Source organism: Pseudomonas sp. NPDC096925 (assembly GCF_044762545.1).
In the GTDB taxonomy this organism is placed as follows: domain Bacteria; phylum Pseudomonadota; class Gammaproteobacteria; order Pseudomonadales; family Pseudomonadaceae; genus Aquipseudomonas.
In genome coordinates, this window is record NZ_JBIWEM010000003.1 from 1 (window position 1) to 230,686 (window position 230,686).

Annotated in this window: 188 protein-coding genes and 5 pseudogenes (1 of these 193 cut by a window edge); 91 read left to right on the forward strand and 102 right to left on the reverse strand. The window is 59.7% G+C overall.

The window, feature by feature from the left end:
• The first annotated feature begins 291 nt into the window (after nucleotides 1-291).
• The gene (locus tag ACIQYU_RS10585) at nucleotides 292-792 is read left to right on the forward strand and encodes a methylated-DNA--[protein]-cysteine S-methyltransferase (RefSeq protein ID WP_025339247.1); all 501 of its coding nucleotides are present in this window, start codon (nucleotides 292-294) and stop codon (nucleotides 790-792) included.
• Nucleotides 793-796: 4 nt separating this feature from the next.
• Here the strand turns inward: ACIQYU_RS10585 and ACIQYU_RS10590 are convergent, their stop codons facing one another.
• The 3 genes from ACIQYU_RS10590 to ACIQYU_RS10600 all read right to left on the reverse strand — a co-directional run bounded on the left by ACIQYU_RS10590 (nucleotide 797) and on the right by ACIQYU_RS10600 (nucleotide 2,368).
• On the reverse strand, nucleotides 797-1,036 hold the full coding sequence (locus ACIQYU_RS10590) for a hypothetical protein (protein WP_063914779.1): 240 nt from the start codon (nucleotides 1,034-1,036) through the stop codon (nucleotides 797-799).
• Complete coding sequence (locus ACIQYU_RS10595; protein WP_207837296.1) at nucleotides 1,033-1,776, reverse strand: carbon-nitrogen hydrolase family protein; 744 nt, start codon at nucleotides 1,774-1,776, stop codon at nucleotides 1,033-1,035. Before ACIQYU_RS10595 ends, ACIQYU_RS10590 begins: the two co-directional genes overlap by 4 nt.
• 76 nt (nucleotides 1,777-1,852) lie before the next feature.
• On the reverse strand, nucleotides 1,853-2,368 hold the full coding sequence (locus tag ACIQYU_RS10600) for a DUF3016 domain-containing protein (protein WP_207837298.1): 516 nt from the start codon (nucleotides 2,366-2,368) through the stop codon (nucleotides 1,853-1,855).
• 75 nt (nucleotides 2,369-2,443) lie between these two features.
• Between ACIQYU_RS10600 and ACIQYU_RS10605 the strand changes: the two genes are divergently transcribed.
• Nucleotides 2,444-3,169 (forward strand): metallophosphoesterase, encoded by a 726-nt coding sequence (locus tag ACIQYU_RS10605; protein WP_343586462.1) that lies wholly within the window; start codon nucleotides 2,444-2,446, stop codon nucleotides 3,167-3,169.
• On the opposite strand, the gene ACIQYU_RS10610 is transcribed toward ACIQYU_RS10605, so the two are convergent.
• Together ACIQYU_RS10610 and ACIQYU_RS10615 are read right to left on the reverse strand one after the other, a co-directional pair.
• The gene (locus ACIQYU_RS10610; RefSeq protein WP_207837300.1) at nucleotides 3,117-3,731 is read right to left on the reverse strand and encodes a LysE family translocator; all 615 of its coding nucleotides are present in this window, start codon (nucleotides 3,729-3,731) and stop codon (nucleotides 3,117-3,119) included. The two genes, ACIQYU_RS10605 and ACIQYU_RS10610, sit on opposite strands and share 53 nt — an antisense overlap.
• Nucleotides 3,732-3,916: 185 nt before the next feature.
• Entirely contained in the window at nucleotides 3,917-4,735 is an 819-nt protein-coding gene (locus tag ACIQYU_RS10615) for an AraC family transcriptional regulator (protein WP_343586456.1), read from the reverse strand.
• Between the two features lie 131 nt (nucleotides 4,736-4,866).
• Between ACIQYU_RS10615 and ACIQYU_RS10620 the strand changes: the two genes are divergently transcribed.
• Nucleotides 4,867-5,493: a LysE family translocator gene (locus tag ACIQYU_RS10620; RefSeq protein ID WP_207837305.1), complete on the forward strand. Its 627-nt coding sequence runs from the start codon at nucleotides 4,867-4,869 to the stop codon at nucleotides 5,491-5,493.
• Here ACIQYU_RS10620 and ACIQYU_RS10625 read toward each other — a convergent pair.
• The 15 genes from ACIQYU_RS10625 to ACIQYU_RS10695 all read right to left on the reverse strand — a co-directional run bounded on the left by ACIQYU_RS10625 (nucleotide 5,490) and on the right by ACIQYU_RS10695 (nucleotide 21,154).
• Complete coding sequence (locus ACIQYU_RS10625; RefSeq protein WP_016715601.1) at nucleotides 5,490-5,765, reverse strand: peptidylprolyl isomerase; 276 nt, start codon at nucleotides 5,763-5,765, stop codon at nucleotides 5,490-5,492. The two genes, ACIQYU_RS10620 and ACIQYU_RS10625, sit on opposite strands and share 4 nt — an antisense overlap.
• A 202-nt stretch (nucleotides 5,766-5,967) precedes the next feature.
• Nucleotides 5,968-7,923 (reverse strand): acetoacetate--CoA ligase, encoded by a 1,956-nt coding sequence (locus tag ACIQYU_RS10630; protein ID WP_402799554.1) that lies wholly within the window; start codon nucleotides 7,921-7,923, stop codon nucleotides 5,968-5,970.
• Between the two features lie 148 nt (nucleotides 7,924-8,071).
• Entirely contained in the window at nucleotides 8,072-8,551 is a 480-nt protein-coding gene (eco, locus tag ACIQYU_RS10635) for a serine protease inhibitor ecotin (RefSeq protein ID WP_207837310.1), read from the reverse strand.
• 55 nt (nucleotides 8,552-8,606) lie between these two features.
• A complete protein-coding gene (hbdH, locus tag ACIQYU_RS10640; RefSeq protein ID WP_207837313.1) occupies nucleotides 8,607-9,377 on the reverse strand; it encodes a 3-hydroxybutyrate dehydrogenase in 771 nt (256 codons plus the stop codon).
• A 10-nt stretch (nucleotides 9,378-9,387) separates the two neighbouring features.
• On the reverse strand, nucleotides 9,388-10,779 hold the full coding sequence (locus ACIQYU_RS10645) for a GntP family permease (protein WP_063914769.1): 1,392 nt from the start codon (nucleotides 10,777-10,779) through the stop codon (nucleotides 9,388-9,390).
• A gap of 268 nt (nucleotides 10,780-11,047) precedes the next feature.
• A complete protein-coding gene (locus tag ACIQYU_RS10650; RefSeq protein WP_402799560.1) occupies nucleotides 11,048-12,430 on the reverse strand; it encodes a sigma-54 interaction domain-containing protein in 1,383 nt (460 codons plus the stop codon).
• A 140-nt stretch (nucleotides 12,431-12,570) separates the two neighbouring features.
• On the reverse strand, nucleotides 12,571-13,587 hold the full coding sequence (locus ACIQYU_RS10655; protein ID WP_207837318.1) for an ABC transporter permease: 1,017 nt from the start codon (nucleotides 13,585-13,587) through the stop codon (nucleotides 12,571-12,573).
• Nucleotides 13,587-14,645, reverse strand: a complete 1,059-nt coding sequence (locus ACIQYU_RS10660) for a microcin C ABC transporter permease YejB (protein ID WP_207837321.1) — start codon at nucleotides 14,643-14,645, stop codon at nucleotides 13,587-13,589. Before ACIQYU_RS10660 ends, ACIQYU_RS10655 begins: the two co-directional genes overlap by 1 nt.
• Nucleotides 14,642-16,585, reverse strand: a complete 1,944-nt coding sequence (locus ACIQYU_RS10665; protein WP_233688312.1) for an extracellular solute-binding protein — start codon at nucleotides 16,583-16,585, stop codon at nucleotides 14,642-14,644. The genes ACIQYU_RS10660 and ACIQYU_RS10665 overlap by 4 nt, the downstream gene beginning before the upstream one ends.
• Before the next feature lie 13 nt (nucleotides 16,586-16,598).
• Nucleotides 16,599-16,880, reverse strand: coding sequence for a peptidylprolyl isomerase (locus ACIQYU_RS10670; protein ID WP_233688311.1), 282 nt, complete (start codon nucleotides 16,878-16,880; stop codon nucleotides 16,599-16,601).
• 79 nt (nucleotides 16,881-16,959) lie between these two features.
• Nucleotides 16,960-18,015, reverse strand: a complete 1,056-nt coding sequence (locus tag ACIQYU_RS10675; protein ID WP_233688310.1) for a 3-deoxy-7-phosphoheptulonate synthase — start codon at nucleotides 18,013-18,015, stop codon at nucleotides 16,960-16,962.
• Between the two features lie 555 nt (nucleotides 18,016-18,570).
• Complete coding sequence (locus ACIQYU_RS10680) at nucleotides 18,571-19,122, reverse strand: YbhB/YbcL family Raf kinase inhibitor-like protein (RefSeq protein WP_063914763.1); 552 nt, start codon at nucleotides 19,120-19,122, stop codon at nucleotides 18,571-18,573.
• 48 nt (nucleotides 19,123-19,170) lie between these two features.
• Nucleotides 19,171-19,479, reverse strand: a complete 309-nt coding sequence (locus ACIQYU_RS10685) for a hypothetical protein (RefSeq protein ID WP_207837331.1) — start codon at nucleotides 19,477-19,479, stop codon at nucleotides 19,171-19,173.
• Between the two features lie 126 nt (nucleotides 19,480-19,605).
• Entirely contained in the window at nucleotides 19,606-20,571 is a 966-nt protein-coding gene (locus tag ACIQYU_RS10690; RefSeq protein ID WP_402799565.1) for an endonuclease, read from the reverse strand.
• Between the two features lie 115 nt (nucleotides 20,572-20,686).
• Complete coding sequence (locus ACIQYU_RS10695; RefSeq protein ID WP_233694820.1) at nucleotides 20,687-21,154, reverse strand: Lrp/AsnC family transcriptional regulator; 468 nt, start codon at nucleotides 21,152-21,154, stop codon at nucleotides 20,687-20,689.
• Nucleotides 21,155-21,319: 165 nt separating this feature from the next.
• Here ACIQYU_RS10695 and ACIQYU_RS10700 point away from each other — a divergent pair, with 165 nt between their 5' ends.
• The 3 genes from ACIQYU_RS10700 to ACIQYU_RS10710 all read left to right on the forward strand — a co-directional run bounded on the left by ACIQYU_RS10700 (nucleotide 21,320) and on the right by ACIQYU_RS10710 (nucleotide 25,105).
• Nucleotides 21,320-22,570 (forward strand): Zn-dependent hydrolase, encoded by a 1,251-nt coding sequence (locus ACIQYU_RS10700; RefSeq protein ID WP_402799568.1) that lies wholly within the window; start codon nucleotides 21,320-21,322, stop codon nucleotides 22,568-22,570.
• A gap of 79 nt (nucleotides 22,571-22,649) precedes the next feature.
• Nucleotides 22,650-23,861, forward strand: a complete 1,212-nt coding sequence (locus tag ACIQYU_RS10705) for a diaminopropionate ammonia-lyase (protein ID WP_241106761.1) — start codon at nucleotides 22,650-22,652, stop codon at nucleotides 23,859-23,861.
• Between the two features lie 77 nt (nucleotides 23,862-23,938).
• On the forward strand, nucleotides 23,939-25,105 hold the full coding sequence (locus ACIQYU_RS10710) for a M20 aminoacylase family protein (protein ID WP_402799572.1): 1,167 nt from the start codon (nucleotides 23,939-23,941) through the stop codon (nucleotides 25,103-25,105).
• A gap of 260 nt (nucleotides 25,106-25,365) precedes the next feature.
• On the opposite strand, the gene ACIQYU_RS10715 is transcribed toward ACIQYU_RS10710, so the two are convergent.
• Both ACIQYU_RS10715 and ACIQYU_RS10720 read right to left on the reverse strand, forming a co-directional pair.
• Nucleotides 25,366-26,550 (reverse strand): MFS transporter, encoded by a 1,185-nt coding sequence (locus ACIQYU_RS10715; protein WP_402799575.1) that lies wholly within the window; start codon nucleotides 26,548-26,550, stop codon nucleotides 25,366-25,368.
• 257 nt (nucleotides 26,551-26,807) lie between these two features.
• The gene (locus tag ACIQYU_RS10720; RefSeq protein WP_207837349.1) at nucleotides 26,808-27,689 is read right to left on the reverse strand and encodes a LysR family transcriptional regulator; all 882 of its coding nucleotides are present in this window, start codon (nucleotides 27,687-27,689) and stop codon (nucleotides 26,808-26,810) included.
• Between the two features lie 170 nt (nucleotides 27,690-27,859).
• Between ACIQYU_RS10720 and ACIQYU_RS10725 the strand changes: the two genes are divergently transcribed.
• Together ACIQYU_RS10725 and ACIQYU_RS10730 are read left to right on the forward strand one after the other, a co-directional pair.
• Complete coding sequence (locus tag ACIQYU_RS10725; RefSeq protein ID WP_340573755.1) at nucleotides 27,860-29,503, forward strand: acetolactate synthase large subunit; 1,644 nt, start codon at nucleotides 27,860-27,862, stop codon at nucleotides 29,501-29,503.
• Nucleotides 29,504-29,638: 135 nt separating this feature from the next.
• Nucleotides 29,639-30,265 (forward strand): dTMP kinase, encoded by a 627-nt coding sequence (locus ACIQYU_RS10730; protein WP_402799579.1) that lies wholly within the window; start codon nucleotides 29,639-29,641, stop codon nucleotides 30,263-30,265.
• 34 nt (nucleotides 30,266-30,299) lie between these two features.
• Here ACIQYU_RS10730 and ACIQYU_RS10735 read toward each other — a convergent pair whose 3' ends face one another.
• Both ACIQYU_RS10735 and ACIQYU_RS10740 read right to left on the reverse strand, forming a co-directional pair.
• The gene (locus ACIQYU_RS10735; protein WP_402799581.1) at nucleotides 30,300-30,722 is read right to left on the reverse strand and encodes a hypothetical protein; all 423 of its coding nucleotides are present in this window, start codon (nucleotides 30,720-30,722) and stop codon (nucleotides 30,300-30,302) included.
• 146 nt (nucleotides 30,723-30,868) lie between these two features.
• A complete protein-coding gene (locus ACIQYU_RS10740) occupies nucleotides 30,869-32,110 on the reverse strand; it encodes a DUF4010 domain-containing protein (protein ID WP_207832113.1) in 1,242 nt (413 codons plus the stop codon).
• Nucleotides 32,111-32,538: 428 nt separating this feature from the next.
• On the opposite strand from ACIQYU_RS10740, the gene ACIQYU_RS10745 reads away from it, so the two are divergent.
• The 3 genes and pseudogenes from ACIQYU_RS10745 (at nucleotide 32,539) to ACIQYU_RS10755 (ending at nucleotide 34,683) form a co-directional block, all read left to right on the forward strand.
• Nucleotides 32,539-33,465, forward strand: coding sequence for a universal stress protein (locus ACIQYU_RS10745; protein ID WP_402799584.1), 927 nt, complete (start codon nucleotides 32,539-32,541; stop codon nucleotides 33,463-33,465).
• Between the two features lie 4 nt (nucleotides 33,466-33,469).
• Nucleotides 33,470-33,598: pseudogene (locus ACIQYU_RS10750) on the forward strand (phosphoribosyltransferase); the annotation flags it as partial.
• Between the two features lie 353 nt (nucleotides 33,599-33,951).
• On the forward strand, nucleotides 33,952-34,683 hold the full coding sequence (locus tag ACIQYU_RS10755) for a helix-turn-helix domain-containing protein (RefSeq protein WP_207832109.1): 732 nt from the start codon (nucleotides 33,952-33,954) through the stop codon (nucleotides 34,681-34,683).
• Between the two features lie 151 nt (nucleotides 34,684-34,834).
• Here the strand turns inward: ACIQYU_RS10755 and ACIQYU_RS10760 are convergent, their stop codons facing one another.
• Nucleotides 34,835-35,260, reverse strand: a complete 426-nt coding sequence (locus tag ACIQYU_RS10760) for a potassium channel family protein (RefSeq protein ID WP_207832107.1) — start codon at nucleotides 35,258-35,260, stop codon at nucleotides 34,835-34,837.
• A gap of 28 nt (nucleotides 35,261-35,288) precedes the next feature.
• The gene (ftsH, locus tag ACIQYU_RS10765) at nucleotides 35,289-37,130 is read right to left on the reverse strand and encodes an ATP-dependent zinc metalloprotease FtsH (RefSeq protein ID WP_207832105.1); all 1,842 of its coding nucleotides are present in this window, start codon (nucleotides 37,128-37,130) and stop codon (nucleotides 35,289-35,291) included.
• A gap of 248 nt (nucleotides 37,131-37,378) precedes the next feature.
• Between ftsH and ACIQYU_RS10770 the strand changes: the two genes are divergently transcribed.
• From ACIQYU_RS10770 to ACIQYU_RS10800, 7 genes are all read left to right on the forward strand, one after another.
• The gene (locus tag ACIQYU_RS10770; RefSeq protein ID WP_402799587.1) at nucleotides 37,379-37,633 is read left to right on the forward strand and encodes a hypothetical protein; all 255 of its coding nucleotides are present in this window, start codon (nucleotides 37,379-37,381) and stop codon (nucleotides 37,631-37,633) included.
• A gap of 5 nt (nucleotides 37,634-37,638) precedes the next feature.
• Complete coding sequence (locus tag ACIQYU_RS10775) at nucleotides 37,639-39,921, forward strand: heavy metal translocating P-type ATPase (RefSeq protein ID WP_207832100.1); 2,283 nt, start codon at nucleotides 37,639-37,641, stop codon at nucleotides 39,919-39,921.
• Nucleotides 39,922-40,031: 110 nt separating this feature from the next.
• The gene (groL, locus tag ACIQYU_RS10780) at nucleotides 40,032-41,651 is read left to right on the forward strand and encodes a chaperonin GroEL (protein ID WP_402799590.1); all 1,620 of its coding nucleotides are present in this window, start codon (nucleotides 40,032-40,034) and stop codon (nucleotides 41,649-41,651) included.
• A gap of 28 nt (nucleotides 41,652-41,679) precedes the next feature.
• Complete coding sequence (locus ACIQYU_RS10785) at nucleotides 41,680-42,570, forward strand: universal stress protein (RefSeq protein WP_207832098.1); 891 nt, start codon at nucleotides 41,680-41,682, stop codon at nucleotides 42,568-42,570.
• Nucleotides 42,571-42,718: 148 nt separating this feature from the next.
• On the forward strand, nucleotides 42,719-43,156 hold the full coding sequence (locus tag ACIQYU_RS10790) for a YeeE/YedE family protein (protein ID WP_207832096.1): 438 nt from the start codon (nucleotides 42,719-42,721) through the stop codon (nucleotides 43,154-43,156).
• Nucleotide 43,157: 1 nt separating this feature from the next.
• Nucleotides 43,158-43,577 (forward strand): DUF6691 family protein, encoded by a 420-nt coding sequence (locus ACIQYU_RS10795; RefSeq protein ID WP_207832094.1) that lies wholly within the window; start codon nucleotides 43,158-43,160, stop codon nucleotides 43,575-43,577.
• 90 nt (nucleotides 43,578-43,667) lie between these two features.
• On the forward strand, nucleotides 43,668-44,168 hold the full coding sequence (locus tag ACIQYU_RS10800) for a peroxiredoxin (protein WP_207832092.1): 501 nt from the start codon (nucleotides 43,668-43,670) through the stop codon (nucleotides 44,166-44,168).
• Between the two features lie 167 nt (nucleotides 44,169-44,335).
• On the opposite strand, the gene ACIQYU_RS10805 is transcribed toward ACIQYU_RS10800, so the two are convergent.
• Complete coding sequence (locus ACIQYU_RS10805; protein WP_207832090.1) at nucleotides 44,336-45,166, reverse strand: oxidoreductase; 831 nt, start codon at nucleotides 45,164-45,166, stop codon at nucleotides 44,336-44,338.
• Between the two features lie 127 nt (nucleotides 45,167-45,293).
• Between ACIQYU_RS10805 and ACIQYU_RS10810 the strand changes: the two genes are divergently transcribed.
• Nucleotides 45,294-46,184, forward strand: coding sequence for a LysR family transcriptional regulator (locus tag ACIQYU_RS10810; RefSeq protein ID WP_207832087.1), 891 nt, complete (start codon nucleotides 45,294-45,296; stop codon nucleotides 46,182-46,184).
• 39 nt (nucleotides 46,185-46,223) lie between these two features.
• Here ACIQYU_RS10810 and ACIQYU_RS10815 read toward each other — a convergent pair whose 3' ends face one another.
• Nucleotides 46,224-46,664: an Lrp/AsnC family transcriptional regulator gene (locus tag ACIQYU_RS10815; protein ID WP_207832085.1), complete on the reverse strand. Its 441-nt coding sequence runs from the start codon at nucleotides 46,662-46,664 to the stop codon at nucleotides 46,224-46,226.
• A gap of 143 nt (nucleotides 46,665-46,807) precedes the next feature.
• Between ACIQYU_RS10815 and ACIQYU_RS10820 the strand changes: the two genes are divergently transcribed.
• A complete protein-coding gene (locus ACIQYU_RS10820; protein WP_207832083.1) occupies nucleotides 46,808-49,876 on the forward strand; it encodes an aminotransferase class III-fold pyridoxal phosphate-dependent enzyme in 3,069 nt (1,022 codons plus the stop codon).
• A gap of 46 nt (nucleotides 49,877-49,922) precedes the next feature.
• Here the strand turns inward: ACIQYU_RS10820 and ACIQYU_RS10825 are convergent.
• Nucleotides 49,923-50,012: pseudogene (locus ACIQYU_RS10825) on the reverse strand (protease); the annotation flags it as partial.
• Between the two features lie 207 nt (nucleotides 50,013-50,219).
• Between ACIQYU_RS10825 and ACIQYU_RS10830 the strand changes: the two are divergent.
• On the forward strand, nucleotides 50,220-50,516 hold the full coding sequence (locus ACIQYU_RS10830; protein WP_112251630.1) for a DUF6555 family protein: 297 nt from the start codon (nucleotides 50,220-50,222) through the stop codon (nucleotides 50,514-50,516).
• A gap of 234 nt (nucleotides 50,517-50,750) precedes the next feature.
• Here ACIQYU_RS10830 and ACIQYU_RS10835 read toward each other — a convergent pair whose 3' ends face one another.
• Nucleotides 50,751-51,548 carry an SDR family oxidoreductase gene (locus ACIQYU_RS10835; protein ID WP_207832079.1) on the reverse strand — a complete coding sequence of 266 codons (798 nt, stop codon included), beginning with the start codon at nucleotides 51,546-51,548 and terminating at the stop codon, nucleotides 50,751-50,753.
• A 108-nt stretch (nucleotides 51,549-51,656) separates the two neighbouring features.
• On the opposite strand from ACIQYU_RS10835, the gene ACIQYU_RS10840 reads away from it, so the two are divergent.
• Nucleotides 51,657-52,610 carry a GlxA family transcriptional regulator gene (locus tag ACIQYU_RS10840; RefSeq protein ID WP_241106765.1) on the forward strand — a complete coding sequence of 318 codons (954 nt, stop codon included), beginning with the start codon at nucleotides 51,657-51,659 and terminating at the stop codon, nucleotides 52,608-52,610.
• Between the two features lie 49 nt (nucleotides 52,611-52,659).
• Here the strand turns inward: ACIQYU_RS10840 and ACIQYU_RS10845 are convergent, their stop codons facing one another.
• From ACIQYU_RS10845 to ACIQYU_RS10855, 3 genes are all read right to left on the reverse strand, one after another.
• Nucleotides 52,660-54,264, reverse strand: coding sequence for a hypothetical protein (locus ACIQYU_RS10845; RefSeq protein WP_402799601.1), 1,605 nt, complete (start codon nucleotides 54,262-54,264; stop codon nucleotides 52,660-52,662).
• Between the two features lie 70 nt (nucleotides 54,265-54,334).
• The gene (locus ACIQYU_RS10850; RefSeq protein WP_207832073.1) at nucleotides 54,335-56,071 is read right to left on the reverse strand and encodes a hypothetical protein; all 1,737 of its coding nucleotides are present in this window, start codon (nucleotides 56,069-56,071) and stop codon (nucleotides 54,335-54,337) included.
• Nucleotides 56,068-57,894: a tyrosinase family protein gene (locus ACIQYU_RS10855; protein WP_402799606.1), complete on the reverse strand. Its 1,827-nt coding sequence runs from the start codon at nucleotides 57,892-57,894 to the stop codon at nucleotides 56,068-56,070. The genes ACIQYU_RS10850 and ACIQYU_RS10855 overlap by 4 nt, the downstream gene beginning before the upstream one ends.
• A gap of 159 nt (nucleotides 57,895-58,053) precedes the next feature.
• On the opposite strand from ACIQYU_RS10855, the gene ACIQYU_RS10860 reads away from it, so the two are divergent.
• Entirely contained in the window at nucleotides 58,054-58,533 is a 480-nt protein-coding gene (locus tag ACIQYU_RS10860) for an Lrp/AsnC family transcriptional regulator (RefSeq protein WP_207832066.1), read from the forward strand.
• Nucleotides 58,534-58,770: 237 nt separating this feature from the next.
• Here ACIQYU_RS10860 and ACIQYU_RS10865 read toward each other — a convergent pair whose 3' ends face one another.
• The 14 genes from ACIQYU_RS10865 to ACIQYU_RS10930 all read right to left on the reverse strand — a co-directional run bounded on the left by ACIQYU_RS10865 (nucleotide 58,771) and on the right by ACIQYU_RS10930 (nucleotide 80,115).
• The gene (locus tag ACIQYU_RS10865) at nucleotides 58,771-60,603 is read right to left on the reverse strand and encodes a hypothetical protein (protein WP_402799609.1); all 1,833 of its coding nucleotides are present in this window, start codon (nucleotides 60,601-60,603) and stop codon (nucleotides 58,771-58,773) included.
• 5 nt (nucleotides 60,604-60,608) lie between these two features.
• Nucleotides 60,609-64,319 (reverse strand): hypothetical protein, encoded by a 3,711-nt coding sequence (locus tag ACIQYU_RS10870; RefSeq protein ID WP_402799612.1) that lies wholly within the window; start codon nucleotides 64,317-64,319, stop codon nucleotides 60,609-60,611.
• Nucleotides 64,316-65,173: a hypothetical protein gene (locus ACIQYU_RS10875; protein ID WP_241106770.1), complete on the reverse strand. Its 858-nt coding sequence runs from the start codon at nucleotides 65,171-65,173 to the stop codon at nucleotides 64,316-64,318. The genes ACIQYU_RS10870 and ACIQYU_RS10875 overlap by 4 nt, the downstream gene beginning before the upstream one ends.
• Nucleotides 65,170-66,675 (reverse strand): hypothetical protein, encoded by a 1,506-nt coding sequence (locus tag ACIQYU_RS10880; RefSeq protein ID WP_233694524.1) that lies wholly within the window; start codon nucleotides 66,673-66,675, stop codon nucleotides 65,170-65,172. Before ACIQYU_RS10880 ends, ACIQYU_RS10875 begins: the two co-directional genes overlap by 4 nt.
• Complete coding sequence (locus ACIQYU_RS10885) at nucleotides 66,672-71,210, reverse strand: DUF6603 domain-containing protein (protein ID WP_402799617.1); 4,539 nt, start codon at nucleotides 71,208-71,210, stop codon at nucleotides 66,672-66,674. The genes ACIQYU_RS10880 and ACIQYU_RS10885 overlap by 4 nt, the downstream gene beginning before the upstream one ends.
• Before the next feature lie 32 nt (nucleotides 71,211-71,242).
• Nucleotides 71,243-73,399: a ComEC/Rec2 family competence protein gene (locus ACIQYU_RS10890; protein ID WP_402799620.1), complete on the reverse strand. Its 2,157-nt coding sequence runs from the start codon at nucleotides 73,397-73,399 to the stop codon at nucleotides 71,243-71,245.
• 3 nt (nucleotides 73,400-73,402) lie between these two features.
• Nucleotides 73,403-73,666 (reverse strand): acyl carrier protein, encoded by a 264-nt coding sequence (locus tag ACIQYU_RS10895; protein WP_172827549.1) that lies wholly within the window; start codon nucleotides 73,664-73,666, stop codon nucleotides 73,403-73,405.
• 14 nt (nucleotides 73,667-73,680) lie between these two features.
• Nucleotides 73,681-74,421, reverse strand: a complete 741-nt coding sequence (locus ACIQYU_RS10900; RefSeq protein ID WP_063914709.1) for an SDR family NAD(P)-dependent oxidoreductase — start codon at nucleotides 74,419-74,421, stop codon at nucleotides 73,681-73,683.
• Nucleotides 74,418-75,710, reverse strand: a complete 1,293-nt coding sequence (locus tag ACIQYU_RS10905; protein WP_402799623.1) for a beta-ketoacyl-[acyl-carrier-protein] synthase family protein — start codon at nucleotides 75,708-75,710, stop codon at nucleotides 74,418-74,420. Before ACIQYU_RS10905 ends, ACIQYU_RS10900 begins: the two co-directional genes overlap by 4 nt.
• Nucleotides 75,703-76,227, reverse strand: a complete 525-nt coding sequence (locus ACIQYU_RS10910) for a 3-hydroxyacyl-ACP dehydratase FabZ family protein (RefSeq protein WP_207832050.1) — start codon at nucleotides 76,225-76,227, stop codon at nucleotides 75,703-75,705. Before ACIQYU_RS10910 ends, ACIQYU_RS10905 begins: the two co-directional genes overlap by 8 nt.
• 1 nt (nucleotide 76,228) lies before the next feature.
• On the reverse strand, nucleotides 76,229-76,846 hold the full coding sequence (locus tag ACIQYU_RS10915) for a hypothetical protein (RefSeq protein WP_402799626.1): 618 nt from the start codon (nucleotides 76,844-76,846) through the stop codon (nucleotides 76,229-76,231).
• A 13-nt stretch (nucleotides 76,847-76,859) separates the two neighbouring features.
• A complete protein-coding gene (locus tag ACIQYU_RS10920) occupies nucleotides 76,860-77,234 on the reverse strand; it encodes a hypothetical protein (RefSeq protein ID WP_207832046.1) in 375 nt (124 codons plus the stop codon).
• Nucleotides 77,235-77,270: 36 nt separating this feature from the next.
• Complete coding sequence (locus tag ACIQYU_RS10925) at nucleotides 77,271-78,929, reverse strand: M64 family metallopeptidase (RefSeq protein ID WP_402799630.1); 1,659 nt, start codon at nucleotides 78,927-78,929, stop codon at nucleotides 77,271-77,273.
• 199 nt (nucleotides 78,930-79,128) lie between these two features.
• Nucleotides 79,129-80,115 carry an AraC family transcriptional regulator gene (locus ACIQYU_RS10930; protein WP_233687832.1) on the reverse strand — a complete coding sequence of 329 codons (987 nt, stop codon included), beginning with the start codon at nucleotides 80,113-80,115 and terminating at the stop codon, nucleotides 79,129-79,131.
• Between the two features lie 221 nt (nucleotides 80,116-80,336).
• Here ACIQYU_RS10930 and ACIQYU_RS10935 point away from each other — a divergent pair, with 221 nt between their 5' ends.
• Together ACIQYU_RS10935 and ACIQYU_RS10940 are read left to right on the forward strand one after the other, a co-directional pair.
• A complete protein-coding gene (locus ACIQYU_RS10935; protein WP_233694528.1) occupies nucleotides 80,337-81,365 on the forward strand; it encodes an alpha/beta hydrolase in 1,029 nt (342 codons plus the stop codon).
• A gap of 70 nt (nucleotides 81,366-81,435) precedes the next feature.
• Nucleotides 81,436-82,614 carry an MFS transporter gene (locus ACIQYU_RS10940; RefSeq protein ID WP_402799634.1) on the forward strand — a complete coding sequence of 393 codons (1,179 nt, stop codon included), beginning with the start codon at nucleotides 81,436-81,438 and terminating at the stop codon, nucleotides 82,612-82,614.
• Nucleotides 82,615-82,630: 16 nt separating this feature from the next.
• On the opposite strand, the gene ACIQYU_RS10945 is transcribed toward ACIQYU_RS10940, so the two are convergent.
• Nucleotides 82,631-83,035: a helix-turn-helix domain-containing protein gene (locus ACIQYU_RS10945; protein WP_233687830.1), complete on the reverse strand. Its 405-nt coding sequence runs from the start codon at nucleotides 83,033-83,035 to the stop codon at nucleotides 82,631-82,633.
• 175 nt (nucleotides 83,036-83,210) lie between these two features.
• A complete protein-coding gene (locus ACIQYU_RS10950; RefSeq protein ID WP_063914701.1) occupies nucleotides 83,211-83,897 on the reverse strand; it encodes a hydrolase in 687 nt (228 codons plus the stop codon).
• Between the two features lie 263 nt (nucleotides 83,898-84,160).
• Here ACIQYU_RS10950 and ACIQYU_RS10955 point away from each other — a divergent pair, with 263 nt between their 5' ends.
• Nucleotides 84,161-84,622, forward strand: a complete 462-nt coding sequence (locus ACIQYU_RS10955) for a RidA family protein (protein WP_284384146.1) — start codon at nucleotides 84,161-84,163, stop codon at nucleotides 84,620-84,622.
• A 20-nt stretch (nucleotides 84,623-84,642) separates the two neighbouring features.
• Here ACIQYU_RS10955 and ACIQYU_RS10960 read toward each other — a convergent pair whose 3' ends face one another.
• Entirely contained in the window at nucleotides 84,643-85,620 is a 978-nt protein-coding gene (locus tag ACIQYU_RS10960) for a LysR family transcriptional regulator (protein WP_402799640.1), read from the reverse strand.
• 165 nt (nucleotides 85,621-85,785) lie between these two features.
• Between ACIQYU_RS10960 and ACIQYU_RS10965 the strand changes: the two genes are divergently transcribed.
• Together ACIQYU_RS10965 and ACIQYU_RS10970 are read left to right on the forward strand one after the other, a co-directional pair.
• On the forward strand, nucleotides 85,786-86,208 hold the full coding sequence (locus ACIQYU_RS10965; protein ID WP_402799643.1) for a hypothetical protein: 423 nt from the start codon (nucleotides 85,786-85,788) through the stop codon (nucleotides 86,206-86,208).
• Between the two features lie 393 nt (nucleotides 86,209-86,601).
• Nucleotides 86,602-86,871 carry a DUF3077 domain-containing protein gene (locus ACIQYU_RS10970; protein WP_402799646.1) on the forward strand — a complete coding sequence of 90 codons (270 nt, stop codon included), beginning with the start codon at nucleotides 86,602-86,604 and terminating at the stop codon, nucleotides 86,869-86,871.
• Between the two features lie 66 nt (nucleotides 86,872-86,937).
• On the opposite strand, the gene ACIQYU_RS10975 is transcribed toward ACIQYU_RS10970, so the two are convergent.
• Nucleotides 86,938-87,630, reverse strand: a complete 693-nt coding sequence (locus ACIQYU_RS10975) for a formyl transferase (RefSeq protein WP_402799649.1) — start codon at nucleotides 87,628-87,630, stop codon at nucleotides 86,938-86,940.
• A gap of 441 nt (nucleotides 87,631-88,071) precedes the next feature.
• Between ACIQYU_RS10975 and arfB the strand changes: the two genes are divergently transcribed.
• Nucleotides 88,072-88,485 carry an alternative ribosome rescue aminoacyl-tRNA hydrolase ArfB gene (gene arfB, locus ACIQYU_RS10980; RefSeq protein WP_063914882.1) on the forward strand — a complete coding sequence of 138 codons (414 nt, stop codon included), beginning with the start codon at nucleotides 88,072-88,074 and terminating at the stop codon, nucleotides 88,483-88,485.
• A gap of 17 nt (nucleotides 88,486-88,502) precedes the next feature.
• On the opposite strand, the gene ACIQYU_RS10985 is transcribed toward arfB, so the two are convergent.
• The 3 genes from ACIQYU_RS10985 to ACIQYU_RS10995 form a co-directional block, all read right to left on the reverse strand.
• Complete coding sequence (locus ACIQYU_RS10985; RefSeq protein ID WP_402799651.1) at nucleotides 88,503-89,768, reverse strand: MFS transporter; 1,266 nt, start codon at nucleotides 89,766-89,768, stop codon at nucleotides 88,503-88,505.
• Between the two features lie 33 nt (nucleotides 89,769-89,801).
• Complete coding sequence (locus ACIQYU_RS10990) at nucleotides 89,802-90,872, reverse strand: sugar phosphate isomerase/epimerase (protein ID WP_233687826.1); 1,071 nt, start codon at nucleotides 90,870-90,872, stop codon at nucleotides 89,802-89,804.
• Between the two features lie 112 nt (nucleotides 90,873-90,984).
• Nucleotides 90,985-92,490, reverse strand: coding sequence for a PLP-dependent aminotransferase family protein (locus ACIQYU_RS10995; RefSeq protein ID WP_233694533.1), 1,506 nt, complete (start codon nucleotides 92,488-92,490; stop codon nucleotides 90,985-90,987).
• Between the two features lie 208 nt (nucleotides 92,491-92,698).
• On the opposite strand from ACIQYU_RS10995, the gene ACIQYU_RS11000 reads away from it, so the two are divergent.
• Both ACIQYU_RS11000 and ACIQYU_RS11005 read left to right on the forward strand, forming a co-directional pair.
• Nucleotides 92,699-93,028 (forward strand): hypothetical protein, encoded by a 330-nt coding sequence (locus ACIQYU_RS11000; protein ID WP_233687824.1) that lies wholly within the window; start codon nucleotides 92,699-92,701, stop codon nucleotides 93,026-93,028.
• A 296-nt stretch (nucleotides 93,029-93,324) separates the two neighbouring features.
• Nucleotides 93,325-93,702, forward strand: coding sequence for a VOC family protein (locus tag ACIQYU_RS11005; protein WP_207832021.1), 378 nt, complete (start codon nucleotides 93,325-93,327; stop codon nucleotides 93,700-93,702).
• A 157-nt stretch (nucleotides 93,703-93,859) separates the two neighbouring features.
• On the opposite strand, the pseudogene ACIQYU_RS11010 reads toward ACIQYU_RS11005, so the two are convergent.
• From ACIQYU_RS11010 to ACIQYU_RS11020, 3 genes and pseudogenes are all read right to left on the reverse strand, one after another.
• Nucleotides 93,860-94,306: pseudogene (locus ACIQYU_RS11010) on the reverse strand (IS5 family transposase); the annotation flags it as partial.
• A 644-nt stretch (nucleotides 94,307-94,950) separates the two neighbouring features.
• Entirely contained in the window at nucleotides 94,951-96,201 is a 1,251-nt protein-coding gene (locus tag ACIQYU_RS11015) for an MFS transporter (protein ID WP_402800366.1), read from the reverse strand.
• A 612-nt stretch (nucleotides 96,202-96,813) separates the two neighbouring features.
• On the reverse strand, nucleotides 96,814-97,650 hold the full coding sequence (locus tag ACIQYU_RS11020; RefSeq protein ID WP_015270297.1) for an IclR family transcriptional regulator: 837 nt from the start codon (nucleotides 97,648-97,650) through the stop codon (nucleotides 96,814-96,816).
• An 82-nt stretch (nucleotides 97,651-97,732) separates the two neighbouring features.
• On the opposite strand from ACIQYU_RS11020, the gene ACIQYU_RS11025 reads away from it, so the two are divergent.
• The 7 genes from ACIQYU_RS11025 (at nucleotide 97,733) to ACIQYU_RS11055 (ending at nucleotide 106,943) form a co-directional block, all read left to right on the forward strand.
• A complete protein-coding gene (locus ACIQYU_RS11025) occupies nucleotides 97,733-98,539 on the forward strand; it encodes an enoyl-CoA hydratase/isomerase family protein (RefSeq protein WP_191472739.1) in 807 nt (268 codons plus the stop codon).
• A 3-nt stretch (nucleotides 98,540-98,542) separates the two neighbouring features.
• Nucleotides 98,543-100,624 (forward strand): acetate--CoA ligase family protein, encoded by a 2,082-nt coding sequence (locus ACIQYU_RS11030; RefSeq protein ID WP_402799661.1) that lies wholly within the window; start codon nucleotides 98,543-98,545, stop codon nucleotides 100,622-100,624.
• 217 nt (nucleotides 100,625-100,841) lie between these two features.
• Nucleotides 100,842-101,669: an ABC transporter ATP-binding protein gene (locus ACIQYU_RS11035; protein ID WP_191472735.1), complete on the forward strand. Its 828-nt coding sequence runs from the start codon at nucleotides 100,842-100,844 to the stop codon at nucleotides 101,667-101,669.
• Between the two features lie 26 nt (nucleotides 101,670-101,695).
• Nucleotides 101,696-102,463 (forward strand): ABC transporter permease, encoded by a 768-nt coding sequence (locus tag ACIQYU_RS11040; protein WP_003258714.1) that lies wholly within the window; start codon nucleotides 101,696-101,698, stop codon nucleotides 102,461-102,463.
• 36 nt (nucleotides 102,464-102,499) lie between these two features.
• A complete protein-coding gene (locus ACIQYU_RS11045) occupies nucleotides 102,500-103,498 on the forward strand; it encodes an ABC transporter substrate-binding protein (protein ID WP_085720135.1) in 999 nt (332 codons plus the stop codon).
• Nucleotides 103,499-103,581: 83 nt separating this feature from the next.
• Nucleotides 103,582-104,832 carry an OprD family porin gene (locus tag ACIQYU_RS11050; RefSeq protein WP_402799665.1) on the forward strand — a complete coding sequence of 417 codons (1,251 nt, stop codon included), beginning with the start codon at nucleotides 103,582-103,584 and terminating at the stop codon, nucleotides 104,830-104,832.
• 26 nt (nucleotides 104,833-104,858) lie between these two features.
• Complete coding sequence (locus tag ACIQYU_RS11055; RefSeq protein ID WP_367244517.1) at nucleotides 104,859-106,943, forward strand: 3-hydroxyacyl-CoA dehydrogenase NAD-binding domain-containing protein; 2,085 nt, start codon at nucleotides 104,859-104,861, stop codon at nucleotides 106,941-106,943.
• Between the two features lie 10 nt (nucleotides 106,944-106,953).
• Here the strand turns inward: ACIQYU_RS11055 and ACIQYU_RS11060 are convergent, their stop codons facing one another.
• A complete protein-coding gene (locus tag ACIQYU_RS11060; RefSeq protein ID WP_367244516.1) occupies nucleotides 106,954-108,063 on the reverse strand; it encodes an AbrB family transcriptional regulator in 1,110 nt (369 codons plus the stop codon).
• A gap of 100 nt (nucleotides 108,064-108,163) precedes the next feature.
• Here ACIQYU_RS11060 and ACIQYU_RS11065 point away from each other — a divergent pair, with 100 nt between their 5' ends.
• Together ACIQYU_RS11065 and pcaF are read left to right on the forward strand one after the other, a co-directional pair.
• Nucleotides 108,164-109,066: a LysR family transcriptional regulator gene (locus ACIQYU_RS11065; RefSeq protein ID WP_280044455.1), complete on the forward strand. Its 903-nt coding sequence runs from the start codon at nucleotides 108,164-108,166 to the stop codon at nucleotides 109,064-109,066.
• Nucleotides 109,067-109,169: 103 nt separating this feature from the next.
• On the forward strand, nucleotides 109,170-110,387 hold the full coding sequence (gene pcaF, locus ACIQYU_RS11070; RefSeq protein WP_280044456.1) for a 3-oxoadipyl-CoA thiolase: 1,218 nt from the start codon (nucleotides 109,170-109,172) through the stop codon (nucleotides 110,385-110,387).
• A 73-nt stretch (nucleotides 110,388-110,460) separates the two neighbouring features.
• On the opposite strand, the gene ACIQYU_RS11075 is transcribed toward pcaF, so the two are convergent.
• Entirely contained in the window at nucleotides 110,461-111,387 is a 927-nt protein-coding gene (locus ACIQYU_RS11075) for a LysR substrate-binding domain-containing protein (protein WP_085720144.1), read from the reverse strand.
• 152 nt (nucleotides 111,388-111,539) lie between these two features.
• On the opposite strand from ACIQYU_RS11075, the gene ACIQYU_RS11080 reads away from it, so the two are divergent.
• Nucleotides 111,540-112,463: a carbon-nitrogen hydrolase family protein gene (locus tag ACIQYU_RS11080; protein WP_280044457.1), complete on the forward strand. Its 924-nt coding sequence runs from the start codon at nucleotides 111,540-111,542 to the stop codon at nucleotides 112,461-112,463.
• 141 nt (nucleotides 112,464-112,604) lie between these two features.
• Here the strand turns inward: ACIQYU_RS11080 and ACIQYU_RS11085 are convergent, their stop codons facing one another.
• Genes ACIQYU_RS11085 through ACIQYU_RS11115 form a run of 7 tightly spaced genes read right to left on the reverse strand, consistent with a single transcriptional unit; the run spans nucleotide 112,605 to nucleotide 119,063 of the window.
• Nucleotides 112,605-113,498 (reverse strand): alpha/beta fold hydrolase, encoded by an 894-nt coding sequence (locus tag ACIQYU_RS11085; protein WP_085588716.1) that lies wholly within the window; start codon nucleotides 113,496-113,498, stop codon nucleotides 112,605-112,607.
• Nucleotides 113,495-114,307 carry a substrate-binding domain-containing protein gene (locus tag ACIQYU_RS11090; RefSeq protein WP_085588718.1) on the reverse strand — a complete coding sequence of 271 codons (813 nt, stop codon included), beginning with the start codon at nucleotides 114,305-114,307 and terminating at the stop codon, nucleotides 113,495-113,497. The genes ACIQYU_RS11085 and ACIQYU_RS11090 overlap by 4 nt, the downstream gene beginning before the upstream one ends.
• A 25-nt stretch (nucleotides 114,308-114,332) precedes the next feature.
• Nucleotides 114,333-115,268 (reverse strand): SMP-30/gluconolactonase/LRE family protein, encoded by a 936-nt coding sequence (locus tag ACIQYU_RS11095; RefSeq protein ID WP_280044458.1) that lies wholly within the window; start codon nucleotides 115,266-115,268, stop codon nucleotides 114,333-114,335.
• Between the two features lie 36 nt (nucleotides 115,269-115,304).
• A complete protein-coding gene (locus tag ACIQYU_RS11100; RefSeq protein WP_280044459.1) occupies nucleotides 115,305-116,249 on the reverse strand; it encodes an amidohydrolase in 945 nt (314 codons plus the stop codon).
• Nucleotides 116,250-116,309: 60 nt separating this feature from the next.
• Nucleotides 116,310-117,128 (reverse strand): SDR family NAD(P)-dependent oxidoreductase, encoded by an 819-nt coding sequence (locus ACIQYU_RS11105; protein WP_003258699.1) that lies wholly within the window; start codon nucleotides 117,126-117,128, stop codon nucleotides 116,310-116,312.
• Between the two features lie 10 nt (nucleotides 117,129-117,138).
• Nucleotides 117,139-117,699: a carboxymuconolactone decarboxylase family protein gene (locus tag ACIQYU_RS11110; protein ID WP_015270313.1), complete on the reverse strand. Its 561-nt coding sequence runs from the start codon at nucleotides 117,697-117,699 to the stop codon at nucleotides 117,139-117,141.
• A gap of 11 nt (nucleotides 117,700-117,710) precedes the next feature.
• A complete protein-coding gene (locus ACIQYU_RS11115) occupies nucleotides 117,711-119,063 on the reverse strand; it encodes a C4-dicarboxylate transporter DctA (RefSeq protein WP_015270314.1) in 1,353 nt (450 codons plus the stop codon).
• A 112-nt stretch (nucleotides 119,064-119,175) separates the two neighbouring features.
• Here ACIQYU_RS11115 and ACIQYU_RS11120 point away from each other — a divergent pair, with 112 nt between their 5' ends.
• The 3 genes from ACIQYU_RS11120 (at nucleotide 119,176) to leuD (ending at nucleotide 122,031) form a co-directional block, all read left to right on the forward strand.
• Nucleotides 119,176-120,156, forward strand: coding sequence for a LysR family transcriptional regulator (locus ACIQYU_RS11120; RefSeq protein WP_224765921.1), 981 nt, complete (start codon nucleotides 119,176-119,178; stop codon nucleotides 120,154-120,156).
• Nucleotides 120,157-120,368: 212 nt separating this feature from the next.
• Nucleotides 120,369-121,250 (forward strand): alpha/beta fold hydrolase, encoded by an 882-nt coding sequence (locus ACIQYU_RS11125; RefSeq protein WP_015270316.1) that lies wholly within the window; start codon nucleotides 120,369-120,371, stop codon nucleotides 121,248-121,250.
• Nucleotides 121,251-121,440: 190 nt separating this feature from the next.
• Complete coding sequence (leuD, locus tag ACIQYU_RS11130; protein WP_280044461.1) at nucleotides 121,441-122,031, forward strand: 3-isopropylmalate dehydratase small subunit; 591 nt, start codon at nucleotides 121,441-121,443, stop codon at nucleotides 122,029-122,031.
• A 145-nt stretch (nucleotides 122,032-122,176) separates the two neighbouring features.
• Here the strand turns inward: leuD and ACIQYU_RS11135 are convergent, their stop codons facing one another.
• The 5 genes from ACIQYU_RS11135 to ACIQYU_RS11155 all read right to left on the reverse strand — a co-directional run bounded on the left by ACIQYU_RS11135 (nucleotide 122,177) and on the right by ACIQYU_RS11155 (nucleotide 136,484).
• Nucleotides 122,177-122,644 (reverse strand): hypothetical protein, encoded by a 468-nt coding sequence (locus ACIQYU_RS11135; RefSeq protein ID WP_235208041.1) that lies wholly within the window; start codon nucleotides 122,642-122,644, stop codon nucleotides 122,177-122,179.
• 691 nt (nucleotides 122,645-123,335) lie between these two features.
• The gene (locus ACIQYU_RS11140; RefSeq protein WP_402799679.1) at nucleotides 123,336-123,911 is read right to left on the reverse strand and encodes a L,D-transpeptidase; all 576 of its coding nucleotides are present in this window, start codon (nucleotides 123,909-123,911) and stop codon (nucleotides 123,336-123,338) included.
• 200 nt (nucleotides 123,912-124,111) lie between these two features.
• Nucleotides 124,112-124,726 carry a M35 family metallo-endopeptidase gene (locus ACIQYU_RS11145; protein ID WP_402799681.1) on the reverse strand — a complete coding sequence of 205 codons (615 nt, stop codon included), beginning with the start codon at nucleotides 124,724-124,726 and terminating at the stop codon, nucleotides 124,112-124,114.
• A 41-nt stretch (nucleotides 124,727-124,767) separates the two neighbouring features.
• A complete protein-coding gene (locus ACIQYU_RS11150) occupies nucleotides 124,768-129,462 on the reverse strand; it encodes a hypothetical protein (protein ID WP_402799683.1) in 4,695 nt (1,564 codons plus the stop codon).
• 122 nt (nucleotides 129,463-129,584) lie between these two features.
• Entirely contained in the window at nucleotides 129,585-136,484 is a 6,900-nt protein-coding gene (locus ACIQYU_RS11155) for a hypothetical protein (protein ID WP_402799685.1), read from the reverse strand.
• 204 nt (nucleotides 136,485-136,688) lie between these two features.
• Between ACIQYU_RS11155 and ACIQYU_RS11160 the strand changes: the two genes are divergently transcribed.
• Nucleotides 136,689-137,360, forward strand: coding sequence for a hypothetical protein (locus tag ACIQYU_RS11160; RefSeq protein ID WP_402799687.1), 672 nt, complete (start codon nucleotides 136,689-136,691; stop codon nucleotides 137,358-137,360).
• A gap of 809 nt (nucleotides 137,361-138,169) precedes the next feature.
• Complete coding sequence (locus ACIQYU_RS11165) at nucleotides 138,170-139,579, forward strand: hypothetical protein (RefSeq protein ID WP_402799689.1); 1,410 nt, start codon at nucleotides 138,170-138,172, stop codon at nucleotides 139,577-139,579.
• Nucleotides 139,580-139,590: 11 nt separating this feature from the next.
• Here ACIQYU_RS11165 and ACIQYU_RS11170 read toward each other — a convergent pair whose 3' ends face one another.
• Together ACIQYU_RS11170 and ACIQYU_RS11175 are read right to left on the reverse strand one after the other, a co-directional pair.
• Nucleotides 139,591-139,872, reverse strand: a complete 282-nt coding sequence (locus ACIQYU_RS11170) for a HigA family addiction module antitoxin (RefSeq protein WP_346652892.1) — start codon at nucleotides 139,870-139,872, stop codon at nucleotides 139,591-139,593.
• Between the two features lie 76 nt (nucleotides 139,873-139,948).
• Nucleotides 139,949-140,428, reverse strand: a complete 480-nt coding sequence (locus ACIQYU_RS11175) for a hypothetical protein (RefSeq protein WP_402799691.1) — start codon at nucleotides 140,426-140,428, stop codon at nucleotides 139,949-139,951.
• Between the two features lie 79 nt (nucleotides 140,429-140,507).
• On the opposite strand from ACIQYU_RS11175, the gene drt3a reads away from it, so the two are divergent.
• Complete coding sequence (gene drt3a, locus ACIQYU_RS11180) at nucleotides 140,508-141,776, forward strand: antiviral reverse transcriptase Drt3a (RefSeq protein ID WP_402799694.1); 1,269 nt, start codon at nucleotides 140,508-140,510, stop codon at nucleotides 141,774-141,776.
• Nucleotides 141,769-143,730, forward strand: coding sequence for an antiviral reverse transcriptase Drt3b (gene drt3b, locus ACIQYU_RS11185; protein ID WP_402799697.1), 1,962 nt, complete (start codon nucleotides 141,769-141,771; stop codon nucleotides 143,728-143,730). Before drt3a ends, drt3b begins: the two co-directional genes overlap by 8 nt.
• A 246-nt stretch (nucleotides 143,731-143,976) precedes the next feature.
• Here the strand turns inward: drt3b and ACIQYU_RS11190 are convergent, their stop codons facing one another.
• From ACIQYU_RS11190 to ACIQYU_RS11205, 4 genes are all read right to left on the reverse strand, one after another.
• Complete coding sequence (locus ACIQYU_RS11190) at nucleotides 143,977-144,381, reverse strand: hypothetical protein (RefSeq protein WP_402799700.1); 405 nt, start codon at nucleotides 144,379-144,381, stop codon at nucleotides 143,977-143,979.
• 8 nt (nucleotides 144,382-144,389) lie between these two features.
• Nucleotides 144,390-146,216: a hypothetical protein gene (locus tag ACIQYU_RS11195; RefSeq protein WP_402799704.1), complete on the reverse strand. Its 1,827-nt coding sequence runs from the start codon at nucleotides 146,214-146,216 to the stop codon at nucleotides 144,390-144,392.
• Between the two features lie 274 nt (nucleotides 146,217-146,490).
• Nucleotides 146,491-148,011 carry a tyrosine-type recombinase/integrase gene (locus tag ACIQYU_RS11200; protein ID WP_402799707.1) on the reverse strand — a complete coding sequence of 507 codons (1,521 nt, stop codon included), beginning with the start codon at nucleotides 148,009-148,011 and terminating at the stop codon, nucleotides 146,491-146,493.
• Nucleotides 148,012-148,022: 11 nt separating this feature from the next.
• The gene (locus ACIQYU_RS11205; protein ID WP_402799710.1) at nucleotides 148,023-149,276 is read right to left on the reverse strand and encodes a tyrosine-type recombinase/integrase; all 1,254 of its coding nucleotides are present in this window, start codon (nucleotides 149,274-149,276) and stop codon (nucleotides 148,023-148,025) included.
• Nucleotides 149,277-149,939: 663 nt separating this feature from the next.
• Between ACIQYU_RS11205 and ACIQYU_RS11210 the strand changes: the two genes are divergently transcribed.
• The 6 genes from ACIQYU_RS11210 (at nucleotide 149,940) to ACIQYU_RS11235 (ending at nucleotide 157,646) form a co-directional block, all read left to right on the forward strand.
• Nucleotides 149,940-150,923: a hypothetical protein gene (locus tag ACIQYU_RS11210; protein WP_402799712.1), complete on the forward strand. Its 984-nt coding sequence runs from the start codon at nucleotides 149,940-149,942 to the stop codon at nucleotides 150,921-150,923.
• A 1,264-nt stretch (nucleotides 150,924-152,187) separates the two neighbouring features.
• Nucleotides 152,188-154,047, forward strand: coding sequence for a Mu transposase C-terminal domain-containing protein (locus ACIQYU_RS11215; RefSeq protein WP_402799714.1), 1,860 nt, complete (start codon nucleotides 152,188-152,190; stop codon nucleotides 154,045-154,047).
• Between the two features lie 180 nt (nucleotides 154,048-154,227).
• Nucleotides 154,228-155,127 (forward strand): TniB family NTP-binding protein, encoded by a 900-nt coding sequence (locus ACIQYU_RS11220; RefSeq protein WP_402799716.1) that lies wholly within the window; start codon nucleotides 154,228-154,230, stop codon nucleotides 155,125-155,127.
• A 7-nt stretch (nucleotides 155,128-155,134) separates the two neighbouring features.
• Nucleotides 155,135-155,989 carry a hypothetical protein gene (locus ACIQYU_RS11225; RefSeq protein ID WP_402799719.1) on the forward strand — a complete coding sequence of 285 codons (855 nt, stop codon included), beginning with the start codon at nucleotides 155,135-155,137 and terminating at the stop codon, nucleotides 155,987-155,989.
• Nucleotides 155,990-156,100: 111 nt separating this feature from the next.
• Nucleotides 156,101-157,129, forward strand: a complete 1,029-nt coding sequence (locus ACIQYU_RS11230; protein WP_402799721.1) for a hypothetical protein — start codon at nucleotides 156,101-156,103, stop codon at nucleotides 157,127-157,129.
• A complete protein-coding gene (locus ACIQYU_RS11235) occupies nucleotides 157,119-157,646 on the forward strand; it encodes a hypothetical protein (protein ID WP_402799723.1) in 528 nt (175 codons plus the stop codon). Before ACIQYU_RS11230 ends, ACIQYU_RS11235 begins: the two co-directional genes overlap by 11 nt.
• Before the next feature lie 1,186 nt (nucleotides 157,647-158,832).
• Here the strand turns inward: ACIQYU_RS11235 and ACIQYU_RS11240 are convergent.
• Nucleotides 158,833-158,967 carry a hypothetical protein gene (locus ACIQYU_RS11240; protein ID WP_023663209.1) on the reverse strand — a complete coding sequence of 45 codons (135 nt, stop codon included), beginning with the start codon at nucleotides 158,965-158,967 and terminating at the stop codon, nucleotides 158,833-158,835.
• A gap of 209 nt (nucleotides 158,968-159,176) precedes the next feature.
• Entirely contained in the window at nucleotides 159,177-159,629 is a 453-nt protein-coding gene (locus ACIQYU_RS11245; RefSeq protein WP_402799728.1) for a helix-turn-helix domain-containing protein, read from the reverse strand.
• 793 nt (nucleotides 159,630-160,422) lie between these two features.
• On the opposite strand from ACIQYU_RS11245, the gene ACIQYU_RS11250 reads away from it, so the two are divergent.
• The 4 genes from ACIQYU_RS11250 to ACIQYU_RS11265 all read left to right on the forward strand — a co-directional run bounded on the left by ACIQYU_RS11250 (nucleotide 160,423) and on the right by ACIQYU_RS11265 (nucleotide 162,990).
• Nucleotides 160,423-160,821: a DUF6957 family protein gene (locus ACIQYU_RS11250; RefSeq protein ID WP_402799731.1), complete on the forward strand. Its 399-nt coding sequence runs from the start codon at nucleotides 160,423-160,425 to the stop codon at nucleotides 160,819-160,821.
• Between the two features lie 111 nt (nucleotides 160,822-160,932).
• The gene (locus ACIQYU_RS11255) at nucleotides 160,933-161,034 is read left to right on the forward strand and encodes a hypothetical protein (protein ID WP_402799733.1); all 102 of its coding nucleotides are present in this window, start codon (nucleotides 160,933-160,935) and stop codon (nucleotides 161,032-161,034) included.
• A 219-nt stretch (nucleotides 161,035-161,253) separates the two neighbouring features.
• The gene (locus ACIQYU_RS11260; protein ID WP_402799736.1) at nucleotides 161,254-161,967 is read left to right on the forward strand and encodes a hypothetical protein; all 714 of its coding nucleotides are present in this window, start codon (nucleotides 161,254-161,256) and stop codon (nucleotides 161,965-161,967) included.
• 294 nt (nucleotides 161,968-162,261) lie between these two features.
• A complete protein-coding gene (locus ACIQYU_RS11265; protein ID WP_402799739.1) occupies nucleotides 162,262-162,990 on the forward strand; it encodes a metallophosphoesterase family protein in 729 nt (242 codons plus the stop codon).
• A 31-nt stretch (nucleotides 162,991-163,021) separates the two neighbouring features.
• On the opposite strand, the gene ACIQYU_RS11270 is transcribed toward ACIQYU_RS11265, so the two are convergent.
• The gene (locus ACIQYU_RS11270; protein WP_402799742.1) at nucleotides 163,022-163,498 is read right to left on the reverse strand and encodes a helix-turn-helix domain-containing protein; all 477 of its coding nucleotides are present in this window, start codon (nucleotides 163,496-163,498) and stop codon (nucleotides 163,022-163,024) included.
• Nucleotides 163,499-163,729: 231 nt separating this feature from the next.
• On the opposite strand from ACIQYU_RS11270, the gene ACIQYU_RS11275 reads away from it, so the two are divergent.
• Nucleotides 163,730-164,218: a hypothetical protein gene (locus ACIQYU_RS11275; RefSeq protein ID WP_402799744.1), complete on the forward strand. Its 489-nt coding sequence runs from the start codon at nucleotides 163,730-163,732 to the stop codon at nucleotides 164,216-164,218.
• 64 nt (nucleotides 164,219-164,282) lie between these two features.
• Here ACIQYU_RS11275 and ACIQYU_RS11280 read toward each other — a convergent pair whose 3' ends face one another.
• The gene (locus ACIQYU_RS11280; protein WP_402799747.1) at nucleotides 164,283-164,852 is read right to left on the reverse strand and encodes a hypothetical protein; all 570 of its coding nucleotides are present in this window, start codon (nucleotides 164,850-164,852) and stop codon (nucleotides 164,283-164,285) included.
• A gap of 489 nt (nucleotides 164,853-165,341) precedes the next feature.
• Nucleotides 165,342-165,791: a hypothetical protein gene (locus ACIQYU_RS11285; RefSeq protein WP_402799749.1), complete on the reverse strand. Its 450-nt coding sequence runs from the start codon at nucleotides 165,789-165,791 to the stop codon at nucleotides 165,342-165,344.
• 478 nt (nucleotides 165,792-166,269) lie between these two features.
• On the opposite strand from ACIQYU_RS11285, the gene ACIQYU_RS11290 reads away from it, so the two are divergent.
• Nucleotides 166,270-166,641 (forward strand): LysR substrate-binding domain-containing protein, encoded by a 372-nt coding sequence (locus ACIQYU_RS11290; RefSeq protein WP_402800369.1) that lies wholly within the window; start codon nucleotides 166,270-166,272, stop codon nucleotides 166,639-166,641.
• A 1,890-nt stretch (nucleotides 166,642-168,531) separates the two neighbouring features.
• Here ACIQYU_RS11290 and prpR read toward each other — a convergent pair.
• Nucleotides 168,532-170,490 (reverse strand): propionate catabolism operon regulatory protein PrpR, encoded by a 1,959-nt coding sequence (gene prpR / locus ACIQYU_RS11295; RefSeq protein ID WP_402799751.1) that lies wholly within the window; start codon nucleotides 170,488-170,490, stop codon nucleotides 168,532-168,534.
• Between the two features lie 202 nt (nucleotides 170,491-170,692).
• Here prpR and ACIQYU_RS11300 point away from each other — a divergent pair, with 202 nt between their 5' ends.
• The 7 genes from ACIQYU_RS11300 (at nucleotide 170,693) to ACIQYU_RS11330 (ending at nucleotide 177,862) form a co-directional block, all read left to right on the forward strand.
• Nucleotides 170,693-171,751 (forward strand): phosphotransferase family protein, encoded by a 1,059-nt coding sequence (locus ACIQYU_RS11300; RefSeq protein ID WP_402799754.1) that lies wholly within the window; start codon nucleotides 170,693-170,695, stop codon nucleotides 171,749-171,751.
• Nucleotides 171,748-172,104 carry a DUF6285 domain-containing protein gene (locus tag ACIQYU_RS11305; protein WP_402799756.1) on the forward strand — a complete coding sequence of 119 codons (357 nt, stop codon included), beginning with the start codon at nucleotides 171,748-171,750 and terminating at the stop codon, nucleotides 172,102-172,104. Before ACIQYU_RS11300 ends, ACIQYU_RS11305 begins: the two co-directional genes overlap by 4 nt.
• Nucleotides 172,105-172,150: 46 nt before the next feature.
• Nucleotides 172,151-173,323: an acyl-CoA dehydrogenase family protein gene (locus ACIQYU_RS11310; RefSeq protein WP_402799758.1), complete on the forward strand. Its 1,173-nt coding sequence runs from the start codon at nucleotides 172,151-172,153 to the stop codon at nucleotides 173,321-173,323.
• On the forward strand, nucleotides 173,323-174,090 hold the full coding sequence (locus ACIQYU_RS11315; protein ID WP_402799761.1) for an SDR family NAD(P)-dependent oxidoreductase: 768 nt from the start codon (nucleotides 173,323-173,325) through the stop codon (nucleotides 174,088-174,090). The genes ACIQYU_RS11310 and ACIQYU_RS11315 overlap by 1 nt, the downstream gene beginning before the upstream one ends.
• Nucleotides 174,091-174,174: 84 nt before the next feature.
• Nucleotides 174,175-175,827 carry a long-chain-fatty-acid--CoA ligase gene (locus tag ACIQYU_RS11320; protein WP_402799764.1) on the forward strand — a complete coding sequence of 551 codons (1,653 nt, stop codon included), beginning with the start codon at nucleotides 174,175-174,177 and terminating at the stop codon, nucleotides 175,825-175,827.
• A gap of 56 nt (nucleotides 175,828-175,883) precedes the next feature.
• Nucleotides 175,884-176,207, forward strand: coding sequence for a DUF485 domain-containing protein (locus ACIQYU_RS11325; RefSeq protein WP_085588637.1), 324 nt, complete (start codon nucleotides 175,884-175,886; stop codon nucleotides 176,205-176,207).
• A complete protein-coding gene (locus ACIQYU_RS11330; protein WP_402799767.1) occupies nucleotides 176,204-177,862 on the forward strand; it encodes a cation acetate symporter in 1,659 nt (552 codons plus the stop codon). The genes ACIQYU_RS11325 and ACIQYU_RS11330 overlap by 4 nt, the downstream gene beginning before the upstream one ends.
• 277 nt (nucleotides 177,863-178,139) lie before the next feature.
• Here the strand turns inward: ACIQYU_RS11330 and ACIQYU_RS11335 are convergent, their stop codons facing one another.
• The 7 genes from ACIQYU_RS11335 to ACIQYU_RS11365 all read right to left on the reverse strand — a co-directional run bounded on the left by ACIQYU_RS11335 (nucleotide 178,140) and on the right by ACIQYU_RS11365 (nucleotide 186,913).
• Nucleotides 178,140-179,393 carry a diaminobutyrate--2-oxoglutarate transaminase gene (locus ACIQYU_RS11335; protein WP_402799770.1) on the reverse strand — a complete coding sequence of 418 codons (1,254 nt, stop codon included), beginning with the start codon at nucleotides 179,391-179,393 and terminating at the stop codon, nucleotides 178,140-178,142.
• A 46-nt stretch (nucleotides 179,394-179,439) separates the two neighbouring features.
• Complete coding sequence (locus tag ACIQYU_RS11340) at nucleotides 179,440-180,864, reverse strand: gamma-aminobutyraldehyde dehydrogenase (protein ID WP_402799772.1); 1,425 nt, start codon at nucleotides 180,862-180,864, stop codon at nucleotides 179,440-179,442.
• A gap of 79 nt (nucleotides 180,865-180,943) precedes the next feature.
• Nucleotides 180,944-182,275, reverse strand: a complete 1,332-nt coding sequence (locus tag ACIQYU_RS11345; RefSeq protein ID WP_402800371.1) for an APC family permease — start codon at nucleotides 182,273-182,275, stop codon at nucleotides 180,944-180,946.
• A gap of 12 nt (nucleotides 182,276-182,287) precedes the next feature.
• Nucleotides 182,288-183,445, reverse strand: coding sequence for an iron-containing alcohol dehydrogenase (locus ACIQYU_RS11350; RefSeq protein ID WP_402799775.1), 1,158 nt, complete (start codon nucleotides 183,443-183,445; stop codon nucleotides 182,288-182,290).
• Between the two features lie 218 nt (nucleotides 183,446-183,663).
• Nucleotides 183,664-184,539 (reverse strand): alpha/beta hydrolase, encoded by an 876-nt coding sequence (locus tag ACIQYU_RS11355; RefSeq protein ID WP_402799778.1) that lies wholly within the window; start codon nucleotides 184,537-184,539, stop codon nucleotides 183,664-183,666.
• Nucleotides 184,536-186,062 carry a flavin-containing monooxygenase gene (locus ACIQYU_RS11360; RefSeq protein ID WP_402799781.1) on the reverse strand — a complete coding sequence of 509 codons (1,527 nt, stop codon included), beginning with the start codon at nucleotides 186,060-186,062 and terminating at the stop codon, nucleotides 184,536-184,538. The genes ACIQYU_RS11355 and ACIQYU_RS11360 overlap by 4 nt, the downstream gene beginning before the upstream one ends.
• A 269-nt stretch (nucleotides 186,063-186,331) precedes the next feature.
• Complete coding sequence (locus ACIQYU_RS11365) at nucleotides 186,332-186,913, reverse strand: TetR/AcrR family transcriptional regulator (protein WP_085588654.1); 582 nt, start codon at nucleotides 186,911-186,913, stop codon at nucleotides 186,332-186,334.
• A 313-nt stretch (nucleotides 186,914-187,226) separates the two neighbouring features.
• Between ACIQYU_RS11365 and ACIQYU_RS11370 the strand changes: the two genes are divergently transcribed.
• The 8 genes from ACIQYU_RS11370 to ACIQYU_RS11405 all read left to right on the forward strand — a co-directional run bounded on the left by ACIQYU_RS11370 (nucleotide 187,227) and on the right by ACIQYU_RS11405 (nucleotide 198,565).
• Entirely contained in the window at nucleotides 187,227-188,114 is an 888-nt protein-coding gene (locus tag ACIQYU_RS11370) for a phytanoyl-CoA dioxygenase family protein (RefSeq protein ID WP_402799786.1), read from the forward strand.
• A 64-nt stretch (nucleotides 188,115-188,178) separates the two neighbouring features.
• Nucleotides 188,179-189,546, forward strand: coding sequence for an NAD(P)/FAD-dependent oxidoreductase (locus ACIQYU_RS11375; RefSeq protein WP_402799789.1), 1,368 nt, complete (start codon nucleotides 188,179-188,181; stop codon nucleotides 189,544-189,546).
• A 51-nt stretch (nucleotides 189,547-189,597) separates the two neighbouring features.
• A complete protein-coding gene (locus tag ACIQYU_RS11380; RefSeq protein WP_402799792.1) occupies nucleotides 189,598-190,275 on the forward strand; it encodes a hypothetical protein in 678 nt (225 codons plus the stop codon).
• Nucleotides 190,276-190,743: 468 nt separating this feature from the next.
• Complete coding sequence (locus tag ACIQYU_RS11385; protein ID WP_402799795.1) at nucleotides 190,744-192,165, forward strand: DUF1329 domain-containing protein; 1,422 nt, start codon at nucleotides 190,744-190,746, stop codon at nucleotides 192,163-192,165.
• A 26-nt stretch (nucleotides 192,166-192,191) separates the two neighbouring features.
• Nucleotides 192,192-193,838, forward strand: a complete 1,647-nt coding sequence (locus tag ACIQYU_RS11390) for a DUF1302 domain-containing protein (RefSeq protein ID WP_402799797.1) — start codon at nucleotides 192,192-192,194, stop codon at nucleotides 193,836-193,838.
• A gap of 8 nt (nucleotides 193,839-193,846) precedes the next feature.
• Entirely contained in the window at nucleotides 193,847-196,261 is a 2,415-nt protein-coding gene (locus tag ACIQYU_RS11395) for an RND family transporter (protein ID WP_402799800.1), read from the forward strand.
• 9 nt (nucleotides 196,262-196,270) lie between these two features.
• Nucleotides 196,271-197,233 (forward strand): WD40/YVTN/BNR-like repeat-containing protein, encoded by a 963-nt coding sequence (locus tag ACIQYU_RS11400; RefSeq protein WP_402799803.1) that lies wholly within the window; start codon nucleotides 196,271-196,273, stop codon nucleotides 197,231-197,233.
• A gap of 117 nt (nucleotides 197,234-197,350) precedes the next feature.
• Nucleotides 197,351-198,565, forward strand: a complete 1,215-nt coding sequence (locus ACIQYU_RS11405; RefSeq protein WP_402799806.1) for a PucR family transcriptional regulator — start codon at nucleotides 197,351-197,353, stop codon at nucleotides 198,563-198,565.
• A gap of 530 nt (nucleotides 198,566-199,095) precedes the next feature.
• On the opposite strand, the gene ACIQYU_RS11410 is transcribed toward ACIQYU_RS11405, so the two are convergent.
• The gene (locus ACIQYU_RS11410; protein WP_402799809.1) at nucleotides 199,096-199,338 is read right to left on the reverse strand and encodes a DUF2158 domain-containing protein; all 243 of its coding nucleotides are present in this window, start codon (nucleotides 199,336-199,338) and stop codon (nucleotides 199,096-199,098) included.
• A 219-nt stretch (nucleotides 199,339-199,557) separates the two neighbouring features.
• Here ACIQYU_RS11410 and ACIQYU_RS11415 point away from each other — a divergent pair, with 219 nt between their 5' ends.
• From ACIQYU_RS11415 to ACIQYU_RS11425, 3 genes are read left to right on the forward strand one after another with little or no spacing between them, the layout of a single operon-like run.
• Entirely contained in the window at nucleotides 199,558-200,700 is a 1,143-nt protein-coding gene (locus ACIQYU_RS11415; RefSeq protein ID WP_402799811.1) for a MexC family multidrug efflux RND transporter periplasmic adaptor subunit, read from the forward strand.
• Nucleotides 200,701-200,715: 15 nt separating this feature from the next.
• Nucleotides 200,716-203,844, forward strand: coding sequence for a multidrug efflux RND transporter permease subunit (locus ACIQYU_RS11420; protein ID WP_402799814.1), 3,129 nt, complete (start codon nucleotides 200,716-200,718; stop codon nucleotides 203,842-203,844).
• Nucleotides 203,844-205,247, forward strand: coding sequence for an efflux transporter outer membrane subunit (locus tag ACIQYU_RS11425; RefSeq protein ID WP_402799817.1), 1,404 nt, complete (start codon nucleotides 203,844-203,846; stop codon nucleotides 205,245-205,247). The genes ACIQYU_RS11420 and ACIQYU_RS11425 overlap by 1 nt, the downstream gene beginning before the upstream one ends.
• 81 nt (nucleotides 205,248-205,328) lie before the next feature.
• On the opposite strand, the gene ACIQYU_RS11430 is transcribed toward ACIQYU_RS11425, so the two are convergent.
• A complete protein-coding gene (locus tag ACIQYU_RS11430; RefSeq protein WP_085588681.1) occupies nucleotides 205,329-205,889 on the reverse strand; it encodes a TetR/AcrR family transcriptional regulator in 561 nt (186 codons plus the stop codon).
• A gap of 843 nt (nucleotides 205,890-206,732) precedes the next feature.
• On the opposite strand from ACIQYU_RS11430, the gene ACIQYU_RS11435 reads away from it, so the two are divergent.
• Complete coding sequence (locus ACIQYU_RS11435; protein ID WP_402799821.1) at nucleotides 206,733-207,353, forward strand: tyrosine-type recombinase/integrase; 621 nt, start codon at nucleotides 206,733-206,735, stop codon at nucleotides 207,351-207,353.
• Between the two features lie 215 nt (nucleotides 207,354-207,568).
• On the opposite strand, the gene ACIQYU_RS11440 is transcribed toward ACIQYU_RS11435, so the two are convergent.
• The 3 genes from ACIQYU_RS11440 to ACIQYU_RS11450 form a co-directional block, all read right to left on the reverse strand.
• Entirely contained in the window at nucleotides 207,569-208,492 is a 924-nt protein-coding gene (locus ACIQYU_RS11440) for an MBL fold metallo-hydrolase (protein ID WP_402799824.1), read from the reverse strand.
• Nucleotides 208,493-208,591: 99 nt separating this feature from the next.
• Nucleotides 208,592-209,794, reverse strand: a complete 1,203-nt coding sequence (locus ACIQYU_RS11445; RefSeq protein ID WP_402799826.1) for an NAD(P)/FAD-dependent oxidoreductase — start codon at nucleotides 209,792-209,794, stop codon at nucleotides 208,592-208,594.
• Between the two features lie 285 nt (nucleotides 209,795-210,079).
• Nucleotides 210,080-210,469: a response regulator transcription factor gene (locus tag ACIQYU_RS11450; protein WP_402799829.1), complete on the reverse strand. Its 390-nt coding sequence runs from the start codon at nucleotides 210,467-210,469 to the stop codon at nucleotides 210,080-210,082.
• Between the two features lie 327 nt (nucleotides 210,470-210,796).
• Here ACIQYU_RS11450 and ACIQYU_RS11455 point away from each other — a divergent pair.
• A pseudogene (locus ACIQYU_RS11455) lies at nucleotides 210,797-211,733 on the forward strand (LysR family transcriptional regulator).
• Between the two features lie 7 nt (nucleotides 211,734-211,740).
• Here ACIQYU_RS11455 and ACIQYU_RS11460 read toward each other — a convergent pair.
• The gene (locus tag ACIQYU_RS11460) at nucleotides 211,741-212,754 is read right to left on the reverse strand and encodes a GlxA family transcriptional regulator (protein WP_196187875.1); all 1,014 of its coding nucleotides are present in this window, start codon (nucleotides 212,752-212,754) and stop codon (nucleotides 211,741-211,743) included.
• A 272-nt stretch (nucleotides 212,755-213,026) separates the two neighbouring features.
• On the opposite strand from ACIQYU_RS11460, the gene ACIQYU_RS11465 reads away from it, so the two are divergent.
• The 4 genes from ACIQYU_RS11465 to ACIQYU_RS11480 all read left to right on the forward strand — a co-directional run bounded on the left by ACIQYU_RS11465 (nucleotide 213,027) and on the right by ACIQYU_RS11480 (nucleotide 220,505).
• On the forward strand, nucleotides 213,027-213,689 hold the full coding sequence (locus tag ACIQYU_RS11465; protein ID WP_402799834.1) for a response regulator transcription factor: 663 nt from the start codon (nucleotides 213,027-213,029) through the stop codon (nucleotides 213,687-213,689).
• Nucleotides 213,690-213,768: 79 nt separating this feature from the next.
• Nucleotides 213,769-219,264 (forward strand): AAA family ATPase, encoded by a 5,496-nt coding sequence (locus ACIQYU_RS11470; protein ID WP_402799836.1) that lies wholly within the window; start codon nucleotides 213,769-213,771, stop codon nucleotides 219,262-219,264.
• A gap of 69 nt (nucleotides 219,265-219,333) precedes the next feature.
• Nucleotides 219,334-219,756 carry a MerR family transcriptional regulator gene (locus tag ACIQYU_RS11475; protein WP_402799839.1) on the forward strand — a complete coding sequence of 141 codons (423 nt, stop codon included), beginning with the start codon at nucleotides 219,334-219,336 and terminating at the stop codon, nucleotides 219,754-219,756.
• Nucleotides 219,756-220,505: an SDR family NAD(P)-dependent oxidoreductase gene (locus ACIQYU_RS11480; RefSeq protein WP_402799842.1), complete on the forward strand. Its 750-nt coding sequence runs from the start codon at nucleotides 219,756-219,758 to the stop codon at nucleotides 220,503-220,505. The genes ACIQYU_RS11475 and ACIQYU_RS11480 overlap by 1 nt, the downstream gene beginning before the upstream one ends.
• A 51-nt stretch (nucleotides 220,506-220,556) precedes the next feature.
• Here the strand turns inward: ACIQYU_RS11480 and ACIQYU_RS11485 are convergent, their stop codons facing one another.
• Nucleotides 220,557-221,534, reverse strand: a complete 978-nt coding sequence (locus tag ACIQYU_RS11485) for an alpha/beta fold hydrolase (protein WP_402799844.1) — start codon at nucleotides 221,532-221,534, stop codon at nucleotides 220,557-220,559.
• Between the two features lie 565 nt (nucleotides 221,535-222,099).
• Entirely contained in the window at nucleotides 222,100-222,285 is a 186-nt protein-coding gene (locus ACIQYU_RS11490) for a hypothetical protein (protein ID WP_402799847.1), read from the reverse strand.
• Between the two features lie 44 nt (nucleotides 222,286-222,329).
• Here ACIQYU_RS11490 and ACIQYU_RS11495 point away from each other — a divergent pair.
• Nucleotides 222,330-222,587 (forward strand): annotated as a pseudogene (locus ACIQYU_RS11495) (DUF4113 domain-containing protein); the annotation flags it as partial.
• A gap of 59 nt (nucleotides 222,588-222,646) precedes the next feature.
• Here the strand turns inward: ACIQYU_RS11495 and ACIQYU_RS11500 are convergent.
• Nucleotides 222,647-223,393 carry a DUF2971 domain-containing protein gene (locus ACIQYU_RS11500; RefSeq protein WP_402799850.1) on the reverse strand — a complete coding sequence of 249 codons (747 nt, stop codon included), beginning with the start codon at nucleotides 223,391-223,393 and terminating at the stop codon, nucleotides 222,647-222,649.
• Nucleotides 223,394-224,059: 666 nt separating this feature from the next.
• Between ACIQYU_RS11500 and ACIQYU_RS11505 the strand changes: the two genes are divergently transcribed.
• The gene (locus ACIQYU_RS11505; RefSeq protein ID WP_402799853.1) at nucleotides 224,060-224,269 is read left to right on the forward strand and encodes a hypothetical protein; all 210 of its coding nucleotides are present in this window, start codon (nucleotides 224,060-224,062) and stop codon (nucleotides 224,267-224,269) included.
• 7 nt (nucleotides 224,270-224,276) lie between these two features.
• Here ACIQYU_RS11505 and ACIQYU_RS11510 read toward each other — a convergent pair whose 3' ends face one another.
• Both ACIQYU_RS11510 and ACIQYU_RS11515 read right to left on the reverse strand, forming a co-directional pair.
• Nucleotides 224,277-224,804, reverse strand: a complete 528-nt coding sequence (locus ACIQYU_RS11510; protein WP_402799856.1) for an SH3 domain-containing protein — start codon at nucleotides 224,802-224,804, stop codon at nucleotides 224,277-224,279.
• A gap of 157 nt (nucleotides 224,805-224,961) precedes the next feature.
• Nucleotides 224,962-225,198 carry a hypothetical protein gene (locus ACIQYU_RS11515; RefSeq protein ID WP_402799859.1) on the reverse strand — a complete coding sequence of 79 codons (237 nt, stop codon included), beginning with the start codon at nucleotides 225,196-225,198 and terminating at the stop codon, nucleotides 224,962-224,964.
• 350 nt (nucleotides 225,199-225,548) lie between these two features.
• Here ACIQYU_RS11515 and ACIQYU_RS11520 point away from each other — a divergent pair, with 350 nt between their 5' ends.
• From ACIQYU_RS11520 to ACIQYU_RS11530, 3 genes are all read left to right on the forward strand, one after another.
• Nucleotides 225,549-225,866 (forward strand): hypothetical protein, encoded by a 318-nt coding sequence (locus ACIQYU_RS11520; RefSeq protein ID WP_402799862.1) that lies wholly within the window; start codon nucleotides 225,549-225,551, stop codon nucleotides 225,864-225,866.
• A gap of 32 nt (nucleotides 225,867-225,898) precedes the next feature.
• Nucleotides 225,899-227,077 (forward strand): hypothetical protein, encoded by a 1,179-nt coding sequence (locus ACIQYU_RS11525; RefSeq protein ID WP_402799865.1) that lies wholly within the window; start codon nucleotides 225,899-225,901, stop codon nucleotides 227,075-227,077.
• Between the two features lie 74 nt (nucleotides 227,078-227,151).
• The gene (locus ACIQYU_RS11530) at nucleotides 227,152-227,520 is read left to right on the forward strand and encodes a histone-like nucleoid-structuring protein, MvaT/MvaU family (protein ID WP_402799868.1); all 369 of its coding nucleotides are present in this window, start codon (nucleotides 227,152-227,154) and stop codon (nucleotides 227,518-227,520) included.
• A 74-nt stretch (nucleotides 227,521-227,594) separates the two neighbouring features.
• Here the strand turns inward: ACIQYU_RS11530 and ACIQYU_RS11535 are convergent, their stop codons facing one another.
• Nucleotides 227,595-229,364, reverse strand: coding sequence for an ATP-dependent nuclease (locus ACIQYU_RS11535; RefSeq protein ID WP_402799871.1), 1,770 nt, complete (start codon nucleotides 229,362-229,364; stop codon nucleotides 227,595-227,597).
• Between the two features lie 753 nt (nucleotides 229,365-230,117).
• Here ACIQYU_RS11535 and ACIQYU_RS11540 point away from each other — a divergent pair.
• On the forward strand, nucleotides 230,118-230,495 hold the full coding sequence (locus ACIQYU_RS11540; RefSeq protein WP_402799874.1) for a hypothetical protein: 378 nt from the start codon (nucleotides 230,118-230,120) through the stop codon (nucleotides 230,493-230,495).
• 35 nt (nucleotides 230,496-230,530) lie between these two features.
• On the forward strand, nucleotides 230,531-230,686 hold the beginning of the coding sequence (locus ACIQYU_RS11545; RefSeq protein WP_402799877.1) for a hypothetical protein. Its footprint extends 204 nt past the window's final position; only the first 156 of its 360 coding nucleotides appear in the window; its start codon is at nucleotides 230,531-230,533; its stop codon lies off the right edge, out of view.

The following is a 230,686-nucleotide window of genomic DNA, read 5'->3' on the forward strand; positions in this document are numbered from 1 at the left end:
CTGGATGGCGGAAAGCTTGAACTGTCTGGTGTGCTTGCTCATGTGAAACGCCCCTGAGGTTGGATTTTTGTCCAACATCAGGGGCGCAGTTCAGGTACAACACACTCCTTCAGCTGGTGGGGGCCCTGTGGGAGCGGGCATGCCCGCGAAGCAGGCGACGCAGTGGATGGCACCGGCTACGCCGGTGTTCGCGGGCGCGCCCGCTCCCACATTGCTTGAGCAAGAAAGCGGATGCAGGCGGGGCTGTGGATGCGTACAGTAGGTTGATCGCAACCTGGCAGGAGCCCGCTTATGTCCAGCGCATTCACCTTCATGCAGTCGCCCGTCGGCACCTTGACCCTGGTAGCACGTGGCGAGTGCCTGGCAGCCGTACTCTGGGAGGAGGAGCGGGAAAACCGTGTGCGCCTTGGCGCCCTGCACCGTGACGACCAATGCCCGGTACTGCTGGAAACCGCCCGCCAGCTCGGCGAGTACTTTGCCGGCAAACGTCAGCGTTTCGAACTGGCGCTGGATTTTGCCGGCACCGAATTTCAGCGCCAGGTGTGGGCCGCGCTGCTGGCGATACCGTTCGGAGAGACCCGCAGCTACAGCGACATCGCCCGGCAGATCGGCAACCCCAGCGCGGTGCGTGCAGTCGGCGCCGCCAATGGTCGCAACCCGATCTCTATCATCGCCCCGTGCCATCGGGTAATCGGTGCTTCGGGCAGCCTCACCGGCTTTGCCGGCGGCCTGGCCGCCAAGCAGTACCTGCTGGCGCTGGAGGGCCGGCAAAGCCTGGCGCTGGACCTGTAAGGTGTCAGAACCAGCTGGCGACCAGGCAGGCCAGCACGGCCAGCGCCGTGCCGGCCATCAGGGTGTACTGCCGATGGGCACGGCGTGCATGGGGCTTGACGGCGCGCAGGTACTCGCCGGGTGTCGGCGCATCGGGGCGGTGACGCAAACCCTCGGCCACATCGGCTAGTTGCCCCTGGATGAGCAAACCAGTCAGGTAGTAAGTACAGGCATAGCTCAGCAACGCCAGAAACAGGTAGATCATGCCGGGTGCGGGTCCAGGGGGACCGCCATGGCACTGGCGTTGGCGGTGTCCAGTACGATCAGCCCTTCGCTGTGATCGTCCAGGCTGGCCAGCAAGCGCCCCTGGCTGTCCCACGCCGCCGAGCCACCGGCGCCGATGAAGGTGTCGGCCGGCCCCACGCAGTTGGCCAGCAACACCGGCATGCCCAGCTCGCGAGCCACCTCTGGATAGTGCAGGTAACCCTCGCGGATGCCCTTGGCAGTTTTCGCCACGCTGACCAGGTACAGGTCGGCGCCGTGTGCCCGCGCGGCGGCCGCATGCGCCATGAACATCGATTCGTAGCAGATAGCAGGCGCTACCCGATGCGCGCCCACCTGCAGCAGCAAGGCTTGATCGCCAGGGGTGAACCAGGGCAGTTCATCATCATGCAGGCGCCGCTTGGCATAGGCCTGGCGCGGTGCCCCGGGGCTGAGGATTGGCATGCCGATGCGGATGCCGTCGGGTGCCGGTAGTGGCAGGCCCACGGCGACGGTGATACCCAGCCGGTCGCAGGCTGCCTGCAGCGGGTCCAGCCGTGCCGAGCTGACGGGCAGGGCGGCCTGGCGTGCGAGGCTTGGCTCATAGCCGGTCAGCGACAGTTCGGGGAACACCACCAGTTCGGCGCCAAGGGCCGCAGCCTGCTCGACGCAGGCCAGGTGGCGTTCGAGGTTGGCTTGCACATCGCCCTTGAGCGAGGCCAGTTGCACGGCGCACAACTTCATGAAAAAACCTTCCCTGGTACAGGTTGAAGGGCTGAGCATACTACCGGCACCGAGGCCTGTTCCAGTGAAGGGTTTTTCAGGATGCCGGGTGGAGGGCGAAGCGCTGGCGGAACCAGTCGTTGAGCATGGCCTTCTCGGCATACAGGCGGTCGCTGCTGCTGGCGACCCGGCCCGGGCGGCTGAGGTACATCTTGTCGCTGACCCGCTCCTGCGCCTGCTGGTCGGGTTTGCCCGGTTGGCTGAGGGTGTAGCTGAGGTCGATGGTTGGCCAGGTGATTTCGCGCATGAAGCGTACATCGTAGGCCTGGCTGTGCCAGGGCTCGAAGCGCCCGGCCAGGTCGATGTCGCGGATGTCGATGACCAGTTGCTGGCCGGGTTGCAGGTAGCGTTGGCCAAGCTTCTGCAGGTACTGGGTCAGGGTGTTCATCACATAGGCGTCGGCGCCACGCTCGTACCCGTGGCTGTCGAGGCTGGCATCGCGGAATTTTTCCGGGTGGTCGAAACGCACCTCGACCTGCGCGGCCGGAGCACCTTGTGCCATGCTGTCCAGTGACAGCGCCATGAGCACGGCACACACGAGGGCGGTACGCATGATGCACCTCCGGAGTGGGTTGGCTGTGCCTCCATTTTACCCCTGGCATGGCGGCACCAGCAGAGGAAGATTGTAATGGAACGGTTTCGGCGTCTGATGGCCAACCTGCGGGGACGTGACCTGGCGGTGGGCGATATCCATGGTCACTTCCAGCGCCTGCAGCAATGCCTGGATGCGGTGGGGTTCGATCCGGCCGTGGACCGCCTGTTCAGCGTGGGTGACCTGGTCGACCGTGGCCCGGAAAGCGAAGCGGCGCTGGAATGGCTGGCGCAGCCCTGGTTCCATGCCGTGCAAGGTAATCATGAGGCCCTGGCAATTACCCGCGTACGCGGCGGGCGGCTCGATCTGGACATGTATCGCGCCGCCGGGGGGAGCTGGTTTCTTGACCTTCCACGGAGCGAGCAGTTGCGTTTCGTGGAGCGCTTCGAGAAGCTGCCGATTGCGATAGAGGTTGAAAGTGCGGCGGGTCTGGTAGGCCTGCTGCATGCCGACAGCCCGTATTCCGATTGGGCAGTATTAAGGACCTGGCTGGAACTGGATGACGACCCTGAAGTAAGGGAAGTGTGCCAATGGTCGCGGCGGCGGCTGAAGGTAGGCGATACCCAGCCCGTACAGGGCCTGCGTGCCTTGTTGGTGGGGCACACGCCAGTGCTGGAGGCCAAACTGCTGGGCAACGTCTGGCACCTGGATACCGGGGGCTGGGCCAGTGGCCATTTCACCTTGATGGACATGCGGACCCTGCAACTGCTCAGCCCCAGGCCAGGTGAAACAGCAATGCCGCAGCCAATAGCACCAACATGACCCCGGAGGCCCGTTCCAGCCACGGCAGGCTGCGGGCGAAGCGCCGCAGCACCAGCGGGTTGCCGATGGCCACGGCAACCAACAGGTCCCAGAGCAGCACGATGCTGAACATCCACATGGCGTAGGTTGCTTTCCAGGCAATGCTGGCGTTGGCGACCATGCTGACCAGGCTGGCATAGAACAGCGCATTCTTGGGGTTGAGGATGCCGGACAGGAACCCCATGCCCAATCCCCGCCACCACCCCTGGACTGTTTGCTTGCCGGTGACTGAGCCCAGGCTGGTGTGCCCGGCGTGGCGCAGGAACAGGGTGCCGATGTACAGCAGGTAGCCGGCACCGGCCAGTTGCAGGATGGTGAACAGCAGGCTGCCTTCCTGCAACGCTGACAGACCGGTGAAAGCCATGACGATGAACACGCCATTGGCCAGGGCGATACCCAGGCAGGCGCCGCTGGCAACCCGCCAGCCACTGCTGACCGAGGTACGTGCGACCAGGAAGAAGTCCGGGCCGGGAGAGAGCAGGGCGAGGAAGTGGGCGAGGGCGATGATCAGGAATTGTTCCATTGGGGTGGGCGGCTCTGGCGGAAAAGCCGAACTCTGCCCTTCGGCGCACAAGCCGTATTGAACAATATTGCAGGCTCATTGCCGGGGCTGCTGCGCAGCCCTTTCGCGACACAAGGCCGCTCCCACATTGAACGGCGTACGCAGCACCTGTGGTCGCGAAAGGGGCGCCAAGCGCCCCCATGGTCTCAGAGTCCGTGCAAATCCCGATACTGCCCCGGCGTCACCCCCACATGGGCCTTGAACACCCGCTGGAAATGACTCTGGTCGGCAAACCCGAGCCGATAGGCCACCTCAGCCAGGGCCTGCCCCTCGCTCAACAGCTGGCGCCCACGGTTGACCCTGGCATTGAGCAGGTAGGCATGCGGCGTAAACCCGGTAGCCGCGCGAAATGCGCGAATCAACTGATAGCGCCCAAGCCCGGCGTGCCGTGCCAGTACTGCCAGGCTCAACTGCGCCGGGTCCTGGCCTTCGATATGCGCGATCAGCCCACTCAGCTCGCTCGCCCCCAGGGCAGGTGCCGGCGCCAGCGGCGCGTGCCTGGCAAAGTCCAGGTCACCCAGAAAGGCAATCAGCGCCGCATCCTTCTCACCATTGCTGGCGTTGGAGAACAGCAGACTGTTCAGTTCGCAGAACTGCCGATACACCTCCGGCACCTGGCAGATACGTGCCGGCTCGCCGGGCCCGGTAGCCTCCAGCCCGGACTCCAGGCGCAGCTGCGCCAGCCAGTCGGCATCCACATGCAGCATCTGGTAGCTCCACGCTTGCCCGGGCTCGGGGTTGCAGGCATGTACCCGGTGGGCCGGGACCAGCACCAGCGTGCCGGGCGTCAGGCGTTGCTGGCCGTTGCCGGTACCGGTGAAATGACTGTGGCCGGCATCCACCACACCGATGGAAAACGTCGGGTGGCTGTGGGCCTTGTAGCAGGCGCGGCTATGGCAGGCGCGGCGGCTTTCGACATGCGGCAGGGCCGGGTCGCGCCACAGCGCGGCATGGGAACGGGGCATCACAGGGTCCTCGGTATGCCCGGCAGCTTATCAGGCGCTGCGCACCCATACAGTTTTTTCCGCTGGCTGTAACTTGACCGCACGGCCCGGTACCCGCCGAAATAGACGGCTGTTGCCAAAGGAAAACAATTATGGACCTTTCAAGCCTGCTGCTTTTCATTCCCGCCTGTTTCGCCCTGAACATGGCGCCGGGGCCGAACAACCTGCTGTCGCTGCACAATGCCAGCCGCTACGGCCTGCGCACGGCCTGCGTGGCCGGTGGCGGACGCATCGTCGCCTTCAGCGGCATGATCGCCCTGGCGGCCATGGGGCTGGCCGTGGTGCTGCACACCAGCGAATACCTGTTCCTGGCCATCAAGTTGGCGGGGGCTGCCTACCTGTTCTATATCGCCTGGCAACTGTGGCGGGCACCGGTGGGCGAGGCGGCGGTGGCAGGTGATCAGCCGCGCGGCACCTGGCGCCTGGTACGCCAGGAGTTCTGGATGGCTGCTGGTAATCCGAAGGCTATCCTGATCTTCACCGCGTTCCTGCCGCAGTTCGTTTCGGTCGGCAGTACCACTCCGGTAAGCGAGCAGTTCCTCTGGCTGGGTGCGTTGTTCCTGTTGCTGGAATGGGCCGCCATCGCCATCTACGCCGGCCTGGGGGCGTACCTGCAGCGCTGGTTCAGCCAGCCCGGCCCGCGCCGGTTGTTCAACCGGGTCAGCGCCTCCTTGCTGGGTTGCGCCGGCCTGGGTCTGCTGGCTGCGCGTCGCACTTAATCGCGGTAGAAGGTCTGCACCAGGTGGTAGCCGAACTTGCTCTTGATCGGCCCATGTACCACGCGCAGGGGCTTCTTGAAGATCACCTGGTCAATGGCGCCGACCATCTGCCCGGGGCGAATTTCACCCAGGTCGCCGCCCCGCTTGCCCGAAGGGCAGATGGAGAATTTTTTCGCGAGCACGTCGAAAGCCTCGCCATTGGCGATGCGCTGCTTGAGCTTTTCGGCTTCGTCAGCGGTCTTGACCAGGATGTGGCGGGCTTGGGCTTTCATGGGGTACCTGTGCTTCGGGGGCGAAAAAGGCGCGCATTATGCCTGATCGAGCCGGGTTGAGGCCATTGTGGGAGCGGCCTTGCGTCGCGAAAGGGCTGCAAGGCAGCCCCAGGATTTCAGCAGCGATGAATGAATTTCTGGGGCCGCCCTGCGGCCCTATCGCGACACAAGGCCGCTCCCACGATGACGGTGAATACCTTCATTATGGGGTACGCAACTCCTCACGATCCCGAAACTGCTCCAGCGCCTCGGGGTTGGCCAGGGCATCGGTGTTCTTCACCGGCAGGCCATGCACCACATTGCGAATCGCCAATTCCACCAGCTTGCCGCTGATGGTTCGCGGGATGTCATCGACCTGGGCGATCACCGCCGGGACATGGCGGGGCGTGGTGTACTGGCGGATCACCTGGCGGATGTGCTGGCGCAGGGGCTCATCCAGTTTCAGGCCGTCACGCAGGCGAACGAACAGCACCACCCGCACATCGCCTTGCCAGTCCTGGCCGATGGCCACGCTTTCCAGCACCTGCTCGACCTTTTCCACCTGACGGTAGATCTCTGCCGTGCCAATGCGCACGCCACCGGGGTTGAGGACCGCATCGGAGCGGCCATGAATCACCAGCCCGCCATCGGCACGCTGTTCGGCATAGTCGCCTTGGGCCCACACCCCCGGGAACTGGCTGAAGTAGGCATCGTGGTAACGGCTGCCGTCCGTATCCTTCCAGAACCCCAGTGGCATGGACGGGAAGTTGCGCGTGCACACCAACTCGCCTTTTTCGCCCTGCACCGGCTGGCCGTGCTCGTTCCACACCTCCACCGCCATGCCCAGGCCCTTGCACTGGATTTCGCCACGGCGCACCGGCAGGGTCGGGTTGCCCAGCACGAAACAGGAGACGATATCGGTGCCGCCGGACATCGACGCCAGGCAGAGGTCGGCCTTGATCTTGCGGTACACGTAGTCGTAGCTGTGTGGCGACAGTGGCGAGCCGGTGGACAACAGCAGGCGCAAGCGCCCCAGTTGATGGCTTGCCGCAGGCTCCAGGCCCGCCTGCTCCAGCGCCGCCAGGTACTTGGCGCTGGTACCGAAGGCCTGGATGCCCTCGGCGTCGATCAGGTCCAGCAGCCGCTCGGGGCCGGGGTGGAAGGGCGAGCCGTCGTACAGCACCAGCGTGGCGCCCACCGCCAGGCCGCTGGCCAGCCAGTTCCACATCATCCAGCCGCAGGTGGTGTAGTAGAACAGCACGTCATCGGCCTTCAGGTCGTTGTGCAGGCCATGTTCCTTCAGGTGCTGCAACAACACGCCGCCGGCGCGGTGGACGATGCACTTGGGCACGCCGGTGGTGCCGCTGGAGTACAGGATGTACAGCGGGTGGTCGAAGGGCAGCGGGGTGAAGCTGGGGGCGCCGCCAGGCTGAAAGAACTCATCCCATAGGCTGACGTTGGCGGCCAGGAACTCGTCGGCGCGCGTACCATTGCGGGTATGGGGCACCACGATCAGCCGTTCCAGACCGGGCAACTGCGCGCACACCTGGTTCACCTTGTCCACCTGGTCGATGGCTTTGCCGGCGTACTGGTAGCCGGCGCAGGCTATCAGCAGCTTGGGCTCGATCTGGCCGAAGCGGTCGATGATGCCATGTACGCCGAACTCGGGCGAGGAACTGGACCAGACCGCACCGAGGCTGGTGCAGGCAAGCATGGCAACCAGTGTCTGCCAGGTATTGGGCATGACGGCGGCTACCCGGTCGCCGGGGACGATGCCGGCCGCCTTGAAGGCTTTTTGCAGGCCGGCCACCTGGGCGGCCAGCTGGGCATGGGTGAACTGCTGGCGTTGGCCGTCTTCGCGCACGGCGACCAGGGCCGGGCGGTCGTCGCGGCGGCGCAGCAGGTGTTCGGCGAAGTTGAGGGTGGCGTTGGCGAACCACTGGGCATCGGGCATCTGCGGCCCTTCGCTGAGCACCTGGCTCGGCGGGGTATGCCAGTGAACGTGGAAATAGTCGGCAAGGGTTTGCCAGAAGGCAGGGCGCTGCTCGATGCTCCAGCGGTGCAGCGCCTGGTAGTCGTCGAGTTGCAGGTTGTAGCGCAGGTTGACCCGGCGGCGGAAGGCATCCATCCGGCTGGCCTCGATCTGCGCCGTGGAGGGGCGCCAGAGCACATCGTTCATGCCGAACCTCCAGGTGATCATTTGGATTCGACGGCCTATTCGCGGGCACGCCCGCTCCCACAGGTACAGCGTAGACATCCAGCCCAGTGATATCCTGTGGGAGCGGGCGTGCCCGCGAAGAAGCCCCCTGGCAGCAGGGGCTTGCGCGTTACTCTACTTTAGCCTTTTGCACGTCCTGCGACGCGCTCCAGACGCGGTAGCGCACTTCGACATCCTTGGGCACATACACCACCACCGGTAGCTTGCTGTTGTAGCGCAGCATGAAGCCTTCACCGACCACCGGCACGAAGGCCTCGGTCTTCTTGCCATCGGGGCAGGCCATCAATGTGCTGACCGGGCCGCTGACCTTGTCCAGGTGGTAGTAGCTGTAGCCCCAGCCTTCCAGGGTTCGTTCCTCCAGGCTGCCGCCCAGGCGCTGGCGATTGCAGTCCACCTTCAGGGTCTTGCCGGCGAGGATTTCCAGCTGATAGGCCGATTCATCAGCCTGGGCCGGCAGGTGGATGACCTGCCGGGTGAAGCCTTTTTCCGCCTCGGGGTAGGGCGCGACGTCCTTCAGGCTGGCTGCCATCGCGGGTGCGGCGGCAGCCAGGGTCAGGGCCAGGATCGCGGTCATCGGGGTTGGGCGCATAGGGCCTCCTTGCAGATAAACGAATGCAGGACCGCCGCCAGGCCCAGGCCGCCCGTCACTGGGCCAACCAGCCACCATCGACGTTCCAGGCGGCACCGCGAACCTGGCTACCGGCCTCGCTGCACAGGAATAGTACCAGCTCACCCAGGTGTTCGGGGGTGACGAAGGCCAGTGATGGCTGTTTTTCTGCCAGCAGATCGTGCTGCGCTTGCAGCGGATCGCCACCGTTGGCAGCACGATCGTCGATCTGCTTCTGTACCAGCGGGGTCAGCACCCAGCCAGGGCAGATGGCATTGCAGGTGACGTTGCTGGTGGCGGTTTCCAGGCCTACCACCTTGGTCAGGCCGACCACGCCGTGCTTGGCCGCCACATAGGCCGCCTTGCCGGTCGAGCCGACCAGGCCATGCACCGAGGCGATGTTGATGATGCGCCCCCAGTTGCGCATGCGCATGCCGGGCAGGGCCAGGCGCGTACCGTGGAACACGGCCGACAGGTTGAGGGCGATGATCTTGTCCCAGCTTTCCAGCGGGAATTGCTCCACCGGCGCCACATGCTGGATACCGGCGTTGTTGACCAGAATGTCGACGCCGCCGAACTCGCGCTCGGCCAGGGTGAACAGCGCTTCGATCTGGGCCACGTCCGACAGGTCGGCCGGGTGATGGGCTACCTTCACCCCGTGCCGGGCGATCTCGGCCAGCGCCGGTGCCGGGTCGCCGAAGCCGTTGAGCATGATGTTGGCGCCTGCGCGAGCCAGCACCTGGGCAATGCCCAGGCCGATGCCGCTGGTGGATCCGGTGACGAGTGCAGTCTTGCCTTTGAGGGTCATGCAAAGCTCCTTAGACGATGCCGGTGGCGTAGAACGTGGCGATGACCACGAACACCGCCAGGGTCTTGATCAGGGTAATACCGAAAATGTCCTTGTAGGCCTCGCGATGGGTCAGCCCGGTTACGGCCAGCAAGGTGATGACCGCGCCATTGTGCGGCAGGGTGTCCATGCCGCCGCTGGCCATGGCAGCCACCCGGTGCAGCACTTCGAGCGGGATGTTGGCGGCATTGGCGGCGGCGATGAAGCTGTCGCCCATTGCCGCCAGGGCGATGCTCATGCCGCCCGAGGCAGAGCCGGTGATACCGGCCAGCAAGGTCACGGTGATGGCTTCGTTGACCAGCGGGTTGGGGATGCCGCGCAGGGCATCGGCCAATACCAGGAAGCCCGGCAGCGAGGCGATTACCGCGCCAAAACCGTATTCCGAGGCGGTATTCATGGCCGCCAGCAAGGCACCGCCCACGGCGCTTTTGCTGCCTTCGGCCAGGCGGGAGCGGATGGCACCGAAGGCACACACCAGCACCATCAGGATGCCTACCAGCAACGCCGCCTGCACTGCCCAGATGGCGGTGAGCTTGGCCACATCGCTTTGCACCGGCGCGCTCATGCCGGGCAATTGCAGGCTGTGGCTGGGGCCGTACCACTGCGGGATCCAGTGGGTGAACAGCAGGTTCATCACCCCCACCAGCAGCAGCGGCGACAGGGCCAGCCAGGGGTTGGGCAGGGCCAGGTCGGCAGCGGTTTCCGGCTCGTTGCGCAAGTCGCTGCCATAGCCTTCACCGGCGCGCAGGGCCTTGTTGCGCTGGCGTTGCAGGTAGGCCATGCCGACGCAGAACACGAACAGCGTGCCGATCAGGCCCAGCCAGGGCGCGGCCCAGGCGGTGGTGTTGAAGAAGGTGCTGGGGATGATGTTCTGGATCTGCGGGGTACCGGGCAGGGCGTCCATGGTGAACGAGAACGCGCCCAGGGCAATGGTTGCCGGGATCAGGCGCTTGGGGATATTGCTCTGGCGGAACATCTCGGCAGCGAACGGGTACACCGCGAACACCACCACGAACAGCGAGACACCGCCGTAGGTGAGCAGGGCGCAGACCAGCACGATCACCAGCATTGCCTGGCGGGTGCCGAGCACGCGGATGGCGGCGGCAACGATCGAGCGGGAAAAGCCGGACAGCTCGATCAGCTTGCCGAACACGGCGCCCAGCAGGAACACCGGGAAGTAGAGCTTGATGAAGCCGACCATTTTCTCCATGAACACCCCGGTGAATGCGGGGGCCACGGCGGACGGGTCGGTGAGCAGTACCGCGCCGAGGGCGGCGATGGGGGCAAAGAGGATTACGCTGTAGCCACGGTAGGCAGCCAGCATCAGCAGGGCCAGCGCGGCAAGGGCGATGAGCACGGTCATCGGGTGAGTCTCCTGGGTGAGTCTTGTTTTTATCGGTGAGCAGGAGTTAGCGGGAATCGTGCCAGTTTTTAACTCATTGATTTATATGAGTATTTTGTTTTCTTGTGATTTTTTGTCTCTGGCTTGAGACGTTGGGGCCGCTTTGCGGCCCATTGCGACACAAGGCCGCTGCTACAAGTGAACCGCGATCTCCTGTAGGAGCCGCCTTGTGTCGCGATCGAGGGCAAAGCCCTCGCGGCAATCTTGAAATGGAAACAAAAGTCTCCAATCAGAGACCAAGTACTACCATCTTCTTGTACAGCGTCGACCGCCCCAGTCCCAACGCCGACGCAGCTTCCGATACATTTCCCGCATGCTCGGCCAGTGCCCCGGCAATCAGCTCCCGCTCAAACGCCTCACAGGCCTCGCGGTAAGTCTGCCGCACAGGCGTAGTCGCCACCGGGCTCAACGGCCCCAATGCCGCCCGTAGATCCGCTACCCCCAGCCGCGGCTGGTCCGCCAGCAGCGTGGCCCGCTCCAGCACATTGCGCAGCTCGCGAATGTTCCCCGGCCATGCATGCCGCGCCAATAGCTGCTGCGCTTCGGCCTCCAACTCATACTGGCTGCCCAGCTCACCCAATATGGCTTCGCACAGCGCCGGCAGGTCCTCCAGCCGTTGCCGCAGTGGCGGCACCTCGATCGGCAGCACATTCAGCCGGTAATACAGGTCGGCGCGGAATGCCCCGCGGGCGATGGCGGCCTGCAGGTCGATGGAGGTGGCGGCAATGATGCGCACATCGCTACGCAGCATCTGGTTCGAGCCGACCGGCTCATACTCCTTTTCTTGCAACACCCGTAGTAGCTTGCTCTGCAGGGCCAGCGGCATGTCGCCGATCTCGTCGAGGAACAGCGTGCCGCCTTCGGCCAGTTGCAGCTTGCCGCTGCGGCCCTTGCGATCAGCCCCGGTAAAGGCACCGGGGGCGGTGCCGAAGAACTCGGCTTCCAGCAGTGTCTCGGGAATCGCCGCACTGTTGATGCTGACGAACGCCTTGTGCGCCCGCGCCGACGCCGCGTGGATGGCATGGGCCAACAGCTCCTTGCCGGTGCCGGTTTCGCCCAGCAGCAACACTGGCGAGTCACTGCTCGCACCGCGCCGTGCGCGGCGCTTGGCCTCCAGGCTGGCGGCGCTGCTGCCGACGAACTGGGCGAAGCTGTACTTGGCCTGGCGTGCGCGCAACTGCGAGCGGGTCGAGGCCAGCTCCTGCTGCATGCTGGAGTAGCGTTTGAGCAGCGGCGACAGGCTGCGCAACTCATCGAACAGGGCAAAGCCGATGGCGCCGATCAGCGCGCCCTGGTCGTCGTGGATGGGCAGGCGCATCACCACCAGCGGCTCGTTCGGGGTGTCGAGCATGTCCAGCAGTATCGGCCGGCCATTGCTCACCACCTCGCGCATCAGGCTGCCCGGGATCACCGCTTCGCAGGGTTGGCCAATGGCGCTGGCCGCGTCGGCCAGGCCAAAGCGCCGGGCATACCGTTCGTTCATCCAGACGATGCGCGCCTGGCGGTCGACGATTACCGTGCCTTCGCTGGACTGTTCGATGATTTCGAACAGCGAGCGGATCGCCAGTTGCCGTACCTGGGGGTAGTCCTTGAGGCTGTCGCTGTCGTGCATGGGTAAAAATCCTGAAATCTGTATAAGCGGGGCCGACCACTTCGCGGGTAAACCCGCTCCCACAAGTTCACTACAAATCCTGAAGACTGTGGGGTACCTGTGGGAGCGGGTTTACCCGCGAAGTGGCCAGACCTGAAAAACTATCCCCTTGGGTCGAACGCCTCACGCAAGGCATCCCCGATAAACACCAGCAGCGACAGGATCACCGCCAGTGCAAAGAACGCGGTGAAGCCCAGCCATGGCGCCTCCAGGTGCTGTTTGCCCTGGGTCACCAGTTCACCCAGCGAAGCACTCCCGGCCGGCATGCCGAAACCGAGAAAATCCAGTGCAGTCAGGGTGGTAATCGCCCCGGTCAGCATGAACGGCACATAGGTCAGCGTCGCGTTCATGGCGTTGGGCAGGATATGCCGCAGCATCACCTGGCTGTCTGACAGCCCCAACGCCCGGGCGGCCTTCACGTACTCCAGGTTGCGACCGCGCAGGAACTCGGCGCGCACCACATCGACCAGGGTCAGCCAGGAGAACAACGCCATGATCCCCAGCAGCCACCAGAAGTCCGGCTCGACGAACCCGCTGAGGATGATCAGCAGGTACAGCACCGGCAACCCCGACCACACCTCCAGCAAACGCTGGCCGAACAGGTCGACCCAGCCGCCGTGGTAGCCCTGCAAGGCCCCGGCCGTCACCCCGATCAGCACGCTGACCAGGGTCAGGGCGAAGGCGAACAGCAAGGACACCCGCGTGCCATACAGCACCCGGGCCAGCACATCGCGGCCCTGGTCGTCGGTCCCCAGCCAGTTGCTCGCGCTTGGCGGGCTGGGGGTGGGCACTTGCAGGTCGTAGTTGGGGGTGTCGGCGCTGAACGGGATCGGTGCGAACAGCATCCAGCCGCCTTGCTGTTCGATCAGTTGGCGTACATAGGCGCTGCGGTAGTCCGGCTGGAACGGCAGCTGGCCGCCGAACTGCTGCTCGCTGTAGCGCTTGAGCGCCGGCACATACAGCTCGCCCTTGTAGCCCAGCAGCAGCGGTTTGTCGTTGGCCACCAGCTCGGCACACAGGCTCAGCAGCAGCAGGCCGGCGAACAGCCACAGCGAGACCCAGCCGAGGCGGTTGCGGCGAAAGCGTTTCAGGCGACGACGCGAAATCGGTGAAAGCATCAGTGCGCCCTCGTGTCGAAGTCGATACGCGGGTCGAGCAGCGTGTACGACAGATCGCCGATCAGGCGGATCAGCAGGCCCGCCAGGGTGAAGATGAACAGCGTGCCAAACACCACCGGGTAGTCCCGCGACACAGCCGCTTCGTAACTCATGCGGCCCAGGCCATCGAGCGAGAAGATCACCTCGATCAGCAACGAGCCGGCAAAGAACACCGTGATCAACGCCTGCGGCAATCCGGCCACCACCAGCAGCATGGCATTGCGCAGCACGTGGCCATACAGCACCCGACGCTCGCTCAGGCCCTTGGCGCGGGCGGTAACCACGTATTGCCGGGAAATCTCGTCGAGGAAGGCGTTCCTGGTCAGCAGTGTCAGGGTGGCGAAACCGCCGATCACCAGGGCGCCGACTGGTAGCACCAGATGCCAGAAGTAGTCGGCGACCTTGCCCAGCAGGCTGAGCTCGTCGAAGTTGTCCGAGACCAGGCCGCGCACCGGGAACCAGTCGAGCGAGGTTCCGCCGGCGAACAGCACGATCAGCAACAGGGCGAACAGGAACGAGGGCAGGGCATAGCCAACCACGATCAGCGCGCTGCTCCAGGCATCGAAGCGGCTGCCATGGCGAACCGCCTTGCGGATGCCCAGCGGGATCGATACCAGGTAGGTGATCAGCGTGGCCCAGAAGCCTAGCGACAGAGTGACTGGCAATTTGTCGAGGATCAGGTCGGTGACCTTGGCGCCGCGGAAGAAGCTGTTGCCGAAGTCCAGCCGGGCATACTGGCCCAGCATCAACCACAGGCGCTCGGGGGCGGATTTGTCGAAGCCGTACTGGCGCTTGATCTCCTCGATCAGTTTCGGGTCCAGGCCACGGGTGGCCCGTGACTCGCCGTGCACCACCTCGGCCCGGGCGCCGGGAGCGCCGCCGCCAATCCCTTGCAAGCGTGCCACCGCCTGTTCCACCGGGCCACCCGGTGCGGCCTGGACGATGGCGAAGTTGACCAGCAGGATCGCCAGCAAGGTCGGGATGATCAGCAGCAGGCGGCGCAGGATGTAGGCGGTCATGGCGAGGATTTCCGGCGTTCGGCCATTTGCGCGTTGGTCAGCGCGGTGGGGCTGACTTCCCACCAGGTGTCCAGGCCTTCGTCATAGGCAGCCTGGACTTTGGGCACGCCGAAGCGGTTCCACCAGACGGTGGAACTGCCAGGCGGGTAGTAGTTGGGGATCCAGTAATAGTTCCATTGCAGCACCCGGTCCAGGGCATGGGCGTGGTGCAGCATGTCGGCCTGGGTGTCGGCGCGCACCAGGCCGTCGATCAGGCGGTCCACAGCGGGGTCCTGCAGCACCATCAGGTTATTCGACCCGGGGTCGTGGGCCGCTGCCGAGCCAAAGTAGTTGTACAACTCGGCACCGGGCGACAGGGTGACCGGGTAACCGGTGACGATCATGTCGTAGTCACGCGCCATCAGGCGGTTGACGTACTGGGCGGAGTCGACGTTGCGGATGTCCAGGGTCACACCAATCTGGGCCAGGTTGCGCTTCCACGGTAGCAGCAGGCGTTCCATGCCTGCCTGGCCATTGAGGAAGGTGAACGCCAGCGGCGTGCCCTGGCTGTTCACCAAGCGGTCGCCTTCGGGGCGCCAGCCGGCTTGCTCGAGCAGCGCCAGTGCCTGCAGCTGCTGCTTGCGGATGATCCCTGATCCATCGGTGACCGGGGCGGTGAACACGGTGCTGAAGACTTCGTCCGGTACCTTGCCGCGCAACGGTTCGAGCAGTTTCAACTCGCCTGCATCCGGCAGTTTGCGGGCGGCCAGTGGGGTATTGGAGAACACGCTCTGCTGGCGGATGTACATGTTGCGCATCATCTGCCGGTTGCTCCACTCGTAGTCCCACAGCATGCCCAGCGCCTGGCGCACGCGACGGTCCTTGAACTGCGGCTGGTCGAGGTTGAACACAAAGCCCTGGGCCACCTGCGGCTTGGCCGGGCCCAGGTGGGCGCGCTGCAGGCGGCCGTCGTCCAGTTGCGCGCCGTTGTAGCCCAGGGTGTAGGCGGTGGCAGAGAATTCGCGGTTGTAGTCGTAGCCACCGCCCTTGAGCACTTGCCGCGCCACTTCGGTATCGCCGAAGTACTCGATGCGCAGTTTGGCGAAATTGTAGCGCCCACGGCTGACCGGAAGGTCGCGCGCCCACCAGCCGGGGTCGCGCTCGAAGGTGATGCTGCGGCCATTGTCGATGTGCCCGATACGGTACGGCCCGCTGCCGACCGGCTTGTCGAAGCCGGCACCGTTGGCGAAATCGCGCTGCTGCCAGTCGTGTTCGGGCAGTACCGGCAGGCCGGCGAGGTCCAGTGGCAGGGTGCGGCCGTGGTCGGGCTTGAAGTCGAAGCGCACGCTGTGCGGGCTTTCCACGATGACGGCGGCAACATCGGCGAACTGGGTGCGGTACTTGAGGCTGCCCTTGCTCATCAGCAGCTCGAAGGTAAAGCGTACGTCCTCGGCGCGCACCGGCTTGCCATCGGCGAAGGTGGCGCGCGGGTCGATCTCGAAACGCAGCCAGGCATCGTCCGGGCCGCGCTCCATGCGCCGGGCGATCAGGCCGTAGACGGTGTAGGGCTCATCGAACGAGCGCACGGCCAGTGGCGCATACAGCAGGCCATCGACCTCGCTGACGCCGATGCCTTTGTCGATGTACGGCAGGATATGATCGAACTGGCCGATCTCGATGGCCGAACGGCGCAGGATGCCACCTTTGGGGGCGTTTGGGTTGACGTAGTCGAAATGCTGGAAGCCGGCGTGGTAGCGGGGGGCTTCGCCGTAGACGGTGAGGGCGTGGGTGGGGGCGGCGTGGGCGTTGACAGCCAAGCAAAGCAGGAACAGGCACCACAATCTCTGTGGGAGCGGCGGTGCGCCGCTGCGACGTGCCCGCGAATGCGTCCGAGCATGCAGCCTCGTCGTCTGGGCTGACGCATTCGCGGGTAAACCCGCTCCCACAGGGGATCTCATCACCTGAACAGGTGAATCAGTCCTGGCGGCTGGTCACTTCCAGCAAGTGGTAGCCGAACTGGGTCTTCACCGGGCCTTGCACGGTGTTGATCGGGGCGCTGAACACCACGGTGTCGAACTCCTTGACCATCTGGCCCGGGCCGAACGAGCCCAGGTCACCGCCCTGGCGGCTGGACGGGCAGGTGGAGTTGGCTTTGGCAATTTCAGCGAAGTCGGCGCCTGCTTCGATCTGGGCTTTCAGTTCTTTGCATTTGTCTTCGCTGCTGACCAGGATGTGGCGGGCGGTTGCACGGGCCATGGGTACTGCTCCTTGGGGTAAAAAGGCAAGCCTAGCGCACTTGTCCGGGGTATGTCTCGCCAGGCTTGCAACCCGCTGCCTACAGTTTTTGTGCCGCCTCACGCAACAGGGTTTCGGTCGAGGCCCAGCCCAGGCAACCATCGGTGATCGACACGCCGTATTTCAGCGCGCCCTTGCCCAGCGCCTGGCAGCCGTCGAACAGGTGCCCTTCGATCATCACGCCAACGATCGAGCGGTCACCGGCCATGCGCTGCTCCAGCACATCGTTGAATACCGCCGGCTGACGCGCCGGGTCCTTGCCGCTGTTGGCGTGGCTGCAATCGACCATGATCCGCCCCTGCAGCCCGGCCTTGGCCAGTGCCTGGCGGGCCATGGCGATGCTGTTGGCGTCAAAGTTCGGGCCTTTGTGGCCGCCGCGCAGCACCAGGTGGGTGTCCGGGTTGCCCAGGGTTTCGATGATGGCCGGGTAACCCTGCGCATCCATGCCGAAGTGGCGGTGCGGGTGGGCGGCGCTGCGCATGGCGTCGCTGGCGATGGCGATGCCGCCGTCGGTGCCGTTCTTGAAACCGACCGGCAGCTCCAGGCCACTGACCATTTCGCGGTGGATCTGCGATTCGGTGGTGCGTGCGCCAATCGCGGCCCAGGCCAGCAGGTCATCGAAGTAGCCGGCGGCCATGGGCTGCAGCAGTTCGGTGGCGACCGGCAGGCCGCGCTCGATCATGTTCAGCATCAGCCCGCGGGACAGGGCGATGCCGGCGTGCATGTCGTCGCTGCCATCGAGGTGCGGGTCGTAGGCCAGGCCTTTCCAGCCGACCGTGGTGCGGGGCTTTTCGACGTAGGCGCGCATCACCAGCAGCAGCTTGTCGTCGACTTCGCGGCTGAGGGCGGCCAGGCGGTCGGCGTATTCCAGGGCCGAGCGCGGGTCGTGGATCGAGCACGGGCCAACGATCACCAGCAGGCGCTGGTCGCGGCCTTCGAGGATGTCGCGGATGGCCTGGCGGTGGGCATGGACTTGCTGGGTAAGTTCGCTGGACAGCGGCATTTGCTGCTTGAGCAGGTGCGGGCTGGGCAGGCGCTGGGTGACGGTGGTGTTGGCGGCTTGCGGCTGGGTCAGGGCGAGGCTGGAAGCTTGCATGGCGTTTTTTCCCTGGGCGGACGGCGGGTTCTGGCCCGCGTGGTCGGCCCTATCGAGGTGTTCGACAGATCGTTGAATTCGTATTGGCTGCTGCATTGCCACCTGTGGAAGACCGAACGGAGGCGGCAGGCTGGCCCGAACGGGATTGGCTAAATCGCCAGGCGTAGGTGTTTGCGTAGTAATAGGTGGCGTAGTTCATGAATCTGTCCTCAATGTGAATCGGTGTTGTTCAAAGGCCTGAAAAGCAAAACCCCCGGTCGGGAAGCCGACCGGGGGTTTGAGTATTCTCATGTTCGGCGGCCCCTCGAAGGTGGGCGCCGTGTGGGTATCGGCGCCTAGTGGCTAAACCAATACCCGAAGTAATAGCTGGCAGGTGCCACGCAGCCGGCAACGGCCAGCACAGGACGCAGGGTGCGACCGGTGTGGTTGGCGTGGTTGCGGGTGTGTTTTGGCATGTTGCTCTCCAGTGAATGAGCCCGAGCTTACTTCAGTTCGGTCGGGCCATTCAATGGATAAATGCTATGGGGGCGATCATTTGTTTTTGTACTGGATGGTTCAATGGCCATAGCGCCCGACCAGGCTCTGCGCCCCTAGCGCGTGGCCTTGCAGCAGTTGCAGCAGGCCACTGCGGTCCAGGCCCTCGGGCAGGGTGCCCAATGGCAGGTCGGTGGCGATCAGCGTCAGTGCGTAGTGGTGCGGGTTGTCGCCGGCGGGTGGGCAGGGGCCTCGGTAGCTGAGCGTGCCCCGCGAGTTGCGACCCACGGTCACGCCTGGCCCGGTCAGCCCGGCGATGCCTTCCTTCAGCCCATCCTGGGCCGGGTCAATGTTGTAGGCGATCCAGTGGACCACGCCAATACCCTTGCCGCCGTCCGGGTCGAACATGATCAGGGCCAGCGACCGGGTGCCTGCGGGGAGGTTGTCCCAGCTCAGTTGCGGGGTGCGCTCTTCGCCAGCGCCGCAGGCCGGGTCCGGGCCAACCTGCTGCAGGGCGATCACGCCACCATCGGTGAACGACGACGAACTGATCGACAGCGCACCCTGGCCGCCAGCGACGGCCAGGGTGCTGCACGGCAGCAGGGCGGCAAGCAGCCAGGGTTTGAGGTTCATGGTGAATCCTTGGCAGGGCGTTCGGGCGCAGTGTAGCCCAGGCTGGCCTCAATGGCTGTCCTGGTCCTCGGCGGTGCCGCCGGTGCGCCCGGCGCCGGAACCGGTGGCTTCGCCGGTGCTGTTGGAGCCGCCAGCGGCGCCGTCGGCGGCATCGCTGTTGCTGCCGGTGTCGCTGCTGTCGTTGCCTTTGCTGCTGCCAGGGCTGTTGACGCTGCTACCTTCACCGGCAGTCTTGCCACCGGACTGGTCGGTTTGCGGGTGGCTGTCGGTATGGGTGTCGGTGGCGGCCAGGCTGGTGCCAGTGGCGGCGGCCAGGGCAAGGGCAAGGCACAGCGAGAGTGGGCGAATGCGGATCATGGAACGTCTCCTTTGCGGATGATCTGTCATTCGTTGGGCTGGGGGCGGGGAGTGGGGTGCCGTCTGGGCGACGGATGGTCATTCGATCAGGCTGCTGTGCAGCCCGATCGATTGCAAGGGGGCCGATCAGCGGCAGTTGCCCGCCTTGCGATACCCCGCTGCCTGCGCCTCACCCTCTGTGGCGAAGGTGACCTGGTTCTTCACGGTAACCTGGGTATAGCCCGGGCAGCCGACGGAGAGGTGATAGACGTGGCTGTTGCGGTTGCCAAGCACCGCTCCTACCGACTCGGCACTGGCCAGGCTCGGCTTGGCCTCTGGCTTGGCAGCCTTCGCCGGCACCGCTTGCACCACGCCACTGCCGACCGGCTTGTAGTTGGCGGTCCATTTGCGTTCCCCGGTCACGAAGGGGTTGGCATGCCCCATGATCGCGGCAATGCGCCGGTCACGCTCTTTTTCCCAGGCCGACACCGGGTGCTGTTTGTCCCAGGCCATCAGCAACTGTTGCTGTTGGCGCGACATGCTCAGCTTGTAGCGGTCGTACATATAGAAGGTGGTGCGGGCGACCAGGCCTTTCACTTCGTCACGGGGTTCGGCAGCACGCTGCACGAAGTCGACCTTGGTGCTGCACTGCCCGTATTGCCCTGCATTGCCAGCAACCATGCCGTAGTTGAAATTGCTGCGGTCGCCGTTGACCTCGCCTACTGCCGGGTACAGGTTGAACAGGTCGGCCTCCATGGCGCGGAACACCGGGTCGTCATCCACGCAATGCTCGCGGCCACCGTTCTTCCAGCACTGGCGCTGGTTGCCAAAGGTATAGGCCGGCACGATGTGCTCCCATTCGGTGCGCTCTGCTCGGTTCTGCTGCTTGCGGGTCTGGTAGCCGCACGAGGCGGCATCGATACGCCCGCCGGACTTGCCCACCCAGGTCCATTTGCAGCCGCAGTACAGGTCGCCCATGGCACTACTGGCCTGGTCCATGTACACCTTCTGCTTGGCCACTACCTTGGCCTCGGTGAAGGTCGCCGGCGGGTTGGCCAGGGCGGGGAGGGTGAAGGAAAATAGTAAGGATACGGCGTAAAGCAGTGATTTCATGAGAAAAACATATTTCAGGTCGGGGCGCGCATTGTAATCATTTCCTCGGGGCTGGCCAGCCTGGACAAGTTGACTGTCAACTTGCGCGCTCTTACAGCGGCTCGCAATAAAGGCTTCAATCCGTGAGGGTCGGCACGAACAGGCCAGTCTTCACATTGCTCATCGACACCAGTGTCTTGAAGCGCTTGACGTTGTTGTTCTCGAAGAACAGTTCACGGGTCAGCTGGGTGTACTGCTCCATGTGCCGCACCAGCATGATCAGCACGAAATCGCATTCCCCGGCCACGTAGTAGCACTGTTGCACCTGCGGGCAGGCGAGGAAGGCGCGTTTCATCTCGTCCAGCAGGTCCAGGCGCTCGTTCTCCACTTCAACCTCGGTGATCACGGTCAGCGTGTACCCCAGCTGCTCCGGGTTCACCTGTGCCACCGTGCCGCGGATCACGCCGTCGGCCGTCAGCTTCTTCAGGCGCCGGTTGACCGCCGCCGAGGACAGGTTGACCTGCGCACCGAGGTCCAGCTGTGAAGTGCCGGCGTCGCGCTGCACGGCATCGAGCAGGGCCAGGTCGAAGTGATCGAGGGGCATGGGAGGGGCTCCGTAGGCGAACAGCGGTAAATGCCGAAAGTGCGTAATAAAAATGCATGAATTGGCCAAAAATCAAGATTTTCATACGCGGCGAGCGAATAGAATTTCCCGTGAACAGAAACGGCGGTGTAGAGCCAAGGCTTTTCACCCAGGGAGAAACGGTTGATGAATGCGAGTACCCCACTGCAACTGAACGGCGCTTTGCTGCTGCAGCAGATCCGTGCACTCGGCCAGGTAGGTGTTGACGCCACGCATGGCGGGCGCACCCGGATCGCCCTGAGCGATGCCGACAAGGCCGGGCGCGACCTGCTGGTCGGCTGGATGCGCGAGCTTGACCTCGACGTGCAGGTCGACCGCATCGGCAACATTTTCGGTACGTTACGCGCAGCCGCTGACCGCGGCGAGCAAAGCCCGCTGATGATGGGTTCGCACATCGACACTGTCACCAACGCCGGAGCCCTGGATGGCTGCTATGGCGTGCTGGCCGGATTGGCGGTGGTTCGGGCGTACCGTGAGGCCGGGCGCTTGCCTGAGCGTTCGATCACGGTCGGCGCGTTCACCAATGAAGAAGGTGTGCGCTACCAGCCCGACATGATGGGCTCACTGGTTTACGCCGGCGGCCTGCCTTTGCAACAGGCACTGGATACCCTTGGCACCGACGGTACGCGCCTTGGCGATGAACTGGCGCGCATCGGCTATGCCGGCACGCTGGAGCCTGGCGCCATCGTGCCGCACGAATACCTCGAACTGCATATCGAGCAGGGGCCGGTCCTCGAAGCCGAAAACACCCTGATCGGCGTGGTCGAGAACCTGCAGGGCATTTCCTGGCAGCATGTAGAGGTGAAGGGACACGCCAACCATGCCGGCACCACGCCAACCGACCTGCGCCATGATGCAGGCTTCGTCGCCAGTGCCATCGTTGCCGAGTTGCGCGCCATGGCCGTGGATTCCGGCACGACCCTGGCCACGGTCGGCTGCATGCAGTTCGAGCCTAACGTGATCAATGTCATCCCGCGCAAGGCCACCTTCACCGTTGACCTGCGCGACCCCGACGAAACCTGCCTGGCTTACGCCGAAAGCCGTCTGAACCAATACCTGGAGGCGCTCGCCGAGCGTGAAGGGGTCACCATTACCACCGAGCGCCTGGTGCGTTTCGAGCCGGTGATCTTCGACGCAGGCCTGGCCGATGCCATCGAAGCCTCGGCCCGGCGTTTCGGTTTCAGCCACCGGCGCATGACCTCTGGCGCCGGCCACGACGCGCAAATGATCGCCCGCATTGCCCCCGCCGCGATGATCTTCGTGCCCAGCCAGGGCGGCATCAGCCACAACCCGCGCGAGCATACCGATGACGAACAACTGATTCAGGGCGCCCAGGTGCTGCTGGATGTCGTCAGCCGTCGCCTGACCCACGCCTGATCCCCACTGTAATGCCCCGCCCGCTGAAGCCTGGTTTCAGCGGCATGGGCTTCATGTTGCCTGTAGAAAGGAGTGCCGCATGTTTGTTTCCAACCCCAAGGCTGGCCGCCAGCCTTACCCGCAAGCGTTGCAGGAGGTGATGAGCATCGCCAAGGCTGAAGAAAGCCGCCAGTGGCTGGCCGGCTGGGCGCGCTTGAACGCAGGTGCTACGCCGCTGTACAGCCTGCCTGACCTGGCCGCGGAGCTGGGCGTTGCCCAGCTGACGGTGAAGGACGAATCGGTGCGTTCGGAACTGGGCAGTTTCAAGGCGCTGGGCGCGCCGATTGCCCTGGTCCGGCTGATCCTGCGTACCTTCCCCGCGCAGCAGTTCGACCCGCGCGGCTTGCTGGCAGGCCAGTACGCGAACCTGCTGGCTCCCTTCACCGTGGTCAGCGCCACCGATGGCAACCATGGCAAGGGCCTGGCGGCCGCCGCGCAAAGCATCGGCTGCCACTGCGTGATCGTGCTGCATGCCAACGTCAGCATAGAGCGCGAGCAGGCGATTGCCGCCTACGGCGCGCGGATCGTGCGCATTGCCGGCAATTACGACGAGTCGGTCCAGCACGCTGCGGAGCTGGCGGCCAGCAACGGCTGGACCGTGGTTTCCGATACCTCTTATGAGGGCTACGAAGTGATCCCGCGTGATGTGATGCAGGGCTACGGCACCATCGCCGCAGAAATCATCGAAGCCACTGCCGGCCAGCCGCCTTTCACCCACGTGTTCCTGCAGGGCGGGGTGGGTGGCCTGGCGGCTGGCATCGTCAGCTACCTGTGGGAGCACTACGGCGCACAACGCCCATTGATGGTCATGGTCGAGCCGGAGCAGGCGGACTGCCTGTACCAGAGTGCCTTGCTCGGCAAACCGGCCAGGGCGACCGGTTCGGTGGACTCGGTAATGGCGGGCCTGGCGTGCGGCGAGACATCGCCATTGGCCTGGCGATTCCTTGAGCCGAGCGTCGATTACTTCATGACCATCACCGATGACCAGGCTGTTGCCGCCATGCGCCGCCTGGCGGCTGGCAGCGCTCGCGACATTCCACTGGTGGCGGGTGAGTCCAGCGTCGCCGGCCTGGCCGGGCTTGCCCACCTGGTAACGGATGCTGGCGCAGCTGCCGACCTGGGTCTCGACGGCAACGCCCGCATCCTCTTCATCAGTACCGAAGGCGCCACCGCCCCTGGCGTCTACGCCGATCTGCTGGGCGAGTCGGCCAGCTCGGTACTGGCACGCCAGCAAACCTGGGTACGCACCTGATCCACCCCTTGAGGGCCAGGTTATACCGGCCCTTCCGGTCAACGCCCGACGTTGGCCCAGCAACAGGAACTTCAAGCATGAGCAATGACCCTGCATTCGAACAGCGCCTCAAGCACTGGCGGCACGCGTTTCACCGCCACCCGGAAACCGGCTTCGAAGAGTTCGACACTGCCGAACAGGTCGCCAGCATCCTGGCCAGCTTTGGCCTGGAGGTGCACCGAGGCATCGGTGGCACTGGCCTGGTTGCCAGCCTCACTGTCGGTGACGGCCCGGGCGTGATCGGCCTGCGTGCCGACATGGATGCCCTGAACATCACCGAACAGGCGCATGAACGGCCCCATGCGTCCTGCAACCACGGCAAGATGCACGCCTGCGGCCATGACGGGCACATGGCGATGGTACTGGGGGCCGCAGACCTGCTGTGCCGCGAGCGCAACTTCAACGGTACCGTGCGTTTCCTGTTCCAGCCGGCCGAGGAGCATGGACGCGGGGCCAAGGCGATGATGGCCGATGGCTTGTTCGAGCGCTTCCCGGTCGATGCCCTGTATGGCGCGCACAACATGCCGGGCATGCCGGCTGGCCATATTGCCACGCGGGCTGGCGGGATCATGGCCAGCGAGGACAACTTCGTCATCCACATCCAGGGCAAGGGTACCCATGCCGCACGGCCGCACATGGGCATCGACCCGATGGTGATCGGTGCCGAGATCGTGCTGGCCTTGCAGACCATTGTCGCGCGCAATGTCGACCCGAGCCTTTCAGCAGTGGTTTCCTGCACCGAGTTCATTACTGATGGCATCCGCAATGCGATACCTACCCATGTCACGATCAAGGGCGACACCCGCAGTTACAGCCCCGAGGTACAACGCTTGCTGGAGAAGCGCATGCGCGAGATCAGCGAGGGTATCTGCCACTTGCACGGTGCAACCTGCCGGTTCGAGTACAGCCACGAGTTTGCGCCGACGGTGAACTGGGCGGCGAACACGGAAATTGCCGTGGCGGCGGCGCGCAATGTGGTGGGGGCGCAGGCGGTGAATGCCGAAGTGATGCCGATGATGATTTCCGAGGACTTCGGTGCGTTCCTGCAGCAGGTGCCGGGCAACTTCGTGTTCATCGGCAATGGTACCGAGGGCGAGGCGGGGGCTACGCCGTTGCATAACGCTTCGTATGATTTCAACGATGCGATCCTGGCGACCGGGGCCCGCTATTTTGCCGAGGTGGCAAGGGTCAGCCTGCCGCGTTGATCGTTGAATCAGGGGCCGCACAGGGACCGCACAAATTTAAAGCATTGTGCGGTCTCTGTGGGAGATTGCCCAGCCCTTTGGGCCGCGCTCTCGCACAGATAACTGAATTCGCAAGCGATACTCGTACCCTGTGGGAGCGGCTTTAGCCGCGAAGCATCCAACGCGGTGCATGGCACCGGCTGCGCCGGTGTTCGCGGCTAAAGCCGCTCCTACAGGGTCCCTGCTAATTCAATGACTTATGGGCTCATGGCAGCCCCGTTTCAGTGCCCGCCCTTCATCCGCCGTGCCACCAGGTAGATCCCCAGCCCGACCAGCGCCGTCGCTGCGCCGATGTAGCCGGTGCTGGTCCAGCCCATGCCCGCGGTAATCGCCATGCCACCCAGCCACGGCCCCAGCGCATTGGCCAGGTTGAATGCCGCATGGTTCGACGCCGCCGCCAGGCTTGGCGCTTCATGGGCAATGTCCATCAGGCGGATCTGCAACGGTGCCGCCAGGGCAATCATGGTCCCCACCAGGCCAATGCCCAGCAGCAGGCTCCACAGCGCCTGCGCGGCAAAGCTGAAGAACAGCAGCACGGCAATCGACCACACCAGCACCAGCCCCACGGCGCGGAACTGCAGGCGGTCGAACAGTTTGCCGCCGGCGATGTTGCCGACGATGCCGCCCACGCCGAACGCTGCCAGGCCGAACGGAATCCACTGCGGCGACACCTGGGTTACCTGCAACATCGTCGGCGCCAGGTAGCTGAACACACAGAACATGCCGGCAAAGCCGATCGAGGCGATGCCCAGCGCCATCCACACTTGCGGCAGGGTGAAGGCTTGCAGTTCCTTGCGCGGGTCGCTGCGCGTTTCATCGTGGCGCTGGGGCACGAAGCGCCAGACCAGGGCTATGGTGCACAGGGCTATCGCGCCGACCAATACGAACGCCGAGCGCCAGCCGAAATACTGGCCCAGCAAGGTGGCGACCGGGTTGCCGAGCAACATGGCCAAGGTCAGGCCCATCATCACCCGGGCCACGGCCCCCGCCCGCTGGTCTTTGGCCACCATGCTCGACGCCACCACCGCCGCAATGCCGAAGTAGGCGCCATGGGGCAGGCCGCTGATGAAGCGGAAGGCGACCAGGCCACCGAACGAGGGGGCGAAGGCGGTAGCCAGGTTGCCAAGGGCATACAGCGCCATCAGCAACAGCAGCATGTGCTTGCGCAACAGCTTGGCACCGATGATCGCCAGTGTCGGGGCGCCGACCATCACCCCCAGCGCATAGGCGCTGATGGCATGGCCCACCTGGGGCTCGCTCAATTGCAGGTTACTGGCGATGTCGGGCATCAGGCCCATGATGGCGAACTCGCCAGTGCCGATCGCAAAGCTGCCCAGCGCCATGGCGGCTTCCATCTTTGCGACGGTGGTTTTGCTAGGGAGGGGGGGTAATTCCTGAACTGACATCTGGATCCTTGTTGAAACATGCTGAAACGTTCAAGGCGGGATCATAGTCAATCCGTGACGGCGACGTCGAGGAAGGTGGCTGGCTTCCTCGTACGTCTGTCGGGAGCACATGTGGGAGCGGGCATGCCCGCGAAGAACCCTGCGCGGTGGATGGCACCGGCTGCGCCGGTGTTCGCGGGCACGCCCGCTCCTACAGGTATCGCGCAGATTTCCTTTGGGAGCGGGCATGCCGGCGAAAAGGCCGCAACGGGCTGGCTTCAACGCTCCAGGTAATGGGTCTGCGCGGCAAAGTCGATGAAGCGCTTGCTGGCCAGCGACAGGTATTCCCCCGAGCGCCAGCACAGCCTGAAGCTCATCAGCTGCGCCGGGCGGAACGGTACGCCGACGATGCCCGGCGTGCGCTGTTGCACCGAGCGCAGCAGGGTCGCCACGCCCATGTTGTCCAGCGCGGCCTGCACCACCAGCGATACGAAGTTGCTTTGCAGCGCCACCTGGTAAGTGATGCCATGTTCGGCGAAGAACGCGTCCAGCAGGTGGCGTTGCACGAAGGTGCGGTCGAACACCACCATGTCGGTATTGCGCAGGTCTTCGGCTGTAAGGAAGGCCTTGCCGGCATAGGGATGGTCAGGGTGCATGCACGCCAGCATCTCGTCGCTGCCCAGCAGGATCGATTCCTTGTCGGGCGGCACGCGCCTGGACTCTAGCAGTGCCAGGTCGATTTCCCGTTGTTCCAGGCGATGGCCAATGTCCTCGGCGCTGCCTTCGAACACGGTCATGGCTATGCCCGGGTACAGCTTGCGGAAGGCGTTCATCAACCCGGGCACATAGTGCAGGCCGAACATCGGCGGGATACCCAGGCGTACTTCGCCGCGTTTCAGGTCGGCCATGTCGCGCAGTTCCTGCCGGGCCACATCCATTTCGCGCAGGGCCGATTCGATACGTGGCAGGAACCGTTCGCCCTCGGCCGTCAGGATGACTTTGCGCGTGGTGCGGTTGAACAGGGTCACGCCCAGTTCTTCTTCAAGGCGGGTAACGGCCATGCTCAGTGCCGGCTGGGCGATATGCAGGTGCTGCGCGGCTTTGGTGAAGCTGCCTTGGCGTACGATCTCGACGCAGCAGCGCAATGCCTTGAGGTTCATTGAGGGGGGTTACCGTTCATAACAAACTGTGATGCCACGCATCATAACAATATATTTATTATTATTAACCAGAGGGCCTACGATGCGCGCCACTGAGACATCCTGCAACATCTCAGTCACGCAGCTTAATAAATCTGCAATCCCACAAAGATTTTGAGGTAGTACCCCAAATGGCCAAGGCCGCCGATGTCGTTGTGCAATGCCTGGAAAACGAAGGTGTCGAGTATGTGTTCGGCATTCCCGGTGAGGAAAACCTCGACCTGCTCGAATCCCTGCGCAAGTCGAAGATCAAGCTGGTACTTACCCGTCACGAGCAGTCCGCAGGTTTCATGGCTGCTACCTATGGTCGCCTGACCGGCAAGACCGGCGTCAGCCTGTCGACCCTCGGCCCTGGCGCCACCAACCTGGTCACCGCCAGCGCCTACGCCTACCTGGGCGGCATGCCGATGATGATGATCACCGGCCAGAAGCCGATCAAGAAGTCCAAGCAGGGCCGCTTCCAGATCATCGACGTGTGCGGCATGATGGACCCCATCACCAAGTACACCCACCAGTTTGCCTCGGCCGACAACATCCCGGCCCGTATGCGCGAAGCCTTCCGCCTGGCTGAAGAAGAAAAGCCGGGCGCCGTGCACCTGGAGCTGCCGGAAGACATCGCTGCCGAGCAGACCGACGCACTGCCAATCCCGCCAAGCCTGCACCGCCGTCCGCTGGCCGAGCACGTGGCGATCGACGCTGCCGTGCAAAAGCTGAAAAACGCCCGTAACCCGATCCTGGTGATCGGCGCTGGCGCCAACCGCAAGATGACCGCCAAGGTCCTCAAGCAACTGATCGACAAGACTGGCATCCCGTTCATCACCACCCAGATGGGTAAAGGTGTGGTCGACGAGCGTCACCCACGCTTCCTGGGCAACGCCGCGCTGTCGTCGGGTGACTTCGTGCACCGCGCCGTCGAAGCTGCCGACCTGATCGTCAACATCGGTCACGACGTGATCGAGAAGCCACCGTTCTTCATGGTCCGTGGCGGCACCGAGGTCATCCACATCAACTTCCGCTCCGCCGAAGTCGATGCCGTGTACTTCCCGCAGGTGGAAGTGATCGGCGACATCGCCAACGCCGTGTGGCAGATCAGCGAAGCGCTTAACGACACTTCGCACTGGGACTTCACCCGCCTGATGGCCATCCGTGAAGCCAACGAAGCACAGATCGCCGAAGGTGCCGACGACAACCGCTTCCCGGTCTACCCGCAGCGCATGGTCGCCGACATCCGTCGCGTGCTGCCGTCCGAAGGCATCGTTGCCCTGGACAACGGCATCTACAAGATCTGGTTCGCCCGTAACTACAAGGCGCACAAGCCGAACACCGTACTGCTGGACAACGCCCTGGCGACCATGGGCGCCGGCCTGCCATCGGCCATGGCTGCGCACCTGGTGCACCCGGACCGCCCGGTGATCTCGGTTTGCGGTGACGGCGGCTTCATGATGAACAGCCAGGAGCTGGAAACTGCGGTACGCTTGGGGATGCACATCACCGTGGTGATCCTGCGTGACGACGGCTACGGCATGATCCGCTGGAAGCAGGCGAACATGGGCTTCACCGATTTCGGCCTGGACTACGGCAACCCGGACTTCGTCAAGTACGCCGAAGCCTACGGTGCCAACGGCCACCGCGTGGAAAGCGCCGAAGGCCTGCTGCCGCTGCTCGAGCACTGCATCAAGACCCCGGGCGTGCACGTGATCGACTGCCCGGTCGATTACAGCGAGAACGACCGCATCCTCAACAGCGAGCTGCGTGAGCGCGCGCTGGCGGTGTAAGGCCTGACAGGTACGGCGCCACCTCAAGGCTGGCGCCGATCCCTTTCAGGTGCGGCCTTGTGTCGCGATGGGCCGCAAAGCGGCCCCAATGACGCTAAGGTCTTATCCCGCACCTGGCCCCACCGGTAATCAAGAATGACCCGCCCGCTGTTTGTTTCCATCGATGGGCCCAAGGGCACCGGCAAAACCACACTTCTGGAAGCCGTTACCAAGGCGCTTAGGGCTGACCACAAGAAAGTGATCCGGCTTTGCGAGAAAAAAAGCGACCCCTACCGGGGGGAAACCATGGCCCTCGTCAACCAACTGGCCAGAAACCCCTCCCGGGACCTGGAGCTGAGGGTATGCGAGCGCTTTGCCGAAAGCCGTGCCTGGATTTCCCGGCACGTGCTCCCCAGGCAGCCAGCGGGCAGTATCATCCTGATCGATCGCTGGTACCCGTCTGATGCCGCATTTCGCCGTACCGTGCCGTTCGACGAGATCCTGCGCCTGAACATCGAGCGATATGTGCAAGTGCCCGATTTGCACGTAGGCGTTGTCACGGCCCCCGACACCTCGTGGGCAAGGGCCGCGGCACGAACGCGTGGGTTGGGCAGTACGGTAATCCATAGCCTGGACGAGCAGGTTGCCTGTACCGAGGCGTTCGAGCGTGCGATTGCGGATTACGGCTGGGTTCTATGCCGTAATGAAGGGGCCATCGAGGATGCAACAAGGCAGGTCGTGGCCGAAATCGATAGCGTGCTTCGACCACGTCATCGACCGTGATGCTATCTCCGATGGCACAGTGGAGCAGTGCCGGTTACTGCGTCATGGGCATATCCATCATTGACGACTGCTGATCCATCATCTTCATCATCATGTCCATCATTCCGTGATCCATACCCATGCCACCCTTGGCTCCTGACATTCCCATGCCCGAGCCCATGCAGCCAGCGGCATGGTGCTTGCTCATCATGGCCATGCTTTCCTTCATTGTCTGCATACCCTCGTGCATGGCGGCTTGCCGCTCGGCGGGGGTCTTCGCTGCGGCGGCTTTGTCATGAGCAACCTGCATCTTGTGCATTTGTTCGCTCATCGCCTTGTTCATGGCCGAATCGGAGGGTGTACTGGCGGCTGGCGCGCTGGTAGTGGCATCGCCAGCGTTTTGCTTTTCATCGGCATGCGCCATGAGTGCACTACCGGCCAGAACAACAGCAAGCATCAATTTCAATTGCGATTGCATGGTGAACTCCACGTATCCGGATATAGATGGCGTGCCGCAAAGGCCTTGGTATGCCTGGACGTTTTAAGTGTAGGCAGCCAGTTGGTCGCTGGTTTGACTTGAATCAGGCAAGTGGTCCATCCGGTTCTCACATATTCTGTGCCTCGTCAGTACATAGTCAGCCCAAGCCACATTGTCCCGAGGATGATGATCTGTGCTGGAACGAGATAACGCGCAAACCGGAAACCGCCATTGCTGAGCGCCAGCACACATTTGGTCAGCGTGTTCCCGGTCACGGCCATCATGCCTGGAACCACAACATCGGCTACCTCCAGCCGTCCGGCCTTCACTAGCGAGGCCACCGACGCAGTTGCTGCGTGGGCATCACCCAGCCCGCTGACGAATGCCGCAATGCTGACGCCGTTGTGGCCCAGGTGCTGAAGAAGAAACGCTGAGAACAGGGCGACGCCGGTCAGGGCAAGCGTGATTATCAGTGCGGTCCAGAGACTGAAGGCACCGTTACCCTGATGTGCCGCGGAACCGCCAGAAGCGGCACGCCAAGGTGCCAGCAGTAATATTCCGTAAACCACCGTGACCAATGCGCCAAGCCCGATCGATATCACGAAAGGGCTCAGCAGGTGCCGGTCGATGATAGTCAGCACCAAAGCGAATTGCGTAATGCTGGCAAGGTTGGACAGCACCGCCGCTGCTGCGAAGGATCTGACTGCAAGTTTTTGTTGCCGCGCTTCACGGGCCAGCAGCGCAATGGTGGCCGTGCCTGAGGCAAAGCCTGACGCTATTGCGCTCAAAGGCAAGCCATATCGAGGGCCCATCAGGCGCATGGCGATATGGCCCACTGCACCGACAGCCATCAGCAGGACGACCAACGTGCAGATCGTGCGCGGGTTGAGCACGCTGTAGGGGCCCAGGAACCGGTCCGGCGTCAACGGCAGTACCACGAGTGCAACCGTCAGCAACATCAAGCCATCGCGCAGTTCTTCTTCACTCAGCTGCTGCAGTACGAAGTGATGAAGCTCACGCTGCATGGCCAACAGCACCGTCAGTACCACGCCTACCGCTGTAGCAAGCTCGGGCTCGTTCAGGCTCAGCGCGCCCAGAGTCAGCACCAGCAGCAGAGCGATTTCGCTGGTGACCTCAGGATCTTTGTCGGCATGCTTGCGGTAGTGCATGCAGAGCATCAGTACCAGGCCCAGACTGGCGACCCCGACCAGCATCGGGCCTGCCAGCAACATGCTGACGTAACCCAGCAGGGCGGTGATGGCGAAGGTCCTGAGTCCGGCTGCGGCATGGTCTTCGTTGCGGCCTTTCTTGCGTTCGCGCTCAAGCCCTACCAGCATGCCGATGCCCAGCGCCACGGCGCCGTGTCCGACATTCAGGGTGTCGAGCATGGTGCCTTCAGGCCGCTGCCCCGGCATTCCCTGCACAAGGTCACCAGCGGTTTCAGGTAAATCGGATTTGCCACGCACGATGAAACAGACTGACCAAGAAGCGCGACTTTCAGTTGATCGGGCATTTTCAGGCCTCCTCCGGGCATCGGAGATTGGCAAAGCGCAAACAGCGAATCTTCATGACACCATCGCGCAGATAGCCGGTGCATGCGCTCTTTGTCGCCATGGCGCGCCTGCGAAGCAAGAAATCATTGTCGATATGCCAGTAGCGTGCTCCGTTAGCGGCTAGAAGCCTTGATCCGCATCAAATTCCCGCGCCATCCAGAATGCCGTTTATCTGCGCGGAAGCGGGCAGTTGACAAACATCAAATTTGCAAAAGGTGAGTGGCAGATGCTCCAGGTACGTACCGCAACCGCAGAGGTGTGCCATGGAAAATCCACAAAGACTGCTGCTGTTAGCGTCAGCCCTGATGCGGCGGACTCCGGTCTATGATCGCGCAGCAGCGCTGGCCAAGGCCAAGGGCATGGCGCTGCACATTGTGGCGTTCGATTATCTGGAAGGGCTTGCCACGGCGGGTCTGGTCAATGACCAGGCGCTGGCTGTCATGCGCGAAGGCTATGTACAGCAGCACCGTGACTGGCTGGAGTCCCAGGCGCTGTCGATGCGGTGCAATGGTGTCACGGTCACCACGGAAGTGGTGTGGGTGCAGCATCCACTGGACGAGATCCTCGCGCACTTGCGCGAGCAGCCTTTCGCAATGCTGATCAAGGAGCTCGAGCATGAGCCCTGGTGGATGCGCGCCATGTTCACGTCACTGGATGTTCAGCTACTGCGCGATACACGCATCCCGTTGCACCTGGTACACAACGCCAGCCATGCGCTGCCGCGAAAGATCCTTGCAGCCGTGGACCTGTCCAGGCCTGAAGATCAGTATGAGGGCTTCAACGACCAGATCATCAGTGAAGCGCTGAAGTTGGCATTGCAATGCAATGCCCAGATCGAATTGCTATATGCCTATGACCTGGGGTCGATGTATCTGGACGCTGGCGGCAGCCGGGAACACTCGTTCCTGTTCGACTCGAATTCCGCCCGAACCCTTCATGAGGCCCAGAGCGAAGCTTTCCAGTCGCTTGCCGAGCGCAATGGCATCGCCGCCGAACACCGCCACATGCGAATAGGCGATCCAGCCAAGACCCTGGCGGTGTTCATGGATAACAATGATATCGATGTGCTGGTCATGGGCAGTTATCACCACCATGGCATCGGCTGGTTTATCGGCAGCACGGCGGAACGGGTGATGCATCGTCTGTCCAGCAGCGTACTGGTTATTTCACCGGAGCATTCCCAAGGCTGATCTGGCTGTACGTGCTCGGTCACCTGCATGGATCGTGGTCGTGATCCCGGTTGCGCCACCGGAAACCCTGGACGTGATGCACCGCGAAGTGGATGAACTGGTGTGCCCGCTGGTACCGGAGCGGAAATACAGTTTCGTTCCATGCCCTTGCACTGACTTGACAGTTGTCAATTGCTCGGCTGGCAGCTGCTTTTCGCTGTCAAACTGAGGAAAAGAACGGTCCGTACAGGCCCTGGCCGCTTGTTGTATTGGCGTGCCTGCGGTATTGACCACAATCAGTCAGCATTTGAGATGGCTCAGAAGGTACTGCAGGGTCTCGCGCTGCCACGGATTATGCGGGCAGCCATTGACCATCAGGTCGTATTCACAGCGATTGGCATAAGCGCTGAGCAGGTGACATTACCCTTCGTCGGTAGCCCGGAAAACACTGAGCGTAGCGGCTAATTTTGAATTAATGGTCGCATGAAAAAAACCTGAGGCGTCACCATGTCAGGCCCTGTAGATATGGGGGCAAGGCCCCATGTGAAGTGCCTTGCGTGTTCGTTGAGCCGCCTTTGCTTGCCCGCTAGCCTCAGTGCTGACGAAGTGGACCAGCTGGAACGTATCGTGCGCCGTAACCGTCCGTTGAAGAAGGGCGCCTATCTGTTCAAGGCCGATGAGCCCATGGAGCATGTATTTGCCCTGCGCTCGGGGGCCATCAAGAACTTCCTGCTTGATGCCGAGGGCAACGAGCGGGTCACTGGCTTCGTCCTGCCGGGTGAGATGCTGGGGCTGGACGCTATCGGTGCGAGTCATTATCGAAGCTACGCGCTGGCGCTTGAAGTTTCTCTGGTCTGCTCCATCCGGCTGGATCAGCTGGTTGATCTGTCAGGGCAGATCCCTGGCTTACGCTACCAGCTACTGCATATGCTGAGCCTGGGCATCCAGGGCAAGGATGAACACCTGCGGTGCTGCCATGGGCGGGCCGATCAACGGTTGTCGATATTCCTGTTGGGTATGTCGGCGCGCTACCATGACCGCGGATTGAGGGCTGATGTTTTCAATCTGCCCATGTCCCGTAGCGATATCGCAAACTACCTGGACCTCACTCAGGAAACCGTCAGCCGGTTGTTCACCCGGTTCATCGAGGCAGGGTTCATGCAATGCGCAGGGCGCGAGGTACGAATTGTCGACCAACAAGGGCTGCTCAACCTCAGCCGGCTGGAGGAACCCATTTAAGCGCCACGAGCACCCTGTCATAGCGCGTTGCACAAGCCCACCCAATGGCGACTGGGTACTCCAGGCAGGGTAGGGCTCATGGTCTGTTCGCAGCCGGATGCGCTGTGGCTGCGATGGAACTTCACGTGTCCGCCAAACGATTGAACCACCGCTATTTGGCTTTCCAGTACTTCTGCATTTCCAGGAACAGGAACGAAGCTGTCCAGGTGATCAGCACCAGGCCGGTCAATGCCTGCAGGCCAGTGAGGTATTTGAGGTGCCCGGTAGGGGCGATGTCGCCGAAGCCGATGGTGGTGTAGGTGGTGAAGGAAAAGTACACGCAATCCAGGAAGCTGCCATCGAAATTGCCACTGAGCGTGCCCCAGCCATCAGCGTGAGCCATCAGGTAATAGGCCAAGGCAAAACACCAGACCTCCAGGGCATGGGCCAGCAGCGCGCCGAACACACCCGCGACTATTCGGAATCGGCTCCACAATTTCAGCTGCGGTAGCCAGTCATTCAGACGCAGCAAGCATTCGTAGTGAATGATTACCACCAGTATGACCACCAGCATGTTGATCAATGTGACGATGAGCATGGTCGCTATCCTGATCAGGAGCGGAGCGTCATTTGGCTGTGTCGAGTAGCGGGTAGGTGACAGGTTCCTTGACCAGCGGCAGCAGCGCCGGGAATTCTTCGGGGGTGATGGTCTCCTTGGCCAGTAACAGGCGTGCTCCGGCGTCGAGATCTGCCCGGCGCTGTTCGAGCAACACCCGGGCACGGCTGTAGGCCTCTTCCAGCAAGCCACGAATGCCCAGGTCGATCTCCCGTGCGGTCTGTTCAGAATAGTCCTTGCGCTCCTGGCGCAACACTGACTCGCCCAGATAACCGGCCTGCTGCCGCTCCAGCACCGCCTGGCCCAGCTCCGCGCTCATGCCGAAGCGCGTGATCAGCTGCCGGGCTATGTCAGTGGCGCGCCCCAGGTCGTCGGCGGCACCGGTCGAGACCTGGCCGAATGCCAGGTTTTCGGCAGCGCGCCCGGCCATCATCACGACGATACGGTCACGGAGCATCTGTGCGCTGATCAGGAAACGGTCATCGGTGGGCCGTTGCAGGGTATAACCCAGCGAGCCAGCGGCGCGGGGGATGATCGAGACTTTGTGCACCGGGTCCATCGCTGGCAGGCTGCTCGCCGCCAAGGCGTGCCCCATTTCATGGTACGCGACCACTTGACGTTCATCGTCGCGCAGCACGTTGCCCTTGCGTTCCACACCCGCGACCAGGCGCTCGACGGCAGCAGTGAAGTCCTGCAGTTCGACCCACTGGCTGGCACGCCGCGTGGCGATGATGGCCGCTTCGTTCACCAGGTTAGCCAGGTCTGCACCGGTCAGGCCTGGCGTGATTTCGGCAATGCGCTCGCAGTCCAGGTCGTTCTTGTAGACGATCTTGTGCAAGTGCACCTTGAGAATCGCCAGGCGACCTTTGCGGTCGGGCCTGTCGATGAGAATCTGCCGATCGAACCGTCCTGCGCGCAGCAGCGCCGGGTCCAACACTTCGGGGCGGTTGGTTGCCGCCAGCAGCACGACGCCTTCGCGCGCGTCAAAGCCATCCAGTTCGGCCAGCAGTTGATTGAGCGTTTGCTCCTTCTCATCATTGCCGCCAAGGCTGCCAAGCCCACGCATCTTGCCCAAGGCGTCCAGCTCATCGATGAAGATGATGCAAGGCGCCGCCTGGCGTGCCTGGTCGAAAAGATCGCGAACCCGCGCAGCGCCCACGCCCACGAACATCTCGACGAACTCCGACCCGGAAATGGAAAAGAACGGGACCGCCGCTTCGCCAGCAATGGCCTTGGCGACCAAGGTCTTGCCGGTACCGGGAGGACCGACCAGCAACGTACCCTTGGGCACGTGAGCGCCAAGGCGGGCATACCACGCCTTGTTCTTCAGGAAGGCGACGATCTCGGTCAGCTCATCCTTGACGTCGTCTATACCGGCAACATCGGCAAAGGTCACCTTGATATCGCGCTCGACATAGACGCGGGCGCGTGACTTGCCTACACCCATCAGCCCGCCCAGGCCCTGTTTTTCACCAAGCCCATGGAACAGGAAGTACCACAAAACAAGCATCATCAGCAGTGGCATGAACCAGCCCACCGTGGTGGCCAGCGCGCTGTCCTCGGCGACGCCGGTAAACACCGCCCCCGATCGCCCCAGCTGCTCGCTGAGCACCGGGTCGATACGCACCGTGGAAAACAGCGAATGTCCATCGATGGGTTCCTGCAGCCTGCCCAGGATGCGGTCGTGCTCGATGCGCAGGTCGTTGACTTTCTGCTGTTCCAGCAGCTGTAAAAACTGACTGTAAGGAATGGCCTGCACCGCCGGCCGGTTGAACAGGCCGAGTTGAACTGCGGCCAGCACCGACAGCCCGATGGCCAGGAAATAGAATTTCCATGGCTGACCCTTGTTCATGGTCATCCCTCCTCTGGGCTGAGTACCAGGTTGCGCAGTTCCAGGTCGCTCATGATGAGCTCCAGCATCAGATCCAGTAGTGGGTTGGAATGCCTTGAGCCCTTTTTCTACGCTCCAGCGTTGTTGGGCGATTGACAAAGGTCAAGGTGACGCGCTGACAGATACCTCATGAGATTGATAAATGTCAGGCTGCCGCGGGCGGTGCTGTCGATACTCAGGATGTCTTGGGCACGCGAAAGGGCATCTACATGCAACGCTATCTGCTTGTCGGATTGACGAGCCTGCTGCTGGCATCCTCCCTGGGATGTACGCGTTGGCCTGCCGAGGAATACGATGCACGTCTGGAGTCGGCTGAAAACAACGCGGCGACCGCCAGGCTGCGAGCCGACCAGGTCTGCTACCGGATCGATCTGGTCGAGCAGACCGCCAACGAGGCGCTGCGCAGGGCTACCCAGGCCGAGGACCAGATCCAGCAGTTGCTCCGCCAGGCCAAGCACAAGTAGCCGCCATGTCACGTCGATGGCTAGACCCGGTCCTGTTGCTGGTGTGCGTTCTGGCCTTGCTGGCCGGTGGGCTGGCCTATGCGGCGCAACAGCCCGCCTGGGCCTCTGTGATCTGGGCCGGTGGCAGCGCGATCATGGCAGTGGTGCTGGCGGTGGAGATGACTCAGCGCCTGGCCAGACGCGAGGCGGGCATCGATCTGATCGCGCTGATGTCTATCGGCGCAGCCTTGGCTCTGGAGCAGATGCTGGTGGGGGCGGTGGTCGCACTCATGCTTGCCACCGGCCGTGCGTTGGAGGTGCTCAGTTTGCGTCATGCCGAGCGCGAGTTGCGCGCACTGATCGACAGGGCTCCCCAATGGGCCTGGGTTCAGGAGCACGACAGGCTGCGAGAGGTGCCCGTGAGCGAAGTCCGGCCTGGCCAGGTCGTGCTGGTACGACTTGGTGAAGTGGTACCGGTGGACGGACGCCTGCAGACGGAACAGGCGACCCTCGACGAGGCCGCGTTGACTGGCGAATCGTTACCCGTCACCCGCCATGCTGGCGAGTCCGTGCCCAGCGGTGTGATCAACGCGGGCGCGCCGTTGCTGTTGCTGGCCACGCACACCGCCGCGCAGAGCACCTACGCCGGCATCGTGCGTCTGGCCGAAACAGCACGCCAGTCACGAGCACCCTTCGTGCGCTTGGCCGACCGTTACGCGCTGGCGCTCATTCCGCTGACGCTGTTCATCGCCGCGCTGGCTTGGTGGGCCAGTGGCGATGTGCAACGGGTGCTGGCTGTGCTGGTGGTTGCCACGCCTTGCCCACTGATACTGGCAGTACCGATAGCCATTCTGTCAGGTATTTCCAGAGCCGCGCGGCGCAACATCCTGGTGCGCGATGGCGAGGTGCTGGAAGCGCTGGCCGGGATCCGTCATGTGTTCCTCGACAAGACCGGCACCCTGACCAGCGGCCATGCCCAGTTGCAATCGATCGAGGTCAAAGGAGAGGGGACGCCTTTGCAGATCTTGCAACTGGCCGCGTCGTTGGCCCAGGCATCCACCCATCCGATTGCCCAGGCGATTGTTCACGCTGCACGCCTGCGCAATCTGGCGCTGACACCTGCACAACAGGTACAGGAAAGCCCTGGCCTGGGGCTTGCCGGCAATGTGCAGGGCAAGGCCGTCCGCTTGGGGGCCCTGGCTTACGTGCGCAATGGCACAGACGATGGCAGCTGGGCTCAGGCGCGTTTACAACAACTGGACTACCTGGCCAACAGTGGCAGTTTCGTGGCGGTCGACGGTGCGTTGAAAGCTGTGCTGCGGCTTGCCGACGACCTGCGTCGGGAAACACCCCAGACCTTGCGTCTGCTACGTGCCCGCGGCATCGACAAGATTGTCATGCTGACCGGAGATCGCCCGGAAACGGCCGAGATGATTGCTCTGACAGCGGGCATCGACGAACTTCGTTCAGGGCTTTCTGCGCAGGACAAAGTTCGCCTGGTCCAGCAAGGCTGCCGCAGTGCACCGACGCTGATGGTCGGTGATGGCATCAACGATGCGCCGGCGTTGGCTGCAGCCGATGTTGGCGTTGCCATGGGTGCCACTGGTGTGACTGCCTCGGCGCAGGCCGCCGGTGTGGTCTTGCTGGTCGACAGGCTCGATCGGTTGGTCGAGGTACTGGATATCGCCCGGCATGCCGTGCATATCGCCCGGCAGGGGGTATGGGTGGGCATGAGCCTGTCATTGCTGGCTATGCTGGTCGCCGCAGCCGGTTACCTGCCAGCATTGATGGGGGCGGTGCTGCAGGAAGGTATCGACCTGTTGATCATCATCAACGCCTTGCGCGCGCTTGGTCCCTTGGCGAACCGACGGCACAACGTGCTCTCCGTGGAAGACCTGAACCGGATGCAGGATGAGCATCGGGAACTCGACGGGCTGCTGACGCAGCTTAGCCAGATGGCTTGCGACTTCGCCAGGCGCCCTGTCGTGCAGGCTCGGGCCGACCTGCGCGAGCTGGTCGGTGCGCTGCACGACCTACTGGAGCGGCACGAGCGCGACGACGAACGCCGCTTGTATCCGGCGTTGAGCCGTTTCATTCCCGGCGAAGATCCACTGTCTGCAATGAGCCATACCCATCGGGAAATCTTTCGGCTCATCCATCTGCTGTCGTGCATGAGCCGGGATTTCAGCCGGGCGGCCGACAGCCCGAGCGCCGACGATATCCAGCACCAACTCATCCGTCTGGATACTCTGGCCAAGCTGCACTTTGACCAGGAAGAAGCCTTGTATCGATATCTGGATCGCCGCTGAGCAGCGCTTCAGCTGCCCTGATGGGTTGACAAAAATCAAGCATCAGGGGGGTGGAAGCGAGATGCTGGCAGCATCCGCGATCAGTCCTGACCTGCATGGGAGGCGACGTCATGCCCCACAGCAAAATCCTGTTCCGTTCCGCCGCGCGGGAAAAAATTCTAAGTGGTGCCACTCAGCTTGCCGATGCCGTACGCGTCACCTTGGGGCCAAAATCCAAATCGGTGCTGATGCAGAGTAGTTGGGGGAGGCCGACCGTCTGCAACGATGGGGTGACCATCGCCAAGCGGGTCGATCTGCAGGACCCGGAGGAAAACCTCGGCGCCCAGATGTTGCGCCAGGCGGCCGAGCGTACCGGGGAGGCGGTGGGCGATGGCACCAGCACCGCGACTATCCTGGCCCACGCGATCCTGGCCGATGGTGTACGTAATGTGGTGGCAGGGGCCAGTGCCATTGACCTGAAACGTGGCCTGGACAAGGGGCTGGCATTGGTCATGAAATCGCTGCTGGCGCAATCACGCCAGGTCAGCACGCTCAAGGAAAAGGCCCAGGTGGCGACCTTGTCGGCGCATAACGACCCGTTGATCGGTCAGTTGGTCGCTGATGCCCTGGAGAAGGTCGGGGTCGAGGGCGTGGTCAGCGTGGAGGAATCCAAAACCACCGAGACCGTGGTCGACATCATGGATGGCATGCGCTTTGACCGAGGTTATGTGTCTCCTTACTTTGTGACTGATACCGAAAAGATGCAGGTAGAACTGACCGATGCTTGTGTCTTGCTTTGCGACCACAAGATAGGCGCACTCAATGACTTGCTGCCCTTGCTGGAGCAAGTGGCGAAAAGCGGCCAGCCGCTGGTGGTGATCGCCGAGGACATTGACGGCGAGGCGCTGACCACGTTGGTGGTCAACCAGATTCGCGGGGTTCTGCGAGCAGTGGCGGTGAAGGCTCCCGGCTATGGCGATCGGCGCAAGGAAATGCTGCAGGACATCGCCGTGCTCACGGGGGCGACCCTGGTTTCAGCGGAGCTTGGCGTCAATCTCGATACGCTGCAGTTGTCCCAGCTGGGCCAGGTGCACCGTGCGGTGGTGTTGAAAGACAGCACGGCGCTGATCGGGGGCAAGGGAACCCAGCAAGCCGTGGCGGCACGGATCGCGCAAATCCGGGTTCAGATCGAGGCCTGCACCAGCGATTATGACCGGGAAAAACTTCATGAGCGCCTGGCAAGGCTTGCTGGCGGCGTGGCAGTGATACGTGTGGGCGCACCCAGCGAAACGGAGATGAAGGCGCGCAAGGATGCGTTGGATGACGCCTTGGCCGCCACCCGTGCGGCTATTGCCGAAGGCATAGTGCCAGGCGGTGGTCTGGCCTTGCTCGAGGCCGTGCCTGCGCTGCTCGCCGAAGAGGCAGGTAGTGAAGGCGATACGCGCACTGGCCTGCAAATACTGCGGCGGGCGCTGGAGGCTCCAGCGCGAATGATCGCCGAAAATTCCGCAGTCGACGCGGGCGTGGTGGTGGCACGCATGCTCGCCGAATCGGGCAGTATCGGTTTCGATGCCGCGGCCAACGCCTACGTGGACCTGTATGAAGCCGGGATTATCGACCCCACCAAAGTGGTGCGCATCGCACTCGAGAACGCCGTGTCGGTCGCCAGTATCCTGCTGCTGACCGAGGCAACCATGACCGACATCCCCGAAAAGACACCGCCTTTGATGCAACCCCCCTCGCCTGAGTGATCAGGCGAACCGACCGTTGGAGGCAACCATGAGCCACTATCAACGCCTGCTGCTGATCCTGCATCCGGCATTGCGTCAGTCCAGTGCTTTGGAGCAAGCTGCCGCCCTGGCCAGGTCAAGTTCGGCCAGCCTGCATATCGTCGGCCTGCTGGAGTCGCTGGATAAACTCAGGTTCCTGGAGACAGGTGATCGTCTAGCGGAGCGGCAGGCCTACCTGCAATCCCAGCAGCAACAGCTTGAAAGCCAGGCGCAAGCGCTACGCGCTTCGGGCATGCAAGTAACGAGCGAAGTTGCCTGGAGTAGCGATCTGCAGGCAGATATTCTGGAGCATGCGCTGGAAATGCAACCGGATCTGTTACTCAAGCAGGTCGATCACGAGCCGGTACTCAAGCGAGCTTTCTTTACCCCATTGGACTGGAAGCTGCTGCGCCATTGCCCGATCCCGGTCTATCTATTGGGGGCTGCCAGGCCCGCTATGCCACGGCAGATAGTGGCGGCAGTGGACGTAGCGGATTCGTCACCTGAGGGCGAGGCGCGCAATGACAGCATTGTCCAGCAGGCCAACGCCTTGGCCGTGCAGACTGGAGCGCAACTGGATCTGCTGCATGCCTGTGACCTGACGATGGCCTACATGGGCGATATGGGCTACTCCATGTGGGCAGTCGGCGATGTTGGCGAACAGTTGCGGCAGACCCTCGAGGCTGACTTCACGGCGCTGGCCGACCGTTATGGTGCCCCGGCCGAACGCCGCCACTTCGTCCTGGGCCGCCCGGTCACCGTGCTCAGCGAGTACGTGGAGACTCACCCTGTGGACGTCATTGTCATGGGCAGGCCTTTTGCAAAGGGGCTGGACCGGCTGTTTGGCAGCACCACCGAGCACGTTTTGTACCAGCTATCCTGCAATATTCTGGCCGTGTAGGGCCCTGGGCTGACGAAGTGCGCGATTCGCTGCAGTTGCCGTTCGATGAGCTGGCCGATGCCCACGGCATCCCCCGGGATAATCTTGAATTTATTCTGTTTGTGTTGAAACTTCATCGTTCTCTATTCCTGTTGCAGGGAGAAACACGATGGCAATTGATTTGCTGGCCTTCACGCCATGGTCCGCTCTGGCCGGTGGTGCGTTGATCGGGCTGGGGGCTGGTTTGTTCGCGGTGATGAACGGCCGTATTGCGGGAATCAGTGGATTGCTTGGTTCGATGTTGCAGCGAGGCGGGGAAGGGCGCAGAGAAAAGCTGGCCTTTCTCTTGGGATTGCTGGCAGCACCGCTGTTGTGGGGGATATTTGCCACGCTGCCGTCCCCCCGCTTCACCACGGCATCTGGGACCCTCATCATGGCAGGGCTGTTGGTAGGCCTCGGCACGCGCTACGGCAGCGGTTGCACCAGCGGCCACGGCGTTTGCGGCCTTTCTCGCCTGTCACCACGTTCGGCCGTGGCAACGCTGTGCTTCATGGCAACCGGTTTTGCCACGGTGTATGTCGTCCGACACCTTGTACAAGGGGGCTGACATGCCTGTCATCAGTGGGTTTATCGCCGGGGTGCTGTTCGGCGTTGGGTTATTGCTGGCGGGGATGGCCGACCCTTCCAAGGTGCTCGGTTTCCTCGACATTGCCGGAGAGTGGGACCCTTCGCTGGGGCTGGTGATGATCGGGGCCATTGCTACGGTTTGGTTGCCGATGCGCTGGGCGCGCCGACATTCAACGGCATTGCTGGGTGGGGTGATGCAGTTGCCCGAGCGACGCGATGTGGATCGCCGTCTTATTGGTGGCAGCCTGGTATTCGGCGTTGGCTGGGGGCTTGCGGGTATCTGCCCGGGGCCGGCACTGGTTCTGCTGCCTGCCGGTTACTGGCAGGCCTGGCTGTTCGTCGCTGCGATGCTGGTAGGCATGACATTGTTCCAGTGGATTCAGACACGCCGTGACACCTGACTCCGGGATTGTCTGAATAAACCGCTGTATGTACGTACCCTGGTGGGTTGCTGCATCATGCCTGGCCATTTACCGCTCAAGGAAACAGCGATGATCAAGCCCGGCGATACACTGCCCGACGTAACGCTTTACGAGTACAGCAACGGAGAGGGCGCCTGCGCGATCGGCCCGAACGCGTTTTCCCTGCACGAACGCTGCAAACAGAAAAAGGTAGTGATTTTCGGCTTGCCAGGTGCCTTCACGCCTACCTGTTCGGAGCGGCATGTACCAGGTTACGTGGCTGCGGCACAGGACCTGTTCGCTGCCGGGGTTGCCGAAATTCTCTGTGTTTCAGTCAATGATGCATTCGTCATGAATGCCTGGGGCGTGAGCCTGCAGGTGGGCGAGGAGGTCAGGATGATTGCCGATGGCAACGGTGAATTCAGCGAGGCGCTGGGTCTGTTGCAGGACCTCTCTGCGCGCGGCATGGGCCGACGTTCGCAACGCTATGCCATGTTGGTCGACGATCTGGTGGTCAAGCACATTGCGGTCGAAGCACCCGGCAAGTTCGAGTGCAGCGATGCCGCAAGCATGTTGGCATTGCTGCGTTAGTTCCTGAGCCCTGAAGGCATGCGCGGTTCCGGTGGGAGATTGCGCAAGCGATCCTCGTACCCTGTGGGAGCGGCTTTAGCCGCGAAGACTCCAACGCGGTGCATGGCACCGGCTGCGCCGGTGTTCGCGGGCACGCCCACTCCCACAAGGAACGCGCGGGGTAACGGCTACGCAGCAAAGTCGGTAGAGAGGGACAGGTCCCGCCACTGGGCCAGCTCTTGCTCCACTGCGCTGTTCTTGGCCTCGATGCGCGCGACGGCATCGCTGCCCAGCGCCAGGCGCAGTGGCGGGTTCGCTGCATTGGCCACGGCCAGCAGGGCTTCAGCCAGCTTTGCAGGGTTGCCCGGCTGGGCATGGTTGGCCGCCTCGGCGTAGTGGCGCATGACACCGACGGTGGCCGCGTAGTCAGGCAGCTCAAGGGCCGTCTTCACCAACGACTGGTCATCCAGGAAGTCGGTACGGAAGAAGCCCGGCTCGACCACGGTCACCTTGATCCCCAAGGGAGCCAGTTCCTGGTGCAGCGCTTCGCTGATGCCTTCGACAGCGAACTTGGTCGAACCATACACGCCCCAGCCCATGTAGGCCTGGTAGCCGCCGAGCGACGAGATGTTGATCACGTGGCCACTGCGTTGGCGACGCATGTGAGGCAATACCGCACGGGTTACATTGAGCAGCCCGAAAACGTTGGTGGCGAACAACCGTTCGGTTTCGCTGGCGCTGGTTTCTTCTACCGCACCGAGCACGCCATACCCGGCATTGTTGACCAGCACGTCGATTTGCCCGAAATGCCTGATGCCAGCTGCGACCGCTGCATGGGCGTCCTCTTCGCGGGTCACATCCAGGCGCACGGCCAGCAGGTTCGGGTGCTGGCCAAGACGAGCCTGGATGTCCTCCGGGTTACGCGCCGTTGCAATGACGGCGTCACCCGCTGCCAGGGCCTGTTGGGTGATCAGGGTGCCGAAACCGCGGGAAGCGCCAGTAATGAGCCAGGTACGCATGTCAACTCCTCCTGTATCCGACCCTGCACCATGCGGGCCTTCTTGATGAGTTGAACGAACTTTAAAATCTGTGGATTGCTGTGATAATCCCATGAATATCACATGGTCCTTTGAGTGAATTTCAGCAATGAAACCAACCAGCACCGCAGACCTGTCTCTGTTCCTGTGCATTGCCCGCCACCTGAATTTCAGCCGCGCGGCGGTCGAGCTGGGCCTTACGCCTTCGGCCTTGAGCCATGCGCTGCGGGCCCTGGAAACCCGCCTGGATGTTCGCCTGTTCAACCGCACCACGCGTAGTGTGGCGCTTACCGAGGCAGGGGAGCGTCTTTATCAGAGGCTGCAACCGGCCTTTCGTGACATCGCCGACGCGCTGGAGGACCTCAACAACTTCCGCGACAAACCGTCGGGCAACCTGCGCATTACCGCCGGGCGCGCCGCAGTGGAACTCGCGCTGCTGCCCCTGGCCAATCGTTTTCTGGCGGCGTATCCGGATATACGCCTGGAAATCGTCAGTGACGATGCGTTGGTGGACATGGTGGGCACCGGCTTTGATGCCGGCGTGCGCCTGGGGGAGCGGCTCCAGGCGGATATGGTTTCGCTACCCATCGGCCCTAACCTTCGTTCGGTCGTGGTAGCGGCGCCTGCGTTCTTCGATCGGCATCCTGTTCCACAGCACCCGCAAGACTTGAAGCAACTGCCTTGTATCGGGCACCGCTTTCCTGGTGGCGCACTTTATCGATGGGAGTTCGAGCGCGGGGGCGTGCAGCTGGAGGTCGATGTCCAGGGGCCCTTGGTATTGAGTGATGTCAGCCTGATGCTGACGCCTGCCTTGCAAGGGGTCGGCCTGGCTTATGTGTTCGAAGACATGGTCAAGGAACACCTGGAGCGTGGCCATTTGCAGCAGGTGCTGGGGGACTGGTGTCACTACTACCCGGGGCTGTATCTGTACTACCCGAGCCGCCGCCAGGTGCCCGCGGCGTTGAAGGCCTTTATCGAGTTCGTACGGGAGCAGCACTAGCCGGACGTCTGGCTGGTCGCCCGGGCGTGCGACAGGCCGTCATGCACCTTGGCGGTCGATATCGCGGCGCAGTACGACCGAAGTGGTAATGTCATCCACTGATTCGTGGCGTGCCACATTGTCCCGTACCTGGTTGAGGTCATCGATGGTTCGGGTCTCGACTTCGACCACCAGGTCGAGCTGGCCGCTCACCGAGGACACGCGGCGCACACGTGCGTCGGTTGCCAACTGGTCGAGCAGCCCCATGGCCGGGGTGCGATGCAGCGTTACCAGCAGGATCGCGCGGATCACGTTCGCATCGATTTCGCCGATGTCCGCGCGATAACCACGAATGATCCCATTGCGCTCCAGGTTGGATACCCGCTCGGTAGTGGCACTTCTGGAAAGGCCGATCCGGCCAGCCAAGGCCTTCATGGCAATGCGAGCGTCCTTTGAAAGTATTTCCAGAATCTCACGATCTTTTGCGTCCAGGTCGCGCATTGCAACACCTAATCAGCACACCGTTTTTATGCCGGCGAGAACCGGCATTATGCTTGTCGATCACGACGGTATGCAGGGTGTCCGTTTCGGCCGTGCGTGACAAGCTATTGAAAAAACTATTTGCTCGCACGGAACGTGATGACATGACAGACCTATCCCACCCGGCACCTCGGTTTTCGGCAGGCGATGCAGAGGGCCTTGCCCAGGAACTCTTCAACGTCACCGGCATCGCAACACCTCTGGACGGGGAGCGTGATTGCAACTACCGCCTGCGCACCGGCGTTGATGCAGGCTGGATTCTCAAGATCGTCAATGCCAGCGAGCCCAGGGTTGAAAGCGAGTTTCAAACCGCGCTGCTCGACCACCTGGCGGTTCAGGGCGCTCACCTGGGGGTGCCTCACCTGAAGGCAAGTGTTGCCGGCGACTTTCTGCCAACCGTGGCCAGTGCCACTGGTGAAACGCACGCTGTGCGCCTGGTCAGCTGGTTACCCGGGACGCCACTGGCAGAGGCCAAGCGGTCCTTCGAGCTGATGAGGAACTTTGGCCGGGCACTGGGTGAACTCGACCGCGCCCTGCAGGGCTTCATGCATCCGGGTGCAGTTCGGCAGCTGGACTGGGATTTGCGCCATGCCGCAGGAGCCCGTTCACGCCTGCATTTCATCCCCGGTGCGGAGCGTCGGGCGATTGTCGAACGGTTCATCACCCGGTTCGAACAAAGCGTACAACCCAGGCTGGCATCGCTGCGCGCCCAGGTGATCCACAACGACGCCAACGACTGGAACATACTGGTCGACGCCGAAACCAACCGTCAGGTGACCGGCTTCATCGACTTCGGCGATGCAGTGCATACCGTGCTGATTGCCGAAGTGGCGATTGCCAGCGCCTACGCCATTCTGGACATGGACGATCCTGTCGGTGCTGCGGCTGCGTTGGTGGCCGGCTTCCATGAGACGTACCCCCTGCAGCCAGAAGAAATCGATGTGCTGTTCAACCTGATCGCCATGCGCCTGGTCATCAGCGTCACGTTCTCTGCTTCCCGGCATGATCAGACAGCAGACAACCCCTACCTGGCGATCAGTGAGGCACCCGCCTGGCGCCTGCTCGAACAGCTGGATTCGATCAATCCAAGGCTGGCCACCGGCATTCTGCGCAAGGCCTGTGGTTTCGATGCCGTCGAGGGCGCGGGCGCTGTTCGCCGCTGGCTTGCGGATAACCACAAGTCCTTTGCCGACCTGGTGCGACCGTCAGCTGCAATCCTTGGCAAGGTGATTGCCCCATTTGGCGACGCTAACCATGAAATGACCCTTGCTTCGGCCGAACAACGCCCTGCAGATGCGGCCTGCTGGTGGGATGAGTTCTCCGCCGCGCACCAGGTGCCGCTGGCGATCGGGCCGTGGGGCGAGCTGCGTAGCATTTATACCGGTAGCGCCTTCGAGTCACGCTTCATCAAGGGCCAGCGCCGTACACTGCATGTCGGTGTCGACCTGGTGATGGCCGCAGGTACGCCGTTGTACGCCCCCGTCGCCGGCACCGTCAAAAGCGTTGAAGTCGAGCGCGACCCGCTGGGCTATGGCGGGTTGGTGATGATCGAGCACGCGCCACCGGGTTGCCCGGCATTCGTGACTCTATGGGGGCACATGGCCCATGAGGTGCTCAAGCGCTTGAGCGTCGGCGACAGGATCGAAGCCGGCGAGCTGGTTGGCTACATGGGCACGGATCATGAAAACGGCGGATGGATTCCGCACCTGCATCTGCAAATAGTGACCGACACCCAGCTGACGGCGGGCGAAGTCATCGGGGTGGGTGAGCCAGAATACCGCGAAGTCTGGGCCGATTTGTTCCCTGACGCATCGATGCTGGCCGGTATCCCGCCCGAAACCTACCACCAGGAAGGAATGACGAAGGCACAGCTCATCTCCAGGCGTAAAGAGCTGCTGCTGCCTAACCTGTCGATTTCGTACACCGACCCGATCAAGTTCGTGCGTGGCGATGGCGTGTGGCTGATCGACAACTTCGGCCGGGCCTACCTGGACTGCTTCAACAACGTCTGCCACCTGGGCCATAGCCATCCCGACGTGGTAGAAGCCCTGGCGCGCCAGGCTGCGCGGCTCAACACCAACACCCGTTACCTGCACGACAACATCGTCGAGTACGCCGAGCGCCTGACGGGAACCCTCCCTGAGGGCCTGTGCGTTGCGTCCTTTGCCTGTTCGGGCAGTGAAGCCAACAGCCTGATGCTGCGCATGGCACGTAACTACACAGGCCGTGACGAGGCGATCGTACTGGACTGGGCTTACCACGGCACCACCCAGGAGCTGATCGACCTGAGCCCGTACAAGTACAAGCGCAAGGCAGGCAAGGGCAGGGCGGCGCATGTTTACGAGGCAATGGTCCCGGACAGCTACTACGCCCCTGAAGACTGGCCAGCGGCAGAGCATGGCAAGCGCTTTGCCGAGTCCGTGGCCGAGCAACTGCAGGCCATGCGCAAAGCCGGCAAGGCGCCTGGGTTCTTCCTGGCGGAGTCCATCCCGAGCGTGGCGGGGCAGGTGTTCCTTCCCGAGCACTACCTCAAGCAGGTATACGCCATGGTGCGCGCCGAAGGTGGGTTGTGCCTGGCCGATGAGGTTCAGGTCGGCTTCGGCCGCGTGGGTAGCCATTGGTGGGCGTTCGAGACCCAGGGCGTGGTGCCGGATGCCGTGTCCATGGGCAAGCCGATTGGCAACGGCCACCCGATGTCGGCGGTAGTGACCACGCGCGAGGTTGCCGATGCCTTCAACAACGGCATGGAATATTTCAATACCTTCGGCGGCAACCCGGTGTCGTGCGCGGTGGGGCTGGCTGTGCTCGACGCAATCGAACGTGACCAGTTGAAAGAGAATGCCCTGAACGTTGGCAACTACCTGCTCGACGGTTTTCGCAAGCTTCAGCAGCAGTTCGATGTGATTGGTGATGTGCGCGGGCTGGGCCTGTTCCTTGGCATCGTGCTGGTCACTGACCGGCAGTCTAAGGCGCCGGCTACGGCGCTGGCCAGGAGGGTGGCAGACGGTGCCAGGGCGCGTGGCGTGTTGATCGGCACCGAAGGCCCGCATGACAACGTGTTGAAAATGCGGCCGTCAATGATCTTCAGCCGGGCCAATGCGGACTTCCTGCTGGAGGTGCTGAAAGACAGCTTTATCGCGGCGACGCTTGAGCAGGCCTCTGCTGTCGACTGAGCATAGTTGGCCGGGTGGCTCTGGAACTGATCACCACTTCTTCATCGTTGTGGCTTTTCACCAGTTTTTGCGCGCCGGGTATCAGGCGTACGCCACCAGGCAGCACGACGGCGTCGTAAAGATCGCGGTGGGCGCTTGTCACGCACCGGTGCGACCCAGTTGTTCATTGGTCAACACCGCCTCCGGCGCCGCGACGGTAAATGCGTTGGCTCCGGAGCAGCGTGTGCATTGAAAGGTCGTGGAAACAAGGCGATGAATAAGCACGATGACCAGTCGGTCAAAATTAATGAATCTTTTTACGCACGGCTCGCTCCATTAGTCTGAATCGACCAAGGAGAGTCCAATGGCAGGACAGCAGTTGTATGTGATCGAGTATGAGCTTCATGGGGAATTTCGCACCTTCATCATCCGGCTGGAGCGTATGGACAACGCTGAGGCATGGCACTGGGCAAGTTGCGATGCGGGGGTCGGCATCATTCCGCGGTTCGGCCAGCACAAGATAAAGAAGGTGAGCCGGCCGATGGCTGAGCGCTATGGTATCAACAATGTGCGTTGGCGGGCGTCAGGAGAAGGGCCCGAGTTCGTCGCTCCCCCCATTGATGTAAAGAAATTCTCGAATAGCGGTACGGGCAATACCTGAAGCCGGTTGCGCAGTAGGCCTGTCTGCAGTTTCGAGCAGGCTTTCGTTCATGGGTTCGCTTCTCAGGTTTCGAGACACGATCATCCTCGCTTTCAGGAGACAGCGCGTGCCGCGAATCGGGGCGGGCGTATGGGGACGCGTTTGAGGCTGCTGGCACCGTTGCTGATAATCGGGTAGCTGTCGCCCTGGTTGAACGGCCGACAGCTTCACCCGTGCTGGTGTCAGCAATCCTGATCAATCGGCGTTGTAACGTGGGGCAAGCCGATTGCTGGACAGTTGGCCGAACAGGGCTTGCCGGCTTGCCTCGTAGCGCTCGAATGACTGCAGGTCATGCATCGAAGGGATGGAGATCAGTACCTCGTCGTCAAAGTCCTGCAGGGCACCGTCCACCAGGTCCTGGGCCGACATCACGATGCCTGGATCCAGGTTTTCGACCGGCAAGCCGCCGATCTGCCAGAAGTCGGTGGCGGTGGCCCCTGGCAGTACCGCCTGGATCCTGATGCCTTTTTCCGCAAGTTCCTTGTGCAGTGACTGGGTAAAGGCAGTGACGTAGGCCTTGCTGCCACCGTACACACCGTTGAGCAACTCCGGCGCCAGGCTGACAACGGACGAGATGTTGATCAGGGCACCTTGCTTGCGCGCGACAAATCCTGGGATGGCCGCGTAGGTAAGGCGGGTGAGGGCGGTGACGTTGAGGGTGATCATTTCAGCCATGCGCTCGACATCACTTTCCAGCAGGCTGGTGTGAGTGCCTATGCCCGCGTTGTTCACCAGCAGGCTGATGCTGGCGTCCTCACGCAATTTGCGCTCTACCTTGGCCAGATCATCCGTGTTTGCCAGGTCTGCCGGAAATACCTCTACGTTCTGCCGGGTTTCGGTAGTCAGCCGGCTGGCCAGGGTGTTGAGGCGCTCCCGGTTGCGGGCGACCAGCACCAGGTCGTAACCCCGACGTGCCAACCGTTCTGCGTAGATCGAACCGATGCCGGTGGAGGCGCCAGTAATGAGTGCAGTGCCTTTGAATTGCTGCTTCATGATCATGCTCCGTTGTGTGGATGTGGAGCCCATGATGCAGAGGTTCGTACTTGTCTTAAACGACACATATGGTACGTTTTCAGGACATCGAATCATGGAGCTGCAACCATGCACCGGGTCGGCTATCTCATAACCGAAGGTTTCCAGATCATGTCGCTGGCAACGCAGGCTGTGTTCGAGTTCGCGAACATTGCCGCGGGCGAAACGGTTTACAGGATCCAGAATTTTTCCGTCGGGGGCGGCACGGTGCGTTCTTCCCTGGGCATGTACATGGACACGCTGCCGTTGGGGGCTCCTGGTTTGGCGGATACCTGGATGATCACGGGTACTCTGACCCCGCTGACTCCGCCAGGCGATGAAGTGCTGGCCAGCGTTCGAGGCTTTGTCGACGGCGCCCGCCGCATCGCAGGCCTGTGTACCGGCTGTTTCGTGCTGGCCCAGGCCGGCGTGCTGGATAACCGGCGGGCCACGACACACTGGGCTTATGCGAAAAAGCTGCGTGAACTGCACCCGAAGATTGAGGTGGAAGAAGACCGAATCTTCATTGTGGATGGCCAGATCTGGACGTCCGCCGGAATGACCGCCGCCCTGGACATGGCGCTGGGTATGGTGGAGAAAGATCTGGGAACCGAGTTGGCCAGGTCAGTGGCACGAAAGCTGGTGATGCATCAGCGCCGCTCCGGTGGGCAATCGCAGCATTCCGAGCTGCTGACGCTTGCGCCGAAGTCTGATCGGATTCAGAACGCCTTGGATTACGCCCGCAAGCATTTGAATCGCCCATTGAGTGTCGAGGAGCTCGCAGAGTCCGTGCATCTGAGCCCCCGGCAATTTACCCGTGTATTCACTGCCGAAACAGGTCAGTCGCCCGCCAAGGCCGTGGAGAGCCTGCGTCTTGAGGCTGCCCGTTTGATGATCGAGCAGAGCCGTCACAGCCTGGATGTGGTAGCGAAGGAAACCGGCTTCAGGGACCGCCGGCATATGCGTGAGGTGTTCATTCGTGGCTTCGGTGTCCCGCCTCAAGCCGTACGAAGAGATGCCCGGCGGGTGGTATCGGCCGGATAGGGCTGACAAGGCCCTGTTCGGGGCGATCGGTGATCGCCCCTTTTGCGGTTCAGGGGCGGTCCTTGAGGGTTTCGAAGGCTTTGACGCTTTTGATCAGGCTTTTGGTGCTGGCGGAACCGGCACTGTTGAACAGGAAAGAGAAGTCCGAGGCCAACGAAGGGCTGCCGGCAATCGTCGCGTACTGATGGCACTGGTTGCAGTCATCACCCTGTACGTAAGTCTCCATGGTGGTGTTGGCCACCGGCACGTTGCCCTGGCTGATGAATGGCCCGTACGACAGCGGCACTTGCGCGTTGGCGCCCGGTTCCGGGCTGGGCGGATTGGGGGCGAGGGTCCAGAGTACGTTGATCAGCTTGTAGTACTGGAACACCGACTGGCCTTGGCTGTGCTGCGCGAAGTTGGCTTGCACCGCGCTGTTGAGGGCCTGCAGGTCGCTGGGTAGGGGGTGTTCGCGGGTGGTCTGTACCGGCTGGTCGCGTGGGAAGAGATCGGTGCATTGCTTATCGGGATGGTGTTGCTTGCACTGGATACGGGCTTGGTTCGGTGTGCACTCGGGGCCACTGCCACAGTCAGGGTTGTTGAAGGCAAAACCGTTCGGTGGGGTTTGTTGCGGCGGGGCCTGGGCCGGTTCAGGCACGTTGTCGACCTGCTCGAAAGTGGTCCAGATGAAGTTGGGCGAAGCCTGGGTCTTGTTGATGATATGCAGGCCCACCAGCCCCACCACTTCCTGGGTGCAGTTCAGGGTATCGGGGCGTTTGAGCCAGGCGACGGTGGTCAGGTAGCGCCCGAACAGTTCGGGTTTGCCGGTCAGCACCCGCCAGGCGGCCTTGAGCTCGATCGCGCCCAGCTGCTCCTGCGGGACAGGGGACGGAGGCAGCGAGCGCATCGGTTCGCCGATTGGCAGCGACAGCCCCTCCGGTGTCTTGCCGTCCTGGTTTTGCGCCACCTTCAACTGGTTGGCGGCGTCGTAGAGCCCCTTGTCGACGATGTAGTCGAACTCGGCCTTGCCTACCTTGCGCTCAAAAAACACCAGGTTGCCAGACTGGTCCGTCAACCAGCCGCCGGACGCTTCCATGACCGGGTCGGGAATGGACGCGAGTGTTCCGGTAGACAGGTGGAATCGGTGCAAGGCATTGATCGCGCCTTCGGAGGTGGCGTTCATGAACTTGCGTGCGCCTACCTTGAGTGACTTGAGGCTACCCTGAGTGCTGCAACCGGACGGCACCAGGGTTTGTACGCCCCAGCCAGTGGGCGTGGGCGCGCCGGGCAGGAAGATGTCATTGGCGTCCTTGTAGCTGGCCCATACCGGGGCCACGCTCATGGGTTGGCCCGGTGCGGAGGGGACACCGAACTGCGCCAGCGTGCTGTTCATGTCGGGTTCGCCCGCCAGGCTGGCGGTGGCCGGCCAGCCGGGGTTCACCGGCCAGTTCAAGGCAATGAACAGCTGCCAGCCAAAGCAGTTCATGAACGCCTGGCTGGTGGCATTGAAGTTGTTGACCGGCAGGAATCCCCCGCTGGCCGGGTTGAACACCAACTGCTGCTGCACACAGACGTCGGCATCCGACAGCGTGGCTGCCGTGGCGGGTTGCGGGGTCGACAGGCACAGTAAAATGCCGCACAGCAGCGACAGAAGACTCAAGCGTGACCAGGACATCATTGCGCTCCTTGCAAGCTGTGAAGCCGCACCCGAAGGTGCGGCGGTAGAGAGGCGAGACTGGCGTGGTTCAGGCGCCAGGCACCAGCGCCAGGCCGGATTCCCAAGGGTGGTCTGCCGCGCTCACGTTCACGTCTTCATCCGGATTGAGCGCACGCACCGTCACCAGGCCGGGGGCTGCGGTGGGGCTGACCGTGATGGTCAGGATGTAGGCCTGTGTGCCGCCGGCGTTGGTCTGGCCGGGAATGGCCGACGCGTCGGGCAGGTACTGGGTGACCTGCGCGGTAACCCCGGGGTTGGAGAATTGCACCCTGGCATTCTGCGCCGTGGTGGTCTTGTCGGCGCCTTGCACCACCAGCACGAACTGATTGCTGCTGCCCGGTGCAAGCCAGGCGGGCAGGTCGGTGGGGGAGTTCCCGTAGAACAGGTCCAGCGGCAGCAGTTGCACCGGCCAGGGTTGCAGGCCGGCCACCCGGTCCTGCACGCATGGGAAGGATTGAGGTGTGACGCTGAGCGGTTTGACGGTGACGCTCAGGCCCACCAACAGTTGTTGGGCGATGACCCACACATAGTTGACCTTCTGGTTGTTGATGGTGATGTCATTGATCGAGAAGCCGGCGCTTTCCGGCACCTCGAACACCGCCTGCAGGATCTGGTCGGAGCCGTTGGCGGCCGACTTGGCCGTACCGCGGGTGATGCGCCAGTACTGGCTCACGTCCTGGCCTTGCGGGCCCTTCCAGGCGCTGAAGTCGGTGGGTTGTTGCAAGTACAGGCCAATAGGGTTGGTCAGCGACAGTCGGTTGTTGACCGCCGTGGTATTGGCCATGAAGCCGATGTGCGGGTCGGAGTTGCGATAGTTCTGCCCGTACTGCGCGCAGCAGATCAGCGACTGGGCATTCTGGCTGCTGCTCACCGGGCGCAGGATGGTGGCGGCGGCGGCCAGGTACACCTCGGCACTGAGGGTATTGGGGCCGGATGTCAGGTGCATCGCTCCGCCGTACTGGCCGGGCACACAGGCGGTTCCGGCGTTCCATTTGTTGACGGTGTCATAGGCCGGCTTGCCGGTGGTGGGGTCCATGACCGGATCGCCGGCCTTGCCGGTCGGGCAGTCTTCGGCATAGCGCAGGTACAGGTCTTCGAGCTGCACGCTCGGGTCGATGTATTCGCGGTACAGGCCCAGGACCGCGTTCGGGTCGATGCGCCACATGGCCAGGAAGTACGCGGGGTTTTCACAGGTGAAGGTGATCTTGCGCATGTTGCCGTTGGCATCGCGCACGATCGACCACTCGCAGTACTCGTCGAGCCAGCCCCGTGGGCCGGAAGGCGTGAAATCCTTGTACGTGCCATTCCAGGCGATGCTGGGGCAGCGCTTGACCGGCAGTTGCAGCACAGTGCCCTTTTTGTTCGGGTCGTAAAGCGTGTAGAGGGTGTTGTCGAGGGTGATCTGGCCGTGGTCGGCCAATTCCATCACCTGGTCCAGGGTCATGGCCTTGCCGCCCAACTGGGGAATGACCGCCGCACCGTTGTTGTAGAAGAACGTCCACAGGCGGTTGGGGAAGGGCGCCCAGGTGATCGCGGGTGGGGTCACGTCGCCGAAGCCCTCTACGAGCGGGTTGTAGTAGCCCGAGCGGGGAGCGTCGTTCAGGCCCGACCAAGGGTTGCCGATGATGGACGATTGGGTCCAGCCGGTGAGGTTGTTGTTCCAGTCGGTTTCAAACTGCGGCAACTGGTCTTCCAGGCCCAGCTTGTTGTAGTCCTTGGGGGCTTGTCCGGCGGGAGAGGTGAACTGCTTGAAGGGCGTGCTCATGTCGGTTCTCCTGGTGTGCGTGAGGTGGAAGCAGAGCAGCAGCCGGCGACCGGGGGCGGGCCGGCGAGGGTCTGGCGCGGGTCGTCCCACACCAGTTGGGCGATGAAACCGGGCAGGGTCGTGTATTCGTCAGGCGTCAGCACGCGGCCACTGTCGAGGTGGGTCACCACCAGCGACAACTGCACCGCATCGCCGCGGCCAAGGCCCAACGCAGCAGCGTTGCGGGCTGCATTCAGTGCGCGCGACACGCCATGGGTGATGCATCGGCCCTTGTCGTCCACCAGCCCCATGCCGATACGGCTGAAGCGCCCCACGTAATGCGGGTTGTCGGCGCTGACGTGCTGTGCGGTGGCGTCGGGCTGGTCGAGAAAGACGTCGATCAGATAGGTGTCGTGAGTGCAACGTACGTGATCGAACACCACCCACGGCCCGGGCCCTGCGGCATTTTCCGCGGCGCTGGCGGCCATTGCGCTGTGCTTGCAGCAACGGTTGGTAGCCGCCTTGGGCGCGCCAAATTGTGGGGCCACCGGCGCACCATAGTCGTAGCCAATGTGCCGGCTGTCCTGGGCCATGTCGCCGAGGGTGGTGTAGCGCCAGGCGTCGGCGCTGGTGAAGGTGACCTGCGCGGCGTCGCGGCCGGAGAAGGGCTGGAGCAAGCTCTGTGTGGTGAATTGCGCCCCGGGGTTGGCCCTGATCCAGACCTCGAGCATGCGGTCGATGTTGGCATGATAGGAGCAGAAGACCGGGTCGAAGGCGGTGTAGGCGTTGTCGGCCATGTCGCCACCGATCCAGCCGTGATAGTTGTCGTGGGGTTGCTCGTACAGTCCATCGAAGTTAAGCGCACGATTGGGGTACAGGCTGTCTTGCTGAGGTGGGGCGAACACCGGAATGTTGGCCCACGGGTAACCGGGCACACCCTGTGGTTGGCTGAAGGTGGTGAACTTCAGGGCATCCACCACCTGTTGCTGGAAAATCCGGCTCATGCCGTACAAGCGGGTGCGCTCCGGGCGCGAGTCGTCACCATGGGTGTAGAACAAGCGGTCGCGCTGTACATAGCGGCAGTCCACCCCGTTGACCGCGCCGCCGGCGCACACTTTGGAACAACCATCCTTGGCGGCCGCGTAGCGCAGGGGATTGGGCCGGGTTTCGCCAGTGTGCGGGTGCACATAGGTTTCATCGAGGAACGCCTGGGGCAGGCCGGCCTGCGGGCTGCCGTCGACACTGGCATCTTCGGCCATCCAGTCCCAGTAGGGGATGGCGCAGTCGATCAGTTGTTCCAGATACAACAGGTATGCCCGGTGCCACAGGGCAAACGCCTCCTGGTAATGCAGGCACCAGTTGGTGTGGATATAGGCGTAACGTTGCCAGGGTGAACCGCTGTCGGGGTCGCCCACCTGCATCACGTCGTCCAGGCGGGCGCGGTACAGGTTCAGCTCCTCAAGGCTGAGGGCACGGATGTCCTTTCTCACCCGCTTGACCGGTTGTGGCAGGTCCGGTGGCGGAATGCGTTCGGCCAGATTGAAGGGAGAGCTGGCGTCCAGGCGCCAGCCCTGGTTGACCCACAACCTGAAGGTTTCCAGCGCGTCGATCGGCCAGAACTGCTGCTGGTCGAGGGTCAGCGGCATGTTGCGCGAGGCCAGGTGCTGGTAGATGGTTTCTGACCAGGCTTTGACCGAGTCGGGGTCGTCCAGGTAGACGAAATAGGCGTTCATGCACCCGGTCCAGGAGGCCGCCACGGCCGCACGCTGCGCGGCGGGAATCCAGTAAGGCGCGGTAAAAAGGCCGTGGATGTCCGCGGCCCATGTCGGTTTCGCGATGATCATAAGGTCCCTCTCATGCGCCCCGCAGGCCATATCTGGCCGGGCTGCTAAGCTCAGTTGATGGTAAAGGGATGGCACGCAGGGAATCGTGCAAATTGGCCCGTCCTTGCGGCGGATTCATTGCAGTTTTTCAAGGAAGACACGTGAAAAATGACAGACGCCATGGATCTGAAAATTCTGGGAAAGCTGCAAAAGGATTGCAGCCAGAATCTGGAGTTGCTGAGCGACAGCGTCGGGCTGTCTTCCACCAGTTGCTACCGGCGCATCAGGCGCCTGGAGAGCGCAGGTATCATCAAGGCCAAGGTCGCGATACTGGACGAGCGCAAGCTGGGCATTCAGGTGACCGCCTTCTTCCTGGTCAAGCTGGACCGCGACAGCAACGACATCGACCGCAAGATGCAGCACATCCTGGCCAGCCACCCGGAGATTCAGGACTGCTACCTGATGACGGGCGAGTTCGATTTCGTGATGGTTGCCAAGTTTCGCGATGCCACCGAGTACACCGACTATATCTACCGGTTTCTCGACACCTACCGGGATATTCCGATTCGCACGTACTCTTCCACACTGGTGGTGCGTACGGTTAAGAAGTCCTATGAGTTGCCGCTGGAAGGGGGGCTGCACCGGGCTGTCGATGCCTGACCAAGGAAGCCAGTGCGGTGCATGGTACCCCAAGCACCCGCGCAGGCCGGAACCAGCTTGCCCAATGGTGCTGGACGCCGCACCCAGAGCCCTGAGGTGCCGCCGTACCCTATCGTGGTGCGGCTGCATTGCAGGTTCCAGCTCGGCCGCATCGATGATGCCCTTTGCCTTGGTGGGTTATCTACTTGTTGGATGCCCACTAGCGTATTGACCGAGTTGGTCGACCATGGTGGCAGATCACTTCGTCGTCACCGCACTGAACACCGGTACATTCTGCCCTGCGGCGTTCTGCACCAGCATCGCCAGTGGCTGCAGGCCATTGGCGTCAGCGCTGCCACTGCGCGCGGTCAGGGTCAGGTTGCCGAAGGCACAGCTCAGGGTAGCGGTGCTGCTACCGTCGTTGAAGACCAGTTTGATGTTCAGCTCGCTGGTGCTCCAGGTGAAGCCCTGCCTGGCCAGGGTCAGGGTCGCCAGGTCGTCGCTGCGGATCAGGGTCCAGGTGCCGGTGGAGGCTCCACGGTCGAACGCGAGCACGTTCCTGATCAGCGGCCCGTTCGTGCCGCCACTGACCTGGCTGGTGGAGACGAAGGTCTGTATGTACCCGGGAGTGCTGTACACGGTCTGTGACTGCGAGGTCATCTGGTCCTGGAACCCGGTGATCAGCAATATCACGTCGCCCGCACTGTTCAAACCGATGGTCTGTGGCGACTGGCCCGGCGTGCCATTGAGCTGCTGGGTCTTGACGTTGCTCGCCTGCCATTTGCCGGTGACCTGTACGTTGGGGTTGGCGCCTTCGAATGCAGCAACCCGCGGGCTCACCGAGAAGCTATTGATCACCGGTGCATTGGCGATGACGCTGACAGTCTGCTGGGCATTGGGCACCTTGTTGCCGTTGAAGTCGTAGCCGTCGAGGGTGTAAGTCACGGTGTCGTCCGGCTGCGGGTCCGGCTCCCAGGCGCTGGCGTTGGCCGGCACCACGACCTGGTAGGGCGTGTTGTCCTGGCTCCAGCTGATGGTGCGCTTGGACAGGGCGAAGGTTTGCCAGTTCAGCTGCACCGGCGTGCCCTGCCTGATCACGCTGGCGTTGAGGGTCATGAAGCGCAGGATGCCCGGGGTCGGCGCCTGCTTGACCAGCGCCACGGTCTGGTAGCCGTCCTGGTAGCCGGGAATGTTGCTCCATTGCAGGTAGGCCAGGGTGGTGCCGGCCTTGAGCTGGGTGACGATGTTGCCCAGCATGAATTCGAAGCTGGCCTGCTCGCCGGTGCCGAGGATCTGCTTGTTGGTCAGCTGGTCCGGTGTCAGGGTCCAGCTCGGTGAGCCCTGGGTACTGGGCGCGATGGACCAGCGGTTGCCGTAGTCCTGCACGGTCTGGCGGGTGAAGCTGGCGGCCCGCTCCGCCGAGGTGAGGGCGCCGAAACCGTCGCCTTTGTCGGCATAGACGAAGGACAGGGTGAAGCTCGGCGCCTGGGGGCCCCAGGGCACGTCCTCCGGCACGATGGGCGTGTCCGGCGATGGGTTGCTCAGGCGGAACACCAGCGAGCAGGTCATTGGCGAATCGGCCTTCTCGGTGATGTAGATGACGTTGCCGCCATTCAGGGCGAAAACCAGGTTCAGCGGCAGCAGCTTGCCCGGATCGTTCTGCGCCATCACCGGCAATTGCACCGAGTCGCCGTCGCCGAACCAGCAATCGACGGTCACCTGGCGCGGGCCGGGCAAGCCGCTGATGTTGACCCCGTCCAGGGTCACGGTCAGTTTCGCCTTGTCCTTGAAGGTACTGTTCTCTGCCTGGGCCAGGCACCACACCGGCCCCTGCGGGGTGTTCTGGAACTGCGGGGTCCAGCCTGGGCAACTGATCTGCACCGTGGCCGGGTCGCTGACCAGGCTGCCGAGGAACAGGTACAGCAGGCTGGTGTTGCTGTCAGCCTCGGTCTCCAGCACCGGTGGGCTGCCTACCAGCTCCAGGTCGGCGCCGCTAGCGTTGGTCAGGGTCAAAGTCAGGGTCTGCGCCTGGTTCAGGTAAGCCACGGGCTTGCCGTCCTTGTTGGCGATGCTGTACTCGATGGCACTCATCCGGGTCACTCCCTACCGTTGTCGCGGACCAGCCGCAGCCAGCCTTCTTCGATGCGTTGCGGGGACGCCAGGGTCGCGGTGGGCACCGCCGAGCCGGGCGCGAGGTTGCTCCAGCCGGTGGCGCCCGGGTTACGCGTCACCCATTCCCAGATGAACCCGTTTTCCTGCGGCACCGGTACCGGCATCACCGTGCCGGCGCCGACCATCGGCGTGGTCAGGAAGGTCACCGCGATCGCGTCCAGTGCGGGCTGCCACTGGGCGCGGGGGATGCAGATGGTCTTCACCGGGACGATGCCGGCGGTGGCGTTCACCGAGCCGTGAGGGTCGATGAGCAGGGTCAGGGCCAGGCCGTCGCCGCTGTCGGAGGCGGGTACGGGGCTCAGTGAGGTCTTGTTCACATCCACTGGCATCACGCCATTACCTCCGCTGGCCGCTGGCGAGTAGAAGGTGGTCCATTGGTCGGCGCTGCCGTCCTCTACGAAGTAGCCCACCAAGCCATCGTCATACACCCCGAGGTCGCCCAGGCGCACCGGGAATTTCACGTTGCCGATGCCGGCGCTGGGCCGCGGCTGGCCGGGGCTCAGGCCGACGCTGGCGGCGAAGGCCGGCCAGCTGTTGTCGGCGGCGGGCTGGCCTTGCAGTTCCAGGCGCAGGGCCGCACGGACCACCGCCAATGGCCGGCCGATCAGCACGCTCAGGCTCGGGTCGGCAGTCGGCGCGGCCGGGCCGCTGGCTCCGCTGGCCTGGTCGAGGGTGGCGAGCAGGGCCTGGAGGAAGCCCAGGCCCTGCGGTTGGTTGTGGAGGGCACGGATGAAGTTGGCCAGGTACGGGTTGATCGAGGCCATTACCTGGTCGAACGGCCGGGACCAGTTGGCGCTACCTGGCGCACCCTGCCAGCGCGGGCCGAGGGTATTCAGCGAGCCGATCGGCAAGCCGTCGGCGTCATACACACTGAGGTTGTCGTCAAGGTGGTTGAAAAGCACCCAGCCGCAGATCGGCGCCGGCCCCTGGTCGGAACACTCGGCCTGGCCATCCTCGGCGCTGAGCCAGCGGAATTGCAGGCGCGCCGGCTGGGTCAGGCGCGGCGGCAGGACAATCTTGCCGTTGTCGACCACCTCGCCACCGGCCAGGCGCTGCTTGAGGCGCTGGGCGATGATCGGCGTCGGCTTCGGCAAATCCACCGCCTGGCCGTAAGCGTCCACCAGGCGCAGGCGGTTGATTCGCAGTTCGCCGCAGCGCAGCGGGTTGAAGCCGTTGTTCGGCGCCGGTGAGGCGACGTTGAAGCCGTCGATCGCCGGGGCCACCTGGGTGTTGGTGAAGTTGCGCACGATCAGCGACGGGCTCAGCGCGTCCACCACCGGCAGTTGCAGGGTCTGGCTACGCATCAGCAGGCCCTGGTTGAAGCCGGTCAGGCTCTGCGCCATGGCCTGCAGGTCGAGCTGGCCGAGGATGCCTTGCAGGACCTTGGCATTGGGGTCGTCCGGGTAGTTCTTGAGGTAGACCTCGATCTGCGATTGCAGGTTGAGTTCGGTGCGACCGGCCAGGGTCAGGGTGCCGGAATAGGTCTGGAAGGCAGGATCGGGTGTCAGCCCGGCGACGGCGTCGAAGTCCAGGCCGTCCGGATCAAGGGTGAAGGAGCCGGTCACCGCGTCGGCGGCATAGTCGACCCCGCTACCGGCCAGGCCGACGCGGTGGTAGGGGTAGAACAGCACTTCCCAGTTGAGGAAGGTCGGCAGCCAGGGTTGCGACCAGCTGCTCAGGCCCACCGGTGACGGTGCGTTGCCGACCAGGGCCACCGCCGCATTGGCGGCACCGCTGCGGGCGTCGGCCGCCAGCAGGTGCTGGTCCCGGGCGGCGCGCTGGGCGCTGGCGATCTGTTCTGCGAGGGTGTCGCTGTTGATCGCGGCCAGGCGCTGCGCGCCGTTGCCTTGGGTGAACTGCCGGGCCAGGTCCGGGGCGCGTAGCGGGTCGAGGGTCAGTGATTCGGCCAGTAGCGCGCCGAGTTCCGGCGGATAACTGGCGCCCGCCGGTGCGCTGGCCAGCGTCACATCCGGGGTGAACAGAGCGCCATGCACCCGCAGCCCGCTGACCAACTGGTTGCCGCTCCGGCAACCGAGCAGGCCCTCGGCATGGAAGCGACCATCGCCGCCATGCCGTGCCGAGGCCTGGGTGGTGGGTCGTCCGGCCAGCAGGATCACCGGGTCGGCCGGCTGCCAGAAGCGCGCCGCCGAGGACGGTTTGATTTCCCAGCCGGTGCCGAGGGTCTTCTGCAGGGCAGCCAGGGCGCTGTCGATCCGGGTTTGCAGGGTAGCGATGCTGCCGCTGCTGGTCTTGCTGCCCGCCAGCGCGCTCACCGCCGACAGGTCGTAGTTCTTGATGAAGGCGCGGGCCTGGTCGGCGGTGAGCGCAGTCGGGTTTGCCTTGTTGAACTGCAGGAGCATGAACTTGGCCCAGTCGACGAACAGCTGCTGGCGCAGGGCATCAAGGTCGGCGCTCTGGCCGTCGAGGCTGCGCTGCAGGCGGTTGACCTGCTCCAACTGCTCCACGGCATCATCCGGCAACTGACCGTTGCCCGCGGACGGATCGGCGCCTGGCGCGGTGACCTGGCGTGCCAGCCACACAGTGCCGCCGGGGTAGGCGGCGAAGCCGGCCTGGTGCACCGCCTCGTCGGCCGCAGCGGCGCCACCGACCTTGCCCAGCTCGTGGAGTAGCCCCTGCTGGAAAACGTTGAGCAGGGTTTCCAGGTCGGCCACCTCGGGGTTGCGCGCCTGGATCAGCGCCGCCACCGCCTCGGCGGTGTTGTCGGCGATGACCACGTCGATGCCGTCGGCGCTCGGCGGGGTCAGCCAGGCTCGTTGTGGATCCCAGGTCAGGCCGCTCAGCAGGCCGTTGCACACGGTACGGTTGGGCACGTCGGGGCTACCGCTGAGCGCCCATTCCAGGGTCTGGGCGATATAGGCCTGGCGCGCCTCCACGGTGGTGGCGCTGGCCGGATAGACCAGGGCCGCCAGCGGGTCGCTGGCGCTGTTGGCGTACCAGCCCACCACCGAGTAGGACAGCAGCGTCTCGGCGGTGAAGGCCTTGGCGTCGTCATCGTCCAGCGGGTCCCAGAACGAGAACACGTTGGGGCAGTTCGGATACGCCGCGGCATAGGCCGGGGTGCCGTAGCCCACGGTGGTGTTACTGCTGGCATAGGTGCCGCCGTTGCGCCCGGCCCAGTCGGCCTGGCGGTAGACCCGCCCCTGGAACAGGAACGGCTGGCTGGCCCCGGTCAGGTCCGGGGTCACCGGCACTGCCCGCGAATAGATATTCTGCGGCAGGGTCTGGTCCTGCACCTGCTGCAACTGGTCGCTCTCGATCACCCAGGCGGTCTGCACCGTGCTGCCGTCGGCGTTGCCGCCGGCGAAACGGGTCACCAGCCACAGGTTCGGTGCCTGCAGGAAGGCCACCTTGCCACCGTCGGTACGGCCACGAGCGAGGCTGTCGGGCAGCGCCCAGTGCAGGTGGATACCGGGCTGCATGGCGTCCTGGCTGTCGACCGCGTCGAATGGCTTGGGCAACAGGTTCTGCGCCAGGTAGGGGCCCACCGCCTGGGTCGTCGGCATCAGGGCGAAGTTGCTGGCCACCGCGGCGAAACCATTGACCGCGCTGGCGTCTGGTTTGCCGATGACCAGGGCGGTGACATCGATGGGGACGATCAGACCGCTGTCGCTCATGCCGAAACCTCCTTGTCTTGATTGCTGAAGCGCACGGTCTGCACGCCCTCCACCAGCTCCAGGGCGAACTCCGCCGGGGTGAACGGACGCTGGGTACCGTCCGGGGCGAGGTTGGCGTTGCTGGTCACCAGCTGCGCCTGCAGGCTCTTCGCCAGGTCGGCGATCTTCAGCACGCGCTTGCCACCACCGGCGGCGCGATAGCCGACGGCGACGCTGGCGCCATCGATCTGGTCGCCGGGACGGGTGTTGGCCGGTGCAGTCTTGGGCACGGTGACATAGCGCAGCGACTTGCTCGCCTGGCCGATATCGACGCCGAAGTGCATGGCCTCGGACGGCTCGCCGATATCGACATGGCTGATCTGCCCGGTGGTCATGAACAGCAGCACGGTGGGCGCCAGCACCTGCTGGCGCAGCACGCCGTCGAGCAGCGTGCCGTTGGCGTCGTAGGCGCGCACCTCGATGCCCGGCCAGCCGCTGACCACGTTGGAGCGCAGGACGAAGCCGCTGACCGTGGTCGCTGGCGAAACCGCCGCGTACAGGCGCGCCACCAGCTCGGCGTCGATGGCGGCGTCGAAGGTGCAGGAGCGGCCGATGCTGGTGGCGCCTTCGAGCAGGGCATTGATCCAGTTCGGGTCGAGGACGAAGAAGCGGATCGACTCCGCCGGCAGCATGGCCTCGTCCGGCACCAGGTAGCCGAAGGGCAGGCCCTTGAGAGCAGCGAGGCTGCCCAGCCACTGGGTGAGCTCGCCGGGTACCGGGTCGCTGCTGTTGGCGCGCAGGAGGCCAGCCTGTGGCTCGGCGACCATGGCCTGCAGGTTGAGGAACTGACTGTTGCGCTGGGCGAGCCGGGTCATTCTGCGGTCTCCGACGAGCTGGAAGAGCGGGCGCACTGGGCGGCCAGGGATTCTGCGATCAGGCCGATGGCCAGGCCGCGCAGGCCGGGCTGGCTGGTAGGTGCGGCACTCAGTGCGCGCAACGCCGAGTTCGGCGTCACCGAGGCTCGCAGGCGCAGGTTGAGGACCTGGGTTTCGCTGTTTTGCGCCACCTTGCGCGCTTCGCTGCGTTTCCACGCATAGAGAGTGCTGGCGAACAGGGCGTTCTGCAGGGCCAGGCCACGGCCGATCTGCCAGGCAGCGGCGTAAGTGACGTCCATCAAGCCGCTGGCCGGGTCGAAGCGCACCGCCTGGTCGGCCACCACCAGTGGCGCGGCACCCGGTGGTGGGACGATGACTGGCGACGAGGAGAATGGCAGCAACGGGCCGCGATACCACGACACCGTGGTGTCGCCAAGGCGGGTCTGGTGGTTCATCGCCGTGTAGCCCATGGCGAAGGCGTTGCCAACGGCCTGCCCGGCGCTGCCGCTGGCGTTCGCCGGGGCGGGCAGCCGCAGCGGTGCGCAATCAACGCCTTCGAGGTAGCCGCTGAAGGTTTCCTGTGGGTCGAGGGAGGTAAACGACCAGCTTGCCAGTGACACCAGGCGAAGTTTGTCCGCCGTGCCGCCGGCGGCCAGGGTCAGCGCCGCGGCGGTTTCGCCGTCGCCGGTGGGCAGGTAGCGCGCCAGGCCTTCCAGGGAGACCAGGTGCACCACACATTTCTGGTTCGGTGCCGGCAGGCGGTTGCCCACCACCACCGAGAAGTTGCCTTCCTGCTCGCCGTCGTCCTGCGCCTGCTTCTGGGTCAGCACCACGCTGCGAGCGTGGGCCAGCCAGTCCAGTTCGTCGAGGGTCGGGGCGATGGCGGCGAACAGCTCGGCCGGCACGTCGATCACTTGGCAGGGGTCATACCACTGCTCGCCGGTGGCCAGGGTGAAGGTGGGTGCATTGCCGGCGGTGCCGAGCAGGGCGTAGCCGTCCGGGTAGCTGGCGGTGCTGGCCGGCAGGCTGCTGGGCGTCGACTTGCCAGCCTTGGCCGCCTCGGCGCTGTGCGGGAACGCCTGGCGCTGCAGGTCGCCGGCCAGCACCGATTGCAGTGGCGGCGCTTCGTCCAGTTCGAACAACAGCAGAGCCAGCCACGCGGCGTTGTCCGCCTCCAGCTCAGGCGAGCGCTCCCAGGGCAGGGTGCGACGCTTGAAGATCACGTGGGGCAGCACGTTCTGGTATTCGCCCTGGTTGTCCGGCGGCGGGAAGCGCGACACCAGCTCGCTGTCGTCGAGGCTGAAGCGCTCGCCACGCACGGCGAAATGCCGGGTGTTGACGAAGGCTTCGTCGAAGGCGGCATCGGCGGTGGCGTTCGGGTCGCTGTTCTGCAGGTGCTGGGTAACGGTGATGCTGTAGCTGCCGGCGGTCAGCGGCGGCAGCCAGTGGGCAACGAACTGTACGCTGCCGTCGCTCAACGGCGTGGAAGATGCCTTGATCATGAACGGACGGCTCCGGAAGAGGTGGTGGGTTGGGCGCCAAGCACCGAGAGCTGGGGCGCGCTGAGCAGGGTGTTGGCGGCGTTCTGTGCCAGCAGGTCGACATTGACCTGGGTGCTCACCGTGACCCCGGCTGCGGCCAGCTGGGCCAGGATCGCGCTGCGGGCGCTGGCCACGGTGGTATTGGTCAGGGCGCTGGTGAACTGGCCCATGGCGTTGGCCTGGTCATAGCCGGTGGCGGCGGGCACGGTGGGGGCGATCCAGGTCACCACGCGGCTGGCCTCGATTTCCTCGCGCAGCACGCTCAGCTGGATTGGCAGCGGGGTGACGTCGGGGTTGTCGGCCTTGGCCTTGATGCGCAGGCCGGTCATTGCGTTGGGAATGGCGCGCTGGGTCGTGTCGTTCAGGTTGCTCAGGCTTGGGTCGAGGGCGGCGTTGATGGACCAGGTCGCTGCCGGCAGGTTTTCCACCACGGCGCTGACGTCGACGCGGATGTCCTCGGCGCTCATCTCGCCGTCGAGCTTGCTGATCACCACGCTATGGCTGGACTCGAAGTAGTCGTTGTTGACTCCCACCGGGCCGACACCGAACGCCGTGTTGCTGGCCGTGATGTTCTGCGCGGCGCCGGACCCGGTGTAGCTGGCCTGCTTGCTCGGCAGGGCGCACCAGGTGGTCAGCTCGAAGCGTTCCGGGTCGAGTACCCAGTCCATGTCGTTGACGCCGGCGAGATCCTTGAGCAGGCCGTTGGCGACCCGCACCAGGCACACCGAGTCGGTCTGCTGCACCGGTGTGGCGGCGCTGAGGCTGGCCGGCAGGGCGGCGAGCAGCAGGGCCCGCGGTGCGGGCTTTGGCGCGCTGCCGCCACCGGGCAGGAACGAGCTCTTGAAGTCGCTCCACTGGATCGGCTTGACCTCGTTCCTGTTACTGTCGCCGAAGTTGATGGTGATGCTGATCACGTACAGGTCGGCGGTGGCGGTGCCGGCGAATTCCGGGCCCCACAGCTGGATCTGCACGCCGACATGGACGCTGATGGTGAACGAGGTGATGCCGATGTCGACCTTGTACGAGGCGCCGAGGCTGACGCCGATGTCGGCGGCGTAGTGGAACGGCTTCCAGCCCAGCAGGAAGTCCACCCAGGCTTTGAACCAGGCGCGCAGATCGCCGCTCTGCCACACCGCCTCCAGGCTGCCGCCGGCCATCACCGCCGACGGCACCAAGGCGAAGTAGAGGCCGCCCTTGACCGTCAGCTCACGGGTGATGCTCCAGTTGAAGCCCAGCCGCGGTACGTCCGGGTACCAGTCCGGCTTGCTGAACGCCGGGTGGTAGCCGCCGAGGGAGACGACGAAGTCGCCGGCCTTGTAGCCGTAAGGGTTATCCGGGTTGTCCTTGGTCCAGGCGGCCACGGCGAAACCACCAGTGAGGTGGCAGTCGCGGGAAAGGATGAAGGAGTTGGCGGTCAGCTGCGCACCGAGGAACAGAGTGCCACGGTTGAAGTTGTAGGATGCCTTGAGCACCAGCTCGGCATAGCCGATCGGCGACGAGGTCTGCGGCGGCACCGACACCGAGGCCAGGCCGAGCAAGGCGATCTCGAACTCGTTGCCCAGCTTGCCGGCGGCAAGGATGAAGCCCTTGATCATCTGGAACGAAGCAACCCGCACGCCAAGGGCAAGGAAATAGTCGCCATAGGAAGGCGGCACGTACTCGTGCATCACCTTCAGCGCCTGCGAGGCGTCCTTGCCGGCGAACGGCGAACCGCCGTTGACCGCGGCGATCAGCGGCATCTGTTCGAGCTTGTCGAGGCCAGGGATGATCAGGTCGCGGTTGAAGCCGAAGCCTGCCGCCAGTGCATCCACCTGGAGGAAGGGCGGGCCGCCGATGGGGGCGGCAAGCACGGCGTAGGCGAACAATGACGGCGAGCCATCGAGGGAGGCGTAGGAGGCCATGGCCGAGAGCTGGAAACTCGGCACCTTGAGCATCAGCTGGCCGTCGTATTCGGTGACTTCGTTGCCCTTGGCATCCTCGGTGACCACCTTGAGCAGGCCGCCGTTGATGGTTACCGAGCCGTTGTCGTAGCCGATGAACAGGCCGTCGAGAGAGGCACCGTCGGGAATCGGCGGCAGCACCGGGCGGAAGGCGATGGCCGCGCCGATCAGGTCGATCTCGATGCCGCCCATGGCGAAACCGCCGTCGAGCATCAACCACACGCGCTGCTCGCGGTAGGCCACGCCGACCCGGCTGAGGCTGATCGGGCCGAAGCTCTTCTGCACATTGACCCACTTGCCCTGAGCCTTGGCGGTACCGGCAGGTACCGGCGCGGTGTTTTCGTTGGCCGCCACAAGCCGTGCCTGCTTCGGCTTCGATGGCTTGGCGAAGACCAGTTGCAGCGGCTTGGCCGGCTGGTCGCCGAGCATCAGGTTGGCCGACAACACCACCCGGCCCTCGACGCTGAGCGCCGGGACCTGCGGCTGGCCCTTGGGAATCACCGCATTGACTGCGTCGACCTGGTCCTTGTCGAATACTGCAGAGGCGATCACCAGCCCCATGCCGTCCAGGCCGACCTGCTGGATCGACGCCAGCTCGTTGCCGACCACCGGCAACTGCGAGATATCTGCTTCGACGGCGATGTCCACCACTGCCGCGTAGATCCGCCCCTGTTCGCTGGGCACGCAGACCAGGCTCACCGCGACCTTCTCGGTGCTGGCGGTAAGCACCAACTGCGACTTGTTGAAGTCGTAGGTGAACGAGGCCTGATTGAGCACGGGCAGCAGTTCTGCCGGCACCCCGGAGAGGTCGATGGCGAAGGTCTGGGCCAGGTCGACCAGGGCCAGGGTCTTGCCGGCGGTGGGCACCAGCTCGGCGCGCAGCATCTTGACCTTGCTGTCCTGGGTGAAGGTGACGGCGAAGGTGGCTGCACCGATCACCACCTTGCCGTTGAAGTGACCTTCCCAGGCGGTATTGGGTTTCGACAATTCGAGGTCGACGCTGAAATCCAGCTCTGTGCCGGCGATGGGGAAGCTGCCCTCGCAGGCGAAAGTGAATTTCGAGGTGCCGGTGTCGAGGCTGACCGCCAGGTTCTGCAGCTCCAGCTCGCTGATGGCGGCGGGGCAGCTCACGTTGAATTGCCGGGCAAGGTCGTTGATCAGCTTGCCGATGGCTAGCGGCTGGCCGTACGCGGTGCTGCCGGAGATCTTCCAGCCCTTGTCGTAGGCCGCTGCGACGGCAATATCGACGCCGGCCAGGGTCAGGTTGGCGTTCATCGAGCCAGTGGTGGCGTCACTGGTTTTGACAATGTTCACATCGACGTTGTTCAGTGCCAGCGGGCCGGCGCTGAACACCTCGGTCATGCCCAGGGCGAAGCTGTAGCTGCCTTCCGCCGGCACGGTGTCGAAGGCCAGCTTGGTCACCGTGGTATCGGGGAAGCCGCCGGCATCACCGAGGTACTGAATCAGCACGTTGCGGATCTTCACCGGGGTCATTGGCGACAGATTGCCGCCGAGTTGCAGCGGTGGCAGGCCGATGGACAGCAGCAGGTCGGCCGGGGCCTGGTTGAAGGTGAAGGGCAGGGTGGCGCTGACGCTGGCATTGAGCAACTGGCGCTGCTGCCAGTCAAAGGCGATCTCGACGCTGTCCAGCACCAGATTGGCCAGCGGTAGTTTGGCCACCGCGTCGCTCACCGCGGTGGCTGCGGCATCGCCTGCGATCAGCCCGGCAAGGGCGGCCAGGGCCGGCTGGCGGTTACCGTCGGCGCTGACCAGGATGGTCACCTGGCTGCTGCCATTGAGACTGACGGTCACTGTCCATGGCTGGCCGCCGATCTGGAGGCTGCCGCCTACCGTGCCGCTGAGGCGGGTGACGCTCTGGTCCATTTCGGTCTGGCTGGCGCTGGTCAGGGTCACCCAGGCGCCGGTAAGACTGGGGCCGCCCTGGACCAGCGACCAGTCGCCGCTGACCCCGGTGGTGATTGCGCAGCGTGTGTCGTCATTGCCGCCATAACTGGCGACCACCTCGATCTGCTTGAACGGCATGTCGGCGAACAGCGGCAGGTCTACCGGCAGCCAGCCGCCGAAGCGGTTGGCGAAGGCAAAGTTGCCTACCGCCAGCAGCGGCAGGCGGCTGTCCGGCGGGGTCAGGTCGAGGACCAGGGCGTTGTTGTCATCGAGGCTGCCGCTGAAGGTCAGGCTGCTCTGGCCGAGGGTCGCGCTGGCGACGCTGCTCAGGCTGGCGCTGATGGCCTGGCCCTGGGCGCTCTGGGTGAAGGTCAGGGTCAGCTGGCAGAGGCTGGGGTTGGCGCCGAGGCCGTTGAGCGTCCACTCGCCGCTGGGCGTGCCGCTGACGCTGAAACTGGCCGGCCAGGCGCTGCCGGGGTCGCTGATGCTGGCGCTGGCCAGGGTCACGTTGCAGGCACCGAACAGACTGTCCAGGGCGCTGATACCCGTGGTTCCAGCGCCCAGGGCAAGGTTGCCGGCGGTGTCGATCTTCTGCTTGAGCTGGGCCTGCAACTGGCTCAGGTCCTGCGTAACGGCATTCATGGCGGTCATAGGGTGGTGCCTCCAGGAAAGATCGGTCCGCCTCAGGAAAGGGAGTCCTGTACGTCCTTGTTGGCTGATGCCTTGTAGTAGCTGACGGTGAACAACGGTTCGCCCCCGGTGAGGGCTTCACCCAGGGCGGCCAGTGCCGTCGACGAGTTGACCTTGACCGTTTCGAGGGCGTAATGCAGCGCCTGCCTGGCCGGGTCGAGCCGGCCATTGCCGCAGATTGCCCCGGCAATGGCGCCGGTAACCACGCCAGCCTGGGTACTGCCGCAGGCGCGGGTGATGGTCAGCCCCACCATGGCCGGGCTCGGGTTCGCAGCAGCGCGGGCGGCCAGCTTGTAGCAGTTGCCCAGGTCATAGAAGGTTTCGCCAGCGGCTTCGCAGGCTTTTTCGGCTGCGTCGAGGGCGGCGCCTGCCAATTGCATGGCCTGGGCCTGGTTGCCGGCGCCGCGCACCCGTTGCGCGGCGGTCGCGGCCTGGGTGGCCAGGGCCGCTACACGTCCGGCGCCGTTGCTGAGGATGTCCCGTGCCCGGGTGGCCTGGTCGTTCGCGGTTTGCGCGGCGACGGTGTATTCGGATAGGGGCACGTAGCGGTTGACCAACTGGTAGGCCGTGCCCAACCCGTCGATACAGTCCGCCAGCGCAGCGAAGCCGGCCAGCGGACCGGGCACCGCCGCACTGGCGGTGGCGGCGGTTTGCGCGGCGCTGTCTACGCAACGGTAGACGTCGTCCATGGTGGCGGCGCGCTGGAGGGCACTGCGCTGCGCGTCGATCGCGTCCAGCCAGTCTTCCTGGTCGAGGGGTTGCACGCTCAGCCGGGCGAGGTACTCGCTATTGATTCCGCCGCTGGTCTTGCTGCGCAGTATCCACAAGGCGGTCGCCGCATCGCGCGCCTCGGTGGTGTTGGCCAGCGCCATGACCACATCCACCAGCGTGCCTTTGACCGCCGCTTCGGCAGCGGCCTTGGCGGCCACCGGGTTGGGCGTCAGGCCCACGGCCTTGGCGGCGATATCGGCAACCGCGAGCACCGCGCGCCAGGTGCTGGCCGGGAAGTTGCGGTTGGCGAAGGCCTGGGCCTCGCTGACCTTCACCAGCAGGTTGCCGGGCCGGTTGCTGGCATTCGGATCACCGGCAACGATGCCCAGGGTGACGAAGGCATTGCTCATGTTCTCGGCGCTGTCGAAGCCGGTGAAATAGGTGCGCCGTGGCCGTCCGGGCGAGGCCGGCGGCGGGGGCGGGGTGACGCCGTTGCCGCGGGGATAGCCGTTGAGCACGTCGACCGTGGCCGCAGCCGGGTGGCCGTGCTGGTTGCCCGTGCTATTGGAAACCATCACCGCCAGCGGACGCATGCGCTGGAGGAATTGTGCCGAGGTGGCGGTGTCGGCGCCATGGTGGCTGGCCTTGACTACCAGGACACGGCCTGCGGCATCGTCGTTGGGGTTGGCCAGTTGGGCGATCAGGGCTTCCTGGGGATCTTCTATATCGCCACCGATGTAGTAGCTGAACTCGCCGAAGCGTAGCAGGAAGGCCAGGCTGCAGGCGTTCTCCGCTTCGCTGACCCCCTGTGCGGCCTTGACGGGGGTGCCGTTGGGGCGCTGCACCCACTGGTTGCAGGCGATGCAGGTCAGGGTCGGTGCGCGGTCGCCGCTGAGCTGGAGGAGTTCTGCCTGAGGGCCGCTGAGCAGCCATTGCGGAGCCTGGTTGATCGCCTGGCAGACCTGGAAGGCCGTGGCACCGGCGGGAACCGCCGGGCTGCCGGTTTTGGACACCATGCTGGAGGTAATGCAGGGCTTCAGGTCTGCGGCCTGCACAGCGCGGGTCACGCGGTTGCGTTCGGGCTTGCAGTTGATCGAGGTGAGGTAGCGCAAGTACAGGTCGCTGGGCCCCTGGGCCGGCCAGCCACGGTCGTAGACACGCGCCGTGTCAAAGGTGGTCACCGCCTTCGCGAGCAATGCTGCCACCCCGCCCAGGTGGTCGCCGTCGTAGTGGGTGACGACCACGGCATCGACCTTGGCCAGCCCGGCCTTCTCGGTGATGTAGCTGTATACGTGGGGCTCGGCGTCCTTGCGCCCGCCGTCGATCAGCACCGCACGGACCCGCTGGCCCTCGGCATTTTCCGGGTTTTTCGCGACGATCAGAGTCGCGTCGCCGGCCTTCTTCACATCGATGTGGTGAATCTCCAGCGACCAGGCCATGGCTCAGGCGCTCGCGCGTGCGGCCACGGCGCCGCTCAGGGTGTCGATCAGCGCATCGATGCTAGACAGCGAATTGAGCTGTTCTACCGGCACCTTGATACGCAGTTCGCGCATGGCATCGGAGACGATGGTGATGATGTCCAGGCTGCTGGCACCGAGGTGGTCGAAGCGCAGCTGGGTATCGATCGGGCCGAGGTCGAGGAAGGCCAGGGCGGCCTCGGTATGGCGCAGGACCACTTCGCGAACCATCTCGTGGATATCGTGCATAGCGTCGCTCCTTGTCATGGCACCCAGTTCAGCCCACCGGTGAGGTGGATGGCCTGGCCGTTGATGAAAGCGGCCCCGTCGCAGGCCAGGTACAGGACGGCCTGGGCCACGTCGTCTGGCGTGCCGAGGCGGCCGCTCGGGCACTGCCCGAGCCAGTGTTCGAAGGTTTTGGGCGCCGCTGTCTCGCGGCTCATGTCGGTGTCCACCAGGCCCAGCACCAAGGCGTTGGCGGTGATGCCGCGGCGCCCGTATTCGCGCGCCAGGGTAGCGGCCATGGCGATCAGCCCGGCCTTGGACACGTTGTAGGCGATCTGCCCGCTCATGCCGTACGCGGCCACCGAGGAGAGCAGCACGATGCGCCCGCGGCGGCGGGCGATAAAGCCCGGCAGCAGGGTTCGGCACAGGCGGAAGTTGCCGTCCAGGTTGACTTCCATCACCGCCCGCCAGTCGGCGTCAGGCAGTGACACGGCCAGGCTTGGGCGGTTGATCGCGGCATTGCCCACGAGCACGTCGATGCCGTCCAGCAATTGGTCGGCCTCTTCGCAGACGGCATCGATGGCTGCGCCATCGGCCATGTCCAGACGCAGGGCCAGGCAACGCCGCTGCGGGGCTATTTCCTTCGCGTGGCGCTGCAGCGCGGTGGCGGCAGCGGCGTCCTGGTTCCAGGTGAAGGCGACATCATGGCCGGCCAGCAGCGCCTGTTCGACGATGCGTCGGCCGATGCCGCGGCTGCCGCCGGTGACAAGGAAATTCATGGACGGGGCTCCCAGCGACCCAGGATCGCCACACAGTTGTTGCCGCCGAAGCCGAACGCGTTCTTCAGCAGGTAGCGCACCGGATGCGCCACCGCGCCGGCGGCGCAGACATCGAAGTCGAGTTCCGGGTCGGGGTCGTCGATGTTGATGGTCGGGTGCAGCTGACCGGCGCGCATCTGCGCGATGGCCGCTACCAGCTCCACCAGCGGTGCCGACCAGCAGGTATGGCCGAGCATGGATTTCGGTGCATTGACCTTGAGCCGGTCCAGGTGCGCGCCGAACACCCGGCGGATCGAGCGGGCTTCGGTAAGGTCGCCCAGCGGCGTCGAGGTAGCGTGGGCACAGATGAAATCGATATCGCCGGGCTGCAGGCGGGCTTCGCGCAGGGCAGCCTGGATGGTGCGGGTCTGGCCATCTTCCTGCGGGCTTGGCTGGCGACTGGCATCGGAGCGGGCGGCCACGGCGAGGACTTCGCACAGCGGCTCGGCGCCGCGGGCCTGGGCGAGGTCGGCACGTTCGAGGACCAGGCAAGCGCCGCCGTGGGCCGGGACGAAGCCTTCGCGGCGGCGGTCGAAAGGCCGGCTTGCCTGTTCCGGGTGATCGTTGAAGGAGCGCTGGCTGACCGCCTGCATCAGGGCCAGGGCGTGCAGCTCCAGCGGCGAGTAATCGAGCACTGGAGCCAGCACCACGACCCGTTGGGCATCGCCGAAACGGATCTCATTGAACGCCGCGCGCAGCGCCAGGGCGCCGCTGGCGCAAGCCCCGCCGACGCTGTAGCCGGGGCCGCGGATGCCGAGGACTTCCGAAGCCACCGCGGCATGGTCGGTGTCCAGCCCGGCGAGGCCGAACTGAACGTCGATATGGTCGGGGTCCTGCTCGAACTGGCGGAAATTGTTGTAGTAATAGTTCTGGCCGATGTTGTGGCCGCCGACGATGATCGCGGTTTCGCCGTCATCACCCGCAGGCAGGTCGAACAGCCCGGCGTCCTGCCAGGCGCGCCCGGCCATCAGCACCGACAGCGCGGTGGACCAGGGCAGGCGGTTGCTCGCCCGGCGCAGGCGCAGGCGCGGTGCATCCGTGAGGCTGTCGGCCAGGGCGCAGAGGCGCGGGCGCGGATCGAAGCCTTCCAGGCTACCACCAACCTTGGTCGCGATCTGGCGGTCGAAGCTGCTCCAGCGACGAATGCCAGAGCGCCCGGCCAACAGGTTGTCGAGCAGGCTACCGGGGTCCTCGCCGAGGGCTGTAAGCACCGACATCCCTGTCACTACCACATGGGGCGTTTCAGACATGACATCCCTCCATCACTACCACGCTGCGCACAGCGCCGGCGACGCTGATACGCCCGCCGAAGATCGCCAGCATGCCGTTGTCGTCGAGCATTCCTACCTCGATGTCCATGATGTCGCCAGGGCGTACCTGGCCAAGAAACTGGGCGCCGAACACCCGCGTGGCGAGGATCTCCAGCGGTTGCGCCGGGCAGCCCCGGGCCATGTGCAGCAGGCACTGGCCGGCCTGGGCGATGGCTTCTCCCTGGAGCGCACCGGGGTAGATCGGGTTGCCGGGGAAATGCCCGCCGAGCACCGGATCCTCGGGATCGACGCGGCGTTGTGCGTGCAGCACATGGTTGTCCGGGTCCCAGGCCAGGACGCGGTCTATCAGCAGGAACGGCGACCGGTGTGGCAGCATCTGTTCCAGGGGCGGAAAGGCAACCGCGGCGGAGGATCCCGCCGTGGCTTGCAGCAGTGGACCACGACGCAGCCGAGCGAGTGCGGCTGCGACGTCCAGGGCGGCGCTGGTGCTGGCCATGTCAGGCCGCCCGGGCCTTAGTCACGGCCACGGCGTTGTCCAGCACCCATTGCAGGGCGGCGTCGGCTTCCACCTTGGGCACCGCAGCCACCGCGCAGGAGGCTGCGTTGCGGCAGGCAATGCCGTAGTGCTCGTAGCCGGCGAACCACACAGCTTCATAGGCGGCGACGGTGTGTAGCGGCGTACCGCTACTGCCACTGCGCAACCCCTGGCTAAGGGGCTCCATCAACGCCTTGACCGCACCGCGATAGCCCTCGACCTGTTGCCGGATATTGGCGTTGAGGGCAACGCCACGTGGCAGACTGCGGGTCTCCACCAAGGCTTGTTCATAGGCGTTGATAGTGCTGCTTACGAAGTGGTTGCTTCCTACTACCGGGGCGCTGCTGGCTGCGTGTTTGGCGAAAGCCAGCGACAGTTCGCGGAATTCCGTTTCGCTGAAGAACTCGTCCTGCAGGGCGAGATACACCTTCACCGGCAGCGGGATCGGCAGAGTCGCCAGGATCTCCAGGGGCAGTTCGGTGGCACTGTACTGGGCGAACATCTCGCGGATCTTCGCCTCGGGGAAATCGTCGCAACGGGCAAGCTGGATCACCCGGTCCACGGACATTGTGTAGCTCATGACGGGCTTCCTCTCAGGTGTTGGACAGGGTGTAGGCGACGGTGATGGTGTCGCCGGCTGTGGGGAAGGTCTTGTTGTAGTTGTATGACGAAGCTGTGCCGCCGACGCCGAGGATGTTCGCGGAGTTGGTACCGTTCATGTTGAACTGCAGGATGAACTGGGTGCCATCGTCGGCCTGGTAGGTGACCTTGCCGTCCGGCGTCTGGCCGTTGGCGACAAACACGGTGGTCGCATTGCTGCCGGCCGCCACCGAGGTCGGCGGGGTGGTCGTCCAGTTGGCGCCGTTGAGGCTGTACTGGGTGCTGACCAGCACCAGCCGTTGCGAGGTGGTGAGGGTACCGGTGCAGGTACGGTTGGGGGTTGGACTGCTGCCGCCGCCACTACTCATAAGCGTTCTCCATGATGGCTTTGCCGTGTGGGTGGGTCAGGATGCCGCGGCCAGAAGCGTGCCGGACAGGAAGCCCGCAGAAACACGGCTGACCGTGTTCGGCAGGGCGGAAAGAGTGGTGGCGGCGCTGGGCCAGTTCACGGCATTGCGCGTCGCGCCCATCGGCCCCTTGGCCGTGGCGGCAGCGAGGAACACATAGGCCTCGTCGCGGACCGCGCAGTTGAGATCGAGGGCTGGGGTCAGGCCGTTGCTGGCGACGTTCTCCACCCCTTGCCAGGCGCGGGCGGCGTTGACCTTGGCATGCTTGAGAGTGCTGCCCTGGGCGGCGAAGAGGTGAACGAACTGGCCCTGCACTGCGGCGCCGGCGCTGATGCAGTCGATCGTCGAGCCGGCGTCAAGGCCTAGGCGCGTGCTGACCTCGCTCCAACCGCTGTCCCAGACCTGGGCGCCATTGCGTACGCTGAGCCAGATGCCTTTGCTGCCGGAGGCAAAGACGAACAGCTGGCCGTTGATGACCGCGCAGGCCACCCGAGTGCAGCCGGCCGGCAGGCCGCTTGAGGGAATCGCGCTGAAGCCGCTCCACGCCGCACCGGCCGCCTGGCTGGCCAGCCATACCTGGTTGCCGGACAGGGCCGCGACCACTACCACGCTGCCGGCCAGGGTGGCGGCGATGTCGCCGACCTGGCCGACGTTGGCGGTGCTCAGGGGCATTGGTTGCTGGCTTTCCCAGTTGCCGACCACGGTGGCCGAGTTGTGCCCGATGACTCCGTTGGCCAAGGTGAAGACGAAGAGCCGGCTGGCCAGGCTGGTGGTGGCCAGCGCCTGGATCGGCGAAGGCTGCACCGGCGGTGATACGGCCTTCACGGCCGACCAGGTGCCGACGCCGTTCTGGCTGGCCAGCCAGGACAGTCCGGTGGTTTGGTGGTAGGGCGCGAAAGCCTTCAGCAACTCGTGGTAGCAGACCAGGCAGAAGCCGGCGGCGGGATCGCGCATCAGGCAGTTCTGGCTGGGCCGGTAGATGCCCTTGAGGTAATTGCCGCCGCCTTCGAAGGCGCCGATCATCCAAGGTTGCCAGCCGCTGGCCGACACATCGGAGGGCAGGGCACTGAAGCCGGGCGTCAGATACTGCTTCCACTTCAGCGAGGCGGCGTTGAGGTTGGTGGTGAGGTTGGGGCTGCTGGGCTCGATGTCCGGGTAGCTGCCGGACTGGGTGGAGTACTCGACGCCGAGTCCGGCCACCAGTTGGGCGATGGCCCGGGCCAGCAGGGCAACGTTGCCGCTGTCCAGGGTCAGGGTGCACAGGCTGCCGCCGAAGCTGCCGCCGGCGCTGCTGGTGTTGGCGATGACCACGGCCAGGTGCCAGGTAAGGCCGGCGGCGCTCAGGGCAGCGCTGACTTTCGTCGGGTCGGCGCTCAGGTTGCTGGCCGAGGCGCCGCAGCTGGCAGTGCCCAAGGCGCTGTTCGGCGACAGACCGGACTGGCTGGAAACGGTGTCGAGCTGGTAGACGTTGATAGCGTCCTGCAGGCGCCAGGAAATCGGCACGATGCCGTTGAGGCCGCTGATCAGCGTGGTGACGGCCTGGTGGAAGGCCTCGAGTTGGCTGGAGGTGAAGCCGTCGCCGGTGATGGCGATGAGAAAGCGTTTTCCGTCGATACCGTTGTCGACGATTTTCGAGCACGAAGCAGCAGCATCCATCAGAAAAGCCCTCATCCCTAAGGTCAAAATTCTTACTGGAAAACGCAAACTGATCTTACTTCACTCGTGGCATATTGCTATAGGTTTTTCCTGGTCGTCAATACGTAAGCGTAAGATGAATCCCCGATCCTCCCCAAATCCAGTCCCTCGAAGACATGGTGCTGATGGATGATGCCGAGCTGGGCATGATCAGCTGATTTCACGTTATTGATGGGGGCACACGAAGCGTGCCGCTCTTTGCAATGGGAAGGCGGGCGTCCTGTTCGATTCTTTCTGCGCCCTGGCGTAATTCCGAGATATCGCGCTTTGGCGGCGTGCCGAATTGTCGCCCATATTCGCGACTGAACTGCGAGGGGCTTTCATAGCCAACCTTGAAGGCTGCAGTGGCGGCGTCCAGGTGTTCATTGAGCATCAGCCGTTTTGCCTCGTTCAACCTCAACCATTTCTGATACTGCAGCGGGCTCATCGCGGTGAGCTGGCGGAAGTGCTGATGGAAGGTCGAGAGCCCCATCTGCACCCGAGAGGCCAACTCATCTACCCGCAGCGGCGCGGCGTAGTTCAGCTTCAGCCAGTCGATGGCCTTGGCGATTCGATGCCCCTTGCTACCGATGGAGGCGATGGACCGGAGCAGGGGGGCCTGGTCGCTCAGCAGCAACCGATAGTGGATTTCTCGCTGAATCAGGGGCCAGAGCACGGGTATCGCATCAGGTTCCTCCAAAAGCTCGATCAGTCGGCTGAAGCTCTCCAGCAGCTTCGGGCCCAGCACACCGACGCCGGCGCTTGTGTGCACAGACTCACCGCTCACCGTAAGACGGCCATCTTGCGCGATCAACTCTGCCAGTGTGCGCAGGTCGAGCTTGAACACCAGGCCCAGGCACGGTGCACCTTCGCTGGCCATCGTCACTGCCGAATGGGCAGGGATGTTCAGCGAGGTGACCAGGAAGCGGGTCGTGTCATAGGGGAACACGTCGCTGCCGATTACCATTTCCTTGGCGCCCTGCACGACCAGCACGATGCTCGGCTCGACGATGCAGGTGATCGGTGGGGCTGGTGTGTTACGCCGGTAGACGCTGAGGTCTGCGATGCGTGTCGCGAAATCGCCAGCCGTTGGCGCGTGGGCGCCGATGACCTTGCATAGCGTGGCCATCGGGTGCGTGAGCAAGGGCGGTTGTGTGGTGGCGGACATAGGAAGCCTCCGATCATCTTGTGGAAAACACTACTCGCGCGTCCGTTCAGGTGTCCATGCCCGGGCGGCATGGTCTGGAGATTCAGGCAAGAAAACCACTCGTTTGATCTACTGATACGCCGTTTTAACCGCGGAAGATGGGCGGCAGGCGAGGTGGCCAGAGTGCTTTGCAGCGACTGCCCCTCGCACCACTTCCATTTCGAGCAGACAGGAAAATGTGCATGAAGTCTTTGTTCGTTGCGTTTGCCCTGATGGCCAGTTCATTCACTGCGGGAGCCGCCGATATGTCCCATGGGGCCAACAATTTCTACAAGAGTGAGCAGGTATCACTCGAACGCGTTTCCTTCAAGAACCAGTTTCAGTTGAACACGGTCGGAAACCTGTTCGTTCCCAAGAACCTGAGCCGCAATACCCGTTATCCCGCCATTATCGTCGGCCACCCGATGGGGGCGGTGAAGGAACAAAGCTCGAATCTCTACGCCCAGAAACTGGCAGAGCAGGGGTTCGTCACCCTGGCTATCGACTTGTCGTTCTGGGGCGAAAGCGAGGGGCGTCCGCGCAACCTGGTATCGCCGGACATCTACGCGGAAGACTTCAGTGCGGCGGTCGACTATCTCGGTGCCCAAGCCTTCGTCGATCGCAACCGTATCGGTGTGCTGGGCATTTGCGGCAGCGGCAGTTTCGCTATCAGCGCAGCCAAGATCGACCCTCGAATGAAAGCCATTGCCACGGTCAGCATGTATGACATGGGCGCCGCCAATCGCAATGGACTCAAGCATGGTGTAACGCTGGAGCAGCGCAAACAGGCTATAGCCGAAGCGGCTGCACAGCGGGATGTGGAGTTTGCCGGCGGGGATACCAGGTACACCAGCGGCACGGTTGATCGGCTGACCGAGCATTCCAACGCCATCGAGCGGGAGTTCTACGATTTTTACCGTACACCTCGGGGTGAGTTCACTCCCAAGGGCCTGCCGCCACTGCTGACAACGCACCCAACCCTGACCAGCAACGTCAGGTTCATGAACTTCTACCCGTTCAATGATATCGAGACGATTTCGCCACGCCCGATGCTGTTCATCGCAGGAGAGAACGCGCACTCGCGTGAGTTCAGCGAAGAGGCGTATCGCCTTGCCGGCGAACCCAAGGCGCTGGTGATCGTGCCTGGCGCCGGTCATGTCGACCTCTATGATCGCGTCGAATTGATTCCCTTTGGCAAGCTGACCGCTTTCTTCCGCGAAAACCTCAAGTAACCCCTGCTTTCAGCCCGGCAGGCTCGGCTTGGGCATCTGCTTTTCTGTAACTTGCGCCACGAGAACCACCATGACCAGCTCAGCGATACCTCTTCAACATTCAAGCAGACAGGTCTGGGGCGCCGTCCTGGCGATGTCACTCTGTGCCTTTGCCCTGGTGGCGTCCGAATTTCTGCCGGTGAGCTTGCTTACGCCACTTGCCACTGATTTGTCGCTTACTGAAGGCCAGGCCGGTCAAGCCATTTCGATCTCGGGCTTCTTCGCCGTAGTCACCAGTTTGTTGCTGTCCACCCTGACGCAGGGGACTGATCGAAAGCCCGTCCTGTTGGGCACCACGGCGTTAATGCTGGTTTCCGGCGCAATGGTGGCGTTTGCCCCGAATTACATGACCTTGATGATGGGGCGGGCCGTGCTTGGGATCGCCATTGGTGGCTATTGGTCGATGTCCACCGCAGTGATGATGCGTATCGCGCCTGAAGCCCTCGTTCCCAAAGCCATTGCCGTGATGCAGGGCGGTACTGCGCTGGCCACGGCAATCGCGGCCCCGGTCGGCAGTTACCTGGGCGGCCTGATCGGCTGGAGAGGGGCATTCCTCTGTGTCGTACCTTTGGCTGCAATTGCGTTGATCTGGCAAGCCTTCACGCTGCCGGCAATGCCTGGCGAGCGCGGTACGGTTTCGGTGACCGGCCCCCTGCGTTTGCTGGGAGACAGCAAGGTTGCGCTTGGCATGGCTGCAGTCGCATTCCTCTTCATGGGGCAGTTCACGCTGTTTACCTACCTTCGCCCGTTCCTGGAAACCGTGACACACGTGGACGTGCCCACGCTGTCGCTGCTGCTGCTGATCATTGGTGTGGCGGGACTGGTGGGAACGATGATGGTTGGTTCGCTCGTAAGCCGGCATCTGTTCAGAGTGCTGCCAGGTATTCCCCTGCTGATGGCCGTCGTCGCATTCGCTGTGATTTCGACTGGTTCATGGATTGTCCCGACGGCGGTGCTGCTTGGTGGCTGGGGCTTGATTGCCACTTGTGCGCCAGTGGGTTGGTTCACCTGGCTAGCCAGGATGCTGCCCGAGGACGCCGAGGCCGGCGGAGGCCTGATGGTCGCGGTGATACAGCTGGCGATAACGGTAGGTGCGACTTCGGGTGGGGTGCTTTATGACGGTGTTGGGTACCAGGCGACCTTCATCGCCAGTGGAATGATGCTCTTGGTAGCGACTGCCTTGACCATGAGGGTAGGGCGGCATCGATAGAGTACAAATGTGCTCCCTAAATGAGCAAAGGCTCAGTTTGAATGGACGCTTGTCGCTGCCAGGCCTGCGGCGACATCCCCTCGGCCTTCACGAATGTGCGACAAAAGTGGGACTGATCGCAGAAGCCGCACTCCAGTGCGATTTCGGCGAGCATCATTCCCGAGCTCCCCAGTAGTTCCTTGCTTTTGCGCAACCGTTGTTCACGCATCCACTGTTGCGGGGGCACCTGCAGGGTATCCCTGAACATTCGTGTGAAATGGCTACGCGACAGCGAGCAGGCTTGGGCGAGTTCCGTAACCGTTATGCCGGTGTCCAGGTTCTCCAGCATCAACCGCTTGGCAGTCGTGACCTGCCAGGGCTTGAGGAGCCCGGTTGTTTTCAGTGCGACAGTCGCCAGCACAGTGCAGTGATCACTGTTCATACAAATCCATTCATCAATGAAGTGGGCACGCACGTTTCGAGTGGGCAGAGCAGGCCACTGCAGCCTCGGCGCGGGCTACAGACGATAAACGCTCGATTCGATGGCCTGGCTCAGCCAGCCGGCGTACCCATCAGCGGGTCAATGAACAGCCCCTGGAGGCAGGGGCTGGCAATGGTCAGACAGTGGCAGCAACCGGGGCCAGGGTTGGGCCGTGCTGAACGCGCTCGGGTGCTTTGTGCACCATGGTGTAGGCATAGTCGACACCCATGCCGTAGGCGCCGGAGTGTTCTTTCACCAGCTCCATGACGGCATCGTAGGTATCGCGGTTTTTCCAGTCGCGCTGCCACTCCAGCAGCACTTGCTGCCAGGTCACCGGAATTACGCCTGCCTGGATCATGCGCTGCATGGCGTAGTCGTGGGCTTCCTTGGTGGTGCCACCGGAGGCGTCAGCAACCATGTAGATTTCATAGCCGGCATCGTTCATCGCCGACAGCGCGAAGGTGGTGTTGCACACCTCCGTCCACAGGCCGGATACGATGACCTTGTTGCGACCGTTTTTCTTCAGCGCGTCTCGCACCTTCTGGTCATCCCAGGAGTTCATGGAGGTTCGCTCCAGCAGCGGAGCGTCGGGGAAGACGGCGAGCAGCTCGGGGTAGGTGTGCCCAGAGAAGCTTTCAGTCTCGACCGTCGTGATGATGGTGGGCACATTGAAGATCCTGGCCGCCTTGGCCAGGCCTACGGTGTTGTTTTTCAGCGTCTGGCGATCAATGCTCTGAACGCCGAAGGCCATCTGTGGCTGCTGATCGATGAAGATCAGTTGGCTGTTGAACGGGGTCAGGACTTCAGTTTTTGGATTGTTCATTTTGGTTCCCTGTCAGCTGGATGATGGTCATCGCACAAGTCACGGCGCCTGCCTTCTGCAGACTGTGCTGAGGCACTGGATGACGTCCTCAGTGATGCCCGTTGCTTGAGTCCGAGCAAAGATTAGCGAATCGCAGTGCGAAGCGGTGGCGCACTTCTGCGCTTTCAGAAGCGCATTAATGCGCCATGCGCTCGTTCATCCTGCTGCTAGGATTCGCACGCAAACGCGGATCTACCTGATCCGGTTTGCGCCAGGAGAAAGCGATGGCAGCTTCACAACCACTCAACAAACAAACCGCCTATTGGGGCGTTCCGTGGGAGAAGGCTTACGGGTATACGCAGGCACGGCGGGTAGGGAACGAGATCTACGTATCGGGCCAGTTCAATCATGACGAAGAAGGGAACCTGGTCGCGCCGGCCCCCTTGGATCGTGACGGCAGGCCCTGTGATTTCTCTTCGATGGGGGACCAGATGCGCGCCTGCTACGACAATATCGCCAAGCTGCTCGCGCTGTACGGAGCGACACTTGAAGATGTTGTCGAAGAGACGCTCTACGTACTGGACATGGACGCGGCCTTTGCCGTGGTCGGCACGGTGCGCAAGGCCGCTTACGGTACAGAACGGCCTCAATGCGCCAGTAACATCATCGGCGTCTCGAGGCTTGCCCAGCGCCCACAGCTGATCGAAATCGCCTGCAAAGCGGTACTTGGCTCACGCGCTGAGTGACCTGCACTCCCGGTTTCGCGCTACGTGACCGGGAGTACCAATTGGCCCTCGATCAACGGCTTCTGGTTGGCAACGGCCGCTGCACAGAACGTCATGAATGCCTTGACCCGCCACGATTTGCGGATGTCCTGGTGCGTCAGCAGCCACAGCTCATCCTGCAGCTCCGGTACCACCGGGCCGACCCGTTCAAGCCCAGGCGTGATATCACCCAACATGCAGGGTAAAAAACCCACCCCCAGGCCTGCCGCGATTGCAGCACTCGCCGCCGCAACCGAGTCGGTACGGTACGAGATGCACTCGGCAGCGACCCTGTTTTCGACATAGCTGGTTGCCTTGAGCCCGCGTAGCGCTGCGGAATAGGAAACCCAGGCCTGGCCTTCAGTGAACAGAGGAGCAGGCGTTAAATGGTGGCTACTACCGTAAGGAGCCCAGGCGATTGTGGCCAGTTTGCGACCTACCAGGCTTTCGGCGGGTTTCCTGGTCGCTCGAACCGCAATATCCGATTCGTCTCGTGCAAGGCTCAGTGATTCGTTGCCCACCAGCACCTCAATCGTGATGCCTTCATTGAGGGCCTTGAAGTCCGCGATGATGGGGGTGAGGAAGTAGAGAAGCAGTGAGTCGCTGGTGGTGATACGAAGCTTGCCGAGTGGCCCCTGGCCGGCACGCGAGACACGCCGTGTCACGCTGACGATGTCCAGCTCCACGCGCTCGGCGAGTGCACGTAATTCCGCGCCCTCGATGGTGAGCAGGTAGCCTGATTTGCGGTGATCGAACAAGGCTACGCCAAGTGTCTTTTCAACCTGGGAGACCCTGCGGGAAACGGTGGACACGTTGATGCCGAGCTTCTTGGCCGTGGCAGCGCGATTGCCACACTCACTGAGCGTTTTGATGATCCGCAGGTCGTCCCATGAGAGCTGGTTGGCAGCCTCACTCGCGTTCCATTTCACGTCCTTGGGGGCAGCGGGGGCAGTTGGGACATTTCCAGGTAACGACTTCACGAAATCCGTTCCAAATCAGATTGCAACGATCATACGAGAAGGGGCTGCGTGAACCAAGCATGAGCATGAAGCGGAATGAGGGGCTTCGGTCGTCCCTTCATGCACACATCAGCACTTGTCGGCGTTATCCTGAATAGTGAGCCCGGGAGCCTTTGGGGACCTACCATGCGCAAGCTGACACTGTTGTTCGCGATCGCTGCATTTGCGGGTTGCCAGGCGCCGATGCCCACTGCCAACCCACAGATGGCCTGGGTCGATCTTTCGATGCCATTCCCGAATGACCGTGTGCTGATAGCCGAACGCCTGGATAAACAACGCCTGCGCGACGGTCGCTTCTTCGAGGTCAGCCCCGGCAGCCATGAATTGGTCGTCAGGTTCGACTACGAAGTCAATGGTGGCGGCGGCATCAGCCTGATGGGGGGCAGCACGGTGAGGCAATGCTACCTGACCATCGACTACGCGCATTTCAAGGCAGGGCAGCGCTATGTACTCGAGGCCCGCTCCATGGCCATGACACCAGAGGCGAGGCTCTATGATGCGAAGGGAGAGATTGTGGCGCAGGTCACGGAACTCTATTGCCTGATGTGATGGGGCTGCATACATCAATACCACGCTTCGCGGGCAACCCCACACCTCATGCCGGCCTGGTGGAGTGACGGCGTCCTGGATGACAACTTGTCTCGAAAAATCAGAATTTTTCGCTTTCTTGTAGGGCATTTCCCAAAGATACTGTTGCCGCCTATTTTCCGTTGCGGGTGCCCTGGCAGGGCTCTAGTCTGGGCCTGTCGCTGCTCATCAGTGACACGGCTTTGACAGGCCGCAACGGTTTAAGCATTCGGCTTTCCTTTTATGGTGGCTGTGCGTGGGGCACGCTTGCGTGCGCCGGAACTTGCTTATTCCGCCGGTCTGTCAACCTACGTACAGCTGCCACCCTTCTGTTTGACAGCAGTCAGGTGGCGCACTCATAAAGGTAATAAGCAATTGACTACTGACGAATCGAACGAGAAAACCACCGTAGGCAAGACCACGTTCTACCAAGGTGAAAACCAGACCCATCCGCTGTTTCGCATCGAGGCCGGCATTCCTTGCAAGAGCGCTCGGGAGCAGGCTTCGGAATTGATGGGGTACGTGAGGGAACTGACGATTGTCGGATTGATAGACGAAAAGCCGATGATGATCTGGGCTGCGCATTACCTGAGCGCATTGGCCAAGGCGCTGATGGACGATGCCGAGCTGGGTATGATGCGCTGAGTTCATTCCACCCGTGGCGGTCCGCGAAACGCGGCCGCCTTCACATCAGCTGCCGCGGTTCAGCGCTTAAAGAGTATTTATCCGCAACGGAAATCCGTACGATTCGAAAAGCTCCCAAACGTCCTCGCGATCGAAGAGCCGCCACCCCAGTGTCGTGAACTGCATCAGGTCATCCTCGCTGGGAAAGGAGTAGTAGGCCCCGGCAGATGGATCTTGAAAGGTCCCCGGCATAGGCTCGTTGCGCTCCAGGCGCCTGATTGCGTTCATGATGAGACGCGCGCCTGGTTGATACAGTGAAAGGATGTGCCACAGCAAGGAGTGCTCCTTGTCGACTGCCACCCGGGCAGTCTCGATGATGCGACCAACATCGATGCCGGGACTGTCAATCCAGTGGAGGGTACAGCCGATCTCCGAGGCGCCGTTCAGCAGCGCCCGGAAGGTCGCGAGAACACCTCGATACTGAGGCAAGAGGCCAGAGTGAAGATTGAGGACGCCGCGTGACGGAATTGCCAACGCTTCATTCTTCAGGATTTGACCAAAGCGGATTGAGATGAACAGATCCGCTCCCGCATCCAGCAGCATTTGCAGGCCCGCAGGATCCCTCAAGCTGGGCAATACCTGTACAGGAACCCCAAAGCGTTGCTGCAGGTCTGCAAAACCGAATCGAAGCCCGCTGCTGACCTGGTCGCTCGATCTGATTAACCCAGGGGGCAAGGCATTGAAGAAGTCCTGCTCGATCAATGCCAGTTGTCCGAGCATGCGTGGCACCTTCTTGCCCGATCCCACTCTCTCCGAGAGGAATATTCCCACCGTGCTCTCGTGAATCTCGGGTAACAGGTAATTGAGAGTGAGATTGCTCTCAACGTCCCGGTTCACCAGAAAAGCGATTCGCAACTTTAGACCTCCGGCAGACCTGCCTTGAGATGCTGCAATGGCCAATTCAACACAAGCGGATCAATCCCATTACCATTGTTTTGCCATGACGTATGGACGGAAGGCTCGATCTGCTCGGTCCGTTCGGGTAGCAGACCTAGCATAGTTGCATTTATGCAAAAGGCTTGAGGAAGGCGGCAGATGTCGAGGCTACCGGCAATGGCGGAGTGGGGTGCCTCGATCAGTGTGGTTGAGGTCAACCGTATTTTGTTCTGTGGGCGAGCAGCGAAGGCTGTGATAATGGAGGGGAATCACAAGGGCCATGCCATGCTGACCATCTCTAATAACGTGCACCTGCCAGATGCCGACATTGAACTGACATACATCCGCGCGCAAGGCGCAGGTGGGCAGAATGTCAACAAGGTGTCCAGCGCCGTGCACCTGCGCTTCGACATTCCCGCCTCGTCGCTGCCCGAATTTTACAAGGAGCGGCTGTTGGCGCTGCGTGACAGTCGCATCACCGGCGACGGCGTGTTGATCATCAAGGCACAACAATACCGCACACAGGAGCAGAACCGCGCTGACGCACTGGCGCGTCTTGCCGAGTTGATCATCGCCGCCGGCAAGACCGAGAAGAAACGCCGCCCCACCAAGCCGACCCTCGGCTCGAAGACCCGCCGCCTTGAAGGCAAAGCCAGGCGCAGCACCGTCAAGGCGGGGCGGGGCAAGGTGGAGTTCTAGGCGCTCCGGTTCATTGATCAGGCTTGTACCGCGCTGACCCCAGCAGTGGGCATGGATTTTTTGCGCACCGCTTGATAGAGAAGGCTGGACACCATGAAGCCTGCAATGGCCAGTACGCTCATCAGGATGAACACATAGTTGTAGCCCTGTTGACCAGGGAAGTGGTCGAGGATCGCGCCATAGATGACGTAGGCAAACATGCCGGGTGCATAGCCGATCAGGCAACCGATGCCGAAGGCCGAACCGGTGATGTGCTGGGGAATGCCGACTTCGCCCATGGGCGCCCAGAACACGCCGCGCATCGAGAACACAATCAGGGCGAAGGAGAGGGTGGCCGCCATCCCCGCATAGATGAAGCCCGGGCTTTTAGGAATCAGCATGATCACGGCCATCAGCGGCAATAGCGCCAGAAATGCCCACTTCAGGTAACGGCTGGTGCTCTTGAACTGCTTGTCGGCAATGAAACCGCCAGCAGGCCCGCCGAGGATTTTCAGGAAGTATTGGTTGATGATGCCGTAGGCGCCTACCAACGCCACGGGCAACCCGTACATTTCCTTGAGGTAGGGAATGAAATAGGTCAGGCCGCAGTAGACGATGTAGACCATGAACACGTTGAGACTGACCAACCAGATGCCGGGTACCTTGATCGCTTCCATCAGGTTTGCCAGACCGTTTTTCGGCCTGGCGGCCGATTGCGCGTTACCGCCCTTGAGCAGGAGCCAGGTCAGGGTGCCCGCCAGAATGTCGATGACCGAGTAGAACAGGATCGCCGACTTCAGGCCGGTTTCCCCTGAGCCCATGGCGACGAACACGCCCAGTGCGGAAAAGGCCACCAGCGTATCAACCACGCCACGCCCGCCTTCCAGCAGGCCGAACAACCGGCCTTGCTCCTGATCGTCACCCAGATTACGGATGGCTTTGAGCAGCGATGGCCAGAACAGGCAGTCGGCACAGACGGCCAGCAGACTGAACACGATCAGCAGGCTGCTGAAGGGTGGAAAGGTTGCCAGGTACAACCCAAGGCTTCCGGTCCCGATCAGGCCGAGGGGGATCAGTTTGCGCGTGTCGTAGCGATCGGCGAGCAGGCCGCCGACCACAAACAGTGCAGTCGCGATGATCGCGTTGGCACTCAACAGCATGCCGATTTCTGTGTGGTTAAGGCCCATGAATTCCTGCATGGGGACATAGAAGGCGTCCTTGAGGTTCGCCAACTTGTAAATGGTGCCGCCACCGAGGATGAGGATCAGGAATCTGAGCCATTTGGCCTTGTTTTGAGTTGTCATTATTGTTCTCCGGGCGTAATCGGGTCGTCAGGTTCAGGCGTTGGAAGGGGTGGCCAGGGTCAGTTCAGCCAAGGTGCGCAGTTCGCCCAGCACGCGTCGGACATAGGCCACCTGATTGTTTGCCCAGCGGTGTTCGTCGGCCAGCATGCGCTCGAGCGAGTAGCCTTTCGGGAGCGGCGTTTCGCTCATCTCCCGGTAAGCAATGAATGGATCGGCGGCTTCAAGGCGCTGGCGGAAGGCCGGGGCCACGTAGTGGTTTTCCTGCTCAAGAATGAACGCGATCACCTGTGGGGTTGCTTCGCCCAGCATCAACAGTTCGAACAGCATGCGAGCGCTGGGCAGATCGTCTTCGTCGCTGCCTTGCAATACGCCGTAATGGCCGAAGCCGTTTTGTTCGGGGACGATGCGCACGCCCTTGAGGTGAACCTGGCGGATGTGCGGCGCCAGGTTGTGCAGGGCCTGCAGGGGCTGTTCGCAGGCATTGATCATGTTGCCGAAGTCGAACAGGGCATGCAGGCGAGGGTGGTTGAGGCGGTTGAGCAGTTGCGCGATTTCGCTGCTCTTGAGTTCTTCATGCTGCTCGAAGTCAAAGTACAGATCGTTGGCGTCGGCCTGTTGTGCGAGGTAGTGCAGGTCGGTCTCGATCACGTCCATGACCCGCGACAGCGTGCCCTCGTAACGTGAGTAGACACGGATGTTGCGTACCCCCAGGGCCTTGGCGATGGCGATCACTTGGTCGACATCCTTTTTCAGCGTGCTGCTGATTTCCAGGTGCACATCCAGCCCCAGCGCCTTGGCCTTGCTGGCAAACGCCTGGAGCTGCTCTGGCGACATCTGGCTCAGGCTGTTTTCCTCGCCGTCGAGCAAGTGCAGGCTCAGACCTTGCAGCTCGTGGCGATAGGCGAAGTCCAGCAGGTCGGCGGGGGTGACACGACCGTGGGTGAGGTTGGTCAGTAGCGGGTAGGCGTGGGCAAACAGGCGCAATTGCCCGAGACGCTCAAGCAACCGCTGGGCCAGTGCCTCGGTCAGCACTGGAGCCGCCTTGTGTTCGACCACCTTATGGCTGAGCAAGGCGTTGAATCGTTCCTGGATCTTATTGTTCATTAGCGTCGTTCCTGGTTCAGACACCGGGTCTACCGGCGCAGCCTTTATCGCGCCAGTCAGGAACGCTCGATAGATCCATTATCAATTAATTGATAAGGCCACTTGCCTCGCATCAAGTGGTCGGCGGGAGGTAACCCAGCGTGCGCAAGGCTTGGGCCAGCTCCTCGACACGCTGCCGGGCCTGCTTTTCTGGCGTGCCGGCAAAGCCGATCAACAGGGCAGGCGGCAGGTCGTGCTTGATGCGGTAGTCGCTCAAGGCATAGGTATGAATGTTGTGTTGGGCCAGCTGCCGGGCGATGTTCGTGTCACTGAGTTCGGGGGGCAGCCAGGCGATCAGGTGCATGCCAGCATCGGTCGGAGTGATCCTGAAAAAGCTGCCGATCTGCTCTTCAAGTTGTTCGATCAATGCCTGCTGGCGCGCCTTGTACAGTGCACGCATGCGGCGGATGTGCCCCAGGAAGTGGCCTTCGCGCATGAAGTCCGCCGTTGTGGCCTGAAGCAGTGTGGGCGGGCTGCGGTCCATGACCGCACGCAGGGTGCAAAAGGGCTCGACCAGAGCCTGCGGCAGGATCACGTAACCCAGCCGCAGTGACGGAAAGAGCACTTTGCTGAACGTGCCGACGTAGATCACCCGGGCCATCTGGTCCAAGGCATACAGTGCCGGGAGCAGTCGACCACTGTAGCGGAACTCGCTGTCGCAATCGTCCTCGATGATCCAGCTCTGATGCTGCGTAGCCCAGGCGATGAGTGCCTGGCGCCGCTCATAACTCAGGGTGACACCCAAAGGATGCTGACGCGAAGGTGTACAAAATACCAGGCGCGCATCAGGGCACTCGGCAAGGCCTTGCTGCACATCGATCCCCTGTTCATCAACCCGCAACGGAACTATCCGGGCCCCCTGGGCTTGCAACGCAATCCGCGCGGCGATGTGCCCAGGGTCTTCCATCCAGGCACTGTCCTGCGGATTGAGCAGCAGCATGGCCAGCAGGTTGAACGCTTGCTGCGCGCCGGAAACGATCACCACTTGCCCGGCATCGCAGTCGATACCTCGCGCATCGAAGACGTATTCGGCAATCGCGGTGCGAAACGCCTGCAAGCCTTGTAGCTCGCCATAACCCAGAATCGCCTTGGTTGGCTTGAGCAAATGGCGGTTCATCAGGCGCCGCCAGATGGCCTGCGGAAATTCTTCATAGGTGCTTTGACTAGGCAGGAAGGAGGTCGGCGTCGCCGGATCCCAGTCGGCATACGACACCCCGCGAAAGTGATCGCTGCGCAGCGACAGCATCGACTGGCTCAGTTCGGACAGGCGAGGTGGCTGGCGCGGTTGCTCGTCCTCGATGCTCCGGCTTTCCCACTCAGTACCGACATACGTACCTGCACCCGTGCGCGAGGCCAGGAAACCTTCGGCAATCAACTGATCGAAAGCGTTGAGAATGGTGATCCGCGACAGCCCCAACTCAATGCTCAAGGTCCGGGTCGACGGCAGGCGCACGCCCCCCTGAATTCTGCCGTTGAGTATCTGTTTGCGAATCTGCAGATACAGCTGGCGGTACAGGGGTATGGCACTGGCACGGTCCAGTTCGATAGCCGACAGCAGCAAACCTGTGGGGGATTTCATGACATGCTCGTCTGGGGGAATGGGATTTGACCTGGAAACCGTCAGGCGAAGGGGAGGTCAGGGTAGCGAGCGATGCCCGATGGTGCCAGCTACCTATAGGGTTAATTCCAACTACCCTCATGGGCTGTGACCTGACAACGGCATCCGATCATCTCAAATACTCAACGGAATGGCGTGTTTTACGCCCAAATCAGAAGCAGGAGCGAACATGGCAAAAAATAAAAAGTTATCACCTGGTGGCGGAGTGGCCTGGGCAGAGCCTCTGCTACCTATCCTTTTCTGGGGGTTCTGGACGCCGATCCTGTACATCATCATTGCACCTTGGTTGAGCTTCGGTGTGATAAAAGTCTGGCCAATCCCTATTTTCGCCGGATTCTTCACAGCTATGGCCTCCACTGGCTGGCTTTGCGCCTCTGTATTGGTGTTTTTGGTGACTGCGTATCAGTTAGGTACCGCCGCCTACCAACGTAGGCAGAAGGCGAAGAGGTACGCAGCATCTTCGGGTGCCAAGAAATCGCAGTCGAACGTAGTCCTTTAATGCGAGCAATCCATCGCTTTCGGATGAAGAGCGTCAACCGGTGCATGTTCTTGGCTTTTCCTCCGAGGCGGCGGGTATTCGAGCCGAGGTTCGGCTTGGTGGGGCGCGATTCTGCTTCGTTTGACCTCAACCACACTTCGACACCATCTGACCGAGACGCGCTGAGTGGGGTCTAGGGTGCCGAGCCGCGTGCGGACGTCGTTAGTGATTGGGCGCACCAAGCCTTGGCGTTACACATGCTGAGTAGATAGGACAGTGACACACAATTGTTTTTTTGATCCCTCAAGGGAGACGTCATGATCGATCACCTCGACCACATTGTTTTGACCACCATCGATGTCGAAGCCTGCAAAGATTTCTACACGCGAATTCTGGGGCTGCGTGCTGATTGCTTTGGCCAAAACAGATTGGCTTTTCATTTTGGCGTACAAAAAATCAATGTTCACGTTCGAGGCCATGAGATCGAGCCGAAGGCTCATCTTCCAGTTCCCGGGTCGCTGGATCTCTGTTTCATTGCGAGCGTTGGATTGGATGAGGTTATCCGGCACCTGACCGAGCATTCCTGGCCAATCATCGAGGGCCCCGTTGCCCGCACTGGTGCGACAGGCCCCATTAGGTCTGTTTACATCCGAGATCCTGACCTGAATTTGATTGAGATTGCCGAAAGGTTATAGATCGGAGTTAGCTCGCGAAGCTGACTGTTGCCCCTCAACTTGAGGGTTTGGGAGGCGCCCTCAGGAGCGGCCCTAGGTTGCGATTCGATTTCAAGGCTTGGATTCAAGCTCAGACGTTCGATGATGCTGGTGACGCCGTTGAATCGCCCCTGGTTTCCTAGGCTCTGTACGAAAAGAGATGTCGCAAACACCGCATGGAACAAGCCAGAGAGACCATGGCGGCATAGCTTTTCGCGAGCTTGTCGAAGCGTGTCACGATGCGACGGTTCTCTTTCAGCCAGCCAAACATGCGCTCGATGATATTGCGCTGTCGGTATTTGGGCCGATCAAACAGTCTGGGTAAGCCGGGCTTGGGTTTGCGTTTCATTGAGCGCAGCGGGATGACGGTCTGCATTCGGTATTGGTCGCAGTAGCGGCGAAGTGCCTCGGCGTCGTAGCCCTTGTCGGCAAGCAACCATTTACAGCGCTTGCGCGGGCGGCCACGTTGGCTCGATGGAATGCTGACCTCGTCCAGCAATGGCTGGGTATAGCTGATGTCACTGGCTTGACCGCCAGAGAGGAGGAAGCGCAACGGTGTCCCGTTGGCGTCGCAGAGCATATGGATCTAAAGCACGCCCGCTACGCTCTGCAAGGCTTTCAACAAGCGACTGAGGCTCTGATGCTCCCAAGTCGATAGCAGAGCAATCGGATCTGTCCGAGCAGCGCTCTAGTCGGCGATTGGTGAATTGACTCCTAAGAGCTTGGGTTCATAAGCGTTGCTAAGCGGCTGAGAGCGAAAGGGTTCGGTGAATGCTGACAACGATGCCGGTGATTGCTGAAAAGGTCTAGGAGGACGGGCACTTACAAACACTCCATTTAACAAGTGGGCGATGTCAGGTGTTCATAAGCAGCTCAAAAGCCTGAAATTACTGGCTAACCGCTCTAGAGATTAACGTGCTTGTTCATCGACTGATGTTCATAGACCTAGTCTTCTCCGCCGTCCTTACGTGCGGGCAGGGGATTTTGTATCTGGTCCGATGGAGGTCGAAATATGGGAGATGGCTCGTGCTGACTGGTTAGAAAGGACAACTGCCAGTCGCTAGTTTTACGGTATCAGTCACCGCCAGCTTCGAATTGTAAGCTACCCTCCGAAAGGCAGCTCTGGGTCGAAAGCGGTCATCCTCGAAGGATGTCGCCAGTAAGGTCAATGCTCCCCTGCATGCAGGTTATTCATGGGCCACCTGCATGCGGTATCACCTAGTCAGCCGTCTATTTTCTCTCCTTGACCATGAAGCTAAGAACGATGGTCAGCACGGTAGCCAAGCAAAGCATGAATGCCATGCCCATCAAGCCGGCGCTGAAGGATCCAGTGACATCCTTGAGCCAGCCGACTGCGTAAGGTCCTACTAAGCCACCAAGGCTGCCAGTCGCGTTGATGAAAGCAATACCCCCAGCGGCGGCTTGCTTGCTCAAAAATGTCGACGGGATGCTGTAGAAACAGGTCCGCACGGAGCAGAGTCCAATCAATGCTACTGTGAGCCCGAATAGAGCTGGAAGTAAGTCACTGTAAACCACAGAGAAAATGAAGCCAGCCGCGCCCGTGCCGCATGTTAGTGCAAGGTGCAGAATGTAGCGTCTTTTCCTGGCGAGCACTTTTGCCCAGATCAACATGGCTGCGCTTGCAATCACATAAGGGGCAGCCGAGATCCACCCGATTTGCATATTGGTCAAGTTGTGACTCTTGAGGATCTGTGGAAGCCAAACACCGATACCTAGGATACCAATGATGTAGCTGAAGAGGATTCCTGCGAGCAACCAAACCCGCGGATCCTTGAGCGACTGTTTAAAGCTGTGTGCGCTCTTAGATTCATGCTCGGCATCAAGAACTGCCTGAAGTGCCTGCTTCTCCTCAGGAGTGAGCCAGTGCGCATCAGCTGGCTTGTCGGCCAGCAAACGCAAACACAAGAGTCCCAGGAAACATGCCGGACGACCCTGCAAGACAAGCAACCACTGCCACCCTGCAAAGCCCCAGATACCATCCATTTCCAACATGGCGGCAGACAAGGGGCCGCCGAGCACGGAGGACATTGGAATCGCGAAGAGAAACCAAGCCATGACCTTCGTGCGGTAATGAGCGGGGAACCACAACGAAAGGAAGAAGATCACGCCAGGGAAGAAACCTGCTTCGGCAATCCCAGCAAGTAACCTAATCGCGGCATAGCTGGTAGGGCCTTGTGCAAGGGAGGTGGCGGCGGCAAACAATCCCCAGGTAATCATGATTCTCGCAAGCCAGCGACGTGCACCGTATTTATAGAGTGCCAGATTACTTGGCACCTCAAATATACAGTAACCTAAGTAGAAGATCCCTGCAGCAAAGCCAAACTGCGACGCTGTGAGCCCGAGATCGTCGTTCATCGTTAGTGAAGCGAATCCTACGTTTGTGCGATCCAAATAGTTGAAGAAGTAAGCAAGCGCTAGTAGCGGTATAAGTCGTATTGCAGCTTTTTTACACGCGCGTATTTCGGCAGGATCTCTTTCCTGCGCGATGGGTGCAGTCAAGGTTGTCATTTAGGTAACCGTTATTTTTGTAGGGGCAGGGTCGGGCAGCATAGAGCAGAGAAAACGATCAGTGCCAAAACCTTTTAGCCATGACTTGCTATAACTTTTCGGCATGCCGGGACCATGCTTAATTGGTATCGTTACTTATGAAAACAAAGCATTTGTTGTTTTTTTGTTGTTACTTATCCTTCGGGTCGCCCTGACAAGCCATGAACATAAAATATGGGTGCTTCAAGACTAACTATGGACTGTGGTCCCCACATGTTGAAATTCATGCTTGGGATTGAGCTGAACGCCAAAGGCTAGGTTTTCTGGAGCGTCAGGCATGTCATGGCTCTGGAACAGCCAATGGAGATGGGCGATGCCAATGCTAAATTCGCAAATCGGGCTTATGCCAACTGCTAAGTTCCGCTGAAGGGGCAGGTTTTTCCAGTACTTGGTGATGACATCTGGTTAATGCCCAGGGCTTTCTCACACCGCTTAGCTACCGTGCGGGTTTGCTAGGCGGTTTTTTTTGGTCGGTTGTATGAAGATTGGGCAAAAGGGCAGTGCTCGCGTAGTTATGCTCTCCGCTCACTCGTCCCCGGGCTGGTTGAGTGATGCTCGGATGGATTCTGCGAGCGACAGGAGGATTGGAGCATACCGATCGATGACTCCTTCGGGAGCTTCGACCGTTGAAAGGCTGATGTTCAGAGCGTGTGTCTTGTAGACCGGGTGGTTCAGTGGGGTAGCGATAGCGATGACTTCAGGCTGCCATGAAGCAACGCAATAGCCGTTGTTTTCTACATCGGTAATCGCGGCCTCGATATCTGATATGAGCTGTTCAGCTCTGGCTTCGCATCGTCTTGATCTGAACAGCTCGATCAGGGGCCGTCGTTGCGCGTCGTTCAGGATCGAGAGATAGGCTCTACCCAAAGATGTCATTTCCATGGGCAGCCGCTGGCCGGTCAGTACGTTTCGCGGAGATTTGCGTTTACTAAAACGTATCGACTCGAGGTAGATCATCTCGTCGCCGTCCGCTGCGGCTAGGCCAACATTCACTTGATGGTCTCGCGCCACCTGGGCCATCAGAGGCGTAGCGACTTGAAGCAGAAAGCTGCCGTGGTACATGGAGTGAGCCATGCCAAGTACCGAAGGCGCTAGCCTGTAGCCCCTGGAAATACTGTCGAAATCCAGGAAACCAGACCGTACGAGGGTCTGTGTAAGCCTGCTGACAGTGGACTTTGATAGTCCGGTGATCTCGCTCAGGTCCCCATTGGTCAGATGTTCGCTGCCAGGTCTGAAGGCGCGAAGAATATCTAGCCCGCGCTCCAGCGAGCGATTGAGCGGTGCCTTGCCTTGCCCGGGAATGTGAGGGGAGGTAAGGCCGCTCTCGCCATGTTCCAATAGGTGGAACGGTCGCGTTGTCATGAAAATCACTCTCCCTCAGATTGGAATCAAGCTTGGCTCATTGCTGGGCGGTCAATCAACCGAATAATAAGAGAGGCACCGCATGACGACTTCCACGGAATTGTCGACTCCGATCGACCTTACCGTCACTGACGGTATTGCAACCCTGACGCTCAACCGTCCAGAGGCACGTAACGCCATAAGCGATGAAATGCGATCGCTGCTCATCGAGCACCTTGAGCATGTCGCGGCGGACAGCAGCATCAAAGCGCTGATCCTGACCGGCGCTGGCAAAGGGTTCTGCGCCGGCGGCGACATCAAGGGCATGCAAGCCCGAATGAGTGCACCGGCCGGTTCGGTAGCTTTCAACGGCTGGAAGCGTCAGCAGCGCGTCCACCACGCAGTGTCTCTGCTCCATAACCTGCCTAAACCCACCATCGCTGCAGTCAATGGCGCGGCAACCGGACTGGGCTGCGACATGGCGCTGAGCTGTGACTTCATCATCGCCTCCGAGCAAGCTTCGTTCGCTATGAGTTACATCGCGCGGGGCCTGATCCCTGATGGCGGTGGTTTGTACTTCCTTCCACGCCGTGTAGGGCTGAGCAAAGCAAAAGAGTTGATCTTCAGCGGCCGCGCCGTTTCGCCACTCGAAGCACAGCAGATCGGGATGATCGATCGCGTGGCACCGCATGAGAACCTTCTCCCTGCAGCTCAGGATTGGGCTCAGCAGATCTCTGCTGGCTCGGCTACTGCTCTGGCGCTGAGCAAGTCGATCCTGAACAACACCTTTGAGCTGACTCAGAGCCAGATCTTCTCCATGGGCAGCCAAGCCCAGGGCATCTGCTACACCTCCAGCGAGCATCAGGAGTCGGTTGCCGCCTTCCTTGCTCGCAAGGCAGAGCGGAGCTAAATCATGGACCAAATTGCACGCCTTCTCAGCCCTGCCAGCGTTGCCGTCATCGGCGCATCGGGTGATGCTCGAAAAACCTCCGGCCGTCCCATCGCATTTCTTCGCAAGCACGGCTTCGAGGGCCGGCTGTACCCGGTGAACCCGCGGTACGAGGAAATTGATGGATTGCGCTGCTACCCCTCCGTGGATGCTTTGCCGGAAGTACCGGATGTCGCGATCATTCTGCTTGGTCCAGAGCGGGCCAACCAGGCTGTTACCGATCTCGCTGCGCGCGGCTGCCCAGCAGCGATCGTACTGGCAGGTGGTTATGGTGAGACCGGCACAACCGGGGCTCAACGGCAAGAAGAGCTCAAGGCGGCACGAGGCTCGATGAGAATCCTTGGTCCTAATACTATCGGGCTGGTTAACCTCACGGAGCGCGTGACCCTCTCTGCAAGTGGTGCATTGGACATGGACCAGCTGCTCCCCGGCCGCGTCGCAGTGGTTTCTCAGAGCGGAGGTATCCTGGGCGCGCTTCTTTCTCGCGGTGTCGCTGCTGGAATTGGCTTCTCGAAGCTCATTTCTACCAGTAACGAAGTGGATCTCGACGTTGCAGACTTCGTCGACTACCTCGCTGATGACCCAACCACATCGGTCATTGCGCTGTACATCGAAGGACTGCGCGACAGCGAAAAATTCACTCGAGCAGCTCGCAAGGCCCGCAGTGCTGGTAAGCCAGTTGTGGTTTACAAGGTAGGACGGTCCGAGGCAGGTGCTCATGCGGCCAATTCGCACACGGGCGCGCTGGCTGGCTCTGACGACCTGTACTCCGCTTACTTCAAGCAGCTTGGCGTGATCCGCGCCGAAACCTTCGCGGATTTGCTCGATATCCCCTTCGCGTTGGCAAGCGGAAGATCAATGAATGGCCGTCGAGTGGCGATCCTGACCTCGACCGGTGGAGCTGGCACACTGATCGCTGACAACTTGGGCATGAGCGGTTTCGAAACACCTGCGCCTGGGCCGGAAACTGCCGAGAAGCTGCGTAACTTGGACATCGGTGACCAAGCGGTGCTCGACCGTAATCCCATCGATTTGACCCTGGCAGGCTTGCAGCCAGAGTTGATGCGCAGCGCCATCGGCATTCTGCTCGACAGCGATGACTATGATGCTGTGGTCACCGTAGTTGGCTCATCGGGTGTCGCTCAACCTCATTTGATGGCGGACGCTATCCGCGACAGCCTAGCTAGTTCGGATAAGCCGGTCTTGGCCTACATCAGTCCCCACGCCCCCGCAGCAGCTCAGCGTATCAACGGCTCGGGTGGTGTTGCGTTCAACGCCCCTGAGAGCTGCGCCAGCGCGCTCAAGGCTTTGGTCATGAGCGGTCAGGGGAGCTCGGCAAGTGCGGCCGATATAGCCCCGTCAGCTGCAGCAGCTAGGGTGGAAGAACTGCCAAGTGGTCCGCTTGATGAAGAGCGTAGCAAGCGCTTGTACGCGGGCTTTGGCATCACGGTCACTCGCGAACTGGTGGTGAAAAGCGGGCAGGAGGCAGCGCAGGCTGCGAGCGAACTTGGCGGGCATGTAGCCTTGAAAGTGCTCTCGGAACTGATCCCGCACAAAAGTGAAGTGGGTGGAGTAGCGTTGCATCTTACTTCGGACACCATCGGGGATCGTTTGGAGCGCATGCGCGATGAAGTCGGCGGGCATGTCGGCTTCACCCCGGAGTCGTTCCTGGTCCAGGAGATGGTCACTGGTGGGCAGGAGCTGATCCTCGGCTTCCACCGGGACCCTCAGCTCGGCCCAGCGCTGCTGCTCGGAATGGGAGGCGTCACTGCGGAGCTTTTCCAGGATACGACCTTGCGTCTTCTGCCTGTGAGTGAAGAGCAAGCCCGGGAAATGCTGTGTGAACTGAAAACCTACCCGCTATTGGATGGCTTCCGCGGCATGCCAAAGGCAGACGTCGACGCCGCAGTAAAATGCATCGTGGCGTTTTCGCAAATGGCCATGCAGCTCGGCGACCGATTGGTCGAGGCGGAAATCAACCCGCTCCTGGTTCGTCCCGCGGGTAGCGGGGTCATCGCTCTGGATGGCTTGACGATCATCGCGTGAAAAGAACGGCTGTTCCATTCTGTGGAACAGCCTCTTTGACCTCGTATCTCACGATTGCATAATCAAAGAACGCTTCATTTCTGACTCATAAAAATAAGTAGGTCGCTATGAACAGTCTCTATTTCGCCACTTCTCGGCGCATCGCTCTTTCGACCACTTCAGTTGCGACAGTCAAGATTTTTGAGCTGAACGCCACCTTCGTGCCGGGAGTATTGCCATGACCGCCGTGTTGAAAAGTGCCGCTTCCCCCGAGCCTATCGGCGCAAAAGCCGTCTCACCGACGGTCATTTCGTTCAGAGAGGTTTCGAAGTCATTCACCGTGAAGAGGGTTGCCAAGCAAGCCTCCCACAGCATCAATATCGACATCCAACAAGGCCAGGTGGTGACCATCATCGGTCCTTCCGGTTGCGGCAAGTCCACTCTTTTGAACATGGTCGCCGGGCTGTTCGCGCCTACAACAGGTGAAGTGCTGTACCGGGGCCAGGCTGTTCAAGGTATCAACGGCCGTACCGGTTACATGACCCAAAGCGACCATTTGCTGCCATGGCGTGATGTGACTGGCAATATCGCCATTCCGCTTGAAATCCAAGGTGTTCCGAAAGCCAAGCGACAGGAGCGGATTCGCGAACTGCTGTCCCTTGTTGGGCTTGAGGGGCATGAAAAGGCGTATCCCAGTCAGCTTTCCGGAGGCATGCGCAAGCGCGCTGCGCTGGCTCGATTGCTCGCTTACGACCCAGAAACCTTGCTGATGGACGAGCCATTCGCAGCGCTTGATGCACAGCTGCGCATGCGCATGCAGACCGAGCTGTTCAAGCTCAGCCGTCAGCTCAACAAGACGGTGCTGTTCGTCACGCACGACCTAGATGAGGCCGTGGCATTGGGCGATCGCTGCCTGATCTTCTCTGGACGACCGGGCACTATCGTTCGCGACGTGAGCATCCCTCTAGGTGATGACCGCAACATTCTCCAGCTACGCAAGGACCCGCGTTACCACGAGTTGTGCGGCGATCTTTGGGAGTTCATCACTCCTTCTCATGACGCCTAAGGTCCTTCTTCCGGAGAATTACGAACATGAAAATCTTCCTCGGCCGTGTCGCCATTTTTGCTGTGCTCTTTCTGTCCTGGCAATTCGCTTCAGGCCCATTGATCGACCCGTTTTTCGTGAGTTCGCCATTGGAAATCGGGAGCCGCTTCATTGACCTGGTCGCCAGTGGCCGTCTGTTCTCGCATGGTTGGATCACTGTGGTTGAAACCCTCGTGGGTTTCTTCTTCGGCGCTTGCGCAGGTATATCGGTAGGCCTGATCCTCGGTCGCAATGAGCTTCTGGCTAAATTGCTCGACCCAATTCTTGTCTCGATTTACAGCCTGCCGAAAGTCGCTTTGGCTCCACTGTTCATCATGTGGTTCGGAATCGGCATAGAGATGAAAATCATCCTTACCGCCACGATCGTCTTCTTCCTGGTGTTCCTTAACACCTACAGCGGTGTTCGTGCTGTGGAGCGCGAACAATTGGAAATTTTGCGGTTGATGGGTGCCAAAGAGCATCACCTGATTACCAAAGTCGTCCTGCCTTCGGCAATTCAGTGGGTATTTACCGGCCTCAAGATGTCGGTCCCGTACGCGCTGATCGGCGCCATCGTTGGCGAGATCATGGCCGCCAACCGAGGCTTGGGCTATCTGCTGCAGGACGCTGCCGGGCAGCTGGATACGGCAGGCGTGTTCGCAGCGCTCATTGCAATCATCTCGCTTGCGCTGATCCTCCAAGCCGCTGTGCGCAAACTGGAAGCGTCATTGATGCCTTGGAAAAAAGATCAGGAAGAACGTGAACTGTCCGTCTGATTGCAACCAACACAACAACAAGAAGAGGTCTTTGCCATGTCTATCAAGCGTCTGTTCTCTGCGCTGGGGTTGAGCGTTGCCATGAGTGCAACCAGCTTTTACGCGCAGGCTGCCGAAACGGTTAAAGTTGCTCTGGGTACGGAGGGGTTTGTTCACATGCCCTTGTTCGTAGCCTTGGACGGCGGCATGTTCAAAAAGCATGGACTAGATGTCGAGCTGGTGAAATTCAAAGGTGGCGGCGCGGCGGCCTCAGGGCTTGCCAGTCGCTCGGTCGAGTTCTGCTCGTGTGCTATCCAGAATGCGATCAACGCGAAGGTGAAGGGGGCGGACATCACCCTGCTTGGTCGTTTGGTCGGCCAATACGCAAGCAACATAGTTATCCATCAAGACCTCGCTGATCGCCTGGGCCTCACAGCAGACTCGACGGTTGAGCAACGTTTGGCTGCGTTCAAGGGGCTGCGCTTGGCAGTCAGCGGCGCCGGCGGAAGCGCAGACTTCCTCGTGCGCTTCCTAGGTAAAGAAGCGAAGTTGAATGCAGAAAAAGACTTCACACTTCTGTACCTCAACAACGGTGCGGCGATGCTTGCAGCATTTGCCCAAAACAAGATCGACGGCTTCGCGCTTTCGTCGCCGGCGTCCGATAGCGCCGTAATCGACCACAAGGGCTACACCTTGCTCGACATGTCCGAAGGAATGGTACCTGAGCTTGATGGCTACCCGTCGATTGCACTCAGTGCTCGTCGTCAGTGGGCGACCGAGAACCAGGACACAGTCAAAGCCTTCCTGGCTGCCTTGAGCGATGCCACGAAACTCATCAACGAGCAGCCTCAGGAAGCTATGAAGTCAGTTCGCAGCCGCTTCGAGGGCGTGAACGACAAGGTTTATGCAGCCGCGTGGGAGAACAATCGCAAGTCGTTCCCGCAGACGCCTTACCTCACCGATGAGGAAGTCAATCGTGCGATCAAGTTCCTGGGTGATATTCAGAACGAGAAAATCCCTGGTAAAGCCGAAGATTACCTGACCCAGGTGCGCTGAAGCGCCTTGCAAACTCCTGCCTGATCACCGCGGTGGCGACGGACTACCGCCGCGCACGATCAACTTCTTGGTAAGCAGTAATGATGAAAAAAAATATGCCGCTCTGCGCGGCAGGGGTTGGCTTTGCCGTGTATCTGCCGCTTGCTGGCGCGCAAGGCTTCTTTGAAGACAGCAAAGCTTCCCTGGAGCTGCGCAACTTCTACATGAGCCGAGATTTTCGCGAAGGTAGTGCGCAATCCAAGCGACAGGAATGGGCCCAGGGCTTCATTCTGCGCTATGAGTCGGGCTACACGCCTGGCGTTATAGGTTTTGGCTTCGATGCAATCGGCATGCTTGGGGTCAAGCTGGACTCAGGGCCGGGTCGTTCGGGTACTGGGTTGCTGCCAGTGCAAGATGATGGTGATGTGCCGGACAGCTACTCCAAAGCCGGTGGGACACTCAAGGTCAAGGTGTCCGAGAGCGAGCTCCGTGTCGGCACGTTGATACCAAAATGGCCGACCCTGGTCTCTAACAACGGACGTTTGTTGCCCCAGACATTCGACGGTGCCCAGATTCAGATCAACGAATGGAAAGCCTTGGAGTTTACCGGGGCGAAGATCCAGGGAACTGTATATCGCGATCAATCCGGTTCCACAGGGCTGGCACTGAACAATAAGAACCGTCGGTTTAGCGGTCCTCTTGATGGCGGTGATTTCAACCTGATGGGGGTGGCGTACCACGTTGCTGATAGTACGGATTTGTTGGCTCAGTACGCGGTTCTCGAAGACGTCTATACCCAGCGATTTTACGGTTTGACTGATCGTAGAAAGGGCACCTGGGGCTCATTCACGAGTGATGTCCGCTTGTTCGACAGCGACGATCAGGGGCAAGCCCGCGGCGGTCCTATCGACAACCGCGCACTCAGTGTCATGGGTACTTACAAACTGGGTGGCCACGCTTTTGGTCTCGGCTACCAGAAAATGTCCGGGGACTCGGCATTCCCCTACGTGCATGGCACTGACCCCTACCTGGTCAACTTCGTGCAGGTGGGCGATTTCGCCGAGAAGGACGAGCGCTCCTGGCAGGCTCGCTACGACTTCGATCTTGCGAGCGTGGGTGTCCCAGGGTTGACCTTCATGACTCGATATCTGAAAGGCAACCAAGCTGATGTGCGCGGAGTGGATTCCGGCTCGGACGGCGAGCGCGAGCTCGATGTCGAGTTGCAGTACGTGTTGCAGAGCGGGTCCCTGAAGGGGCTGAGCATGCGTCTGCGCAGTGCCACCTACCGCGCGGACTTCGCTCGGGATGCCGATGATGTGCGGGTGATTGTCAGCTACCCGTTGTCGCTTCTGTAATCAATATCCTCACCAGGAGAGAAACGATGCACTCCCTCGTAGCGCTTCAACGCGAAGGTGATGTCGGTCTGATCATCATCAACAATCCGCCAGTAAATGCCCTCTCGCGTGAGGTCCGCGAAAAGGTACTTGCGAGACTCGAGCAGGCGGCGGGTGACGCCGATATTCGGGCAGTAGTGATCGTGTGTGAGGGGCGTACCTTCATCGCCGGTGCTGATATAAAAGAGTTCGATCTGCCTTTGCAGGCTCCGCACCTGCCTGATGTATTGGCGGCAATCGAAAACTCGCCGAAGCCTGTTATCGCTGCGATGCATGGTTCGGTCCTAGGTGGCGGCCTTGAGCTTGCGCTTGCCTGCCATTACCGCATCGCAGGTCCAGGCACTCAGTTCGGGCTACCCGAAGTGGGTTTGGGCTTGATCCCCGGCGCCGGCGGAACGCAACGCCTGCCGCGTTTGTGCGGGATGCTCCCGGCGCTCGATATGGTATTGGGCGGAGAGCAGGTTGGTGTAGAGCAAGCGTTGGAGATTGGTTTACTGGATCGCTTGAGTCGCTCATCCGTATTCGAGTCTGCTTTGGAGTTCGCCCAGGAGATTATTGGGCAGCCGATACCGCGCTGCTGCAATCGGACCGTATCTGCATTTGATCCAGCAGTTTTCCAGCGACGGGCTCAGGCGATTCTTCATAAGCTTGTGGGGCAGGAGGCTCCACCTCTCGCGCTCCAAGCACTGCAGGCAGCTTGGCAGGTTCCCTTTAACGAGGGCATGGCGCTGGAGCGAGATCTTTTTATTTCTCGGCGTGAAAGTGTTCAGGCACGCGCCTTACGGCATGTCTTCTTTGCCGAGCGTGATCTTGCCTCTCGCCGCCGCACATTAGCTAAACAAGCCCCAGTTCGTGCCGTTGATTCGGTCGCGGTGATCGGAGCGGGCACGATGGGGAGCGGTATCGCGTTGTGCTTGGCTAACGCGGGTATCGCGACCGTGCTGATCGATACTCAGCCTGCGGCGCTTGATCGCGGACGAGCGGCTGTCGAGCGCTACTATGTCAGCGCGCTTGAGAAAGGCCGCCTCTCCGCAGAAAAGGCGGCTGAGCATGCTGGGCATATTCGGTACGAAGGTAGTCTTGAGGCGATCGCAGGTGCAGATTTGATCATCGAGGCAGTGTTTGAAGACTTGGCCGTCAAGCAAGACGTCTTCCGAACGCTGGATCGTTTTGCCAAGCCCGGGGCGATCCTGGCAACCAATACCTCTTACCTCGATGTCGATGCGATTGCCAGTGTTACCGATCGCCCAGGAAACGTCATCGGTATGCATTTTTTCAGCCCCGCTCACGTCATGAAGCTGCTCGAGGTTGTGAAAACCGCTCACCTGCACCCCGATGTGCTGGCAACCGTGCTCCAACTGGGTGGGCGCTTGGGCAAGACCGCGGTTGCGGTAGGGAACTGCTACGGGTTTGTAGGGAATCGGTTGTTGGCCGTCCGCGAGCGCGAAGCGACATTCTTGCTTGAGGAAGGCGCGTCACCAGAGGATGTCGACCGAGTGCTACGTGGCTTCGGCTTCCCGATTGGCCCCTTTGAACTGCGTGATCTGGCCGGCGTTGATATCGCTTGGTTCAACAGGAAAGGCCGGGGGGAACACCTCGTTCAGGCCGAGCGTCGATGCAACCTGATCGAGCAGCTACACGAGGCGGGCCGTCTCGGCCAGAAGTCGGGGGCGGGGTACTACCGGTATGAAGAGGGCCAGCGCAAGGGGGCTCCTGATCCATTCGTTGCGAAAATGCTTGTTGAGCACCGGCAAGCAAGAGGCCTGGAGCCGCGGGTAATCTCGGACGAGGAGATCTTGCAGCGGTGTTTATTCGTAATGATCAATGAAGCCGCTCACATGTTGGAGCAAGGCATCGTCGACAGCCCTAATGACATTGATCTCATCTGGATCCACGGATATGGCTTCCCACGTTACCGCGGTGGGCTTCTCTACTATGCAGATCAGGTCGGGCTGACTCAGATCGGCGAAGCCTTGGAGCATTGGGCTCTCAAGCATCCTGACCGGCAATTGAATGTCTGCGCTTTGCTTCAATCCAGAGCAAAGGAGTGTGTTTCACTCAGCCAAAGTTAATGCTGCCGATTTACTTTGGGTCGGCCGATGACCACGACTTCGGCTGCCCCTTTTTTTCTGCGGCATCTGCGGGCGCGTTTCGTAAAACCTGGCGCGCTATCACCACGCTGACCAATACTACGGAAAACAGTCTCAGCGTTTGGCTGGCGAGCACGAAGCCGGTGTCTGCGTGCGTCTCGACAGCTAGAATCGCCATGGCGTCCAGGCCGCCTGGGCTTGTGGCTAAGTACATCGAAAGAAAATCAATACGCATCAGCTTTGCAAGAAACCAGGCAGAGCCGGCACACAGTAAAATCAGGGCAGAAGCGCTCAGAACCATTGCAGGCATTTGCCGCCAGACGTACGCGACGGTTCGTTGGTCAAATCTGAGTCCGATGTAGCATCCGATCAAACCGTAGCCCAGGCTGAAGATCCAACTGGGAAGATCAATCGTTATGGCGCCAGACAGCTGTAACCCGCCTCCAAGCAGTAGTGGCACCAGCAGTGCGCCTGCCGGCAGACGCGTACCTGCTGCAACACCGACCAAGATGACCCCGAGACTCAAAACTAGATCCAACAGGTTTCCGGTCTGGCCCATATTGGCGGCTCCTGAGGAAGGCGTGTGCGCACCTAGCACGTGGCTCACCAGTGCTCCTACAACTACCACGCAAACCACCCTGACGTACTGCATGGTCGCAACCACACGTGCATCAGCTCCATAATCTTCCGACATTGCCACCATCGCCGATGCTGCACCGGGTGCTGTTCCCCAAGCTGCAGTTGCTTTAGATAGGCCACTGAATCGGATAGCTCCCAGGCCTACCAGTGCGCTCATGGCCAGTGTCAGGGCAGTGACACCCAACATCTGATACCAGGATTGTGCGAGCGTCTGGATGACTGGCCAAGTTATCGAGTGAGCCACCAACACACCCACGCAACCTTGGCCGAAGCGAAACGCATGACGATGAACACGGATTGTCACGCCCAGAAGACCACAAGCAATGCCCGCGAGCATGGGCCCGAGGAACAGACCTGCAGGGATATGCAGGAAGTGAAAAAGCTGCCCCGCAGCGCCGGCTGCGAGTACCACGCATAGCCACTGCAGCAGGGCGGGCTTCGAGAGTGAAGAGGGGTTTGGCACTGGAGAATCCTCGGATGCTGGGCCAGATGATTATCCGAGGGGCTAATGGGCGTGGTCCATTTGCTGTTTTTGATGAACCGATTACCGAGAGTTATGAATCATGGATCTTAGGGACCTCACTTACTTCGAGACCATTGCCCGAACGGGTCATCTCGGTAAAGCTGCAGAGTTGTTGCACAAAAGTCAGCCTGCGCTCAGCAAAAGCATTCAGCGTCTCGAAGAGGCTTTAGGCGCGCAGCTTTTCAGACGAGAAGGCAGGAGAATAAGGCTCACTGAGGTTGGCGAGCTCCTTCTCCAGCGCGGGCGGCAGTTACAACTGAGCATTGCGGAGACCGAGCGCGAAGTACGAGACTTTGCGAGCGGGCAAATCGGGACTATACGCCTGGGCTGTTCCGCGAGCATGGCCGAGCACCTCCTTCCGCAGTTGGCATCCTTCTTGTTGGAGCGCGCTCCCGAGCTGCGATTGAAGCTCTCGATCGGCCAAGATGACATTCTCAGGGAGTCCCTGAGCTCCGGCCGCCTGGATGCGATTATTTGCCCTTTGAATGCTGGTGATCCCCATTTGCTCACCTTCCCGATTCTTCAAGATGAAGCTGTCGTCGTGGCCAGCGCAGATCATCCCGTCTTCTCTTCTCCTATCAGCATCGCAGCGCTATGCCAATACCGCTGGGTTCTGCCTGGTGATGCAGTCGCCTCCAGACGCTGGATCGACGAGGCATTCAGGTCACATCAGTTGCCTGCTCCTACGGTGCAGATTGAAGCAAATGCCGTTTCACTGTTGCCGAGGCTGATAGCCAAGACGCAATTACTGAGCTTTCTGGCCCGGGAAACGTTAGTGTCTGGACGTTGGCAATCCACTCTAAGAGAGGTCCCTATTCAAGAGACGACGATGACTCGGACCGTCGCGGTTTCAGTGCGAGCGGAGGCCTATCTGGCACCGGCTGTGCGACTGATGGTCGAGCTGCTGAAGGCAGACGGAAAGCGATTTTTCACAGAGATTTGATTCCAGTCAGTGGAACTAGCTCATTGTCACTGCCGAAGTGCTCTTTGACACTGTGGGCGCGCGTCGATTGGCTGCGCTAACCACTCTTGTATGGAGAGCTCTGATGAGTCGCAATGTCTTCATCTGTGATGCAGTACGCACCCCTATTGGCCGTCTGAATGGTGCCCTTTCTGCAGTGAGGGCGGATGACCTTGCTGCTATCCCACTCAAAGCGTTGATTGAGCGCAATCCAAGTATCGATTGGGCCGCCGTGGACGAAGTCTTCATGGGGTGCGCCAACCAGTCAGGTGAAGACAATCGCAACGTGGCACGCATGGCGCTTTTACTCGCTGGGCTCTCTCCTTCGGTACCTGGTGTGACGTTGAATCGGCTGTGCGCATCCGGTCTGGAAGCTATTGGTGCGGCCTTCAGGGCGATTGCTAATGGTGAAATGGAATTGGCCGTTGCCGCAGGCGTTGAGTCGATGACTCGCGCGCCCTACGTGATGGGAAAAGCTGACGGCCCGTTTGGGCGTACGCAGAAACTTGAAGACACGACGCTCGGTTGGCGCTTCATCAATCCGGCAATGGAAAGCGCGTACGGTGTCGATAGTATGCCGATGACCGGTGACAAAGTTGCCCAGCAGTACGGCATTTCTCGTGAGGATCAGGACGCCATGGCTCTGCGTAGTCAAGCACGAGCTGCTAGCGCGATCGAGCGCGGGTTTTATGCTGAAGAGATTGTTCCCGTCATCATTCCCGGCAAAAAGGGCGAAACCGTTGTGGTGTGTGATGAGCACCCCCGTCCTGAAACCACTGCAGAAGCGCTGGCCAAACTCAAACCGGTAAATGGTCCTTATTGCACGGTGACTGCTGGCAACGCTTCAGGCCTGAATGACGGCGCCAGCGCGATGATCCTCGCTAGTGCTGATGCGGTAGACAAGTTCGGTCTAAAACCTCGTGCCCGGGTCCTTGGAATGGCCAGCGCCGGTGTTTTGCCTGAAGTAATGGGAATTGGTCCAGTCCCTGCTGTGCGAAAACTTCTGCAACGGCTGAACATGACAATTGATGCTTTCGACGTCATTGAGCTCAATGAAGCCTTCGCAGCGCAAGGATTGGCAGTGATGCGCGAGCTCGGTTTGCCAGATGACAGTGAGCGAGTTAACCCCAACGGTGGAGCTATAGCGCTGGGTCATCCTTTGGGGATGAGCGGAAATCGACTGGTCTTGACAGCGGTGCACCAGCTCGAGAAGACGGGGGGGCGCTTTGGTGTGGCCACGATGTGCGTGGGGGTGGGACAAGGCTTGGCGCTGGCCTTCGAACGTATCGACGCTGTCACCTAGAGAAAGATATTGCTGTGCTGGTGGACCATAAACCGCCAGCCTGAATGGGCCAGCAGCGTCTCTGTCCTTTGAATCAACCGACGACCACGACACCAGGCAATTGGGCGATGACTTCACGAATCAAGGTAATGATCAAGCCAATGGCAGGATCACGCGCATTGTCGATTCGCCATCCCAGTTCTATTGAGTAGCGCGGAAGGTTGATTGGGCATGGGTGGCATTGGACGTTGCTGACGCTGGCCAAGGCTTTGGCGGCATGGGTCGGCAAGGTGGCCACGCAGTCGCTGTGCTGCAGAAGCGCGGGAAGCGCGGCGAAATGAGTGGTTGAAGCCTCCACTGTGCGATTCAGCGACTGCGCAGCTAGCACCTCATCAACCACGCCCACATAGCCGCCCGATGAAACCAGAATGTGGCGCTTTTCAAGGTAAGACCCGGGTGTCAGCGGGGTGGCGTCAGCGCGGGCCGCAGTAAGGCAGGTGTAGTCACCCGTTGCAAGCGCCAGCCGCCCCAGCGTCTTCGAGGCCACGGCGCCCGATGTCAAGGCAAGATCAAATTGCCGGTTCATCAAAGCATCGCTTGCCAGCAAGCTGTGGGTTTGCTTGAACACTAGGCGGATACCAGGCGCCTGTTCCCGGATTTTGTCGATCAACAGCCTGCCAATTGCCAGTTCGAAGTCATCCGACATGCCCAGTGCAATGGCGCGCCCGTGAATCGCCGCATCGTCATGGAGTGCCAACATCAGCCCCTGACGACACTTGTCCAGCGCGGCGGCCACGATAGGGCGCAATTCCTCGCTTTTTGCGGTGGGTTTAAGGCCTCGTCCTGTCCGTTCGAACAAGTGGTCACCGAACACTGCCCGTAGTCTGGATAGAGCAGCGCTCACCGCTGATTGGGTAATGCCCAGGCGAATGGCGGCGCGGCCCGCGCCTCCTTCCTCATACAAGGCTTCGAAAACCTTGAAGAGGTTCAGGTCCACAGAGGCGATGTCCAGCTTTTTCATGATTGGTGGAATCTTTCCAGGCACACAGGTAGCAGTCCCCCAATGCTGTCACGATATGATTGTAATTGATATCAGATCGAGTCGGTGCAGTATTGCTCAATAACGGATCGGGGCCGAACATTGCCTGCACTTACATCATGCGAGATCTCATCATGTCCCGTATCACCGTTGCAGCGCTACAGGTTGGCTCCCATCCACTCGGAAAGGCCCAGACGCTGAAATCCATCATCGAGTATGAGGCCAAGATAAAGTCGAGCGGGGCGAAACTGGTCGTATTGCCCGAGGCGATCCTAGGCGGGTACCCAAAAGGGCAGATATTCGGCACTTTCCTGGGATATCGCTTGCCGGAGGGGCGTGAGACATTCCAAGCCTATTTCGAGAATGCCATTGATATCCCCGGCGCGGAGACAGACGAGCTCGCTGCATTGTCCGAACGCACGGGAGCTCACCTGGTCGTCGGGGTGATCGAGCGTTCTGGTAACACGCTGTTCTGTTCCGCGCTGTTCTTCTCACCAGAGGGTGGACTCATCGCCAAGCACCGCAAGTTGATGCCAACGGGTACCGAGCGTCTCATCTGGGGGCAGGGTGACGGCTCGACATTACCTGTTGTCGATTCACCAGCCGGCAAGCTCGGCACGGCGATCTGCTGGGAAAACCACATGCCGTTGTTACGCACTGCGATGTACGCCAAAGGCGTGCAGGTATGGTGCGCGCCGACAGTCGATGAGCGTGACGTCTGGCTGGCCAGCATGCGGCATATCGCTCATGAGGGGCGGATGTTTTTGGTTAGTGCATGTCAGGTGCAGAAATCGCCACTCGAACTGGGTATCGAGGTACCCGCCTGGGATCCTGACCGTCCCCTGATTCAGGGCAACAGTGTCATCGTCGGGCCGCTGGGTGATGTACTCGCCGGTCCACTGCGTGGTGAAGAGGGATTACTGACGGCAGAAATCGATCTTGATGAGTTGGTGCGTGCTCGCTACGACTTCGATGTGGTTGGCCACTATTCGCGGCCCGATGTGTTTTCACTGAGCGTCGATGAGCGCGCCAGGCCGGGTGTCGACTTTTTCAAGTGAGGAGTTTTCGGAACCTGCGGCAGGCTTTGATTAGCTTTGCGAAGCGCAAATGCGCCGTGATGTCGTCGCTCAGGCAGGGGCACTGAAACGTGGATGTGCAGACCAAGGGCAGGCGCCTCGCGGCGCCCGTCCTGGTTTCCATCAATGCGCGTACTGAGCTTTGGCAAACGTCGCAATAGCGTCGGCCATTGCCTTCGGTTGCTCAGGCGCCATCGCATGTCCGGCGTTTTTGAGCACCACCACCTGAACGCGATCGCCCAGCATGCTTTGCAGAACGCCTGAGAACCTGCGTGGGGCTACTGTGTCGGATTCACCCTGCAGGTCCAGGATTGGGGCCTTGCCAGCGGCGAAGTAGTCATCGACCGGTGTGGTATTGCGTGCATGGGACTGAGCTTCATGCGTTTCGTCGTGCCATCCGCCAAGCCAGACACGAGGGTCGTTGCCGGGGGCGAAGAATGCTTTGCGCAGGTAGACCAGACGTTGCTCTTCGGACAGAGACATGTCACCGGCCCCATCGATTGCCTGACGCATTTCGGCGTTGATGGGCTTCTCAGACGATCCGGGTGGAACCTTGCCGGCAGAAGCCGCTGCGAGCACCACGCCGCGCACCAGGTCGGGCCTGTCGGCCGCCAGTTGTCGAGCCGGGAAGTTACCCCAGGCGTGCCCAACCACTACTACCGGCCCTTGTTTCTCGTGCTCGACAACTGCAGCGATATCGCGGGCAAAGTCATGGACTGAGAGCTTTTCCATCGGGCCTTTGCTTTGGCCTATGCCGCGGGGTTCAGGGCGCACCACCCTGAACCCATCTTGCTGCAGGTAATTTGCCACTTGGTCATAGTCACGACCCGAGCGTCCCAGCGAGGGAAGCATCACGATGATCGGACCCTTACCTTGGGAGTTGACCTCGATCTGGACGTTGTCGTACCGCACCATTTCCTGTTGCACTGCATTCGTTGCGGCAGAGCTGCTAGCCATGGCGATGGAGGCAGCCAGCGTCAGGGACGCACCAATGATGAAGTGAGAAATCTTTTTCATTGTTTTTTTCCTTGGGCAGTGAGTGATGGGGCAGGTTCAAGGCCGCTTTCCTCAAGCAATTTGTTAGCTTCGGCACTGTTGAGGTATTCAAGGAATTCACGTGCAACCTTGGTGTTAGAAGTGGTACTGGCCACGGCCGCATAAAACCGGCTGACTTTCTGTACCTCCTCGGGAAGCGGGCCTAGGTAATCCACGCCAGGGGTTACCTTCAGTTCGCTGATCTGCTGCATGCCGATGTCCGCGTCGCCGCGAGCAAGCGCAGTGCCCACCAGTTCCTTGCCTTGAATCTCGACTGTTTTGTGCTTGACCGAATCGGTGATGCCCAAGCGAGCAAACAGCTCTGTCCGGATGTAGACACCACTAGCGCCTTGGGAATATGCGATTTTGTCAGAGCTGAGTAGCGCGGCACGCAGAGCGGACACGGTGGACACATCCAGGTGAGGATGACCTTTTGGTACGCCTATGCCGATACGGGAGTCGGCGATTTCTCGGCGAGTGCTCATGTCGAAAGCACCTGTAGGTCCCAGTAGATCCAGGGTCTCGCTGGCCATGATGGCCAAGTCCATAGGCTCCTTGTGTTTGATTCGCTGGGGGATGGACTCAGGAGAGTCTCCCATCGAAGGTCCCCAACTAATGCTGAGTGTGTTGCCACTGGCTTTCTCGTACGCTGGCTGTAGTTGGGCCATGGCCCCCTTCAGCGCACCGCTCGCGATTATCTTGAGCTCGGATGCTTCAACGCCGGCAGAGAGGGTCAGAAGACCGGCGAGGCCAGTCGAGAGCAGTAGCGGAGCAGATCTTGTTTTTTTCATATAGCTACCTTAGGAAGGGCGCACTTCAGGCGCCGCGAGTGTTAACGAACAGCGAATACAATGAGGTTGTGGAGGCCATCAGCAGGCGATTGCGTCGCGGGCCGCCGAAGCAGAGGTTGGCGCATCGCTCAGGCAGATCAATGTGTCCAATAGGAGTACCGTCAGGTGCGAAGACGCGAACCCCATCCAGGCCAGGCTCCGGAGCGCCCCAGCCACACCACAGGTTTCCGTCCACGTCGACGCGTATGCCATCGGGCAGGCCATGGCCTGCATCGATGAGTTCCCTGCGCTCGCTGAGCTGGTTCTGGTCATCGACGCTGTATGCGACGATGCGGCGTGGGCGAGCTCTCGACTCGACCAAGTAGAGTATTTTCTCGTCGGGTGAGAATGCGAGTCCGTTAGGACCTTCGACATCTTCGGCAACGCAGTGAAGCTTCCCGTCCGGCGTTAGGCAGTAAACGTTAGCCGGCAGCGCTGCTTCGCCTTGACGGCCCATGTAGTCACTGACCAAGCCAAAGGGCGGATCGGTGAACCAGATACTGTCGTCCGACTTCACCACGATGTCGTTTGGAGAGTTGAGTGGCTTGCCTTCAAAGTGACTCGCCAGAACGGTGATGCTGCCGTCGTATTCCGTGCGTGTGACTTGTCGACCACCGTGTTCACACACCAGCAGGCGGCCTTGGCGATCACGCGTCATCCCATTGGCCTGATTGGCCGGTTGGCGAAACACGCCGAGGACACCGGTGGCTTCATCCCACCGCATGATGCGGTCGTTGGGCAGATCGGTGAGCAGCACATACCGGCCATCTGCGAACCAAGCCGGCCCCTCAGCCCACCGCATTCCCCCACCCAAGCGTTCCACTTTTGCGTGGGCGAGGCGGTAATGAGCAAAGCGTGGGTCAAGCTCCCGTACGGCCGGATCAGGCACACGGGTGCTTGGACGCCAATCTCTATCGTCCATTATTCGTTTCCGTCAGTGTGTTGAAACCAAAAGAGCTCAGCGGTACAAGCGGGCCGGGTTGTCGACCAGAACGGCTTGTTTCAATGCAGGGCTGTCACATACCTGTTGAATGAAGTTGAGCAGTTGGCGGTCATCCGGAGGGGAGCCCTTGATGTTTGGATGCGGCCAATCGGAGCCCCAAATCGCGCGTTCCGGGGCATACTCCAGAAACTCGCGAACGTAATCCAGAGCCTGCGGCCACGGGCCAGGTTGACCCTGCATGGCGCGATCGATACCGGAGAGCTTGATCCATCGGGCCGAATGCTCAAGATGCTTCTTCAGAGCAGCAAGCTCTTCTCTATCGAGGGGTTGGGTGAAATCTGGGCGCGCCATGTGATCAATGACCAGAGGCGTCTTCAGGTCCTTCCACTGGTCCAGGAACGGCAACAAAGTGTGTAGTTCTCCGTGAACCAACACATGCCATCCAAATGAAGCAACACGTTCGGCCAGTTGTCGCAGCTTTTGAGGATCCCGTGCGCCCGGCAGGTGCCCCATTAGATTGAAACGGATGCCACGCAGCCCGCCGTCGTGCAGAACCTGCAGCTGTTCATCGGTGGTTGTTTCGTCGATCAGACCAACGCCGCGGTAGTGTCCACCGCTCTCAGCGATTGCGGCCAGGATGGCGGAGTGATCCGTTCCATAGGGTGCAGCTTGAACAAGCACACCGTGCTCAATGCCAAGGCGCTGATGCAACGCCAGAAGATCTGAAAATGGCGCGGGGGCGGGAGTGTATGCGGCGTTCGCAGGGAGTGGGAAACGATCCCAGGGGCCGTAAATATGGGTGTGGCAATCCCACATCCCAGGCGCATTGGTTGGGCTGGACATGGAGGCTCCAAATGTCTGGCTGGTTGCTTCGCCGAGTAGGGTGATAGCTGCTGCAGCGATGGCTGTGTGCTTGATGAACAGGCGTCGTGAGGCCTGAACTTGATTTAGATCGTCCATAGTGACCTGCTCTTATTGTTTGTCGGTGGACGGGGGGCCATGGCCGGCCCCCTATAGAAATCAGCCGCAGCGAACGGTCATGCCGCCGTCGACGACGATCTCGGTACCAGTCACGAAGCGCGACTCATCACTGGCCAGGTACAGCGCGGCGTAAGCGGTGTCACGACCGTCGCCCATGAAGCCCAGTGGAATTCGAGCCAGGCGGGAGTCGAGCAGCTTGTTTACGTCGCCGCCGGTGCGCTGCCCTGCGAGACGGACTTCGACCATAGGCGTATGCAGCTGACCGGGTACCACGGTATTTACGCGAATACCTTTGGGGGCGTACTCAACGGCAGTAACACGGCCTAGTTGGATGACGCCGGCCTTGCTCGCGGCGTAGGCGACTTGCGCCGAGCCGGTGAACCGAATGCCAGACGTCGAAGCAGTGTTGATGATTGAGCCGCTGCCTTTTGCCTCCATTACCGGGATCACGTGTTTACAGGTCAGGTACACACTTTTCAGGTTCAGAGCGATCTGGGCGTCGAACTTGTCCTCTGGCAGGGCAACTGCGCCACCCGCGGCGGAGCCGCCGACGTTGTTCACCAGGATGTCTACAGTCCCGTACGCTTGCTTGCAGGCTTCTACCATGGCAGCTACCGCTGAGCTGTCGGTGACGTCGCAGGCATACGGCGTCACTTCACCACCCGCTTCACGAATACGGCCCAGCGTTTCCTCCATGGCGCCGAGGTCGCGATCGACAGCGAACACCTTGGCGCCGGCAAGGGCGAACAGTACTGCCACGGCACGGCCATTACCCCAGCCGGCACCCACACAACCTGCACCGGTGACGATGGCGACCTTGCCTTTCAAGCGATCGCTGGTTGGAATATCTTCAGTCATGGGGTAATCCTCAATTCAACGTGGTAGGCAGTTCGGGAGCGACACCAGCCGGTGGCGGCACTTCGAAGACCTTGATAGTCATGGAAATCAGCGTGTAGTAGCCGGCAATGCCAACGAGATCGACTGCGGCGTCGTTACCCAGCAGCTCAATGAACTCTTTGTAGAGGCCGTCGCTAATGCCGCGGGTATCGTGCAGTTCACGAACGAAGCGATAAACCAACGCCTCATCGGCTTTCTGAAAGCTCGGCTCTTTCCCATCGCGTATGGCGTCGATGATCTCGGGAGCCAGGCCGGCCTCCAGAGCAAACGGTTTATGTGCCGCCCACTCATACTCTGCGAGCCAATGACGCCCCATCAGCAGAATGGCCAATTCAGAGAGGCGCGGTTCCAGGCAGCTGTCGTAGCGGCAGTAGCGACCAAGGGCCTGGGCGCACTCAGCCAGTTCTGGTCGATGTAGCCAGATGGCGAGCGGGCCGCGGACGCCTTTGCGTGGGCCGTTGGCGATGCGGTCGTAAACGACACGCTGGGCGTCATTCAGTTGTTGCGGATCAATGGGAGGCAAGCGATTCATGGCCGTTCCTGTTACGAGTGCTGGGTTTGCGATTGAGACTGGGGTTGGGCTTGCGCAACAGCTTCGGGGGCAGTTACTTGAGCTGCGCTGACATCCGAGGGGCGCAGCAGGCTGCGGCCAGGGGCACGGCCCGTTTCACGTTCGAACGCTTCCGGATCAAAAGCACCCTCCCAGCGGGCGATTGCGAAAACGGCGATGGTGTTGCCAACGATGTTGGTCAGGGCTGTTGCTGTCGCCATGATCCGATCAATGCCGAACAGAAGGCCCAAGCCGCTCAGCGGAAGGGTCTGTACAGACTGCAGGGTGGCTGCCAGCTTGATGAAAGCACCACCTGCAACCGTTGTACCGCCTTTGGAGGTAATGCTGAGGATTGCCAGCAAGCCGGCCTGTTGCCAGAGCGAGAACGGAGTGTCGGTGGCTTGCGCAATGAATCCGATAGCGATTGCCATATAGATCGCCGTGCCGTCCAGATTGAAGCTGTAACCGGCCGGCAGCACAAAACCAACAACCACTTCATCACAACCAGTACGTTTCAGTTTCTCGATAAGCCGCGGGAACGCGACTTCACCAGAAGCGGTACCGAACACAAGCAGAATTTCATCGCGGATCAACCGCAGCACGGTCATGAACGGCAGGCCAACCGACCAGCTGATGGTGCCGAGCACTCCGAACACGAACAGGAGCGAGGCGGCGTAGTAGACGGCGATGAGCTTGAGAAGGTAAAGAAGGGTGTCGCCACCGTAGCTACCGATCGCAGCGGCCATCGCGCCAAATGCGCCGAGGGGGGCCAGCTTCATGATGAAGCTGAGCATCTTGAAGAGGATGGTTTGAGCTTCGTCAATTGCGCGCACTGCTACGGACTCTGGCCCGCACGTACGGTTGATAGCAATACCGGCCAGTACTGAGATCAGCAGGACTTGGATGATGTCGCCTTTGGCGAAAGCATCCACAAGGGTGTGCGGGATCAAGCTCAGCAGGTAGGTGATGACCGAGACCTCGCCTGCTGCGGCTGTAGCCTTGATGGCAGCCGAAGACTCGTTCATCCCTGTGGCATGCAGCCCAACACCTGGCTCGACAACGTTCACCAACACAAAGCCTACGAGCATCGCGACCGTGCTGACGACTTCAAAATAGAGCAGTGATTTCATGCCAAGCCGGCCTAGCTTGCGCATGTCCTGGACGTGGGTGAGGCCATGCACCAAGGTCACGAAGACGATTGGAGCGAGCATCATTTTCAGGAGCGCAATAAAGGCTTGTCCGAGAGGTTTCATGGCAGTGGCCCAGGTGGGCGCGGCGAAACCGAGGATGACGGCAGCGACAAGTGCTATCAGCACCTGAACGTGGAGCTTCTTCAACTGGTTCATGGCAATTCCTCGCCCACGGGATGGGCGTCATTGTTCTTGTGATTCGCATGCTGGGATGGCCAATCCCACCGGCATAGCTATTAGAACTGAGCATAGAGATCTGGCGTAATCGGTGCAAAAACCTTATTTTGATAAAAAGCTATGCCAGTTAAGCATGGAGTTTCAGATGGATATCCGTGAGCTTCGTTCCTTCGTCAAGGTCGCCCAATGTGGTGGATTCAGTCGGGCTGCGAGGGATTTATTCATCGCTCAACCAGCGCTCAGTCGACAGATTGCAAAGTTGGAAGAGCAGCTGCAGGTCGAGCTTTTCACTCGACATGGGAGAGGTGTTGAGCTGACTGCAGCAGGCTCTCGTTTGTTGGAGCGTGCAGAGATCATGCTGCGCTACATGGAAGAAACTGCAGACCATGTGCGCAACACTGCGGATGAGGAGCGGGGGCATTTGGCGATAGGCCTGCCCCCAGCAATTGGGTCAATTGTCGGCCCTCAGCTGATTCGTAGTTTCAAGGAACGGTGGCCAAAGGCATCGCTGCATGCGCTTGAGGGGCTCAGCACATCGCTTCAAGAATGGTTGCTGGAGGGCCGGATCGATGTGGCGGTTGTCTATAACCAACCCTTGATCGAGGCATTCGATGTGCGGCCATTGTTCAGCGAACGGATGGTGCTGGTTGGCCCACCTGGCGAGGCATCGCGTAACGTCCGTCTGACTGCGCTTGGCGACTTCCCTTTGATCTTGCCGGGGTTGCCTCATAGCAACCGTCGCCTGGTGGAACAGATTGCCGCACAAAACGCGGTTCGTCTGAATGTCGTGCTCGAGGTCGATAGCGTTAGTTTGACGAAGCGGTTGGTCGCTGAGGGGCTTGGCTACTCCATTCTCGCCCATGCCGCTGTTCAGGAGGACATGAACAGCCACACGCTGGTCGGCCATGCAATTGAACGGCCCGGTATCCGCTCAACCGTGTCATTGACTCGGCTACGCGACCGACGTAGCTCTCGTCTGGCCTTAAGCTATGAAAAAATCTTGCTGGAGACCCTGGAAGAGCTCGTTACGGTCGGTGCTTGGAAAGAGGCAACGCACTGGTTGGCGCAGTGACAGCGATGCTCAAACCCACGTATGTCCTGTGCTAGACATCGCCCTCGCATGCTGTTCTTTCACCGAGGGAGCGGATTGAAGAGAGCCATGCTCAATTGTCATGAACAGCTATCAATACACGGTATTTGTCAGTTTTTTTTAAATGCATAGTCTGCTGTCAGCGGGGCAGGTATCAGCCTTCGCATACCAGATAAAAATAAGAGGCATAGACCATGCGTTCTACCTACTTTGCGACTTCACTAACTCTGCTCAGTTTTTGCTTGGCTAGCCAATTTGCTCACGCCAAGAATGATGTCTCCATCCTGACTGCGAGCAAGGGGGATGTCCACATTGAGGCATTGGTTCAGGGATCTGGAAAAACCATCGTCATCCTGCCGTCTAAGGGCCGGGGTGCTCACGATTACGATCAGGTAGCCAGCTACCTGGCTGATGATGGTTACCGCGTGATTCGACCAGAGCCTCGGGGTGTCAATGGAAGCCGGGCCCCCATGGACACGCCAACGTTGCATGATTTTGCTGCCGATGTTGCGTTAGTGATGGACAAGGCCCACACCGGGGCTGCAATTGTCGTTGGTCATGCCTGGGGAAGCCAGCCCGCACGCGTGCTTGCGGTTGATCGTCCGGATCTTGTGAAAGGTGTGGTGTTGGCTGCTGCATCCATTGGCAAGTTGCCTCCGGGATCGTCGGAGAAGCCCTATGGAAGGATGGTTGAAGCGATCAAGGGAGCGGGCAACTATGCGTTACCTGAAGCTCAGCGAATCAAATACCTTGAGCTAGCATTCTTCGCCCCTGGCAATGATGCGCGAGCGTGGTTAACCGGGTGGTATGACAAAACACATGTGGCTCAAGATCACGCCCGAGATAGCACACCGGTTGAGAGCTACTGGTCTGCTGGTAACACAGTGCCCATTCTGGACCTTCAAGCTGAAAAGGATGCAGTTGTAATTCCCAATATACTCAAGTCGATGCTGGGTGATCGAGTGGAACACCAAGTAATTGCCGGAGCAGGCCATGCCCTTGCACCTGAACGGCCGAAGGAGATGGCTGATGCGATTTCCAGGTTTGCTGATCGGGTTTACGCAAGTAAGGACTGACTCCTCCACCATCTCTCGGCTCGAGGTCTACATAATTTCTAAGCAAATTTGTCGTGTTCAGGAATCTGGCCATCGCTGATGGCCAGTTGGGAGTTTGATGTCGAAGCTCCAAATCAGGTCTGGTGTGGAGACATCACTTACGTCTGGGCACAGGGCAAATGGCACTATCTTGCAGTTGGATCGCGCCAATGTGGACACTGACGCTATTCTACCAAAGCAATTCCTGATGATTATCGAACGCAGTGGTTTTGGCCAGCATCTTTTTGATGAGTGGCGTTATCTTGACCATGGAGAACCCTATCAGGACTGCTCAAAAAGGCCTCTAAACTTGAGCTTTCCACTCAACCAGCCACGATATGAAGGCGCTGGAATTATGTTGGCTCGTGGTAACTTTGGTTGTGGTTCTAGCCGTGAACATGCGCCTTGGGCTTTGCATGAATGGGGAATTAGGGCGATTATTGCACCGAGCTTTGCTGAAATTTTTTATAGCAACTGCTTCAAGAACGGGATTCTACCAATCGTGCTGGACGAGGTTGCTGTCGAAAATTTATTCGTCGCAGTTGAGCAGCTGCCAGGTTATCAAATAAGCATAGACCTTGAAAAACAAGAGATTGTAGACGGCCATGGCAACCGCGTTCCGTTTGATGTCGACCCGTTCCGAAAGCATTGCTTGCTTAATGGTTTGGACGAAGTGGGGATGACGTTACTAAAGGCGGGTGCTATTCGGGAATTTGAGAAAACACGTATAGTTTTGGAACCATGGCTTTACGAGAGGTTCTAGCCCTTCAATGGCTCCTCTACCAAAACTTTTTGGCGTTCGGCGCTGAGCATCCAGATGTCGTCGTGTAGCTAAAGGCTTTAGCGATGCTATACGCCATAGCGTTTGTTTCCCCCAGACGTGATGCAGTAGCGGCCGCCTCTTGGGCCTATGCATACACGACCAGAGGAGCAGGGGCACGATGATCCATATTCGGGTGTTGAGCTTCGAACTGGCTGCGGAGTAGGGCGCTCCCGTTTGGGCCGCGGGGCGACAAAGCAGTTCGGGCCGCTGCAGAGATTTTTGTAGGAGATCCACCGTTGTGGTTGGCCGTCGAGGCTGATGCGCGCCCATTCCGCTTTTTGCTCATAGGCTGAACCTTCTCACCGCGCTTGAGGCTAGAGATCACTTTCCCTCCCGGTTCAGCGCGCAGATTCAGCTTGTCCGCTTTGACGAAATGCTCCGGTGCCGAGGCTTGTGTAGGTTGTGGTGCTGGTGATGAATTTGAAGCCAAAGTGTTAACCGACGCCTGGATAGCTGGTGGCTCAGTTTTAGGCGAATCCTTCTTGCCAATGGCCCAGATCACCACGAAGAGAACTAGCAGCGGCAGAAACCATGATTGACCTTTCTTGCGCATATCCTTTGCACCCTCGAAATGATATCTGTCCTTTTAGAAGAGGCCGGCTGGAGCCTGGCGAGCAATTTTCCATCTTTCATCGTCGATACAATTCAGCTTAGCCGACTGAGGCTGGTTGGAGCGGCAGCCGCACCTGGCTGACGTCCCGGGCCGTTAACGCGCCTGATGGTATGTCGTGCCGGCTATGTTCAGTCATACGCTACCTGAGCCTCTCAGTGACCAGCCTTCGATAATCCCATGTGTGTCAAAGGTGCTCAGGAAAGCACGCAGGGTCGGGGAAGTTGGTGGTTGCAGCGACAGCAAGAGGATTGAGTACAAATGTGCTCCGTGGCGCTAGTGAAGGCTGACGGGCTCCATGAACGGGCACTTCCAAATACGTCATTTAACTTATAGGCGATGTATCTCGTTCATGAACATCTTAACCCCAGGTCTAGGTAGGTATTAGCCTTAGCATTAGATGCGAATGTTCATGGCCACATGTTCATTAGAGACTCATTGAAAGGGCGTAACAAATCTTTGAGCCCCCCCGCCTTTTGGCAGACAGAGTCTGTTAGCTGCTCAAACGGGCGAGGCTGGCCAGGGAGGTGCAAGTTTTGTAGGAGGGGCAGAATGAACGGTGGCATCATGCGGATGCGTGCCACCAGTTACACCTAACTAATGTTAATAGTGGCTGTTTTAATGACACAGCGGACTACGGGTACGGACAAGCCTTTACCTCGTATTTCTTTTCGCGTGCCCCAGCATATCGGACTTCAAGCTCGATCTTTTTTCCGTACTTCTTCAGGAGCGAGAAGAACTCCGTTTCATCTGCATCGTTGTTCAGCTCAATGCATCCGTGGGTGCCCTTCTGCTCACCGCCATGGATGTACATACCAGTGCGGATCACTTTCAGACAAGACTTCATCCTGTCAACGGTGGAAGCATAAGGGGCCAGCCGAACACGGTGTGAACCCCAGTCGGGGGTAGGTTGGAGGTCCTCTATAACCGCAGGGTCAATAGCAAAAAAGCCTTGTGGTGTTGGGCCGACATCTTTTGTAGCCTCATCGGCACTCTCGTCTTCAGGCCCCGAAAATGCTGACCAGCTTTTTGCGTTGGAGCCATGCCAAGTCAAGCTATAGCCATCGAAGGTAAGTCGATCCAAGCCAGTGACAGAAAGTCCTGTGTTAGCGGCCCCAACCGGCTCGGCAACCTCCAAATCTAAACTTAACTTTGGCCCCGGCGTTGTCCCCGGAGTCTTTGACTGAGCTTTGCTGCTTCGCTTTGACATCTTCATCCTCCCTTGCTCTGTCTATACGTAGAGGTGCATCAATGTGTCGACGAATGCGTGTAAGTCGGTATTTCCAGAATAGATCCTGACCTTCATTGCACAAGGCTTAGGTCGGCTGAAGGTCCTTATCGCGGGACCGCCGCACCGACGCTCCCACAGGGACTGCGTGTGCAGATCTCATGCGGGAGGTGGCCACCGCCCTAGGGTAATGTGAACACAGTGTCCTCGGCGTAATACTGATAGTTGTCCGAGTTGTTTCTTGCCTGGGCGGGTGTCTTTGCGGCCAGCGCTTTGGCTTTTGCGACGCCGTATACCTCTGGATGCAATCCAACACCGGAAAGATGCGTCGCTTCATGAATGATCGTGCCCATCTGGGAGTCTGCCCCGGAGGCTCCAAGGTTGAAGAAGTCGGGGGGCAGAAAGATCGCGCCAGGCGCGCTGGGGTGAACGGCGGCTAGGTCGCCTGAGTCCCATTTGAAGGTCAGGTCATTGCTCACAGGACACCAGACCTGGACAAACGCGACATTCCCCAGGGCGGCTTCATACTTCACGCGGACCTGCGCAGCGGTGGTGCTGTCGAGGGCGCCAAACCACTTGATCTGGCGAGCGGCATCACCAGACGACGGGCTCTTCAATGTATTGATCGCTTTGTTCAAGGCTTTCTTTGCTTCGGCAATAGCACTGCTGGCAGCTTTTGCCTGTACATCCGTGCAGGCTTTCTTGTGCTCTGAAACGTCTGCGAACGAAGCACTGGCGCAGAGCATGAGCAGCACGCCAAGGACGCTGGATGGGTGGAACCGCTGGGGTTTGTTCATACACCGCTCCTGTATAGCCGTTGGTTTTGCATGTCGGGTCATCAGATGTCGAGCTGGACGACCATGGGTTCTGGCAAATAGACCAGTGGACCATCGCTGGGGGGTTGACCGGAACCAGGGGCGGCGAGCGAGTTCGCATGTGCCGAGGCAAGGCTGACGCGCACTGCGAATCGGGTTTCCGGCTCTTCCTTGGGGATCAGCAGGGTCATCGTCCAGCGTGTCCAGCCGGAGGGGATGTCGGGCCGCCTGGTATCGCCGAATTCGCGCCTTGTGCTGGCAGCGAGGCTGGTGGTGACGACCGGGTCCGCGTTCGAGTCGATGACGATCAGCGGTTTGTCGCCGTCGCTTCCCAGGCGCTCCAGCTCGACAACCACGAGCGGTTCGGCAGCGCGCCCGGCAAAATCCTTCGCTGTTTCGGCACCTTCGAGGCCCACGGTCATCGGTGCCTTCTCGGTGTAGGCGGGCCCCATCGCGATCACTTCTACTTCGCCCCCTCTGCGTATGGCCGAGAAGGTCCAGGGTTGATGCAGGAAGAATGCATCTGCACGGACGCTCCGGGAAAGCTTGCAGCCTTCGATAGCATTGGGCTGGTAACGTGCAAGGCAGAGCTGCACCCCGACCTTGTAGGCAGCGGTGGGGGTGATTTCCATATCGCAATACCAACGACCGGTGCCGGTATGGAAACGGGGCGTCAGCAAACCCAGCAATACACCATGGGATTCGGACAGCGGTTCTGCCTGATCTTCCTTCAGTTCCCGATACATCAGGGCCCTTTGCGTCACGGTGCCCACGACCTGCGCCGGGCTGAGAAATGTCGCGCTGGCGAGATCGGCGGGTGGCACCACCAGGGCCTGGGCAGGCGCCATGGTCATGTCACCACCCCAGCGACTGAGCTGTGACAGCAGCCAGTCCGGATGCTTTTCCTGGGCGGGATCACGGCAGATGATGGCCAGCTGTTCGCCTTCACCCGAACTGAACCAGTCCGGGCCCAACCAGCAGCGATAGATGTGGCTGAGGGTCCGCCCCCTGCCCTGATGGCCGGGCACAGGCAGGTCGACAGACCTGCCCAGGCGACGCTGATGCAGCGTGCCCTTGTCCTTGAGCAGCGTGGGCTGGGCGGGTGGGCGGGTCGCCATTAGCCAGATTTCCTCGACACCCTCCGGGCGTGGACCGCCCTTGAAGAAGGCCTCCAGGTCCTGCGCACTCGCGCTTGAGATGACCTTTTCCTGTGGCCCGGCGGAAGGCCCCTCGAAGCGCGACCGGGCGAGCAGGCGCACGACCAGGCGACGCGCTCCGTCGCTACGGAAGTCTGCCGCAAGGTTACGCAGGTTGCCCATCTCATCGGTAATCAGGTCGATGACGTTGGCGCGCTGGAGGTAGGCCACCTCGTTTTCTGCGACCTTAGGTGCCAACGGCGCAAGGGCTTCGATGGTGAACAACCGCCCGGTTGTAAGCACAGGGTTGAAAGCCCAAAGCCCTTGCTGGTCGATCTCCCAGGGCAACTCGTGCTCCGTGGTCCTTTGCACCGCAACCTTGGGGTCGAAATTCAGCCAGATGCATTCTGCCCAGACCGCCTTTGTGGACTTGCGATCAACGCTGACCGCACCCCAGGCGAAGGTGGACGATGCCCCGCGCTGGTCGGCACCCCTCGGTGCGACGGCGATTGTCTGCCACGTGGACTTATCGATTGTGCGTGTACATCCCAGCTGCAGGAACGACGGGGCGTGCAACGGCAAGGCCACGGCGTGCTCGATACGAAACTGCAGCACATCACTCAAGGTATTGATGCGCATGGCGCGGCATTGCTCAAGCCACCAGTCCTCACGGACGTCCGGATCATCGATGCTGTCGGGGAACAAGGTCAGGGCCTTTCCCGCCTGGTTCGCGCGGGCAATGGCTTGCCCGATGGCGGCGCGCACAATGGAATGATTCATGCCCATCTTGGCCGTGCGGTTCAGCCAGATCTCTAGGGTCAGCGTATCGGCAGGAGCCACTTCAACACATAGTGTCGGAACCGAGATCACCTGAGTGCCAGACCTGAATTCCGTGTATCCCAGGTTGCGTACTCGGCTTTTTCCCGTGCGCACGGCCTTAACTTCGAGCTTGATCGGTTTGAGCCTGTCCGGATCGAAACCGCGGCTGCTGGAGCCTTTTCCCTTCGCCTCGGACCTCCAGAAGGAAAGTTCGCCATCGGCCGAACTCGTCTCAATGGAAAAAGGGGTGGTGGCCTTGCTGGCTAGCAGCCGGGTGCCCAGGAAACACAGTGTTCCGTCCACATAGTAGGGCTCTGCGGGATCCGTTTTTGGTGGTTCGCGGAGCTTGAACAGCATCGCGCGATCATATTTCGGCTGGCCTGCGAGCATCGGTTGATCCGCGCCGTACAAAGGGAAATCTCCCTCGTTGTCGCGTTCCAGCATCAGATAGGAACCACGTCTGACCCGCCTCAAGGCTCGCTCACCGGCGGCATGGCTTGACTCGGCGCCCAAGCGCACCGGGTCGAACTGCCCCAGTTGCTCGGCGAGGTCGAATGCGATTCTCGGCGAGACGAGCATCCGCACCGCCGTTTCACCGGTCTTGAGTATCAGGTTCTGGCTGGTCGGCAGGTCATCATCCACACCTGGACTGACCAGGCGTTGTCCCTCTGGAACCAGGACCGTGGGTACCGGTGCACGCTCCACCGGCACAAAGGTGTAATCGGCGCACGGGTCGTCGGGATCACCCAGGGCGTGGTCCTTCGCAAGGCTCTCTGCGAACCCGCTGGTGACGCTTGAACCATTGAGTTTGCGCGCGCGCAACATGAAACGATAGCGCCCGCCGGCCCGCAGTATGGGCCCAGGTTCCGGAGCGTAGTCATAAGTGACGGCTACCGGAAGTTCGTCATCCTGCTCTGGCGGCTGGCCGCCCTGTTGCCGTATAGCCGGAAGCCCGATGTTGCTGCCGTCCCAACTGACCAGCACTTCCGACACCATGAGCACATCGCGCTGGGATGGCGGGGCGGTGGTGCTTGCCGGTACGTCCTCGCTCCAGCTGCGCCCGGCGGGCAGGATGTAGCCTTCGTCGCGCTCCTTGAATTGCGGGTACGAAATGGCGCCTTTCGGTAGGTTGAACGCCTCGCAGATGACATCGTAGGCAAGCTTCCGGTTGCCGGCAGGGTAGACCGTGCCGCCGGGCGCGACGAGGTCGACGCGGTAGCCTTCGACTAGGTCCTCGGCATAGTACAGCTTCGGCTCGCCAGGCAGGGGCGGCGTGGCCCGGCGTTTTTCGGCGATTTGCGCAGTGACCATCGGTTCGGTGTCCAGCACCATCAGCCCTCGCGTTCGCAGCCCAGCCTCGCCGGCAGGAACCAGGTCAATCGGCATCCCCATGCGCAGCGCACCTCCGGTGGCTTGCAGCCCGCGAACACGGCTGAGGAACCCGGCGATCGCATCGATGACCTCGATTCGAAACCGTTTGGGCCCGTGGTCCTTGCCGCCCTGTGGGATGTTCAACCGAACCACGCCCCGATGAAGCGGTAACGAGGGAACCAGCGTCGGATTGGATTTTGTGAACACGCTTTCAGGACAAGGCTCGAAGAAGTTCTCCTGGTCGTTATCCAACTCGAACCGCAACTCGAACGCGGTGTGTGTAACAAGGGGGGACTTACCACGGCCAGACAGCTGAACCGAAACCACGCCCCGCCCGGCGCTGCGAACGCTTGGCGGCACGCTGTCCAGCGGTATACGGAAGTCGACGATCAACTGGACGAATTTGCGCAATGCCGGGTGAGCCTGCAGCGAGGCGACATGGCGTGCGGCGAGTTCCCGCGCCTCCTGATCGCTGAGCGGGGTACTTGCTTGATGGAGGGCGGCCGGGGCGGGGGCTGCCCCCAGTTCTTCGTCCGTGTTCATCGCACGGCGGAACGCTTCCACTCCCTGCCTGACGCCCCAGGCCACGGCGGGTGCAGCACTGGCGGAGTCGACGGGTGCGCCCAAGGTAGAGACCGGGGATTGCGGGCGAACCGTTCCGAAAACCGATGTGGAGTAGGGGTCCTGAAATAGGTCGTCAACGCTTTTGGGAACTTCCGTTTGCTCTGCCTCCGCGAGAAACGGGTTCCAGGGCGTGGTCGGCGCTGCGGCAGTCCCAGGCGTGGCTGCCGCATCGATCGCCTGGCGAACCTGCCTGAAGGTGTCTTGCAGTGCGGTGGCTTGAGTGGGCGTCAGTGGCGCCAGGCCCAGGCCGGTGTCGATCCCGTCCTTGTCGCTTATCGAACGCGTGCGATCCAGGCTGTCGCCAAATGGCGTGTCGGCGAACAGCTCACGACCCAGCAATGCTTGTGCATCGTGACGCCGCACTGCGGCGGCATTGGGATCGTTGCGCCTCGCTTCGGCGATATCGCCCTCCACGACGCCGTTCATCACGCCGTGGATGCTGCGATACTGCGCCGCCCTCAATGCGACCTCTACGTCGGCTTGTGCTTGCGCCCGTACAATGCGGGCGAGCATCGAATAGCTGAAGAACTCGATATCCGCGGGGCGTTGGCCAGACTTGAGCATCATCAGCTGATGATACGCGTGAGCCACCTCCGGTCTTTTCCAGACGCAGCGCCACCACTTTTCCGCGTCCTGCGCCGTCATGCCTGCCGGAAGAAATTCGGGGAGCGGTACTCCCTCAAGCTTGATCAGGAGATCGTTGGGGGGGCCCATCGATACCTCGAAGTTCAGCGTCGGAATAACCGCTGGCCACTCGAGCAGCGGCACGGCATTTGAGTCCTGGGTAGGGTCAGGCCGTAGCACGACACTCAGGCGCAGGTACGCGTTACCGTGTGGGTCCTTGGCAACACCATCCGGTATGGCGGTGCATTCTACGTTGGCGAAAAGATTCATAGTCCTGGCCACTGTTCGACGAAATGGGCGCGGTAGGCGAGCCAGTCGCCCAGTTTTTCCGGAACTCCGCTGGCAGCCAGTGCCTTTGCCGAGCCGCCGGCGATGTTGTAGCTGGCCTTGACGCTATAGCCGACAGAAACCAGGCCGACCCTGAAGCTGAACCGGTAGGTGGCTGCGCCCTTGACGGAGCCGGTGGAATTGTCGTGAACAATCTTCACTTCGATGTTCACGCTGATACCGAAACAGGCGATCTGGCCTTCCCCCACGGCGTGCACGAAACCTTCGAGACGCTGGGTGCCGTCCACCTTGGCGAACAGGTAGATGCCCGAGCTCACGCGGCCCTGGGCACTCAACGGACCAAATGTGATGTCGGTCGCGGCACCGAATTCGAGCTGGATTTCAAAGGCGACGATGCCGCGAGCACTGGCCGTGAGCGCCACGAATCCACCCCCGTAGTAGCACGGTGCGACGATCAGGCCGAACGGGCGCTCCCGGCTGGCGAAGGCAAAGCGGAAGATCGCCTGGCTGTCGTTGAACGGCAGCAATGCCGAGATATCCAGCGCGGTGTTGATGATTGTCAGCGTGCCCAATTGGATCTGTGGCGCGCTGAATGAAAAGCCCACCAGCACACCGGGAGGATCGAGGTTCGGTGTGATGTAGAAGCCTCGCCCGCCGGGTGCCATGAAGGGCTCGAGGAGCTTGAGGAACTGAAGTGCCGAGCCGGTCTGGACCGTGGCGATGCGGGTGCTGAATTTCGGCGCCGAGCCACCCGACGCCCCGAATCGCGTATCGGTGAAGCCGATCCGGATCAGGTCCACCGAATTGCCCAGCAGGTGCAGGGCGAAAGGCTGCAGGGTTCCACTGATGCTCATGGAACGGTCCTTGGGCTGCAGCAGATCGACTTCTATGTGGGTGTCAATTACCAGATCGGGCAGGTTTTCGTCCCCTTCATCCTTGAGCGCAGCGTTCTTGCGCGGTTGGAAGATCGGGTTGGCTTGAGTCACCGGCTTGAGCTTCGCGTTCCATTGGTAGCTCAGCGTTACCCGTGAAGGGACAAGTCGGCGAATCGCATCCTCGATCGCCCGTTTCGCGTCTGACAGGTTGAAGATTGCACCAATCTGCCCGCGGGCCACGGCATTGAACAGCTCACTGATGACACGCGCCGTAATGACCAGCCCTTTTTCATGGTCGTTCCAGTGCGCCAACAGGGTAATTGCGGTTTCCGGTGCATTGACGACGTCCTTCAGTTTGACCAGGTCTTCGCTCAGTGCGGCCCGTGCCATTTTCAGTTGCGCAAGTGGCGTAGCGGCAAGCAGCAGTATCAGGTCGGGCGCACCCTCGACCACTTTGAGTGAGTCGTCAGCCAACTCGAGTACGAAACTGTGCAGTTTGATCAGGGGGGCGCCAATACTGCCTGTCAGGCCCGCGACCAGCGCGGTCGCCTGCGTTCTGACGCTGGTGGGAAGTGCGGTGAAGTCCGTCAGAGAAGCCAGCAGGGTCCGTTCAACCAGGGCCAGTTGATGAGCGAGCGTGTTTACGGTGCGTAGGTCGTCGACGGTAAAACCGGGCGGATTCGGCCGGGCTTCCCTATCGGCGACCAGTTGGTTGAGTTCCTTGCCGAGCTCGAAGAGCCTGGACCGCACCGCCGCTATCCGCGCCGGCACCTCTGGGTCGAGCCCGCCCAACGCGCGGTCCAGCCTGCTTGCAAGCTCGGTGACGGGCTCGTTCGCCGCTTGGACGAGCTTGGCCAAGGTAAAGCGCAACGACATCAATGCCAATTCGCGGAGTACTTCCTGAAGCGCAATGATTGCTTCGCCCGCCTGAGCGGCGGCCAGGTTACCCAGCGCCACGCTGACCAGCAGGGCCTGCTCTGCGCAGCCGTCAATGGCGCTCAGGACGCGGGCCCTGACATCGATGAACCCGGCGATCATTGCGGGGATTTTGCCGGGGGTTTCACAGAAGGCGTCGAGGCCAGCGGCGAACAACGTACGCTGGCTTTCCACTTCAGCGGTCAGCCTGGCCACTTGCTGAACGGCTGTTCGCAGGCCGGCGTTGGCTACGCGCACGGCGTCGATTTGTGGTGAAGCGCCGAGATTGGGCAGGCTCAACACCAACAGGCGCTCGTCGATCACCCTGAGCGCCTGGACGATTGCACCCGACAAAGGCACCGCATTCAAAGCCAGCTCGGCTACCTGGACCAACGGTTTCGCTGCGCTGGCCACCGCCTTGCACATATCGCTGGCTGCCTGGTCGGCAATCTGGAGCAGCACCTGTCCATTCGCTATGGCCTGTATCACCGAATGCAGGGCACTGGCTCCGATCTGCGCGACCTGGGTGACCATCGAATCCTTGAGATCGACGACCTCGGCCAGCTTGTGCATGTCCGCCATCATACGAAGCAGTGGCAAGGTGAATGCGTCGGCAAGGGGGGCTGCCAATACGGCGGCCGAGATATTCGACGGGTTTTTCAACAGGTCGTCGACCAGGGACTGAAGCATGTCGCGGGTGAATTGCGCGGGTAGCGTCGGCGGCTCGGTCAGGGGTGGACGCAATGCGCCGAAGAACGCGTCGAAGAGGTAGAGGTTCGTCAACACCTGGTCGGTGAAACAGGCATCGAGGATCGACTTGACCAGCGGGGTGACGATTTCCTTCTGTAATGTCTTCAGGCTTTCTTGAACGGCCTCGCGCAGGTCCTTGCCAAGGCTGCCGTGCAGCTTGTCGAAGACGTTGCGCAGTTCGCCCAGTACCTTGCGCAGCGGTTCCGGAGATGGATTGGCGATGACCGCGTCCACTGTCGTGCGCACCTCTCGCCATTGTGACTGCACGCAGGAAGCGAACTTGGGCAGCCTGGCCAGGTCGACCGGCTGGACCAGTTCGTAAGCCAGGCCTTCGAGGCCTTGGGTGAGGTCGGGATAGAAGCGCCTTAGGTTGGGGTAACGGTCCCCCATCGGGGAAGAAACGCGGGCTTCACCATCGAGGAATTTGGAAAGTGCGGCTTCAGCCTGGACGAGTGCGGCGATCACTGCGGCGCTTGCTATCCCGCACGCCCCCTTCAGGGCCTCCAATGCTGCAGTTACGCCGTTGCCGGCGGTGCCAAGCGAATAGTCGTAAACCTCTTTCAGTTTCGGCTGGAATTCCATCGTCGCCGCCTGGACCACTTCCTCCAGCCCTATGACCCCCAGCAATTTCGCGCCCTTGAAGAAGCTGCCAGGGTTGAACTCGTTGTTGACGACCTCGCTGAGGTCCCAGGGGGTCTGCCCATCCGAACCCACCGGCGGCTCCAGGGAAATGGTGGGCGTTGCGCCTTTCGCCGCTGCAACATCCGGTACCAACGCTTTTGCTTTCGCGCCAACGATGGCATTGCTGCGGCTGAGGCCGGCGATCGGCGTGGGCGTCTGGGACAACCCACCGGAAACCTCGCCACGCCCCGCGAGGTTCATCACGCGGTTTCCATCGAGAAAGTTCAGATAGAGCTCGGCTGCGTTGCCCCGCGGGTCAAATCCCTTGCGCAGGTAGTTTCCATTGAAGCCCACCTGCTGCAGCCCTTGAGGTTCTCCAAGCAGGCGATCCAGCGGTTGTACGTGAATGCTCGCCTGGACCATGACCGGGTAGAACGGCGGTTCGTCAGCCCCCTCCATGAATGCGTCCATCTCATATGGCGTATCCTGCGTCACGTTCGCGCCGGGGGACGCTTCGACCATGCGGCTACGTGCCTTCAGGACGATATGGTCGGTTTCGAATGCGGTATCGCCCACCGTTGTCGACGGTGCAAAGACCGTGCGCCCGCCATGGTGGTTTTCCGTGCGGTGTTGCACATCGGCAAGGTTGTTGTAGTACTCCAAGGTGGCCCGCACCGTGGCGGGGTTCTTGACGGCAATGTTGTCGAGGAACAGCATCGGCGCCGAGCGTCGAACGCCCGTATCATCTGCTTCGAATTCAAAGTGGATGAGCGTTTGTCCCGCCTTCGCCCGGGGCCAGAACACCTTGCCAGTCTCGATGCCAGGGGCAGGCGACATGCTGGGAAAGCCGGGCGGCAGGCCCATTGATGCCTGGTCCAGTTCGGCACTCGGTTCGCTGATCAGCCTGGCATGGCGTACCGGAATCTCGCGCCCCTCGAATGGCTGGTAGATACCTGGGAACGTCTTCTCGACCGGCTTGGGCAGAATGAAGAACCGCTGGATCGACGGCATCATCGCGCCCATGCCTGCAACAGACCACGCCTCGCGTTCGGTCACCTTGATCAGCGAAACGCGGAAACCATAAGGGAACAGGAAGCCTTTGAAGACCACCTCGACGAAAATGTCGCTACCCAGGCTGGTCCGGTGAATATAGCGCTCGATCGAGAATGGTTTGGCAAAGAAGGGTTTGGTTGGCAGCGGGCCGGCAGGTTCGCCCTGCCACTCTAGGTCGATATCGGCGCCGAACCCGGTCAGGCGTGCGCCGAAGCGGGTGAAAGGCAGGGGGGACATCACGCCTTCCGGGAGAACCCGCCCACCACTCGTGTCACCCGGAATGGGGACCGTTTGCTTTTCCAGGTACTCGTACTTTTCCCTGGGTAGCCGAACCATGCTCTGCGGTACATCCTGGCCCTGGCGTGTTAGTGCACGCAGTGCTCCCAGGCCGAAGGCCGAGGAAAGCATCACCAGTTGGATGCGATCGTCCGGACTGAGGGAGGTGTTGAATGGGTCGGCAGGGTCGTCCGTAGGCTTCACCGGCGCAGGGGAGGGGATGAGCGTTTGTGGATCGAGGCCGGTTGCCCATATCGCCCGGACCCGAGTCTGGGCAGGCACGGGTGTCGTCCGGGTGGCCAGCGGCGACAGCTCGAGTTGAGCCGTCCACACTGCGCTTGCGTCATCAGGCGCACGGCGGGGTGTCCTGAAGCGGGCGCTGTTGTCTGGCGAGAAGATCAGGCCCGTCACCAATTCAAGCGCCGTTTCGCCTGCAGAAGGAACATGGAGCGATCTGCGAACCAGCTCCTGCGCATCGGTTATACCGGTGTGAGTACCAATGCCAAGTCTGGCCAGTTGATCATCGAGAGGAAGGTCTCCCACCGCGCGGCCCGAAACGGCGAGTTCCAATTGCCTCCAGTCTGTCAATGCGTCGACGGTCAGGGCGATATCCGGTGGTGTGCCGCTGCCAGCCTTGAAAACGATCCGGCTCGGGCCGCTAGCCCGGGTTCTGGCCAGGCGCGTCGTGTAGCCCGGGGCCGCATACACAGCACGCTGGCCCAGCACCCGGGACGGCGCCGGTGTCGACGCCAGGCCAAGAACGGCGGCCACCCCGTCCAGGTGGTCGCGCAGGATGTTGAAGGCTCCTGGCATGGGCGCGATATCGACGTTATCAGGCTCGGTAAATACTTCTTCGAGCAAGTGCTGCGGATGGAAACGCACTGCGCGTTGGGCAGTCTGCGGCTGGCCGGGCGGAGACAGATCGGGCTTGAGTAACGAGACGCCGTTGCTCACCACGAGCCGGTAGGCGTAGAACAGGAACCCGAGGTCAAAGGCATCCTGGTGCCGACGTACCCTCAACACCGGCGAGTCTTCTGCCAGGCCGTCGGCGCCGTTCCTCGACATTGCCACGTCGACGCGGCTGTGGGCGCCGAGGCAGAGCCTGTTCTGGTAGTCTTTCAAGGTGCTCAGGTCGGGCTGGCCAACGCTCAGCGAAGCCTCGACACCTTCGACATCCCCATTGGGCCAGAGAAGCGCAGATCGCTCCAGGTAGTCCCCATTCTTGCGATAGCGACGGAAGTCCACATCGTACCGGGCGTTATCACCGCCGCGCACATGCAGCACCTGTAACACCACGGGCAAGGTGATGCGCTCCCCCCCGCGGAAGTTGCGGTGAAAAGTCGCTGATGTTCCCCGAATGATCGCCGCGAAGTGGCGCCCTTGTATCAATTTTGGCCGACTGCTCGGCTTCAGCGCCAGTCCATGCCCGCCGTTGACCACATCAATCAGCTCAAACTCTTCAACTTGCATTGTCCTGGCAGGGTCGGGCTTACCGATTTTTAGTCGCGATTCCCCGTCCGCCAGGCGTCGCTGAACGATGAGCATCTGCCCGTTGGTTGTCCGCACGGTTTCGACGATGATTTTCGGCAGCACTGGCTGCAGCCGCAGTGTGCTTCCTCCGACTTCTCCTGCCGCCCAGCCTGCCGGCGAGTTGCCCAGCACGAGGTCGTCGAGGGTGGCGCGGGCCTTGAGCGTTACTCCATCCGGCAGCAACGCGGCCACATGCCCGGTCAGCGCGCTGCCAGCCGACGCGTCGCTGGCCGGATCATCATCGAAGACGGCGAACGCAAGCGCTGTCGCCTTGCCAGTGTCGGCACCCAGCGCGAAGTCGATCGTCGCTGCATTCATCGGCCGTAGGTCCAGGGTGAACGGGTAACGCAATATCGCGGTGGTTCGGGCCCCGGAAATCACCAGCGAACCTTTAGGTTGGTGCTTGCCAGAGGTTTTCTTGATCTCGATGGGAAAGCCTTTGCCAGCGAACCAGGCTTCAAGATCAATCCAGGTGACCAGGTTCCCCCCATACGCCCATTTGATTCCCCAGCGGCCGGACTGCTTGCGGATGCTTATCTTGAAGGCAGCCAGGAGATTGGTACCGGCAAAGTACCCAGCTATTGAAATCTCACTTTTGCCAAACGTGATTTCAGACGAGGAGGAAAACCAGCCCTGGTCCAGCCGCCAGACGCTCTTGTTGGTGTCTGTTTCCCAGATAAGCTCGATCCTGCTGCCGTTTCTTCTGAATACCGGTTCAGTTGCCTGTGCCGACGCAGCGCCGGAGAGGATCAGGGGGGTTGTTCCGCAACCGACTATGAAGGCGCGGCGCCCCAGCTTGAGCTTGGCAATGCTCGCTGTTGACGGAGGTACTCGTCGTTCCAGGTCGTCATCAGACATGATCTCCCTCCGTGGACAGTGCCATGATTGACGTCCGGCGCCGGTTGTCTGATGGCGCACTGATGTCAATGAACCATCTTAGCCACCATTCTTGTTTGTGCAATGTTCCGCAAGCAGCGCACGCCGAACTCGCCTGGAGGGTCGAAAGATGAATTTCTGTTATGCTTGGAAGCTCAGAAAAAACAGTAAGTTACGGAGTGGTATTTGAAACGGTTTCTCGATAAGTTTTTTGAAAAGCCTTCGCCAGTCAATGCTCAGGCCGCACAGGCTGATGCCCCCCACCTTGCTCTAACTTTCATTGGCAATCTTCCAGAGGGTGACAATTCGCGCTCCTATTTTTATCGGACAGAGTCCTCGAAAGGTTGGCCGCGGTTTTTCGGCACTGATTTCGAAATCACCTTGAGACCATCGCAATCACAGGATACGGCGATGAATCCGACACTTGCACAGGCCGTGACGGAGACCGGACATGCACGAGCATTCTACTATTACGACTCCAGGGATTTTTTCGTAAATAAAGTTTCTGATCATCACGCAGATGCTCTGAGTACAAAGAACGGGTTGATACTCAACCATGCCCGGCACATGACGCTGTGCCTGGTGGCACGTTACGACACGCGTTGCCCGGCGCTGCTCGGCAAAAAACATTACAAGGACGGCACGCAGAATTTTGAAGCGTGCCGGTTCCTGATCGCCGATCCGAACGACTATGTGATTTCCCGGGAGTACATGGAGATCTACCTGTGCGGTGGCTGGAGAAAATTGCCTGCAAAGGAAGACCGCACGATCGTTAATTATCTGATGGATCTGGAAATGAAGGGTGCGACGTGCCAGAAAAGTGCAAAGCAGTTGCTAGATATTCTGCGTTTTCAATAAACACGCAAGAGTCAAATTCTGGATCCCTGTCTACCCACTTGGCAAGCGTCCGCTTGCCAAGTGGGTAGACAGGGAGCTTGATCAGCTCGATAAATATAGGAAGGCATAGACAAGGCTTAGTATTGGATGTCGCTGGCACCTTGGGTGTTGCTATGACCAATAAGGGCTGTTCCTGTGCGCAACTTCAGGCTGACATTGAGCTACCAGCAATGGTTTTGGAGTAATCTTGGAAACTTTCACACAAAACCTCGCAAGAGGGGTTGGGAAATTGGTCTGCCAGTCTATAGACGGTTCGTGTCCCTGAGTTAGGAGTGTGCAGAGCTGATATCCGTCAACGGCTGAGCGAGTAGAGCAACAGCATAGGTTTCATGTAACTTCAGTAATAGCCTCGTCCTCGTCCAGTCCCATTATCTATCTGGTTTAACAAGTGGGTCATATCAGATGTTCATCGTGCCTATAACCTCTTAAAAAATATGACATTTAGCTGATAATGTCGAGCAGAATGTTCTTGAAAACACGTTCATGGCCGCTCCGTTTTTCTTCCGTGATGCAATGCGCCTGCCGATGCAAGTCATTCTGTATTCAAACCACTGAGCTTACCAGCTTTGGAGGGACAAGAATTTTTCCTCCGCGCCCACCAACAGAATAGTGGCGCTTTGCAATGATCAATTGACTGCTGTTACTATGAGTAGAGGCGCTACCGTATTGATGTTCGGCTAACACCAACTAGTGCTGCTGGCTCCATCGTACGCAGATTGTAATTTTCATTATTAATTCAGCATATCGTTACCTGCCTGGAAGCACCTGAAATGAGCTTCGACTTACTGTTTGTACCAGAAGGTTACCGCACGGAAGTGGCTCTGATTGTCGCGCCATACGTTGATCAAAAATTCATGGATACGTTGGTGGCACAGATGAGACCAAAAAGACTGTGCCTTTTAGTTGATGACGGTATACGTCCCGAAGACCTGCAGGCGATTCATGGTCAGCGTCGCAGACGAGTTAAGCTAGAGGTCCGGCTTGCCCGAGCTCGGGGATTGATGCATATGAAGGCGTTCTATTTTGAATTTGTTCGAGAAGGTACGCCTAAACGTAGAAAGCGCAGGCTTTTGTTCGGGTCTGCGAATGCCACGGATGCAGCCTTTCAAGGCAAACGTAATGCCGAGCTAATCGCCGAAGCAAATCTCGCGATAAGTGAGGACTCCAAAGTGGCTGATTACTTTTCTGCCGTTCTGTCAACCTTTAATAAGCAGGACGCAAGTGTTGTAGAGTATGCTGTGGTAGAACTCAGCAGAATGCCAACCCTTTACCTCCCTAAATTCACAAGTGTGGTAGCTGAGGAGGCTCCCTCAGGGTTTGATACTTGGCTGCAAAGAGGAGTGTTGGCTGCCCAGTACCGAAACGCACCTCAATTCGCGACGCTCAACATACAGCTAAAAAAGGCACTGCCTCAAGATTTGGTGGCCCGAATTTTTGCTAATCGCAGCTTTACTGAAAAAGGTGAGCGCAATATCGTACGCTATGGCTATTTAAACGGCTCCGAAGATCCGGCTCTGGATGGCAGCGATCTTGAAATCCCTCGTTGGAAGTCTCGCTACGGCGTTTGGACTCATCTGGGTGATTGGATTTCGTACGAGTGCTACCGAAGTCACCGAGTAAGTATGAAATCGAAAGCCTCGTCAGCCCGGAACGCAAAGGTCTCTCGGCTTCTTGGGCAAGGCCGCGATGCGATCTGGCGAGAAGAAAGGATCGCTGCGCTGCTGAGTGCGTTAGAACAGGTCTGGTCGGACCTCGTTGCCGCTGATGTGCGGCCGGAGCTTTACCTTGAAGGCCTGAACGGTAAATTGAATCCAGGTATCTACCGAGATCGTTTCATCCAAAAGCTTGAACAAGACCTCCACCTTGCGCAGGACTCAGATTTCAGGAACAGGTACGTTAACGGTTACGAGTTTCCAGATATGCCACGTTTCAGGCAAGACACTGCGGCGTGGGAAAGCTTCGTTCGCTCCTGGTGTGAATCAATAGCCGTGGAGGCTGCAAAAAATCGGACACCGTCTCTTGTCGCCAGGCGAGTTCGTGACGTCCTCGAAGAGAAGGGGCTTTCGCTGGCTGAGCTGGAATACGGTAGCATTGCCAGTTTCCTGCGAAAGCACTGGGCTACTGAGTGGGAAGGCGAGGATTTGACATTGGGCGAATGGGTTATTGGTTACCATGATTAAAGGAAGTACTGTCATGGGACCAAGCGTTCGACGACTGGTAGCGTGCGATGCTGCGCTTGCCAGAGATCGAAAGCCATCTGCATAGCGAGCCAGTTATGGGCCATGCCGATTCCTGCGAGCTCTAAGCGCACAGCCAAATCAGCATTAAGTGGCGCACGGGCCTGTAATACATCTAGCAGAATGTGCGCAGGAAAGCTCAGATGAGCAGCTAAATCATTGCCGCTGATGCCTAGAGCAGGAAGGGCGTCCTCGGCGAGCAGTGCGCCGGGATGCGAGGGGTTGTGCATACTCATGAGGTCGCTCCTGCAGGTTCACATGCAGCAATATACGCTTTTCGGGGGGGCTAGGGCGATCCTGCCCACAACCCATCTAGCGGCTCAATCCTGAGCCTAGTGCATGTGCGATGGCCTCAACAGAGCCCACCCAGTGCTCCCCATTCTCGTAGGATACGAAACCCAACCGTTTGGCGAACGCAGAAGATTGCCAATTAGTAGACTCGATTGCCAGAAAGCGATATCCAAGCTTGGGCGCTAATGCAAGAAACAGCTCCACCAAAGCCTGACCATGGCCAACACGCCTCTCTTTGAAGCCGATCCGCGCCATCACTAGGCACTCTCGCGACCAGAATGCATAGGGTTGTTTGAACATACGAACGTAGATGTCGTATTTCGTGGTGCGTGCTGAGACCGTTGTGAACGATCGCCATAAATGCTGATGGACGAATCTCGGTTTGTAGGCAAATCTATCTACGAAGAATTCCGCTAAGTGGGGCAATAGCTCTTCACAGCGCTGCTCGGCGAAGGCTTGCCATTGATCGTCGCTGAAATCTGCGGTTGGTAGGTAGGGCATGGCTGGAACCCTGGCACTTGGGGTGGGAAATCGAGTATAGCTGTCACGGTGATGTGTTGGGAAACCTAAGGATCTAGGCATGTATGACCAAAGCTTTACGCTCAGAACACTCAGTCACGAGCTGCGAAAAAGCGATTTTATCAAGAAACCCAGACTAAGAACCGAAGCAGTTAAAGCGCAAGAGCTCAAGAGTGCGGTCGAGAAGGCAAACAGTCAGTGGGATATAGGTGGTTGCTTGCTTGAATCATTACTGAAGGGGAAGAGTGTTTTCAGGCCGGCAGAATTCAGTGACGAGCTGTTAGTACGAAAAATAAATACCAACCTTAACAAGAATTTCGGCACCACCAATGACAGCAGGGATAGTGTGATTGCAAACCTACGAGAGCTACTTAGTGAGGGTGTCGAGTATCGAATCTATCGATTAGATATAAAAAGCTTTTACGAATCAATCAATCACTCAATGATTAAATGCCACTTAGATTGCTCGCAGCTTATTAGTCAGCCAACCAAGAGGTTTGTGCTTGGTTTTTTAGATGAACACATTAAGCGAGGGTATAGCGGTGTACCAAGAGGCTTGTCCTTGAGCGCCACGTTGGCAAATGTTGTTATGAGAGAATTCGACGCCAAAATAAAACAACACAGCAATGTTTTTTATTATGGCCGATATGTGGATGATATTATAGTTATAACCAATAGAAAAGAAGTGGCTCATAAGTTTGTAAAGTTTGTTCGTCAAGCGCTTCCGGTCGGATTAACTTTAAACAACAAAAAACAGAAAGTCTGCGAAACATCAGGAGACGTTAAGCCGCACAAGGCGGGCGCAACGCCTACAAAAGAGTTAGAGTTTGAGTATCTAGGCTACCAATTTATAGTTACATCCCCTCAAATGATAAATGGCATGAGGCCTGGGCAGCATCATCGCGATGTAAGGCTCGACATTGCTAAGTCAAAAGTAAATAAAATCAAAACCAGGATTGCGAAATCATTTTTGGCTTATAATTCAGATAGAAACTTTGAACTGCTATTGGCTAGACTAAAATTCTTAAGCAGTAATTTTAGCGTGATGGATGCTGATAGAGATAGAAAACGAATGGCTGGGATTTTCTATAATTACCATCGCGTAAATGCACAGGAGTCGAAAAGCCTTAAGGATATTGATTTATATTTAATAAAGGTTGCATCGTCAGGTTGGGGGAGCATATCGAGTAAGCTGCACTCAACCACTACAGTATCGCAGAGAAGAAAGATATTGCGCATAAGCTTCACGAGAGGCTTTGTAGAAAAAACTTTTTTACATTTTTCGCGCAGAAAAATGAGTGAAATCCAGAGGTGCTGGAAGTATGTCTGAGAGTAGCGGAAGAAGAAAAGTTCGCCGAGCCGACTATGATAGAGTGCTGATTACGGAAACCATACCTTACGAAACCCCCATTATGTATTCCAATGATGGGCTTTATAGGAATGTCAGCATACAAAGTGACTGCGATATATTTAATTTCATAGTTGGTTGTCTTATTAAGGGTGATAAGCGATCAAAAAAGTACAGCATCCCGTATACATATAAAATCAAAAAAAACTCAACAGAGTTTAGGTCTCTATCAGTAATTCATCCGATCTCGCAATGGGAAATAAGAGAATTTTACCAAAGATACGAGCGTCTGATTTGTCACTATACCAGCCAGAGCAATTTTTCGATCCGGTCCCCCAAAAGTGTTGCCTCAGCATTCTATTATAAAAACTCCTGGGAAAACATTAGTAAATTTAAGCGAGGAGGAGTCAGCGAAGCGGAAAGTGATGAGTTTGTAAAGCACTCTTCATCTTTTTATGCCTACAGGGGCTATGATCGACTATACAAGTTTTACAACTCTTCGGAATTCATGCGCCTGGAAACTCGATTTCCTCACTTCTGGACTCTTGATGTATCGAAGTGCTTCGATAGTATTTATACTCACTCTATAGCATGGGCAACAAAATCTAAAGAGCATGTTAAAGACAAGGTAAGTGTAAGCTCAACATTTGGGCAGGTTTTTGATGGGTTGATGCAAAAGTCTAACTACAATGAAACCAACGGTATTTTAATTGGCCCGGAGGTAAGTAGAATATTTGCAGAGATTATTTTTCAAGACATAGATACGCAGGTGGAGGCTCATCTGAGTAGTAGTGGAAAGATATTTGAAAAAGATTACAATATTAAAAGATACGTTGATGATATTTTTATTTTTGCTCAGGACGTGACCACTGCTCATTTGGTGTCTGAGGTTTATACAGATAGGCTGAGGTCTTATAATTTACATTCAAATACGTCAAAATCATTGCGCTACACTAGACCGTTCTATTCTGCAAAATCTAGAGTTGTTAGGGAGATTGATGCTGCTGTAAACACTTTTACTGAGAAGTTCCTTGAGGGTGAGGACGGAAATCTTAGGCTCGTTCCGAAAAAAATCTACAGGAAGTTCAAGTTAGGACAAAGCTTCGTCGATTCTGTGAAGTCGGTCTGCACGGAAAGCGGAACTAGCTATGACTCTGTATCGTCCTACATAATCTCTGCACTTTTCGAGAGAACAAAAAGACTTATCAACTCAGATGTTGCACAAGTGCGTGAGACTGGGGTTCAGATGTATGTCGATGCACTTGAGGTAATTATAGACTCTTTTTATTTCTTCTATTCGGTTGCGCCATCAGTCAGCTCATCTTATAAGTTGGCAGCCTCAGTGGTTCTGATTACTAGATTTACAGAGTCTCATATTAAAGAAAGCGAGCACACAATAAAGCAGCGCCTTTATCAAATGACCCTGGATTTACTAACGGGAGACCTAGCGAAATACGAGACTGCCGTTGATAAATTCGTATACCTCGAGGCTTTGAATATAGTTTTGGCAATCAGTGAGCTTGGGCAGGACTATTGGCTGCCACCAGATGTTTTGCAACGACTTTTAAAGTCCGCATGCTCCTATCATGATTTAATGTCTTGTCTCTTTTACATTAAAGGTCAAGAGATTTATGCTGATCTACGCGCGACGATCGTGGCTGATATCGATATACGCCTTGGAGACTTGAAACATATAACAGTTGAAGCGGAGCAAGCTAGCCTGTGGTTAGACGCAATAGCGTGCCCATTCATTCCTGTAGTACGCAGGCTGAAATGGGTAAGGCGTCTGTATCGAGCTGTTAACATCTCAGCACCACCCAGGACTGTGATAAATCGATTCCTTGCAGGGACGGAAAATAGGTATTGGTTTACTAACTGGCACGAGGTTGATCTTTTGAATGCGCTGGAGCGAAAGGAGTTGAAGCAAGTATATTGATGTGGTATCGTCTGTTTTGGGAAATGGTCAAGATACTCTCCACGGTTCTGAAGCTTGCTGATGGGCCGATTACCTTTCACAAAGGGTGCGATGCTCCGTAAAGGATGTCATTTCATATATTGTTTAAGGAGCGACTGGCTATTGCTGGAAGCACACACTCATGAGGTGAGACCATTTTCCGCCTTTAAATTGCTGCCCATGAATTGACTACGTACTATGGGCTCAAGAGACTGCTGTTATAAATGCTCAATAATTAATTTTCTCTCGCAAGGGCGCCATCATGTCTTCTAAGTCCAAGCCCTTCAACAAGCACCTTTGTGCAATAACAGTTAGCGCTTCGTAAAGACTATCGCGCTGCTTTACTAAAGCGGCGTTGTTCGTCTGCAGTTGAGCAATCCGTTCTTCAAGGCTCCGCCGCTGCCGGGCCCCACCTGAATCTCTTCCGCTTTCCTTCAATTGTGCAATACGGGCGGACTCAATCCGTTTACCCCGATCACCTACAAACGTCGCACGGCTTGTCAGGCCTAAACGACGTTGTACTTCGGAACGTGAGATCGGTGCGACTTCAAACCCTAAACTAATCATTTGGGCGAGTAGGGTATCAATTGCTTCGTCCAACACGACGCCTCTCAAGGTTTTTCGCTGCGTCATGGTCACCTCTATTCATCTGAAATTGAACAGTGTCTTTTATTTGTGTCAGTAACCGTCATTGGATGCCCGTTGGGGAAAACGCGTTGCACACCTAAATTGGTCCCACGGGCGAGAATTGATTTGAGGTTATCGAGTTTACTTTCTTGATCCTCCAGCCAAACATCAGTACCCGCCTCACCAAGTCCCGTGTCGCGCATGATGGTGATCACTTTAGCCAGCTGATCAGCTTGGCGCTCAAGGTTGGCTCGCTCCGATGGCGTACCCATCAGATGTAGGTGCGAGCAACCGTTCCAGCACTGAAGGTGCTTAGGGCAGGGGGCTTGGGAGAAATCATGAACGCAACCACCAAAAGGTGTCACGTGTAGTGCCGTGGCATGTACGGTGAGGAAGGCTTCTGCTGTAATTGGGCCTTTCTCTTTGAGTAGTGAGTGATAGCTGTCGCTGAGTGCACCCTGAATTTTCCCCTTCTTGATCCCGGAATGAAGAAAATCGATGCGCTCTTGATAGCTTTTGAACGCTAGAAAACTATGATGGGACTCCATATCCTCTTCTATGCTGGTGTGCTGATAGAACCTGTTCTGTTCTAGCCGTTTTCTTCCTAGGGCCAGGGCTTGCTGAACATCGCTCATGCCAGTGAGGTGATAGATCGTGTTTCGCCAATGACGGGGCTGGTGGCTTGTCAGCCTAATTGGAGCTCCATCCGCTTCGACCAATGATCGCCGGGAAAATATAGATGGGTATCGAGGATTTGCACCAAGTGCTCGGTTGATATCTGTTAGTGTTACCCTTCTTGGAATGGCGCGAAATACATTATTCTCACGCCCCTTAAAACGAAACTGGCCATCGAAGGCAATGGCTAGAACTTCGCTGGTTTTGAGTACGATGCGAACCTGGCCCTGAACATTTTCTGTCAGTGCCGCATGACCGTATAGCTTTGGGGCCATCAAATGCTCAATTTCACCTGCAACGTATCGTCTTCCTACTTTCTTCCGGTTGTGATAATCAGATTCTTCGTGGCTAGGGTGAATACCGTTTCGGGATAAATACAGATAGAGGTGTTTGCCGTATTCTTTTTCGTTACTAAAGCCTAGCCACTCCATAACCTGAGCTTCTGAAATCAGTTGTTGAGGCGGATAAGACCAGATTCGACCTGGATTTTTTTCTTGCCATTTAGAAACTTCGCGCTGCTCTATAGTCAATGCTTTCAATCGCTCCACCGCACGCTTAGCTAAGTGAACATCGCTTGCAGCCAACCAATGAACACGGGATTGAAATTGTTTTTCGGCAAAGTAACGAATTCCATACTCTGCGATTGGTTTGCCATAAGCATCCAGCACTAATTCGCCTAACTCTCCTTTTATTGGGCGTTCCACCCAGCAGTCATACGGAATTACTGAAACTTCATTCCCGCGCTGGCCTGTCACGATCAACAAATCAATAACTCGCAGTAGGATTTCTTCCCCTTCGCTTACAGGGTTATTTGTGCATAGGGCATAGGCTTCCATTGCCTCGCGCGAGGGCAAGCGTTCATCAGATTTTCGCTGTTTTACCGCTCGATCCGTATCGTGCAAAGATATATAGTCGTGGCGGCGCTTCTCCAGTCTCGCATCATGTTCAAAGTGGATGGCGATCTCAGTTAATTGTAGCTTATCAATTGTGTCTGCTATTACTTTAAGGTGTGAAGTCGCGTCGTAAAGGTTTTTGTAGCCACTTTCGCGGAGAAATTCTACCACGCGCTCGAAATCAGCTCGCGTTAAGTGCGTGGGGTCGTAGGCACCGCGTTCAAACAAAGGATTGTAGAGGCGTCGGACCGCAATATTGTATGCGGCCACCATCGAAAACCTTAAATTTCGAGTTCGTTGTAAATATACAATTATGGCTTTGCTAAAAATTTGGAAAATGAAGGGGAGTGGCCCCTTAGGTGGGGCAGGATATCCCATCTTCTCTAGAGACTGTCGATGCGTTTCGAAGGTAAGAGCATGTTGCTTGTCCCTTTGTGGTAACCAGCACTCAACGCGCCAAACCGGTAGCTCCCACGGTGTCGAAACGGGTAAAGACTGAAAAATCGCTTGTTCCTGATTTATGAAGCGTTCGAGACTCTGTCTTGCCCTAGACGGTGTCATCTTTGGCATTCTCCATAAGCTGCCGACAGCGCTCGATCGTAGCGCTGACTGCCAGAATGGTGGTCTGGTGCTGGGCGACAGGCCGGTTGTGAATGAGATCTCCGGCTTGTTCTGCCATGTCTATGAACCGTTGTGCTTCTTGTTGCAGTGCCTCTTTCACCTGCTCATGACGGCCGTCAGCAAAGGGGTGAAATTTCTTGCAGGTGTAGCAGGCGTAGACGGGATTGTAGGGGCAGTGCATATGCACGGGTAGGGCGCATGCACCGATATCCCCGATGTACTGCGTGTCTATCACGCCACGGATCGCTCTTTCGGCAGGTGTATCGCGGCGTTGTACGACTTCCCCTGTCAAGAAACTGCGCATAATGCGTTGATAGGCGGGACTCTTGCCGAGTGCTTTCTCTTTGACTCGGGCAATGTTGGGGGTTGCGGTTAAATACGCACGCGCCGCAACCGTGCTGTTGTGCCCTAGCAGTTCGGCAATCATATCTACCGGAGTTCCCTGGTCTGCCAAACCTTGCCCTAGGTGATGACGCAGCAACATGGTTACCTGCTTCGGCTTGTCGATTCCAGCCTCGCGTAGCTCGTGCTTGAGGCATGCCCCAATCTCAGTTACAGACATGCGACTTCCATCAGAGCCTACAAACATTGGTTCGCAGTTTTCACCAAAGCGGCGCTTAATTCCAGAAACGTGCTGGGAAATCTTTTCCCCCAGCTTGGTTGTTATTTTGCGGGGCCGTCGCTCAGGTCTGCGCTGCCCAAACTTTTTGGCCATGGGTAGCCATAGCGTGTAGTACACATTATTATTAGCATCCTTGATGATCTCAAAGTCTGAGACATCTAGTGAATGGAACTGAATTGCGCGTGGTGCGAGTTCAAATCCTAAGTGAATCAACACATTAATCTGGATATTTTCCAATGAGTCAGACGTATCTCCTTGCTCAATGCGTTTGAGTAGTTGAAGCTCCTCAAATATTTCCAGGCTGGACTGTGAGAGGTAGATTCTAGCATATGGATCAACACTGCTTGATTTGACGTCCTTGATTGTCAGGTAGGTATTTAAGTCAAAACCTTCAATGCCTCTACCAACCGCCCAGCGATAGAATCTGCGAAATCCTACGAGATCGTGTCTTGATTCTCTCAAACGTTCTAAGGTGGTGACTATGAGGGGTATACCCCAAGGGAGGCCACTTGCCAGTTCTGTTTTAGATAACTTTTGAAGGAAATTTGCAAACATTTGCGCCGTTCTCGGGGCGTATTTCTCAAGTGCGTAAGCCATAAAGCTTTTGCATATCTCCATGAGATCAGAACTAAATTGCAGTGCCGCCCAATCAACTTTCATTGCAAGGCCACCGTCGTACCACGTCCAAACGCTTAATCGAGTGTCGACGTAGCGTGGCTGGTCATTGGTGCGAGTTCGAATGGCAATTTGATCCGGCCCCTCGAATACGTAAGCCGGCAAGGAGGAGGAGGGTAACGTGTGTTCTTGGTCGACTAATTTGGTCACAATGAGCCTCCTTAACTGTCAAGCCGGCTCCAGGCTGCCGAGGTGCGCTGGGCGTTATGGCGGTTTGCCGACTCGGCTAGATAACGACTGGCATAACGGCGCGGCATCGCCGAAGTCTCCGACCAACCGCAGATTCGTCGCAGTTCGTCCGTGGCGCGTTCGAGGTCAAGTCCACGCTGTTCGACCAGGTACGCCAAAAAACGGTCGGCGAAGGTGTGGCGGAAGTCATGCGCAGAAAGTGTAGGCAACAAACCGGGATGAGCCAGTTCAATGGTCAGAAACAGCCGGTCGAGGACGTTAGACAATGCGCGGATCGACAGCGGGCGGCCTCGGTCCGAGATGAACAGATAGCGGTACAGCAATTTCATCGGTTTGCCGTTACGCAGTGGACGTCGCTCGCTCTGAATGTAGCGTTCGTAGACTTCATACAACTGTGTGGAGATACCGACAGTCCGCCCGTGTGTTTTCAGTGCAGGCTCTTCAGCGCGCGGGTCGCCTGGGTCATGTTCGCGGTCATTGATGCTGATATAGGCATGCTGAGAACCCTGATTGATATCGGTGGTATAGAGCTTTAGAAGCTCTCCGCGACGGATACCCGTCTCCAAAAGCAATTCAATCATTAGCCAATTGCGCAACTGCAGTCGTTCCGGAAAAGGATTCTTCGCAGCGCCGGGGACTATCAGTGTCCGCATGATCTGGAGTTGCGTGTCTGTCAGGCTGCGGTAACGGGTGCGGTCGGGCCGAACATTGATGATATGGCTCTCAAAGCGCCGCTCTATGACGTCAGCGACATCTGCAAATGCTACCTCGATGTTTGCTTGGGTGGTTGAGTTCTGACGGGCGCGCGAGATGTATCGGCAGACACACCAGGACAGGTATTGCTTCAAGAGCCGCAGGTACTGGTCACGAGTACGCGGATCGATCTGCGGAGCAGAATCCATTTTAGCTGTGCCGATTCGAGCGATCAGTTTATCGGTCTGGCGGCCGCTTTGGAGCCAGATTGCGTAACCATCCAGTAGTGCCAGAATCGCTTCAAAATGACCGTCCAAGATGGCCTCATCGATATCGAGTTTTCGACTTTGGGCATAGCTGTAGAAAGCCTGGATCGCACGCAGGTGCGCTGCGGCAGTGTTGTAGGCACGATGCCTTAGCTTGAGCTGGACGTAGATGAATGGAACGAGGATGGGCAACGGTGCCGCCAGACCATCCTGCACCAGCAGTGGCACGCGCTGACCAGACGAGAAACGACACTGAATCAGCTTCATTGGCAGTCATCCCGTGTAAGTGCGCACCATGAACACTAGGACATGGCCCTTTAAGAGAGTGGACGTAAGCTGCGCCAATCGCGATTTGAGTGGAACCCCCCAAAATCCCGTATTTCCTAGGCCAAACAGAGCCCTTCGACAAATGAGTGGAATGATTCATGGATTTTCCACTGAAGAAACAAAATAAATCGTGATTTTCCAGTCATTATTTTAAACAGATTCTTGATTTTCCACTTGTTGATTTAAGCGTTTTTTAATCAATATATGAGTAACCTCTGGCGTGCTCAAGGCGCATTGGCAGCCTCTACGCGAGCTCGTGCGCACGATGGCTGACCAATACAAAGCCTGCGAGAGCCACTGCCAGCAATCCCGGAACGCCTCAGCATGATCGTCTGATCGCGGCATGATTTTACGCATGGCCGGACGCGTCCCGTGCCTCTTAGTACCAACGCTGACGCTACTCCGAATCGCTGATTCCCGTACGTTCCAATTAACCGAAAATACCGCTGATGAATCAGGCGGGGATGGCCGCGTAACGCCTGTTTTCATTTGCTATCATCGAACTGGAATTCGCACAAAAAATGTTCAAATGGATCTGGGATGAGCGTGAGCAAAGCATTCATCCTAGGGAATGGCTTCTATAAACGGTAATAGGATAAACACGTGGCTCAAGGAAACTTCTTCGCCATTGGTGCAAAGGAATTTGTTCATGCCTGCTCTATAGGCATCAACAGCGCCGTAGCTCTTCTTGTGATGGCCCGCGGCTCCGGTAGGGACAACGCGACAACTTCTTGGAGCGCACTGTCAATATTCACCCGTACTGGTATGGCTCGTCGTAGAGCCCTGGTAGCCATTGAGTCACTGATTGGCGCAGGGCTCGTTGAGGTTCTTCAGGCTGGGAAGAGGCCTAGGTACAAACTGCACAAGCCTACAGACGATGCCGAGCTGCTCTGGCTCCCAAACGAGCTCATCGACGGGGCAGGCGCAGAAATCCCGCCAGTAACAAAGCTCCGGGAAGCTGGAAACATCGAGCTTTTGCAGAAGCTAATCGAGTTGTATGGCGTGCAAGACCTGGATAACGATGGAGGGCTGCCCCGTTCTCTGGTCTGGTCGCACTTTGAGCGAAGCACCATCTGCCCCGTGGGATTATTCACTCTGTATGGATTTCGCAATGAGACGTGCCGGGCAGCCGCCACTGGGCTGTTTGCTGACTACGCAAATCGTGAGGACGAACGCGGCAACCGTGGCGCCTGGGTGGTGCTTAGCCCTTTGAGGGATTTAGGGCTGATTGAGCGCTTCTGGTACATGGCTGAGTCTCAGCACCCCGATGCTGAGCTGATCTATCCAGTAGGCCCGCATGGAACCGGCGATGCCATGTATGACCTCATACAGTGGCTGGAGGATACAGGTGGAAAGGGGTATGCCTTCGAGGCGCAAACTCATGATGCTCTAGGCATCGCTATGAAGCACATCGAGCATGCCAACCTTGTGGGACTGTACAGACTTAGGTATAGGCCTAAAACTGGCAAAACATCGCGGTGGTGGGCACTTGAGCTTCAGCAAGCTGAGGCAATGGTGGAGATGGTTCGACAGCAATGTAGCGGTGAGAAAATCCGGCCTGTGCATATCAAGGCTTTTCAACGCTAATCAAGGTTATTCAAGGAACGTAAGTGTTCATATCAAGGCTTATCAAGGGAAGTAATAGCAGGTGCATTGCTGCGCAACGCACGCTCGTCGTCGAGATATCTACGCACGCTAGTATTTTTCAAGAACCAAAGATTCCGATGATCAAGGCTACCGGAGTGAAGAACCGTTAGAAAACGTCACCGCTACTGTCCTGGGGGCCGCGCTATAGGTCGAGCAGGTGAGCGGCAGCTGGCAACTGAAAAGCGCTCCGCGGTGGTAGCAGGGCTGAACAGGGGAAAGGCTGGATGATTAACTGAACAGCCATGGCGCTGAAACCAGCAATCTCTCTGCCAAGAAAAATGTGCGCGCTCAGATACGTCAAAGGCACACTGCAAGCGCTCTTCCTCTCTGGCAGGGAGGAGGTGGCACTCAAGATGATGTAGGGGCATGGCTACGACGGTGAGCGCGTGAGCAATCTGTCCTGTATGCAATCATGGGCTAATGGCCCCCATCTATCGACAACGCACGACCACGTCACCTCCGAGGACGCTATCGACGAGGCCGCAACCTCTAAAACCGCAGCCTCGTCTCAGCCCGGTGCTTCCTCGTGGCTTTTGCTCGAACACGCTCGTATATACCTTCTTTAGATGCATTCGATTGCCATCAGCTCCATAAAGCCTCAATACAATATTACCAATATTAAGCTGAGCATCGCCCGCCCTGCCTATGACCAATTGACAATATATCTATAATTACTTTGCCAATTTATCTTTAAATGCTGTCGCAGTCTACGATCAGTGCTCGAAAGCATCACCCTTACGAATCTCACGAAAAATCTAGACGATTTTGGAATATCAACATCGTGATTTGAGGGTGCGCCGCTAACTGGAAGTTATAACTGGAAGTCAATATTCATTTAAAAGCTAGAGAATTAGCGATCCATAATAATTATCTAGAATTTCTGGAAGTCGCGTGGGACGCGGCCTTTGGGGTTTCGCCAGTAAGAAATACCAAGTAAAAAATTGATTTATTTATATATTGGCATGGCCGGCCGGCACTCTTGACCATCGAATTTTATTTGGGTCTACTGCGCCCCGCTCAGTCGCTGGGCAGATACAACCCGCTCTTTAACAAATCGAAAGTGGTCGTCGTGAAGGTTAGCTCTGTGAAGATCCCTACATGGGGCAATTGCATTCTCGCAGGACGAGGTAATGAATGAGCGATGATGCGGTAATAGCACATGCAATAAGGCTTTACGTCTGACCACAAATCAGAGAATGAAGAAATGGCTGAGTTCAAGTCAGATGAAAAGTATGCCGAAGTACAGAGCCACAACAACCCCCGCCGAGCCCGCATGGAAGCAGCCTTAACCGAAGGCAGTGAAGTGGGCGAGATTGCGCGACATCAGCAGGCGGTCAATCGGTTTGACGTTCTCACGGACTACCTGGCCGGCAAGATCAGCGCTGAGGTGGCGATGGAGACCTTGTTAGTCAGGAAGTCTCGCTTTTACAAGCTGCTCAGGTACATGAAGGGCGCCAAAAGCTACAGGGCGTTGGTGTGTGATCAGTCCGGGCGAAAGCCAGGGCTCACGGTCATTCATCCTGAAACGCTTAAGCTGATCGAAGAGATGTTCGAAGAACATTACCCTGCGTACAAGACGGTGGCCGGAGTATGGAAGCACTGCCAAGCGCAAGCTGATAACCGAAGGATGCTCAGGCCCAGTTACCACACCGTTGCGACGTGGATCAAAGCTAAGAACGAGTCTCTACTGCACCAGTTAACTCATCAAGCAGACCAGAACAAGCAAAGGTATGGGGCCAAGCCAGGGTACAAGGTCACTACCAGGCCGCTAGAGTGGGTGCAAATCGACCATACGGTTGTAGACCTGATGGTGGTGGATGAGGACGACCGAACCATCGTGCTCGGACGCCCTTACATAAGCGTCGCCGTCGACCTGCATACCCGCGTCGTACTGGGGTTCTACGTATCACTGCTTCCGCCGAGCGCTGTCTCGGTGGCAATGCTGATGGAGAGTTGCGCCTTGCCCAAGACGGCGTTCCTGCAAGGCCTGGGAGTCCCGGAACACCTGCTTCCGTACTATGGGCTTCCGGAAGTTATCCACACGGACAATGCCAAGGAGTTCGTCTCAGACGTGTTCGTCCTCAATGCCGAGGATTTTGGCATCAAGGTAGAGCACCGGGACATCCCCGCGAAGCACCAGGGAGGGCACATTGAGAGCCTCATTGGCAAGTTGATGCTCAGGACTATGCACTCACTGCCAGGCACTACAGGCTCCAATGCCCAGCAGGGTAAGCATCTGAAGAGTCATAAGAACGCTGCGATCGGTTTAGCGGGGCTCCGGCGTATCGTAGCTTACACCTTGCATGCTTACCATCAGACCAAACACTCAGAACTGGGCAAGACTCCGGCGGAAGCATGGGAGGGTCATTTTGCCAAAAAACCACACAACCGGGTTCTGGATGTTTTAGACCATGACGACTTCAAGTACCGGTTCTACCCAGAAGTCCCGAACAAGCAGGTTGTTCCCGGTGGAATTGAGATCTTTCGCAGGTTCTACTACGGGCGCTCCCTGAAGGAGTTGGTGCGGGAAAAGATCACGGTTAAATATGATCCATATGACCTGAGTTTCATATACGTAAAATTTGGCGAGCTCTTTGAAAAAATTCGTTGTGTGCGCAATGGTTTCAATAGGAGCTCTGATTATGAAATGTACCGCTGGCAGCGCCAGCAGAAGGGAGACCGGGATGGCACGATGACGAAAGAGGGGGCTCAATCGTATGGTGAAGTAATCAAACAGAAGAAGCAGGAGGTGAGGCTAACTACCCAAGAGAAACGTACTCGGAAATCCAAAAAGGGGAAGGCTGACTACAAGAAACAGGCAGCCTTGCACGGGCATAAGGCGGGAGGTGACAACGCGCTAGATAGCACGAATGTCCATGACAGCCCTACTAATGCTCACTCCAGCGTAAGTAGTGACAGTGTAAAGCAATCCGGTGGTAAGCCCAAAAACCATGGAAAGGGATCAAGCAAAACCAATGTATTGGACTTTGGTAGCTTTTTCAGGAAGTCGGAGTCCGTTGACTATGACGAGCCTCCAACTTTTTATGACAGCAACAAATCATAATCTAATTGTTAGATAAACCAGTGCGCATGATCCTGCATCTGCTATCGGGAGGCTTGACAGTACTCGTAGCTCCTGTCGCGCAAGTTAAGTCGACGAAATAGTTACTGCGTCCGCAGGCTACAGACTCGGGCAATACCCGCGAGAGATAGGATGCATGCGCTAATATTTGAGCGATTCTAAGTGTCTGACTACTCTCATGTACACCCAGCATCTCGCATCCACTTCAATCAGCCGGATGATGTTCGCTTGATTACATGCTCCGACGATTTTTGGGTGCATCATCCTAGTGCTCAGAAAATCATCCTGCGGATGGAGCTGGCTATGAAGATGCGTAATAAAATTAACGCACCCAGCATGCTTGTCACAGCCCCTGGAGGAGGAGGTAAGACAGCGTTGATTACCGAGATGAAAGCTAGAAATGCTACAAATGTAAACAAGATGATTTTTGTAACCATGCACCAAAGCCCTAATGGCTACTCACTGAAGGATCTGATTCTGGCCGAGCTGGGACTTGGGGTCGGTCGAAGGGCGCGGCAAGGCCATAACATTACCCCAGAACTTCAATACATAATCAGAACGGAAAATATTCGTGCGATTGTGATTGACGAAATTCATGATGCACTTACTTTGACCGAGCTCCAGCAGCGTATCAATCTTTCTCTATTGAAGAACCTGTCAGGTTCTACCTACGGCCTTTCAGTGTTTGCGTTCGGGGTGCCGGCTGCCGCGCGCGTACTTCGACAAGATCCTCAGCTTGAACGTCGATATCCTGTGGTGGCCCTCAACGGTTGGGAAAATGGCCCAGAGTTTAGGAATTTCGTCTCCAGCTACATCCACCATCTGCCATTGAAAAATAAAACGAATTTCCAAGACCAGATGCTGTTCCTCAAGATCATGAACAAGGGGCAGGGGATTACCGATAACGTCGTTAAAATCCTCCAGGCATCAGCGATGGCTAGCATCATTGATGGCTCCGAGCACATTAATCATCGTCATCTTGATAACATCGAAGAAATCATGGCGAACTTTAACTATGCACTGCGCAGTGCAGAGGTTCCATCTGAGGAGGAAGAACGTTAAGCACAAAATGGAATGTGATCTGTCACTCCGGAAACGACGTGAGATCGCCCGCGCAGTACTGGAAGGCCTTCATGGCTTCCAGTACTGCTGGCCTGAACGTACCGAGGTTTACGACGCGCTTGACGCCACGGCAGAGGCTACTGACGCAAAGCTTATAATGTTAAGTGGTCATGCAGGGGTAGGTATTAGTTCAATGCTAGAGGCGTTCGCTTCGAAATATCATGATCGGGTGATTGTCGTGAGGCCCCGCATTTACACTCATCGTCTTAATCTTATAGATCAAGTCCTTCATGCGGTTTTTCCTTTCAGTGAATTTCGTAACTACATGTGTGTGCCTGATAGTTTGATTGCAATCCGTCAACCCGATCGAAATATTATTATTATCGATGATCTGGATATCGTCTCTAATCAAAACGCTATGTATAAGGTCGTCTTCGATCAGCTCATCCAGCTTGCCGGGTTTCCAAGCAATTTTACAATTATTATGTCCACGAGAAACAAAAAATTGTTGAGAGATTATTTAGCCATTAAGCGCATACGAACGACACTGATCCAAGTCCCCGGACTCATACCGGCGTCCATGACTGGAGAGGTAGTTCAGTATTTTTTCGATTGGTGCAATCAGAAATACGGCACCGACGTTCGACCACTTGGCATGGCGCCACTTGGGAAGTGGGTGGTAGACATGCCTATCGACCGTATCGTCTTTGAGTCTGAAGCGCTTTATTGCGCCGAGCTTCTTAAGGTATCGCTGAAATTTGACGGAAGTCGTAAAGGACTCAGGGACAGTCTCAGTTCATCGAGTTGCTTTGGCGAGTTAGCTGAACTACGCCAGGCCGTTGAGTACGAAGCGTTTGAGTAACCTGCCAGTGGAAATGAGCTTTTCTGCAGTGGGTTCGAGAAAGCTGTGAATGTTTATAAGAGCGAAGATGGCCGGCGAAATTAGTGACGGCTATCAACAACGAGTAAAGCCATGAAGCCAACAAAATCAACCTTTCCAGAACCTCTCCTAGATGAAACGCTATCCTCATGGGTGTGGAGAGTTAACTCAACATTACCGATTCCGTTCATGTCAAATCTACGGTTCGGTTCGTCGGAAGGCGAGATTGTAAAAAGCGATACGCTAGGACTTTGGGGAGAACGGTTTGCAGACCGCGACCTATTATCTGAAAACGCGTTCATTGAACCACTCAAAGGAACCTTAGGCATCTCTAACGCTTGGTTAGTCAGACGATTTCCGGAGTTCAGTCAGCCCGCAATACCTGCCCAGTTTCGGAGGGCGTTTTGCTCAGAGTGTTTCATGGACTCTTTCAAGCACGTCGGAATTCCTGTCTGCAAAGTCCAGTGGTGCTATCTGGCCAAACCAATGTGTGAGTTGCATGGTGTGCCACTACACGATTCAACAGAGCTTTTCATAAATCATGATGACTATGCCGTACAAGCGTTCGTTTCTTACTGGGATGAGCCAAAATTCAAAGAGGTTCTTAATCATGTTCGGATTACTGGGCGGTTGACTCATGGCCTAGCTTTTAAAGCGCAACAACAATTCCAAAAGCTGATAAGGCGAGCCACTAAGTCAGGCGAGGGTATTAAGGTGCAGATGTTCTTGCTTACTCTGATGCGGGCGATGATGATGCCCTCTCTCCACCACGCTTATCCAAAGATGGTATTCGCTAATTGGGGTGAAACTCATCCCTACAAAAGCCTTGGCGTTCATGGTGATTTTTATCAGGAAATCTATAGAAGCACTTGCTTGGCGAGGCTTTACGCGCTTTATTTTAGCGCTGTTGCTTTGGGATGGATTTCCAGTAGGAAAGCCCGAGAGCCCCTTTATGAAAGCTATTTTGCTCCACGAAGTCCTTATCAGATATGGTCGAGACTGGATGAGCATCCCGGGGTGTTGAAGCTCATTATCTCAGAATTTAAGTGCCATCAATCCCGCCACATAAATACTGCTGATCTAAACATTCCTGATTTGATTAGGGCTCGCTATGATGCGTAACATTAGGGCAATGCATAAAATTTGCACGTTGTATTGGGTGCCAGGCTGCACTTTGCATCGCCGTGGCACCTATTCATGCTATCATTTTGTTGTGGCGTTGTTAGTAGATGTAGTTGATTGGAAGATTTTGGCTTATACGACCCGGGTGGATGAGGGGGCTGAATGGGAATTCAAACCTGCATTAATTGATTTGAATTATCCCAATCGCTTTTGGTTGTGGCAGTCGGATAGACGGAATATGGCCGCACAGACGGCCTGGGTCTTGCGATTAAAGGGGAGCATTAGACTGGACTATGACACTCTAGGCCCTTGGCGTATTGTTCAAAAACTGCCTAGAGCGAGGCTGGCTAGTTTGACCGGCAGTCTTATGAAAGGATTTTACGACCTTAATGCCCAGCATCTTGCGTACCTTCACAAGACAATACGCCTCACTGACAACCTTTTGCTGCAAAGAATTGACGCAGCTATTCAATATGCCAATGGCGTGACCAGCCGTTCTACGCCCCCTCACAGCTGATCTGTTATCACCTACGCATTATCTCGTTAACTGCTCCGGCGATATGACGCTGTAGTCCACGTGAATGGGCTTAGTGAAAATGAGAACGTGAAGTGAGCATCGAAGTTGTCGCGGCATTGATGACCTGTGCTAGGTAGATGAATGATTTACGGACGATCAGAGCCGACTCGAACTACCGCAGACAACGATCGGCCGATCTGGTGCCCAAGAATGAGGCCACCAGGGCGTTTCTGAGCCGGGAGTTGGTATTGCTATTTGACGGGAATACGGCTTTTCTAACTGGCTGTGCTTGCCCATTGTGATGACGGAAAAAAGAACGCCTGGTGTCGCTTGACCAAAGTTGCCTCTGCCGGCCAAGTCAATGATGTTGGCTTCACGCCCGAAGTCGCGGTTAGGTTCGTCATGCAGCGCTGGATGAAGCCACAGCGCTGGTTACGGAGCACACGCACACCTTCCTACCAAAACTAGGTGGCGGCGTGCGGCAGCAGCCGGTTGATGTTCTGTTCGCCGGAACTCAGTGAGGTTTAGGATACGATCCGCTCCCTTTGATCTTCAGTTTCCGCACGCACAAACTTTGATCGCTTTCAAAATTTCGACGTGCGTCGCCTGGTAGGGAGCATCCTGATCACGTTGCTCCAGGAGCCTTTGTAAGACCAATCGTGCCGGCGCGCTTGGCTCAGGTCGCACGTGATATCGCCGACCAGGTTGATCGCCACGACCACACCGAAGTGCTCTGGCTGAAAGATGGACGGGCACACGAAATGTCGATGTGGCGCTTGTCCTAGGTGATATCGTGAAATTTCCAGACTTGGCCGGGGGGGCTCGTCCCCATCGGGCATGCCCAGGGCTAGTTACGGAGATCTCATGTTTGAGCTTACGGGGCAGAGCGATCTCAACATCATTTGAGAATTCTGTCGACACTGGGGCGGATGGATAGCTGCTTTTATCAGCAACCGTCATTCGTTTGCTTGAGGTGAGCTTGGGCGTTCGCCTGCTGCATCGGACGACCAATCGGAGGCGGTATGTAAGATGGGCGAGGGGGCTATCAATGGTGACAGCAGAGCTTGGGTGTCAGTAGAATTTTCAAGTCAATAAATCGCGGACGATACCGGCTAGCTCAATGAATGGCATGCGTTGGCGATAGAAAAAGCCAGCATCACGCGCCGCTCTGCTGGCTTGAGATGCATCATTTTTTGCGAGGCTTGCCTGCATCGCTGCGTTTGTCGCGAACCTGGCCGTCCTGGTTGCGCGAACGAGGTTGTACACCACCGCCAGGCTTTGGCACGGTGACATTGGGGTTGAGCGGTCGACGGTCTGTCATGAGAAACTCCTGCATCGCTGGTGGGTTACGATAAGGATTCAATCATTGTTGAACTACGGCATGAAACACATCATGTTGTGTTCAATGGTGCGGCCAGACACAACATAGTACGCTTCGCTTGTTCGCGCAAGGGATATTGGATCCACCCTGAGTTAGTACCGTGTGCTGTATAGGTTGGTCGGAATCAGAGGCGAGCAAGCCCTGCGGCCTCAAGCTTTTCTCCAATAGCGGCTGACAGTGGAACGCGGCATTCCAAGCAGCTCGATGACTTCGACTTGGCTCTTACCTTGAGCCTTGAGCGCCTGCACCTTACGCAGACCTTCCTCAGCACTGCGCGTACGAGGATGAGGCTTCTTGGTAGGCGCTTGGGGCAGGGGAGCATCAAGCATTTCCAGGCGGTTGAGCTCTGCGAACACCTGGTCGAGGAGCTCTCTTGCCGTCTTCTGCTCATCTGCTGCATGTACCAAGGCCAGGAATGCAAGAGGATGCAGGTTCAACGCGTTTGCCAGATCTCTACTGGTTTCTAGCGTTGGGTTGGATTGGCGGCTTTCGAGCCGGCTGACCTGCGACTGGGTTACGCCGTTGGCTACGTCGTACTGCGTCAGCGCTTGCCGATCTCTAAGCATCTGGAGGACTGCCGCATAGGCTTCACGCAGGTTCATTTCATCCGCCCTGATAAAAGCGGAGGGTATGCCGTGTTTGCGTGCTCTCACACAAATGTATATAGTCATCCATGTGGGATTGGGTGGCTTGGCCATCACTCTGACGTGAGATTTGGGGCTGTGTGAGAGGAAAGAAAGCTGCCCCATTCAATATATCGCTAATTCGTCACATCGAGGTTACCGAGGATCACTCGCATCTCAGTGTGATGGGGGACTCAGCGGTATAGGGCTCGTTGAGGTTGGGTGGGAAGGTTTCCACGAATCGCGGGTAGTGCGTAGGGGTAAGTAGACCAAATTTGGGCTCGGGCTGAAGCACGGGCACCAAGTCGGATCTGGCGATCAATTTATGTTCAGCCTTTTTCAGGTGCACTGGGATGTCCAGCAATTTTGATTTTTTTTTGGCAAGCCAGCAGTCTCCCGCAGAGACACCCGCCGGGTTGGTGCCTGGCAGTGTAGAAAGGGCGATGTCCACAAATTTTGACATCGCTATAACGGGGTTCCTCTGCTGCGCTGTGTACGACCAGTCAATCAATTGTCTGGTGGGCATTGTGTATCGCGAGAGCCGCGGTCGATTCCAAGATGGTTCCACAATCCGTACTTCTACGTTGAGGGGGCGTATCGAGCATGGTGCGCACCATTTGTTTGAGACGAGAAATGGAAGCGTCTATGTCGTTTGCGACTGGGCGCTGGAAGGTGGAAGCCCTCAGTTCGAAGGCGCCCTTCACTAAGGCCGGCATATCCCACAACGAAGCGATGCAAAATGTAGCGCGCTAAGACGAATCAGGTAGGTACAGTGGAAGCAGCGTTGGTAGCAGACCTTTTATCCGAACACGGCCTTCCCTTGGAAGGGGACGGCCAATCAGATGAGCTTATTGTCGAGACAGCATGGGCAAATAATCAGGGTCGACCGTTTTATGTCGTACGGGACTGGCTCCTACTCGACATCATGGTGCCTAGTGACGTTGAAGATGATCTCAAAGCTATAGGTCTACAGCCAACAGTGGTTTTTGCCCATACCGTGATCTACGACAGTAGAGCTCAAGGCTCACGAGCAGGTGCCATTCGCTCTAGCTTTCAACGCATGCTAGATGGCTGCAGTTTTGAGAGCATGCACACCAGCTTTGTCTTGGCCGGCCCTGGCGTGCGAAAACATGTGAGTCTTCCTGCGCTGCTGGCCTTGGAAAATGCCTGAACTCAATCAGTGCGCCATTCGCCCAAGAGATGAATGCTGAGGGGTGAAGGAGTCATGTTCATGAAAACGGAAACGAATTTTGAGGAGCTGATTCGATGACATGCCGAGCAGGTGTTTGGCAGCAAAGCGAACGCCAACATCTGGTTGTCGCAGCCTAGGACAATTTTTAGTGGCGCCACAGCATTGGAGTGTGCATGCGATGAGGCGGGATAGAAGAGTCATAGGTGTGCTAGATCGCATCGAACACGGGTTCGTCTCCTAGTCGGGTCTTCGCGGGGTGCGGTTAGCAGAGGGCCCTAAGCCATATGCAATCCCCACGTAAAATTGCGCGTTGCACGGTTGCTAGTTGGATGAAAACATCAGGGCGAAACTTTCATTTTTTGGACCCTGTGCCATTGAGTTCAATGCGCTCATCATTCCCGGAGGGGCGACATGAATGATGTATATGCCGAGTGGGGCCGTTTTTGCCTGAGGTGCCGACAGCTGACAGAAACCTTAGAGTTAACTTCCGCCTACGTTGACCTTCCCCAGTTTGATGGGGCAGCGGAATTTCGAATGGCAGCCAATTTCTCTGGCGGTAAGCTAATGATTGGTACGCTATATTTCGTGACATATTACGAAATCGACCCGTTGCCCATTACATTCCACTGCGATGAGGCCATTGCTAGCTTAAGGGAAGGGTATTGCTTACTAGTCCCCGTTGCCGTTGATACGGGTTGGTCGGAAGCCGTATGGCCTAAGTCAATGGCCGAGTTAGATAGCTATATTGTTAACGTGACCGGCTATCCAAGATTTCTCGAAGATTGGATTAGGGGGAGGCGTCGCGAGCTTAATAAGCTACTGATGGTTGTGCTAGTTAAAGACGCTATTTGTTGTGGATACCTACTTGGTTCGCCGAAAGATGGGCGCTTCTCTGGGATACGTATTGTACCTGTTTTCTTCGATCGAGTTGGAGACTTTTCATTTGAAAATCGCGTGCTGATTGATCTGGAGCTCAGTGTGCAGCATCTCCAAACGCTCATCAGGCACGCTCGTCAATTGCAGCCCAGTTCTGGCGACGTAAAGGAGGATCAACGTTTGCGTTATGCGCTCGATGAACTGGCGAGCGCGTTGGAAAAGGGCGTCAGTCGTTCTCGCCTGACCTGACCTCGGGGCGCCTTGTTAGCCAGGCCCATTGGTCATTAGGTGCGCCGTGGTGCGATCTCACCTGGCAAAGAACTGGTGACTGGCTATGCGCAACAGTCGTATGCCTGAACGGCTGACAGTTTGGGTTGTGCCGGCCGTCCCGGCTGGGCGCAGCTTCGTAAGTCAACCTGCCGCCGCTGCGCTCAACAATGCAGCGTGCCGGAGCACGGCAGGGCGTAATGCTCAGACCTCATGGTTTCCCTGAAGCCATGAACGAGCTATTTCTAGAATGCCGCTCGGAGCACAAATGAGCTGATGAAAATTTTGATCTACTCAGACTTGCATACCGAATTCAAGAGCTTTGAACCGCCACAGGTTGACGCGGATTTGGTTGTCCTTGCCGGCGACATCTCGGTGCGTGGCAGAGGGGTCACCTGGGCTAACGAAACCTTCGAATGCCCAGTCGTTTACGTGTGTGGTAACCATGAGTTTTACAAAGGCCACATTGACCGAACGCTCATCAAAATGCGCGAGGCTGCAGCAGAGCATGTACTCGTCATGGACAACCAAATTCTCATCATCGATAGCACACGGTTTTTGGTTACGACGGCCTGGACAGACTACACGTCCACGGGCGACTACAAAGCTGCCATGAGAGACTGCGTCGAGCTCATGAGCGACTTCAGGAGGATCCGGGCAGGGGAGGATTTTAGAAAGCTTCGACCCGTTGATGTCATAGGTCGGAACATCGCCGCTCGTGAGTTTCTCGTCACTGAGCTCGCCAAACCCTTTGAGGGAAAGACGATTGTGATTACTCATCACTGCCCAATCCAAGACGTTGCCGGCGAGGGGCATGAAGGTCATCTAGGCGCAGCGTATTTCAATCAGTGGCACGACCTTGTGGCACAAGCTGACGTGTGGATTTTTGGACACACCCATCACGCGGTAAACACAGTCCTGAAAGGGTGCCGGCTTGTGTCGAACCCACGTGGTTATCCAGGAGAACGTACAGGCTTCTCAGCTGACCTCACCATCGAGGTCTAGGCTCATCTCAATGATGCAAGGCTGAGGCGGTTTAGTCTTCTGGATAGTGCCAGAGGCGGCCCACCGTTGACTTAGGAATACCCAGGCGCGCACTAACTGAGGCTTGTGATTCTCCCGCGGCCTTTGCAAGTCGAATGGCTGCCAGCTTCTGGGGATCAGTCTGTTTCCCTGGTCGCACCCGGGTGACCTTGCCCTCTTGGTAGTGATCAGCAATGCGCTCGAGTGCCCCACGGCTGTTGAGACCTTGGCACTCCTGTTCGATCCTTTCCAGGAGCTGCTCATCGCTTATCCCTTTACTAAGCGCAGATGCTAGAACAATGAGTGTGGCGGGATCGACCTCCAGCTTAGCAGCCACGGCTTCAAGGCGATCAATCGTGATGCTGGAGCGGGCATTTTCAATATTGTGCAAATGACGCGCTTCGACTGAGCCGGACATCTGCTCTTGCGTCAGCCCCTTGGCATGTCTGATCACGCGCACCAAGGCGGCTAGTGCCGGCATGAGTGACATTGACCATCCTCGCTAAAAACGAGGATGAAGCCACGTTGATGGCTCCCGCTCTATGCAATATAGTGCCGATTACGAGATATCATTCTGATATCTCAGTTGGTAAGGCCTGCCTCACACGCATGGCCAAGGAAAATACCGCGGCGAGGGCATGCCCCCGCTGCACATCGCAGTCCGAATGGACGAATGGGTAAGCACGCTGCGTTTGGCGCGTGGACGTATGGAGAGGCTGAAATGTCGGATGCGAGTGTTCTGAAGGGTGTACTGGAAGTGGTTGGCCCTCACCGAAATCTTCCGGAAGGGAGCGAGTACGGCTATCTGCGCCTCAAGGAGCCAGGGGGTGCTGTGCGTATGGTCAAAAAAGTTGGGACTGGTCACTACATCGCGTCATATCTCAAGCCGGGTGTGGAAGGTGAGTTCCACTTCGTAAAGCTTGGGAAGCTAGGCTTCATTTTGTACGCAATCAAAACGGCAGCGGGAGAGAAGCTGTATGAGGCGGACGGCTTTACCACGTGGATCAAAAAAATGCGCGTCATGGGCGCTTTCCTCGGGTTGCTGTTCATCCCGTTGAGCCTGGTCGCATTGCTTTTTGGAGGCTTCCTTGGAGTGATCGTACCGGTTGGTTTCGTCTACGTTATGTGGAAATTGATTGTAAGTTTCCCCAAGGTTCTCAAGGACAGTTTCCTGAGGTCACAGCTCGCATCTCACGGGTTTAGCGTCTGAGGACGATAGCGACAGGAGTTCAGAGCGAATCGGCGCGAGGCGATCTATAGATAGCTTCGCGCGTTTATCGATCACCTATACGGTTACCCAACTCTATGTCGAGTTGATAGAGAATTCGATCTGCCAGGTGGAAAGGCAGTTTTTCGGAGGTGACCTCATGCATGGCGTCGAGATAGCTGAAGTAGGTCTCTACTGAGTTGTTCAGATAGCTGACAAGGCTACCGCCACTGGCGGGTTTGTCCGGATAGCGTCGCTGTCCCGGCATGAGTACCCTGAACACTCGGTCGTCGATGATCTGGAAGACCTCCGGGTTTAGGAAGCGCAGGATGGTCGAAGCCATCGGTAAACGAATACCAGGGGAGGACAACAGTTTTCGCAAAAGCGCTTCAGCCTGGCGATGTTGTTGCGGCTGAAGATTTCCCAGCGTTCGAAGCTCATCCATTAGATCAGGGTCTAGTTGAGGGTAACGGTTGACCTTCCATAAAATGATCTCAAGCAAAGTCTGCTCGGTGAGCTCCTCGGCATGCAACGCATCGAGCTTTTTTGTCAGCTCGGGTTGATAGTGATACTTGTCTAACAGCCCAGCGGGGTCGTCACCCCATACGTGCTGGAAGCGCTTAAGAATGTCCTTCAAATCAAGCTCTCTTAGCCAATGGCGTTCGTTGTGTACAAATGAAGATGTGCATGGCATACCCATGGTTACCGAGTATATTGATAGGCTATCTCGTTGAGTAGTGTTTTTGGTGGTGCGTGGTGGCAGGGAAGGCAATTGAGGATGCAGTCAATCGACAGGTTTGGTCCAGCGCTGAGGCGGCCTACGGGCTGGTTCTTGAAGCAGTCCTCGTAAGCTTGATTGATACTTATGAGCGCAAGCCGGGCAAAGACGAGATCGTAAGAGTGTCTGCTGAATAACATTGGGCGGGCTTCATATGACGTTTTTAGGTACGCCTTGGTGGCGGTGCCTAGCCGACATGTCCGCTACTATGATTGCGGTTGGCACCTAGAGTTGCGTTCTCGTTTCTGGGGGCATGTTGTGAGAGGGCTGCAACGACAGTTCATATCGAGCAGTATGGGCAATGAGGTGCTCGTTAAAGACCTGCTAGCCCATGATATCGGCGTCTGATCAAGGAACGACTTGGGCACGGTTCTTGGTTTGAGACTGAGCTTCAATGTGACATAACGACTCGGACCAAGCGCAGCTGTAATAGTCGAATCCCGGCCAAAAATTATCATAATGATCGAAGTTCATGTGGATGGCACATTCCCTTTCAGTCTCGTCGAGGCAAGACCAGACATATCGAAATTGTCCTTCCACATCCTGAATCAGCATAAGCTCCTCTGCCTGGATTTCGCTCAAACCACCGATATTGATGAGCGCTTGAACGGCGTATTCGGGGTTTACGACGCTACCACCGTCCACTTTACTCTTGACGAGTCGAGTGATTTCCAGTATCCAGCCTATGCACTGAAACTGACTTGTTCGTACCGATTTGTATAACTCGCTTATGCCATGAATTGTCACTTTGGCAACGCTTTGTCCTTCCATAAAGCACATGTCGATTGTGTAACTCATAATTTTACATTCCGTGGTTTTCTTTATATTCTCATGCTGTATGTATTTCTACAAGTGGCGCAATAATTGCCATTTTGGCAACTCGGTGGTTTTGCCTCCGGTTGCATGATTTCGGATCAGTACCGAAAATACTTTCCCGGTCAAAAAATATCTAAAATGTGCATTTCCAGCGCTCTGTTATCCCACCGGGGACATACTGGCGCTTGATCAGCTTGTTGCATGTCCTCATTAAGCGTGAGCAGGCAAGCGCCTTGTTGTTCGTTCGAAAGGATACCTCCTGGGCTAATCGGCCGGAGCTCGTGCGGAAAATTTTCTTGTGAAGGAGGCCGCTACTTCGGTCTTAGCTGCTCCTGAGCCTGTACAACCAAGTGTGATCGAGCCTTACTACCCAAAGGCTGGCGGTGGCCGCAAGCCGTATCCACTGGAAACCATGCTGCGCATTCGCCTGCTGCAGAATGGTTCTCGCGATTTGCAGTTGATGGAGGAGAGGTATGAATGCGTGCACTTCCGCTATCAGAGTTCGAGGCAGGCGTTACGCTGGCCGTATGAGGAGGTTGAACGAACGCTGGAAGTGACGCCGCAGGCAGGTGTCACTATCGACATCAGTGATGCAGTGCCGGCGGTGTTGGCCGTCGGTGGAGGCATTGGTATTTCGCCCTGCTATGTGGCCGCGCGCTACGTCAAGCGCGGCGAGTTACTGCCGGTGTTGCCGCGGTTCACCCTGGAGCGTTTTCCCATTACCGCGCTGTGGCGGAAGGCCGGCGCGACAGCCCCCAATGTAAAGGCCTTTATCCAGTTCCTCGGCGAGCTGTTTCCCTCACCCACCCCTTGGGATCAGGTGGTGGATTAAGCGGCAAGCAACAGCGCCTAGCGACAGTCCAGCAAGCCGATCCCTCACGCGTTGCTCCGTTTACCCGCGAAGCAGGCGCCACGGTGGATGGCCCCGGCTGTGACGGAGTTCGCAGGTAAAACCCGCTTCCCCAATGATTGGTCTTGGGCAAAACAACCTATATGGATCGAAAGCGGCCGAGACGAGTGTCCGCCGCGCACGTCTGCGTCATCAAACCCCGCAAATATTTCCATCTTCCCGGGGAACTGTCTGGAGCCCCTATCCATCAGGGGCGCGCTCGTGCTTAATTGCCCGAAGCTGTCTGTCACGGGGGCTCGCTCCCCCAAATCGTAAAAAATCACCTATACGCCCTGTATCCGTCGAGGCATAACCCGCCGGCCAAAGTGCGGACTTTTCTCGATTTCGTCTTGCAACTGGACGCGGCCTGAAACGACTGCCGAATCTTTGGCATGCGATCAGCGCGCCGGCGGCAGCGCTAAGCCGATAAGCACGAAGTGAATCGCCCCGGCCGTCCTAGTCACTTTCAAGCCTCAATTAGATTTCCATTGAGCCGCAGCATGACTGTCCGCTCTGGGCCGATTTCGGCCCTTTGCGACGGGCCGCTTTGGGTCGAAAGCGGCTAGCCGCGAACGACTGCTATCGACCCAAAGCTGCCGTTCGCCACCGGCAAAAATCGGCCAAAAGCAGCCGATCATGAGGGCAGCTAACGGTCAGTCGATTATAGAGTCAGTTCTGAACGCCTAGTTGGCGCTGTCCGCATACTAGGTAAAGCACGGCAAAGGCCGAAGCCCCCAGTGACGAACTGTGCGAAAGCCTGCCGATTTTACATGCGAATACACCGCGATGCCCGGCAGATGGAAAAGCTGAAGAAATGAGTGGAGGCTGAACCTCTCATGGATCACAAACTAGGTTCGCCGCCTCCCTTCCTTCGTCGATGCAGCGCCGCTAACGACACAATCTGCGCTCAGCCTTCTTCTGCACCATTACAGTCATCTTCCTTCCATGATTCCATTTTTGGCCTACCTCGTTCGAACCAAACTACACCTTCAGACCGTCTCCATGCTGCATGAGAATTTCCTCCGCCTGGCCAAACGCCTCGCTCCGCTACAAACGTCCACACGCACGCCAAATCTTTATCTTTCAATAGCTGCTCAAATATGTCCTGCCGTATGTAGGCGTGTGAACCATCGTCAGGGTCCATGCTGCTGATGAGTTGGGGCTTCCCTAGCACATCCTTTCGCCGATGGCGTCGAGGCCGACGAATTCTGGTTGCAATTGAGGATCTACAACCTGAGCACGCCCTCTTAGGCGCATGCCCAAGCCTGCTTATGATCACTCGAGACGAAGCTATTTACGAACGCACCTTGGCGCTAGACCGCTTCAGCGTTTCCCGTTGACGGATGATGAAGCAAAGGGCACTTAAACCACCTTGGCCGCGAGTCCCGATGGTCGCGCGGCTGTGCTCATTGAGATGGTCTATGCCGCGCCCCGTAGGCAGGAAATCGACGTTGTCGACCTGGTGGATATGCTGAAGCTGGCCAAGGCAGCCAGGTTATGGGCGCTTGATGAGTCTGAATCTGAAAGGGATTGGGCGTTGGTCTGCAGAACGCCGAAGGTGTGTGGTTTTGGCTGTCTAAACTGCTCAAAAGCATCTCGGTTTTACTGGGCGAAAGTCGCCGGAACTGGCCGAACCGTTTTAAACAGGCTCGATTCGCAGGCCGCATAGGTCGCGGCCTGAGGTCGAGTTTTTCCGCTACTACTGCATTACTGGATGCTCAGTAGCCAGGAATTCCAATTGGCAGAGGTACCGTTATGGAAGGTGGTATTGCCTATGGTAATGCTGTGCTGGTTCCATGAGTCGACGAGTGCCGCATAGCTCAGATCCCTCGTTTAACGAGAGGAGCGAAGTCTTCGCCATAGAGTGGTACGGCTGATGCCGAGGCGACGCGCAGCTTCATCTAGATTGCCTTGGCAGCTTTCCAGCGTTTCTCGAACATGACGTAGCTGCGCGGCTCTGCCGATCATGTTCAAGTCGGTTTCGCGCGATGGCGTTTTTCGTGCAGGCGGCTGCTGCGGCTGCGGGGCCTCACACAGCTCCGGCAGCACACGGGTCAGGTACTGCTCGTCTAAACCGTGCTCATGTAGGAGTTCGCCGGCCGAGAGCATCGCGCGCTCGATCACGTTCTCCAGCTCCCGGACATTGCCCGGCCAGACATGTCGTACCAAGTAGGGTTGCAAGGCGATCACTATATCTGCGGCCCCTGGCGGTTGGCCCTGAACCAGCAGGCGTTGGCTGATGCCGCGACAGATCATAGCGATGTCCTCTGGCCGCTCACGTAGGGGCGTGGTCTGCAGGCGCAGGATGTTGAGCCGGTAATACAGGTCGGTACGAAACGCACCATCTTCCATGGCCGCACGCAGGTCTTGATGGGTGGCGGCGATGATGCGCACGTCGATGGTTATCGGCTCGGTGCCGCCCAGGCGGAGTACCTCGCGCTCTTGCAGGACACGCAACAGGCGTGTTTGCAGCGATACCGGCATGTCGCCAATCTCGTCAAGGAACAGCGTGCCGCGGTGTGCTGCTTCGATCAGGCCCGGCTTGCCGCCTTTGCGCGAGCCGCTAAAGGCACCTTCCTCGTAGCCGAACAGCTCGCTTTCGAGCAGCGACTCTGGAAACGCTGCGCAATTGATAGCGACAAAAGGCCCTTGTCGGCGTGGGCTCTCATTATGGATACCCTGGGCGAGCAGCTCTTTGCCAGTGCCGCTTTCACCAGTAATCAGGATGGTCGAATGGCTGGTGGCAAAACGCCTGGCCAACTGCAGCATTTCGCGATTGGCCGTGCTGTTGCCTTCCAGCTGGTCGAGCCTGTAACGAGCAGTGAACGCACCGGGGCGACGGGTGGAGCGGATGCGCTGGTCGGCACGCTGCACAGCGGTGATGTCCTGGCAGGTCAACACCAGACCAGTGCGTTCGCCGTTCTCCAGGATAGGCAGTAAATTGCTGACCACAGCGTGCGAGCCGAGCCGCATCACACGGTTTTCTTCGCCGGTACCATCCTGCAAAGCCTGCTGTAAGTCGAGGTCCGGGCATAATTGCTGCAGCGGTCGACCCAATGCTGCGCTAACTGGCATATCCAGCAATTGTGCAAGCGCGGGGTTGAGCGACTGCACCACACCCTGGTTGTCGACAGCCGCTACACCGGCGGGAATGTGCTGCAGTACGGCATTCAGGTGCCTTCGCTTAGCGATCTCAATACGTTGGCTGTCAAGAATACCCAAGGCTTCCTCAAGGGCCTTTCGCACCGTGTCCTCACTCAGCGACAGCACACCATGCAGCCCCGCCTGCTCTGCCAGTTCCACCACCGTCGACGATCCGATGATGCTGCTACAGCCAAGCTCGGCCACCTGCTCGACGGCTTGTCGAGCCCCTTCCAGCGACGTGTAAGCGGCCTGCTGAACCTGGATGGTGAAGAGCGCGGCCATGGCTTGCAGATCATGGTTGATATGGTTGTAGCTGAGCACGGCTACCTGCGAAGAACGCTCACGAGCCTGCCCCAATGCGCGGAGCAAGTCGCCGCTTCCAACACGCATCGCCAGTACCGGGCGCGTCAAGTGTTTGCGCAGGTAGGCGGCGGTGGCTCCGGCACAGACGAAAACATCAACCTTGCCGGCCTGCTCCAGCTCGCGAGCGGTCTGAAGCGCTTCTACCACTGAAGTGTCGAGGACCTCAATATGGGTGTCGGGATAGTCAGCTGTAAGGCCTTTCACCACGTGGGCGAGACGGCTCCCTTGGCTGGGGCGCTGCAAATGGCTAATCAGCACTACGACTTGGGAGGCGAAAGCTTCCATGGCGGAACCTGTTCAAGGTTGAAATGTTTCGATATTGAATTAATACGTTTCAATTATGCAACATAATATAAGTCTTCAGCCCGAAGGCACTTTCTCTACACCCAGGTAGCACGGGGGCTGCAGCTGATTCACCAGTATTTGGCCCAGGCTTTGCTCTTAGGGTTCTGCCAACTCTGAAACCAAAGGCAGGGCCCACAGACCCATGAGCAGTTCTCCAACTATTTCTCAGGCCAGCGATACGTTCGTGGCCACGACTGACGATCAACACCTGGTTGAATTCATCCGTAAGCAGGCCTCGGCAGCGCGGGTAGTCATCCGAACGCGTAAGCGCCTGAGCGGCGGCGCCATTCAGGAAAACTGGTTGCTGGACTTGCTGATAGAAGGCGGCGTTTGGGCCGGCGACCGTCGTTGGGTGCTGCGTAGTGATGCGATTTCCGCGCTGCCCGCCAGCTTAGACCGGGAACAAGAGTTCGCCGTATTGCAGGTGGCTTATCAGGCCGGTGTGAAGGTGCCGCGCCCGCTGTGGCTGTGTGGCGATATCACCGTTCTTGGGCGGTCTTTTTTCCTGATGGAGTATGTGCCGGGTGTCGCCGCCGGGCGGTTACTCAGCGCAGGGGCAGGAACCCAGGGTAACGCACCTCTGGCTGAACAGCTGGGTGCCAATCTGGCGCGTCTGCATCAGATCCGCCCGCCGTGCGCCGCGCTGGATTTCTTATCCATTCCGCAAAGGCCGCCTGCCTTGGCGACCATCAACGCCTACCGTCGATATTTGGACACCCTCGCCGACGCCTATCCGGTGCTGGAGTGGGGCCTGCGCTGGTGCGAGTTGCACGCGCCGCGCAACAGCACCCTATGCCTGCTGCACCGTGACTACCGTACCGGCAACTATCTGGCCAGCGAGCAGGGGCTGGAAGCCGTGCTCGACTGGGAGTTCACCGGCTGGGGCGACCTTCACGAGGATCTCGGCTGGTTCACTGCCCCCTGCTGGCGTTTCACTCGCCCAGACCTGGAGGCCGGTGGCATCGGGAAGTTGGAGGACTTCCTGCGTGGCTACCAAGAGGTGTCTTCGCTGTGTATCGAGCGCAGCCAGCTCCATTACTGGCAGGTCATGGCCACTTTACGCTGGGCGGTGATTGCACTGCAGCAAGGGCAGCGTCACCTGTCCGGTGAAGAACCTTCCCTCGAACTGGCACTGACAGCACGCCTGTTGCCGGAGCTTGAACTCGACATCCTGCACATGACCGGAGCCGAAGCGCCATGACCCAGCCCAATGCCCATGAGCTGCTCGAGATCGCCCGCGCGACGCTTCTGGAACAGCTGCTGCCAGCGCTGCCCGGTGAGCTGCGTTACCCGGCGCTGATGATCGCCAATGCCATGACCATCGCAGCTCGCGAAAGCCGCCAGGGAACTCAGGCCGAGGATCAAGAGCAGGCGCAGCTGGCCGCCTTGGTCGAAGAAGCGCCGTCGACATTGCCCAAGATGCGTCGCCAACTGGCCAGCGCTATTCGCCAAGGCAGCCATGACGCCCCGCAAAGCCGCCGCATCCTGGTCGAAGCATTGCGCCAGGTCACTCTCGCTCGATTGGCTATCAGCAACCCCAAGGCTTTGCCCTGAGCGGCGTCAGCCATCCCACGACAGACAAGAACAAAGAAGGACAGTCATGAATTTCACCCTCCCAACCGAATTGCTCGACTTGCAGGCCAAGACCCGGGACTTCATTGCCAAACAGGTAATCCCGTTGGAGAACGACCCACGCCAGAACAGCCACGGCCCCAGCGACGCGTTGCGCCAGGAGCTGGTGGCCCGCGCCCGCAGCGCTGGCTTGCTGACGCCCCATGCGAGCCGTGAAATGGGTGGCCTGGAACTGAGCCATGTGGCCAAGGCGATCGTCTTCGAAGAAGCTGGCTATTCGCCGCTGGGCCCGGTGGCGCTGAATATTCATGCGCCGGACGAAGGTAATATCCACCTGATGGACGTGGTCGCCACCGAGGCGCAGAAGGACCGCTGGTTGCGCCCGCTGGTTCAAGGCCTTACTCGTTCATGCTTCGCCATGACGGAGCCTGCACCGGGCTCCGGCTCGGACCCGTCAATGCTGCGCACTACCGCCACCCGCGATGGCGACGACTACCTGATTAATGGCCGCAAATGGCTGATCACCGGGGCCGAAGGCGCAGACTTTGGCATCATCATGGCGCGCATGGAGGACGGTACAGCGACCATGTTCCTGACCGACATGAAGCGCGATGGCATCATCCACGAGCGCCAACTGGACTCGCTTGACAGCTGTTTTACCGGCGGCCACGGGCAGTTGCGTTTCGACGATCTGCGCGTTCCGGCGAGCGATGTGCTCGGTGAGATCGGCAAGGGATTCCGTTATGCCCAGGTGCGCCTGGCACCCGCGCGCTTGACCCACTGCATGCGCTGGCTCGGCGCCGCGCGCCGCGCTCACGACATCGCCTGCGACTATGCGCGCACCCGCGATGCCTTCGGCAAGCCGCTGGGCGAGCACCAGGGCGTAGGCTTCATGCTGGCCGACAACATGATGGACTTGCACATTGTGCGCCTGGCGGTCTGGCACTGTGCCTGGGTGCTCGACCAGGGCCATCGCGCCAATGTCGATTCGAGCATGGCAAAGGTGATTAGTGCCGAGGCGCTGTGGCGGGTGGTTGATCGCTGTGTCCAGGTCCTGGGCGGGCGTGGGGTGACTGGAGATACCGTTGTGGAGCGGATCTTCCGCGATATTCGCCCGTTCCGTATCTACGACGGCCCGAGCGAAGTGCACCGCATGAGCCTGGCGAAGAAGCTTCTGGACCAGCGATTGGAGGCCCGCTGATGCAACCGGACCTGACCCGACTGTTCGCCCTCGATGGGCGCCGTGCCCTGGTGACCGGTGCCTCCAGCGGCCTGGGCCGCCACTTCGCCATGACCCTGGCCGCTGCAGGCGCCGAGGTGGTGGTGACCGCCAGGCGCCAGACGCCGCTGGATGCGCTGGTAGAAGACATCGAAATGGCGGGAGGGCGGGCGCAAGCCTTTGCCCTCGATGTGACCAGCCGTGAGGACATCTGCCGGGTACTCGATGCCGTCGGCCCACTGGATGTCCTGGTCAACAATGCTGGGGTGAGCGACAGCCAACCTTTGCTGGCCTGCGACGACCTAGACTGGGACCGTGTGCTCGACACCAATCTCAAAGGCGCTTGGGCCGTGGCTCAGGAAAGCGCCCGGCGGATGGTCGCCGCAGGGAAGGGCGGCAGCGTGATTAACGTCACCTCTATCCTCGCGAGCCGTGTCGCCGGCGCCGTGAGCCCTTATCTGGCGGCCAAGGCCGGCCTGGCTCACCTGACCCGGGCCATGGCGCTGGAACTGGCGCGCCATGGCATTCGGGTGAATGCCCTGGCGCCCGGCTACGTGATGACCGACCTGAACGAGGCCTTTCTGGCCAGCGAGGCGGGGGACAAGCTGCGCTCACGAATCCCGACTCGCCGCTTCAGCGTGCCGGCCGACCTGGACGGCGCCCTGCTGCTGCTTGCCAGCGATGCCGGGCGGGCCATGAGCGGCACTGAGATCGTGGTCGACGGTGGCCATTTGTGCAGCAGCCTGTAACGCGTCTTGACATAAAAACAACAAGAAACAGGAGGTATGTATGTGCGTGCAATGCCTGAGCAATGTGTCGATGAGGTGCCTGCCATGATGGTTCCAACCCTCGAACACGAGCTTGCTCCCAACGACGCCAACCATGTGCCGCTGTCGCCGCTGTCGTTTCTCAAGCGCGCCGCGCAGGTATATCCGCAGCGAGATGCGGTGGTCTATGGTACGCGGCGCTACAACTATCGTCAGTTGCACGAGCGCAGCCGTGCTCTAGCCAGTGCCCTGGAGCGGGTCGGTGTGCAACCGGGCGAACGGGTGGCGATACTGGCCCCGAACATCCCGGAAATGCTCGAAGCACACTATGGCGTGCCCGGTGCCGGTGCGGTGCTGGTGTGCATCAACATTCGGCTCGAGGCGCGCAGCATCGCCTTCATCTTGCGGCACTGCGCGGCCAAGGTGTTGATCTGCGACCGTGAGTTCGGTGCCGTGGCCCGCCAGGCACTGGCCATGCTCGAGACTCCGCCGTTGTTGGTGGGCATCGACGATGAACACGCCGAGTGCGCCGACCTGGCGCATGATCTGGACTACGAAGCGTTTCTGGCCCAGGGCGATCCCGGCCGCCCGCTGAGTGCGCCGCAGAACGAATGGCAGTCGATCGCCATCAACTACACCTCCGGTACCACGGGTGACCCCAAGGGCGTGGTCCTGCATCACCGCGGTGCCTATCTCAACGCCTGCGCCGGGTCGCTGATCTTCCAACTGGGGCCACGTAGCGTCTACCTGTGGACCTTGCCAATGTTCCATTGCAACGGCTGGAGTCATACCTGGGCGGTGACGCTCTCTGGTGGAACGCACGTATGTCTGCGCAAGGTCCAGCCTGAAGCGATCCATGCCGCCATCGCCGAGCATGCCGTGACCCACCTGAGCGCCGCGCCGGTGGTGATGTCGATGCTGATCCACGCTGAGCATGCCAGCCCCCCTCCCGCGCCAGTGTCGGTGATCACCGGCGGTGCTGCGCCGCCCAGCGCGGTCATCGCCGCGATGGAGGCGCGCGGCTTCAGCATCACGCATGCCTACGGCATGACCGAAAGCTACGGTCCCAGCACGCTGTGCCTGTGGCAGCCGGGGGTCGATGAGTTGCCGCTGGAGGCCCGGGCCCAGTTCATGAGCCGCCAGGGGGTCGCCCATCCGATGCTCGAGGAGGCCACGGTGCTGGATACCGACACTGGCCGTGCGGTTCCCGCCGACGGCCGTACGCTTGGCGAACTGGTGGTGCGAGGCAATACCGTGATGAAAGGCTACCTGCACAACCCCGAGGCCACCCGTGCCGCGCTGGCCAACGGCTGGCTGCACACCGGCGACCTAGCCGTGCTGCACCCGGACGGCTACGTCGAAATCAAGGACCGGGCCAAGGACATCATCATTTCTGGCGGCGAAAACATCAGCTCACTGGAAATCGAGGAGGTGCTCTACCAGCACCCGGAAGTGGTCGAGGCCGCAGTGGTGGCGCGCCCGGATTCACGCTGGGGGGAAACGCCCCACGCTTTCGTGACTTTGCGCGTCGATGCGCAAGCAATGGTTACGGAAGATGACTTGATCCGTTGGTGCCGTGAGCGTCTGGCGCACTTCAAGGCGCCGCGGCATGTGTCACTCACGGAGTTGCCGAAAACCGCAACCGGCAAGATCCAGAAGTTCATTTTGCGCGAGTGGGCACGGCAACAGGAGGTAAAGACCGCCAACGCCGAACACTGATCGAGTTGCAGCACCCGTGCTCCCCATAACAACAAGTACATTGACCGAGGTGTCTCATGTCCAGCCCGTTATACGCGCGTGTTCGCGCCAGTGCCCGCTTCCAGCAACTGGTGGCACGCAGGAACCGTTTTACCCTGAGCCTTTTCCTGCTGGTTCTGGCCACGTTCTATGGCTACATGGCATTGGTATCGTTCTGGCCCGAGTTGATTGCCAGGCGGCTGGTCGAGGGGTCGAACATGACCGTCGGCGTCGCAGCCGGCGCCTTCCTGTTCGTGTTCTTCGGTGCGCTGTCGGCGTTCTACGTGTACCGCGCCAATGGCGAGTTCGATCGCCTGACGCAGGCGCTGGTCGCCGGGCTGGACGAGGAGCAGGGCGCATGAAGAAACTATTGCCTTTGGCCCTGTTGCTGCACTCTGGCCTGTCGTTGGCGACCCCCGCGCTAGATGCCGGCCAGCGTCAGCCATTGAACTTGCATGCCATCGGCATGTTCATGGTGTTCGTGCTGTTCACCTTGTGCATCACTTGGTGGGCGGCGCGGCGCACCCGCTCGACGGCGGATTTCTACAGCGCCGGTGGCGGTATCCTGGGCTGGCAGAATGGTTTGGCGCTGGCCGGGGACTATATGTCCGCCTCGACGCTGCTGGGGATCACCGCGCTCATCTACACCTCCGGCATGGATGGCTACATCTACCTCATTGCCTTTTTCGCCGGCTGGCCGGTGTTGCTGCTGTTGATGACTGAGCGGCTACGCAATCTGGGCCGCTTCACCTTCGCTGACATCACTTCCTACCGCCTCGATCAAGGCAAGGTGCGCACCATGGCCGCTATCGGCTCGCTGACGGTGGTGTGCTTCTATCTAGTGGCGCAAATGGTGGGAGCCGGGCAGTTGATCAGACTGCTGTTTGGCCTGGACTACCACATCGCCTTGGTGATCGTCGGCGTGTTGATGATGCTGTATGTCACCTTTGGCGGCATGGTGGCGACTACCTGGGTGCAGATCATCAAGGCATTCCTGCTGCTGGTCGGCGGCTCGCTGGTACTGTACCTGGCGATGCGCGAGTTCGACTTCAGTTATGACATGCTGGTCAGCAAGGCCATGAACACGCATGCCCTGGGCCAACGCCTGCTGGCACCTGGCAGCCTGCTGGCCGATCCGTTGACTGCGCTGTCGCTGAGCCTGGGGCTGGTTTTCGGCACCGCCGGGCTGCCGCATATCCTCATGCGCTTCTTCACTGTCAGCGATGCACGGGAGGCGCGCAAGTCGGTGCTCTACGCCACCGGGTTCATTGGCTATTTCTTCAACGTCATCTTCCTGCTGGGCCTGGCGTCGATCGTTATCGTCAGCCAGCAGCCGCAATTCTTCGAGGGTGGGGAGCTGGGTGGCAAGCTGCTGGGCGGGGGCAACATGGTGGTCATGCACCTGGCGCAGGCCGTTGGCGGCAACCTGTTACTGGGGTTCTTGTCGGCGGTCACCTTCGCCACCATTCTGGCCGTGGTTTCGGGTTTGGCCCTTGCCGGGGCATCCGCCATCGCCCATGACCTGTATGCGCGGGTGATCATGAAAGGCGGAGCGACCGAGGCGCAGGAGCTGCGGGTAACCAAGCTGGCCACACTGAGCCTTGGCCTGATAGCGATAGCCCTGGGTATCGTGTTCGAAAACGTCAACGTGGCCTTCATGGTCGCGCTGGCCTTTGGCATCGCGGCTTCGGCCAACTTCCCGGTACTGTTCCTGTCGATGTTCTGGTCGGGGCTGACCACCCGTGGCGCGTTGGCTGGTGGCTACTCAGGTCTGCTCAGTGCGATGGGGTTTGTTATGTTTTCCAAGCTGGTATGGGTGGATGTGTTGCACTTCGCCGAGCCGTTGTTCCCTTACACACAGCCTGCGCTGTTCTCCATGCCGTTGGCGTTTCTGGTCGCGTATGCCGTTTCCCGACTGGACCGGACTGCCCGGGCCAGGTTGGAACGGGCGGCGTTCGCCGATCAGTTCGTACGGGGCCAGACGGGACTCGGCGCCAGCGGTGCAATCGATCACTGAGTTGCCAGCGGCCGTTAGCGGATGAGTGCCAACGGCCGCCCGACACTTTCCTAATAACCTCTGAAGATGTCTCCGATGCCGGTGACGGGATGCCCCATGCGCTGCGCCGTCCCGCGATTGACGAGAGGTGGTCTTGGGGCAAGCAGTACACTCAGGAAAATTGCCAGCGTCAACACGGCCAGTAACACACTCAATCGGCGCATATGATCCTCCAGCGGTTCGGGCCTATGTAGCCCCGCACGGGTATCGATACGGGGCGCAGGGCAGTTCTCTGCGGTTACTGGTTCAGCGCTGCGGCGACCGATTCACCGAAGGCCCTCAGGCCTTCTTCGAGCTGGTCAGTTGGGGTATTGATCGGTGGCATCAGCTTGATGATTTCACCATTCGGACCGCAGCGGTCGACCAGCACACCCGCTTGCAGCGTTCGCTGCTGGGCATCTTTGGCGACCGCGACGTTGCCGCGGCCAAAGTCGATGCCGGCGATCATGCCGCGACAGCGCGCCGACGCGACGCCTGGAAGCTCTGCGAAACCGGCAACCGCACGCTCCATGGCCGCGCAATTGACAGCCAGCAGTTTCAGGAACTGCTCGTCGTGCCAGTAGCTGAGTGCAATCTGTGCCGTAAGAAATGCCAGCTGGTTGCCTCGGAACGTGCCGATGTGATCGCCGGGTTGCCAGACATCGAGCCCGGCACGAATCAACACGATCGCCATCGGCAGACCAAAGCCACCGATCGATTTCGCGCAGGTGATCAGGTCCGGTACGATCCCGCAGCGCTCGAAGCCGAAGAAGTCGCCAGTTCGGCCACAGCCGGCCTGGATCTCGTCGCAGATAAGCAGCACGCCGTGATCGCTTGTCCACTTGCGCAATCGCTGCAGCCAGCCATTGGACGCCGGGTAGACACCTGCCTGAATCTGCACCGACTCGACGATCACTGCTGCGGGAAGTTCCGAGCCACTACCTTGGTCGTCGGCCAGGCGCTCGAGGAAGCCAATGCTGTCGAATTCGCCGTAGGGACTGTTTTCGTACGGCACGAACACCACGTCGGTGCAAAGCCCCGGGCCGCGACGGGTGCGGTTGCCGGTGACGGCGAGGGCGCCGGCCGTCATGCCGTGGTAAGCCCCATAGAACGATACGATTTTGGTGCGCCCGGTTGCCTTGCGCGCCAGCTTCAACGCCGCCTCGACGGCGTCGGCACCGGTCGGGCCAGTGAACTGGACCTTGTAATCCCAGCCGTGTGGTTTGAACAGGTCCCGCTCGAGCGCTTCCAGGAACTGGCGCTTAGTGGTGGTGTGCAAGTCGAGGGCATGGGCCACGCCGTTGGACGACAGGTACCCGATCAGGGCATCGCGCATGCGCGGGTCATTGTGGCCGTAGTTCAGGGCGCCGGCGCCGGCGAAGAAATCCAGGTATTCGCGGCCATCTTCACCGCGGATCTTGCTGCCTTGGGCAGTATCGAACACCAGCGGCAAGTCACGGCAGTACATCCGCACGTTAGACTCGAGCCTCTCGAACGTTTCGATGTTGTTCATGCATAACCTCATAAAAATGATGTGGGTAACCTGGTTTGCGGAAAGGTCAGTGCTTGAACATCACGTGCCGCACCACGGTGTAGTCTTCCAACCCGTACATCGACAGGTCCTTGCCGTAGCCGGAAAGCTTCACACCGCCGTGGGGCATCTCGCTCACCAGCATGAAGTGGGTGTTGACCCAAGTGCAGCCGTACTGCAAGCGGGCCGCCAGGCGATGGGCGCGCCCCACATCGGCGGTCCACACCGACGAGGCCAGGCCGTAGTCCGAGTCGTTGGCCCATGCCAGTACCTGGGCTTCGTCGTCGAACGACGACACCGTCACTACCGGACCGAAGATCTCACGGCATACCACCTCATCTTCCTGCGTAGCGCCCGCGAGGACTGTAGGCTCGAAGAAGAATCCATCCCCTGCGGCGCGCTTGCCGCCGGTAACCACCTCGATATGAGGTAGCTCCTTGGCACGGTTCACGAAGCCCTCGACGCGCTCCAGGTGCTCCTTGGTGATCAGCGGCCCCATCTCGGTCGTCGGGTCATCCTGCAGCCCGCATTTGATGCTGGAGACAGCTTCGCCAAGCTTGCGCACGAACTCCGGGTAGACCGACTTCTGCACATAGAGACGACAGGCAGCGGTGCAATCCTGGCCGGCGTTGTAGAAGCCGAAGGCGCGGATGCCTTCGACGGCGGCGTCGATGTCGGCATCATCGAAGATCAGCACCGGGGCCTTGCCGCCGAGCTCCATGTGCATGCGTTTGACACTATCGGCGGTGCCTTCGATGATCCGGCTGCCGGTGCGCACGGAGCCGGTCAGCGACACCATGCGCACTTGGGCATGGCTGGTCAGCGGCTCACCCACCGAGGCACCGCGGCCGTGGACGATGTTGACTACACCGGCAGGGAAGATCTCGGCGAGCAATTCGCCCAGTTTCAAGGTACTCATCGGCGTGTGCTCCGACGGCTTCAGCACGACGGTGTTGCCGCCGGCCAATGCCGGGCCGAGCTTCCACGCGGCCATCAGCAGCGGGTAGTTCCACGGCGCGATGGAAGCGACCACGCCCACCGGGTCGCGGCGGATCATCGAGGTGTGGCCCGGGATGTATTCCCCCGCCGCCGAGCCTTGCAGGCAGCGCACGGCACCGGCGAAGAAACGGAACACATCTGATACGGCGGGCAGTTCGTCCTGCAGCACGGCGCTGAACGGCTTGCCGCAGTTGTCCGCTTCCAGGCGGGCGAACACCGGGGCCTGGGCATCGATGCTGTCAGCGAGCTTGAGCAGCAGTGCTGCGCGGTCTTTGGGCGGTGTTTGCGACCAGGTCTCGAAGGCCGCATCCGCGCTCTGTACTGCGGCATGGACCTGGAGGCGGCTGGCCTCGGTAGTCTGCACCAGGACGCTGCCCAGGGATGGGTTGTATACGGCGAGCGCTTCGCCTTCGCCGGCCACCAGCGCACCATTGATCAGAAGTTTTGATTGCATGTCGATTGTCCCCATTGAATGGCAAGACCAAAGCCTTGCCTTTGTGGTTGTTGTCAGAGCATTCGAAGGAAACCGGGTGCTATGTCAGAGCGTCAGGCACCGGGGTGCGGAAAAAGCTGGTCCGGCAGGCAAGGTAAAGCGCGCCGAGGGCGAGCCAGCTACAGCCCATGATCAGCGCGTCATTGTCCAGGCTGGCTAGCATCCAGGCCGCGGTCACTAGGCCGATGAGAGGGAAAAACACTCCACGCAGAAGGCCAGCCCCGTCCCTGACCCGTGCATCGAAGGTGAGCCGCAACGCGCACAGGTTGACTGCGGTGAAAGCCAGAAACGCGCCGAAATTGACCAGGGACGTCGCGGTGGCGATCGTCAAGCCAAAACCCGCAGTGCCGAAAATGCCGCACAGCAAGATGTTGAAGGCGGGGGTCTTGTAGCGCGGGTGCAGGGCACCGAACAGCTTGCGCGGCAGCTGGTTGTCTCGGCCCAAGGCGTAGAGCAGGCGGCCCACGCTGGCTTGGAACGACATGCCCGCGGCGAAGTGGGCGATGATGATCCCCGCCAATACCACGGCGAAGAACAGATCACCGCCGATCATGCGAGCGATCTCGAAAGCAGCCCCATCCACAAGCTCGAACGTGGGGGAGGGGTGCGCCAGGTACATGAAGTACGAAGAGCTGACGTAGACCGAACCGCCGATCAACGCAACCAGCAGAATGGCGCGCGGCAGCGTGCGACCCGGGTCGCGGGTTTCCTCGCTGAGGGTGGATAGCGCGTCAAAGCCCAGGAACGAGTAAGCGGCGATGGCTGCGCCGGCCATGCTGGTAGCGAACGGTACATCCTGGTTGAAGAACGGCTCGGCAGACAGTAGTCCACCAGGGCCGTTGGCCGCCACGATGTAGTGCACGCACAGGCCAATGAACACGACGATGATGGCCAGTTGCGCGATCATCAACAGCACGTTGAAGCGGTTGGCGACCTGGATACCCAGTACATTCAGTAGTGAGGTGGAAACGATGAAACCGGTAATCCATACCCACTGCGGCACGTCTGGAAAGGCCATGCTGAGGTAGCTGGCGCCGAGTAGCCAGATCAGCATCGGAATGAAGAAGTAATCGAGCAGGGCGGCCCAGCCCACCATGAATCCTAGGTTCGCGCTCAGCATCTTGCGGGTATAGGTGTAGGCCGAACCGGCCACCGGGAACACCTTGACCAGTCTGCCGTAGCTCAGCGCCGTGAACACCACGCCGGTTGCGGCGATCAGATAGGCCATCGCCGTGGTGTTACCGCTGGCCTGAGTGATCACGCCGTATGTGCCGAACACGATCAACGGCGCGAGGAACGCCAAGCCGAACAAAAGCACTGAAAACGGACCCAAGGTGCGCTTCAACGAAGCGCCAGAGGTTGATTGGCTCATGACTGACATCCCTCACGCTACGAAGTGATACGCAGTGGTGACGATTTCGCGGTAGGTCTCCACGGTCATCTGCTTGGCATTGCTGCCGTCGGAAAAGTTCTTCTTCGACTTTTCAGCGATGGCCTGGAAGTCTTCCTCGCGTACGCCTTTCACTTCCGCAAAGCGGGGGATGCCCAAGTCCTTGCTCATCTGGAACAGGTAACCGACCGCAGCTTGTGCGGCATCGACTGGCGAGAGGTTGGAATCAATTCCCAGTGCATAGGCAACTTGGGCGTGGCGTGTGATGTCTGCATCGCGGTTGTGGCCGAACACGAACGGCAGGAAGATCGCGTTACCTACACCGTGCGGTGTGTCATACATGCCGCCGATGGCTTCGGAGATGCAATGCACACTGGCAACATCCGCGTTACCGAAGGCCATACCGGCAATGAGGCTGGCCACCAGCATCTGCTCGCGGGCATGCAGATTGTCCGGTTCCAGCACCGCAGCCCTCAGGTATTGGCTGATCAGGCGGATCGCATGCAGCGCCAAGCCGTCGCTGATCGGGTTCGACACGCGGCAGGTGTAGGCTTCGATGGCGTGGGTGAGCGCATCCATACCGGTAGCGGCGGCAATCGACGCGGGCAGCGTGTCGAGGATGTTGGAGTCGAGCAGTGCCAGTACTGGCCCGACCCGATAATCATGGACGCTCATTTTGTAATGGCGGGCGGTATCGGTTATCACTGAGAAACAGGTCACTTCGCTGCCGGTGCCCGCGGTGGTCGGAATGGCGATGATAGGGGGGATGGCACGGGTGAGCATGAACGACCCTTCGTAGTCCTCGATCCGGCCCTCATGGGTGAGCAGCACGCTGATGGCCTTGGCCGCATCCATTGCGCTGCCACCGCCGACGGCCAGCAAGCCATCGATGCCTTGCCCACGATACTGCTGCGCGATCTGGTTGATGTCTTCGCTGCGCGGATTGGCCTTGATGTCCGACACTTCCTCGAAGGCGATATCTGCGGTGTCCAAGCTGGCGTAGACGCTATCCAGCAAGCCCGCCGCCTTGACTCCAGGATCGGTTACGATGAGCACGCGAGCCAGGCCGAGTGCGCGCAAGTGCTCACCGGTGCGTTCGCGCAGACCGGGTTCCACCACGACTTTGCAGGGGAGTAAAAACTTGAATTCCATACGTACCTCTTGCTCAATTGTTGTCATTGTTGAAAGGGCAGTAGAGGAGCACTCGCGTGAGGCCGTGGATAACAGCTCAAGCGTGTGATGTGTGGCCTGGCGTATCGTGCAAGCCAGCATGTTGTTGTTTTGGGTTCTGCTGAAGCGGCTGGTAAAAGGCCTCCCTCGTGAAAAAAAGAGGGGCGGCCAAGCTGCACGCCCCTAAAAGGTTGATTGCACTACCGCATGTGACCTGTCAGCAGGGACACCAGTGTGCTGGAGAGGCAACGCGGAAGGTCGTGCCCCATGCCGGGCAGCAGCACTAGGCTGGAGCCACGGATTGCTGTCGCCGTGGCGTACCCGCCGCTAGTGGCGACCATGAGGTCTTTATCGCCATGGATGACCAAGGTCCGGCACCGTATCCGCTGCAGTTCCTGAGTCCGATCGCCTGAATTGATGATCGCGCCGATCTGCCTGGCAGTGCCGATGTTGCTGGCCTCGCCACCCCCTCGCTCCCAAGCCAGCAGGGCATAGTCATGAAAGGCGCGCTCATTCCACTCGAGGGTCGAGCCGATCAAGCGCATGATGTCCAGGTAGTCGCGAATGCTTTCCTGCTCACTGCGCGGCGGGCGGCGTAGCAGCTGCCGAATTGTCTGCCACGCCGGCTGGCCTACGCGCAGTGAACCGGTAGTCGAGAATATCGAAGTGAGCGTCCGTACTCGTTCCGGATAGCGCGCGGCGAGGGTTTGGGCGATCATGCCGCCCATCGACATCCCTACCACATGGGCCGTTTCCAGTTTCAAGCCGTTCATTAGCCCAATCACATCGTTGGCCATGTCACCCAGGTCATAGCCGGCAGTGCGCGTGCGCAGGAACTGCTGCAGGGGTGTGGGCGGCGTTACGTCGGTGAAGAACGACCTGCCCGAATCACGATTGTCAAAAATGATAACGCGCAATCCCTGCTCGACCAGGCCTGCAATGAGCTCTTGCGGCCAGTAAGTCAGTTGCAGACCAAGACCGACGATGAGCAGAACTGCCGGGGCAGCCTCATGGCCGTAGCTGCGATAGCAGAGCTTGCCTTTACCCTGCAACTCGTAGAAGTGATCGCGGCTCATCTACGGCTACCTTGCTGTTGCAGCTTGACGCTGGCGCGCAAAGGCTCGTTGGGCACTGTACTGAAGGAGAGGCACTTGTCCGCCACCTTGCCGCGGCGTAGCAACTTGACATCGCGGAAGTAGTCCATCGACATCACCCACGGCTCGCAAGGCCCTTGCCGTGGCATGCTGTCCAGTGCGCGCTGCACATAGCCGGCACCGAAGTCCAGCAACGGTCGGGTCTTGATTCCGGCTGGCGCTTTTGGCTCGCAGACGTTGTAGCCCTCATTTGCCATGAAGCCAAGCAAGCGACAGAAGTGGTCGCACAACAGGCAGACTTTCAAGGTCCAGGAAGAGTTGGTGTAACCGACCGCGAAAGCGAAATTGGGCACGCCGGAGAGCATCATGCCCTTGTAGGCGAGGGTCTCGCTGAGCACCACCGGTGTGCCATCCTTGTGCAGGGTGATGCCGCCGAAGAGCTGTACATTCAGCCCGGTCGCCGTGACGATGATGTCGGCCTCCAGCGTCTTGCCCGATTTGAGCAATACGCCGGACTCGGTGAACCGCGCGATATGATCGGTGACGATATCTGCTTTGCCAGCGCTGATGGCTTTGAACAAGTCGCCCTCGGGCACCGAGCACAGACGCTGATCCCATGGGTTGTAGGGCGGGTTGAAGTGCACGTCGACCGGGTAGTCTTTCGGCAATTCCTTGCGCGTCAGCCAGAGCAGCAGTTTTTTCGAAAGTTTAGGGAAGCGCTGGCAGAAGCCCCAGAAGGCCAGGGTGATCTTGGCGTTCTTGTAGCGCGTGAGGTTATATGCAGTCTGTTCTGGCAGGAGTTTGCGCAGAAATGCTGCCACGCTATCACTGGCGGGCTGATTGATGATGTAGGAGGGCGTGCGCTGCAGCATGGTGATGCTTGTGACTTTGTCAGCCATTGCTGGGATCAGGGTCACTGCGGTTGCGCCACTGCCGATGACGACTACGCGTTTGCCGGTGTAGTCCAGATTTTCTGGCCAGTGTTGCGGATGGATAATTTGACCCTTGAACTGCTCAGTTCCCTCGAAGCGAGGGGTGAAACCCTGGTCATAGCGATAGTAGCCACCTGCGCTAAAAAGCCAGCGGCATTCGATCGTGCGGATTTGAGCGGCCTGGCCGTCTTCGATACGCACCGTCCATAGGCCCCTGTCGCTTTGCCAGTCGGCCGAGACGACTTTCTGCTGGTACTGGATGAACGGGCCCAGCTCATACTCGTCGATGGCTTCGCGCAGGTACTCGAGAATATCCGCGGCGTCCGCCAGAGACTTGGCCTTGGTCCAAGGTTTGAAGTCGAAACCGAAGGTGTAGAGATCCGAGTCAGAGCGAATGCCAGGATATCGAAAGAGATCCCAGGTCCCACCCATGCGTTCGCGCGACTCAAGAATCGCAAAGGTCTTGTTCGGTTGGTGACGCCGCAAGTAGGCCGCCGCGCCGATGCCAGACACACCGGCTCCCATGATCAGAATGTCCAGCGGCTCAACCGGAAGAGCAGTGTGTGAGGACATATCGCCTCCTATTTTAGTGTTATAGAGACTGATCTAGTGACTTGATCATTTGACCAGAATAGGGCGACAAGTCGAGTGGAGCAAGGTGCAAAATGCACCGGCTAGCTAATGTTTTGGGATGATTTGCACCTTCTTCATGCGCCGATCAGTGATCTGGCTGGCTTCAGCGGTCTAGCCAATGAGGATGAGGGCAGGGGATATATGCCGGCGGCCGGCTCACTTGCTGAGCGCGGATTGCCGCGGCTCAGCGCGGCAATCCGAACGACATCTCAGTAAGTTGCTACCAGCAGCTTGACTGCCTGGCAGGCCGTCTCGGTCTCTGTTTCCAGGCGCGCACGGTCGCCGTGTGCGGACCATGCGAGCATCAAGCCGTCGAAGAGGTTTATCAGCAAGCGGCTAATGGTGGTCAGCGCAGCGTGGTCCAGCGTCGAGTCGGTGACCTTGGCTATGGCCTGCTGGGTCGCATCGATGGACACAGCGTAAATTTTCGACGCCATCTCAGGGTTGTTCCGCAGGTTCCAGCAAAACAATTCAAACTGCGTGGTGGCCATTTCCGGGTGGGCTGTGAACCAGTTGACCAGTTGGCGCAGCATTTCGCTTACCGATTCGGCTGCTGTGGCACCTGCCGGCACATGCTGCAGCGATTGCTGCGGCATGTTGATCAGCGATTCGTAGACGGCATAGAACAGCTCGTCCTTGGTGTGAAAGACATAGTGCAACGAAGCCAGCGGAGAATCTGCTGCCGCTGCGATACGCCGGGTCGTAGCATTAGCCACGCCGTGCTCCGCGATCACCTTCACGGTGGCCTCGATAAAGTCTTGTCTGCGCTCTTCAGCGCCAATCCGAGCCATTGAGCGTTCTCCCTTTAAGGTGTTGTCGCCGGCTCATTCGTCCAGCGCCGACGGTGTCGAATGCTATCGCAAGGGCACGCCGCGATCCATGAGTCGATGCGATCCCATCTTTTCTGGCCAAGCAGCGCTGAAAATAGTTTAGTCATACGACTTGATCAAATGACCATGTTGGGTAATCATGAATTCGCATCCGGACACCGCAGCATCGCGCAAGGGCATCTGGAGGGATGCTGTGGTCGGCACTGGTGGGTTGAGCCGAGTTCCCCAGCTTCGCTGGATAAAACAATGACAAAACCAGACAGGTACAAAGCAGATGGATACACGCAAACTCTCGACGCTCAGCAATGAAACTCCCATCGAGCAGGTGGTTGAGGTTATCCGCCGCGACGGTGGGGTCATTATTTCCGACCTGATCTCCCCAGCCACGCTGCAGTCCCTCAGCGATGAACTCGACGTTTACCTCAATGCCACACCGTGCGGCGTGGACCCGTATTTCGCGGGCACGCAAACCCGGCGTGTAGCTCGGATTATCGGGCGAAGCGACACGGCTGTAGAGGTCGCGATGAACCCGCTGTTCCTCGGAGCAGCCAGGCAGATCCTGCAAACGCCTACCCACGTCTGGGTAGGCAGTGACCGGATCGAGATGGCGCCGGATATACAACTGAGTATCACTCAGGCAATTCAGATCGGACCGGGCCAAGGACTGCAGCCCTTGCACCGTGACGATGCTACGTCGCTTTGGCGTCATCCCCAGTACGGGCGTGAGGCCCGGTTGCAAATGATGTTGGCAATCTCGGATTTCACCGAAGAGAACGGTGCCACACGAGTCATTCCCGGCAGTCATCTTTGGGATGACGAGCGCATGCCAACCCAGGAAGAAACCGTTGCGGCAGAGATGAAGGCGGGTTCTGCATTGCTGTGGATAGGCTCGGTGTATCACGGTGGAGGGGCGAACATCTCAGAGCACGCCCGCACCGGCCTTACCATGGCCTATGACTTGGCTTTCCTGCGTCTGGAAGAAAACCACTTCCTGTCTCTTCCTATCGAACGGGTTCGCCAACTGCCGGCCGAAATGCAGCGCCTGTTGGGCTGGAGTGCCAGTTCCACACTGCTTGGTTGGGTGGAAATTGACGGCCAGATGCGTGATCCGCAAGAGCTTCTGGGCATGCCCGCTTTCTCCGAGCCGGGCAAAGGGTTCTGACAATCCCAAGCCGCCATGGGGTGACCTGTGGTGATAACGGGGGCGGTATTCTGGGAGTGTATGGATGAACGCGTTGAACAACCCGGGCCAAGGTGACGCGGCACCGTTGAAATTTCGCACCCTGGGCGGCTGGTTGGAACGGCCAAGCGACCTGCAGCCAATGCTCGAAGGTCATGCACAGGCTGATGTGATCATCGTCGGTGCCGGCTTCGCTGGCCTCTCCACAGCATTGGAGCTGAGAGCGCTCGGAGCGGATGTCATCATACTGGAGCAGGAATTCGCCGGTTTCGGTGCAAGCGGCCGCAATGCCGGCTACCTGCTGGGCAGCATGGGCATCGAGTACGATATGTTCGTCAAGCGCGTGGGGGTGGAACAGGCTACCCAGTTCGTCAGGTTCTACGACGAGGCTGTGCCCTATGTGGAGGGCCGGTTGAAGGCGTTGGCAATCGACTGTGATTACAACCCTTCGGGCGTGCTGCGTGCAGGTATTCATCCCTGCCAGGAAAAGCGCTTGCGGCAGAACATGGCGCTGGGCCAGAAGCTGGGAGCGGTGTCCCGTTTCGTGGATGCGGCCGAGATGCGCACGCGGGGGATTCCACCGGCCTTTCTGTTCGGCACCGAGCAGTGCGGCGGTACCCTTAACCCCGGCAAATACGTCGGTGGTCTGCGGCGTGCGGCCATCGCAGCGGGCGTGAAACTCTATGAACGCACGCCCTTGCTTTCATTCAGCGAGGGATCGGTCATCACCTGCAAGACTGCGCACGGCAGCGCGACTGCACCAGTCATGGTCCTGGCTACCAATGCCTACACTCCTCAACTGGGGGTGTTGCGCAACAAGGTCGCGGCGATTCGGGTGTCGGCAATAGAAACGCAACCGCTTTCCCCCCAGCAGCTCGCTGACTTGGGGTGGCAGGCGCGGGAAGGGATCATCACGCCGCACTACACCATGGAAAGCCATCGCCTGACGGCGCACGGCACCCTGCTGTTGACCGTCAAGAGACTGGGCTACGCCTATGGTTCGAAGACGCCTAACGTTCCCGACCAAGGCGCCTACCGGGCATTGGCACAGGTACTCCACGAGCGTTATCCCGTCTTGCAGGGTCTTGCCGTGCAGCACTGCTGGAGTGGCTATGTCAGTGGCGCCTATGACTTCCTGCCGATGATCGGTGCAATGGGCGCGAAGCGGAATATTTTCTATACCACCGGCTGCTCAGGTCATGGGCTGGCCACACAATCGCTCGTAGGATCGCTTTTTGCCGCGCAAATCAACGGCAAGGCGCCTGATTTACTGGCCGCGCTTCAGCACAAGACGCCATCAATGCTGCCAGAGCCGTTGCAATGGTGCGCTGTTCATTCTGCCTTTGCGGCGGCAAGTTTGCTGGATGCTTGGACCGATAGGAAAGTACGCAGAGCCAGGGCCAGGAAAAGCTGAATTCAATCTATACCATTGGCAAGTGCTCGTATAAAAAAGCGGCACTGCCTGATGACAGAGGCTGTTATCGTGGAACTAATAGATGTCATTGCGTTGGTCTCGTGCCTGTTGTTGGTCGTGTGCGGACTTAGTTATGGTGCAGCACTCGTCAAGCGTAAGAATTATCTACTTGGGGTGGAGTTTTTGATTGTGGGTATTTCCGCAACGAATTTCACGACCTTCATTGCCACCGGCTGGCAGGCTAACTACAGCATTGCCATTTTTCTTGATGCGTTTTCCCGTGGAGTTGGCGTACCGATCATCGGGGTGCTCGGCTTGATGGCCGTCACTCATAATTACAAGCCATCGCCGGCCAAGGATTTCATCTTATTCTTAGCAGCATTTACTGTCGCAGCGATCTATTTTTTGTCGAACACATTCAAAGTAGTGCTGCCTTATTTTTACCTAGTGATGTGGGCGTTCTATACGGTGTACTTGCTCTATTTTACTTGGCGATTGCTACGGGTCGGCGAAAGTTTGCACGCGCTAGCCACGCTTGTCGGCGCGGCGGCAGGGCTGACGATTGCGCTGCGCTATGACTTTTTCCCGATACCGGGGGATGACACCAAGATGATCTTTATGACCTGCGCCTTCCTGACCTGGTCTTATACAATCGCGCAGTTGTTCTATGCCTATGGTGCACTTCAGCGTTCAAAAAATGTCTCTGCTTCTGCAATACCGGTTCGTTGAAGTTTTGATGTCCAAGTAAAATTCATGCCCGGCGGGCTAATAATTAAATCTTGGTAGTTGTTTACTCCATGGCGGGCCGCTGGCCTGCTTTTTTGCCGCCCTTAGGGGCGGTTTTTTTATGGGCGCGCTTCACGCGCTTAGTTGCAGGCAGACTTTATGGGCATGCTCAACTTAATTTGCGCTACCGATTAAGTGTTGCGCCCAAAAAGAGCCTCTTTGGGTAACACGTGTTTCCTTAGTTCCCAAATTGGTGCAGGCGTTTGGTGTATAAGAGCTCGCCATGCAGTTCTAAATTGCTGATTTCTTTGGTGTAAACCGCAAATCATGTGATCTGGCATATAGCTTGCCTTATGATCAGATGACATGGTCAATTGACTATGTCTAGTGACCAAGATGTGGCAGGCCACCGGTTTTCCCAGACGGGACATCGCGCGGCCAGTCCAGGCCCAACGTTTGAGGATCTCCCCAATGAAAGAAGTCACAGCACGGACGGAAGGCGAAATGTCCGCTCGCCGTATGTTCAGGCAGATGCTGGTTACCCTTGCGGCTTCGACCGCGATCTGCACGGCTCAGGCCGCATCCCAGGGGGCCGAGGCGCTGGGTACCAAGCTGACACCGCTGGGCGGTGAGATCGCCGCCAGCTCAAGCGGGGAAATTCCGGCTTGGGCTGCCCCGGGCCCGCAAGGATCGGGCTGGAGCTATGGTCAAGTGCGAGGCGAGCACTGGAAGTTCAAGGGTGATAAACCTCTGTACAGCATCGACGCGGGCAACGTGGCGCAGCATGCGAGCAAACTGTCTCCCGCTCAGTTGGAACTGTTCAAGAAGATTCCAGGCTACCGAATGGATGTCTATCCGACACGCCGTACCTGCGGCGTGCCGGAATTCGTGGCTGAGAACACCCGGCAGAACATTGGCTTTGCCAAGCTGGATGACAGTGGGTTGGCCCTCGAGGAAGCTCATCTGCCCGGTGCCCCATTCCCCATGCCGAGCAACGGCGCAGAGGTGATGTGGAACATGAAGATGCGCTATCGGGGCGTTGGCGTCGAAATCCCGAAAAGCATTTCGGGTATTTCGCCGCGCAAAGGCGGCGAGTGGCTGCGACAGTCCACCGACACCTTCTTCTTCACCCCATGGGGCAAGAAAGGCAACACGCTCTTCTCATCCGTCGGGCGCCTGGAGAACGCCACCTTCTTCAATTACCTGGAGCCTGCCGCATTGGCCGGCCAGTCGGCTGTGCAGACGGCGGTGGCCGGCGAGCAAGCCACGACCTTCTACTACTTCCCCGGCCAACGTCGCGTGCGGCGCATGCCGTCGTACTCCTACGACGCGCCGCAGATCGGCCTGGATAACCAATACACGGTCGACGAGGGCAACGTCTTCTTCGGCACCATGGACCGCTTCGACTGGAAGCTGGTCGGCAAGCAGGAACTGCTGGTGCCGTACAACGCGTTCGGTGCCTATGACACCGCCGCCAAGGTGGAAACGTTCGCCGGCAACGATTCTATCGCGCCGCAGTCGCGACGTTACGAGCTGCACCGCGTTTGGGTGGTCGAGGCCAATGTCCGTCAAGGCATGCGCCACCAGGCGCCCAAGCGCATGTTCTATATCGACGAGGACAGCTGGAACCCGTTGCTGGCGGTGGACTATGACAAGCAAGGGCAGATCTGGAAAGTCCGTGAAGGATTCTCGATTCCTGTGTACGAGACCGGCACCTGCGATGTGCAGGCACAGGTTCAGTACAACCTGGTCGATGGCCGTTACCTGTTCGATATGACCTCGATTGGCGCCGGCAAGAACGATATCCGCTGGCTCACCGAGGACGGTAGCAGCCCACGCCTGAAACGCGACTTTTTCACCTCGGATAACCTGCGAGCCATCAGCGAGCGCTAAAAAACGACGTCAGATCGAGAGCCAGCATGAAAAGAATAATTAGCAAAGCCTCAGGCCTTGTCATCGTGTGCGCAACCCCACTGGCAATGGGGTTTACCTTTGAAACCGAAACCCTCCATGGCTCGTTCGACTCCACCATCACCGCAGGCATGGGCCTGCGTACGGAGTCGCGCGGCTGCAACCTGATCAACCAGGGGCCGACCGGGCACAACGTGCCCTCCGGCTGCCTGGCGCAGAGTTCCGGCGTGGCGGATCAGGGAGACCTTAACTACGACCGCGGCGATATGTTCACCAACTACCTCAAGGGCACCCATGAGCTGTTGCTGAAGATGCCCGAGGACGTCACCTTCATGGCGCGTGGCACCTGGATCCGTGACTTTGCCGCAACCGATACCACCGGCACGCTGTCGTTCAACACCCCCGAGAGCGTCGGCAGCAACGGGCTCAGCGACGATGCCCGCGACGAGCTCGCCTTCAAGGCTCGCCTGCTGGACCTGTGGGTGAGCAAAGGCTTCGATGTGGGCGGCCAGCGGGTCCGCGCACGCTTGGGTAACCAGGTGATCAACTGGGGCGAAAGCTTGTTCGTGGCCGGTGGTATCAACAACACCAACGCTTACGACTACCAAGCCTTGGCGCGCCCCGGTGTGCAGCTCAAGGAGGCCGTGCTTCCGGCGCCGATGCTCAGTGTCGCCTCGGGCCTGGGCTCCGGAGTGAACATCGAGGCCTACTATCAGTTCCGGTGGAACAAGAGCGAATTACCACCGGTAGGCAGCTACTGGTCCAACAACAATGCGCTGGGTGAGGGCAGCGGGGACTATGGGTTCTCCGAAAAGGACGCCCGCAATAGCGGCCAGTGGGGCCTTTCGCTGCGCTGGCAGCCGGAGGACAGCGACATCAACTATGGCTTCTACGTGATGCGCTATCACGACAAGTTGCCGTCGTTACGGGTCGCCATCCTTGACCCGAACACCTTCGCAGCAGCTCCCACCTGGGAGTATCAGGAAGATCGAATGATGTATGGCATCAGTGCCAACATGCCGATCGGTGACTGGGCGGTTGGTACGGAGTTGTCATACCGGCCGAAGGATTCAGTGATGCTCAACCCAGTCATCGACCTGTGCTCCAGCAATGGTGGCAAATGCTGGAAGGACGAAAAGAAGTTGCAGTGGCACCTCACCGGCCTTTACAGCTTCACGCCTTCCAACTCCCCGACACTGCTCGACTTCACCGGGGCCAGCACGGGCACCTTGCTGTCCGAGCTGGTGGTCATCAAATACCCAGGGCTGCATGATGAGGTCAATGGCGAGCCACTCGCCGCCGGACTGAATACCTGGCAGCTGGACCCTTCGACAGCGCCCAAGTCCCGGGGTGACAAGACCTCGTCAGGCATCAACCTCGACTTCAGCCTGACCTATGACGGCACGTTGCTACCGGGCTGGCAGGTTACCCCAGGCGTGTTCTATTCGCGCTCACTGGGCGGGCGAACGCCGAACCTGAGCGCGACTTTCACCGAAGACGCGAGCAGCATGAACCTGTACCTGAACTTTGTGCGAAATCCAGCCAGCTGGCAGATTTCCCTTAACTACGCGAAGTTCATGGGCGGCGAGACTCCCTACGATCAGCTTTATCGTGACCGCGATTATGTCGGCATCGCGATATCCCGCACTTTGTGAGGCCTGCCGTGAACGGTTCTGTAAAGCTATCTGAAGCCCCGGCACGCGGCCTGTTGTCACGTGTCGAGGGTGTACTGTTCGGGCATCACAGGCTGGTGCTGGCGAGCCTGGCGGTGTTCACGCTGATCATGGGCTGGTTTGCCATGCAACTGCGCATGGATGCCGGTTTCGAAAAACAATTGCCGATAGGCCACGAATACATAAAGACATTCGAGGCCTACCGCAACGACCTGCTGGGGGCGAACCGGCTGACTATCGTGGTCAAAGCCCGAGAGGGTGATATCTGGAGCCCCTCTGGCCTGAAGCGGCTGTATGACGTCACCCAGGCCGTGACCTTCCTCCCCGGTATTTCGCGTAGCAGCGTGCGTTCGTTATGGACACCCAACGCCTTCGTCAATGAAATCACTGAAGAGGGCTTTCGTGCAGATCCACTGGTACCAGGGACGGTTACCCCCGAGCACCTGGATGATCAGATAATCGCGACGATCGCTAGCTCCACTGCCCAGGGCGGCTTCATCGGCACGCTGGTCTCCCGTGATCAGAGCAGCGCCATGATCACGGTAGAACTCAACGAGTACGACACCCAAGGTGCCCAACTGGACTATGTTGCGTTCAACCATCGTCTGGAGAAAGAGATTCGTCAGCAGTTCGAAGATGGCAATTTTGAAATCCAGATCATCGGTTTCGCCAAGCAGATCGGTGACATCGCCGATGGCGCTTCCGCGGTGCTGGAGTTCTGCTTGCTGGCGCTGCTGCTGACGGCGGGGGCAGTGTACTGGTATTGCCATTCGCTGCGTTTCACCTTGTTGGCGTTGGTCTGTTCGCTGGCTTCGTTGGTCTGGCAGTTCGGCAGCCTGCGCCTGATGGGGTACGGGCTTGACCCGCTGGCGGTGCTGGTTCCCTTTCTGGTATTCGCCATCGGGGTTTCCCATGGCGTGCAGCAAATCAACTTCATCGTCCGCGAGATCGCGATCGGCAAGAGCGCCGAAGAGGCGGCGCGTTCGAGCTTCACCGGGTTACTGGTTCCCGGGACGCTCGCGCTGGTGACTGCACTGGTGTCCTTCGTGACGCTGTTGTTGATCCCGATCCCGATGGTACGTGAGCTGGCTATCACGGCATCGCTTGGCGTGGCCTACAAGATCGTCACCAACCTGGTGATGCTGCCGTTGATAGCGTCCATGCTTCGCGTCGATGACAAATACGCTGCTGCGCAGGAAGCCTCCCGGCAGCGGCGCACCCGTTGGCTACGTGGTCTCGCTCGACTCGCCGAGCCGCGCAAGGCGCAGTGGGTGCTTGGTGCGGCCTTGGTACTGTTCCTGGTGTCGATCTGGCAAAGTCACGACCGTGTGGTCGGCACGCTGCAGGCGGGCGCTCCGGAGTTGCGAGAGGACTCGCGTTTCAATCGCGATGCAGTCTCTATCGCCAGCAATTACGACATTGGCCTCGACTGGCTCAGCGTGGTTTTCGAAGTCAACAAGTCCGCTTCTGGTGAAGACGGCCAAGTGGCCTGTGAAGATGTAGCCTTGGGTCACTATCAGGATCGCTTCGTGTGGACCATGCAGGCGGTGCCGGGCGTACTCTCTGTCGCTTCCTTCTCGACCAACATGCGTCAGTTCAACGAGGGTTACAACGAAGGGAACCCGAAGATGTCAACCGTGCCCATCGACCCGATGAACTATGCGGCGCTGGCTACCGAGGTTGCTCGCACGCCCGGGCTGATGCGGACCGATTGCAGCATGTCAGCGGTACACCTTTATCTGGCCGATCACAAAGCCACGACCATCAACAAGGTGGTGGACACCGTGAAGGCGTTCCGCAGCGAGCAGCCGATGCCAGGCATTTCGGTTCGGCTCGCTTCCGGCAACGCCGGCGTTCTGGCAGCGATCAACGAGGAGGTGGAAAAAAGCGAAACTCCGATGCTTCTCTATGTCTATGCCGCCATCGCGCTGCTGGTGTTCGTCGTGTATCGCGACCTACGAGCGGTTTTGGTGTGTTGCCTGCCGTTGACCATCGGCACATTCATTGGCTACTGGTTCATGAAAGAGCTGCAGATCGGCCTGACCATCGCTACTTTGCCGGTGATGGTGCTGGCGGTGGGTATTGGCGTCGATTACGCCTTCTACATCTACAACCGCCTGCAGCTGCACCAGGCCCTCGGGCAACCAATCACCAAGGCGGTCGAACACGCGCTGCTCGAGGTGGGTGTCGCCACCATCTTTACCGCGATTACGCTGGCTGTGGGCGTGGCAACCTGGGCGTTCTCGGAGCTCAAGTTCCAGGCCGACATGGGCAAGCTGCTCGCCTTCATGTTCATCGTCAACATGGTTATGGCCATGACCGTGCTGCCTGCCTTTTCCGTCTGGTTGGAGCGGATGTTCCCGCGTAAACGCCCTGTACGCATGATCGGCACTTTGGTGCACTGAGGAGAAAGCATGCGATTGATAGGTTCATTTACTGCGGTCATCGTCGCCGCAGCCCTGCCGTTGCTCCCGCTTCAGGCCGCGACGTTGGAAGCCGTACCGGCCACACTGTCGAGTAATGCCACGCAGGCCACCATGCTCGACGCCGCGTGGGCCGGGGCGCGTGCAGTTGCCGTTGGCGATCACGGGGTGGTGTTGTTATCAGACGATCAGGGCAAACAGTGGCGCCAAGCGCGCTCGGTACCGCTGTCCACACCGCTAACGGGGGTCTCCTTCGTAGATGCCAAGCATGGTTGGGCAGTTGGTCAGTGGGGCGCGATCCTTGCCACCGTCGATGGCGGAGAATCGTGGAAGATCCAGCGTCTGTCCACCGAAGAAGATCGGCCCCTGTTTGCTGTGCACTTCTTCAATCTCCGACAGGGTGTTGCGGTAGGCCTCTGGTCGTTGGTGCTGACGACCGAAGACGGGGGGCAGACGTGGGCCGAACAGCCGGTGCAAGCTCCCCCCGGGGCCAAGCGAGCTGACCTTAACCTGATGGGGCTTTTTGCCGACAACCGCGGCACCGTATATGCCACAGCGGAGCACGGTAAGGTGCTGCATTCTGACGATCACGGGAAAAATTGGCATTACTTGGATACCGGCTACGAAGGCACCCTGTGGTCGGGCGCGGTTTTGGCCGATGGGCGTCTGCTAGTGGGCGGCCAACGTGGCACCCTGCTGCTGGGTTCTGCCGATGACAAGCGTTTTCGCAGAGTGCCAACGCAGGGCAAGGGTTCTGTCACTTCGGTGGTGGTAGCCGGCTCTCGGGTATTGGCGGTTGGTCTGGATGGGTTGAGAGTGCAGAGCAGCAATGGAGGGGCCAGTTTCGAGGAATCGCAGTCGGTTGATGGTCTGTCATTGACGGCGGCGCTGTTCAACTCTGACGGCACGCCGGTTCTGTTTTCACGTCGCGGGGTAATGCCCTATCTTGAGTGAAGGGCTGGCCGGGAGTTATCAACCGGCCAACCCGCATTATGTACCTAGTGAGATGCGACTTCCATGAGCAGTACCCCATCCCCTTGGCCACGACCGTCGGAAGCTGTTCGTGAGCTCATGCGTAAAGGTGCCGAGCTCGCTCAGACACTGCCGCCGGAGTGGGTCGAGCGGCTCAATCAGGCGCTTTTGTCTTCGCCGGAAGATGCAAAACTGCTGGAGGACCCTGTGATCCTCGCAGCGTGCCGACGCGCAAACCGGGCGGAGTTGTTGCACTGGGCGAACGCGAATATGCAGCGTCCCGGAGAGCCGGTGCAACCCTACGTCTCGACCGACATGGTGGACACGGCCAGGGAGCTCGCCCGCAGAGGGATGTCCGAACTGCTGATGAATGTCGCAAGGTCGACGCAGAACACAGCCTGGGAACTGTGGATGAAAATGGCGTTCAGCCTGACGCAGGATCCCGTGGTGCTCGAAGAGTTCCTGAAGGTCTCGTCGCAGTCGATCTCGGAATTCATCGATAGCAACATGCGGGTGGTGACCCAGATCATCCTGGAAGAAAAGAGCGCCCAGTCCCATGACGACCCGATCGACAAACGCAGCCTGGTCAGTCGGTTGCTCGACGGCAGGGATATAGATGCGGAGCAGTTTGCCAGGCGCCTGGGCTACAGTCTTTTACCAAAGCACTGTGCCTACCTGATCTGGAGCGAAAGCCCGGAAGCGGAGATCCGCCCCCTGGAGGATGTGGCGCGCACACTAGCTCAACTCACTGGCACGGTGGCGCCCCTGATAGTGTTCGCGGGGCCTGCTACCCTCTGGGTCTGGAGCAATGCAGCAAAACCGCTGGACTTGAGCATGCTGCAGGACATAGGTCGACAGTTTCCGAAGATCCGCGTGGCAATCGGCTCCCCGGGTACAGGTGTGAACGGCTTCCGTCGCTCACATATGGAAGCATTGACCACTCAGAGACTGATGGGCCGTTTGGCGGGAGCCCCCGCCGTTGCCACAATCGATCAGGTGCGGATGGTGTCACTGATGACCCAAGACGCCCGCGCGGCCAGGCAGTTCGTCTTGAGTACTCTGGGGCGGTTGGCCACGGAGCCTACAGTGCTGCAGCACTCGTTGCATGCTTTTCTCGCCAATGGCTGCAATATCACCCAGACCGCCGAAGTATTGGGTACTCATCGCAATACACTGCTGCGCCGGTTGGAGCGTGCCCAAGGCCTGTTGCCGGTTTCTTTTGCCGACCATCGTATCCAGATTGCCGCTGCGCTTGAGCTGTTGCTCTGGAATACGCTTATGCCAAACGAATGTGATGGCTCCGTCCACCGGTAACACTACGCCATTGACGAAGGAACACGCGTCGCTAGCAAGCATGATCACCGGTCCAATCAGTTAGTAGAGTTGGCCCAAACGTCGTGTATGGCATTGAGCGGAGGGCTGCCTGCGTTGGTAATGTGCGTGCTGTTGATGGTGCAGTTACGTAGTTTTGCGAATGTTCCTGGCGCTGGTAATGGCGCCGTTCGGCTTGATGGTATGGTCATGGCGATTGTGCCGACTGGGACACCTATCCAACCGCATCACCTCAGAGTTTCAAGGGGCCTATGGCCTATGCGTTCATCGGCGAGCTTGCCATTGCAACGTTCATAACGTTGACCCTCCTACCAGTGCCTTATTGCTTTTGCTGCCGCGGGAGGATCGTCATGTTCGACGTCGACACGCTGGAAATCTAGAGGTGTTGCACAAGATGTAATAGGGTAGGCGATTGCGTGGTAAATCGGCCATGTTCGTGGTGTCGCATCCAGACTGAAAGATGCCGACGCTGGCAATATCGATCACAAAGTTTCAGCCTTGGTAATAGTGTATTAGGTGCTTTTGCCAGTTTCCCGGTGCTTTATCGGGACATACCACAACACATTTTTTGCAGTTTCCAGAACGACACTGTCAAACCATTTCTCCATGAGTGTGCCATTCTCGAACCATTGACATAAAGCAAAGGTCGTTGTCGGAAAGCCGGAAATTGAACGTAGCTGTCTGATGTTTATGATAGTCATCAGAGGACCACCGCTTTTCATGGTGACGACGTCATCTCTAAACAAGTTTTTCATCCAGTACCTCTGTTGTGCTTGCAATTATCTGTGGGCGGCTTGCTACGCCTTGGAGAACGCAGGGGCTCAGGTCGCGACGCCTGCCGCCAAGACGTTTTAACGAGGCACGGCTGAGATCAGACGCCGCATGGCCTTTTATGAGCCTAATGAGACATATTTGACTCATTAACGCCTCGAAGGTATCATTCGGGTCGTTTTCAATCAAGGCTGTGGTGAGTGATGGGCAAGATACATGCGATAGGGATGAGTGGGCTGCTAGCCGCTGCGGTGGCGTTGGCCGGTTGCGGGGCGGGCGAGGAGCCACAGGCCGCCTCTACAGCGGTTATGCCCGTGGAGACCGTGACGGTGACGACCGAACAGTTGGCGCTGGCCTCGACGTTGCCTGGCCGGGTCGAGCCGATGCGGGTAGCCGAAGTGCGTGCCCGAGTGGCCGGTATCGTCTTGCACAAACGCTTTGAAGAAGGTGCCGATGTAAAGGCCGGCGACGTGCTGTTCCAGATCGACCCTGAGCCATTCAAGGTGGCCCTGGCTCGCGCCGAAGGCGACCTGGCGCGTGCTCAGGCGGTACATCAAGAGGCTCAGGCGCGGGTCAAGCGCTACAAGCCCCTGGTCAAGATCGAAGCTGTCAGCCAGCAAGATTTCGATAGCGCCACTGCCGAGCTGCGCAGTGCCCAGGCCGCTGTGCGTACAGCACAGGCCGACGTGCAGTCCGCACGCCTGAACCTTGGCTATGCCACAGTAACCGCGCCCATTTCCGGCCGCATCGGTCGTGCCCTGACCACCGAAGGTGCGCTGGTCGGGCAGGGCGACGCCACGTTGATGGCGCGTATCCAGCAGCTTGATCCGATCTATGTCGACTTCACCCAGTCTGCCGCCGATGCCCTGCGTTTGCGTCAGGCGCTCAAGCAAGGTGCCCTGACAGGTGGCGAAGACAAGGCTCTGAGCGCCCAGGTGGAAGGCACCGACTATCAGCGCCAGGGCGCGCTGATGTTCACCGATGTGGCGGTCGACCGTGGCACCGGTCAGGTCACCTTGCGCGGGCGCTTCGACAACCGCGACGGCATCCTCCTGCCTGGCATGTATGTGCGTGTGCGCACCCCGCAGGGCACCGACCAGCAGGCCATCCTCGTGCCGCAACGGGCAGTGCAGCGTGGCAGCGACGGCATGGCACGGGTGATGGTCGTGGGGACCGACAACCTGGCCGAGGTACGCAGCGTGCGTACTGGCGTGATGCAAGGCTCGCGCTGGCAGATCAGCGAAGGCCTGCGTGCCGGTGACCAGGTCATTGTCGGCAGCCCGGCCGGATTGGCCCCTGGCATGCCCGTGGCGCCGGCTCAGGCGCAACAGGCCGCGGCGCACTAAGGCGAGGTTAGCGAGATGTCCAAGTTCTTCATCAATCGGCCGAATTTTGCCTGGGTCGTGGCGTTGTTCATTTCCCTGGCCGGCTTGCTGGTGATCCCGGCGTTGCCGGTGGCCCAGTATCCCAGCGTGGCGCCGCCACAAATTTCCATCACCGCCACCTACCCGGGTGCTTCGGCCAAGGTGCTGGTGGAGTCGGTGACCAGCATCATCGAGGAGTCGCTCAACGGCGCCAAGGGCCTGCTGTACTACGAGTCCACCAACAACTCCAACGGTGTCGCCGAGGTGATGGTGACTTTTGAACCCGGTACGCAGCCGGACATGGCCCAGGTCGATGTGCAGAACCGCTTGAAGAAGGCCGAGGCGCGTATGCCCCAGGCTGTGCTGACCCAGGGGCTGAAGGTGGAGCAGGCCAGTTCGGGCTTCCTGCTGATGTATGCCCTGACCAGTGCGACAGGTGGGCGCGGCAACGTAACGGCGTTGGCAGACTATGCGGCGCGTAACATCAATAACGAACTGCTGCGCGTACCCGGCGTGGGCAAGCTGCAGTTCTTCGCCTCCGAAGCGGCCATGCGCGTCTGGGTCGACCCGCAGAAACTAGTGGGCTACGACCTTTCCATCGACGACATCAGCAACGCCATCCGTGGTCAGAACGTCCAGGTACCGGCTGGCAGCTTCGGCAGCACGCCGGGCGCCAGCGAGCAGGAACTGACCGCGACCTTGGCCGTGCAAGGCACCCTGGAAACCCCCGAAGCGTTCGCCGGTATCGTCCTGCGTGCCAACCCGGACGGTTCCAGCGTGCGCCTGGGTGATGTCGCGCGCATGGCCATCGGCAGCGAGAACTACAACCTGTCTGCGCGCCTGGATGGTAAACCCGCCGTGGTAGCTGCAGTGCAACTGGCCCCTGGGGCCAACGCCATCCAGACCGCGACACTGGTCAAGGAACGCCTGGCGGAACTTGCGGAGTTCTTCCCTGAGGGCGTCGAGTATTCGGTGCCCTACGACACCTCGCGCTTCGTCGACGTGGCCATCGAGAAGGTGATCCACACCCTGATCGAAGCCATGGTGCTGGTGTTCCTGGTGATGTTCCTGTTCCTGCAGAACGTGCGCTATACCCTGATCCCGTCGATCGTGGTACCGGTGTGCCTGCTCGGCACGCTGATGATCATGAAGCTGCTCGGGTTCTCGGTGAACATGATGACCATGTTCGGCATGGTGCTGGCTATCGGCATCCTGGTGGACGATGCCATCGTGGTTGTGGAGAACGTCGAGCGTCTGATGGCCGAGGAAGGGTTGTCGCCGGTAGACGCAACCATCAAGGCGATGGGGCAGGTGTCCGGGGCGATCATCGGTATCACCATGGTACTGGCGGCGGTGTTCCTGCCGCTGGCATTCATGTCCGGGTCGGTGGGGGTGATCTATCAGCAGTTCTCGGTGTCGCTGGCGGTGTCGATCCTGTTCTCTGGCTTCCTGGCCCTGACCTTCACCCCGGCGTTGTGCGCCACACTGCTCAAACCGGTCGCACATGGGCATCATGAAAAGGGCGGTTTCTTTGGGGCGTTCAACCGCACATTCGCCCGCATGACCGAACGCTACTCGGTAATGAACAGTGGCCTGGTGGCCAGTGCCGGGCGTTGGATGCTGGCCTATGTCGGCATCCTTGTGGTCCTCGGTTACTCCTATGTGCGAGTACCGGAGGCGTTTGTCCCCGCCGAAGACCTGGGCTATGGCATCGTCGACGTGCAGTTGCCGCCGGGTGCCAGCCGGGTGCGTACTGATCACACTGCACAGGCACTGGAAGGTTTCCTGATGTCCCGGGAAGCTGTCGCCAACACCATTGTCGTGACTGGTTTCAGCTTCTCGGGCCAGGGTGAGAATGCCGCGTTGGCATTCCCGACCTACAAGGACTGGTCGTTGCGTGGTAAAGAGCAATCCGCAGCAGCTGAAACTGCCGTGGTCAATGAGCAGTTCGCCGCCAACGGCGACGGGGCCATTACCGCGGTCATGCCGCCGCCGATCGACGGCCTGGGCAACTCCGGTGGTTTCGCCCTGCGCCTGATGGACCGTGGCGGCCTGGGGCGCGAGGCATTGCTGGCCGCCCGCGACCAACTGCTGGCCCGCGCCAATGAAAACCCGGTGATTCTCTACGCGATGATGGAAGGCCTGGCCGAGGCACCGCAGTTGCGCGTGCACATCGACCGCGAGAAGGCCCGCGCCCTGGGCGTGAACTTCGAGTCGATCAACAACACCCTGGCCACCGCCTTCGGTTCTGCGGTGATCAACGACTTCAGCAACGCCGGGCGCCAGCAGCGCGTGGTGGTGCAGGCCGAGCAGGGCGAGCGCATGACCCCGGAAAGCGTGCTGCGCCTGTATGTGCCGAACGCCCAGGGCGAGCAGGTGCCGTTCAGTGCCTTCGTCACTACCCAGTGGGAAGAAGGGCCTGTGCAACTGGTGCGCTACAACGGCTACCCATCGATCCGCATCGCTGGCGACGCCTCGCCAGGCCACAGTACCGGCCAGGCCATGGCCGAGATGGAGCGCCTGGTCGGTGAGCTGCCGCCGGGGATCGGCTACGCCTGGACCGGCCTGTCGTACCAGGAGAAGGTGTCCAGCGGCCAGGCCGCCGGCCTGTTTGCCCTCGCCATCCTGGTGGTGTTCCTGCTGCTGGTAGCGCTGTACGAGAGTTGGGCGATCCCGCTGACGGTGATGCTGATCGTGCCGATCGGTGCGCTGGGCGCGGTGTGGGCGGTACTGCTCACCGGCCTGCCCAACGATGTGTACTTCAAGGTCGGCCTGATCACCATCATCGGCCTGGCGGCGAAGAACGCGATTCTGATCGTCGAGTTCGCCAAGGAACTGTGGGAGAAAGGCTACAGCTTGAGTGACGCTGCCATCGAGGCTGCGCGCCTGCGCTTCCGCCCGATCGTGATGACCTCCATGGCCTTCATCCTCGGCGTGGTGCCGCTGGCCATCGCCACTGGCGCTGGCGCGGCCAGCCAGCGCGCCATTGGTACAGGAGTGATCGGCGGCATGCTCAGCGCAACCTTGCTGGGCGTGGTCTTCGTGCCGATCTGTTTCGTCTGGGTGCTGAAGCTGCTCAAGCGCAAGCCGGCCCCAATGCAACACGCTGTCGAGGTGGTGAAGTGATGGTCATGGGTAAACTTGCAATGCCGTTGGCGCTGGCCTGTGCCCTGGTCGGCTGTTCGCTGGCGCCGACCTACCAGCGCCCCGAGGCACCGGTGCCGACGCAGTGGGGCAATGCCACCGGGCAGCAGGGCCAGGCGGTGGCGCAGCTCGACTGGCAGGCGTTCATTGTTGACCCTACGCTGCGCCAGCTGGTCGGCAGCGCACTGGGCAACAACCGTTCCCTGCGCCAGGCCTTGCTCGATATCGAGCAGGCCCGTGCGCTGTATGGCATCCGTCGTGCCGACCGCATGCCGGGGTTGAACGCTCGCGCTTCGGGCAATCGCCAGCATTTACCGTCGGACCTTTCCAGCGATGGCCGTGAAGGCGTCAACAGCACTTATCAGGTAGGGCTGTCGCTGCCGGAGTACGAAATCGACTTGTTCGGCCGCGTGAAAAGCCTGAGCGACGCAGCGCTTGAGCAGTATCTGGCAACCGAGGAAGTCAGCCGGGCTGCACATATTGCCCTGATCGCCGAGGTCAGCCAGGCCTACCTGACCCTCGATGGCGCCGAGCGACGCCTGGCGCTGACCCGCCAGACCCTTGGCAGCCGCGAAGACTCCCTGGCCCTGGTCGGCCAGCGCCGCACCGTAGGCACCACGACGGCGCTGGATCATCAGGAGGCATTGGGGCTGGTCGAGCAGTCGCGGGCAGAGCTGGAGTCCATCCTGCGTGAACAGCAGCAGGCTTACAACGCTCTGGTGCTGCTGCTCGGTAGCGCCAGCGCGGCCAAGGTGATCCCTGCCCAACGGCCCGAGGCGCCGATGGTGCTGCAGGACATCGCCCCGGGTGCACCGTCGGCACTGATCGAGCGGCGCCCGGACATTCTTGCCGCCGAGCACCGGCTGCGGGCGCGTAACGCCGATATCGGCGCGGCACGGGCGGCGTTCTTTCCGCGGATCAGCCTGACCGGCAGCTTCGGTACCTCCAGCGCGCAGATGTCCGGGTTGTTCGAGGGTGGCTCGCGCAGTTGGGGCTTCATGCCGCAACTGTCGTTGCCGCTGTTCGACGCCGGGCGCAACAAGGCTGCCCTGAGCCTGGCCGAGGCGCGCAAGGACTCGGCGGTTGCAGCCTACGAAGGCACGATCCAGACCGCCTTCCGGGAAGTGGCCGATGCACTTGCCGCCAGCGATACCTTGCGGCGTGAGGAGATCGCACGCAAAGCGTTGGCCGACACCAGCCGGGCGAGCCTGGCACTGGCGAAGGCTCGCTACGAGGGTGGTGTGGACAGCCATCTGCGGTATCTGGATGCGCAGCGCAACAGCTACCTGAACGAAGCGGCTGCTATCGATGCGAGTATCGAGCGGCAAAAATCTCTCATCGACCTGTTCCGCGCCCTTGGTGGTGGCTGGCCTGCGCGGGGATAGCTCATCGATCCTTTGGTTGGTCTGGCCAACCGCTTTTGCCCCTGAGTGATCAGGGGCTTTTTTTATCTGGGCATCGGTAAACTAGCGAGATGCCGCCACGGCGCCATTGAGGAACAGATTCTCGAGCGTCAATGCAGATGTCGCACTTGCCGCGCGACCGCGGCGTTCGGCATCGACAATTCCGTAGACCAGACTCAGGAACATCTCGGTGAACACCGCAGCACTGATATCGATGCGGAAAAACCCGGCCTGCTGACCACGCAGGAAGTAGTCGTCCAGAGCGTCGGCATAGGCCCGCCAACCCTGGTTGGCTTCACTGCCGTCAAAGGTATCCGGGCGGTACTGGAAGAGCAGGAACACCATCATTTCGCGATGCTTGAGATGCTCGGCGATCAACAGGCGCAATGCCGCCAGCGGTTCACTGTTTTCAAGATCGGCATCGGCGATCACTTGACGCAGAACTTGCTCGCCGTAACCTTCCAGCAAGCTGACCAGATTGTCTCTAGTACCGCAGAAGCGATGCAGGGTCGCCTTGCTGACACCGGCCGTTTCCGCCAACTCTTTCAGCGTGGCTCTGGGGTGGATAACAATTGCTGCGGCGAGTGCCTTGAGCAGACGTTCGTCGGTGGCTGAAAGGTTCATGGAAGATTCTCGGTACCTGAATCTGACCATTGTGCGGCAACAGAATCCAAAATGCATCATTTGAATTCTTTGGGATTCATATGGGGCAGGACGCGGAACTGATAGATTATGGAGCTACAAAGGGCCGTTGGGCAGCGAACAAGAAGCATGAAGTGGAGTCCCCAATAGCTGGCGCACGGGCGGTTGTCCTTAAGGACTTATACATAAGGGGCGGCCTGATGGGGGAGCCTCCATCCTACGCTCACATGCTTTCTACTGACAGCTATCGACCCATAGCGGACAGCGAACCAAAGCTCTGTAGTCAGTGCAGGCCTCATCGCCGGCAAGCCAGCTCCCACAGCAATATCACCAGCCTTCAGGCATGAGCTGTACCTGTGGGAGCCGCGCTTGCCGGCGATGGGCCGCGAAGCGGCCCCGGTTACAGGTGTCCGCTATGGGTCGATTCCGGTCAGTCGCGACCAGCAGCTATCGACCCATAGAGGTCAGCCAATAAATGTTACAAAGCGGGTATCGATACCGAGACACGGTGAGGGCTGCGAGTTGATGAGTACGGCTGCTTCATCTCCATTGTTCAGAAAGCCTTGCTGGCTTATCGGCGGATCATCTGGAGGGAGGGATCGGTCGTGACGTCGAGGGGGGCTCGATACTGCGACTGAGCAGGAGCCTCGGCTTGTCGGATTTAGAGTTTCTTTCGAGACCGGTGACTACCTAGTAGTATTGGTCATGTCACAGCGCGCTCAGTCGTTTGCCCATGAGCAAGCGGGCGTCGCGTAGATCGGCCGGAAGCGGCCCCGAGGTCGCGAGCGATGCACCCTATCCCTTCACTCATGTGGAGGACGAATCATGACCACACCCACTACGAAAGCTCGCGAACCTTGGAATAAGGGCAAACTGGTCGGCCAGAAAGCACCGCTGCGACATAGGGACATTTGGGCTATCAGAGTGCGACTTGAGATCGCAAACAAGGAGCGGGATCTGGCGCTGTTCAACCTCGCCATAGACAGCAAATTGCGAGCCTGCGATTTAACGAAGCTGCGCGTCAGAGACATAGCTCACGGTGATCATGTGTCGACGCGCGCGATCGTGATGCAGCAGAAGACCCAGCGGCCGGTGCAATTCGAAATCACCGCTCAGACAAGAGCATCAGTAGAAGCTTGGATCCGTGCAGCTCGCCGTCGTAACGACGATTTCCTTTTTCCCAGTCGTGCTCGACGTTCAGCTCATATATCCACGAGTCAGTACGCCCGCATTGTGAAAGCCTGGGTAACCACAATTGGTCTCGCCCCGACTCTCTACGGAACCCATACACTTCGTAGAACCAAAGCATCGCTGATCTATCGCAGAACGAAGAACCTGAGAGCAGTGCAGTTGCTTCTCGGCCATACAAAGCTTGAGAGTACCGTTAGGTATTTGGGCATTGAGGTCGATGACGCTCTGGAGATGGCGGAACAGACTGAGGTTTGACGATGTTATCTCTTTTAGCACCGGGATACAGGCCGGAGCCTTTTGAGGGGAGTTACCAGCGGAATCCAAAACTCTTCTATTTGAATACTTGCCTGCACCTGAAGATGCGCCGCTGCTACTAACCAGTTACTGACATTGAAAATCAAAACCCTTGTCCCGCTGGGTCCTTGAAAGGCATCCAGCGGAACAGGGGTAGCAACACTTAACATTTGGTATCAGTAATCCCAGAAGCCTGCAATCCACCGGAAGGTATCACCATCAATGGCTACGCGGCCAACCGAAGGGAAGGGCAGGTGGGTGGCGACGAACAGTTCGCCACTTGCCGCCGCCTCGCGCAGCAGGCGCACGCGCACTTGGACCGATTCTTCCGGGTCGTGCTCGAAGCCGTTGTGCCATTCCGGGTGGTCGAAAGCCACCGGGAACAGCGCGTCGCCGGCGAAGGTCAAGCGCTCGCCGGCGGAAACGACGTAGACGATGCAATGGCCGGGGGTGTGTCCGCCGGTAAGCTTGGCCACCACGCCCGGCGCAACCTGGTGTTCGTCCTCGAAGATGTGCAGCCGGCTTTCGTAATGCGCCATGAATTCATTGGCAGTGCGACGCAGGACATCTGGGACTGGCTGCGGCATTTCGGTCAGGCTGAAGTCCGGGATCTTCCAGAAGTCGACTTCGGTGGCAGTGACGTGGATGCGCACCTCAGGGCTCAGACCGTTCTTCACAGTGTCGGTCAGCAGCCCGCCGATGTGGTCCATGTGCATGTGGGTGATCACGATATCGGTGATCGACGACAGCTCGATGCCGGCATCCTTCAGGCGCTTGGGGAACTGCCCGGCGCGGGGGAAACCGGGGAACTGGTTGCCCAGGCCGGCGTCGACCAGGATGGTCTGCTCACCGCTGCGCACCACCAGCACGTTCAGTGCCCAATCGAACATGTCCGGGCCCAGGTACATCTCCTTGAACCACGCCGCGCGCTCTTCCGGCGTGGCGTTGGTCGACATGGTTTCGGTCGGCAGCGGCAGCACGCCGTCGCTGACCACCAGCACGTCGATCTCGCCCACGCGCAGGGCGTAGCGCGAAGGCACCAGTTCCTGGGCCGGGGTGGTGGCATTGGGCTGGGCGAAGGTATTCAGGTGCATGGTCATGGTGGTTCTCCTGTTGCTTGTTAGGTCGACTCCGTCAGTCGAATGGCACTCCCTCGGGGCCAGGGAGTGCGGGCGGAGCGAATAAAGTGGACAGAGCGATCAGGCCACCGGGATCAACGGGTCGGCGGCGGCCAGCGCGGCGCGGCGATTGGCGGCCGGCGGGTAGATCCAAACGGTATTGATCTGCGTCTTGAGTTCCTTGGCCTCGGCCTTCACCAGCCTCAGCTGGCGGTCCCAGCCTTCGGTGTACACGGCGCCCCAGGCGCCGAGGTCGAGACAGGTGACGTACTTGGGCTGGCGGTACTGGGTCGGGGCGACGCCCAGCAGGTCGGCGGCGGCGTTGTTGCCGGCGTGGCGTCCGAGGCTGATGGCGTGCTGGCAGGACATCGCGGCGAAGTTGCCGATATCGTCGGTGGCGGCGTAGGCGACGTCACCGGCGGCGAAGACGTTCTGCAGTCCACGTACCTTGAGGTTGCCGTCCACGTGCAGGCGGCCCTGACCATCACGTTGGGCTGTCAGCTGTTCGGTCAGCGGGCTGGCGCGGAAACCCACCGTCCAGATCACCGTGTGGCTCTCGATGTGGCGGCCGTCGGCGAGCGTCACGCCGTTGGCGTCCACGGCGGCGACCGTGGCGCCGGTGATCCATTCGATGCCCAGGCTGTCGGAGGCCTCGATGATCGATGGGCGGATGCCTTCGCCCATCACTGCGCCGATGCGCTCGCCGCGATCGACGATGACCACGCGGACATCCTGATCTTCACCCAGTATCGCACGCAGGCGTGCCGGCATTTCGGTGCCGGTCTCGATACCGGTGAAGCCGCCGCCGGCGATCACCACGGTGTTGCGTGCGCGACCGGCCGGCTGGTTGCGCAGCGACACTAGGTGGCTTTCCAGATGCGCCGCCGATTCGATCTGGTCGACGTCGAAGGCATGCTCGTTCAGGCCCGGTACCGGCGGGCGGGACAGCTGGCTGCCGCTGGCCAGCACCAGACGGTCGTAGCTCAGCTCGCCAGCGCGGCCGGTTTCGTCGCGGTAGCCGACCTTGCGGGACTGCTCGTCGATGCTCTCGGCGGTGCCCCTGACGAAGCGCACGCCCACGGCCTCGAACAGCTCGGTCAGCGGAGCGAACATGCTATGCACATCGGGTTCGTAGAAGCGCGGGCGGATGCGCAGTTCGGGCTGCGGCGCCAGCAGGGTGATTTCCACATCGTTGCGGCCGTGCATGTCCAGCAGGCGGGCGGCGCTCAGTGCGCTCCACAGTCCACCGAAGCCCGCGCCAATAACCAGAAGTTGTTGTTTCATCATGTGCTCCTGACTCGAATGGATGAATTTCCTTGAAGTCACTGCTTCAAGTTCGGCGTGACGCTGACGGGGAGTTGAAAACCTTGGTTTGCGTTGTTCCGTCTGCCGTCATCCGCTGTGAGTCCATGCTAGGGAGGAGAACTTCCTGGCGCACTTCTACATCGGTGTGCGGGAATTACGCATGTGTTGAAGAGAACTATACGAAGGTATCGACGGGAGCCGTGGGAAGTATTTTCAGTGCAGTGCAGTGATCAGGACATGAATAGCTTGCGGGGATTTTCGCATTCAGGGTTTCAGCAGCAGGGCAGTCTCGATGCAGGCCAGCAACTGTTCCGCTTCGAACGGCTTGGGCAGGCAGGCGATAACGCCGGGCATGTCCGTGGTGATGCGTGGCCGCTCGCCGGGGTAGGCGGTCATGAAGATCACCGGAAGGTCCAGGCCACGGTTGCGCAGCGCTTCATAGAGCTCCACGCCGCACATGCCCGGCATCTGGATATCGGAGATCAGGCAGCTGGCCAGTTCCGGGCCGTCGGAGCCGAGGAACTCGCGCGCCCCGCCGTAGGTACGCGCCAGGTAGCCGGTAGCGCGCAGCAGGCCTTCCAGCGCGGTGCGAAGGGATTCATCGTCGTCGACTACTGCAATGACAGCCTTGATGCCCATTTGCGTCTTTTGCATCCTCTGGAGCGCTCGTGGCGGCGCCTGCCGTACTTGCAAGATACGCCGTCGAATAAGTCGGAGAAGTATACCTAGGTATAGTCGGGCAACACCTGGGTATGGATATTCCGGCTGGCCGTCTGATGTGAGTGATATTCGCGGCAGGAAGTAGAGCGGAACAATACCCAGGTATTAGTTCGGATAACCAACGGGTGGCGATATTGCACCCATGTACAACTGACTCAGCGGTTACGCCTGAATAATCTGCAATCACATCGCAAGCCTGGCGAAGTGAACGGGCCCAGCGAAAGGCAGTTCGAATACAACTTTCACCAGGCGGGCGAAACCATGAACAGCAATGACCTGCGACATGCCGACATCAACTTGCTGGTTGTCTTCGAAACCATGATGCGCGAGCGCAACGTGACCCGGGCGGGCGAACGCCTGTTCCTCTGCCAGCCCACCGTCAGCAGTGCGCTGAACCGCTTGCGGACGATGTTCGACGACCCGCTGTTCATCCGCACCGGGGCGGGCGATGGAGCCCACCGCGCGGGCCGAGGAAATCCACCTGCGCCTGGGACCAGCCCTGGAAGGCATCGCCCTGGCCCTGAGCTGCGCAAGGAAATTTGACCCGCGCACCAGCGAGGAGACTTTCCACGTCGGCCTATGCGACGAAGTCGAATACGCGCTGCTGCCGCGGCTGATGCAGCAGCTGCGCACAGAAGCGCCGAACATCACCCTGGTGGTCCGCCGGGTGGACTCCTGGCAACTGCCGCAATTGCTGGTCGCCGGGGACATCTCCCTGGGCATCGGCCAGGCGCAGGAGTTGCCGGCCAGCGCCCACTGCCGCAGCCTGCGCCCGGTGCAGCCGATGTTGCTGCGCGCGGATTCGGCTGCGGGGCCAATGAGCCTCGATGAATTCTGCCGGCGGCCCCATGTGGCGGTGTCCGCGCTGGGCAAGGTGACCGACGACGTCGACCGCGCGCTGGCGCGCCATGACCGACAGCGCCGGGTGGTACTGGCGGTGCCGAAGTTCAGCGCTTTGCCGGCGCTGCTGGCCGGCAGCGACATGCTCGCCATTGTGCCCGACTACGTGGCCCAGGCGATGGCGCGGATGGAAAGCCTGCGTGCCGAGTACGCGCCGCTGCCGCTGTCGAGCCCGGACCTTTCCATGGCCTGGCGCGGCACCAGCCATGCCGACCCGCGCGGACGCTGGCTGCGTGGCTGCTTTACCCGCCATCTGGAGCTGCAGCCGGAGCGTTCGCTGGCGCTGGCCGTGGCCTGAGCGAGGCTCAGCGGCTGAAGCGGCTGCGGTAGTCGCGCGGGGAGATCGACAGGTGCCGCTGGAAGGTGCTGCGGAGCCGTTCCTCGTCGGCGAAACCGCAGGCGCGGGCGACCTGCTCGATGTTGCGCGAGGAGTTCTCCAGCAGGCGTTTCGCCGCTTCCAAGCGGAACAGTTCGATGGCCTTGGACGGTGTGCGCCCGGTGCGTTCCTTGTACACGCGGGAGAAATTGCGCAGGCTCATTTTCGCCTGCTCGGCGAGGCGTTCCACGGTCAATCCCGGATCCCCCAGATTCTCCGCCAGCCACAGGTGCAAGTCGTCGAAGGCCGGGCTGTCCTGGGTCTGCAATTGCAGCAGAGTGCTGTACTGCGCCTGCCCGCCGGGGCGCTTGAGGTAGACCACCAGCTCGCGCGCCGCCTGCATGCTGACATCGCGGCCGCAGTCGGCTTCCACCAGCGCCAGTGCCAGATCGATGCCGGCAGTGACCCCTGCCGAAGTCCAGACCGCGCCCTGCTGGATGAAGATCGCGTCGGCGTCCACCTCCAGAGCCGGGAAGCGCTGTTGCAGGGTGTCGCACAGAGCCCAGTGGGTCGCGGCGCGGCAGCCGTCGAGCAGCCCGGCCTTGGCCAGCAGGAAGGCGCCGCTGCACACGGAGGCCACCCGGCGCACTTTGGACCCCGCGTGGCTCAGCCAGGCCGCCAGTTCGCCGTGGCTGTCGAGGGTTTCGCCGATGTCCGGGGCGCCCGGGACGACCAGGGTGTCGACCTCGGCGAGGTCGAGTGCAGCCAGCACGCTGCTATCCACCGACAGTCCTTCGACGGTGCTCACCAGTCCGCCGCGCAGGCTCGCCGTCAGCAGCCGGTAGCCGGGCAGGCCGCGCTGGGCCAGGGCCTTGCTGGCGGCCCAGAACACGGTCTGTGCGCCGCTCAGGTCGAGCAGGCCCATCTGCGGGTAGGCGACGAAGGCGACGGTGATCGGCGTCGTTGCCGGGAGCGGGTAAGGGGGCGCAAAGGTGCTTGCCATTGGGGGTCTGCCTGTTCGGGTGGCCGGTCGGAGGTTGGCCGAGGGTGTGGCCGATATTCAGGGGTTTCTGGCCTGGCGGCGCTTCGCTTCGCCAGGCTAGCCTTGCGCGCAGCAGCGTTATGGCGTGCTACATGGCGCGCGTTATGGCCAATATCCCGAAGGTATCGCTCCGGCCCCATGACCATTGGGCTGGCACTTTGCCGCGGACCCCATCATGGACTAAATTTTTTGATCTGCACACCGCGAGTATCGCGGTCCCCCATGGAGGCAAGATGAGCTCGTCATCGCATTCCAATCCCCCGCAAGGCCCGAAGGAGCCGGTGGTCTATGTGGTCGATGACGACGAGTCCATGCGTTTCGCCCTCGATGGCCTGCTGCGCTCGATCGGCTTGCAGGTGCAGACCTTCGATTCGACCCAGGCCTTTCTGTCCTTTGCCCGGCGTGACGTCCCCAGCTGCCTGGTGCTCGACGTGCGCCTGCGCGGCGAGAGCGGCCTGGCGTTCCAGGAGCAGATGGAGAAGAGCGGGGTGCGCATGCCCATCGTGTTCATGACCGGCCACGGCGATATCGCGATGACGGTCAAGGCCATGAAGGCAGGCGCGGTGGACTTCCTCGCCAAGCCCTTTCGCGACCAGGACATGCTCGACGCAGTGGCCAGCGCCCTGGCCCGCGACGCTGAGCGGTTGCAGGTCGAACAGTCCGGCGCGGCGCTGCGCCAGGCCTTCGAGGCGCTGACCCTGCGTGAGCGCGAAGTGCTGCGCTACGTCGTCGCGGGGTTGATGAACAAGCAGATCGCCGCCGAGCTCAACCTCAGCGAAGTGACCGTCAAGGTTCACCGTGGCCAGGTGATGAAGAAGCTGGCCGCCCGCTCGGTCGCCGATCTGGTGCGCATGGCCGAGGCCCTGGGCGTCGAGCCGTTGCAGCGGACGACCTGAGCGCCGCCACGCGTATCGCATAACAGTCGCTGACCACCACTGGGGGGCAGCCGAAAACCCTTCAGAGGTTGCCGAGCCGATGGCCAGCAAACAGAAGATCCTGTGGGACGACGGCGAGCGGGTATTGTGCCGCGCCCGTCCATCCGGTGACGACGGCGCCAGCGTGCTGCTGGTGCGCCCGGCCGCTGAACATCCGTTGCCCGCCACGCTGGAACGGCTGGCCCACGAGTACAGCCTGCGCGACGAACTGCACAGCGCCTGGGCACTGCGCCCGCAGGCGCTGCACCGTAAAGGCGGCAAGACCCGCCTGCTGCTGGATGACCCCGGCGGCGAGCCGCTGTCCCGTGTGCTGCGCCAGCCGCTGGACATCGCAAGCTGCCTGCGCCTGGCCGTGGACATCGCCGTGGCGCTGCGCCATTTACACCAGCGCGGCCTGGTGCACAAAGACCTCAAGCCCAATCACATCCAGGTCAATTGCACCGATGGCCAGGCCCGCCTGACCGGCTTCGGCCTGGCCTCGCGGTTGCCGCGCGAGCGCCAGGCGCCCGAACCGCCGGAGACCATTGCCGGTACCCTGGCCTACATGGCGCCGGAACAGACCGGGCGGATGAACCGCTCCGTCGACTCGCGCAGCGACCTCTATGCCTTTGGCGTGGTCCTCTACCAGATGCTCACCGGCACGCTGCCGTTTACCGCCAGCGACCCGATGGAATGGGTCCACTGCCACATCGCGCGCAAGCCGACGCCGCCCGGCGAACGGGTTGCCGGCGTGCCACCGATGCTCTCGCAACTCGTCCTCAAGCTGCTGGCCAAGACCGCCGAGGAGCGCTATCAGAGCGCCGCCGGTGTCGAGCACGACCTGCGCCGTTGCCTTGACGACTGGCAGCGGAGCGGGCGCATCGAAGCCTTCAGCCTGGACGAACAGGGCACGCCCGATCGCCTGCTGGTGCCCGAGAAACTCTACGGTCGCGAGCGGGAAGTGGAGGTGCTGGTCGAGGCCTTCGCGCGCATCGTCGCCAGCAGCACGCCGGAGCTGGTGCTGGTGTCGGGCTATTCTGGTATCGGCAAGTCCTCGGTGGTCAACGAGCTGCACAAGGTGCTGGTCCCGCCGCGCGGGCTGTTCGCTTCCGGCAAGTTCGACCAATACAAGCGCGACATTCCCTACTCGACACTGGTGCAGGCCTTCCAGGGGCTGGTGCGCACGTTGCTGGGCAAGAGCGGTGACGTGCTGGAGGGCTGGCGCAACGACCTGTTGCAGGCGCTGGAGCCCAATGCCCGGCTGATCACCGACCTGATTCCCGAGCTGCGGCTGATCATCGGCGACCAGCCGCCGGTGCCCGATCTTGAGCCGCAACAGGCGCAGCGCCGCTTCCTGTTGGTGTTCCGCCGTTTCATCGGCGTGTTCGCCCGCGCCGATCACCCGCTGGCGCTGTTCCTCGACGACCTGCAGTGGCTGGATGCGGCGACTCTCGACCTGCTCGAAGACCTGCTCACCCATTCGGAGCTGCGCCACCTGATGCTGGTGGGCGCGTACCGTGACAACGAGGTGGATGCCAGCCATCCGCTGACTCGCAAGCTACAAGCCATCCGCAAGGCCGGCGTGCGCATCGACGAGATACGTCTGGCGCCGCTGGCCCGCGCGCACATCGAGCAACTGATCGCTGAGGCCCTGCGCTGTCCGCCGCCGAGCATCGTCGCGCTGGCCCGGCTGGTGCAGGACAAGACCGCCGGCAACCCGTTCTTCGTCATCCAGTTCCTCCAGGCACTGGCCGAGGAAGAGCTGCTGACCTACGACTACGAGGCGCGGCGCTGGCGCTGGGAGCCGGAGCGCATCCACGCCAAGGGGTTTACCGACAACGTCGTCGACCTGATGGTTTGCAAGCTTGCGCGCCTGCCGCTGGAAACCCGCCAGGCGCTGCAGCAGCTGGCCTGCCTGGGCAACACCGCGCAGATCGATACCCTGGCGAGCGTGCTCGACCTGCCGCCGGCGAAGGTGCATTCGATACTCTGGTCGGCTGTGCGCCAGGAACTGGTGGAGCGCCTGGAAGGCGCCTGCGCTTTCGTCCATGACCGCATCCACGAGGCAGCGTATTCGCTGATCGCCGAAACCGCCCGTACCGAGGCGCACCTGCGCATCGGTCGCCTGCTGGCCGAGCAGACGCCGGCGGAACGCCGCGAAGAAGCGATCTTCGAGATCGTCGGTCAGCTCAACCGCGGCGCCCGGCTGATCGAGGCCCGCGCCGAGCGCGAGCAACTGGCCGAGTACAACCTGCTGGCCGGGCAGCGCGCCAAGGCTTCAAGCGCCTACACCTCGGCCTTGGCCTACCTACGAGCCGGCATGCAACTGCTCGACGGCGATTGCTGGGAACGCCGTCACGACCTGGGCTTTGCCCTGGAACTCAACTGTGCCGAATGCGAATTCCTCACGGGCCAGCTGGCGCAGGCCGACGAGCGCCTCACCGCGCTGACGCCACGCGCCACCACCACGGTGGAGCAGGCGGCGGTGGCCTGCCTGCAGATGGACGTGTGCCTGTTGCAGGACCGCAGCGACAGGGCGGTCGCCGTATGCCTGGCCTACCTGGACGCAGTCGGCATCCACTGGTCGGCGCACCCGGACGACGAGCAGGTGCGCGAGGAATACCAGCAGATCTGGACGCAGTTGGGCGAGCGCAGGATCGAGCAACTGATCGACCTTCCGCTGATGGAGGACGCCGCCTCCCTGGCGACTCTCGATGCCCTCGGCAAACTGTTCGCCCCGGCGCTGCAGAGCGACGCCAACCTGGCTAGCCTGACCATCTGCAAGGCCGTCAGCCTGAGTCTGGAGCGGGGCAACTGCGATGCCTCCTGCATGCTTTATGCGAACGTAGGAAGGATTGCCGGCCGCCGCTTCGGTGACTACGAAGCCGGCTACCGCTTCGGTCGCCTGGGCTGCGACCTGGTCGACCGGCGCGGGCTTAATCGTCATGAGGCTCGCACCTACCTGTGCTTCTCGATGTTCGTGGCGCGCTGGATGCGCCCGGTGCGCGAGTGCCGGAAACTGCTGCGCCGGGCTTTCGTCGCGGCCAACCGCGTCGGCGATCTGGCTTACGCCGCCTATGCCGGTAACGGCCATATCGCTGATGTGCTGTTCCTCGGCGAGCCGCTGGCGCAGGTGCACGAAGAGGCCGAGCAGGGACTGGCTTATGCGCAGAAGGTGCGCTTCGGCCTGGTGGTGGACTTCATCAGCACGCAGCTGGCGCTGATCCGTACGCTGCGCGGGCAGACCCCGACCTTTGGCTGTTTCGACGATGAGCTGTTCGACGAGGCGCGTTTCGAGGCGCACCTGGACAGCACGCCGGGCCTGGCGCTGGCAGCGGCCAAGTACTGGATACGCAAGCTACAGGCCCGCTGCATGGCGGGCGATCACGCGGCGGCCATGCACTGTGTGGCGCGGGCGAAGGCGCTGCTGTGGGTGGTGGAGAGCTTTACTGAGGAGTCCGAATACCACTTCCATGCGGCGCTGACGCTGGCTGCCACTTTCGATTCCGTGGCTGTCGATGAGCAATCTGAGCGCCTGCGAGAGCTGGCCGTGCATCACGCGCAATTGCAGGAGTGGGCACGGCAGTGCGGCGAATCGTTCGCCTGCCGGGTTGCTCTGGTGGGCGCGGAAATCGCTCGGGCCGAAGGGCGTTTGGTCGACGCAGAGTTGCTTTACGAAGAGGCCATCCGCCAGGCGCAGGACAACGGCTTCGCGCAGGTCGAGGCGCTGGCCAACGAGCTGGCGGGGCGCTTCTACAGCGCGCGCGGCCTGGCCAAGATCGCCCGCGTCTACCTGCAGGACGCGCGATACGGCTACCTGCGCTGGGGCGCCGATGGCAAGGTGCGTCAGCTGGAAGGGAAACATCGCTACCTGCGCAACGAGGAGCCCGCGCCCGGCCCGACCGCGACCATCGCCACCCCGGTGGAGCACCTGGACCTGGCCACCGTGCTCAAGGTATCCCAGGCAGCCTCGGGCGAGATCGTCCTGGAGAAGCTGATCGACATGGTGATGCGCACCGCCATCGAGCAGGCCGGCGCCGAGCGTGGCGTGCTAGTTCTTGCCGAGGCGGGCGAGCCACGCATAGCGGCGCTGGCGACTGTCGGCGACGACGCGATGCAGTTGTGCAACGAACCGATCCGCGCGGCGGCGCTGGCCGAGACGGTGCTCTACCAGGTGCTGCGCACTGGCGAGAGCCTGTGCCTGGACGACGCCATGGCCGAGCCGGGCCTCACTACCGACCCCTATGTCCGGCAGCACCGCGCGCGTTCGATCCTCTGCATGCCGCTGATGAACCAGGGCAAGCTCACCGGCGCGCTGTACCTGGAGAACAACCTCTCGGCGTGCGTGTTCAGCCCTGCGCGGATCGCCGTGCTGCGACTGCTGGCCTCGCAGGCGGCGATCTCGCTGGAGAACGCGCGCCTTTATCGCGACGCCGCGGAACGCGAAGCGAGGATTCGCCGGCTGGTGGACGCCAACATCATCGGCATCATCGTCTGGAATGCGGGCGGCGAGATAGCAGAAGCCAACGACGCTTTCCTGCGCATGGTCGGCTACGAGCGTGATGAGCTGCTTTCCGGCCGCGTGCGCTGGCACGACCTGACACCGCCGGAGTCCTTCGCGCTGAGTCAAGCGCACCTCGCCACGGCTATCCGGACCGGGCATGCACAGCCCTTCGAGAAGGAGTACATCCGCAAGGACGGCAGCCGCGTTTCGGTGATCGTCGGCCTGGCGGCCTTCGAGGCCAGCCAGCAGGAGGGGGTGGCCTTCGTGCTCGATCTCACCGAGCGCAAGCAGGCCGAGGAGCGCGTGCGCGAGGGCGAACGTCGCTATCGCGAGGTGCAGAACGAACTGGCCCACGCCAACCGCGTGGCGACCATGGGACAACTGGCAGCGTCCATCGCCCACGAGGTGAACCAGCCGATCGCCGCCACCGTGACCAACGCCAATGCCGCCCTGCGCTGGCTGGGGGCACAGCCGCCGGAGCTGGATGAAGTCAGCCAGGTGCTGGGGCGCATCATCAAGGACGCCAACCGCGCCGCCGAGGTGCTGGGGCGCATCCGCCAGCTGATCCGCAAGACACCGCCGCAGAAACAGCCCGTGGACGTCAGCGCGGCGCTGCGCGAGATGGTCGACTTCACCCGCGGCGAGGCGGCCAAGTGCGGCGCCGTGGTTCGCGTCGAACTTGCCGACGGCCTGCCGGAAGTGGAGGGTGACCGGGTAGAGTTGCAGCAGGTGATGCTCAACCTAATCGTCAATGCCCTGGAAGCCATGAGCGGTGTGCCCGCTGGCGAGCGCCACCTGCTGGTCTGTTCCGAGTCCGACGCGGGTGGCGTGCGGGTGAGGGTGTGCGATAACGGCCCGGGGTTCGCCGAGAACAACGCCGACCTGATCTTCGCGCCGTTCTATACCACCAAGGCCACCGGCATGGGCATGGGGCTGTCGATCTGCCGCTCGATCATCGACAGCCATGGCGGCCATCTCTGGGCCAGCGCCAACCAGCCCCGTGGCGCGGCGGTGCAGTTCACCCTGCCGGCGCATCCCGCAACGGCCGACTGAAAAAGCGAAAGGGCGCTTGACCTTGACACTAGCGTCAAGCCCCCAGAGTGCTCCCCATTGGAGGTCAACATGCAAATCGGAGAGCTGGCCTTACGCGCCGGCGTCAGTACACGCGCGCTTCGCCACTACGAGTCGAAGCAGCTGATCGAGTCGGCGCGGTTGGACAATGGCTATCGCGACTACGCCGCGTCCATGGTGCAACGCGTGCTCTGGGTGCGCGAGCTGCTCGAGTGCGGCTTCAGCACCCGGCAGATTCACGGCCTGCTGCAGTACCTGGAGGAAGAAGAGGACAGCGAAGGCTTCCTCGCCTGCCTGCAGCAGCATCTGGAAAAACTGGTGGCCCTGGACGCGCTGCAGGCCCAGCTGGCCGAGCGCCGCGAACGCCTGGCGGAAAAGATCGAGCGCTATCTGCCCCTGCGACAGGACCTGCTGCGTGCTCCCGATTTGCGGCCTCCCAAACGAGCGGATTCACAAGCCACGTTGGAGATATGATGAGAAAGCTAAGCAACAAGGTCGCCCTGGTCACGGGCGGCAACAGCGGTATCGGCCTGGCCACCGCGCAACGATTCGCCGAGGAAGGCGCCGAGGTGGTCATCACCGGGCGCCGTCGGCAAGTGGTGGAGGAGGCCGTCGGGCTCATCGGTGAAAACGCCGTGGGCATCTGCGCCGACGCCAGCCGGCTGGATGACCTGGATGACCTGTACAAGCAGATCGGAGAGCGCTTCGGCCGCCTCGATGTGCTGGTCGCCAACGCTGGCGTCATCCGGCCGGCTCCGGGCGATCAGGTCGATGAAGAGCAGTTCGATGAACAGTTCGATATCAACGTCAAAGGCGTCTTCTACACCATCCAGAAAGCGCTGCCGCTGCTGCGTGACGGCGGCTCCATCGTGCTGGTGTCGTCCATCGCCCACCTGAAGGCGCTGGAGGCCCACGTTATCTACGCGGCGACCAAGGCGGCGGTGCGCTCCTTTGCCCGCAGCTGGGCAGCGGAGCTCAAGGGCCGTAACATCCGCGTCAACTGCCTGAGCCCCGGCCCGGTGCGGACGCCGATCATCGGCAAGATGGGCATCGGCGAGGCGCAGTTCAGTGAGTTCGAAAAGCAACTGGCGGGGCTGATTCCGCTGGGTCGGCTCGGTCGCCCGGAAGAGCTGGCGAACTCTGCGCTGTTCCTCGCTTCGGACGACAGCAGCTTCATCACCGGCGTCGACCTGTGCGTCGATGGCGGGCTGTCGCAGCTCTGAATGGAAAAAGCCTCGGGGCTCTGTGCCCCGGAGCTTTCGCTTGCAGCGGCGTCAGCCCTTGATGAAGGCCAGCAGGTCCGCGTTGATGGTCTCGGCGTGGGTGGTGCACATGCCGTGGGGCAGACCGGGGTAGGTCTTCAGGGTGCCATTGCGCAGCAGCTGGATCGAGAGGCGCGCGGAGTCGTCGATTGGAACGATCTGGTCGTCCTCACCGTGGAGCACCAGGGTCGGCACAGCGATCTGCTTCAGGTCTTCGGTAAAGTCGGTTTCCGAGAAGGCCGCAATGCAGTCGTAATGGGCCTTGGCGCCGCCGTTCATACCCTGGCGCCACCAGTTGCCGATCACCGCTTCGGAGACCTTCGCGCCCGGCCGGTTGAAGCCGTAAAAGGGGCCCCCTGCGACGTCGCGGTAGAAGTTCGAACGGCTGGCGGCGAGCGCTTCTCGGAAGCCGTCGAACACCTTGAGTGGCAGGCCGCCGGGGTTCTTCGCGGTTTTCAGCATGGTCGGCGGCACCGCGCCGATTAGCACCGCCTTGGCGACGCGGTCGGCACCATGGCGTGCGACGTAGCGAGCAACCTCGCCACCGCCAGTGGAATGGCCGATATGCACGGCGTTCTTCAGATCCAGGTGCGCAACCAGTTCCGCAAGATCCGCGGCGTAGGTGTCCATGTCGTTGCCTTTGTCGGTCTGCGTGGAGCGACCGTGGCCACGGCGGTCATGGGCAATCACGCGGTACCCCTTGGCGAGGAAGAACAGCATCTGATTGTCCCAGTCGTCCCCCGAGAGCGGCCAGCCGTGGTGGAACACGATGGGCTGCCCGCTGCCCCAATCTTTGTAGAACAGCTGGGTGCCGTCACGCAGTGTGAGGTATCCTGACCCTTGCTCCTTGCGGCGCGCGCCCGTGGCGGCCGGTGCCTGAGCAGCGCTCGCCTGGCTCGCCAATATGGGGACGGTAACCGCCACGGTCGCGGCGGCTACGCCCGCGCTCATCAGTGCGCGGCGGGTGGTTCCTTTGGTCTCGTCGGTCATGGTGAAAACTCTCGTCAGGGTACCGCTTGCGCGGCGAATGGGACCGGTCTGGTTCTGGATTCGACTCGACTTTGCGCTCGTTCCGAATGCCAAATTGCCGGTAGGCAAACCCTATTCGCTGGGTTGGGGCCTACACCATCGTCCATGGGTATCGCACATCCATACCTAGGTTTCACGGATGAACACTCTATGACTAGAGCTCGTCGGTTTACCGAACGTAGATCCTTTGGGGGCTGGAAGCGATGCAGCACAGATGTGCCCAGCTTTCGAAGAGTTAAGAGGGAGTATTGGTCTGCTACCGACCCATAGCTGCCATTCGCTCAAGGCGGCTATTGGCGAAAAGCCGTCATTTCAATAGCCACCTGGCAGCCTAGCTCGGCGATTGATTCAAGAAACATGTTCATACGCGCATTTCGCCAAACGGCTGGACACTGCATAGGTGAGTTCGAGCTTGATGAAATGTACCAGGTGGCCTGAGTCAAATTCGTAAGGCCGGACGGGCTGAGGCAAGGCTCAAACCGCAAGCAGGATCTCTTGGCCGCAGCCCAGACTGCGGCCTTTTCTTTTAGTCAAGCGACCTCAGCAACGGCCCGACTCGCTCAACCAGAAAGTCGATGAAGACCCTTACCCGTTGCGGCATGTAGCGTTGGTTATTGAAGATCGCATGGATCTCCTCGGTGTCCCCTGGATTGAAATCAGCGAGCAGCGCGACGAGCCGACCCGCTTTCAGATCCTCTGCGACATGGAACATTCCTAGCCGACTAATCCCCAGGGCGTGGAGCGGGTGTTCCGGGAGGCTTCCGCTACAGCAAGGCGGAGGTGTTGCGGCTCGACCTCAGCCATCGGAACGAGATCATCGGAGATCTGTTCGCGGCTGCCCAGCCGGTGGCGACCGAGAAGCTCATGGGTGTGCTTGATGCGGTGAATGGTAGGTGAGGCAGAGGGACGATGCGGCTGGCAAGCGTGCCAGTGGATCCCTCATGGGGCATGCGCCGGGAGATGATGAGCCAGAGCTTTACGACGCGGGTTGATGAGCTATGGACGGTCTACTGCAAAAAGGCGGTAGCACCTGAGCAAGGCCAGGGATTCCATTTCCCTGGTCCAAAGCAACCTTATCGGTTGTCTTCAGTTACGTACGGACGGAAACCGAGTCCAAAGAAGTTATCAAGGAGGAACGCCTCCCGGAATTCGATTCCGGGTGTAAGGCGAAGAATTTCGTAGACATCTCGCTTATCCGCAACAGGCATGCGCGCGCCGAAGATGATGGCGGAGACGGGTGCTGGAGCTTGATAAAGCTTCCCGCCAACATCCATGATTGCTCGCCATTCCTTCTCATAGCTCCATTGCTTGGCCTTGGTGAACAGGCAGGCATCCAAAAAGGTCTGCGTGGCGCCGGCAGGCAGGTTTTTCACGGACAGCGACGGGTATACATCGGTGTACTTCACCGGTCTGGCCATGGTTCTCAGCGGGGAGGTTTCATCGATTTTGTACTCAATGCAGAAGCCCCTGTGGTTCGCGGCGTAGTGAGACCACATCAGGATTTCATCGGGTGCCTCGCTGAGGCAGAGCACGCCAATGTTCTGCATGAGCGCGCCGAGTCCGTCGCGAAGCCGCTCATAGGCAAGCTCATCCTCCTCGCTCGGCACCTTCAGTGAGTCCTCCACCAGAGCATTTTGTGTGGCTTTCTCGACCGCGTGGGCTACGGACTCTGCCAGCTTGCTGCGGTCGAGGTTAATGGCGCAGTCAAACGGATCATTGAAGGAGGCCGGGGTGGACAGCCAGACTTTTTTGTCGGCCAAGGACTGCAGCGAGTACTGCGTGACGCTTTGGTATTTGTACAGGTGGGAAGGTGTAGTCATGGTCTTGGTTCACTAGGCAGATGGTGTGTCGCTTGCTTGGCGGGTGGCTTTGCTGCGCAACATCAGACTTTAGCCCGGAAGCCAAGCCTGAAGCTATTTACCTCTGGACTTCTGAGCCCGCATCCCGATTGCTCACCGGCTGGGAGTCGCCGCTCGGTCGGCAAGCTCTGGCTTCATGATGGCGCGAATGTAGTACAGCAAGCTACTCTCATGTGGCTTACTGATGAACTCCTCCAGTATCTCGTTGGTGACCTCAAAGTAGCGATTTTTCGTGCCTCAGCCGACGGTGCAGAATTTGCAGCCTTGCCCGGTTGGTGATCGGTAGGCAGGTGAGGCTACAGGCAAAAGAAAGCCGCTGCCAGGCGGGCAAGATCTACAACGTAGGGATGGCTTCAGTGTGCCTAGCCCACCGTGAAAAATGGGGGAAGGGGCTCAGCAGATGTGAACGTATCGTGGGGCATTCTACGTCCCCTAGCACTCGTGCGTCCGCTCCCTAAGGCAGACACGGATTCCCTACCTTACAGAACTTCCGAGCGCTTTCATCCATTAAGTGGATTGTTTTTGATGGTTAATGCACTCGTTTAGATGGTTTCCTGATTGAATGGTGTTTAGAGCGCTGGCTTCCAAAGCGTAAATGCTCAGGCACAGGTCATCGGAGTAATCACGATGAAGAAGGATCTTAGCAAGGTTTTGCTTCCAGACCATCCGATGTACACCGATGCAGTGGATGCTTTGAAACGGTACCACCAGGCTCAAGCAGACGGTGTGAACGGGGCGGAACTGGAGCGCCTGCGTTTGATGGCGGAGCATCGGTTTCAAGCGGTCACCGACTATCAGTTGCAAGCGCTCGGTGGGCCAGCAGAGCCAAGCCATTAGAGGCCCGCTACACGCCATACCGCTTATTCCCGCCAGAGGTAATGCAGTAGCGACCGCCCCTAGGGCCTATACAGATGCGACCAGAAGAGCAGGGGCACGATGATCCGTATTCGGGTGTTGTGCTGCGAGCTGGCAGTGGAGCGGGGCGCTCTCTCTTCGGTGGTGAGGTGGCAAAGCAGTTCAAGCCGCTGCAGAGGTTTTTGTAGGAGATCCATCGTTGTGGTTGGCCGTCGAGGCTGATGCGCGCCCATTCCGCTTTCTGCTCATAGACCTGAACTTTCTCCCCGCGCTTGAGGCTGGAGATCACTTTCCCTCCCGGTTGAGCGCGCAAATTGAGCTTGTCCGCGTTGACAAAATGCTCGGGTGCCGAGGCTTGTGTAGGTTGTGGTTCTGGTGATGAGGTTGCGGCCAAAGTGCTAACCGGTACCTGGCTGACTGGTGGCTCAGATTTAGGCGAATCCTTCTTGCCAATGGCCCAGATCATCACGAGGAGAACTAGCAGCGGCAGAAACCATGATTGACCTTTCTTACGCATATCCTTTGCACCCTCGAAATGATATCTGTCCTTTTTAGAAGGGGCCGGCTAGGGGCCCGGCGAGCAATTTTCCACCTTCCATCGCCCATTCCATTCAGTTTAGCCGAGTGAGGCTGGTTGGAGCGGCAGCCGCCTTAGCGGTCTCAACCTAAACGCTTTACCAGGCTTTCAACATGCGCTCCAAGCTCTGATGCTCCCATGTCGATAACAGAGCAGCCGGATCTGTCCGGTCACCAGGATCGAAATCCCAGCGCTGTCCATCCGGGCTAACGCACCGCTCGCAGTGATCCAGTTCGTCACAGTCGTTGTAGATCGTGATCCGCCATCCATCAACATCCACTTCGAAATGGTAGGCGTACACCTGCTCCCGGGACTGGCTGCCAATCTTGGTCATTGTCCGGCGCCCGAACACCACCTCTCGAAACACTCGGCTCACGTCCCGGGCCGTTAAGGCGCCTGATGGTACGTCGTACCGGTTATGTTCAGTCATACGCTGCCTGAGCCCTTCAAAGATCAGCCATTGATAACACCCTATACCAAAGGGGCTCCGGAAAACACGCAGGGTAGGGGGCGGTGACAGGAAAAGGCTGGAGTACAAATGTGCTCCGCGGCGCTAGAGAAGGCTGACTTGCTCCATATCGTGTATTCAGCCGGCAGGTTGCGTTGCCTCCACGAAGGACGGTTCAGACAATGTGGCGATCTATCCCCCTACATGCAGCCTTTGAGTCAACTCCGGTGTCCTTCATGTATCGCCCACGAGATTTGCGCCATGGATCAACGACACCAGACGGACGCTATTTTGTTGTCAAAGGTCAGCTCTGGCGCTGCACGAATCCTTCATTGAGTGAATGCGAGAAGCGACGCCTTATGCATGCCCTGATGGATGCTCGACGAGATGTCAAAAGAGCCAAGCGCGCAGACGATACGAGCATGCTCAAATCGGCGCGTGCGCGAGTGAATGCTGCCAAAGTGGGACTGGGCGAGCGGGGCCCCGTTTGGTGGGAAGACGGCAGTCCTGACTACAATCGCTGTCGGGTAGACCTTTCGCCATACGCTGATTGATACAACGCTTTGGATGCCACAAAGGGTGAGTAATGTACGTCGAAAAGACCTTCACACCTCAACAGCTATTTGAAATGGTGTGGGAGCGACCTGTTCTCATCATCGCAAAGGAAATAGGTGTATCGGATGTGGGCTTGTCGAAGGCCTGCCGCAAAGCGGGGATCACCTTGCCTACTCGGGGTCACTGGGCCAAGCCAGCCCCGAAACGCCCGCGTCGTCCAAAGCCCCCAGCCTCCACCACGCCTATCACGTTTCATGTTCTAAATGTCGAGAAGGCTGCCAGGCTGAAGCCAGAGAATGTGGTCAAAGACCCTAAGATGTTGAGCGTGCCAACGGAGTTATCTGACCCGCATCCATTGGTAAAAAATTGGCTTGGTGCAGCGAGGAAGGCCCTGGAGCTCAACAGTGCACTGGTATTGAACAAAACCAAGGTACTGAACTCGCACATCTCCCGGAATGAGGTGGATCGCTGCGCGCTTCTCTACGACAGCTTGATCAAAGCTAGTGAGTCGTCGGGGTACACCTGGGGTATTGGTAGTAACGGTAGCTTCGTGCGAGTTGACGGGGAGGAGCTACTGATCACAATCCAGGAGCGGATAAAACGCTTCGATATTCCACCGCCCCCTCCGAAACCTTTCAAGTCTGGGCAGCAATGGAGGCCTGACGTTACCGCGATGAGAGCGGCTCGCTTTGGGTGGGAGCCCACTGGCGTATTTTCCCTCATCGTCGATGCACGATCTGAGGTTCTCATTCAAAAAACTTGGAATGACAGCAAAACAGGGAAGCTCGAATCGAAGCTTGGTCAGATCCTTACAGGCTTTGTTAGCATTGCCGCTTCCGTGAAAGCCCAACGATCATCCGATGAGGCTAGTCGCCGTCGACGGGCAGAGGAGGAGCGAGTGCGCACAGAGAGAATTGGCCAGCAGCGTCGGTTGGGCAAGCTGCGTCAGAATCTAATGAAAAATCTAGAAAACTGGGAGCGCGCCCAGCGGCTGCGAGCGTTCATCCAGGCGACGGTTCAAGGTTCGCCTCCGGACGAGGCAACTCAAATGGCGTTGGCAATGTGGGTTAGCTGGGCTACACAACAAGTCGAGCTCCTTGATCCATTAAAAGTGGATATTTCTAAAGTTATCGAGATGTCCGTGGATTTGCCGAACTCAGAATACGGCTACTGGAGCAGCAGTAAGCAAGTCGATGACTGGTGGCCATGAATTTTTCATTTGGTTTTGAACTTCAACTGCGCTAGTCTTCTCTTAAGAATATCTAAATATTACGGAGTATGCACATGTCGCGTTTGGCAGAGTTTCGTCAGCTTGAGCAAAAATTGGCAGCCCAGTTGGCTGAGCTGGAAGCTATGAAAGGCAGCAGTGAGCTTCAGAAAGAGATCGAGTTTGAGACAAAACTGCGGGATCTGCTGAATAAGTACGGCTTCAGCCTCCGTGACATTATCAACCTTCTGGATCCGCAATCTGGTCGCCGTGCCGCTGCTCCTGCGGCTGTGGAGAAGGCGCCGCGTCGTGCTCGCCACGTGAAGCAGTATAAGAACCCGCATAACGGGGAGGTCATCGAGACTAAGGGCGGCAATCACAAGCTGCTGAAGGAATGGAAAGCGCAGTACGGTGCCGATGAGGTTGAGGGCTGGCTCGCCCACTAACGCTTAACCAGTAGACTGCTAAAGCCCCCGAGGGGGGGCTTTTTAGAAAAAATGCAGTGATGCCATTTCCTCGTTTAGATGGCTCGCATCCAATCTAGGGTGCTACGGAAAACTGGATACTCCTGATCAATCACCTCTGGCTGCCAAACCCTAATGCTGTCTTCCTGAGCGATTATAGCTGCCTCCCCTTTTTCCTCGATGTTCAACGCGTCCTCGATACAACCCATTGGCCAGACCCAAGTCGTGAAATTTTTCATCGCCTCATGAGCGTCCTTCGCGAGTGCTTGGCCGTCAGGATGTTTTGCAAAGGCAGCCCAGCAGTCAGCAGCTGACTGGCTCCTCGAGTTCTGAGGCAATCCGTTACCACTCAGTTGGAAGCCTTCAGCCTGGCTGATGGTTTGAAGTACGGATTTGACCTTATTCATTTCTTCACATTCTTTCTGCAGCCATGGCCCCCTGGCATGAGTGAATGCGAAATCCAAGTCTGCGATCACACCGCATTTGATGCCCATTGCCGTCAGCACAGAAAAACCCTTAGGGATGGAGGTACAGCTACCGAGAGCAACAAAGCAGATGCGCTCAAGTTCAGGCCTTACTCCATAGAGTTTTTCGTAAATGAGTGGCAGCAGCCTCTGATCGGTCTTACCCTCGCAGAGGATCACCTTCTCAGCAAAGTAGATTTCGGCAATGTTTCCGAGCTCGAAGAGAGTTCGAGATTGGGCTTGCGCTTCCGCCATTGCTTGAGCAACTGCGGCTCCCATCGGCACGCGAACCTCGGAGCCGTTCTCCCGTGATCTACGGACGATCACCGTGTCAGGGGCGTTATCCCTGCTTACCATCAAGGGCGAATGTGTAGTGAATACGACCTGGTAGCCAGATTTGGAAAGCACACGAAGTGCTTCCCTCAAGCCCCTGACTCCTTGTGGATGGAGGAAAATCTCTGGCTCGTCAATCAACAACAGGCGGCGGGAGAGGTCTTGATCACGGGTTCTTCTGATATCGGCTAGAAGACGGATTAGAGCCATTTGAATCGCACGCTGCGCACCACTGCCCAAGGTGTCGAATCGCCTAGTTTCACCAGAAATTTCATCAGTTACATTCAGATCACCGCTCTTGAAAAATTCTTTTACGTCGATTGACGGAACGTCGAGATTTAAGACCAGGCCGGGAAAGAAGCTTGAGAGAGCGCTATTGGCGCTAGTATCAAACTCTGCGAGAAGAGGAGAGCGGTTCTCACCATCGGCGGCCAGGATATTCCTGACTGCCGCGAGCGCATCTTGCACTTCTTGATGGGCCGTGAGGATCGGCGCCATGATCTCATCGAGTAAACCTCGGATAGTGCTTCCGGCCTTTCCTTTACCCAAGTCTTCCTGCACGTCATCCATGGCGCGGATATGAAGTGCTTCTGGCAAGAGAGCTGAAATTGCTTGGGGCAGGCCAGTCGGGTAGGTACGCCAGGAGGTGGGGAGACCATCCTCATCTAAATCACCATTCTCCCAGACTTCGGCAGATGGCCTGGCCGTCCCCACTGCGGATATCCTTATCCAAAGGTTTCCCTCAATGCAGTAGGGCGTAATTGCAGCTTGGTGTCGAGCTTCAGGGATCTGAGCTATGAGATCTTCTGTAATCCCCGAGACGCAGGCGCTGATGACAATTGGCTGGGTTGGGTCATTTGCATCAGTTTTTGCAAATGCCTTTGGTGCAAGTACCAGCCTGATTGCGTCGAGAATAGTAGATTTCCCCGCATTGTTTTGACCCACCAGTGGCGTGAAATCACCCAGAGGTAAGGTCACTTGCTTGCACGAGCGGAAGTTCTTGATGTGTATTTTGCTCAGAGAGTGCATGTCGGGAAGTCCCTTTGGACGGCAGGCTTGGTCTCTTAGCGTAGTTGCTGTGCGGCCATGTGCCACTGTTTGCGTCGCTAAACGTGTACCACTACTTCGAGGTGAGCCCTCAGCGCTTCCGCCAAGGTGAGGAGAGCATCCTCTAAACGACGGTCTTCCCGAGCGTCGTCCGATTGAGGGATGAATTGCTCGCAATGGCGGAGCAGGGCGTCCGTGTCGTTCGTGTTCAAATCGAAAGTGATCATGGTTAGTTCTCGACGTCCCGAGGGTCTAAAATGGGTTGTGGTATTGGTTGAGTCGTTTTCGGCGCAGCGGGGCGATTATAGGTGCCCTCTGGATCAGACGCTGGGTCTTCGGCTGTTCGTAGTTTTGTCGCCTGACACTTGTGTTTGTTTGCTATCTCGAAGGCCTAATCGGCGGGCTCTAGCGTGATGGGCACGTAGCCGCTTTCACGTGCTCAACCCTGGCATTGAAATGCGCATATCCCTGCGAATCCACCCGTTGCACTACATGCGCCGGCGCCTTCTCGTCAATGGGCATGCGACAGGTACGATGCGCGACCAACACTTGGCAGGGAATCTGGGCTTAAAGCGAATGGCGTCCACCCGCTTTCTGATCATACTGCCCACACATTGGCGCACGCAGCGATGGTCATTCTTCAGAGGCGTAGGCCGCTCTCACTTCGGGAATACGCGCTGAGAACTCCTCCGCCAACCATATGTATTTCTTCGAAATATCAGTTTCGTCTTTGAAATGGGCGATCAGGCGCTCAATTTCCTCAGGCGCAGACAGCATTGCCAACCTGTATTGTTCCAGGAATTCTTCGCCCAGTGTGCTTTGAGCGGAGTCGTTGATGATGTGCCGGAACGCAGTGGCCAAGGATGCGTAGAAAAAGTCGCCATCCTGCTCCTGGATGAAGGACTCGAAAAGCCCAAACGTTTCGACTTCGCGGTAGCGCTAGATGCAGTGGCGGTCAATCAGGAAGCGAGGAGCGATTGCGAGCTTCGATTCCAGGTAGTAAGCGCGATTCATCGCCGGGCCGAACATAGGGCCATTTTCGACATGAACCAGTGGCCCGGCTGTGACGCCGCCACGCAGCAGAAGCTTGGCTCATCCACATCATTGTGCTGAGCTTTGTCAGCAAGTCCAGCACCATCTGGGACGCCATGACATTGTTCGCAGGCGCGGAAATCACGAGACCCACTGCCGAGCCCGACCCGAACCTTGAATTCATCAAGGGAGAACCATGCTTCGCCGCGATGCTGGCGGCTGGCGTAGGCTTTTACAGTGAAGCGGCTCAGCTTCCACCTATCTTCCAGCTT

Coding starts and splice junctions, on each gene's coding strand:
- ACIQYU_RS11225 (WP_402799719.1), top strand. CDS start 155,135: ATGGAATGTGATCTGTCACTCCGGAAACGACGTGAGATCGCCCGCGCA.
- ACIQYU_RS11110 (WP_015270313.1), bottom strand. CDS start 117,699: ATGAATCGCTTGCCTCCCATTGATCCGCAACAACTGAATGACGCCCAG.
- ACIQYU_RS10670 (WP_233688311.1), bottom strand. CDS start 16,880: ATGGCCCGTGCAACCGCCCGCCACATCCTGGTCAGCAGCGAAGACAAA.
- ACIQYU_RS10835 (WP_207832079.1), bottom strand. CDS start 51,548: ATGAAGCAGCAATTCAAAGGCACTGCACTCATTACTGGCGCCTCCACC.
- ACIQYU_RS10860 (WP_207832066.1), top strand. CDS start 58,054: ATGGATCTGAAAATTCTGGGAAAGCTGCAAAAGGATTGCAGCCAGAAT.
- ACIQYU_RS10955 (WP_284384146.1), top strand. CDS start 84,161: ATGGCAGCTTCACAACCACTCAACAAACAAACCGCCTATTGGGGCGTT.
- ACIQYU_RS11400 (WP_402799803.1), top strand. CDS start 196,271: ATGCGATTGATAGGTTCATTTACTGCGGTCATCGTCGCCGCAGCCCTG.
- ACIQYU_RS11030 (WP_402799661.1), top strand. CDS start 98,543: ATGGACCAAATTGCACGCCTTCTCAGCCCTGCCAGCGTTGCCGTCATC.
- ACIQYU_RS10650 (WP_402799560.1), bottom strand. CDS start 12,430: ATGCACGACAGCGACAGCCTCAAGGACTACCCCCAGGTACGGCAACTG.
- ACIQYU_RS11405 (WP_402799806.1), top strand. CDS start 197,351: ATGCGTAAAGGTGCCGAGCTCGCTCAGACACTGCCGCCGGAGTGGGTC.
- ACIQYU_RS10820 (WP_207832083.1), top strand. CDS start 46,808: ATGACAGACCTATCCCACCCGGCACCTCGGTTTTCGGCAGGCGATGCA.
- ACIQYU_RS11055 (WP_367244517.1), top strand. CDS start 104,859: ATGCACTCCCTCGTAGCGCTTCAACGCGAAGGTGATGTCGGTCTGATC.
- drt3a (WP_402799694.1), top strand. CDS start 140,508: ATGTATGACCAAAGCTTTACGCTCAGAACACTCAGTCACGAGCTGCGA.
- ACIQYU_RS11305 (WP_402799756.1), top strand. CDS start 171,748: ATGACCCAGCCCAATGCCCATGAGCTGCTCGAGATCGCCCGCGCGACG.
- ACIQYU_RS11290 (WP_402800369.1), top strand. CDS start 166,270: ATGGAGGAGAGGTATGAATGCGTGCACTTCCGCTATCAGAGTTCGAGG.
- ACIQYU_RS10610 (WP_207837300.1), bottom strand. CDS start 3,731: ATGGAACAATTCCTGATCATCGCCCTCGCCCACTTCCTCGCCCTGCTC.
- ACIQYU_RS11525 (WP_402799865.1), top strand. CDS start 225,899: ATGTACGTCGAAAAGACCTTCACACCTCAACAGCTATTTGAAATGGTG.
- ACIQYU_RS11075 (WP_085720144.1), bottom strand. CDS start 111,387: ATGAAAAAGCTGGACATCGCCTCTGTGGACCTGAACCTCTTCAAGGTT.
- ACIQYU_RS10805 (WP_207832090.1), bottom strand. CDS start 45,166: ATGCGTACCTGGCTCATTACTGGCGCTTCCCGCGGTTTCGGCACCCTG.
- ACIQYU_RS11275 (WP_402799744.1), top strand. CDS start 163,730: ATGTCGGATGCGAGTGTTCTGAAGGGTGTACTGGAAGTGGTTGGCCCT.
- ACIQYU_RS11195 (WP_402799704.1), bottom strand. CDS start 146,216: ATGGTGGCCGCATACAATATTGCGGTCCGACGCCTCTACAATCCTTTG.
- ACIQYU_RS10645 (WP_063914769.1), bottom strand. CDS start 10,779: ATGACCGTGCTCATCGCCCTTGCCGCGCTGGCCCTGCTGATGCTGGCT.
- ACIQYU_RS10675 (WP_233688310.1), bottom strand. CDS start 18,015: ATGCAAGCTTCCAGCCTCGCCCTGACCCAGCCGCAAGCCGCCAACACC.
- ACIQYU_RS11260 (WP_402799736.1), top strand. CDS start 161,254: ATGAATGATGTATATGCCGAGTGGGGCCGTTTTTGCCTGAGGTGCCGA.
- ACIQYU_RS10585 (WP_025339247.1), top strand. CDS start 292: ATGTCCAGCGCATTCACCTTCATGCAGTCGCCCGTCGGCACCTTGACC.
- ACIQYU_RS11090 (WP_085588718.1), bottom strand. CDS start 114,307: ATGAAAAAAACAAGATCTGCTCCGCTACTGCTCTCGACTGGCCTCGCC.
- ACIQYU_RS10740 (WP_207832113.1), bottom strand. CDS start 32,110: ATGCTCGACACCCTGAATGTCGGACACGGCGCCGTGGCGCTGGGCATC.
- ACIQYU_RS10810 (WP_207832087.1), top strand. CDS start 45,294: ATGAAACCAACCAGCACCGCAGACCTGTCTCTGTTCCTGTGCATTGCC.
- ACIQYU_RS10800 (WP_207832092.1), top strand. CDS start 43,668: ATGATCAAGCCCGGCGATACACTGCCCGACGTAACGCTTTACGAGTAC.
- ACIQYU_RS10700 (WP_402799568.1), top strand. CDS start 21,320: ATGAATGCGAGTACCCCACTGCAACTGAACGGCGCTTTGCTGCTGCAG.
- ACIQYU_RS11145 (WP_402799681.1), bottom strand. CDS start 124,726: ATGAACAAACCCCAGCGGTTCCACCCATCCAGCGTCCTTGGCGTGCTG.
- ACIQYU_RS10855 (WP_402799606.1), bottom strand. CDS start 57,894: ATGATCATCGCGAAACCGACATGGGCCGCGGACATCCACGGCCTTTTT.
- ACIQYU_RS11425 (WP_402799817.1), top strand. CDS start 203,844: ATGGTCATGGGTAAACTTGCAATGCCGTTGGCGCTGGCCTGTGCCCTG.
- ACIQYU_RS11245 (WP_402799728.1), bottom strand. CDS start 159,629: ATGAACCTGCGTGAAGCCTATGCGGCAGTCCTCCAGATGCTTAGAGAT.
- ACIQYU_RS11365 (WP_085588654.1), bottom strand. CDS start 186,913: ATGGCTCGGATTGGCGCTGAAGAGCGCAGACAAGACTTTATCGAGGCC.
- ACIQYU_RS11355 (WP_402799778.1), bottom strand. CDS start 184,539: ATGAGCCGCGATCACTTCTACGAGTTGCAGGGTAAAGGCAAGCTCTGC.
- ACIQYU_RS10940 (WP_402799634.1), top strand. CDS start 81,436: ATGACCAGCTCAGCGATACCTCTTCAACATTCAAGCAGACAGGTCTGG.
- ACIQYU_RS11440 (WP_402799824.1), bottom strand. CDS start 208,492: ATGACCATGCACCTGAATACCTTCGCCCAGCCCAATGCCACCACCCCG.
- ACIQYU_RS10850 (WP_207832073.1), bottom strand. CDS start 56,071: ATGAGCACGCCCTTCAAGCAGTTCACCTCTCCCGCCGGACAAGCCCCC.
- ACIQYU_RS10705 (WP_241106761.1), top strand. CDS start 22,650: ATGTTTGTTTCCAACCCCAAGGCTGGCCGCCAGCCTTACCCGCAAGCG.
- groL (WP_402799590.1), top strand. CDS start 40,032: ATGCCCCACAGCAAAATCCTGTTCCGTTCCGCCGCGCGGGAAAAAATT.
- ACIQYU_RS11350 (WP_402799775.1), bottom strand. CDS start 183,445: ATGGAATTCAAGTTTTTACTCCCCTGCAAAGTCGTGGTGGAACCCGGT.
- ACIQYU_RS10655 (WP_207837318.1), bottom strand. CDS start 13,587: ATGCTTTCACCGATTTCGCGTCGTCGCCTGAAACGCTTTCGCCGCAAC.
- ACIQYU_RS10905 (WP_402799623.1), bottom strand. CDS start 75,710: ATGTCTGAAACGCCCCATGTGGTAGTGACAGGGATGTCGGTGCTTACA.
- ACIQYU_RS10895 (WP_172827549.1), bottom strand. CDS start 73,666: ATGCACGATATCCACGAGATGGTTCGCGAAGTGGTCCTGCGCCATACC.
- ACIQYU_RS11170 (WP_346652892.1), bottom strand. CDS start 139,872: ATGAGTATGCACAACCCCTCGCATCCCGGCGCACTGCTCGCCGAGGAC.
- ACIQYU_RS10865 (WP_402799609.1), bottom strand. CDS start 60,603: ATGAGTGCCATCGAGTACAGCATCGCCAACAAGGACGGCAAGCCCGTG.
- ACIQYU_RS10790 (WP_207832096.1), top strand. CDS start 42,719: ATGGCAATTGATTTGCTGGCCTTCACGCCATGGTCCGCTCTGGCCGGT.
- ACIQYU_RS10785 (WP_207832098.1), top strand. CDS start 41,680: ATGAGCCACTATCAACGCCTGCTGCTGATCCTGCATCCGGCATTGCGT.
- eco (WP_207837310.1), bottom strand. CDS start 8,551: ATGCGCCCAACCCCGATGACCGCGATCCTGGCCCTGACCCTGGCTGCC.
- ACIQYU_RS10935 (WP_233694528.1), top strand. CDS start 80,337: ATGAAGTCTTTGTTCGTTGCGTTTGCCCTGATGGCCAGTTCATTCACT.
- ACIQYU_RS11485 (WP_402799844.1), bottom strand. CDS start 221,534: ATGACCGACGAGACCAAAGGAACCACCCGCCGCGCACTGATGAGCGCG.
- ACIQYU_RS11530 (WP_402799868.1), top strand. CDS start 227,152: ATGTCGCGTTTGGCAGAGTTTCGTCAGCTTGAGCAAAAATTGGCAGCC.
- ACIQYU_RS11370 (WP_402799786.1), top strand. CDS start 187,227: ATGGATACACGCAAACTCTCGACGCTCAGCAATGAAACTCCCATCGAG.
- ACIQYU_RS10990 (WP_233687826.1), bottom strand. CDS start 90,872: ATGAACAATAAGATCCAGGAACGATTCAACGCCTTGCTCAGCCATAAG.
- ACIQYU_RS10975 (WP_402799649.1), bottom strand. CDS start 87,630: ATGCTCGGACAACTGGCATTGATCGAGCAGGACTTCTTCAATGCCTTG.
- ACIQYU_RS11345 (WP_402800371.1), bottom strand. CDS start 182,275: ATGAGCCAATCAACCTCTGGCGCTTCGTTGAAGCGCACCTTGGGTCCG.
- ACIQYU_RS11310 (WP_402799758.1), top strand. CDS start 172,151: ATGAATTTCACCCTCCCAACCGAATTGCTCGACTTGCAGGCCAAGACC.
- ACIQYU_RS10985 (WP_402799651.1), bottom strand. CDS start 89,768: ATGACAACTCAAAACAAGGCCAAATGGCTCAGATTCCTGATCCTCATC.
- ACIQYU_RS11435 (WP_402799821.1), top strand. CDS start 206,733: ATGACCACACCCACTACGAAAGCTCGCGAACCTTGGAATAAGGGCAAA.
- ACIQYU_RS10795 (WP_207832094.1), top strand. CDS start 43,158: ATGCCTGTCATCAGTGGGTTTATCGCCGGGGTGCTGTTCGGCGTTGGG.
- ACIQYU_RS11325 (WP_085588637.1), top strand. CDS start 175,884: ATGTCCAGCCCGTTATACGCGCGTGTTCGCGCCAGTGCCCGCTTCCAG.
- ACIQYU_RS11300 (WP_402799754.1), top strand. CDS start 170,693: ATGAGCAGTTCTCCAACTATTTCTCAGGCCAGCGATACGTTCGTGGCC.
- ACIQYU_RS10690 (WP_402799565.1), bottom strand. CDS start 20,571: ATGAAATCACTGCTTTACGCCGTATCCTTACTATTTTCCTTCACCCTC.
- arfB (WP_063914882.1), top strand. CDS start 88,072: ATGCTGACCATCTCTAATAACGTGCACCTGCCAGATGCCGACATTGAA.
- ACIQYU_RS10715 (WP_402799575.1), bottom strand. CDS start 26,550: ATGTCAGTTCAGGAATTACCCCCCCTCCCTAGCAAAACCACCGTCGCA.
- ACIQYU_RS10925 (WP_402799630.1), bottom strand. CDS start 78,929: ATGGATGCTGCTGCTTCGTGCTCGAAAATCGTCGACAACGGTATCGAC.
- ACIQYU_RS11025 (WP_191472739.1), top strand. CDS start 97,733: ATGACGACTTCCACGGAATTGTCGACTCCGATCGACCTTACCGTCACT.
- ACIQYU_RS10625 (WP_016715601.1), bottom strand. CDS start 5,765: ATGAAAGCCCAAGCCCGCCACATCCTGGTCAAGACCGCTGACGAAGCC.
- ACIQYU_RS11215 (WP_402799714.1), top strand. CDS start 152,188: ATGGCTGAGTTCAAGTCAGATGAAAAGTATGCCGAAGTACAGAGCCAC.
- ACIQYU_RS10775 (WP_207832100.1), top strand. CDS start 37,639: ATGTCACGTCGATGGCTAGACCCGGTCCTGTTGCTGGTGTGCGTTCTG.
- ACIQYU_RS11020 (WP_015270297.1), bottom strand. CDS start 97,650: ATGACAACGCGACCGTTCCACCTATTGGAACATGGCGAGAGCGGCCTT.
- ACIQYU_RS11000 (WP_233687824.1), top strand. CDS start 92,699: ATGGCAAAAAATAAAAAGTTATCACCTGGTGGCGGAGTGGCCTGGGCA.
- ACIQYU_RS11155 (WP_402799685.1), bottom strand. CDS start 136,484: ATGTCTGATGACGACCTGGAACGACGAGTACCTCCGTCAACAGCGAGC.
- ACIQYU_RS11035 (WP_191472735.1), top strand. CDS start 100,842: ATGACCGCCGTGTTGAAAAGTGCCGCTTCCCCCGAGCCTATCGGCGCA.
- ACIQYU_RS10995 (WP_233694533.1), bottom strand. CDS start 92,490: ATGAAATCCCCCACAGGTTTGCTGCTGTCGGCTATCGAACTGGACCGT.
- ACIQYU_RS11005 (WP_207832021.1), top strand. CDS start 93,325: ATGATCGATCACCTCGACCACATTGTTTTGACCACCATCGATGTCGAA.
- ACIQYU_RS10600 (WP_207837298.1), bottom strand. CDS start 2,368: ATGCGTACCGCCCTCGTGTGTGCCGTGCTCATGGCGCTGTCACTGGAC.
- ACIQYU_RS11205 (WP_402799710.1), bottom strand. CDS start 149,276: ATGAAGCTGATTCAGTGTCGTTTCTCGTCTGGTCAGCGCGTGCCACTG.
- ACIQYU_RS11080 (WP_280044457.1), top strand. CDS start 111,540: ATGTCCCGTATCACCGTTGCAGCGCTACAGGTTGGCTCCCATCCACTC.
- ACIQYU_RS11415 (WP_402799811.1), top strand. CDS start 199,558: ATGGGCAAGATACATGCGATAGGGATGAGTGGGCTGCTAGCCGCTGCG.
- ACIQYU_RS10755 (WP_207832109.1), top strand. CDS start 33,952: ATGTCAGGCCCTGTAGATATGGGGGCAAGGCCCCATGTGAAGTGCCTT.
- ACIQYU_RS11330 (WP_402799767.1), top strand. CDS start 176,204: ATGAAGAAACTATTGCCTTTGGCCCTGTTGCTGCACTCTGGCCTGTCG.
- ACIQYU_RS10930 (WP_233687832.1), bottom strand. CDS start 80,115: ATGTCCGCCACCACACAACCGCCCTTGCTCACGCACCCGATGGCCACG.
- ACIQYU_RS10720 (WP_207837349.1), bottom strand. CDS start 27,689: ATGAACCTCAAGGCATTGCGCTGCTGCGTCGAGATCGTACGCCAAGGC.
- ACIQYU_RS11470 (WP_402799836.1), top strand. CDS start 213,769: ATGGCCAGCAAACAGAAGATCCTGTGGGACGACGGCGAGCGGGTATTG.
- ACIQYU_RS10965 (WP_402799643.1), top strand. CDS start 85,786: ATGCGCAAGCTGACACTGTTGTTCGCGATCGCTGCATTTGCGGGTTGC.
- ACIQYU_RS10680 (WP_063914763.1), bottom strand. CDS start 19,122: ATGAACCTCAAACCCTGGCTGCTTGCCGCCCTGCTGCCGTGCAGCACC.
- ACIQYU_RS11480 (WP_402799842.1), top strand. CDS start 219,756: ATGAGAAAGCTAAGCAACAAGGTCGCCCTGGTCACGGGCGGCAACAGC.
- ACIQYU_RS10695 (WP_233694820.1), bottom strand. CDS start 21,154: ATGCCCCTCGATCACTTCGACCTGGCCCTGCTCGATGCCGTGCAGCGC.
- ACIQYU_RS11340 (WP_402799772.1), bottom strand. CDS start 180,864: ATGCAATCAAAACTTCTGATCAATGGTGCGCTGGTGGCCGGCGAAGGC.
- pcaF (WP_280044456.1), top strand. CDS start 109,170: ATGAGTCGCAATGTCTTCATCTGTGATGCAGTACGCACCCCTATTGGC.
- ACIQYU_RS11335 (WP_402799770.1), bottom strand. CDS start 179,393: ATGAACAACATCGAAACGTTCGAGAGGCTCGAGTCTAACGTGCGGATG.
- ACIQYU_RS10845 (WP_402799601.1), bottom strand. CDS start 54,264: ATGTCCTGGTCACGCTTGAGTCTTCTGTCGCTGCTGTGCGGCATTTTA.
- ACIQYU_RS11445 (WP_402799826.1), bottom strand. CDS start 209,794: ATGAAACAACAACTTCTGGTTATTGGCGCGGGCTTCGGTGGACTGTGG.
- ACIQYU_RS11235 (WP_402799723.1), top strand. CDS start 157,119: ATGATGCGTAACATTAGGGCAATGCATAAAATTTGCACGTTGTATTGG.
- ACIQYU_RS11265 (WP_402799739.1), top strand. CDS start 162,262: ATGAAAATTTTGATCTACTCAGACTTGCATACCGAATTCAAGAGCTTT.
- ACIQYU_RS11270 (WP_402799742.1), bottom strand. CDS start 163,498: ATGTCACTCATGCCGGCACTAGCCGCCTTGGTGCGCGTGATCAGACAT.
- ACIQYU_RS11430 (WP_085588681.1), bottom strand. CDS start 205,889: ATGAACCTTTCAGCCACCGACGAACGTCTGCTCAAGGCACTCGCCGCA.
- prpR (WP_402799751.1), bottom strand. CDS start 170,490: ATGGAAGCTTTCGCCTCCCAAGTCGTAGTGCTGATTAGCCATTTGCAG.
- ACIQYU_RS11285 (WP_402799749.1), bottom strand. CDS start 165,791: ATGAGTTACACAATCGACATGTGCTTTATGGAAGGACAAAGCGTTGCC.
- ACIQYU_RS11375 (WP_402799789.1), top strand. CDS start 188,179: ATGAACGCGTTGAACAACCCGGGCCAAGGTGACGCGGCACCGTTGAAA.
- ACIQYU_RS11420 (WP_402799814.1), top strand. CDS start 200,716: ATGTCCAAGTTCTTCATCAATCGGCCGAATTTTGCCTGGGTCGTGGCG.
- ACIQYU_RS10615 (WP_343586456.1), bottom strand. CDS start 4,735: ATGCCCCGTTCCCATGCCGCGCTGTGGCGCGACCCGGCCCTGCCGCAT.
- ACIQYU_RS11505 (WP_402799853.1), top strand. CDS start 224,060: ATGAAGAAGGATCTTAGCAAGGTTTTGCTTCCAGACCATCCGATGTAC.
- ACIQYU_RS11065 (WP_280044455.1), top strand. CDS start 108,164: ATGGATCTTAGGGACCTCACTTACTTCGAGACCATTGCCCGAACGGGT.
- ACIQYU_RS10745 (WP_402799584.1), top strand. CDS start 32,539: ATGGAAAATCCACAAAGACTGCTGCTGTTAGCGTCAGCCCTGATGCGG.
- ACIQYU_RS10920 (WP_207832046.1), bottom strand. CDS start 77,234: ATGAGTAGTGGCGGCGGCAGCAGTCCAACCCCCAACCGTACCTGCACC.
- ACIQYU_RS10875 (WP_241106770.1), bottom strand. CDS start 65,173: ATGACCCGGCTCGCCCAGCGCAACAGTCAGTTCCTCAACCTGCAGGCC.
- ACIQYU_RS10885 (WP_402799617.1), bottom strand. CDS start 71,210: ATGACCGCCATGAATGCCGTTACGCAGGACCTGAGCCAGTTGCAGGCC.
- ACIQYU_RS10890 (WP_402799620.1), bottom strand. CDS start 73,399: ATGGCCTGGTCGCTGGAGATTCACCACATCGATGTGAAGAAGGCCGGC.
- ACIQYU_RS11190 (WP_402799700.1), bottom strand. CDS start 144,381: ATGACGCAGCGAAAAACCTTGAGAGGCGTCGTGTTGGACGAAGCAATT.
- ACIQYU_RS11100 (WP_280044459.1), bottom strand. CDS start 116,249: ATGGACGATCTAAATCAAGTTCAGGCCTCACGACGCCTGTTCATCAAG.
- ACIQYU_RS10900 (WP_063914709.1), bottom strand. CDS start 74,421: ATGAATTTCCTTGTCACCGGCGGCAGCCGCGGCATCGGCCGACGCATC.
- ACIQYU_RS10620 (WP_207837305.1), top strand. CDS start 4,867: ATGGACCTTTCAAGCCTGCTGCTTTTCATTCCCGCCTGTTTCGCCCTG.
- ACIQYU_RS11460 (WP_196187875.1), bottom strand. CDS start 212,754: ATGGCAAGCACCTTTGCGCCCCCTTACCCGCTCCCGGCAACGACGCCG.
- ACIQYU_RS11510 (WP_402799856.1), bottom strand. CDS start 224,804: ATGCGTAAGAAAGGTCAATCATGGTTTCTGCCGCTGCTAGTTCTCCTC.
- ACIQYU_RS11135 (WP_235208041.1), bottom strand. CDS start 122,644: ATGCGCAAGAAAGGTCAATCATGGTTTCTGCCGCTGCTAGTTCTCTTC.
- ACIQYU_RS10710 (WP_402799572.1), top strand. CDS start 23,939: ATGAGCAATGACCCTGCATTCGAACAGCGCCTCAAGCACTGGCGGCAC.
- ACIQYU_RS10770 (WP_402799587.1), top strand. CDS start 37,379: ATGCAACGCTATCTGCTTGTCGGATTGACGAGCCTGCTGCTGGCATCC.
- ACIQYU_RS11380 (WP_402799792.1), top strand. CDS start 189,598: ATGACAGAGGCTGTTATCGTGGAACTAATAGATGTCATTGCGTTGGTC.
- ACIQYU_RS11515 (WP_402799859.1), bottom strand. CDS start 225,198: ATGACCAAGATTGGCAGCCAGTCCCGGGAGCAGGTGTACGCCTACCAT.
- ACIQYU_RS11390 (WP_402799797.1), top strand. CDS start 192,192: ATGAAAAGAATAATTAGCAAAGCCTCAGGCCTTGTCATCGTGTGCGCA.
- ACIQYU_RS11385 (WP_402799795.1), top strand. CDS start 190,744: ATGAAAGAAGTCACAGCACGGACGGAAGGCGAAATGTCCGCTCGCCGT.
- ACIQYU_RS11465 (WP_402799834.1), top strand. CDS start 213,027: ATGAGCTCGTCATCGCATTCCAATCCCCCGCAAGGCCCGAAGGAGCCG.
- ACIQYU_RS10595 (WP_207837296.1), bottom strand. CDS start 1,776: ATGAAGTTGTGCGCCGTGCAACTGGCCTCGCTCAAGGGCGATGTGCAA.
- ACIQYU_RS10760 (WP_207832107.1), bottom strand. CDS start 35,260: ATGCTCATCGTCACATTGATCAACATGCTGGTGGTCATACTGGTGGTA.
- ACIQYU_RS11045 (WP_085720135.1), top strand. CDS start 102,500: ATGTCTATCAAGCGTCTGTTCTCTGCGCTGGGGTTGAGCGTTGCCATG.
- ACIQYU_RS11360 (WP_402799781.1), bottom strand. CDS start 186,062: ATGTCCTCACACACTGCTCTTCCGGTTGAGCCGCTGGACATTCTGATC.
- ACIQYU_RS11540 (WP_402799874.1), top strand. CDS start 230,118: ATGGGCGATCAGGCGCTCAATTTCCTCAGGCGCAGACAGCATTGCCAA.
- ACIQYU_RS10735 (WP_402799581.1), bottom strand. CDS start 30,722: ATGCAATCGCAATTGAAATTGATGCTTGCTGTTGTTCTGGCCGGTAGT.
- ACIQYU_RS10590 (WP_063914779.1), bottom strand. CDS start 1,036: ATGATCTACCTGTTTCTGGCGTTGCTGAGCTATGCCTGTACTTACTAC.
- ACIQYU_RS10945 (WP_233687830.1), bottom strand. CDS start 83,035: ATGAACAGTGATCACTGCACTGTGCTGGCGACTGTCGCACTGAAAACA.
- ACIQYU_RS11175 (WP_402799691.1), bottom strand. CDS start 140,428: ATGCCCTACCTACCAACCGCAGATTTCAGCGACGATCAATGGCAAGCC.
- ACIQYU_RS11095 (WP_280044458.1), bottom strand. CDS start 115,268: ATGGACGATAGAGATTGGCGTCCAAGCACCCGTGTGCCTGATCCGGCC.
- ACIQYU_RS10605 (WP_343586462.1), top strand. CDS start 2,444: ATGGAACGGTTTCGGCGTCTGATGGCCAACCTGCGGGGACGTGACCTG.
- ACIQYU_RS11115 (WP_015270314.1), bottom strand. CDS start 119,063: ATGAACCAGTTGAAGAAGCTCCACGTTCAGGTGCTGATAGCACTTGTC.
- ACIQYU_RS10915 (WP_402799626.1), bottom strand. CDS start 76,846: ATGAGCTACACAATGTCCGTGGACCGGGTGATCCAGCTTGCCCGTTGC.
- ACIQYU_RS10815 (WP_207832085.1), bottom strand. CDS start 46,664: ATGCGCGACCTGGACGCAAAAGATCGTGAGATTCTGGAAATACTTTCA.
- ACIQYU_RS11230 (WP_402799721.1), top strand. CDS start 156,101: ATGAAGCCAACAAAATCAACCTTTCCAGAACCTCTCCTAGATGAAACG.
- ACIQYU_RS10830 (WP_112251630.1), top strand. CDS start 50,220: ATGGCAGGACAGCAGTTGTATGTGATCGAGTATGAGCTTCATGGGGAA.
- drt3b (WP_402799697.1), top strand. CDS start 141,769: ATGTCTGAGAGTAGCGGAAGAAGAAAAGTTCGCCGAGCCGACTATGAT.
- ACIQYU_RS11450 (WP_402799829.1), bottom strand. CDS start 210,469: ATGCAAAAGACGCAAATGGGCATCAAGGCTGTCATTGCAGTAGTCGAC.
- ACIQYU_RS11490 (WP_402799847.1), bottom strand. CDS start 222,285: ATGTTCCATGTCGCAGAGGATCTGAAAGCGGGTCGGCTCGTCGCGCTG.
- hbdH (WP_207837313.1), bottom strand. CDS start 9,377: ATGACCCTCAAAGGCAAGACTGCACTCGTCACCGGATCCACCAGCGGC.
- ACIQYU_RS10630 (WP_402799554.1), bottom strand. CDS start 7,923: ATGAACGATGTGCTCTGGCGCCCCTCCACGGCGCAGATCGAGGCCAGC.
- ACIQYU_RS11105 (WP_003258699.1), bottom strand. CDS start 117,128: ATGACTGAAGATATTCCAACCAGCGATCGCTTGAAAGGCAAGGTCGCC.
- ACIQYU_RS11320 (WP_402799764.1), top strand. CDS start 174,175: ATGATGGTTCCAACCCTCGAACACGAGCTTGCTCCCAACGACGCCAAC.
- ACIQYU_RS11140 (WP_402799679.1), bottom strand. CDS start 123,911: ATGTCAAAGCGAAGCAGCAAAGCTCAGTCAAAGACTCCGGGGACAACG.
- ACIQYU_RS11240 (WP_023663209.1), bottom strand. CDS start 158,967: ATGACAGACCGTCGACCGCTCAACCCCAATGTCACCGTGCCAAAGCCT.
- ACIQYU_RS11165 (WP_402799689.1), top strand. CDS start 138,170: ATGAGCTTCGACTTACTGTTTGTACCAGAAGGTTACCGCACGGAAGTG.
- ftsH (WP_207832105.1), bottom strand. CDS start 37,130: ATGAACAAGGGTCAGCCATGGAAATTCTATTTCCTGGCCATCGGGCTG.
- ACIQYU_RS11315 (WP_402799761.1), top strand. CDS start 173,323: ATGCAACCGGACCTGACCCGACTGTTCGCCCTCGATGGGCGCCGTGCC.
- ACIQYU_RS10910 (WP_207832050.1), bottom strand. CDS start 76,227: ATGGCCAGCACCAGCGCCGCCCTGGACGTCGCAGCCGCACTCGCTCGG.
- ACIQYU_RS10950 (WP_063914701.1), bottom strand. CDS start 83,897: ATGAACAATCCAAAAACTGAAGTCCTGACCCCGTTCAACAGCCAACTG.
- ACIQYU_RS11040 (WP_003258714.1), top strand. CDS start 101,696: ATGAAAATCTTCCTCGGCCGTGTCGCCATTTTTGCTGTGCTCTTTCTG.
- ACIQYU_RS11410 (WP_402799809.1), bottom strand. CDS start 199,338: ATGAAAAACTTGTTTAGAGATGACGTCGTCACCATGAAAAGCGGTGGT.
- ACIQYU_RS10880 (WP_233694524.1), bottom strand. CDS start 66,675: ATGATCAAGGCATCTTCCACGCCGTTGAGCGACGGCAGCGTACAGTTC.
- ACIQYU_RS11520 (WP_402799862.1), top strand. CDS start 225,549: ATGTATCGCCCACGAGATTTGCGCCATGGATCAACGACACCAGACGGA.
- ACIQYU_RS10660 (WP_207837321.1), bottom strand. CDS start 14,645: ATGACCGCCTACATCCTGCGCCGCCTGCTGCTGATCATCCCGACCTTG.
- ACIQYU_RS11500 (WP_402799850.1), bottom strand. CDS start 223,393: ATGACTACACCTTCCCACCTGTACAAATACCAAAGCGTCACGCAGTAC.
- ACIQYU_RS11050 (WP_402799665.1), top strand. CDS start 103,582: ATGAAAAAAAATATGCCGCTCTGCGCGGCAGGGGTTGGCTTTGCCGTG.
- ACIQYU_RS11535 (WP_402799871.1), bottom strand. CDS start 229,364: ATGCACTCTCTGAGCAAAATACACATCAAGAACTTCCGCTCGTGCAAG.
- ACIQYU_RS10730 (WP_402799579.1), top strand. CDS start 29,639: ATGACCCGCCCGCTGTTTGTTTCCATCGATGGGCCCAAGGGCACCGGC.
- ACIQYU_RS10840 (WP_241106765.1), top strand. CDS start 51,657: ATGCACCGGGTCGGCTATCTCATAACCGAAGGTTTCCAGATCATGTCG.
- ACIQYU_RS10725 (WP_340573755.1), top strand. CDS start 27,860: ATGGCCAAGGCCGCCGATGTCGTTGTGCAATGCCTGGAAAACGAAGGT.
- ACIQYU_RS11085 (WP_085588716.1), bottom strand. CDS start 113,498: ATGAAAAAGATTTCTCACTTCATCATTGGTGCGTCCCTGACGCTGGCT.
- ACIQYU_RS11125 (WP_015270316.1), top strand. CDS start 120,369: ATGCGTTCTACCTACTTTGCGACTTCACTAACTCTGCTCAGTTTTTGC.
- ACIQYU_RS11475 (WP_402799839.1), top strand. CDS start 219,334: ATGCAAATCGGAGAGCTGGCCTTACGCGCCGGCGTCAGTACACGCGCG.
- ACIQYU_RS10685 (WP_207837331.1), bottom strand. CDS start 19,479: ATGATCCGCATTCGCCCACTCTCGCTGTGCCTTGCCCTTGCCCTGGCC.
- ACIQYU_RS10870 (WP_402799612.1), bottom strand. CDS start 64,319: ATGAGCGACAGCGGTCTGATCGTCCCCATCGATGTCACCGCCCTGGTC.